The following is a 230,686-nucleotide window of genomic DNA, read 5'->3' on the forward strand; positions in this document are numbered from 1 at the left end:
GGTGAGTTCAATTATATTGCTACTACAACAGCACTTTCAATTGCAGAAAGCAATGCTTCAATGGGAAGAATAGCTGCGTGTCCTACAGCGGGTTCCTCGGGAATTATTCCAGGAGTATATTATTCCTTGTATAAATTATTTAACCCAAGTTTTGAAGATCTTTTAAATTCATTTATAGTTTCAGGTGGTGTAGGAAACGTTATTGCAAAAAAAGCAACACTTTCCGGTGCGGCGGGAGGTTGTCAAGCAGAAATTGCTGCTGCCGCAGCAATGGCAGCTGCAGGGCTTTCTTATTTTTTTATAAAATCCGCTGATGTTGCAGGTAATGCAGCAGCACTTGCGCTTAAATCACTTATGGGCCTTGTTTGTGATCCAGTAGGTGGATTTGTAGAAGTTCCATGTGTAAAAAGAAATGGAAATATAGTTAATTTGGCAATTTCTTCCGCAGAACTTGCTATGTCAGGAATAAAAAGCGTAATTCCATTGGATGAAGTTATTGATGCAATGTATAAAGTAGGAAAAAGTCTTCCTGAATCTTTACGTGAAACTGGTGAGGGTGGAATTGCTGCTACTCCGACTGCAAGAAAATTAATTGATAATATTAAAAATAATCTTTTTTAGCATTTTATACGATATTATCATAAAATATTCAAAAATATAGCGTTTTTACTCCTCCATACAACAGTTTACAACATTCTTTTATAATGTTATAATTTTTATTGAAAAAATATTTACTAAAAGTTTACAAAATTCTTAGTAAAAGGGGGGAGTAAGATGGTTGATGGAAATATAGAAAAGTTAAAAAGATGGTTAGATTCAAATCCGACCATTCAGGAGTTAAAATCTCAGGCAAGAATTTTGGGTTTAAAGGTAAAAAGGATGATGAAAAAAAGAGAAGTAATTAAACTTATAGAGGGTTACATTAATCAAATGCAAGAGCTTCAGGAAATTCAGAGACCTAGTTCGGCAAATTCTGCAAATAATGTAAAAGAAGATCAAGAAATTAAGCAAGAAGAGGATATTAAACTTCCAGAAAGTTACAATAAAAACAAGCTTGTTGTTTTACCGGTAAATCCAAATTGGTTACATGTTTATTGGGACCTTTCTGACAAAACTAGAGAATCTTTAATGAATCTTCCAAATGGTTTTAGAATCGTATTAAGAATATATGATGTAACTTTCATAGATTTCAATGGTAATAATGCACATCGAACTTTTGAAATTTCGATTGATTTAAGAACAATGAAAAATAACTATGTTAATGTTCCTATGCCGAATGCAGATTATCTTGCAGAGTTAGGATATGTATCCCCCGATGGAGAATTTCACCCAATTATACGTTCCAATCTTTGTAAAACTCCCCCAAATTCTCCAAGTCAAAGCACACGTGAAAGATGGCTGGATATAAGGAAAAAGAGAAAAATAGTTACCCCTTCAGATGGTGTTTTAGTAAAAGAAGTTGAAACCATTCCAGGATCTATTTTTAACAACAATCCTTTGTCCAAGGAAGAATCTATTTGGCAGCTCTTTAGCAGGCTCAGAAGCGGAAGGGGGATGTGATTATGCCAAAGGGAAATGTTGTATTTGTTTTGCATGCACATTTGCCATATATTCATCATCCAGAGTATAAATTCTTTCTTGAAGAAAATTGGCTGTTTGAAGCTATAACGGAGACGTATGTTCCGCTACTTAGAATGTTTAAGCGACTTGAAAAAGAAGGGATAAAATTTAATCTAACGATGTCAATTACTCCACCTTTGATGGAAATGCTAGCAAATAAATCTTTACAAGAAAAGTACATAAATAGGATGACAAAGTTAATTGAACTTGCTGGAAAAGAAATAGAAAGAACAAAAAGTGAAAATCCAAAAAAACATAAAATGGCAAAGTATTATTATGAGGATTTAAAAGAAATATTGTATATATTTAAAGATGTATACAATGGAAATATATTGAACGGATTTAAAGAGTATTTGGAAAAAGATAGATTGGATATAATAACTTGTAATGCAACACATGGTTTTCTTCCGTTAATGGAAATGTATCCTCAAGCAATTAGGGCTCAGATTGAACAGGGAATTAAAACATATGAAAAACATATGGGAAGAAAACCAAGAGGAATATGGCTTGCAGAATCTGCCTATTTTTCTGGACTTGATAAGTATCTTAGTGAATATGGAATCGAATATTTCTTTGTGGATTCTCACGGTTTTTGGTATGCTGATGAAAGACCTAAATATGGTGTTTACAGACCTATAATTACTCCAAATAATGTCTTTGTATTTGCTAGAGATCCAGAAAGTAGTGAGCAGGTTTGGAGCGCAGAAATAGGTTATCCTGGTGATGGACGATACAGAGAATTTTATAGAGATATAGGATTTGATCGAGAGTTTGAATACATAAAACCATATATTGATCCAAGTGGAGTTAGGATGAATACAGGAATTAAGTATCATAAAATAACCAGTAAACAAACTCCTCAAAATCAAAAGGATTTTTACGATATAGATGAAGCAATTCTGGCAGCAAAAGAGCATGCTATGGATTTTTTAAGAAAGAAAGAGCAACAATCTAAAAAATTGATTAGCTTGTTTAATGGAATTGAACCAGTCATAGTCGCTCCTTTTGATGCAGAACTTTTTGGCCATTGGTGGTATGAAGGCCCAATCTTCCTTGAAGAATTTATGCGACAGGCTTCAAAAAGTTCTTTGGTAAGAACATTAAAGGCTTCTGATGTTGTAGATATAGTAGAAAAAGTACAGATTGCAACTCCTGCCACCTCTACATGGGGTGCAAATGGATACAATGAAGTGTGGTTGAATGGAACCAACGATTGGATTTATCCCCATCTTCACGAAATGGTAGAAAAAATAACTGAACTTGCACAAAAGTATCCTAACAAGGATGAGGTTGAACCTGAAATAAGAAGGGCATTAAATCAAATGGCCAGAGAATTATTGCTTGCTCAATCAAGTGATTGGGCGTTTATAATGACAACAAGGACAAGTGTTGAATATGCTGTTAATAGGACTAAAACTCACATAAAGCGCTTTTTGGAGTTATATGACATGGTTAATAACGGGAAAGTAGATACAAAAAAACTTTCATATTATGAATGGACAGATGATATTTTCTCTGATATTGATTATACAATGTATTTGAAAACAGATAAGTAAAATTAATTAATCCATAGTTGTTAACAGAACAAAAACACATTTGAAACTTTTTTACGTTTGTAGAATATCCTTTTAGGTGGTAAAATAGTCATGGGAATACTTTCACATTATTGACATTTAGATACAAACTATACTTGTTTTAGTGTTTAAAAAATCTTTTTTGTAAGGAGGGAGATAACAGTGCCCGCAAAATATTTTGAGATTAGATGGCATGCAAGAGCAGGGCAAGGTGCAAAGAGTGCCTCCCAGATGCTTGCAGAGGCAGCTCTTGAAATGGGAAAATACGTTCAATCTTTCCCAGAATATGGTGCAGAAAGAACAGGAGCACCAATGAAGGCTTTTAATCGTGTTGCCGATGAACCAATTTTAGTCCATAGTTCAGTTGATAATCCAGATGTTGTAGTTATAATTGATGATACCATGTTAGGACAACCAATGCTTACCGAAGGAACAGATGAAAACACTGTATTTATAGTAAATACCGTTAAAGATGCTGAATATGTGAGACAGAAACTTGGAGCAAAAGGGAAAGTTTGTACAATTGCTGCAACAGATATTGCACTTGAGGAAATTAAAAGAGGTATTCCAAATACTGTTATGTTAGGTGCTATTGCAAAAGTTACAGGAATAATAACACTTGAAAGTGTAGAACAAAGAATTAAAAAGGCATTTGCTAAAAAATTCCCTGAAGAAGTTGTAGAAGCAAATGTTAGAGCCCTTCGCCGTGGATTTGAGGAGGTGAAATGCAATGGCTGAACTCAAAGGATGGAAAGATATTCCAATTGGCGGAGTTATAGATAAACCCGCTACTGCAAAAGAATATCAAACAGGAACATGGAGAGTTATTAGACCCGTTCACCAACCAGAAAATTGTATTCATTGTATGATGTGTTGGCTTTACTGTCCTGATCAAGCAATTGTAATTGAAGTTGTAGATGGAAAGCCAAAAATGAAAGGATACAATTATTATTACTGTAAAGGTTGCGGACTTTGTGCAAATGTATGTCCAAAAACAAATGATAACCTTCCTGAAGAAAAAAGAGCAATTGTTATGAAACCTGAAACGGAATTCCAAGACTAAGGAGGTGCCTGAAATGCCAGAAGTAAAAAATAGACAAGCAGTTACTGGCGCGCAAGCGATTGCAAATGCTATGCGTCAAATAAATCCTGATGTTGTTGCAGCTTACCCAATTACCCCTCAAACACCTGTCGTCGAATATTTTGCGCAATTTGTTGCAGATGGTGTTGTAGAAACTGAAATGATCCCAGTTGAAAGTGAACATAGTGCAATGAGTGCTGTTGTCGGTGCAGCAGCAGCAGGTGCTCGTGCAATGACAGCAACAGCAGCAAATGGTCTTGCATTGATGCACGAAATTGTATACATAGCAGCATCTTCAAGGCTTCCAATTGTTATGGCTGTTGCAAATAGGGCTCTTTCAGGACCAATTAACATTCACTGTGACCACAGTGATGCTATGGCAGAAAGAGATTCTGGATGGATTCAACTTTGGGCAGAAAATGCTCAAGAAGCTTATGATTTTACATTAATGGCAATAAGAATTGCAGAACATGAAGATGTTAGATTGCCTGTTATGGTAAATTTTGACGGTTTTATTATTTCACATGGTGTTGAAGTAGTAGACTTTTTAGATGATGAAGTAGCAAGGAAATTTGTTGGTGAGCCAAAAGTTATGTATCCACTTCTTGATACAGAGCATCCAGTAACACACGGTCCACTAGATCTATATGATTATTATTTTGAACACAAAAGGCAACAAATTGAAGCAATGAAACATGTTAAAAAAGTATTTAAAGAAGTTGCAGAAGAATTTGCAAAGATTTCAGGAAGAAAATATGATCTTCTTGATAAATATAAAGTTGATGATGCAGAGTACATAATGATTGCACTTGGTTCAACAGCAGGAACGATTAAATATACTGTTGATCTTTTAAGAGAAGAAGGACACAAAGTAGGAGTAATAAAGCCACAAATCTTTAGACCATTCCCAAAGAATGAATTGCAGGAATTACTAAATGGTCGAAAAGGTGTTATTGTATTAGATAGAGCAGCATCATTTGGTGCAGAAGCACCTCTATATGAGGCTGTAAAGAGTGCACTTTATGAAGTTGCTGTAAAACCACAAATCGGAAGTTATGTCTATGGACTTGGTGGAAGAGATATTAAGATTGAGCACATTAGAAAAGCATTTGAAGATGCATTTAGTGGTAACTTAATAGCTGATGAAGAAAGATACCTAGGACTCAGGGAATAAGGAGGTGTAATTGATGGCTTTAAATATAATGCAACTTGCAACAATGTTTGCAGATAAACACCCTGGTATAACATCTGGTCACAGACTTTGCCCAGGTTGTGCTGCTCCAAATGTAGCAAAATTTGCCCTTATGACAGCTGAAGCACTTGGTTATACACCAGTTGTTGGATTTTCAACAGGATGTATGGAAGTTTCAACTACAATCTATCCATACACAGCATGGAATGTTCCATATATTCATAATGCATTTGAAAATGTTGCAGCAACAGTTAGTGGTGTAGAAACTGCATATAGGGCCCTTTTGAAAAAAGGAAGACTTGTTGATCCAAACAAAAAATATGCATTCTTTGCATTTGGTGGAGATGGAGGAACATACGATATCGGTCTTCAAGCACTTTCTGGTGCAGTTGAGAGAGGACACAAATTTATTTATATAGTATACGATAATGAAGGTTATATGAATACTGGAAACCAGAGATCAGGTGCTACACCTCCAGGCTCTCAAACAACAACACAGCCAGTAGGTAAAAAATTATCTGGTAAGATTCAGCTTAAAAAGAACATTGTAGAAATTATGGCTGCTCACGAAAATGTATACGTTGCAACAGTATCTACTTCTGAACCAATGGATTTCTTCAAAAAAATTGAAAAAGCACTAAACTTTGATGGCCCATCATTTATAGCTGCAATGTCTCCATGTGTAAGATTCTGGAGAGTTAATGATGATAAAGCAGTTGAGATTTCAAAACTTGCAGTAGAAACTGGTTATTGGCCATTGTATGAAGTAGAAAGAGGAGTATATAGAGTAACAAAGAAAGTAAAAGAATTAAAACCAGTTAGAGAATTCATTGAAAAACAAGGAAGATTTAGACCTCTCTTGAAGAGACCAGATGCTGATGAAATAATCAATGAATTGCAAGAATATGTAACAAGTAGATGGGAAAGACTTCTTGCACTTGAAGAAGCAACAAAAGATAAACCAATTAGATAATTTATTTAGGAAGATAATAAAAGCAAGGCGTCATGCCTTGCTTTTTTTGATATAATTGAGTAGAGCAATTATAGAAAGAGGTGGAAAGATGGGAGATTTGTTTACTATTATTTTTCAAATTTTTTGGATGGTATTGATTATTTCAAGTTTTGCACCATTATTTAAAAGTTTGTCTTTGCATTCTTCAAGAGATGGGCTAATAAGAGCTATTGAGAAAAAAAGAGGAAGTAGAGTTATAACATTGATACATAGGGAAGAATCCCTCAATTTCTTTGGCCTTCCTATTCGAAGGTATATAGATATAGAAGATTCTGAAGAATTGATAAGGGCTATTAAGATGACTCCAAATGATATGCCAATAGATTTAATTATTCACACTCCAGGTGGGTTAGTATTAGCTGCTGAGCAAATTGCAAATGCTTTGAAAAAGCATAAAGGAAAAGTAACTGTATTTGTTCCACATTATGCAATGTCTGGTGGAACTTTAATAGCTTTGGCTGCTGATGAAATTGTAATGGATGAAAATGCGGTTCTTGGACCAATTGATCCTCAACTAGGACAGTATCCAGCTGCTTCTATTTTGTCTGTTGTTAAAAAGAAAGATATAAACAAAATAGATGACCAGACGTTGATTTTAGCAGATGTAGCAGAAAAAGCAATGAAACAAATGAAAGAATATGTAACTAATCTTTTAAAAGAAAAATATGAAGAAAACGCTGAAGATTTGGCTGACAAACTTGTAAGCGGATATTGGACACATGATTATCCAATTACAGTGGAAAAAGCAAGAGAACTTGGACTAAAAGTTTCTACAGATATGCCAAATGAGATTTATTTGCTAATGAGTCTTTATAAACAATCAGGAAAGAGAAGACCTTCTGTAAATTATGTACCTGTTGATTATAGGGTATTTAAAGACAATCAAAAGTGATATAATTTCTGATAAAAAAGTGGCTTTCATTTTTTTAAGGAGCCACTTTTTTTTATGATAAAATAAACATAGAATCAAAAAATAATGAGGTGATTTTTCTGTTATATCAAGTAGCTTTGTCCAATTCCTCTTTAAAGAAAATTTTTTACTGTCAGTCAAACATACCGTTGGAAAAAGGAGAACGAATTATAGTAAAGTTTAAAGGAAAAAAAACAATAGGATATGTTTTGGGAGAAGTTAATAACAGTTTCAATAAAGATAAAGATACATTAGTTTTTCAATCAAAACTAGATGGGAAGAGTTTTTTAAAAAGCTGGTTAGTTGATGCTTTGAAAGATGCTGCGTTTTATTATAACACGCCTGTTGGCAAGCTTTTTGATTTATGTTTTCCAAAAGGCATAGAAAACTATTTTGTTCAAAGGGTAAAATTTAATAACCCTCTTTATGGTTTTGAAGAGTTTACCTTGGATGAATTTATAAATAAATTTGGTGAAAAGAAATTACAGCAATTTTTAAAAGATGGAACAATATCTGTGTTTAAGGATTTTAAATTGAAAGTTCCCACCCCAAGAAAGGAAATTTATTTGGAGTTAAAAGCAGATTTAAAAGAGATAAGCACTAAAAGATTGACAGAGAAGCAGAAAAAAGTAATTGACTATCTTTTCTTAAATAAAATCGTTTCTTATAAAGAATTAAAAGAGCTTTTAGATATTAATAAAGATGTAATTTTGCAACTTAAAAGAAAGGAATTAATTGAAATATATGAGAATATTCCGGAAAAGATTAAAAAAGTTGTTCTTAATGAAGAACAAGAGAAAGTTGTTGAAGAGATTGTTAAGAGTAAGTCCAAAGTATTGTTGCATGGTGTTACAGGTAGTGGTAAAACAGAAGTATATCTTTCAGTTATAGAAAGGTTAAATACAAAAGTTTTATATCTTGTTCCAGAAGTATCACTAATAGAGCAAACACTTTCTAGAATTTATTCTAGATTTCCAGATTTGAAGGTAGAAGTTTATCATAGCTATTTAACAAAAAGTCAAAAGGTGGATGTTTGGCTAAAGGCTATAAAAGGAAAAATTGATATTTTAGTTGGAACAAGAAGCGCATTTTTTATACCTCATAATTATGGCTTAATAATCGTCGATGAAGCACATGATGAAAGTTATTATCAAGATGGTGAAGTAGTGTACGATATAAATTATCTTGCCGATAAGTTCCATGGTCCAGTTATTTTTGGAAGCGCAACACCAAGGCTTGATCATTATTTGAAGGCAAAAAAAAATAAAATGAAAATTTGTAAGTTGACAAAGAGGTATGGTTCACATCTTCCTGATGTTGAAATTATAAATATGAAGAAAGAGGAAAAAGTGACATATCATCTTTCTAAAAAACTTGTAGATGAAATAAAAAACGAATTGGATAATTCAAAGAGTGTAATGTTATTTGTAAGGAGAAAGGGCTACTCACTTATTATGTGTACTAATTGTGGACATGTAGTAAAGTGTCCAAATTGTGATGTTGCCTTAACTTATCATAAATCTAATGAGAAGTTGAAATGTCATATATGCGGTTATGATACAGAAGTTATAACAACTTGCCCAGTATGTGGTTCAATAATGCTTTTAGAAAAGGGTGCCGGAACTGAAAGAATAGAAAAGGAAATTCAAAATCTTTTTCCTGCAAGGAATATTTCGCGTGTTGATACTGAAGTTATTCAGGATTATAGATTATTTCAAAGAATTTTGAAGGGTCTATACAATGGAGAACTTAATATTTTGGTAGGAACAAAGATGATAACAAAAGGGTTGGATGTTTCCACTGTCAATTTAATTGGAGTAATTGATATTGATGCAATTCAAAGCTTGCCTGATTATAATTCCGCTCTTAATTTGTTTAGGCTTATTGTACAAGTTGTTGGCCGTTCAGGAAGAAAAGAAAAAGGAAAAGCATTAATTCAAACATATGATCCTGAAAGTTTGGTATTAGAATATGCTGTCAAACAAGACGTAGAAGGTTATTATGACTATGAATTAAACCAAAGGAGGGCTCTAAATTACCCTCCATTTGTTGATATTATTCAAGTTGTTGTTTATTCTAATGAAAAGCAAAGTGGATTTAAAAATGCAGAGAAAATGGTTAAAGAGCTAAGAAAATACAATATACAAATTCTTGGACCAACTGAATTTTTTATTCCAAAAATAAGAAACTTGTATTTGCATCATTTTATAATAAAAACAAATGAAGTGTTAGAGGTAAATCAAACTTTAAACGATTTATTGGTTAAATTTCCAGCGAAAGTTAGTATAAGGGTCAATCCGCCATCATTGTATTTTATTTGATCATATTTTCAATGGCAAGCTTTTCCTCTTTTTTCAGTACTTTTTCAACATCTAAAATTAAAATCATCCTATCTTCAAGTTTAGCAATTCCAAGCAAGAATTCAGCAGATACTCCGCTGTATTCTGGAGTTTGATCTATTTGATCTCCACTTAATGTAATAACTTCTTTTACATCGTCAACTAGAAAGCCCATCTTTTTGCCATTTTCTTCAAATCTAATAACTATTATCTTTGATTTTTCCTTATCTTCGAAATCTTCTAACATGAATTTTTTACGAAGGTTTATAATGGGGATAACTTCTCCCATGAGGTTGATTATTCCTTCAACATAATCTTTGGAATTTGGTAGTTTAGTGGTTTTTTCATATTCTTTTACCCTATCTACTTTCATAATATCAATAGCAAATTCTTCATCTCCTAAAACAAAAGTTAAAACTTTTAATTCCATACTGTCACCTCCTCTGTATTTGATTATATCATATTAATTTAACTTTTATATGCCTTAATTGCTGATCTAAATCAATTATTTCAATATCTACAATATCATTAATATTTAGCTCTCTAGTTATAAGTTTTTTATATAAGAATGCAGATTCTTTGAGTCCTATATCAATAAATGCTCCAAAGTCTGTTATATTTGTAACTTTTCCCTGCAACCTTAATCCTATTCTTAAGTCTTCAAAGGTCAAGATATCATCAAATAATTTTGGCTTAGGAATAGATTCTCTTGGGTCTAATCCAGGATTTTTTAACTCGTTTATTATGTCCTTTAAAGTTAATATTCCTACATTTAATTCTTTAGAAAGTTTTTCAATGTCAATATTGTCTAAATTAAGACTAATTATTTTATTTGCTATTTCATATTGTTCAGGGTGAATTCTGCTCTTTTCAAGTGGATTTTTTCCATCAATTATTCTTAAAAAACCAGCACATTGTTCAAATGTTTTTTCTCCGAGACCTTCTATGTTTAGTAATTGCTTTCTTTCTATAAATTTACCATGTTTTTCCCTGTATTTTACTATTTTTTTGGCAAGTGAAGGTGTAATTCCTGATACGTATTCAAGAAGTTTGGCAGAAGCCGTGTTTAGATTAACACCTACCATATTAACGACATCTTTTGTAACGTTGTTTAGTTCTTCTTCCAACTTTTTTTGATTTACATCGTGTTGGTATTGTCCTACACCAAGTGATTTTGGATCAATTTTTACAAATTCTGAAAGAGGATCTTGCACTCGCCTACCAATACTTATTGCGCTTCTTATTGTAGGATCAAGATCTGGAAATTCTTCCATAGCTAATTTTGAGACAGAGTATACTGAAGCTCCAGCTTCATTTGCAAAGATATACTTTACATCCAGATTAAATTTTTTTATTGTATTTACTATAAATTTCTGGGTTTCTCTGGATGCCGTGCCATTACCTATAACTATTAAGTTTAGCTCAAATTTCTTGATTAATTCTATGACAATTTTTTCCGAATTTTCAATATCATTGTGTGGAGGAGTTGGGAAAATAATTGCTTTTTCAAGGAATTTCCCATTTTCATCAAGAACTGCAATTTTACATCCAGTTTTATTTCCAGGATCTATAGCAAGGATTCTTTTATCTTTTAATGGTGGTGTGAGTAATAGTTGTTTTAGGTTTTTTGAGAAAATTACAATGGCTCTATTTTCTGCCTTTTGGGTAAGTTGGTTTCTAATTCTTTTTTTTATAGAATCAAATAATTTTCTCCAACCCAACTCAAGCCCTTTTAGTATGACTTCATTTTTAAGATCAAGCTTTGTAAGCTTGAATATTTCATTTTTGAATTTATCATCAAGTACAATTTGAACTTTTAAAATGTTTTCCTTTTCTCCTCTATTTATAGATAGCACACTGTATTCTTTTAGGTTTTTAATTTTTTGAGAAAAATTTTCATAGGCGTCATATTTTGTTTTGTAATCAACTTTTTTAGTACATTTTAAATATCCATATTCAAATATAAGAAATTCTAATCTTTTTCTTATATTCTCATCATGAGAAAAATTTTGAGCAATAATATTTATCAAACCTTCTATTACTTTATCTCTTGTGTCGAAGGTTTTGCTAAAATATTTTGGAATTTCTTTTTCAAAGTTTTCGGGATTATTTATTAATTTATTGTAAAGCTCTAAAAGACCATTTTCAATTGCAATATCAGCTTTAGATTTCTTTTTCTTTTTATAAGGTAAATATATCTGTTCAAGTTCATCTAAATCGTATGAATTTTCGATTTTCTTTTTCAGCTCCATTGTGAGTTTATTTTCTTTTTCAAGTGCTTTTAATATTTTCTTTTTTTCCTTTTCTACTTTTTCATAGTAATGAAATAGGTTTTGGATTCCTCTTAATTGTTCTTCGTTTAATCCACCGGTTTGGTCTTTTCTATACCTTGCTACAAAATGAATAGTATTTTCTTTTAAAAGTAATATTGCATTTTTAACTTGCCAGTTTTCTAGATTCATTTTTTTAGAAATTAGTTTTTCCAAAATTTCACGCTCCTTTATAGAAAAATTATATCAGAAAAAGCAAGAATGTTTAATTTTCCTTTTACATTCAAATGTGGTATAATATAATGCTGCAGGGAATTTTAGAAAAGGAGGGGAAAGTTTATGAAAAAACTATTGGTAATTTTATTGTCACTTGTTGTTATTTTTTCGTTTGCAAAGACTAAAGTTGTATTCTGGCATGCTATGGGTGGAAATCATGGGAAAACTTTAGAGCAGATTGTAAATTCATTTAATGAATCACATCCTGATATTGAAGTAGAAGCTATTTACGTTGGAAATTACGGTGCTTTATCTCAAAAACTTCTTGCTGGTGCACAAGCTGGGGAACTTCCAACAATTGCACAGGCTTATTCAAACTGGACAGCAAAATTAATTCAAAGTGGCGTTGTCCAAAAATTAAATGACTTTTTAAACGATCCAAAGATAGGTCTTGCAAAAGAGGAATGGGAAGATGTATACGAACCTTTGAGAAAAAATTGTATGTGGGGTAATGACATTTATGCTGTTCCTTTCAACAAGAGTCTTTACATTTTATACTACAATGCAGATCTTCTAACACTTTACGGTGTTGATGTTCCAAAATCAATTAACGAACTTTACTATGCTGCAAAAGTTTTAACAGAAGATGTTGATGGTGATGGTAAACCAGATCAATATGGATTTGGATTTAGAACAACTGCAGACTTGTTCCAAATTCTTCTTTCACTTAGAGGCGGTTCTGTTTTAAGAATGGAAAATGGAAAATGGGTATCAAATATAGATAGTCAAGAAACAAGAGATGTTTTAAGCTTTGTTAGAAAATTAGTTGATGAAGGTATTGCATATTATCAAGGTGGATACATGAACGATCCATTTGGCCAACAAAAGGTTGTTATGTACATAGATACAATTGCAGGAAGAAAATACGTTGAGAGCTCTGTAAAAGGTAAATTCAATTGGGGTTGGGCACCTGTACCTGTTTGGAAAACAAGAAATGTTCCATTTGCAGGAACCGACGTTATTATGTTTGCAAATGCAACTGATGAAGAGAAAAAAGCAGCTTGGGAATTTATGAAATACCTCATTTCACCAGATGTTACAGCATTCTGGTCAGTAAATACTGGTTATATTCCAGTGAGAAAGAGCGCTCTTGAAACAAATATTTGGAAGGAAAATGTAAAATCAGATCCTCTTGCAGAAATCCCACTTACTCAGATTAACAATGCAATATTTGATCCACAAATTGGAGTATGGTATGAAATTAGAACAGTTGTTGGAAACATGTTCTCAGATTTTGTGAATGGAAAAGTTGATATGGAAACAGCAATTAAAACGGCAGATGATCAAATTAAGAAATATTTGGCAGAAGAATACGGTGAATAATTTTATCCTAGACAAAATATAAAGCGTGGCGTAACGCCACGCTTTGTTTATTTTTTAATGAATCTACTTCCTGGTTTTTCAAGTGGAATATTTTTTTTACAGAGAGGGCATTCATCTGGGGAGTAAATTGGAAGTTCTAATTTTATTAAATATTCATATGGAACATCGAATGGATTTGAATTAGACCTGTTTATGATTGAGCCAATACAGCAAAGGTCTCCTCCATTCTCATTTACAATTTCTATTACTTCTTTTACTGATTTACCTGTAGTTATTACATCTTCAACTATTGCAACGCGCTCGCCTTTATTTATTTTAAATCCACGTCTGAGAGTCATAAGGCCGTTTTCTCTTTCTGCAAAAATATTTCTAATATTAAGGTATTTTGCAACCGAGTATGCTAGGTGTATTCCTCCCATTGCAGGACCAATTATTAAATCTGGTTTGTATTTTTCTATCTTTTCGGCAAGCATTTTTGCTACCATGTCACCGTATTCGGGAAATTCAAAGAGCCTTGCGCATTGGACATATTTTTCAGAGTGATTTCCTGATGAAAGTAAAAAATGTCCCGTCAAAAGTGCCCCCGTTTTTTCAAGGATTTCTTTTATTTCCATTTTAATTCCTCCTTGATTTTTTCTATTTTTTCTTTAGGATTTTTACTGAGGTAGATTTCTCTACCTAAAACTGCAAAGTCTGCAATATCCTTTATTTGATCCAATGTAATGATATCTTTTTGATCATCAGCTTTGACTTGCATTCTTATGCCTGGAACTAAAAATTTGCCACTGAGTTTTTTTCTTAAATTTATTGCCCAACGGCCAGGAAGAACAAACGAGCTTTTTATGTTTTCAAGCTCTTCTATTGTTTTTAGATAGTCTGATAATTCTCCAACTTGAGAAGTTAGTTTGACTACTGAAAAAATGATTTTTTCTGTTGAATCAAGAGCTGCCTTAACACTTTCAATTCCCGCGGCACTATGAACTGTAAAACCTATTATAGCTGGATGATCCCAGCTTTTAATTGATCTAGAAACTGTTGAAGGAATATCGCAAAATTTCAAGTCTAATATTACTTTGATGTTTCTCTTTTCAAATTCATCTAGAATTTTTTTGCCGAAAATAGCCAAGTTATGTCCTACCTTTACAGTATCAAAACTTCCGTATTTATCAATGAATTCTAAGGGGCTTTCCATATCCAAACTCAATACAGGTATCATTTTTCCACTCCTTTCAAATATTTTCCAAGTTCTTCAATAACTTGTGGATCTTTAAATAACGCGCTTCCTATTGAAATAGCATTTGCTCCTACTAAAAGGAAATCATCCACATCTTTCTTTGTATATATACCTCCTGAAGCTATTATGTATATATCTTTTAGAACTTTTCTAACTTCATATATTGCGCGTAATGCTATAGGTTTTAAAATTGGTCCTGAAAGTCCTCCCGTAACTATTTTTCCATCTTTTATTAGAAGACCTCTAACACAGTTTATTAGTGTAAGTCCGTTCCATCCAAATTCTTTTACTTTTTTTGATAAGACTTCAACAAAATTTCCTTCAATACTTAATTTTGCAATTAAAAATGAATTTGGAAGTATTTTTCGAACATTTTCAAGAATTTCTTGCCATTCATTTACGTCTGAAAGAATTGAAAGCCCGCCTTTTTTTACGTTTGGACAAGAAAAGTTAAATTCAATTGCCTCAAATTTTTTAGCGTATGGAGCTATTTTTTCTGCTATTTTTATGTATTCATCTTTACTATCTCCTCCAAGACTAAGTATTGTTTTTGTTTCTTTAAGTACGAATTTTTCAATGTTTGATATAACGTATTCTATTCCAGGATTTTCAAGACCGATACTATTAATTATATAGTTTTCCGAATTTTCCATTCTTTTTGATTTGTTTCCTGGTTTTGGATTTAAAGTTATGGTTTTTAACGTATATGCACCTACATATTTTGGGTTTATAAGGCTTAGATATTCTCCACTTCCTCCCGGTCCAGAAGCTATAACTAGAGGCGGGTTTAGATTCATAGTATATCCCTCCTAAATATTGGTCCGTCTGTACAGACGTGCTTTACACCATCTTTTGTAAAAACGGCACAGCTTTTACAAGCGCCAATACCACAACCCATATATTCTTCAAGTGATACAAAAACATTTTTGGATTCAATGTTTGAAAGAACAAATTCTTCCATTTGTTTTGAACCACTTACTAGGTACCAATCGTATGGCTTTAAAGTTTTTATTTTTTTGGAAAAATCTTCATTCCCAACTACGCTTTCAAAAGGAAGTTCGAAATTTATCTTGCTTTTGCTTCCAATAAGTACATTACAAGAATATTTTTCATGTAAAAGATTTGCTAATGTAATGCATGTCGGAGATGCTATAACTATGCCATTGCCTGCAGGTGGGATGAATTTATTACCTAATGGAAAGTGGGCTTTAAATTTTTTTTCTTCGAAGACGATATATTTTGTTCCTTTTCCTTTTATCTGAACTGATACAGCTATATTGCTTTTCCATGTTCCAAGTATAAAAGGTTTTCTTGTTAGTGAGGGAGTTTGAATCATTATAAATTGACCTTCATCAAATTTAAATTTTTCATTAAATGTAACTATAAATGTATCTTCATTTATTTGAATTACATCTTTCTTAGTCAAATAAGTATTCTCCATTCCAAAACCCCCATTTTCCATTTATTTTTACTCCAATAACTTTACCTTTTAATTTCATACCATCAAAAGCGCAATTTTTTCCTTTACTGTAAAATTTTTTGCTGTCAACTATAAATTCTTGGTTTAAATCTACAACTACAAAATTTTCTGAATCGAATTTTGGCTTTATTTTTAATCGTCTTCTTGGACTGTCACAAAGTTTGTTAATTACGATCATAAGGTCTTCAATGGCAGTATAAAAGGCAGAAAATGCAATTTCAATATTTGAAGTACCATATGGATCTTTTTCAAAGTCATTTTTTTTGTCAGGGTGTGGTGCATGATCAGTGGCAAGGATATCTATATAATTGTTTTTTACAGCCTCAATTAAAAATTCTCTTGTTTGTTGGTCAGCAAGGGGTGGGTTGATTTTAAAGTTTGAATTTTTGATATGCTCATTTGTTAATAAAAGGTGGTGTGGAGTTACTTCACAGGTTATATTTGCATATTTTTTTAGAAATTTTATCATTTCCAGTGTGTAAATCGATGAAATATGCTGGATATGAAAGTCTCTAAAACCAAATTCAATCCCTGTTAATATAGTTCTAGCTACTGCTACAGCTTCATTTGTTACTGGCCGTTTGGGCAGATTTTCTATTTTTTTGTAAAAAATTCCCGGGTGTTCAAACATTTGACTGTGGTCAAGAAGAAGGTGTGGTTTTTTCTTTGAAAAATTTTCTACTAACTCATTGTAATTGTATTCTATGCCATCTGTTGAATAACATAAAATGTCTATGTTGTTTGGTTCTTGTGAGCCAAAAAATGATGTTGTCCTGTAAAATTTAACATATGGATTTTCAGAAAGTTTTTTGTGTCTTTCATGAACATTACTATTTTCTAGTCTTGGTTTTGTGTTTGGTTGTATTAGAACTTCTGAAAAACCACCAGCTATACAAGCTTTTTTTAAAGATTCATAATCTTCTTGACCTTCTAATAGCCTTACATGGGTGTGAAAATCAAAAAATGTTGGAATGACAACTAAATTTTCAGAGTATATGTTTTTTGGTAGAGAAATTTCTTCATAGAAAAGCTTTTTTTGGTAAGGATCATACACTTTTACCGAAATAAATTTCACCTCCCCCACAGCTAAAGAAAAAGGGGCCCAATAGTGAGCCCCTTTTTCAAGGATTTATGTGAAAAATATTAATTTTTAATTTTTGCTCGAAAGTTTTCATTTTTATAACCCCCCACTAAACTTACCTTATAATTTTATATCATATTTGTGGAGATTTATCAAGTTGTTGAGTTTTTAAATAAATGATGTAGAATTAAATAGAGGTGAATTTATGAGGGTATTTTTAAGCGTGGAAGAGTTAAAAAGAGTGTTAAAGTTAATTGATAAAACAGTTGGAACTGTTGAAAAAACAAATAGAATAGTTGGATTTAAATATGAAAACGGATTTTTAAATCTTTATGGTAGTGATGGATGTCTGAGTTTAAAGGCAAAAGTTTCAGAAATGAATCCGACAACTCTTTCTTTTTCTGTTCCATTAGATATATTAAAATTTTTTGTATTTGAACTCTCGGGAAACATCTCAATTTATTCTGATGGGAATTATGTTGTATTAAAAGCAAAAGATGAGAATTTGAAATTAAAGACAGAACGTTTTTCTTTCAAGAATTTTGAAGAAAGATATGAGGAATTAATTAACGTTCCTATAAATGTATTTGTAAATGATCTAGATTTTGTATCAAGTCACTTGGAAGAAGGAAGTTACGTAGATTTTTACTTTGGAAATAAAGTAAGAATGGTAGCAGAAAATGGCAGTATCATTAATTATGTTGTAAGGGATAAGAAAAGTAAAGAATATTCATGGAGAATTCCTTATTATTCAGCACGGCATTTGATAAAGGCTTTATCTGAAATAAAAAGTGGAGAATTAATTGTTGGTGAAGGACTTAATAAATTGGTTTTGTCATCTGATTATTTGTTTAATGTCTGTGGTGAAGAGCTCGATCACTTGGAGCTTGTACCATTAGAAAATGAAATTGAAAAGTCTGAAGAATTTTTAAGGGTTAGTTTAAAAAGTATAAGACGATTTTTAAGAAGAGCTATGATTTCTGGAAGATATTCAAGGCTAAAAATATTTGGTAATGAAAAAGGGCTTTATTTTTATGCTTTTTCTGAAAATATGGAGTATAGAGGGCATATAGATATTAGTAGTAAATACATTTTCCAAACAACAACAAACGCCTATTTTTTAAGAAGCGCTTTGAATAGAATAGGTAGTGAAACATTATTGTTTTTCAAAGGCGAAAAGTATTTAATAATATCAACTATGCAAAAAAGAAGATTTATTCTTCTTCCACTTTTATAATATAATCTTCTAGAACTTGAAAAATTTCTTCTTTTTTGAAAGTTCCTACTATCTTTCCTTTATAGAATAGCAAAAATCCATTTTGAACTCCCGCAATTCCAATTTCAGCATCTTTTCCTTCTCCAATACCATTTACAACACACCCTAAAACTGCTATTTTTATGTTTTTTTCAACCTTTGAAAATCTTTGTTCAATAATACTAGACCATTTTTCAACATCTATTGTTGTCCTCGCACAAGTAGGACATGCTATTATTTGTATTCCTTTCCTAAGATTTAAAGATATTAAAAGTTTTTTTGCAGCCAGAACTTCTTTTACGGGATCCCCTGCAATGGAAATCCTTATTGTATCACCTATGCCTTTATATAAAAGATATCCCAAAGCAGCAGAAGATTTTATAATTGCCCATTCGTATGTTCCAGCTTCTGTAACTCCAATATGAAGTGGATAGTCAGTCATTTTTGAAATTTTTTCGTATGCTTTTATCGTTTCAATGACATCTGAGCTTTTTACTGAAATTACAATGTTTTCAAAATCAAACTTTTCAAGTAACCTAACTTCCTTCAATGCAGCCTCGCATAGTGCGTCAATTTTAGGAAGTGTCTCAAGTTCTTTAGGAATGGATCCTGAATTTGCACCTACTCTTATGGGGACATTATATTCTTTTGCAACTTTAATAATTTCTTTTACTTTTTCATCATTTCCAATATTTCCAGGGTTTATTCTAACTTTACTTGCTCCATTTTTAATACTTTCTATTGCAAGCTTATAGTCAAAATGTATATCAGCTATAATTGGGATTGGAGATTCTTTGGTTATTGTTTTTAAAGCTTTAGCAGCTTCAAAAGTGGGGACTGAAACTCTAACTAATTCGCATCCTGCATTGTATAAATTTTGAATTTGTTGCAAAGTGTTTTTTATATCTTCGGTTTTTGTATTAGTCATAGATTGTATAACAATCGGATTTTTTCCACCAATTTTAACATTTTTAATATTTATTTCTTTAGTCATTTTAATGCCTCCTTGTGATAAAATAATAGTTAAGAGGGTGATAATATGAGGTTAAAAGATGAATTAATATTATTACTTAGAAAAGGTTACTATGTTTTATTAGTAGTATTTATCTTGATGTTTACTGTCATATCAATTTTACTATTTAATTTTGAAAAAAACAATCTAGTTAACTTTGCAAGTTTTGTAAAATCAGCGGTAGAAGAAAAAAGTTTTGAAAGCAGTGAGTCGGTCATAGATTATATAAACAAGTTGATAGCAAATGAAAAGGAATGTTTGTTTTTTTCTCCTGTCAAGGAAAATAGATTGTTCTTTGTTAGTGTTCCAATAAAGGTTTTAGGTTATAATTTCGTAATTTGCAAAGATTTAAGATCAAGTTTTTTTAAACTTTTAATCGTTTTTGGAATATTTTTATTTATATTTTTGATTATATACTATAGACTAAAAAATTCTTATGTAAAATTTGCAAAAGAACTTGAAGATGGACTTAAGATTCTTAAAGCTTCTATGGACCATTTTCAAAATTATCTTGAAATTAGTACTGTTAATAGAGAATTGAGAATTGTCGAATTAGATGAACTCAAAGAAAGGTTTAATTATCTTCAAAAGGTTGTATTGGACAATGAAAAAGAACTGCAGGAAATGTTTTATTCAGAAGAAAGATTAAGGAAAGAAGTTGAACAATTAAATAATTTACTTGTATCGGTTTATGACATACTTTCTGATATTGTTCCAGAAGAAGATTTAGAGGAAATTGCTCATAAAATACTAAAAAAGTTGATTTCTATAATACCAGATGTAAATGCTGGAAGTATTATTTTAAAAGACGGTGGAAAGTACAGATTTTATGCTCAAATAGGTTATTCTGATGCTTTAAAAGATATAGTTTTTACAGATGAAGATGATGTGGTTGCAGTAAAGTATGAAGGATTTGTTGATGGAAAAATCTTTAAAGAATTAAATGAAAAAAGTGTATTTAAAGATAAATTTGAAAAATTAGGTAGTAATAAAATAAAATCTTCGTATATAATTCCAATTTATGTTAATAACGAAAAGTTTGGTGGTATTTGTTTGGATTCGTTTGTGAATGAAAAACTAGTTATACCAGAATATGCAACTCAAATATTTGGAAAACTATTTGGGAACTTTTTGTATCTAAAATTATATGGAAAGAGAATGGAGAAATTATTTGAAGAAATTTTAACATTGCTTGTAGAAGTTGAAGAAAAATTATCAAATAAAAAGCATTCAAAAATGGTAGCAAATGTTTCTAAAATAGTAGCTGAAAAGATGGGACTAGATGTAGAAAGAGTGTATAGGGCTGCATATTTGCACGATATTGGAAAAATAATGGTAGACAAGACGGTTCTAAAAAAGCCTGGAAGGTTAACGAGAAAAGAAAGGGAAACAATTGAAAGGCATGTAGAGCATGGTTATAAATTATTGAGTAAATTTGAAGGTTTTAAAGATATTGCAGAGATAGTTTTATACCATCATGAAAGGTGCGATGGGAAAGGTTATCCTAAAGGACTAAAATGTGAACAAATACCTATTGAAAGTAAGATAATAAGTGCGGTAGATGTTTGCTGCACACTATTGATAAAAGGTTATGGAAATGAAGAGATAATAAATTTACTTAGAAAAGATGTAGAGAATGGAAAATTGGATGGTAATATTGTTGAAATTTTGATAGAATTGTTAAGGAACAATATAATTTAGGGGTGAAGTTATGAATAAAAAGGTATTGGTAATTGATGATAGTAAGTTGTGGAGAGAATTTTTAAAAAGAACAATTGAAGATTTTGGACACACAGTGGAAGTTGCAAGTGATGGTTTAGAAGGCATAAACAAATTTTTTGAGTTTATGCCTGAGATAGTTATAACTGACTATATAATGCCTAATATGAATGGAGTGCATTTGACTAGATTTATAAGATCATATCCTCAATTTAAAAATGTTGGGATAGCTATTTTAACTGCTGAAAATGAATCTATAAATCCATTTTGGGCAAAAGAAAGTGGCGCAAATTTATTTTTGCAAAAGAATTTAGACAGAGAGAAAATTATTGAAAGACTAAAAAAGTTTTGTGAAAGAGATTATACGATTGAATGGTCTATGGAATTTTATAAAGTTAGAAAAGAGCCATATGGAGAATTAGTAGATGTTCTTGAAGAAAGACTCAGGAATGAAATTATAACCTCGAAAATATTTAGTATGCTTCAGTACATTGAAGATGAAGAGTATCTTTTAAATAATTTCTTTAATATGAGTATAAGTTTTTTTGAACCAAGATCAATTCACGTTCTTTTAATAACTTTATCAGAAGGACGTATATACAGCTATTCAAGAGATAATGAAAAATTTTCTCTTGAAAATGTTAAAGAAAAACTTTTTGAGAATTTAAAAAGGCCAGTGACTCCATCAAATTGGAAATATGTTGGTAATTTTTCAAAAAATGGAAGAAATTTAAATAACATAAAAAGTTTTGTTTTGGAACATAGTGGTGTTGAACAAGGGGTAATATTATTTGAAGATGTTGAAAGAGAAAATGATTTCAAAAAAAATTTAAATGTTGCATTAGAACCTTTAGGATTGATTTCGAAAATTTTAAACGATTTTTCGGATTTTAAAATTAAAGTTGAAATTGATAGTTTAACACAAGTCTATAATAAACAATTTATTACTTCAAAGTTGAATGAACTTTTGAAATTGCATAGGAGGCAAAAATTACCACTTTCAATTGCAATGATTGATATAGATGATTTTAAGAAAGTTAATGATACTTATGGTCATATAAAGGGCGACAAAGTATTGAAACAATTTTCTAAATTAATTAAAGAAGGACTCCGTGAAAGCGATTATTTGGGAAGATATGGCGGAGAAGAATTTTTAGTTATATTTCCTGCAACAAACTGCTTTGATGCAAAAAAGGTTATGGAAAGAATTTTGGATAAAGTTAACAAGTATAACTGGAAAGAAGAGCTTGGAATAGAAAAAGTTACATTTAGTGCAGGTGTTTGTTGTGACATTTCAAAAACAGTACTTGATCTAATAAATATGGCTGATGAAAAACTTTATAGGGCAAAGAGAAATGGTAAAAATCAAGTAGTCGGAGGTGAGTAGTATTTTTATAACCATTATTTCATTCATTTTGGTTTTCATGTTTGTAGTTATAGTTCATGAGTTTGGACATTTTTTGTTTGCAAAGATTTTTAAGGTGTCGGTTCTTGAATTTTCAATTGGTTTTGGACCTGCTATTTTTAAGAAAAAGTTCGGAGAAACTGTCTGGAAGATAAATATAATTCCCTTTGGTGGATACGTTAGATTAAAGGGTGAGGATTTTGATGAAAGTGAAGAAGATGGACTTTATGCAAAACCATCATGGCAAAGGTTATTAATAGCATTTGCTGGACCTTTATTCTCTGTTTTAGCTGCATATATACTTTTCATACCTATAGTATTAAATTGGGGTGTTCCTGCTGTAACAATTGGGAAGGTAATAGAAAATTCACCTGCTCAAGAGTATGGCCTTCAACCCGGGGATGTTATTTACAAAATCAATGGTAAAAGAATATTCGATTCTTACGAAGTCACAAATACAGTATCAAAGGGAAAAGTTGTAAAGATGGAAATTTTAAGAAATGGAGAAATTATTAAAAAAGAAATTCCTCCTAGAATTTCTCCACCTGAATACATTTTTTTGTTAGATGATGTAAAAGGAGATATAAATGGGGAAATAGTAAAAATAAATGGTTATAAAGTTGGAGTTGATTTGAAACTTGAAAGTGGTACTTTTGTAGAGCTTGAAGATGAGTTCGGCAATACAATTTCTGGTGTATTAGTTCAATATTCTTATGTTCCTGAAAGACCAACAATTGGTTTTTATTATGCTGGTTTTAAGCCGGTAGTTGAAAAAGATATGCATCCGTTTAAAAAAGGAGATATTATTTTAAAAGTTAATAATAGAGAAATTGATGATTATATTTCTCTTGTTAATGTTATAACCGCCATGAAACTTTCAGAAAATCAAGTGTATATAGACATCTGGGGGCAGCAGATAAGAGAAAAAATTGTACCTTTAGGTAATGATTTGAATGTGCTTGTATCAAGAAATGGGGAAGAAATTTCTTTGAATTTAAACAAAAAAGAGTTTTTGAATATAATTTCATCACCTGGATTTTTCAAGCAAGAAAGTTATGTTATTAAACCAAAGAACTTTTTTGATGCAATCTCACTTGCAGTTGCAAGATGTAATTCAGCTGCAATATCTATATGGAAGGCATTTGGAAAATTGTTTACAACTGGGCAAGGTGTAGAACAAGTAGCAGGGCCTGTAGGTATTGCGGTTATAGTTGGTGAAGCTGCCAAAGCTGGATGGGAAACTATTTTAACGGTTGTAGCTTTGTTTACCCTTAACCTGGGAATATTTAATTTATTACCTCTTCCTGCACTTGATGGTGGAAGGATAGTGTTTTCTCTGATTGAAATTATTTCTAGGAAAAAAGTGAATAGAAAGGTTGAAGCAATAGTTCATACTATAGGATTCTTTATATTGATGGCTTTAGCATTTTATTTTATGTTTGCTGATTTTAGCAGGTTCTTTTAAAAAAATGAGCGGCTAAGCCGCTCATTTTTATTTCTTTAGATTAAAGTAGTCAGTATTTTCGTCATGTTCGATCTTTAGATATCTATTTTTTGCAGCTTCAAAAATTCTTTCAATAATTGCATGTAAGTCACTATCTTTGAATTTTTCCAACTTTTCTTCCAATTTTTTAGAGAATTCGTAATGCTCACCTTCAAATTTTATATCTTCTTGTGAAAATTCATTAAATTCAGGATCGATAGAAGAAAGTAATTCCAATAATGTGTTAATAAATACTTCTCTAACATCTGATTTTCTTTTGGCATTGGCTAATTTTTCACGATATGAAGGTTCAATTTCATGTTCATACTTTACAAATGAGATGATCTTTTTGCCTTTTTCCATATAATCCCCCCTTTAAATTTTGTTGAGTACAATTGCAAAATAGCTCAAAGCAACAAATGCTGCAGTTTCAAAACGTAAAATTTTATTTCCCAAACGTATTGCATTAAAATTTGAAAACAGAAAGTCTAGTTCTTCTTTTGAAAAACCGCCTTCTGGGCCAACTATTATTGAAACATCGCCATCAATATTGGCTGGTAATTTTTGACCGTTAAAATCTAGAAAATAGGTGTTTTTGGTTGCGTAGTTTTTAATGCCTTTAAAAGTAATAAAATCTACATTTGGAAAATGAAACCTCACACATTGTTTTGCACTGTCTCTAATGACCATATTTATTTTTTCTACTTTATCTTTGTAATCTCTATTAGAAAAAGCAGTTTTTGTTATATAAATATTATCCACACCAAGTTCTACAGATTTTTCAATGAGCCATCTAAGGCGTTCCCATCTTGAAGCCGGTGCAAAAAGGGCTAGAAAAGTTTTTTCGTTGTTTTCTATATATTTAGACTCGAGGATCTCTCCAAAAGATTTCTTTTTTCCAATTTGTGCTATTTTTACTTTGTAGTAGTATCCTTTTCCGTCTGTACATTCAATAATATCATTTTCTTTTTTCCTAACTGTTTTAAAATGAACAGTTTCATGCTCATCGAAAATTAGATTATTATCTTCTTTTATTCCAAAAAAAAGATTTGGCACTTTTATCACCTCAATCAGATTATACTACATTATTTGTTAACTATTACTATTTGTAGTATAATCTTAATAAAACAAGATTAAGTAAGGAGGGATTTGTGTGAAAGAATATATTCCAGGTCAGATAGAAAAAAAGTGGCAAAAAGTATGGGAAGAGGAAAAAGTATTTGAAACACCACAATATTCTGAGAAACCAAAATTTTATGATCTAGTAATGTTTCCATACCCTTCAGGGACATTACATGTTGGCCACGTGAAGAATTACGTTATTGGAGATATAGTTGCAAGGTATAAAAGAATGAAAGGTTATAATGTTTTACATCCATTTGGTTACGATGCATTTGGTCTTCCTGCTGAAAATGCTGCTATTAAAAATAAAATTCATCCCGAGGTTTGGACTTTTAAAAATATAGAAACAATTAGAAACCAAATTAAAAAGATAGGAATAAGTTATGATTGGAAAAGGGAAATTGCAACATGTACAGAAGATTATTACAAATGGACTCAATGGTTGTTTGTCAAAATGTATGAAAAAGGACTTGCATATAAGAAGAAAGCAGCTGTTAATTGGTGTCCAAGCTGTCAAACAGTACTTGCAAACGAGCAAGTTGTTGACGGCAAATGTGAAAGGTGTGGTACAGAAGTTACTTTAAAACATCTTGAGCAATGGTATTTTAAGATAACTGATTATGCTGAAAGGCTTTTAAATGATTTAGAAAAGCTAGAAGGTTGGCCTGAGAATGTAAAAACAATGCAAAAAAATTGGATAGGAAAAAGCACAGGTGCAGAAATTGATTTTAAAGTTGATGGTCTTGATATGAACATTAGAGTATTCACTACAAGGCCTGATACAATCTGGGGAGTAACCTTTATGGCTATTGCTCCAGAGTCACCTCTTGTTGAAACGCTTGTAACTGAAGATAGAAAGGAAGAATTAGAAGAATTTTTGAAAAAGGTTTCTTTGGAAGATAGGTTTAAAAGAACAAGCTTGGAAGCCGAAAAGGAAGGATTTTTCTTGGGGAGATATGCTATTAATCCTGTTACTGGAGAAAAAATTCCTATTTACGTTGCAAATTATATATTGTATGAATATGGAACAGGTGCAATTATGGCAGTTCCTGCACACGATCAAAGAGACTTTGATTTTGCAAAAAAATACAATATACCAATAAGACTTGTTATTGACAATCCTGAAAGTCCAATAGATGTAGAAAAAATGGAAAAAGCATACGAAGATGAAGGTATAATGGTAAATTCTGGACCATTTAATGGCATTTCAAGCAAAGAAGCAATTGAAAAAATAATAGATTATCTCGAGGAAAAAAATATTGGAAAAAGAAGTGTTCAATATAAATTGAGAGATTGGCTTATCTCAAGACAAAGATATTGGGGAGCACCTATTCCAGTTGTTTATTGTGAAAAATGTGGTACGGTAGCTGTTCCGGAAGAACAACTTCCAGTGAAACTTCCAAAAGATGTTGAATTCTTACCAACTGGACAATCACCACTTTCATTGGATGAACAATTTTTGAATACATCATGTCCAAAATGTGGTGGCCCTGCAAGACGAGAAGCTGATACAATGGATACGTTTGTGGATAGTTCATGGTATTATCTAAGATATGTAAATCCAAATCTTGAAGATAAACCATTTGAAAGTAAAGATGTTAACTATTGGCTGCCAGTTGATCAATACATAGGTGGTGTGGAACATGCGGTTTTACACCTTTTATATTCAAGATTTATAACTAAAGTTTTGCATGATATGGGATATATTGATTTTGATGAGCCATTTACAAATTTGTTTACACAAGGAATGATTTACAAAGATGGATGGAAGATGAGTAAATCTAAAGGAAATGTAGTATCTCCAGATGATATGATTGAAAAATATGGTGCAGATACACTCAGAACATACATATTATTTATGGCTCCACCAGAAAAAGATGCAGAATGGAGCGATGCAGGAATAGAAGGTGTTCATAGATTTTTAAAGAGACTTTGGAATAATATTTATTCTGTGCTTGAAAAAATTAAAAATGTTAGTGCAGAAAAAATAGAATTAAAAAATAAGTTAGAAAAAGATTTAAGAAGGAAATTACATCAGTCGATTAAAAAAATAACGGAAGATATAGAAGGTGGATTTAAATTCAATACTGCAATTGCAGGATTAATGGAATTAAACAACAGTTTTTCAGATTATTTGAATAAGACTGAAGAAAAAGATTTAAATTTACCTCTTTTGAGGGAATTGGTTGAAAAACTTGCACTTATACTTTCGCCGTTTGCACCACACATGGCTGAGGAGATTTGGCATGACTTAGGCAATGATACATTAATTGTAAATGAAGAATGGCCAAAGTATGATGAAAAGGCTTTGGAAGTTGATGAAGTAACTGTAATAATACAAATAAATGGTAAAGTTAGAGGAAAAATAAACGTTGATGTCAATGCAGATGAAGAGACAGTAAAAAAGATTGCTTTTGAAGAGCCTAAGGTATCTTCATATATAGAAGGAAAAGAAATAGTAAAGGTTATTTATGTAAAGAATAAGCTGCTTAATATCGTTGTAAAATGAGGAGGAGATTGTATGAAACGTTTTTTGCTTTTACTTTTGGTTGTTTTTTCAGTGGTGATTTTTTCCGAGGAACTTCCAGCAACATCAACTGTTGCAGTAGTAAACGGTGAGGCTATTACGCTTGAACAGCTAAATAGAGCTGCAGACGTGCAAAAACTTATGATCGGTATAAGTCAGGTGGACCAAACGTTTTTTAGTGTTTTATCGAACACCGAAGAGGGTGTAAAAGTAATATTAAGATACAAAAGAGTAGTTTTAGATGATTTAGTAAATAAGTTGTTAATAGTACAGTTTGCTCAAAAGTATGGAGCAAGACCGACTGAGGAAGAAGTAAGAAATGTAGTTGATAAACAAATATCGGACTATTTAAACCAACAGGGAATTGATGAAAAAACATTTGATATGTATTTGCAGTATGCAAATATGGGAACTTTAGAAGATTTTAAAGAAAAGATGTATTTTGAAACTCTTGTTAATCTATCACTTGAAAGACTTTTCAATGTTGTTACAAAAGATGCAACAGTTTCTGATGAAGAATTGATGGATTATTATCAAAAACATATTGATGAGTATTCTACACCAACACAATATACTCTAAGCTTAATAGCTTTTGATAACGAAAAAGTTGCAAATGCTGTAAAAACTAAGATAGTTTCTGGTGAAACGTTTGATAGTATTGCAAGTGAATATGGCATTTCTCAATTTAAATATGAAAATATAGCTGAGGATACTACTTTCCCAGGTAAGTTATGGAACTATATAAAGAATGCACCTCAAGGCGCATTGTTGGGGCCAATAGATGTAGATGAAAAATATTACATCTTTAAAGTAGAAAATGTTGTTCCAATGCAATCTAAGAAATTTGATGAGGTAAGGGAAGAAATTTCAAATATGATTTTATCTGAAAAGAAGAAAAATATGTGGGCAAACTTTATTGACAGTGAATTTAGTAAATTTAAAAACGAAAGTACAGTCGAGGTTTATTATAAAGTGGATGTAGAACAGAATAATTAATATCTAAAAAATAACCCCCAAGATGATTAAAATTCTTGGGGGTTATTTTTTACCAAATGTTACTTAATTAATGTCCACCTGATACTGGTAGTTTATAGGTAGGAAATGTAAGTGGGTATCCCGCAAGTCTTGCAATAATTCTTGGTATTTCAGTGTTATCTATTAAACCTTTAAAGTTATCAGCGCCTTGTCCAAATGCGTATAGTGCAACAGGTGCGCCTGTGTGATCATATGTAGTCCAACCAAGGTGTGCCTTTTTACTTACTAATCTTCCTATTGCATTTGAAAATGCATAATATGAGTTTCCCTGTTCTTTTACTAGAGAGTCAAAAAGCTCTAAGTCTTCATCGGTTAATTCTAATTGATAGTATTTTTTAATGAGCTCTTTTAATTTAATCTTGTCTTTATTTGACTCTTTTGATATAAAATCTGTGTTTTTACTAAATTTTCTTATCATTTCAACATCAAAATAATATCCACCACTTGAAAGGCCTAGGCCTCCAGTTTCGTGATCTGCGGTAACAATAATCAAGGTATCTGGGTTTTGTTTTAAAAATTCCATAGCAACTTTGAATGCTTCTTCAAATTCAATTATTTCTTTCCAAACGCCGTATGGATCATTTCCATGTGCTTCCCAGTCTATTTGTGAGCCTTCTATCATTAAAAAGAAAGGTGAATTATCTTTTGACAGTATTTCAAGGGCTTTTTTTGTCATCTCAGAAAGTGTTGGTTCATTTACCCTATCAGTATACGCTGGTAAATGGCTTGAATTGAAAAGTCCTATTACTTTTTTTCCGTTGTAATTAAGTAGTTCTTCTTTTGTTGTAATATAATCAAATCCTTTTTCTTTTGCCAATTTAATTAGATCTTTTCCATCCTTTCTTTTTCCGCCAGTTGCTACAAAATGTCTCCAGCCGCCACCAAACGCAACTGTTATAGGGCTGTTAACTAATTGTTCTGCAAGAGTGTTTTCGTCACTTCTTGAATTTACATGACCGTACACTGCACCTGGAGTTGCGTGAGTGATTCTTGATGTTGCTATTATTCCAATTTTTACACCGTATTTTGCTGCAATCTCTGCAATTGTAGGAACAGTTGTACCATCTGGCAATATGCCGATCATTCCATTGTTAGTTTTAAAACCAGTAAAAAGCGCAGTTCCAGCAGCTGCTGAATCCGTAACATTACTATTTGCAGAATGTGTAGTTACTAGTGCAATATTTTGGGTTTTCATAAACTCTAGAAGTCTTCCTTCAAGATAGCTTGCAAGCATTACATGATTAATTCCCATACCATCCCCTATCATGTAGATAACGTTTTTTACAGAAAATGAAAATACAGAGACTAGTAAAAGCAATATAAGTAAAAGTTTTTTCATAAGACTACCTCCCTTTCTTTTTTGGAGTCAAACAAATGACTCCTATTTTGAGCCTTGATATTTTAACATAATTTGCAAACTTTCATCAAAAGTTTAAAACATACATTTTATTTTACTATTTAGAAATATTTAGTTATTTTAAGATATGATATAATTAAATAATAGATAAAGTGAAAAGGAGGTTTTGATATGAAATTGAAAACTATGACTATGGAATGGACTGGAGATGAATTGATTTTAATTGATCAGAGGAAAATACCACTTGTTGAAGAGTATGTCAGTTGCAAGTCATATAAGGAAGTTGCTGTAGCGATAAAAGATATGGTTGTAAGAGGTGCTCCTGCTATAGGTGCTTCTGCAGCTTTTGGATATGTTCTTGGAGCAAGAGAAATGTTTGTTGAAGATTTTAATGCATTTGTTAAAAAAATGGAAGAAGTAAAAGAAGTTTTAGCAAATACAAGACCTACAGCGGTTAATTTGTTTTGGGCTTTAAATAGAATGGAAGATTCATTAAAGAAATATGGAAAAATAGAAGGTATTTTAGAATATCTTGAAGAAGAAGCTATGAATATTGCAAAAGAAGATATTGAGGTAAATAAGGCAATTGGTAGATATGGTGCAGAACTTTTAAAAGATGGAGATACTGTATTAACTCATTGTAATGCAGGTGCACTTGCAACGGTTGATTATGGTACAGCTCTTGGAGTTATAAGAGCGGCTGTTGAGCAAGGAAAGAAGATAAAAGTTTTTGCTGATGAAACAAGGCCATATTTGCAAGGGGCTAGACTTACTGCTTGGGAATTGATGAAGGACGGAATAGATGTAACATTAATAAGTGATAATATGTCTGGCTGGTCAATGAAACTTGGTAAAATAAACGCAGTAATTGTTGGTGCTGATAGGGTAGCTGCAAATGGTGATGTTGCAAACAAGATAGGAACTTATATGGTCGCTGTTTTAGCAAAAAGGCACGGAATTCCTTTTTATGTAGCTGCACCAACGAGTACAATTGATTTAAATACAAAAACTGGTAAAGATATTCCTATTGAAGAAAGAAAGCATACAGAGGTTACACATTGCGGTGGAAAACAGATTGCACCAGATGGGGTAAAAGTATTTAATCCTGCATTTGATGTTACAGATGCAGAGCTTGTAACTGCAATAATAACTGAAAAAGGCGTAGTTTATCCTCCTTACGAAGAAAATTTAAAAAAGTTGTTTGAGGAGTGATTAAAATGATTGATGTTAAATTATTAAGAAAAAATCCTGAAATATTTTATGATGCTTTAAAGAAAAGAAATATGGATACAGAAATTATTGCCAAAATTTTAGATGTAGATAAAGAATGGAGACAACTCGTTGCAAAGGTAAATGAATTAAAAGCAAAAAGAAATGAGTTTTCTAAGTTGGTTGCAAAGGCAAAGGCTGAAAAGGATAATGAAAAAGCAAGCAAATTAATAGAGGAAAGTAAGAAAATAGGAGAAGAGATAAAGAAAATAGAAGAGCAAGAAAAACAATTAGAAGAAGAAATGCAAAATTTAGCATTAAATATTCCAAATATTCCAGCAGAAGATGTTCCATTTGGAAAAGATGAATCGGAAAATATCGAAATTAGAAGATGGGGAGAGCCTAGAAAGTTTGATTTTGAGCCAAAAGCTCACTGGGACCTTGGTCCTGAACTTTTAATGATGGATTTTGAAAGAGGTGCAAAATTAAGTGGTTCAAGGTTCACAGTTTTGTATAGCTATTTAGCAAGACTAGAGAGAGCCTTGATTCAGTTTATGCTTGATGTTCATACAAAAGAACATGGATATACCGAAGTTTGGGTGCCACAACTTGTTAAGAGAGATGCAATGCTTTGGACTGGTAAACTTCCAAAATTTGAAGAAGATGCATATTGTATTGAAAAAGATGATATGTTTTTAATTCCAACAGCTGAAGTTCCACTTGTGGCACTTCATGCACAAGAAATACTTTCTGAAAAAGATCTTCCAATAAAATATACAGCGTATTCTGCATGTTACAGAAGGGAAGCAGGAAGCTATGGAAAAGATGTTCGTGGAATGATTAGACAGCATCAATTTGATAAGGTTGAGCTAGTATGGATAACAACTCCTGAAAGATCCTTTGAAGATCTTGAAAGGTTAACACAGGATGCAGAAAGAATATTACAGCTTTTGGAACTTCCTTACAGAGTTGTTTCTTTATGTAGCGGTGATTTGGGATTTGTTTCTGCAAAAACTTACGATATAGAAGTATGGCTTCCATCTTACAATTCCTACAAAGAAATTTCTTCATGTAGTAACACTACAGATTTTCAAACAAGAAGATCTAATATAAGGTATAGAGGAAGTGATAATAAATTGCATTATGCACATGCACTTAATGGATCGGGACTTGCTGTTGGGAGAACTTTAGTGGCCATTGTTGAAAACTATCAGAACGAAGATGGAAGTATAACTGTTCCAAAAGTTTTAGTTCCCTACATGGGAGTTGAGAAAATAGAAGTTAAATAAGTTTTTCCAAAATTAAAGAGGTGATTAAGTGGATTATATTTCTTATATAAGAAGAATGGATTACGATGAGTTAGAAAATTTTGCAGAGCACATAAGAGAATATATTATAGATGTCATATCAAAAAATGGTGGCCATCTTGCGTCAAACTTAGGTGTGGTTGAGTTAACTCTTGCACTTTATAGGGTTTACAATCCCTATGAAGATTTCATTATTTGGGATACGGGGCATCAGACTTACACCCACAAGTTGTTAACGGGAAGATGGGATTTGTTTTCAACTATTCGAAGATTTAATGGTTTGAGTGGATATACAAACATTTTTGAGTCTTATGTTGATAGATTTGGTGCAGGGCATGTTGGAACGGCTATTTCTGCTGCACTAGGAATTGAGCAGGCATTGCGATTAAATAATAGCAGTGCAAATGTAGTAGTTGTTATTGGTGATGGTGCCCTAACCTCTGGTCAATCGCTTGAGGCATTAAATCAAATTAAGACTTTAAATTCAAAGATAAAAATAATTGTCAATAATAATTCTATGTCAATATCAAAAAATGTAGGTGCGTTATCTCACCTTTTTGACAAGCTTAGATCAAGCAAAGTATATTTAGAGACAAAAAAAACTCTAAAAAAATCTATGAGTTTTGAATTAAAGAATGAATTGAAACGAATAAGAGATGCTATAAAGGTTTCAATAAGTGGAGAAGATTTCTTTGAGGGGCTTGGTTTGAAACATTTTGGGCCTGTAGATGGTCATAATTTGAAAGAACTTGAAGATGAATTAAAAAGAATTAAAGATTATGATTATCCAACAATATTAACTGTTAATACTGTTAAAGGTAAAGGATTTGAAAATTCAGAAGTTGATCCTGAAAGTTTTCATAGTGCGGGTAAATTTGATGTTTCATCGGGAGTTTTCATAAAAAGTAAAGGAATAATTTCGTATAGTGAGGCATTTGGCAAAATGTTAACTAAAATTGCAGAAAAAGATGAAAAGGTTGTAGCAATTACCGCTGCCATGAAGAGTGGAACAGGTTTGAATGAATTTGCAAAAAGATTTCCAGAAAGATTTTTTGATCTTGGAATAACTGAGCAAATGTGCGTCACATTTGCTGGAGGAATGTCCACTTTGGGTTTTAAACCTGTGTTTGCTGTGTATTCTACCTTTTTGCAAAGAGGATTTGATCAAATAATTCATGATATAGCTCTACAGAATCTTCCAGTAATTTTTGCAATTGACAGAGCTGGTGTGGTGGGTGAGGATGGGCCAACCCATCATGGAGTTTTTGATATTGCATACTTGAAAATGATTCCCAATATGAAAATTTATGCGCCGATGGATATTCAAGATTTGCTTAATATAATGCATACTGTTTTTAAGTTTAATATAGATGGACCTGTTGCAATAAGATACCCACGTGATTATGAATTTGGAAAATTTGAAGAATTATATGATAAAATTAGATTGGTTGATTTAGATAAATGGCAAATTTTAAACGAAGGAAAAGATATTGCTATTATTGCAACTGGATATCCTACAAAATCAGCACTTTCCGTTGCAAAAAGAAATGGCTGGACCTTAGTATATGCAAGATCTGTAAAACCAATTGATACAGAAACTTTAAGTTGGGTTTTTGAAAATCACGAAGAAGTTTTTTCGATCGAAGAAGGAGTTATAAATGGTGGTTTTGGAGAGTCTTTGAGTAGGTATGGAAAGATTAGAATATTAGGAATTGAAGATAGATTCGTACCACATGGAAGTAGAAAAGAACTTTTAAAGATATTAATGCTTGATGAAGAGGGGATTGAAAATCAGATAAAAGGTGTTATTGAAAGGAGGAAGAATTATGAAGATTCAAACAGAACTTGGTGAACTTGATATTACATTAAATGCAATCAGAAAATTAGTATATTTTGCAATTTTAGAGACCTACGGTCCAGTAAGTATTTCATCAGATAGCTGGTTTTCAAAGCTACTAAGTAGTGAGGAAAGTAGAGTTAAGATTCAAGAAGATGAATTTGGACATGTTAAAGTTGATGCCTATGTGGAGTTGGAATATGGCACAAAAATTTCAGAGGTTGGAAGGAATATTATAGAAAATGTGAAACATAAACTTCAAAATTTAGCTGGCTGTGAAAGTGTTGAAGTAAATGTCCATGTTATAGACGTGAAATAGTAAGGAGGGTTATACATTGGATAAAATAACAGCCAAAGAGCTGAAATATTTATTTATGAAAGGTGCAGAAAATCTTTTAAAACATAAAGATGAGATAAATGCACTAAATGTTTTCCCGGTTCCAGATGGTGACACCGGGTCAAACATGTCATCAACTCTTTTGGAAGGTTGTAAATATCTTGAGAGTGTGGAAGATGAAAGAGCGGATAAGATAATAGAAGCTATAAGAAATGGAACACTGATGGGTGCACGGGGAAATTCTGGAGTAATATTGTCACAAATTTTTAGAGGATTTACAGATTATTTGAAAGGAAAGTCTGAAATAACGATAGAAGATTTTGCATACGCATTTAAAAGTGCAAAAGAAGTTGCATATGGTGCAGTTATGAAGCCAGTAGAGGGTACTATATTGACTGCTATAAGGTATTTGGCTGAGAATGTAGATTATTTAATTGACAGCAGTGATTTCAAAGAATTTTTCGAAAAAGTGCTTGAAGTTTTAGATAAGGCAGTTAAAGATACACCTAGTATGTTAAAAAAATTAAAGGAAGCTGGCGTTGTAGATGCTGGTGCGAAGGGATTATATTATATTGCTGAAGGATTTTATAAATATATACAAGGCGAAAAAGAAATAGATTTGAATATAAAAACTACAACAATGCCAGTAGAAGAAATCAATATAATTCCTGAAGATTTGAAGTTTCAATACTGTACTGAGTTGATAATAAAATCTTATGAGACTTTGGAGTCTGATAAGGAAGAGGAATTAAGGAACTTTTTGTATGAAATTGGAGATTCAGTAGTATTTTTCGTCCAAGATAGTGTTATTAAGTTACATGTGCATACCAATAACCCTGGAAATGTAATAGAAAAGTTCTTAACAGTAGGGGAATTGATGAAAGTTAAAATAGATAATATGAAAATGCAACATGAACATTTTGTTTCAAAAGAAGTAGAGCAAGAGAAAAAGAAAATAGGAATAGTAGCTGTGTCTCCTGGGGAAGGGATTTCAAGAATTTTAAAAGATTTAGGAGTTGATCAGATAGTTTTTGGTGGTCAAACAATGAATCCAAGTACAGCCGACTTGAAAGCGGCAGTTGAAAGTGTTAATGCCGAAAATGTGTTTGTTTTTCCAAACAATTCAAATATTATACTTGCTGCAAAGCAAGTTGCAGAAACTGTTAAAGATAAAGCTGTATACGTTGTTGAGAGTAAAAATGTTCAAGAATGTATTGCAGCATTGATTAGGAATATTCCTGATGAAGAGCCAGAAAAATTGTTTGAAGTTTTCAAAGAAGCAATTTTAGAAGTTGTAACTATATCTATTACTAGAGCGGTTAGAAATGCAAAATTAAAAGGTGAGAAGATAAAGAAAGACGAGTATCTTGTCTTTTTAAATAATGATTTTTCAGTACATGATATGGATTTTAGAATTGCACTTGAAAAGACGTTTGAAAAAATTGAAGATATTGAAGATAGGGAAATTGTAACTGCAATAATTGGAAAAGATGCAACGGCAGTAGAAATTGATATTTTTGAAAGTTTTATTTCAAAGATATATCCAGATTTAGAACTTGAAACATATGAAGGTGGTCAGGTACACTATCCATTTTTAATTTTGATTGAATAAGGTGATAATATGAAAGAATTATTTACTATAGCAAAAGTGGATGAGAAATATATTTATCTTGAGCGTGATACAAGTGGTTGTAGTTCATGTGCTATATCGGGTAGTTGTAATGTAAAGTCTGTGGAGCAATTAAAAGTGGAAAAAGATAATAAATTTGAATATTTTCCTGGAGATTTTGTTATTTTAGATTTAAAATATCGTCCGGCCTTGCTTGCCTTTCTTTTGTACGGACTTCCAGTGATACTTTTAGTTTTGGGAGTAAGTCTTGGGACGTATTTAAAACTTTCTGATTATTTTAGCTTTTTGATAGGTCTTTTATTTATGAGTGGAGCATTTGCAATATTTAGAATTTGGGATAAAAGATATAAACCAAAGATAGTTGATGTTAGACATGTAAACAAGGGGGGAGTGGGTTGATATATTCAATTAAAAAAGGTGAACCTAAAAAGGGATGGGTTGTTGTAGTTCATGGACTTGGAGAGCATATTGGAAGGTACGAAAAATTAATTGATGGCTTAGCTGAGAGGGGGTATGCTGTTCTTGGGTTTGATCTTCCTGGTCATGGGAGAAGTCCAGGAAAGCGTGGTCATACATCTATTGAAGAAGTTATATCTGTAATAAATGATCTGACTAGAGAAAATAATATAGAAAAGTTTCATATCTTTGGCCACAGTTTAGGCGGTCTAATTTCAATCAGGTACACCCAAGAAAACTTACAAAGAGTCAGATCTTTAGTAGTTTCTTCTCCTGCATTATTTCTTTCACCAAAGTTTTCACAACTATTGCTTTTAAATTTATTTAGCATAATTTATCCAGCGCTTACGTTAAGAAATGGAATAGATCCAAAAGATTTATCCAGAAACGAGGAAGCTGTTGAGAAATACATAACTGATGATCTTGTACATGATAAGATAAGTATAAAACTTGCAAAAAGTTTATTGAAAAATGTGAAATTAGCCCATGAAAAAGTTGGAATTATTTCTGTACCGACTATGATGCTTGTTGGTACTGCGGACAAGGTTACACCACCACAGGGTAGCTATTTATTTTTCAATAATTTACAGCTTATGAAGGAAAATAAAAAATTAGTTAGATTTGAAGGAGCTTATCACGAAATATTTGAAGATAATGAATGGTCTGAAGAATTTTACTTTACGATCTTTGAATGGTATGAAATGAGGTGAAAAGTTGAAATATAATACTAGGTTAGGTGAAATTGAGATAAATGAAAATGAAATAATAACTTTTGAAAAAGGGATTCCTGGTTTTGAACACTTGAGAAAATTTTCTGTAATCTCATTAAAAGATACTTTGCCAATACTTTGGCTTGTATCTCTCGAGGATGAAAATGTTTCACTTCCAATAATTGATCCATGGATTGTTGATAAAAATTATGAGATTGAAATTTCTAATGAAGATATAAAGGAGCTTGAGATAGAGGATAAAGAAAAGGTTGCTGTATGGGCTGTTTTAACTATACCGTCGGGTCATCCAGAAGAAACTACAGTAAATTTAAGAGCACCAATAGTTATTAATATGGAAAAAGGAAAAGGAAAACAGATCATTTTAGACACGGAAAAGTATAAAATAAAACACAAACTTTCGGAGTTTTCTTTTCAAGAATGAGGTGATTTAAGTGCTTGTTTTATCAAGAAAAATAGGTCAGAGCATAATAATTGGTAATGATATAGAAATTAAAATCTTAAGGATAGATGGAGGAGAAATAAAGATAGGAATAGAAGCTCCAAAAGATGTTAAGGTTTTAAGAAAGGAATTATATGAGGAACTTTTGAAAGAAAATAAAGAAGCAGTAAAATTTGATATAAAGAATTTACCGGGGTTTTTTAAGAAAAAATAGTACATGGAGGTGTTTGACTTGAAAATAGATGAAAAGTTGATTGAAGAAATTGCAAAATTAGCAAGACTGGAAATTGAAAATAAGCAAGAATTCATTAATGAAATGCAAAAAATAGTTGATTATTTTGAATTGTTAAATAACGTTGATACAGAATGTATTGAGCCAATGTATACTCCTTTAGAGTCTAGTGCATCTCTTAGGGAAAATGGTGCTGTTGATTTTGAAAATGTAGAAGGTATAAGGGAGAATTTTCCTGAAAGAGAAGGTAATTATCTAAAAGTTCCAGGAATACACAAGTAGGTGAAGCATATGAAGGTAATAGCTACAAACAAAAAGGCATATTCAGACTACAATATTTTGGAAACATATGAAGCTGGAATTGAACTTAGAGGAACAGAGGTTAAAGCTTTAAGGGAGTCAGGAGCAAATTTTAAAGACAGCTTTTGTCGAATTAAAAATGGAGAGGTTTTTCTTTTAAATTTGAATATCCCACAATATAGAAATGGCAATTTAAATAACCATGATCCAGAAAGACCTAGAAGATTACTCCTTCACAAAAAGGAGATTCATAGGCTTATTGGTAAAGTTAAGGAGCAAGGGCTTACCATAATACCTACAAAGATTTATTTTAATTCAAGAGGATTAGTAAAAGTTGAGATCGCTGTTGCTAAAGGAAAGAAAAAGTATGATAAAAGGGAAGATATTAAAAAGAGAGAAATTAATAGAAAAATAAATGAATATTTAAAAAGAAATAGGTAAAGGAGTGTGAAAAATATGGATATAAAAAAAATTGTGGAGGAAAAAATTAGAGAGTTTAAAGAAAGCTACAAGTTTGAATTAAAAAACATAGAAGTTAAAGATGTTAATAAATACATTGAACATACAAACTTAAAGGCCACGGCAACTGAGGAAGATATTTTGAAGTTATGTGAGCAAGCAAAGGAATATAACTTTAGAGGTGTATGTGTAAATCCTTCGTTTGTACCTCTTGTTAAAAAACAATTAGATGGAACGGATGTTAAAGTAGTTACAGTTATAGGTTTTCCATTGGGTGCAACATCTACAAGAGCAAAGGTTGAAGAAACAAAAGTTGCAGTTGCAGATGGTGCTGACGAAGTTGATATGGTAATTCACATTGGTTATCTAAAGCAGAAAAATTATGAGTATATTTATAACGACATTAAAGCAGTTGTTGAAGCTGCTAATGTTCCTGTTAAGGTTATTATAGAGACATGTTATTTGACTGATGAAGAAAAGGTTGCAGCATGTGTGATTTCTAAAGAGGCTAGCGCAGAATTTGTTAAGACATCTACAGGTTTTGGAACAGCTGGAGCAAAGGTTGAAGATGTAAATTTAATGAGATGGGTTGTTGGAGATAGTATGGGGGTTAAGGCATCGGGCGGAGTAAAAACATATGAGGATGCAGTAAATATGATAAGGGCAGGTGCAAATAGTATTGGAACAAGTTCGGGAATTAGTATAGTTAAAGGTAGGTGATATATTGAAAGTATTAGGCTTAATTCTTGCAGGGGGAAAAAGTGAGAACCTGGGAAAGCTAGTTTACAAACGTGCAAGTGCAGCCCTACCTATAGCTGGAAAATATAGAGCAATAGATTTTACTTTGAGTAACATGGTTAATTCTGGAATTATAAAAGTAGGGGTTCTAACGCAATATAACCCTAGAAGTTTAATGGATCACCTTGGTTCTGGTAAAGAATGGGATTTAGATAGAAAAAAAGGTGGTTTATTTATTTTGCAACCTTATATAGGTTTTTCTGGTGAATATTGGTATAAAGGTACTGCAGATGCAATATTTCAAAATATGACTATACTAAGACGTGGGGAAGAAGATTATGTATTGATAGGCTCAGGAGATCATATTTACAAAATGAATTATAGCGATCTTTATATGTATCATTTTTCAAAAGGTGCAGATATAACTCTTGTAACAAAAGAGCTCGATGATACGTACGATATAAGTCAATATGGAAGTGTCGTTGTAGATGAAAATATGAAAATTACTCAATTTTATGAAAAAGTAGAAAATCCTCCAACTAGAAGGGCATTTTTGGGGATATACTTTATTAACAAACACCTTTTAATGGAGTTGCTATATTCTACGGTGCCTAATGGAGGAAACGATCTTTTACTAGACGTTATATTACCTCGACTTGATGAACTTAATGTATATGCATATGATTTTAAGGGATATTGGAGAAATATTAAAAAAGGTATTGATGAATATTTCAAAATAAATATGGATATTATTAATGATAGGAATGTAAGGGAAGAATTGTTTTATCAAAATGGTAAAGTGTACACTAAATTAAAAGATTTTCCACCTGCAAAATTTACATCTAATTCCGAAGTTATAAACTCTATAGTTGCAGATGGAAGTATTATTTCAGGTAGTGTGAAAAATTCTGTTCTTTTTAGAGGAACTATTGTAAAGGCTGGTGCAAAAATAGAAAATTCGATAATTATGCAAGGTACAGTAATTGAAGAGGGTGCTGTTGTAAAGAATGCTATACTGGATAAAGATTGTCATGTTAGAGAAGGTCAAGTTATAATTGGTGAAGATGAATTAGTGGTACTTGAAAAGAGGACTATAATATAGGGGTTGATAGCGTGAAGAATGTTGTTGCGCTTATTTTAGCTGGTGGTCAAGGTACAAGACTTGGAGTATTAACTGAAAAGATAGCAAAACCTGCTGTTCAATTTGGAGGGAAATATAGACTTATTGATTTTACATTAAGTAATTGTGTTAATTCAGGAATTTATAAAATTGGAGTTTTGACACAATATAAGCCACATCTTTTGAATCAGCATATAGGAATAGGTAAACCTTGGGATTTAGATAGAAAAGATGGTGGAGTAACTATTTTGCAACCCTATTATACTGAAAAAAAAGGTGTTTGGTATAATGGTACAGCAGATGCTGTTTATAGAAATATAGAATTTGTAGATGATTATAATCCAGAATATGTTGTTATTTTATCAGGGGATCATATCTATTCAATGGATTATAATGAACTGCTTGATTATCATAAAGCTAAAAGTGCACTTGCAACTGTTGCTTGTATGGAAGTTCCACTATCAGAAGCTAGTAGGTTTGGTATAATGGTTACTGATCTTGAAAATAGAATAATAGAATTTCAAGAAAAGCCTAAACAGCCTAAATCTACACTTGCTTCATTAGGTATTTATGTTTTCCAGTGGAGTTTTATAAGAGAAGTATTAATTGAAGATGCGAAAAATGATCAGAGTTCTCACGATTTTGGTAAAGATATCATTCCAAAGATTATTCAAACAGAAAGAGTTTTTGCATTTCCATTTGATGGTTATTGGAAAGATGTAGGAACAATTTATTCATACTGGGAATCTAACTTAGAACTTACAAGGCCAATACCACCTTTCAATATTCATGATGAAAATTGGCGTATTTATACTCACTCTAAAGAAATGCCTCCTGCTTACATAGCAGATAGTACAAAAGTTAAAAATTCACTTATTAGTGAGGGATGTGAAATTTACGGTGCTGTTTCAAATTCCGTTCTTGCACAAGGTGTGGAAATTGGGAAAGGTTCAGTTGTTAAAAATTCAGTTATAATGAGTAATGTAAGAATTGGTGAAAATTGTTATATTGAAAATGCTATAATTGCTGAAAATGTAGTTATTGGAGATTTTGTAAAGATTGGAGTTGGAGAATTTGCAGAAAGTAAATTAAATAAAAAGGTTTACAATTCAGAAATAACCGTCATTGGTATGGATAGTATTATTGAAAGTAAAGTTGAAATTGGTAAAAACTGTGTAGTTGGAATTGATAAGATTGTGAATAAGAATTTAAATTCAGGTGAATATATATAGGGGGTTTAATGAATGGACCTATATTTTGTTAAGGTAAAAGGAAGAAGTAAAGCTACTGCGGAAGAATTTGTTGGCTTTCTTTTTGGGAAAGCTAATAATGCGCCGGATTTTGATTTTTTGATGGTACCACTTAGATTTTCTGAGCAACTAGAAGAGATAGACTTAAATGATAATATTTTAGATTTTAAGGAGAAATATAACAAGTTAAAAAATGAACTGATGAAAGAATCAGTCGTTGAGGATTTGACAATTTCTTTTAATTCATTTTTGAATACAATTTTTAATAAAAGAGGGAAAATTGCTGTAGGTGTTGAAATTACGGCTGCAGTAAAGGAAAATGACATGGAACTTTTAAAAGTTATATTATCCGGTTTAATTGAAGAATGGTCTCCAAAACCTGACTTGGAGGTAGTAGCAGATGGTTTAACGCTTGAGGAATATTCGGCTTATAACGTTCTAGATATGAAAGAAGACTTTGAAGATGTAATTGTAAGTGACTTGTATAAAAGATCCGACCTTGAAAAGCTGCCAGAATTTTTCCCTGTTATTGATCCAATAGGTGGAGAATCAATTACTAAATTTGACGTGGGAGATGTTATATATGTAGTTCCTGTGGATATAAATAAATTGGAGGAAAAATTAAGGCAAAAATATCCAAAAAATTTTGGCGAAGACAATAAAGTCTTACCATTTCCTGCAAGAATTTTGGCTAAGGAAATGGTTCCTACAAAAAAAGGATATTTGTATTTATGTAAAATAGACCTTGGCGATGAAATTTATGGAAAATTTGTAGTAAGTCCTTCATTTAAATTGTTATATGATGAAAATGTTTTGATAGAGAAGCAAAAAAATACAGAAAAGGTTTCAGAACATAAAGTAAAAATAGTAAAACCTGCTAATTTAAATGTTCCTGGCGGTTCTGAGCTTTTCTGGGCATTTATAACTACTATGATATTCTCTGGGCTTTTGATTATAATACTTTACTTTCTAAAGATACTATAGGAGAGTGTATTAATGAAATTTACGACAATTAACGAAGATAATTACATAGATTGCGCTAAATTCATATATGAAGAAAAAAAAGAATACTTTGATTATTTATTTAAAAAAGATGCCTTTGAAATAATTAAAAAGGCAATACTTTTTAATATTCCTCCTTTCTTAATGGAAAATTCACTTGTAATTGAAAGTGATGAAGGAAAAATTTTAGGTGTTCTCCTTTATGCTTCTAAAAGTGCTTTTAGGCACAGATATGAAAAGTGGATTAAAATTTTAGGATTGAAAGTTTTGGGTACAGGTGTTAAATTAGCATCTATAATAGGTCAAATTTTGTTGAATTTTTCAGTAGATGATGTATATATTATTTCTCTTTCTGCACAAGATTTTTACTTGGAATATGAGCTTTTATATAGATTTGTAATATCACATGATTATAACAGAATTTTGACGGATGTTACAGAAGGATTAATTGAAAAGTATAAAAGAATGGGATTTGTTGTGGAGAAGGGGTTGGATAATAAGATATTTAGAATGTATAAAAAATCAAAATTGAATATTGCAAGTGGAATAGGATGGGATACCCATCCTATAAAAAAAGATCGAAAATTAATTTTAGGTGGTGTAGAGATAGAATCAGATATAGGGCTTGATGGTCATTCGGATGCAGATGTTTTGATTCATAGTATTGTAGATTCATTTGTAGGTGTTTCACTGAAAAAAGATATAGGTGAACTTTTTCCAGAAAAAGATGTTCCAAAAGGTATAAGTAGTGTTTTTATTCTTGAAAATGTTCTAAAGAGTATGAAAGAAAATGGTTTTTTTCCAGAAAGCGTTGACTGCGTGTTAATTACCGATTTTAGACTTGGAAAGTATAGGGCTGAAATTTCAAAAAATCTAGAAAAGATTATTAATTGCCCTGTAAGTATAAAGTTTAAGACTGGAAATAATGTATATCCGGAAACTAATCTCAAAGCAATGACTGCAATGTGTGTGAGCAATATTATATCTATTTAGGAGCGTGAAATGTATGAGAAGATTAAGCGTATTTTTGATTTTATCTATATTTATACTTTCTTTTTCAAGTGTGTATAACATAAAAATTGGTGAAACGTCGTTTGGAACTTCTGTACTGATTAAAGTTGATCCACAAACCTATAGAAGTATATCTACGATAGATTATGGAGTTGTATACACAGTTGACGCTACAACTGTATATGACGGCTTATGGTTTAAAAGTTATGTGGCTGCTTTTACTGTTGATGGAAGTTTTACTGGAGTTTTAAAAGCCGAAAATAATGGAAATGAAATTAATTTTGTTTATGAGACTAGATATGGTTCAAAGACAAGTTATAAACTTTCAGGTGGAAAGTTTGTTATACTTGATAACAATTTTATTTTGGCACATATTGAAAGGCTATTAGAGTATCCTATACCTTATTTTCAACTTGTTGTACCACAGTTAATTTTTAATCCTTCAAAGACAGAATTTGCAACTGGACAAGCAAGTTTAAAGAAAAATGGAGAAATTTTTGAAATAAAATTTCAAGACGAGAGTATAAAAATAAAATATGAAAATGGGAAAATAATAAGTCTTGAGTATCCCGGATTTGTAAAGGTGGAGTTGAAAGAGTGAAAATTGCTGATTATTTAAGGCAATATAAATTAAACTTAAAAAAGTCACTGGGGCAGAATTTTCTTACAAATATGGAAATTGCAAAGAAAATAGTAGAAAGTGCAGATATTCAAACTGGTGAGACTGTTCTTGAAATAGGTCCCGGCGCTGGAACGATTACGGAACTTTTGATTAAAAAAGGAGCAAATGTTGTAGCGGTTGAAATTGACAAAAGATTAACTCCCATTTTGGACAGGTTTAATGAGTTTGAAAATTTTAAAATTTATTATCAAGATTTTTTAAAATTTGATATGAAGCTTCTGGGAGAAAATTTCAAGGTTGTTTCAAATATACCATATTCAATAACGGGAATGATAATAAAAAAAATACTTTTTTCCAAGTTTTCAACAGCTGTTTTAATGGTTCAAAAAGAAGTTGGAGATAGATTATTAGCAAAGCCCGGTGAGGATAGAAGTTTTTTAACTGTTGTGGTTCAAACATTTACAGATATTGAGAAAGTATTACATGTTTCAAAAGGGAATTTTGTTCCACCACCTCAAGTTGATAGTGTAGTATTAAAATTTACCCGTAAGGAAAATATTTATGAAAAATATAATATAGAAGAGTTTTGGACTTTTGTATCAAAATGTTTTGAAAAAAAGCGAAAAACTCTTTTGAATAATTTGAAAGGTTTTGTCAAAAATTTGGACTGTTTTTCGGAATTTGATCTAAAATTGCGTCCACAACAGCTTTCAAACGATGATTTCTTAAAACTTTTTGAAAAATATAAAGGATGCAAATAGCATCCTTTTTTATTGAAGGAGGTAAGCTATGAGAATACTATTTTTAGGAACCCCTTCTTTTGCAAGTGAACATCTTGAGTTTTTAATAAAAAATAATTTTGATGTTGTAGCAGTTATTTCGCAACCTGATAAACCAAAGGGGAGGGGTAAAAAGGTTCAACCTACTCCAGTAAAAGAGGTTGCACAAAAATATAATATTCCTGTCTTTCAACCAACAAAACTTACAAGTGAGGGACTTTCGATTATTGAAAGATATAAGCCAGATCTAGGAATTGTAGTTGCTTATGGAAAACTTTTAAAACCTCCATTTTTAAATGCAATTCCTTTTTATAATATACATGCTTCGCTTCTTCCAAAATACCGAGGTGCCGCACCAATTCAAAGGGCGTTAGAAAATGGTGAAAGTGTAACAGGAATTACTATTTTTAAAATTGGTGAAGGGATGGATGATGGACCTATTGCTTTGAAGAAAGAAATAAGTGTTGGTGAATTTGAAACATTTGGTAGCTTGTATGAAAAACTTTTAAGTCTTGGAAAAGAGGCATTGTTGGAGTTTTTAAATAATTATCCTCCTAATCTTTATCCACAAGAAGGTGAGCCAACTTATGCGCCAAAAATTTCAAAAGAAGATTTGGAATTAGATTTTTCTGCTGATTATATGACTGTAAAAAATAAAATCAGAGCATATGATCCTATTCCTGGTGTTAGGTCGGTTTTGAAGGGAAAGATAGTAAAACTTTTCCAAGTCTTTTATGTTGAAGCAGATGAAAATATAAAAGAATATGGAAAGGTGCTAAAGATAAATAATGAAGGTGGATTTATTAGTGCAAAGGGTGGAATTGTAGGGATTAAATATATTCAGTTTCCAGGTAAAAAGCCTATAACTTTTCTTGATGCGAAAAATGGAGGGCTTGTAAAAGAGGGTGACAAGTTTGAGAGTTAATATTGTTGGGGCTGGACTTGCTGGTGTTGAAGTTGCATATAAATTATTGAGGGAAGGATTTAAAGTTAGAATTTTTGAGCAAAAACCTGTGAAGTTCTCACCAGTACATAAAATGGAGACTTTTGGGGAACTTGTATGTAGCAATTCTTTAAAGTCCGAAAGTTTAAAAAATGCTGAGGGGATATTGAAAGAAGAGATGAAACTTCTTGATTCACTAGTTTTGAATTGTGCATACAAAACAAGAGTTCCTGCTGGAAAAGCATTAGCTGTTGATAGAGAAAAATTTTCACAATGTATTACAAAAGTCTTAGAAAGTTTTGAAAATATTGAGATAGTAAGAAAAGAAGTTGAAAAAATAGATCTAGATACGAATGAAATTTGGGTAGTTGCAACTGGGCCTACTACAGATGGAAAATTTGCGCAATGGCTTTCTAAGTTAACAGGTGGATTTTTAAACTTTTTTGATGCAGTTGCACCAATAATTTCAAGAGATAGTATTGACTTTAATAAATGTTTTGTAGGCGATAGATATGGTGTTGGAACAGGAGATTATATTAATTGCCCTATGACAAAAGAAGAATATGAAAGATTTTATCGTGAATTAGTTAATGCTGAAATGATTGAAATGAAAGACTTTGATAGAAAGCTTCTTTTTGAAAGATGCCAACCAATTGAAGAGATAGCAAAAAGTGGCGAAAAATCTTTGTTATTTGGACCACTACGCCCGGTTGGATTAGTAAATCCACACACGGGAGAAATTCCTTATGCAGTTATACAATTAAGGAAAGAAGATGAAGAAGGGAATATGTATAATATTGTTGGATTTCAAACGCGTTTGAAATGGTCTGAACAAAAAAGAATAATTAGGCTCATTCCTGGGCTTGAAAATGCAGAGATTTTAAGATACGGTGTTATGCATAGAAATACGTATATTGATACTCCAAGAGTTTTAGACGAATTTTTAAGACATAAGAAATATAAAAATATATTCTTTGCAGGTCAAATCACAGGTGTTGAAGGATATTTAGAATCTGCAGCTTGTGGTATATATGTTGGTTTAAATATATCTAGAATTTTAAGTGGGAAGGAACCTGTAAAATTACCTCCTAAGACCATGATGGGTGCATTAATTAATTATATTACAAAAGCTGATGAATTAAAACCTATGTATGCAAATTTTGGTTTAATAAACGTTAAGATGAAGAAAAATGAAAAGAGAGAGAAACTTCATGAAATATGTATAAATGAAATGAAAAATTTTTTGAATATGCTAAAATAAGATAGAGGTGATTGATTTTGAAATATACACTACTTGGTTTTGGAATTAGTAATAAGGAAATTTTGAAATATCTTTTAAAAAAAGGAGAAAGAGTTTTTGTAAGTGAAGGGAAAAAATTAAGTGAAGTTGATAAAGAGTTTTTGAATTCTTTTGGTGTGGATTTTGAAGAAAATGGTCATACTGAAAAAGTATTAGATTCGGATGTTATCCTTGTTAGTCCTGGAATACATTTTGAGAATGATATAATCAAAAAGGCAAAGGAAAATAATATAAAGATAGATACGGAAATTTCTTTTTGTTTAAAAGAATTTGAAAAGATAAATTGGTTTCCTTATGTTATTGCAGTAACTGGTTCAGTGGGAAAGAGTACTACTGTATCTATGATTCAGCATGTATTAAACAAGTATAAAAGAACATTGCTTGCTGGAAATATAGGAATTCCTATAGCAAAGTTGTTGAATGATGATTTAAGAGCTGATTATTTGGTCTTAGAAGTGAGTAGTTTTCAACTATTTTGGTCCGATAAATTCAAACCTAATATATCTTCGATTTTAAACATTTATCCTAATCATTTGAATTGGCACCCGGAAATGAGTCACTATATAAATTCGAAATTTAAAATAACACTTTCCCAAGATGAGAATGATTTTTTTGTTTATAACCCTAATGATGAATATATAGTTAAGAATCTTGGTAAAGTTAAAGCAAAGAAAGTTCCATTTAAATATGATTTTGAAATACATCAACTTCCAGAGCATTTAAGGTATAAACAAACTATTGAAAATGTAGCGGCTGCAAAGACTATTGTTGAAGTTGCAGGATTTGAATTTAATATAGATTTTTTGGAAGATTTTGAAAAGTTACCACACAGAATGGAATATGTTACTGAAATAAATGGAGTTAAATTTTTTAATGACTCAAAGGCAACTAATGCTGCTGCAGTAATAAGGGCAGTTGAAAATTTTGATGGAAAGCTGCATCTTATAATGGCTGGAATTGGGAAGAACGAAGATTATACTTTATTACGAAAAGTTCTGAAAAATTCTGTAAAAACTGTGGCTTTGGTTGGTCCAATCGCAAAAGATGTTAAGCCATATTTGGATGGGATTAATTTTATGGAATGTTCAAGTATAAATGAAGCTGTAAATCAATTATTTAGAATAGCAAATCCTGGCGATGTAATTATGTTAAGTCCAGGAGGTGCAAGTTTTGATGCATTTAAAAATTTTGAGGAGCGAGGAGAATATTTTAAGCAACTGGTGTTTCAATTAAAGGAGGGAAAATCTTGAGGAATGTAAGAAATATAAGTATTATTGCACATATAGATCATGGAAAAACAACATTAACGGATAGAATTTTAGAAATAACGGGTGCAATTGAGAAAAGAAAAATGAGAGAGCAGTTTTTAGATAGTATGGATATTGAAAGAGAAAGGGGAATCACTATAAAGTCTCACCCCTTAAGAGTTTTTTACAAATCCAAGAAAGATGGAAAAGAGTATGAAATAAATATAGTTGATACCCCTGGCCACGTAGATTTTTCGTATGAAGTTGATAGGAGTCTTGCAGCAGTTGAAGGTGCAATATTACTAGTTGATGCATCACAAGGTGTTCAAGCCCAAACTGTTGCTAATACCTACAAAGCATTGGAGCATAACTTGGAGATAATTCCAGCCATTAACAAAATAGATCTTCCAAATGCCAATGTTGCTGAAACAGAACTTGAAATTGAGGATTTAATAGGTATACCAAGTTCTGAAATTTTGAAAATTAGTGCAAAAGAAGGAATAGGTGTTGAAGAGCTACTAGAAGAGATTATTGAAAAGGTTCCCGCACCAAGTGGTGATGAGGACGGAAAATTGAAAGCATTAATATTTGATGCCAAATACGATAAATACAGAGGGGTAATAGTTTATATTAGAGTATTTGATGGTAAAGTTTCAATTGGGGATAAAATAATGACGTTTTCAAACGGTCAAAGTTATGAAGTTATCGAGACTGGTGTATTTACTCCTGATATGACCCCTGTAGATGAACTAAAAGCTGGGGATATAGGGTATATAATTGCAGGTATAAAAGAAGTTTCGCTTGCAAGAATTGGTGATACAATTACCAATGCAATCGATCCAGTTGAAGAACCACTTGAAGGTTATAAAGAGGTTAAACCTATGGTTTTTGCTGGGATGTTTCCTGGAGTCCCAGAATATTACGAAGAACTTAGAAAGGCCCTAGAAAAATTAAAATTAAATGATTCGGCTCTTGTCTTTTACCCGGATCATTCACCAGCTCTTGGATTTGGTTTTAGGTGTGGTTTTTTAGGTTTGTTGCATATGGATGTTGTTAAAGAAAGACTTGAAAGAGAGTTTGAAATGACCGTTATATTAACAGCTCCAAATGTTGAGTATAAGGTTTTATTGAAGAATGGTGAAGAATTGATAGTAAATGATCCTGCAAAATTCCCAGATGAATCAACTATACAAGAAGTATATGAACCTTACGTAAAACTTTCGATTATAACGCCACCTGAATATCTTGGAAGATTGATGAATCTTGTTCAAAATGAAAAGCGCGGAACAATGATAAGTACTGAAAATGCTGGTTTTGAAAGAGTTGTTTTGAATTTTGAAGTGCCTCTTGCTGAAATAATATTTGATTTCTTTGATAAAATGAAAGCGTTGAGTAGAGGATATGCATCTATGGATTATGAGTTTATAGGTTATAGGAAAAGTGATCTGGTTAAGGTTAGTATATTGGTAAATAAAGAACCAGTTGAGGCTCTTTCTATAATCGCTCACAAAGATAAAGCGTATTCAATGGCAAGAAAGTTAGTTGATAAATTAGCAGAACTAATTCCACAGCATCAATTTGAAATTCCAATTCAGGCAAAAGCTGGAGGTAGAATTATAGCACGTTCTACAATTAAAGCTTTAAGAAAGGATGTTCTTGCAAAATGTTATGGAGGAGATGTTACAAGAAAAATGAAATTACTACAGAAACAAAAAGAGGGAAAGAAAAAATTGCGTGAGATTGGAAATGTTTCGATACCTCAGGAAGCATTTTTAGCATTATTAAAGGTTGGAGAAGATGAAAATAAGTAGCGTTTTAATTATTTTCCTTTCTTTAGTAGCATTTTCAGCTAATATTTATTTTACAGAATTTGTTGATTTAACGGATATTGTAATTGATTTTATAAATAATTCTAACAATTTTCTTTATGTTTCTTCCTACAGTTTGGATAATTATTATGTAGTTGAAGCAATAAATAGATTAAGTGAAAAAGGATTGGATGTTAGGGTTATATTAGAAGTTTCAAACAAGGATTTAAAATGTAAGGTTTTAAAAGATTATGAAAAATCTCTTCATCACGCAAAATTCATGGTGAATGACAATGGCGTAATTTTTGGCTCAGCAAATTTTACAGATAGCGGGCTTTTTGAAGGATACAACGATATAGTTGTATTTGAGAAAGATAAGGTAGAAGATTTTAAGAATTTATTTTTAAATTTATGGAATGAAGGCAAAGTATCTGGATGTAAAAATTTTTTTGTTGTGGGTTATGATGATGTAGAATCAAAACTTTTAGAGTTCATTCAAAGTGCTAAGAAAAGAATCTATGTATGTGTGTACGCGCTTACCAATCAGAAAGTCTTTGCTCTTTTAAAATACAAAGAATCACGTGGAGTTGAAATAAAAATAATTACTGACAAATGGTTTAATAACTCAATTTTAAAGAAATATCCTATTAGAAATATTGTTATTGTAAGAGATAAAATGTTGCATCATAAATTTGTGATAGTGGATAATTCAGTTTTTTTAGGTTCGGTTAATATCACCGTAAATGGTCTAACAAAAAATTTTGAAATGGCATATATTTCAAATCAGTTTTTAAACAGCTATTTGAAGGTTTTTGATTATCTTTGGAGGAGATACAGTGAAAACAAAGATATTGAAGATTGATCCATTAGATTTTAATGAAAAAGATTTAATAGAAGTATGTAATGTGATAAAAAGTGGTGGACTTGTTGCGTTTCCTACAGAAACGGTTTATGGTCTAGGTGCAAGTGCGTTTGAAGAAAAAGCAGTTGACAACATTTTTAAAGTTAAAGGTAGGGCAAAGGATAATCCATTAATAGTTCACGTAGATAGATTTGAAAAACTTTTAGAGATTGCAGAAGTAGCTGAAAAATATTTTGAAGCGATAAATAAGTTAACACCTGGGCCTGTTACATTTGTATTGAAACAAAAAATAAACTTGCCAAAAAATGTTACGGCTGGGCTTAAAACAGTTGGAGTTCGAATTCCTGCACATCCTGTTGCAAGAAAATTATGTAAATGTGCTGGCCCCATAGCTGCACCTAGTGCAAATTTATCAGGAAAACCAAGTCCTACGGATTCTCAAGCAGTTATTGAAGATCTTTTCGGGAAAATTGATTTTGTTATTGATGCTGGAAATTCAGAATTTGGGCTTGAGTCTACAATTATTGATCTAACATCTGAAATTCCTATCGTATTAAGACCTGGACCTATAACAATAGAGCAACTTGAATCGATTTTTGGAAAAGTTGAAATCCCACAGTTTGTAATTGATGCAAGTTCTGTTGAAAATCCAAAAGCTCCTGGTATGAAATATAGGCATTATGCGCCAGAAAAACCAGTGTATAGGTTCAATAAAGTTCAAAGAGAGAAAGTTATAAAGAAAGCATTAAGTGAAAATGGTGTTTTTATATGTCCTGAAGAACATAAAAAATTTTATCCTGATGATCGTATAATGATCCTTGGAAAATTATCAGAACCTTATTCAATTGCTCAAAATTTGTTTAAAGTGCTGAGAGAATTTGATAGGTCTAATTTCAATGTTGCTTTTATAGAGGCTTTTGAAGAAAAAGGAATATTATTATCAGTCATGAATAGGTTAAAAAAGGCAAGTGTGGAGGTGGAATTGTGAAATGGCGTTCGACTACTGTGGTGTGTGTTAGAAGGAATGATTCGGTTGTTATGATTTCAGATGGACAAGTTACATATGGTAATACTATTTTAAAGGGAAATGCTAAAAAAGTTAGAAAGATGGGAGATGGTAATGTTCTTGCAGGTTTTGCCGGTTCTGTTGCGGATGCAATGGCGCTTTTTGATAGATTTGAAGCAAAATACAGGGAATGGGGAGGAAATTTATTAAAAGCAGCTGTAGAGCTCGCAAAAGATTGGAGAACTGATAGAGTCTTAAGAAGGTTGGAGGCAATGCTTCTTGTAGCAGATAAAAAATACACTTTTATAGTTTCAGGAACAGGTGAAGTTATTCAACCAGAAGATGATATTGCTTCAATTGGTTCAGGTTCTCCATATGCAATTGCAGCAGGAAAGGCGCTTTTAAGGCATACAGATTTAAGTGCAAAAGAGATAGCACTTGAAGCAATTAAAATAGCAAGTGAAATATGTATATATACGAATGATAACTTTACAATTGAGGAGTTATAAGATGTCTGCTAGTTATTTGGAGATTACTTTACGAATATTTGGTATTAAATCTTTAAAAGAGAAAAGATCAATTGTTAAAAGACTAATAAATGATTTAAGAAGTAATTTTAATATTTCTGTTGTAGAAATTGCCGACCAGGATTCAAAAGATTTTATTACGTTGGGTATTTCTTTGGTAAGTATAAATAAATCTCATGCATATAAAAGTATTGAAAGTATTGTTGAGTATATTGAAAGGTATTATACAGTTGAAAATGTCTACAAGGAGGTGTATGATTGATAGTAGATATAGATGAAATAAAGAATGTAGTAAATTTGCTTGTTAGCAAAGATAGGCTTTTACATGTTGAAGGAACTGCAAAGTTTGCAAAAACTCTTGCAAGAGTTCATGGGTTAGATGAAAATATTGCAGAATTTATTGGATATGCACATGACATTTTTAGAGATATCAATCAAAGAAAACTTTTAAAACTTGCAAGAGGGTATAATTTATCTTTAACTGATGAAGAAAAATTACATCCAATATTGCTTCATGGCAAACTTGCTGCTGAGTTTTTAAGATTTAGATTTAATGTTGATGATGAAGAGCTTTTAGATGCCGTTAGATATCATACATCTGGTTATAAGAATTTTGGAATATATGGAAAGCTTTTATTTTTAGCTGATTCATTGGAAGAGACAAGAAACTATCCAAATGTTAATAAATTAAGAGAAATAGCATTTAAAGATATTGAAATGGGATATTTTGAGGTTCTTAGGAACAAGTTAATTTATGCTATTGAGAGGAATTTATTTATTTTAAAAGAAAGCATAGAATCCTGGAATGAATTGATAAGGAAGAGAAAGGGAGGTTCAATATGAGAAGAAGGAGAAGAAATACCGGATGGATTTGGATAGTGCTTACTTTAGTTATAATAGCAGGGATTATAGGAGCATTTTTTTGGAAAATTTATTCCGTTAAAAATAATGAGGAATTTAATCTTTCTTATGTAAGTCAATATTTGTTCATTGACAAATCCAATGAGGAAGGTTTTTATGTTGTTGTTAATGGTTCAAAAAGAACAGTCAATATTTTAAAGATAAAAAATCACACATTTGATCCAGAAAAAAAACAGGAAATTAATTTTTCAAGTCCAATACTTGCTTTAAAAATACTTGGTGAAATGTTCAATGTAGATTCCAATTATAAATATTATGTAGTAGTTGACACTGGAAAGATTGCAAGTGCTGCAAAAAAGCTCAATGTAAATGCAAGTAGTTTTGATGAATTATTTAATGTATTGAGTGAGAGAGGATTAAAAATATTTGATTTCTTTAAATTGAATTCGATTTTAAAAGAATTAAGGCCTGAAACTACTTTAAATGCTCCTTCAATCGCTAAGTTAATTTATTCCCTTGGCAATTTCAGTGTAAGATTTAAAGATATTCCAACACTAACCAAGCGTCCTTTGAGTATAACAGTTGGAGATAGTACATTTGAAAGGATTTACATTGATACAGAAAAAATTCAGCAGTTAAAGAATGAAATAGGGGGATGATTTTATGAAAAAGTTATACTTTTTCTTGTTAGTTATACTTGCATCTTTAGCTTTTTCTTTTGATTTTGAACCATATGCTGGATGGAATGTTACAATAGATTCTTCAAATACTAGCAGTTTTTATAGTGTCTTTTTAGATTTTCCACTAACTGTAAATAATGATACAGAATTTGGGATATCTCTTGGTTATATAGGAACAAATAATTTTGTATTACAAAGTTTTGGAAAATATAATATTAAGACATCGTTTGGTATTTTTACAACTTATGGAAAAGGTGGGGCAGTGTTTTCTAGTGATTTTAAACTTAATTCTATTGGCTATTCAGTTTTGGCTGGAGTAAGGTATTATTTTAAAAACTTTTTTGTGGGCTTTTCATATGCTGTATATTATATTGAAAATGAAAAAATTGGGACAATCCCTTTAGAGATTGGTTATAAAATAGAATTTTAGGGAGGAATATATATTGATTAAAGAAGGAGATAAGGTTTTACTGTATGGAGATGATGGAAGTAAGATTATTATCACAGTTGAGGCTGGTAAAAAGAAAGGGACACATCTTGGACATGTTGATATGGATGAGCTTATAGGAAAGGAATATGGAGATACAATTGTCTTTGGAAAAAATAATAGGGTCTTTTATATTTTAAAGCCAACTTATATTGATCTTATTTTTAATATGAAAAGAAGAACTCAAATTATATACCCTAAAGATGCATCATATATTTTGTTTAAACTTGATATTAAACCTGGCGATAGAGTTATTGATACAGGTGTTGGTAGTGGAGCGATGTGTGGGGCTTTTGCAAGAATTGTTGGAAAAGATGGGAAAGTATATGGATATGAAAGAAGAGAAGATTTTTACAACTTAGCTAAGAAGAATTTAGAATATTGGGGATTAATAGACAATGTTGAGCTAAAATTAAGGGATATTTCAGGAGGTTTTGATGAAGTAAATGTTGACGCTTTAATGTTGGATGTTCCTGATCCGCACAATTATATTGAGCAATGTTGGCAAGCATTAAAAGGTGGAGGAAAGATGGGAATAATCTGCCCTACTACAAATCAAGTTCAAGAGGTTTTGGAAAAACTATATGAATATCCTTTTATAGATGTAGAAGTTTGGGAAAATCTTATGAGAAGATATAAGCCAAATCCTGAAAGGTTGAGACCTTTCGATAGAATGGTGGCTCATACAACGTATTTGGTGTTTGCCACTAAGGTTCTTAAAAAGTAGGAGGTGTATTAAATGAAAAAGAAGAATTTTATAATTATAACTGCTGTTATTATATCTATTTTGGTTGGTACTATTGTTTTATCGGGTGCTACAACGGATAAAAATTTTCAGGATAATCTGACACCACTTGCAGAAACCCTTTATTATATATTAAATTACTATTATGAAATTGATAAAGCAGATATTAATAAAGTAATTGATTATGGTATAGATGGTCTTGTTAAAGGATTAGGTGATGATTTTAGCTATTATTACAACAAAGATGTATATGAAGAAAAAGAGATTGAAAATAAAGGTGAATATGGTGGGCTTGGAATTGAAGTTACATACGATGCAGATAGCAAGGCAATAAAGATAATAAGTCCTATGTATGGTACACCTGCCTGGAGAGCTGGTTTAAAAGCTGGAGATTTAATAATTAGTGTTGATGGAAGTTCGGTTCAAGAAATGAGTTATATTGAAGCTGTTAATAGGATGAGAGGAGAACCTGGAACAAAGGTTAAGCTTACAATTTTGCGAGGAGAAGAAGTTTTGGAATTTGAAATCACAAGAGAAATAATAAAGATTACTCCTGTAAAATACGGTTTTGTGGAAACTCAAATAGGAAGGATAGGTTATGTAAGACTAACACAGTTTAATCAACCATCTTCTAAGAAACTTGAAGAAGCATTAAACAAAATTTATGAAAAAGGTGTTGTAGCGTTAATATTTGATTTAAGGGATAATCCTGGAGGTTATTTAGATAGTGCTATTGATGTTGCAAGTATGTTTTTAGATGCTGGGAAATTGGTGGTTACAGTAGAACCAAGAGTTGGAAGTATAGAGCGCTACGTAAGTAAAGGAAATGACTTTCCAAAGGTTCCAGTAGCTGTTCTTGTTAATGGTGGTTCAGCTTCAGCTTCGGAAATTGTTACGGGAGCATTAAAAGAAAATAATAGAGCGGTAGTTATAGGTCAAAAGACATTTGGAAAGGGTTCAGTTCAACAGGGTTTTCCACTAAGTAATGGTGGAGTATTGTTTATTACAATTGCACATTATAAAACTCCAAGTGGGAATGATATTCACAGGGTTGGTATTGAGCCAAACATTTATGTAACACAAGAAGCAACAGATAATGTTGCACATGAAGAAGAAGTGGTGGACTATACAAAAGAAATTACTGATGTAAATTTAGATGATCCTTATATAAAAAGAGCAATTCAGTACTTTATTGAAAAAAGATGAAAATAGCATTTGTTGCGTTTTTAATTACTTTAATAAATTTGGCTTTGATTTTAACTATTGCATTTGTATATCAGAAAAATATGGAGATTGTAGAGATACAATCTCCACCTTATTTTTATTTTACTAATCCTTATAGCAAATTTTTTTCTAATTTAAAAAAACAGCTTATTTTGCAGAAGATTTTGTCTGAAACAAAAATATATGGTAAAAGTCCTTTCTTAGTTGAAAGTATACAAAAACTTGATGAAGTTAAGTATTTTTTAAAGGTTTTTAATGTAGACTATTTTGAGAAAACAATATCTAAGAAATATTGGTGGGGAACTTCTGAAATTGAAGTCTTGAGGTTTAAAGATATCATTTTTTATTACATACCGATTGTGGAAGTTGCAAAAAGCGATGAAAAATTTGGAAAAATATTGTTTTACTCTTTAAAAGGCAAGAAGATGTTTTTAGATCCAGAAGATTTAAATCCTATTTCCATTGAGTTATTAAAAAAGTATGGAGTGAAAATTCATGAAGAATGAAAAGTATAAGTTAATAGTCTTTTTGGAGTTTTTGATTGTGTATGTTTTTTCGTCGTTTATATTGCGTGTAAATTATTTTACTTTATCACCCTTTGTAGTAAAATTTTTTATTTTTTACTTTTTAGTTTTAAGTTTGTTTTCATCTATAAAAGGTAAGCAATTTTTATTTTCTGAAATTTCAAGATTGTGGATTTATTCATTTACTCCACTATTATGCTATTTGTTTTTTACAATAGGAATTTATTTTCATATTTTGATTGATTCAAGGTTTTCGTATTTTATTCCCTTTTTGTTTTCAAACTATTATAATCTTGAATATGATTCAAGAAAATATATAACCTTATTAAGACTTTTTTCATTTTCGCTCTTTATTTTGGGGGTGAAATAATTGATTGAAAGATTTGCAAAGTTTTTATTAAAGAAGTCCTCTCTTTTTATTCTTATACTATCACTAATTGGTCTATTATTTGGGATATATAGCTTATTGAATTTAAAAGTTAATGCGGAACTTACTGAGCTTGCTCCAGAAAAAATACCGGAGTTTAAAGATATGGTTAAATTTACAAATGAAAAAGTTGTTTCAAATACCTTGCTTTTAGTTATTGAATTGGAAAATAAAAAGATCAATGTAAATGAGTTTGTTGAAAAATTAAAGGATGCATTTGAAGAAACACCGTATATATCAAAGGCAGAAGCATTTGACGATCCTGAAACGATGCTAAAATATGGAATTTTCACTATTGATGAAAATAGTTTGACTAATGTTTTAAATTACTATAATGCAGTCATAAATGTTGAACCAAGGTCTGCTATAGATTTTAGATTTTGGAGAAACTTGGGAATAGCTATTTCTACGGTGTCGGAATATGCTAATAGTTTTTTGTCAAGAAGTGGTATAAAAAAATACTATTTAATATCGAATGATGGAAATGTAATATTAATGAATTTTTCCATGAGCAAGCCCGTAACGGATATTGATTTTCTAAACAAAGCAATTCCAGATTTAAAAAATATAGCTAGTAAATTGTCAAAAGAGTTTGAAGCAAATATTCTATTTAGTGGTTCTGCAATGAATAATTTTATAGGGAATAAGCAAGTAACAAAAGACTTTCAAATTACAACAATTGTTTCGCTTGTTGGTATATCGCTTCTATTATTAATTTCATACGGTAGTTCTAAGACTATGTTATTCATGTTTTATTCGATGATACTTGCCATGGGTACAAGTCTTGGAATTATAGTATTACTTTTTAAGCAAATTAATATTATTACTTCTTTTGTAAACGCAATGCTTCTTGGACTTGGAATTGATTATGGTATTCATATAACTGCAAAAATACATGAGAATTTGAGAATATATGGAAAGACAAATGAAAGCATTGTTGAAGCTTTCAAGGAAAATTTTACTCCTTCATTTGTCTCTGCAATAACTACTTCTATTGCTTTATTAGCACTTGCTCTCAGTCCTTCAAAGCCTTTACAGGAAATGGGAATATCTTCTGGAATAGGTGTAATGATATTTTTTATTTATATGAACTTTCTAGTTCCTGCTTTTTATTCAAGGTTTAAACAAAGTATAAATATTCCTAAAAAAGAATACTTTTCAAGTTTTTTAGAGTTACTTAGAAGAATAAAACCTATAAAAGTACTTGTGTGGTTTGCAGTTATTATTTTTTCAGCATTTTCATACCTTGCTGTAAAAAATTTTTCCTATACTCCACCAGGACTTGTACCAGAAAATTCTGAAGCTGTTAAAGCTCTTGAAATTGCAGAAGAAAAGTTTGGAGAATTTGGTGTTGGACAAATTGTAATTGCTGCAAAGAGTATAGATGAGTTGAAAGAAATTAAAAATGAGATAGAAAATTCTAAGTATTTTTCAAATACTTTTTCATTACTTTCGTTTGTTGAAGAGCCTGAAAAACTGGAAGAAATAAGGCCGAGTTTTTATGAGACTGTTTACAAGGTTATAAATGAGCCTATATTAGATGTAGTATTTAAAAAGTATGGTTTGTATAATAGTCTCTTAGAAACTTTGAGTTTGCTAAGAACAGCTAAAACATACGATGATGTTATTTCAAGTATAGAAAAAGATATTCCGGCATTATTTTTCTACGATACAAATAATACTAGATATTATTTGCTTTATGCTAAAGAAAAAGTTTCATTGTGGAGAGATAACAACTTAAAAAAGATTTTTGATGAAGAACTTAAAGGAAAAAAGGTATTTGGCTATCCAGCATTATTTTACAAAGTAATGGTTTATTTGGTTAATTCAACAAGTAAAGCTGTATATTTTGTGTTTTTAGCGATAATAATTACGCTTTTGATTGATTTAAGAAGCTTTTTAAAGTCTTTGAAAGTGACTTTCTATGTTGTTCTTTCAATATTAGCTACTATTGGTATAGGTTATGTGGCTTTAAAAATAGATTTGACGTTTTTGAATCTTTTAATAATTCCAATTTTTCTTGGAATTGGTGTAGATAGTATGGTTCATTTATCACACAGCATACTTCATGGAAGAGATAGTATTATGAAGACAGAAAAGGCTGTAACTATTTCTGTTTTGACTACAATAATTGCATTTGGAAGTTTTATTTTAGCGCAAGGAGAACTTTTAAAGGAATTTGGAGAGCTTGTTTCAATAGGCTTGCTTGTTTCGTGGTTTGTTAGTATTTTTATTTATTTGAGTAGTATTGATAAGAAAGGATAGGTTAATTGTTTTCTTTTATTTTTACAAATTTAATGAGGACCAATGTTCCAATGAGTATTACAAGGTAATATGAGAGAAATCTAAAATATAAAACACCATTGACAATTAATGATGGCTTTTTTGAGAATGAGGAAAGAACATGAGAGTAAATTATTTCAAAGCTTCCACTTGCACCAGGGGTTGGAACTAAAAATGCTACAGCGTTTATTATATTTACAATTGAAAAAAAGTGTAGAAATGGAATGTTGAGCTCTGTGAATATGTTTATAGAATAGTAAAAAACATAACTTTGAAAAATTAGTAATGCAAACATCATGACAAAATCTATTGCAATAAGTAATTTATGATTTTTAAGAATGTATCTTATAGTTTCATCTAATTCTATAAACCAATTTTCTAATTTTTCAAATTTTATAAATTTGTTTAAAAACTTAGATTTTTTGAAAACTTCCAGAATTTTTATAAATATTTTCGGAAATAATATGCTAAATAAAATAACAGTTGAAGAAAGCAATGTTAGAATTAAACCTAAAGTTATAATACTTCTTGAAATTCCAATAACGTTATTTTTCAAAATGAATATATAGGTAAGATCAACGAGAAACATTAGTAAGATCATCTCGAAAAGCCTTAAAAATACTACTTGTGTAGCATATGTTGATTTAATTCCCTTTTTATTTAGATAATAAATTTGAAATGGCTGACCGCCAACAGAAAAAGGAGTAACAGCAGAAAAATATCCTGTTACAAAACAAGAGTTTATAGACGAAATTAGTGAAATTTTTTGATTTAGACTTTTAAAAACAATATAATGTTTTATTCCATCAAAAACAAAACTTAAGATCATAAGTATAGCTGAGAAAAGTATTTTTTCAAATGATAGCTTTGAAAAAATACTCAATAAGATGTTTTTGTTAAGCGAAAAACTATAGAAAAATATTACTATTCCAGAGATTATTATTGAAAGGATAATTCCAAATGTAATCATTTTTTTATCTTTATTTGTCATTTTTTACTCCTTTCTTTTTGTAATATTCCTTACTATAGTAGTTATCATATTTTATTTTATTTAGATTAAAAGCAACATCTGCCCAAAATTTAAATGCTTTTTTCATTGATTTAAAGAATCCTTCTTCCTTTAACCGCCTATTTGAAGTTTTAACTATTAGTGATGGAACAAATTTTACTTTTCCAACCTTAGAAAGCTTTTTTGCAAGCCTAAAATCTTGGGAAGCAAGATTACTTTTAGTATCATAGCCTCCAACTTTTTCATATGCTTCTTTCTTTATTGCAAAATTTGCCGCACCAACTATGTAGGTTTTTGTAAATAATCTTGATAGAAAATCTAATAATATGTAGGTTAATATAGTAAAGAAATTTTTGAACTTGTTTTCTTCAATTAACGAAAATGGACCATAGACAGCGCAAACTTTACTGTCTCTCATAAAGGATTTTACTATTTTTTCTAAATAGTTTTCAGGATATATACTATCTGCATCGCAGGTTACAAGTATATCACCTGTTGCATTTTTAAATCCTTTAGACATTGCATGAATTGATCCCTTTTTTGATTCAAACAAAACATTATTAGTGTACTTGGATGCTATTTCAACTGATCTATCAGTACTTCCATTGTCGACAACTATTAATTCGAAATTTTTGTAGGATTGATTTATAATACTTTTTAAGGTATTTTCCAAAATTTTTTCTTCGTTTAAAACTGGTACGATTATCGAAATTTTCATTATACCACCTTTATCCTTTAACTCTTTTTACTTTGTACCATTCAACAGCTTTACTAAAAGGTCCGATAATGTAGCTTAATAAAAGAACTAAATACTCAAATACTATTAATAGTGGGACAAATAAAAAAGAATAAGGAAAAGAAAATATCCCAAATTGTCGGCTATCAAGTGAGCTAACCCACATGAGTATGTAAACAGCAATAATAAAGCCAGCAGTGATTTTTAACATACCTATTTTAAATAAAATGTCTAATACTATAGAGATGATTGGTAAGAAAACAATTAAACCTACAAGAAGATAGTAGAATAGAAATGCAATATTTCCTTCTTTTAATCTTTTGAACATTTCTCTGAATCCACCAACATACCATCTTTTATGTTGGTTCCATAGATCTTTAAAGTTAGTTGCATATTGAATTTTTATAAAAGGATATGTTGAATAATATTCTTTTACTTTCATTTTAGAAAGTTTTGTTGCCATACTAAAATCATCTACAAGAGTGTCAGGATCTATTGGAAGTATTTTTTCTAAGAGAGTTCTTCTAAAAAACACTCCATTTCCCATGAATATCATCTTAACAAATATGTTTGAATAAAATATTGCTTTTACAAAGTTAAAGTATAATTCTTGAATTATATACACTGGTTTAAATTTGAAATTGTAAGGTTCAAAATTTGTGAAAATCATATTTACGTTGTTATTTGAAAAACAAAATATATGCGATGAAATATAGTTTTCCGGAATTCTTGCATCGGCATCTATTAAAAGAATTATTTCACCTTTTGCAAATTCCATAGCTTCATTTATTGATTGAGGTTTTCCTTTTTTTCCTTTTTTTTGAATAACTTTAAGGTTTGGATAAATTTTTTCAAGACTTTTTGCAATTTTAAATGTATTGTCTTTTGAGTTATCATCTACAACTATTATTTCGATGTTCTTGTAGCTACTTTTTTCAACTGTTTTTATTGTATTTTCAATTACATCTTCTTCGTTATATGTAGGGATTATTACTGTAACAAGTGGATTATACTCAGGATCTCTATTTTCGTGCAAATAGTTTGTTCTTTTTTCGTTTTTGTATTTTCCAAAAAGAACAATTATAAGACTTATTAGTATGTTTAATATGTAAAAAGAAACAGTAAAAAGCATCTAATTCCTCCTTTTGTTAAAAATTGACTTGTAAAGAAATAAAATAGTTTTTATCTATAAATAAACTTTTAAATGATAAAAATTTATAACTAAATTCAATGCTAAAAATGTTATAAACTTGATCAAAAGTATTTATTACAGAAGATTCTGGTGTGGGGTTAACATTTCCACTCCAGCTATCCCAAAACCATTTCCACCTAATTTTTCCACTACTATCATCTATTACCATACCCTTTACTAGAAAATTGTATTCTGTTGAAATTTTAAAATCGTTCTTTGAAAAAGAAAAGCCCAGACTAATCATAGTAGCATCAGGTCCATATCTAAAGCCAAGAGGATAGTCCATCAAACTTCTTGATGGGGAAGAATTATTATCTATGTAAAAGTGTCTAACATTAACCCTTAAATATGGCAAATAATTTGTTATGTACATCCATTCAGTTGTAAAGTCATACTCAATCCATACATTAAATGACTTATAGTCTAGAGACATTCCAAAATTGTATCCGTATGCATCTGATTTATAATTTTTTCCAACTTCGGTTGGGCCATTAATATCATCAAGACAAAATTCACCGTAAATTGAAATATTACTAACTTTTACATTAAAATCAATTGAAGATAATACGTTTGAATAGCCTTCACCGTAAGTATTATGGAAAAACATTAAAGGATTTATGTCAATTATGTCAGGAATTTTTCCACCAACTACATTTATTTCACCGATTCCAATTCTAAAATTGTCTATGAAAAAGTCGAATCTGTGAGCGGCGATAGTTTTTACAGGTTCAAAGAAATTTGTTGATGGAGTATGTTTTTCAAAATATTTTCTTTGAACTTCTTGTTCATATGATGATAGTAGTGGATAGGAAGATATCAAGTGGTATGTATATTTGAAAAAATTATTTTTAGTTGAAAAAGTGATATTGTCTTGGAAAGTTGTATCTGATATTGAAATAGGATATTTTGAATCTCCCCAATGCAATGGGAACCTTCCAATTCCAATGAAAATATTATCAGATATATAACCTAGTAGAAAATTTTCAGGGCCATTCATATCAAAAGTAGGCTTTCCATCTACCAAGAAAAAATTGGTAGAAGGATCTTTTACTTTTGAGATGATTTCTTTTTGAAAAGGAATATTTGTGTACAATACAAGATTTTGAAAATTGTAGAAAAGACTTATTTCTAAAAATGGTTTTATATTATCAAACAAATAAAAAACGTTTTCTGCTGGATTTGTTGGATAACCATTTCCATCTCCATGGAAAACAACAAAGCCATTACTCCAATTAGAAAATGAGCACATAATATTAATTGAAAATTTATTTTCAAAATTATTTTCAAAATTATTTGAAGAGTAAAAAATAAATTCTGAAAAGTAAATACTTGAAAAGAGCAATAAAAAGATAATAAATTTTTGTTTTAGCATTTATTTCCTCCATAGACTATACAACAATGTTTTTCTGCAAAAAGAAGTCTAACAATCTCAGGGTCAAAATATTCAACAATGAAGTCATGTAAAGGATAATTATTTATAACTTCTAATATTTTTCCTCTTTCTTCCTTAAAAATGTTGCTTTTTATATTTTGATAGAATTGTCTCATACCAATGTATGAAATTGTTTTTGCAATAATTTTGACTGATACATTTTCAACTTGGTTTTCAAACTTTTCAAAATATTTTTTAGCGTTTTCTAATTCATGGTTATTTAAATAATAAAAACCATAAAAAAGATTATATTCTGGAGTTTTTTCAAAGATCTTGAGTTTTGATTCGTCAAATTTTCTATTATTAACTATGCTCCACGCAGCTTGTGCAAAATTAGCTTTTATACAATACTCTTTTGGATTTGGAATTGTTCCCTCTTTTTTACTGTAGTTAACATTTAGACAATAGCTTTTCGTATTTTCTGTTTCCAAACTTTTCTGCTTTATTATGTATAACAAAAGTTCAGTAAATTTTTTGTGTAATACTGCATTTTTAACGATTCCAACATCTTCTAAAGTATTTGTATAAACCTGATAAATAATTTTGAAAAAGTCATCTATTTTTGAAATTAAAGATAATATTTTAGAAAAGTTTGAAAAATTACCTTCTATTAGATAATATTCTAGTAGAAGGAGATATGGGTATATTGAATCTGGAAAATTTTTAACAAATTGTATAATTTCTTTTATTACATCTTCGCGGTTATACATTCTAGAGAGAAGATAGTTATACTTAAAAATAACATCAGTTTGATTTTCTAGTAAGGTTTTATTTTTTTCAAAATTACCTTCTAGAATATTTAATATTGCTAAGAATAATGTTCTTTTTTCAGGAGAATTTTCATTTATAAGAAATTTTCTTAATGTTTTTATAACGTCCATTACTGAAGAATCATAATCTTGTGAATTAATATCAAATATTGACAAAGTTTTATCAGCGGCAAGATTTGCTTCTTTTATGATTTTTTCTTTTATGATCTTCATTTGTTCTAGATCCTGAACTTTTCTTGATTTTTGTTCTGACTTGTTTTTTATTTTTCCTTTTTTTATTAAATCTTTTTCCAATTCTTCTTTTAGCTTTAATATATTCTTTAATTTGTCATCGTTATTGTTCATGCACTTACACCTCACAATAGTTTATTGTGTTTAAAGCTATAAAATCCATTGCCAATTATAACATGATCAAGCAGTTTAATTCCAATTATTTCTCCAGCCTTTTTAATTTTTAAAGTAACTTCTCTGTCTTCTTTACTTGGTCTAACATCACCAGAAGGGTGGTTATGTACTACCACAACATAGCTAGCAGAGTTTTTAATTGCTTCACGATATATTTCTCTTGGGTGTGCAAGACTTGTATCTGTGAGGCCAATTGTTATATCTTTGGTGGAGATTTCGTATAGTTTTGAATTTAAAGATATAACTCTAACAACTTCTTGTTCAAAGTGCTTCATGTCAAGGCAATGCTCGTATATAAGCTCTGGAGAATTTAGAAATTTTCCTTTTCTATCTTCCAAAAGATATCTTTTTGAAAGTTCCATTGCAGCTAGTATAGTAACTGCTTTAACTGTTCCAAGACCTTTTACTTTGCACAGCTCATCAATTGAAGCGGTACTAATTTTTTTCAAGCTCTTGTCAAAAGTTTCAAAAAGGTTTTTTGAAAGTTTTAAAACATCTAAGTCTTTTGTCCCTGTTCTTAAAAGTATAGCCAGTAGTTCTTCTGTGCTTAGATTTTCGACACCTTCATTTATTAATTTCTCCCTTGGAAGCATCTATCATCCCCCTATCCCATAAAATATCCCAAACTTTTGAAATGGGAAGCCCAACTACATTAAAATAATCACCTTCAATTTTTTCTACCAAAACACTTCCAAGTTCTTGAATTCCATACCCACCAGCTTTATCAAAAGGTTTTGCAGTATTAATATAAAATTCAATTAATTCTTTTGAAAGATTTTTGAATTTTACATTTGTTTTTTCAGAGAAAGTAATAACTTCATCTTTAAATTTAATTGTAACTCCAGTAATTACAGTATGCCATTTTCCTGATAGACTTTTAAGCATTCTAAAGGCATCTTTATAATCTCTTGGTTTTCCAAATATTTCTTTGTCGAGTGTTACTACAGTATCTGCAGCAAGAACTACGCCATCTTTTTTTATGCTCATTGCTTTTAAGTATGATAATTTTTCGGCTAAAAGTTTAGGATCTTTTTCGCTAATATTTTCGTCTATATTTGAAGATATAACTTCAAAATCTATTTTTAGTAATTTTAATAACTCAATCCTTCTTGGAGATTTTGAGGCCAAAATTATTTTCATCAATTATTTCCTCCATTTTTTTTGCAAGATATGCATTAATAATTGCAGAAATTAGTCCTAATCCTATCATCAAAGGTAAAAAGGAAAAAATTGCTCTACTTTTTATTAAAAAACTTCCAACTAGAACTTGAACAAAGTTATTACTAATCATACCAATGATACTCAAAGTTGTGTAGCTAAAGAACTTTGTTTTAGAAAATATCCATTCAAAAGTTGCAGCAGATATTATTCCAAAAAAGCCCATGAAAAAAGGTGGTGTAAATAAAATTCCTGAAAAGAGCGAGCCGATAATTGTTTTAAGTGTTCCTACAAGAAGTCCACCTCTAAGTCCAATATTTACAACGGTGTAGAGAATAACAAAATTTGAAAATCCCCATTTTCCTCCAGGAACTGGATATGGTATAAAGCGCTCAACAACAAACATTACCGAAGAAATGGAAATAAGTAGTGAATAGATTACCACGTTTGTAGTTCTTGAGTTTGTGACTCGATTACTATCTTGTTGGGAACGCAAATTATTTTTCCTCCTCTTTTTATTTTCCCAGTTTTTTCACAAATTTTTAGGGGACATGTTGAATCTGTAACCCAAACATTTTCACCATCATAGTGAACTATAGTTAATATTTTTCCTTCTTTATCTTTTACCGGATAGTCTCCAGGCTTTTTTAATTCAGTATATATTTTTCCGTCTAATTTTACCAAAAATATTTCATCTTCTCTATTGTTTGCTTTTAAAGCAAAAAAAACGGTTATTAATATGACAGCAAGGATAAGAAAAACATCAATTTTCTTAAATGTTTTCATATATTGTCACCTTGCCGTTAATTATTATTGCACTTAAGAAATTTTGATCGAACATGTATGGAATGTCCAAAAGTTCATTTGTATTCCAAATCGCAATGTCACATTTGTAGCCGGGCTCAATTTTTCCGTTTTCTATACCCAAAACGTACGAAGAATTTAGAGTATATGCAGTTAATATCTCTTCCGGTTCCATTTTTAAAAATCTAAGTGCAAGATGAAAGATAAATGCAGGATTAAATATAGGACACGAACCTGGATTAAAATCAGAACCAATACTAACTGCAGCGCCATTATCTATTAGTTTTCTTGCTGGTGCAAAATCTTCTCCCAGATAAAAACTTGTTCCAGGCATTAATGTAGCGACAGTGTTTGAATTTGCAATTTGAGAAATATCGTCATCGTTTATTTTTAGTAAGTGATCAGCAGATATTGCACCAAGCTTAATAGCAAGTTTTGCAGCACCTACGTTTTCAATTTCATCTGCGTGAAATCTAATTTTAAAACCTTTATTTTTGGCAAATTCAAAAAATTCTTCAATATCTTGTGGTAAAAAGACTCCTTTATCGCAGAAAACATCTATTGTATCGGTAAATTCTTTGATATCATCAAGCCATTTTTTTACTTCATCTATGTAATCTTTTTTATTTGCATCAATAGGAATTGCGTGCAAGCCCAAAAAAGTAGGAATTACTTTGACATCCTGTATTTCGTTTAAAATTTTCATAGCTTTTAGTTGCTTTAATTCGGAAAACTTTTCAAGCCCATATCCACTTTTTCCTTCAACTGCTGCAATACCATGTCTTTTGAATAAGCTTAAATATTTTAGATTTTGCTTTACAATTTCATCTATTGTTGCATTTCTTAGCATTCTAACACTACTATGTATTCCTCCTCCGTTTGCAAAGATTTCAGAATAGGATTTTCCTCTTGCTCTTAAATAAAATTCTTTTGCTCTACTTCCAAAAAATGGAATATGCGTATGAGCATCTACAAAAGCAGGCGTAACAAGTTTTGCTTTTATGGTAAAATCATCAGTTATTTTGTGCTTTTTTATATCTACTATTTTTCCCTTGTTTAATATGAGGTCTACATCAAATGCTTCAAAAATTTTTTTCATTTCATTTCCTTTTTTTGGTGCTTGCCCAGAAGGGCTAATAAGATGTTCCGCATGGATTCTTAACATTTATTTCACCCCACAAAAAATGCTATAATAGCTATTAATATACAGTAATATGAAAATATTTTTAATTTTTTAGATATAGTTAGCTTTTTTAAAATTAGAAGACTTAACAACCCTGAAAGAAATGCTACAAGACCAGAAATTAGGATGTAACTATTTAATTCGATTTTGCTAGTTTCAAGTATTCCGGCCCCAAGTATTACAGGAATTCCCATTAAAAAAGAATATTTTAGTGCTTTTTCTCTCTCTAAACCAACGGTTAATGCTCCAAAAAGTGTTATTCCGCTTCTTGAAATTCCTGGGAAAATTGCTATCATTTGAAATAAACCTATTACCAATGCATCAATGTATGATATATTAAAAAAGTCTTTTTTACCTTTTAGTTTGTCTGAAACAAACAATGATGCTGCAGTTACCAGAAAAAAGAAAGAAATAATTTTTAGATTTGAAAAAGAATTTTCTATTGTTGAATTAAAAAGAACTCCAAAAATTGCAGCTGGAATAGTTGAAATAATAATTTTTAAAACTAATGAATAATACTCTTTTTTTAGTGTAAAAAGCCCTTTTAAAATTTCAACAATTTCTTTCCAGACAAATATTATAATTGCAGCCAGGGTTGCAAGGTGCAAAAATGCAAAATTTGAAATTTTAGGTTCAATATTAAATAAATAAGAAAATAAAGTTAAATGCCCAGAACTTGAAATAGGTAAAAATTCTGTTAATCCTTGAATTAGTCCTAACACTATATGATTCATTTTTTTCCTCCTTAAGGTGTAATTTTTCCCACATATGGTCCGTAGGTTACAACTAAACTTCTTAATTTTTCTAAATCAAGAGAATTAAAATATTCTTTTGCTGTATCTATGTCTGGGAACGCTCCAAGACATAGGGTATAGAAAGTTTTGTTATTTCTTTTAAATCTCATTGAATATGATACGTAAGCATTTGCTTTTAAAGTCATCATATCCTGAAAAATTTGTTCCGGGTTTTCTCCTGTTTTAAGAAAAATAGTATACACACTTTTTCCAGGGATAAGTCCAGGAATTTTTACATCTTTTATTGGTAAAACCACAAAATAGGCGTTTTCTGAAAGGATATTTATAAGAAAACTTTTGTATTTATTTACTATTTTAAGAGCGTTTTCTTTGTCAACTACAAAAGTTGATACTTCAGTTCCTTTTTCCAATATTTCAATACTATGGGCAATTAATTTGTTATAGTCAAATTCTTCAAAATTTATCATAGTTTCAGTTGAAGGCAAAGAAAATTCTGGAAGCTTTTCACTTCCAGAATTTTCTTTATTTAATTCTAAAGGTTTTGGAATGTAAATTACGTCTACTTTAACAGCTGCTTTTTTTACATACAAAAATATTGTTGAAGCTAAAAAAAGCAAAGTGAGCAATGATAAAACTAATATGATACTGCTTATTATTTTAAATTCAAGCGGTGTGAAATTTTTTCTAGGCAGTTTATAAGCCCTCCTCAGCGTATTTTAATAGCAAATCGATTGTTGCCTCAACGTCTTTTTTATGAACCATTTCATTTTGTGTGTGTATATATCTAGTTGCGATTGATACTGTTGCACTTGGTATCCCGGCTTTTGTGTGTTGATATCCTCTTGCATCTGTACCACCAAATATTAATACTTCCATTTGATATGGTATTTTATTTTTTTCTGCTAAATCTTTAAGAGTATCTATTATTTTCTTGTCACTTATTGATGCGTTATCTTTAACTTTTATACATGCACCATTTCCAAGTTTCATTGAGACTCTTTTGTATCCTTTTGGGGTATCTCCAGCTGCAGTTACATCAATTGCAATAGTAACGTCTGGATCAATATTATAACCTGCAACGGTTGCTCCAACTAATCCCACTTCTTCCTGGACAGCAAATACACCATATACTGAATTTTTTGGATTTTTAAGTTTTTTAAATAATTCTATGATTACAGCGCAACCTATTCTATCGTCCATTGATTTTGAGATGTAGTAATCACCTTGTTCAACAAAGTATCCATCAAAAGTTCCAAATGTTCCGATTGGGCAAATTTTTTCTGCTTCCTCTTTACTTTTTGCACCAATATCTACGTATAATTTATCAAAAGACAAATTTTTAATGTTTGATATCATATCACTGCCTGTTTCACCTTCAATTCCTACAATTCCAATGATATCCCCAAATCTAAGTTTAGATTGTAATATTGTATATGGTGAAACTCCACCAACCATGTCAATTCTTAAAAAACCGTTATCATCGATGTTTGTAACAACTACGCCTATTTCGTCCATATGTGCGTCAAAAAGAACCTTTTTATCAGAGGTTCCTTTTTTCCAGACAATAAGATTTCCAAGTTTATCAACTTCGTATCCGTCTATGAAACCTTCGAGTTCAGAGAGAATAACTTCTCTTATTTGATGTTCTCTTCCACTTGGACTGTGAGTTTCTGTTAATTTTTTAATTAATTCTTTCATCGAAAAACCTCCTTTTATTTTTTTCAATTTTATTATACACTACTAATATGAAAAATGGCAAATGAAAGAAGGTGAAGAATGTTGACACTATTGGAGAAATTCATACAAAAAATTGAGGAATATAATTTGATAGAAGAAAATGACAGAATACTAGTTGCGGTTTCTGGGGGAGTTGATTCATCAGTTCTTTTAAACTTATTAGCTAAGATAAGAGAATATTTTAAATTTAGTATTTTTTGTGCAACAGTTGATCATGGTATTAGAAAAGAGTCGAAAGAAGAAGTAAAATTTGTTTATAATATGGCGCGATCACTTAATGTTGAATGTTTTATAAAAGAGTTTGATGTTCCATTATATGCAAAAGAGAATAAATTATCTATAGAAGAGGCAGCAAGAAAGTTGAGGTATAAATTTTTGAATGAGCTTGCAGAGAAAATTAATGCAAATAAAATTGCAACAGCTCATAATTTGAATGATCTAGCTGAAACTGTACTTTTTAGACTTGCACGTGGTACTGGCCCATTTGGTATATACGGGATGAAACCTAGAAATGGGAATATAATACGTCCTCTTTTATTTTTTGAAAGAAAAGAAATCGAGCAATTTGCAACTGAAAACAAAATACCGTTTGTGGTTGATAAAACAAATTTTGATACAAAATATACAAGGAATTTTATCAGGCATAAGATTATACCTATTTTTAAAGAAATTAATCCCTTATTTGAACAAGCTGTGTTAAGATTTGTAGAAAATGTATGGGAACTGGATAGTTTTGTAGAAGAGAAGTTAAATGTCAAAACATTTGAATTTGAAGGAAGAATATTTTTTAAAGTACCAAAAGATGAATATATTCTTGTAGAATTTATAAGAAGAAAGACAATGGAGCACTTTGGAAGAGCCCCTGATAAGGAAAAGCTGGATAGATTAAAAAAGAATCTTTATAAGACATCTTTTAAAATAAGTTTTTGGGGGGATTATGGAGTTGAAATTTCATATGGATATGGAGTTTTGGGAAAATTTATAGAACATATGAACTATGAGTGTAGTATGGACTGTCAAAATAATGTTAATTTTGGACCATTTGTGGTTAAATTTGGAAATAATGGTATAATATTTAAGAAAATGAATCTAACCATTAGAAATTATAGATTTGGAGATAAAACAAAGGGAGGTAAGAAATTAAAAGAAATATTTGTAGAAAAAAAAGTTCCTTCATTTATTAGAAGAATTATTCCTATTTTTGTGGATGAAGATGGTTATGTATTTTATATTCCAAATGTGTTTCTTGATAGGGATTATTTATCAAAAGAAGAGAATGGAATATCAATTAAGGTCGAAATGAAAGGAGGTTTTTGGTTTTGAATAGAGGAATTGGTTCGATAATAATTGGGTTGTTGATTATTTTAAGCCTATTTTGGATTTTTGAAAGTGTATTTTTTGGTGGAGCCTCATCAGATGTAACGATGCATTATAGCGATTTTCTTAAGAGATTAAATTCAGATTCGGTGGATATTGCAGAGGTAGTTATTAAAGATGATGGAAACGTATTGTTAAAAACGATTTCAGGAAGGCGATACAATGTCTATGCTCCTTGGGTGAAATATGATATTGATTTGATTAACTCTATGGTTGAAAAAGGGATAAGAGTTACTGCTGAAAAAGGTGTAGACAGCTCGTTCTGGGTAAATCTTGTGGGTAATTTACTATTTTTTGTTTTAATGCTTGTAATGTTTGGATTTTTGATAAGAGGACTTGGTGGTAGAAATAATCAGGCATTTACCTTTACAAAAAGCAGAGCAGAAAAAGTAATGCCAGGTAAAAAGAAAATAACTTTTAAGGATGTAGCAGGTGTTGATGAAGCTGTAGAAGAGCTTCAAGAGATAGTGGAATTTCTAAAAAATCCTACTAAATTTAACAAAATTGGTGCAAGAATGCCAAAAGGTGTGCTTTTGGTTGGGCCTCCGGGAACTGGTAAAACCTTACTTGCAAGAGCAGTTGCAGGTGAAGCCAACGTCCCATTTTTCCATATAAGTGGTTCTGATTTTGTTGAGTTATTTGTCGGTGTCGGTGCTGCAAGGGTTAGAGATTTGTTCAATAAAGCAAAGGAAAGTGCACCATGTATAGTATTTATAGATGAAATTGATGCGGTTGGAAGACATAGAGGAGCAGGTCTTGGCGGAGGTCATGACGAAAGGGAGCAAACGCTAAACCAGCTACTTGTTGAGATGGATGGATTTGATGTAAGAGAAGGTATTGTTGTAATGGCTGCAACAAACAGGCCTGATATACTTGATCCTGCACTATTAAGACCAGGTAGGTTTGATAAGAAGGTAGTAGTTGATCCACCAGATGTAAAAGGAAGGGAAGAAATTTTAAAAATTCATTTAAGAGGAAAACCAATAAGTGAAGATGTTGATGTAAAGGTTTTGGCAAAAAGAACAACAGGGTTTGTTGGTGCTGATTTAGAAAACCTTGTAAATGAGGCAGCACTTCTTGCTGCAAGGGATGGAAGAGATAAAATGAATATGTCTGATTTTGAGGAGGCTATAGATAGAGTAATAGCTGGACCAGCAAGAAAATCAAGACTTATTTCAGAAAAGCAAAAGAAAATAGTAGCATATCATGAACTTGGGCATGCTATAGTTGGAACGGAACTTCCAAATTCAGATCCAGTGCACAAGATATCAATAATTCCACGTGGACATAGAGCATTAGGTTTTACTTTACACTTACCAGCAGAAGACAAGTATTTGATCAGTAAAAATGAGCTTTTGGACAATATAACAGCTCTCTTAGGTGGAAGGGCAGCAGAAGAAATTGTCTTTGGTGATGTAACAAGTGGTGCGGCAAACGATATTGAACGTGCAACTGAGATGGCAAGAAAAATGGTTTGTGAACTTGGAATGAGTGAAAATTTTGGTCCACTTGCTTGGGGAAAAACGGAACAAGAAGTCTTTCTTGGTAAAGAAATAGCAAGAATGAGAAATTATAGTGAAGAAATTGCAAAAATGATTGATAGTGAAATACAAAATATTGTTGGAAGATGCTACAATAAGGCAAAAGAGATATTGATGAAACATAGAAAAAAGATGGATGAATTAGCTGAAATCTTATTAGAAAGAGAAGAAATAAGTGGTGAAGAATTAAGAGAGCTTCTTGTTAAGGGGGATGGAAGATTTGTGGAGGAAGATAGAGGGGATAAGCAAGACGATTGATTTTACTCCTGATGAAAGTTATCTTTGGGATGAAGATGATGAGATGAGAAATTATCATTTTGTTTCTTCTTCTAGTCTTGCTCGTGTGGCTTTTAAGCTTGGTGCAGATATGGTTAAAGATTTTTTGCCGGAGGATTTGATATCTGTTGTGTCAGAGTTTACTGTGAAACATTATATGCCGGTAGTTATTGGAGCTAAGCTTGTTGTTGGAGTAAGAGTAAAGTCGGTAGATGGGAATATGATAAGTTTTTCTGGTTTGATTACTAAAGACAATAAAAAAGTTGCGGAAGTAGAGTTTACTCGAGTTATAGTTTCAAGAAATTATCTTAGGAGGAAAGCAGTTGAGGAGACCACGTAAGAGTGATGATTTTAAAGAGTATTCATATGTAAAAAAATTTAGCGATTCTGAGATAAGATTAAACAGTATTAATGGCAACCGTGGGGTTGCCTTAATTTTTCCGAATAATTATACTGTTGCTGCAAGTTCACTATCTTGGAGTTGGGTTCAGCAGCTATTTTGGGAATACAATATCCCGGTGGAAAGATATTTTTATGAAAAATGGTTCAAAAAATTTTATTCAATAGAATCTTTTACTCCACTAGATGAAAATAAGGTTTTTTTATTTTCTTTTCATTTTGAACCTGATATTGAAAATATAGTGGATATATTAAAAAAACAGGGAATACCAATTTTAAAAAATCAAAGAAATGAAAATCATCCTACTATAATCATAGGTGGAGCAATAACGTTTTTTAATCTTGAACTTGTAAAGCCTATTGCGGATGTTATAGTAATTGGAGATTTAGAGGATAAAGTTGAGCAAATCTCAGAGGGTATTAATATTTTGCTAAAGGACAAGGAAAGTGGATTAAAATTTTTAGACAAAATTGATAATGTAATAGTTAATGAGCAAAAAAATTACACATTAAGTAATTTTGATATATCAAAAAAGCTTCCTGCTTCACACATTATTACTAGATTTTCAGAATTTGGAGAAAAAAGACTTATAGAAATTGGACGTGGATGCATAAGAAGATGTAAATTCTGTGTTATGGGAAATACAAAAAAGCCTGTAAAGTTTGTAAAACCAGAACTTATAAAAGACTTATTAAAAGATGAAAAATATCCAATTGGTATAATTAGTGCAACTATAACAGATTATCCATGGCTTGATGAATTACTTGATATTTTGGAATACTATGAAATAAAATTTTCGGTTTCTTCGATGAGAGCAGATGGGATTACAAAAAGACTTTTAAGGCTTTTAAAAGAAAGTGGTCAAAATACATACACGATTGCACCAGAAGGTATTTCTCAAAAAATTAGAGACGTTATGTTAAAAGATCTTAATGAAGAAGAATTGTTAACTGCTCTTGAGATGGGAAGAATGGAGAATTTTTCAAGTGTTAAGCTTTATTATATAGTTGGTTTTGATGAAGAAGATAATGAAGATTTTAATGAACTTAAATCTTTTATTGACAAGGTAAAAAAGCTTGGATATAAGTCTATTACTTTAAGTATTAATCCTTTGATTCCAAAGAAAAACACACCATTTTATGGAAGAAAATTTATAAATGAGAGAAGGTATAATGAGATAAGAAAATGGATGTATGAAAATTTAAAGGGAGTAAAACTTCACTTTGAAAGTTATAAACTTTCTAAAAAACAGAATTTATACAATAATATTAGTTTAGAAGAATTAATAAATCTTTTTAGTAAGTAATTAAAGAGAATCTCAAAAAAGATATTGACTAATTAAAAATTTATGATAGAATAGAAAACGGTGACGCCGGGGTGGCGGAATTGGGAGACGCAGCGGACTTAAAATCCGCTGGGGGTTACACCTCCGTGTCGGTTCGAGTCCGATCCCCGGCACCACTTGAAAAAAATGGAAGTTTTGTTATAATAGATATAGACGGTGCGGGGTGGAGCAGTCTGGCAGCTCGTTGGGCTCATAACCCAAAGGCCGCAGGTTCAAATCCTGCCCCCGCTACCAGACAAGGAGAGCAGGCAGTAGTCTGCTCTCTTTTTTTATTTTTTATTTTTTAAGTTTTTTTTAAGGTTTGTTTGTTATAATTTATACAACAAATTTAAAGGAGGGAAAACGATGAAAAAATTGGTATCGTTTTTAGTTCTGTTTTTTGTTTCTTTTTCATTTGCACTTTCTGATGATATAATTTTGGGATTAAAACAGAAAGATTCATATGTTTCAAACGCTTTGACTTTTGAGAAAAAGAAGATTGAGTATGAAAATTTAAAAATTACTGCAGATAGTACCATTTCAAAATTAAGTGCTGAGGTTCAATATTATTCTGCACTTTCACAATTTCAAAATGGGGAAAGCAATTTTTTTAAGTCTGTTGTTTCGATATTATTTTCTTTAAACATTAATAAGCTAAATTTACAGATAAAAAAGCTTTCGTATGAAAATGCAAAGATCAGTTATGAAAATTCAAAAGAGTTGTATGAAAAAAACTTAATTTCTAAAGCAGAATGGTTAAAGGCAGAATATGATTTGGAGAATGCCGAGTATAATTTAAAGCTTGCAGAAAAAAATCTTGAAGATAGTTTAAGTGATTTTAGAAAATATTTTGACTTTGATGAAAATTTTACTCTTGATGTCAATTTTATTGATTTAAAAATTACTACGAATGTAGAGGAATTACCTGATTATAAGGTTCAGTTATTAAATTATCAAATTTTATATGATGAATATATGGTTGAAAAAGATTATCTCTCAGAATCTGAAAAAAGGCAAAAAGAAATTGACCTGCAAATTTCAAAAATTAACCTTGAAGATTTAAAAGAAAGTATTGAAAAAAGTATTTCATCTTTTAATGATGAACTCGAACTTATTAAAAAGGAACTTGAAGTTTTAGAGGCAAATAGAAAATATCAAGAAGAAAATTTGAATTATACTAAAGTAAGATATGAAAAGGGATTAGTTGAAAATTCTCAATACAATCAAGCACAAATTTCTTATCTTAACGCTTTGCTTCAAATTGAAAATAAAAAGATGAATTATATTACTAAATTAATAGATATTTCAAAATATTCTGAAAGGAGTATCGAAGATATTTTAAAAGAAGCATTGGTTATAAATTGGGGTGATTAAAATTGAAGAAAATAATATTAATATTTATTTTTGTCTTTTCAAGCCTTATTTTTTCAAATATGCAAGAGGAGATAAGAAATTACGTTGAAAATTCTCCAGAATATCTTCAAGCATTAAAAAATTACATCAATTTATCTTATGAGAAAGGATATAGCTTAAGTTTTGGTACAAATTTAAATAAGGTTTCATTTGAATACGACTTTGATAGTTATCAGTTAAGTGTGCCAGTGACTTTCAGTTTTTCCGATGATTTTAGTGTGAGTGCAAATTTTTCGGCTAATAACGATGTTCTAACATTTCCAGTTGGAATAGATTTTAATGTTTTTAATTTTGATATTAATCTAAATGGCAACTTTAGATTTGTTAATGATGAATTCAAAGATTCATATGGTATTTCAATTAGCAAAAATTTGTTTGATAATAGTGATGAAGAGGATTTAGAAGAGAAAATTTCTCTTTTAAATGCAAAATGGAATTTACTCAATGTAAAAAATCAAAAGGTTATAGAATACCTAAATAATGCGTATTATAGCCTTTACTATTCCAAAATGTATGAAATCTACTCTAAATTGTATCAATTAAAGAAAGAAGAGTTTAAAAAAGTTGAAGAAAAATACTCAAAGGGTATTATCTCTCAGATAGAGTATCTTAATGAGAAAAAATCTTTGCTTATGTTGCAAAAAAATTTAAAAAGCTATGAAAGTAAAAAAAGTGAATATGAAAAATATTCTGGCTTTCCATTTAATATGTTTGAAGTTAACTTACCACAGAAAGATTTTGGAAAAAGGTTAGATTTAAAAGCCTTAGAGATTCAAAAACAGTTAAATGAGTTGAAAAAAGAAAGATTATATCAACTTTATGTACCAAATATAAACTTGGGTTTTTCCATTGACTATGACTACAAAGAAGGTAGCAGTGATAAAGAATTTAAGCCTAAAGTCTATTTGAGCTTTACATTAGATTTATTCGGAAATAAAAAGCTTGAAAAAGAAAATATTTTAATTGACTATGAAATAGCATCAAAAAATCTCCAAGAAAAGATCGATATGTTAGAAAACCAATATGAACAATTTTTTTACGAACTTGAAAACTCTAATAATGATTATGAAATAGCATTAATTGAGAAAAAGATAAAAGAAATTAACTTGGAAAAAGTTAAAGAAAAGTTTGAAAAGGGGTTAGTAACTGAAAATGAATATAAGATATCAGAATATGAATATTTGATAGAAGAATATAATCTTGAAAATGTAGAATTTTCTATCTTTATTAAAAAGCTAAATATCTATAGCTTTTTAGGATACGATCTTTTGTCTCTTATTGAGGAGGTGCTAGAGTGAAAAAGAAAGCTTTTATTCTTTCTTTAATGATTTTGATTTTATTAATCTCTTCATGTGGTTTAAACTCTAATAAGGATAATGTAGCGCTTGTAAAAAGCATAGAATATACAGTTAAAAAATCAGACTTGGTAGAATCGGTAAGTGCAACTGGAAAAATCATACCAAAAAATTATATGACGATTTATCCGGAGGTTTCAGGAAAAGTTGTAGAAGTTTACGTAAATGAGGGTGATTTTGTTAAAAAAGGAGATCCTATTTTAAAGATTGATGATGAAGATTATAAGATTTCTTATTTAAATGCAAAACTCTCATATGAAATGGTAAAAGGAAATGGAACACTCGAGGAAGAATTAAAGAGACTTCAATATGAAAAAGCATACGATGATTTTGTAAATACAGTTATAAAGGCGCCAATATCTGGATATATTGTAAATTTTTCGAAAAAAGTTGGAGACTTGGTAAATCAAAATCAAGCTTTATGCGTAATTTTAGATAGGTCTAATTTTGAATTTGAAGGAACTATTGATATTATTGATTATTCAAAGGTACAGGTAGGTCAAAAAATAAGTATTGAAGTTGAAGGAAATTCTGAAATATTGCAGGGGGAGATTACCTATAAGCAAATTGCTAATATCTCATCTGCAAATGTGACAACAGCAACAATAAGAGCTGATATTAATAAGGTAAAATTTCCTGAAAATATTTTTATAGGAGCATCATGTGAAGGTGAAATTTTAACGATTAACAAGAAAGATGTCTTAAAAGTTCCAACAAACGCAGTGATAGTAAAAAATGGAAAAAGGTATGTTCAAGTAAAAACTGGAGAAGATGAAAATAATAATCCCATTAGTGAGCTTAGAGAAATTAAAATTGGTGCAATTACTGAAGATTTTGTAGAAGTTGTATCAGGATTAAATGAAGGGGATGTTGTACTAATTCAAAATAAATCTTTAAGTAAGAATTTAAGTAAAGCTGGGAATGCTGCACCACCTCCACTTGTAAGACCTGGTAAATAAAGAAAGAGGTGAGTATATGGAAATAGTCTTTGAAATGAATCAGGTTAAAAAAATCTATAAAATGGGTGATGTGGATGTCAAAGCTTTGGATGGAATATCGTTTAAAATAAAAAAAGGAGAATTCGTTATCATTATGGGGCCTTCAGGATCCGGGAAATCAACTACTTTACACATTATGGGATGTCTTGATAAACCAACTAGTGGAAATGTTTATATAGATGGTGTTGATGTAAGTAAGCTAAACGATAAATTACTTGCAAAAATTAGAGGTGAAAAGATAGGCTTTGTCTTTCAACAATTTAATTTGCTTCCAAGACTTACAGCACTTGAAAATGTAGAACTTCCGATGATGTATAAAGGAGTTCCTTTGAAAAAGAGGCGTAAAAGGGCGAAAGAATTGCTGGAGTTAGTTGGACTTGGTGATAGAATTAATCACAAACCAACACAACTATCAGGAGGACAAATGCAAAGAGTTGCTATTGCAAGGGCACTTGCAAATGAGCCAAGTTATATTTTGGCAGATGAACCAACTGGGAATTTGGATTCAAAGAGTGGAGAAGATATTTTAGAGATATTTAAGCGTTTAAATAAAGATGGTATGACCGTTGTAATTGTAACTCATGACCCTGAGTTAGAACTCTTGGGAAATCATGTAATTTTTCTAAGAGATGGAAAGATCCAAGGGAGAGATATCTATGATTTACGAGATGTTTAAAGAGGCTATAAGAAGTTTGATGTACAATAAAATGAGATCTTTTCTTTCTATGCTTGGAATAGTAATTGGAGTAATGGCAGTAATAATAGTACTTTCACTTGGAAATGGTGCAACTTACTCAGTAAAAAGTGAAATTGAATCAATAGGCTCAAACGTCTTTTTTGTAATGGCAAAGAGGACAAAATACGGAAAACTTACTTTGGATGATATTGAAGAAATGAAAAGGCAAGCGATGTATCTTACCGACATTACTCCAAGCTTTTCATCGAATGGTAATTTCAAATATGCTGAAAATACTATTTCAACACAATTTTATGCTACAAATCCAGATTTTATAAATATATTTGGCCTCAAGGTAGAAAGTGGAAGACTAATTAATGCGCTTGACTTTGAAGGTGGTTTAAAGGTTGCTGTAATAGGAAGTTATGTGGCTGAAGAATTATTTGGAGAAGAAGATCCTTTAGGAAAAGAAATAAAGCTATATATTAATAATAGGTTTTTGCCGTTAAAAGTTGTTGGAGTTCTTGAAGAAACAGGATCAAAATTATTTTTAAATGTAGACAATGTAGTATTCATACCATTTACAACGGTTGAGCAAAGGTTATTGAAACTAGATACTGTAAATCAATTTTTTGCTAAGGCAAAAAATAGCGAAGTGGTAGAGCAAGCAAAAGATGAACTAGAAATATTTTTATTTTCAAGGTTAAAAGATGAGGATTCTTATAAAATTTTAAGTCAGGATGAAATACTTGATACTATAAATCAAGTTACAGGAATGCTTAATTTAGTTCTTGGAGCTATAGCAGGGATTTCACTTCTTGTCGGTGGTATAGGAATAATGAATATTATGTTGGTGTCAGTTACTGAAAGAACACGTGAGATAGGAATAAAAAAGGCAATAGGTGCAACAAATTCAAATATTATGCTTCAATTTTTAATTGAATCATCCATTTTAACAGTTAGTGCTGGAATAATTGGAGTAATTATGGGAATGGTCTTTTCAAACTTTATAGGTAAATTTATAAATGTTACTCCACACTTTAGAGTTGATCAAATTATTCTATCATTTGTTATTTCAGGCCTTATTGGATTATTTTTTGGGATTTATCCTGCAATTAAAGCTTCAAAGCTTAATCCTGTTGATGCATTAAGGTATGAATAAAGCCCTATGGAATTTCCATAGGGCTTAAAATTCAAGTGCAATAACTATTGAAAATTTATAGCCTTTAAATTTATGCATTTTATATAGCATTATACCATATATATCTGCAAGTATATCGTAAAAATCGCATACGCCATTTTTAGATAATAGATCGTACACTTCTTTTGCAATCCCTATTGAAAAAGTAATAACTTCACTTTTATCTGAAAAGGATGAGAAAATAGATTCTAAGACGCTCGATACATTCATATGAAGTAATTTGTCATCTGAAAAGCAAGAAATAGCAATTAAAATTGTAAATATTAAAACTAACCTTTTCATTTTGCTTGCATTCTTCTATAAAGTTCTTTTGCAACAAAAGCTCCAACATGTTCTGCAAATGTATTTGGGCCAAAGCCCGCATCATATCCAAGTTCTTTTGCAAGTTCGTGGGTAATTCTTGGACCACCTACTACTAATATAACGTTATCGCGTATTCCTTCTGCTTCAAGTAGCTCTACTAATTCCGTTAAATGTTTTATGTGGATATTTTTTTGTGTAACCGTTTGTGAAACAAGTAAAGCATCGGCTTTTACTTCAATAGCTTTTTTAACAAATTCTTCAACAGGAACCTGACTTCCCATATTGTAAACTTCGAACATTTCGTATCTTTCTAGTCCGTAGTGTCCTGCAAATCCTTTCATGTTTAAAATTGCATCGAGACCAACCGTGTGTGCATCAGTGCCAATTGTCGCACCTACAACCACTATTTTCCTTCCAATTTTTTCTTTTATAAATTGATCGATTTCATACATTGTCATTTCATCAACCTGAACTTTTGGAACATGTATGCTTTCATAATCGACTGTGTGGATACAGTCTCCGTAACCTATAAAGAATGTAAAACCTTTTGTAAGCTCTTTTGAAAACACAACTTGTGGATTTTCTAGTCCCATTTTTTTCATTATTATTTTTGCAGCCTCTACTGCCTCATCCCCATATGGGACAGGCAAAGTAAAGCTAACTTGTACTTTCCCATCGTTCATTGTATCTCCATATGGTTTGACTGCTTTTAGATTAAGAGTTTTATCTATATTTTTCTTTTCAAGATTGTATCCGCTCATTTTTAGCACCTTCCTTCTAACATTTTTTCGATAAATGGGTTAATGTAATTTTTCCCTTTTAAGAAGACGCCGTCGAGTCCTTTTCCACCATCAATTGGTCTTTTTACGTTTGCAAATACACCTTTGCTTAGAGCTTTAAACAAACCATCTTCAGCAATTTTTTCCAATAGTTCTATTGCTTCGTCAAGTACTTGTTTTGCTCTTTTTTGAATTATTCCGTCTTCTTTAAAGTAAATTTCATCACCAATATTTCTCATATTGTTGAATATGTATTTTGCAGTTTCAATGGCAAGGTACCTATCTGACATAAATGGAGTGTGAATAGCTTCTGTTAGCATACCAAGAAGTTGAATTCCTTGCTTGGTCCATATAGATACAACGTTGAACATAGCATCTTGAACGATTCCTTTGAAAATATTTCCAGTCATGTATTTTGTTGGAGGCATGTACTTTAGTGGAGCTTTTGGGAATATTTCTCTAGCCATTTGAGCTTGTGCAAGTTCATATAAAAATCCGTTTTCTATATCCGGATTCATTTCAAATGCGTGACCCAGCCCCATTTGCTCTTCAGGAATTCCTGCCATTAATGCAAGTTGTTCATTTATAAATTGTGAGGCAAGTACAGTGTGTGCCTCTTCATAAGCGTCAGCAGTTGTAAGATAATTGTCTTCTCCTGTGTTTATTATTATTCCTGCAAAGCCGTTGATAACTCTTGAAAAGTGTTGATCTATTATTGTTCTTTGCATATTAATATCTCTAAAGAGTATTCCATACAGTGCATCATTTAGCATCATATCCAATCTTTCAAGTGCACCCATTGCAGCTATTTCTGGCATACAGAGTCCAGAAGCATAATTAACCTGGCGTATATACCTTTTAACTTCGTATGAAACCTCATCAAGAGCTTTTCTCATTATTCTAAAGTTTTCTTGGGTTGCATAAGTTCCACCGAATCCTTCAGTTGTTGGACCATATGGAACATAATCAAGCAAGCTTTGTGCTGTAGAACGTATTACAGCTATAATATCTGCTCCTTGTCTTGCAGCTGCTTGAGCTTGAACAACATCTTCATATATATTTCCTGTTGCAACTATAACGTAAAGATATGGTTGTTTTCCTTCTCCAATTTCCCTTATCATCCTTTCACGCGTTTCTTTGTTATCTTTTATTTTGTTTATAGTCTGGTTTACATAAGGCTCTAGTGTATCAAGAACCTTATCTAAAGAATTCATTTTTAATTTTCCTATATTCAATTTTTTCCCAGCAATTTCTTCAGCAATTTGTTGAGGTGAAAGTCCTGTTTCGATAATTGCGTTGCCAATACAATATGCTGCTCCCATTTCAATTAATCCATTTTCTTTAAGATGATCAACAACAACATTTGGAAGAGGCACACCTTCAGCATTTACTCCATCAATTCCCAAGAATCTGCATATTGTTCTTTCGATTGATGTTGTAGAACGCGGCTCAACAAATTCTTTTACTCCGTCAGCTATCTTTTTAGAAAGTTTTCTTGCATATTCAACTTTTTTAAAATCAAGACCTAATTTGCTTTTCATCAGTTAATACCTCCTCGACTTTAGAAACTATATCATTATCTATTTTTAAAATTTTAAGTATCTTTAATGCTTCTTTTGGTGGGTTATAAAGCTGAACTTCTTCAACTGAATAATCGAAATAGTCTTGAATATCTTTGCTTGGATCTATTTTTTCAACATCTTTTAGTCCTTTGACCCTTAAATGCCTCATTTCTTTGTCGATAACATTATCAAAGTGCGTTGAAATTACACAGATAACATTTCCTCTGTTGAAAAGGTTTGATATGGTTTTTACAATAGCACTACCTTCAGTTGGATTTGTTGTCCTTGCAGGTTCGTCTAAAAGGATAAGTATTTTTTTACCACTTTTTATTTCATTATATATGTTATTTATTATTTCCATTTCGGCTGCAAAAGAAGAAAGTCCAAGCTTTATATTTTGAAAATCTCCAGAAACAAAGAAAATTTCATCAAAAATTGGAAGTTTAGAAAATTCGGCTGGAACATAGAACCCCATCTGAAACATCATTTGTGATAGTGCAATCGTTCTTAAAAGTACAGTTTTACCCCCCATATTTGCTCCTGTTATTATCTGAGTTCCTGGATTCAAAGTAATATCAATTTTTTGAAATTTTTTTCCTCGATCATTTAATAAATTTTCAACCTCAGGGTTGAATAATTTTTCATATATTATTTCAAAAGAACTGTTAATCTGTGGCATTTTTAAATTTAACTTTTTTGATAACTCGTACTTAGAAATAGACAGATCAAGAAATGAAATTATTCGAAAATTCTTAAGGAGCTTATTTGAAAATTTATGTAGTTTTTTAGATAGTTTTTCACAAATTTCTCTTTCAATTTCTTTTTCTCTTGAAAGGATTTCAAGTAATTTGCTTTCATCATTTTCACTTTCTTTTATTTTTCTTATCTCTTTTAGATTTTTATCGTATTCTTCGTATATATAAAATGTAGGAAGTCTTTCACCGCGTGGATCAAGTATTTCTATAACTTCTTCAATATTTTCCAAATTGAAAATATTGTAAATTTCTAAAGTATTAAGTAATTTTAACAAGTCCTGTGAAAATATTGAAAAAACTTTTATTTGGAAAAGCTCAATTTCATCTAGAGTGCATTCAAAACTTAACTTTTTAATTGTTTCTTCTATATCTTGAATGTGTGAAAGAATTTGTTTGATTTTTTCAATGTTTTTTTCTTCAATATTATTAAAAACTTCAATTGCTTGAAGATTTTTTTTAATTTCTTCTTTGTTATTCATTATTTTTATATTTTCAAATGCTTTTTTACCAAGTGGTGATGAAAAATCTAATTGTTTTCTTATGTATTCAAAACCTGTATTCATATGCTATCAACCTTTCTGATATTTACCACAGGAATATCAATTTCTTTTGAAATTTTTTCGATTAAAACTTCTTCATTTATTTGATATCCATATGGTGAAGTTGGATTGACAGTAATAAGGCATAGATTTGGTTTGTTTAATACAAATATGTTCCCTCCAAGTTTTTTAAAGAGCTTGAGTGTAGAAGATTTTGCAAAAATTTTTGAAAAATCTTTGACAATTATGTCTAATATTATATTTTTGTCTATAAGTTTTTTAACAAAGCTATCTGTTAATGCACCTATGATTATTATTTCTTTTACCTCTTTTAATTTATCAAAATCTTCAAAATTTAAGGTACTTTCACCCAGTAATTTAAGATCTTTTAAGTAAATTCCCTTTTCAAGGTTTATATTGTTTAGGTTATAAAGTTTGTATTTTGGAAGATTAATTTTGTAGATTAGATCTATGGTTTTTGATGCGATCTTTTCTACATCAAGGCTAACTGCTGCACCTGTTGCAAGAACTACAGCATCACTGATTGAAGAACTGCTTATTCTAGAAAGTGCACCATCTATTAGTATCTTTTTTGCACCAAAATTAAATAATTTGTTGTTAATTTCATTTAACCAATCAATTGTAGTAGGCCCGGCAAGAATTATTTTTCCCCTTTCTCTTGCACGGGCTATTATTATTCTTCCAGTAGATGTTCTCCTGTCTGAGACATAAAGAATTTCTGCTGAAAAATTTTTCATTTTAAAATATTTTTCTGTTGTGGCAAAGATTATATTTTTTTCTACAAAAATATTAGGCTTTTTAGTAAATGTTACCTGATCCTTTTCTTCACCATCAATCCCAATTGAGGTAATTCCCAAGGTGTATCTTTTATTAAGGTTTTTAAGTAAAAAATTAAATGTTTCAGTTTTTCCTGTGTTTTTTTCAAGCCCAACAATTGCTATAACTTTGTGTTTTTCAAATGTTTTAATCATAGAAATTTCAATGACACCATAGCCTCCCCTTCTACTGCAAGTTCTCCAGATTCTTTGTATATATTTGTTGAAAGCTTTGCTCTCTTTTTATTATCATCTTTTTCTACAATTTTAATTACTATCTTTATTTTTTCACCAATATAGACTGGTTTTAAAAATTTAGCATTTTGAGACATGTAAATTGTTCCAGGACCTGGAAATTCCATTCCAAGAACTGCAGATATATATCCAAGAAGTAAAATTCCATGAGCAATTCTACCACCAAAAACTGAATTTTTTGCGTATTCTTCATCAAGATGTACAGGATTTTTATCTCCCGTTATTTGAGCAAAACTTACAACATGTTGATCTTCAACAACCTGAGATTTTTCGTATGTATCACCGACTTTTAAATCGGAATATTTCACTTTTTTTCACCTCTTTTTTCTTTCCATTTTCTAATTCTTTCATGTCTTTCAAGGTGAGCTGGCTCCATTGAGATTTTTTTGCTATCGTATAATGAAGCAATACCGCTCAATTTGTATTTTTCTCTGTATTCACTGTCATCGACGTCACTTTCAGTGTCTTCAGGTTCATGATATGCTACGATAACCCCTTCATAGTTTCTAAGGATTGCAGTTTTATCAGAGTAAGAAATAAGGTATTCTGGCATAAGACGAATTTTTCCTCCACCTGCGGGAGCATCAACAACGTATGTAGGAACACAAAAACCAGAGGTGTGTCCTATTAAACTTTCAATTATTCTAAGACCCGTTCCAATGGATGTTCTAAAATGTGAAATTCCCTGTGAAAGATCACACTGGTATAGATAATACGGTCTTACTCTTATTTTTACAAGTTGGTGTACAAGTTCCATCATGATATATGGACTATCGTTTACACCGCGTAGTAAAACAGATTGATTTCCAAGTGGAATACCAGCATCTGCTAGCATTTCACATGCTCTGGAGCTTTCAGGTGTAATTTCTTTTGGATGGTTAAAATGGGTATTGAGCCATATTGGGTGATATTTTTTTAGCATATCAGTTAATTCTTTTGTTACTATTTGTGGAATCACAACAGGAGCTCTTGAGCCAATTCTAATAATTTCAACATGCTTTATTTTCCTTAGTTCCTTTAAAATATATTCGAGCATATCAATTCCAGCAAGTAATGCATCCCCACCAGAGAGTAGAACATCCCTAACCTGAGGTGTTTCTCTTATGTATTCAATTGCTGCATCTATTTCTTGTTTTGTTCTTGCTCTGTCGTGTTGACCAGCAAATCTTCTTCTTGTGCAGTGTCTACAGTACATTGCACACATATCAGTTACAAGAAGCAAAACTCTATCAGGGTATCTGTGGGTAAGTCCTGGAACAGGCGAATCTTCATCTTCATGCAAAGGATCTACCATATCCCACGGTTTTACTTCGAGCTCTTTTATTGTTGGAACAGCTTGTCTTCTAATAGGACATTTTGGATTGTCTGGATCCATTAATGATGCATAATATGGAGTTATTGCCATCCTAAGTGTTTTCAAACTATTTCTTATTCCATTTTCTTCTTCAGGCGTTAAGTTAATTACTTGTTTTAATGTGTCAACATCGGTAATTCTGTTTCTTATTTGCCATTTCCAATTGTTCCATTCTTCTTCGCTAACGTTTTTCCAAAGTGGAATTTCCTTATAATTTCTCATGCATCTTCCCCCTTAACAATATTTTTCTTCAAAGAGTTTTCTTATTTCTTTTGACTCTCTCAAGATGTTCAAGCTCAACTCTGCGTGTCCTTTTGTGTATCCATTTCCTATAATCATAGTTACATCTTTTCCAACGCCTTCTGCACCAAGTGCAGCTCTTGTAAATGATGTGGCCATACTAAAGAAATAGATAATTCCTTCATCTTTTGTTATAAGTATCGATGACATTTCAGTTGTTGGAACATTTACATTGTTTATGGTTACATCTGCAAGTTGTCCACCTGTAACTTTTAAAAATTCGTTGTAAACTTCTACAGGTTTTGTTGCATCTGCAACAATTACATCATGAGCTAGGTTTAGTTTTCTAACTTTTTCAGCGTTTTCTTGGGAATATTCAATTGCTATTACCCTGCCACTACTACCAACATTTTTCATTGCTTGATAGCAGCACAATAATCCTGATTTACCGCCAGCACCGATTATAGCTACAGTCATACCTTTTTTAACCAGTTTATTTACTTGAGCGGGTGCTCCAGCAACATCTAATACCGCAAGTGCAAGCTTTTCTGGAATATCATCTGGAAGTTTTGCGTATATGCCTGTTTCAAATAAAATTGCTTTTCCTTTTATGTCAACCTGATCAGCATCGATCTTAATATTTAGTATTTCGTCGATTTTAAGAGGAGTTAGAGAGAGAGAAACTAGTGTAGCTATTTTATCACCAACTTTGAGATCTGTTTTTAAATCACTTCCTATTTCTTCTACTACTCCGATTAGCATTCCCCCACTGCCTGTTACAGGATTTTGCAGCTTTCCTCTCTCGTTTACTATGGAAAGGATTGTTTTTTTCATACAATCAATGTCTTTGTTACAGGATTCCTTTATTTGTGTAAAACTTGCAGAGTCGACATTCAATGTTTTTACATCAATTAATATTTCGTTTGTATATATTTCCATTGTATTATCAATTTTTTTTGCTGCCTGTGGTAAAGTACCTTTTGGTTCTATCACTCTGTGAGTTCCATATGGGCATCCTCTTTTATTTATCATAGTTTCACTCCTTTCTTATTCCTAGTATTTTTCTTGCTTCATCTGGTGTTGCTATTTCCCTTCCCAATTCTTTTGCGATTCTTACAATTCTTTCTACTAATTGGGCATTTGACTTTGCAAGTTCGCCTTTTTTGTAATAGATATTATCTTCAAAGCCAACTCTAACATGACCGCCCATTAAAATAGCATGTACTGCAAGTGGTAATTCATATCTACCTATTCCAGCAACGCTCCATGTAGAACCAGGTGGTATTTTGGATACGAGATAGACAAGATCTTCAATAGTTCCTGGTATTGCTCCTGGAACTCCCATTACAAAATCAAAGTGCAAAGGAGGGTTTAAAAGCCCTTTATCAACAAGTTTTATTGCAGTTTCAATCATTCCCCTTTCAAACACTTCAATTTCAGGCTTTATATTTCTTTTTTTCATTTCAATAGCAAATTTTTCGATATATTCCATTGGATTTAAAAAGACATCGTTTCCAAAGTTGCATGTCCCGGCACTCAATGTTGCCATTTCTGGGTTAGTAAGTAATGGTTGCATTCTTTCTTCAAAAGTATGCCAAGTTGCACCACCTGTAGAAGGTTGGAAGATGATATCACATTTTTTTTCAATTTTTTCTTTTATTTCTTTGTATACTTCATACGATTGGGTTGGAGTTCCATCATCTAATCTTGCGTGAACATGGGCAATTGATGCACCGGCAAGGTAGCATTCATATACCGCATCGGCTATTTCATCTGGAGTGATCGGTAAATTGGGTTGCTTTTCTCTAGTAACTTCTGCACCGGTAACGGCGACTGTAATTATGAGTTTTTCCATATTCTCACCTTTTCCTTTGCTTTTCTAATGGTACAACGCATGTACCACTTGCTTTACATACGATTATAGGTTCCTCTAAAACGTCTGCTGCACTGTCATTGATATCTGGCCTTGCAGTTATGACCTTTTTTGCAACAAAGACCATTTTTCTTGAGGTTCTTCCTACCTCAACTATTTCTCCTGTAACCTCAATAAAGTCACCGGCATACACAGGTGCTAAAAATTCAATATTATCGTACGCTCTAAAAAGGCCTTCATCTCCGTCATGCCTAATGAGTAATTCAGTTGCTACATCACCAAAAAGTTGCAATATTTTTGCACCATCGACAAGATTTCCACCGTAGTGGGCATCTGCCGTACTCATTCTTACTCTGATAGTTGCAGTCATGTATATCCCCCTTCTTTTTAGCGTTTAGTTCTAACTTGTATATTAACAATAATTTATAATTTTGGCAAAAGTTGTTAATATTTATTAAAAATGATTAATATTAAATAACTTATTCAACTGTTTTTTTGCGCATTTTTTCGAATGTGCTTTTTTTAACTAATACTATTTTATTCTGACTTTTATCAATTTGTATTTTTTGTGGAGTATATGATAAAATAAATTTTGTAAATGGTGAAAGGAGTGTATAAGGTGAATAAAAAAGTTTTAGCAATATTCTTTTTTTTGATAGCTGCAAGTTTATTTGCAAATTATTATATTTTAAATTACTATATTCAACCTGGAGACACCCTTTATTTAATTTCCAAGGAATTTAATGTTTCACCTTCAGTTATACTTGATTGGAATGATATTGATCCTTATCATCTTAAGGTGGGACAATCAATAAAGATTCCACAGCCAAACGGAATAATTTATGAAGTAAAACAAGGAGATACACTGTACGATATTTCACTCCGATTTTTTACAACAGTTGATGCAATCAAAAAGGCTAACAATCTACTTAGTAGTTTTATTTATGTCGGGCAGAAATTATTTATACCAATAGATTATGTTGGTGTAGCGTTTAACGTATATGATAAAAGTTTTATTTGGCCGGTATATGGAAAAATTTCTTCAACATATGGCTGGCGTATTCACCCTATATATCAAAAAAGAACTTTTCATACAGGTCTTGATATAGCAGCTCCAGAAGGAAGTCCAATTTTTTCTGCCACAAACGGTGTAGTAACTCATGCAGGTGAGTATGGAGGATATGGATTGGCAGTAATTGTAAAATATGGAAACTATGAGATAGTTTATGGTCATATGTCTAAGATTAGTGTTTATAAAGGCCAAACCGTAAAAAAAGGGGAACTTCTTGGAAGAGTGGGGTCAACAGGAATTAGTACAGGCCCTCACTTGCATTTTGAAGTAAGAATAAATGGAAAACATACGAATCCTGTTGCATTTTTGCCATCTTATGGTAGAATGTATGTTCTCAAAGATCAAGGGTTATATTTGGGTGGTGAGTAGTTTTGAATAAAGTATTTAACGAATTTGTTTACAAAATTTCTCAAGATCAAGTTGAAAAAATTGAAGAGTACTTTTTTGAAAATAATATAAAAAATTATTATTTTTATGAAACAAAAGAAGGTACTTTTTTGGTTTTGGTTTTTGAAGAAAAACAAGAAAATGTTTTTCTGCCATTTAACTTAGAATTTGTTGAAAATAGGACAACAACTTCTGAAGATTGGGTGAAAAATTTAATTACAAAGCCTTTTGAATTCATTGAAGGAGTTTATGTTGATCCAGATCATAACAATGTGGATGGTGAGATAGTTATTAGAATTACCCCAGGGCTTGCATTTGGAACGGGGCTTCACGATACGACAAAGCTTAGTGCAAAGTTTTTAAAGAAATATTTAAGGTCTGGTATGGATGTTTTGGATTTGGGATGTGGTAGTGCTATATTAAGTATTTTAGCTAAAAAACTTGGAGCTGGTAGAGTTCTTGGAGTGGATAATGATCCTTTAGCTGTTGAAGCGGCAAAAGAAAATGTTGAAAGAAATAATGTTGATGTTGAAATAAGACAATCGGATTTATTTTCAAACGTTGATGGAAAATTTGACTTGATCGTTTCAAATATAATTGCAGAAATATTAATAGAAGCGTTAAAAGATTTACCAAAATTTCTTAAAGAAGATGGTATAGTAATTTTATCTGGAATTATTGATTCCAAATTGCCACTTTTTAAAAGTTACAACATAGTTGAACATTGGAGGAGCAATGAATGGAATGCTTTAGTGATAAAGATATAAGAAAAATAGTTGAAAAACAGTTGTCAATTAATGCAACAAATTTTTGTAAAGTTGCAAAATTTTGTTCGTATGGTTTTCCTCAAGTTATTAAAAGTCTTCCAATAAAAGATGAAAAACCATTTCCCACATTGAATTACCTAGTTTGCCCGTATCTTATAAAAGAAGTATCTCGCCTTGAAGAAAAGGGCTAACATAAAAAAATTTCAAGATGAGGTAGAAGCTGAAAAAGAACTTAGAGAAAAATTAGTAAATGCTCACATGAAGGTCATAGAAGAACGGGATAAATTTTTTGAAAGAGACGATTTGAAAAAGTATGAGCAGTGGAGAAAAGTTTTAAAAAGTGTTGGAAGTGGTGGTATAAAAGATTTTACTAAAATAAAATGTTTACATCTTCATCTTGCAGACTTTCTTGCAGGAATTGAAAATCCAATAGGTGAAAAGGTGGCAAGTTTATTAAAATCGCTTGAATGTGATGATTCATATTGTAAGAGGTTTTTAGAATGAATGTAGAAATAATTGTTCCTGGAAAGCTTTCAAGTCATTTGCAAAACGTTTTTGATTTTTATTTAAAAAAATTAAAGCGTTTTGCAAATTTAACTGTTACGTTTACAAAGCTTGGTGGAGATGTTAATAGAGAATCAAAGCATGTGATTTTAAGGCGAGAAAAAGATGAAATTTTAAATAAGGTTAAAAACAGAAAGTTTATTTTAATAGATCTCCATGGGAAACAGATGGATAGTATTTCGTTTTCAAAATTAGTTGAAAATGGGATGTTATCGGGAGAGTTATTGTTTGTTATAGGAGGACCGCTTGGTATAGATGATGAATTAAGAAAAAAAGCAAGCTTAAAAATTTCTTTGTCTAAAATGACTTTTACTCATGAATTTACACTTGTTATACTTTTAGAGCAACTTTTTAGAGCGTTTAAAATTATAAATAATGAAAAATATCATTATTGAGGTGAGAATGTGATTTATGTGGCAACAACAAATGAACACAAAGTTCACGAAATTATGGATATTTTGAGTGATTTTAATTTGGAACTATTAAAATCACCAAAAAAAGTTGATGTTGAAGAAGATGGAAAATCTTTTTTTGAAAATTCTGTGAAAAAAGCTTACTATTATGGAATGGAGTTAAATAACCCTGTAATTTGTGATGATTCAGGACTTGTTATAAATGCTCTAGGTGGAATGCCTGGGGTTGAAAGTGCTAGATTTATGGAAGGCTACAGCTATGAAGAAAAGATGAAAGAACTTTTAAGACGATTGCAAAATTTTGATGATAAAAGTGCAAGTTTTGTTTGTGTTGCAACATATTTTAACCCAAATAATGGAGTTTTAATTTCTGCGGAAGGAATAGTAAACGGAACGATTTCCGATAATATAAGAGGTAAATTTGGATTTGGATATGATCCATTCTTTATACCTGAAGGTTATGATAAGACTTTTGGGGAACTTGGCGAAAGTGTAAAAAGACAAATAAGCCATAGGAGTAGAGCTTTTAGAAAGTTATTTGAATTATTGAAAAAGGTGGGAGAGATTTGAGAATCCTTCTTTCAAATAGTTTTTTAGTGGAGGAATTTGAACCAGACATATGGGTGACTAATGATTTTGAAAATTTGCAAATTCCATATACTCTCTTTTATAATGGACAGGCTGTATTTATTTACGATCATTTTAAGTTCGTAGATACTATTTTGAATAATTCAGAAAAGATAATAGACTTTGGGTTTTTCAAAGCTGGCATATTGGTTGGAAGTTCTATATCGGTTGCTGAAAATTACTTAAAAGATGTTGAACTTTTTATAGCTTTTGATAAAACAAACTATACCAGTAAATTTTTGCTTAGAAAAGCTCAGACTATTGTGGCAAGTGATATTTCAGGGAAGACAATTTTATCTTTGTTTATTTACAAAGATAAAACAAACTATATAAAAACGTTGCCAAATATTGGAATAGTTGATGACAGTATGTCGCATGTTTTGTGGGAAAAAGAATTTAAAGAAAGTAAAAGAGTGGAAATATAAGGAGTTGAAGTAAATGAAGAGCTTGTACGTTGCATTTGGTGGAGCTTTAGGTGCTGTTTCAAGGTATGTGATTTCAAAGTTTATTAATTCATCTTTTTCATTTAGTTTTGTCCCTTGGGGGACAATTTTTGTAAATGTAGTTGGTTCTTTTTTACTTTCTTTTCTGATGTTTTTAAGTATTTCAAAAACAGATATATCACAAACATTTATACTATTTTTTGGAACAGGTTTTCTTGGAGCATTTACAACATTTTCAACTTTTGCATATGAATTTTTATCAATTTTTTTGACTCAACCATTGAGGGCAACTGTGTATTTTATTGCAAATATCTTTTTAGGATTTTTTGCAGCTATATTGGGTATGTTTTTGGGTAGGGGGAGAATATTATGAAGTTACTTAGAGTTTACCTTGGAGAAAAAGATTTTGAAAAAGGGATTCCAACTGCTGAGTATATAATGAAACTTGCCTATAAAGAAGGGATGAAAGGCGTTACTATATTGAAGGGTATAATGGGATTTGGTAAAAAGAGGCATATTCACAGAAGTGATTTTTTTAGTATTTCAGAAGATTTACCTGTGGTTATTGATATAGTTGATGAAGCTGAAAAGATAAATATGTTTGTTGAAAAGTTAAAAGAATTAAATTTTGATTGTCTTATAGTTGAAATTCCTGTGGTAGCTCATTATATGGAGTCAAAAAAATGAAATTAATGATAACTTGCACTGCAGGTCTTGAAGGTGCAACGGCACTAGAATTAAAAAATTTGGGTTATAAAATTGTGGATTCACAATCAGGAAGAATATACATTGAAGGGGATTTAAAAGACATTCCAAGACTTAATATGTTTCTTAGAACTGCTGAGAGGGTATATATTGTTTTAGCACAAGATAGAGTTGAAACCTTTGATGAACTCTATTATGTAATTTATTCGGTAAATTGGGAAGAATTTGTTGATGGAAAAGTTTTAATCTCTGATGTCTCTGTAAGAAATTCTAAACTATCTGCAAAAGGTGCTATTATTTCAGTAAGCTATGCAGCAATTAGTAAAAAAATTTCAAGAAAAACTAATAATATTTATCCAATCAGGCTAATTATTAAAAACGATATTCTACAAGTTTTGCTTGATACTACAGGAAAAGATGCATTAAGTAAAAGAGGATATAGGCTAAAGACTTCAAAGGCTCCATTAAGAGAAACTATAGCTGCTGCTTTAGTTCTTCTTTCAAGATGGGATAAAAAATCTACTTTGATTGATCCATTTTGTGGGAGTGGAACAATTTTAATTGAAGCAGCACTTTATAAGGAAAATATTCCTCCATCTTTTTTGAGACATTTTGTATCTGAAAAATGGAGTATTTTAAAAGATTATTGGCCTGAGAGAAAAAAGTATAAAGTTAATGTGGATAATTTAATTGGATTTGATATTGATAAAGAAGTACTAAAAGTTGCAAGGGAAAATGAAAAAAGGGCAAATATAAACGGGATAATATTTGAGAATATAGATTTTAATAATTTAAAAAAATTTGAAAATTGTTGGGTTGTAACTAACCCTCCATATGGTGAAAGATTAAAGAATGATATTAATTTTTCAAAACTTTGGAATATTTTTGTTGATTCAAAAATTTATATACTATCCCCAGACTCAAACTTTGAAAAATGCGTTCAAAAAAAGGCAAGGAAAAAAATCAGATTTCAAAATAGTGGTATTTGGGTATGGCTGTATATGTTTTATTGAAGAGGAGGAAAATATGATAAATCAATTTTTGCATAATAATCTTTTAAAGGTTCAAAAGCCTGCAAGATACATTGGTGATGAATACAATATTGTAAAAAAGGATCCAAATGGAAAGCTGAGAATTGCACTTTCGTTTCCCGATGTGTATGAAGTTGGAATGTCTCATTATGGACTAGAGGTTTTATACCATTATTTAAACCAACTTCCAAATTTTTATGCTGAAAGAGTGTTTTTACCTTGGGTTGATATGATTAACTTGATGCAGGAAAAAGATATACCACTTTTTACATTGGAGACTAAAACTCCGGTAAAAGAAATGGATGTACTTGGTGTTTCTTTAGAGTATGAACTTGCATTTACTAATGTTTTAAAACTTTTAGAATTAGCCAAGATTTCAATTGAAGCTGAACATAGAAAAAAAGATGATCCAATAGTTGTTGCAGGTGGGCCTGTTTCTTACAATATTGAGCCTATTTCTAAAGCGTTTGATATTGTATTTATTGGTGATGGAGAGAAAAATTTAAAAGAGTTATTCGAACTTTTATATTATACAAGAGGAGAAGATAGAATAAAAAGATTAGAAGAGGTAGCAAAGATACAAGGAGTTTATGTTCCAATTTTTTACAAGCAAATTGGAAGAAAAATTGTCCCAATTGGAAACGTTCCAAAAAAAATAAAAAAGAGTGTTATCGAAGATTTGGATAAAGCAATAGTTCCTATAAAGCAAATACTGCCAAATGTTCAGAGTATTCATGATAGAGCAGTTATTGAAATTAGTAGAGGTTGTACAAGAGGTTGTAGATTTTGCCATGCTGGGTATGTTTATAGACCAGTTAGGCAAAGAAGTGTTGAAAATATTGTTGAAAACGCGAAAAAAATGTTGAAAGAAACTGGATATGAAGAATTATCTTTTTTGTCTCTCTCTGCAATGGATTATACGGCAATAAATCAAATTGTTGATAAAATTATTTCATATTCAATTGAAAATAAAATTTCTATATCTATTCCATCAACACGTGTTGATGCATTAAATATTGAGATTATGTCGAAGATTGCTTCTGTTAGAAAACGTGGAATAACTCTTGCACCAGAAGCAGGTTCTCAAATAATGAGAGATAAGATTAATAAAAATATAAATTTTGAAGAAATTTATAACAGTGCTAAAAAAGCAAAAGAGGCAGGTTGGAATAGAATAAAATTGTATTTTATGGTAGGTTTTGATGGAGAAAAAGATAGTGATATTGAAGATATAGGAAGGTTGTTGATAGAAATTAAGAAATTAAAATATAGGGATATTACTGCTTCAGTAAATCTTTTAGTTCCAAAACCACATACACCAATGCAATTTGCAAAATTGCAACTTCCAGAATACACTGAACATGTCTTTTCTATTTTGAGAAAATATAGAAAATATGCTAAGATTGATATTAATGACGGTAAAAAAAGTTTTATTGAAGGATTATTATCACGTGGTGATAGAAAATTGTTTGAAGTTATAAAGATAAAGTATAAAAAATCTTATTATGATGAGTGGACTGAGTTTTTTAGTTTTGAAGATTGGATGGAAGCATTCAAAGAAGCAAGAGTTGACTATAATGAATACATGGGGCCGTTTACTTTGAAGGATGAATTTGCCTGGGAGCACATAGATTGTGGAGTAACAAAGCAGTTTTTGTGGAAAGAATATAATAAATATTTAAATGGAGATATAACTAAAGATTGTAGATTTGGTGATTGTAGTATTTGTGGTGTGTGTCAAATTTTGAAGGTGGAAAATAACCTGAAGGTTTGATTTGATAGAAGGTATATGATATAATAAGGCTTAGAAAAAATAATATTTGGAGGTGCAATTGATGGGTACAGTTATGCTTGTTGTTCACGCAATTATTGGTGTAATTCTTATTTACCTTTCTTTAAAGCAAATGGGAAAATTTGCCGAACTTGGTGGAGCATTTGGATCAGGTTCAATGAACACTATTTTTGGTAGAGATAAAGGGCTTGACGCCGAGGGGAAATTAACAGTTTTATTTGGAATATTATTTTTTGTTTCAAGCATATTAACAGCATTTTTTATTTCTAGATAAAAAGTTTTAGAAGGGGGAAGTATCTTTGGATTTTTCAAAGCAGCTTGAGATATTAAAGAAGAATGTAGTAGATTTTGTAAGTGAAGAGGAATTAGTTGAAAGGCTTAAAGAAAATAGACCTTTGAGAGTAAAACTCGGAGTAGATCCTTCCAGACCTGACCTTCATTTAGGACATGCTGTTGTGTTAAAAAAATTAAAACAATTTCAAGAATTAGGTCACCACATAATATTGATTATTGGTGACTTTACTGCTCGTATTGGGGATCCAACAGGAAGGAATTCTACAAGACCGATGCTTTCTGAAGAAGAAGTAAGAAAAAATGCTGAAACTTATGCAAATCAAGCTTTTAAAATTTTAGATAAAGAAAAAACTGAGATTAGATTTAATAATGAATGGCTTGGGAAGATGAAGTTTGAAGATGTTGTAAAACTTGCTGGAAAATACACAGTTGCAAGGATGCTTGAAAGAGATGATTTTGCAAAAAGACTTTCTCAGGGATATCCTATAAGCATTGCAGAATTTTTGTATCCTCTTGCTCAGGCATATGATTCGGTCGCCATTCAGGCAGATGTTGAACTTGGTGGTACGGATCAGTTGTTTAATCTTCTTGTTGGAAGAAAGATCCAAGAAGAATATGGTCAAAAGCCGCAGATTGTTATGACGATGCCAATTATTGAAGGAACAGATGGAAAGTTAAAAATGAGTAAAAGTTATGATAACTACATAGCATTTACTGATGAACCAAATGATATGTATGGAAAGGTTATGTCAATACCTGATGAACTAATTGCTAAATATATGAGATTGATTACGGATATAGAGGAAAGTGAAATAGAAGAATATGAAAGGCTAATGAAAGAAGGAAAGATAAATCCTAGAGATGTTAAGATGAGGCTTGCAAGAGAAATTGTTGCGTTCTTCTACGACAAAGAAAAAGCCAGAATGGCGGAAGAAAATTTTGTAAAAGTATTCAGGCAAAAGGAAATACCAGATGAAATGCCAGAAATTCAAGTTGAACCTGGAGAGTACAATATAGTTGATTTGGTAATAAAAGTCAATAGTAATTATAGTAAAAGTGAGGTAAAAAGGTTAATAAGTCAAGGTGGAGTTTATTTTGATGGGAAAAGAGTTAACGATTTTAAACAAATTGTAAAAGTTGAAAAAGAGCATATTTTAAGGCTTGGTAAGAGAAAGTTCTTTAAGTTGATAACAAAAAATTAATTATTTTGAAAAAAACACTTGAAATTTATTAACTTAACATGATATAATATACTTGCATGTTGAATAAAATGTAACACAAAATAGGAAGGGAGGTTATTTTTATGAAGAAATTGTTAGTTATATTGTCAGTAGTTTTAGTATCAGTTTTTGCATTAGCAGAATTAAAAGATGTGCCAACTAATCATTGGGCTTATGATTCAGTTGTTATGCTTGAGAAAGCGGGGGTTATCACGGGTTATCCAGATGGGACATTTAAGGGTACAAATAACGTTACAAGATATGAACTTGCAGTATTTTTGGCAAGAACTATGAAATTATTAGAGGAGGATATTCAAAAATTATCCGTGACAGTCGATGTTCATGAAAATGACATTTCAGCACTTTATGATATTGTTGGACAATTAAAGAAGAGCGTAGCTCTTATGGCAAAATCAGAAGATGTGGAAGCACTTTCAAAAAGAGTTGATGTTTTAGATAAAGATATTATAAGAATTTACGAAAGTTTGACGAAGAAAGCTTCCAAAGAAGATGTTGAGCAAATGTTAAATGGATCTTTAGAATCAGTAAATGGCCAAATTGAATTTTTATACAAAAAGATTACTTTGTCAGAGGAAAATGGAAAGAAATACACTGATGAAAAGGTAAACGAATTAGCAGGAAAAGTTTTGAATATTGAAACAAACGTTAACGATGCAATTCCAATGCTTAGAAATTTGGTTTACCAAAATTCAGAAAATATAAAGAATTTGGAATCAAAATTGATTAGATATATAAATGTAAAAATAAAATCTGTTGATTCAAAATTAAAAGCATTAGATGAAGTAAAACAAATGGCAGAGTTTAATACAGATACATTAAATGGTTTTGCAGCAAAATTAGGTGAAGTAGAATATGCTTTAAGAAAACAAATTGAAGAAACAAATAAAGTTGTTGAAGAAAATTCTAAAGAAATAGAAGGTTTAAAAACAAATGTTGAAGAAGTTAAAGCAAGCGTTAACGAAAAAGCATCGAAAACAGAAGTTGAAGATTTAAGCAAGAAAGTAGATTCTGTAAATACAATGTCAATTTTAGGTCTTGTTGCAGGATTAGTTGGTTTAGGACTAGCAATTTATGCAGCATTTGTAAAACCATAAGGTAAAAATGAGTACTTATACTATTATATTAAAGGAGGTAGGAGTTTTATGAAAAAGTTTTTAGTTGTGTTATTGTCATTGTTTGTATTGACTGCATTATTTGCAGGTACAGCAACACCAACAGTATCATGGTCTGGTAGTGCATCCTTTACATTGGGTATTGACGAAAAAGGGGTAGACATTGATGGTGGATTAGTAAAACCTTCAGTTACAATTTCACCAAGTGCAGATACTCAATTTGGCGTATCCTTTGCAATTGATGTTGTTGGAAAATCATTATCATTTAAAAGCTTGAGCTTTGAAAACAACATTTTCGCACTTGATTATACAAAAGGTGCAGCAGGATTCCAATATTTTGTAACACCTGACAAAGATGGTAACTATTTGTTAAATGCTGAAGATAACATTTCTTTAACATTAAAAGCAGTTGATGGATTGACAGTAGTATTCCAAGATGTAGTAACTGAAGTTGATTATAACACAGGAACACCAACAACACACAAATGGTTTGATGATTTTGTTGGAGTTACATACAGTGTGGCAAATGTAAATCTTGCAGCAGCATTTTATGATGCAGATGAAGCAACACAAACAAATCTTTACCAATATGGTTTAAATGCAAATACAAGCTTGGATCTTGGATTTGCAACATTGGATCTTGATGGAGTAGCAGGTATTGTTGATTCAAATAATACTTTTGCATATGGTATTGACGAAAGCTTAGAAGCAGAATTTTCAATTGTAACCTTAACACAAACCTTTACATGGAAACAAAACGTTAGCCAATTTGCATTTGCAAGAGACAATGATGCTTCATCAGTGTCTGTAAAAGCAGCTGTTGAATATTCAATGCCATCAACAGTAACAATTTCTGGTGATGTATCATTTAAGATTGCAAGTCTTGCAACACCATCAGAATTTACAGTTCCAGTAAACTTCAAAGTTGCATACACAAATATGTTTGATGCAAGCTTAGCACTCGGTTGGGCAGATGTAGTTAATGCAGCAACATCAATTAAGATGACACTTGCAGCAGGTTATGATGATGATATGGTTGCAGTTAATGCATCAGCAGAATGGGCAGATATTGTTGGTGCGGCAACAGCTGTAGATCTTAATGCAGATCTTTCAGTAACACCAATCGATGCATTGACATTAGGTGCAGCAGTTAGATACGTAAGTGACGAATTTGGTTATAATGTAAATGCAAAATACATGCTTGATGACAATACAACATTCTCGGTATTCTATGGAACATTATATGACGATGCTGATGAAGATGGAAAAACAGACATTCACAAAGACGATGCACAATGGTATGCAAAACTTTACTGGAGCACAAGCTTCTAATATTGCAGTGATTTAGATTAATAGTCCCTCCGCAAGTTGCGGAGGGATTTTTTTGTAATAATTTATAATAATTTTTGAAACATTTATGGTGTATAATATAATTGTGAAATAAAAAACTTGGAGGTGAAAAGATGTACATTGAAATTATCGATGTTTTTGCAAGAGAAGTACTTGATTCCCGCGGAAATCCTACTGTTGAAGTTGAAGTTATGTTAGAAGATGGCTCAATAGGTAGAGCTATCGTACCTTCTGGTGCATCTACTGGAAAGTTTGAAGCTTTAGAATTAAGAGATGGTGATAAAAAAAGATATCTAGGAAAAGGTGTATTAAAAGCAGTTGAAAATGTAAATGAGCTAATTGCACCAAAACTTTTAGGCCTTAATGCTTACGATCAAGTTTATATTGATAACGTTCTTCTTGAACTTGATGGTACAGAAAATAAAAGTAAATTAGGTGCAAATGCAATTTTAGGAGTTTCTATGGCAGTTGCTAGAGCAGCAGCAAATTCGTTACAACTTCCATTGTACAAATATCTTGGCGGTGTGAATGCAAAGGTTTTACCAGTACCTTTAATGAACGTTATTAACGGTGGTGCACATGCAGATAACAACCTTGATATTCAAGAATTTATGATTGTCCCTGCAGGAGCACCAAGTTTTAGAGAAGCTTTAAGATATGGAGCAGAAACCTTCCATGCACTTAAAAAAATTTTAAAAGAAGCAGGACATGTAACTGCAGTAGGTGATGAAGGAGGATTTGCGCCAAACTTGAAAAATAATGAAGAGGCAATTCAAGTTTTAATACAAGCAATTCAAGCAGCAGGTTACGAGCCAGGAAAAGATATCTTTATAGCATTGGATGTTGCAGCAAGTGAATTTTATAATGAAGAAACTGGAAAATACTTTATTGATGGTAGTGAAAAAACAGTTGATGAATTAATTGAGTATTACAAATCATTAATTGAAAAATATCCTATTATTTCAATTGAAGATCCATTTGATCAAGAGGATTGGGAAGCATATCAGAAATTTAATAAAGAAGTTGGAAACAAAGTGCAAATAGTTGGTGATGATTTATACGTTACCAATGTAAAAAGATTACAAAAAGGTATTGAATTAAAAGCATCTAATTCAATATTAATAAAGCTCAATCAAATTGGTTCAGTAACTGAAACACTTAATGCAATAGAACTTGCAAAAACAAACAACATGACAAATGTAATTTCTCATAGATCTGGTGAAACCGAGGATACATTTATTGCTGATCTTGCAGTTGCAACAAATGCTGGCTTGATAAAGACAGGATCACTTTCTAGAAGTGAAAGAATTGCAAAATACAATCAACTTCTCAGAATCGAAGAAGAGCTTGGAGATGTTGCTCAATATAGAGGATTGGATGCATTTTATTCAATAAAAAGATAATGAAACCATAAACTAAAGCCCCCAAAATGGGGGCTTTTCTTTTACAACTTTTTAACAGCATCAAATTTTTCTTGATCGGCAACGTGTAGATAAATACTTGTGGTGCTTAGATTTGTATGACCCAATAATTCTTGAACAACTTTTATATTTACCCCTTTTCGTATCAGATGAGTTGCATATGAATGTCTTAGAGTATGTGGATGTACGTCTTTTTTTATATTTGCTCTTTTTATTCCTTCCTTTAACCATCTAAAAACAGTTGAAGGATGTACATGTTTTTTTCCATTTTCAAATACAAATATTTTGGGATTTTCAAGATCTATATATTTTTTTAGTATTGGTATTACTTTGTCAGGCAGTGGAACTAGTCTGTCCTTTCTACCTTTTCCCATTTCTACCCTTAAAAAAGGTGGAATAAAAGAAATGTCAGTGGTTCTAAGATTACACAGCTCGCTAATTCTAAGTCCAGCATAGTAAAGTAATGATATGGCAGTTTTTTGTTTAAGCTCATTTTCTTCATTGAAAGCCTCAATTAAACTTGAAACTTCATCTTCAGTGAGAAAATCAGGGATTTTTCTCCTAATTCTAGGATGTTTAATTCTTTCCATGGGGTTTTCAGAAATCATTCCAGAAAGTTCAAGGTAATTAAAAAAAGAATTCAAACTAGAAATATACCTTGATATAGTAGTTTCACGAGGACTTTCACCTGTAATATCACCTTTTGAGAGAGCTTTTAAAAATTCTTCTACGTCTTTTCTTTCGATATTATTAACTTGTTTTCCAACATATGTTAAAAAATTTCTGACATCTTTTTTGTAGGCTTTTAATGTATTTTCAGAATGTCTTCTTACGTGAGCAAGATAATCTGAAAACATTTCAATTACTTTATCCATCATTACCCTCCAAAACCATCTTTATATATTTTCCGGTTAAAGAATTTTTAGAATTTGCAATATCTTCAGGTGTCCCTTCTGCAACTATATAACCACCGTTTATTCCACCTTCAGGCCCAAGGTCAATTACATAATCAGCAGATTTTATTACATCAAGGTTGTGTTCAATTACTATTACTGTATTTCCTTTGTCAACAAGTTTATTTAAAACATTAATTAATTTTTTTACATCTTCAAAGTGAAGGCCAACTGTTGGTTCGTCTAAGATATAAACAGTTTTGCCTGTAGCACGTTTTTTTAATTCAGAAGCAAGTTTAATTCTTTGGGCTTCTCCACCTGAAAGTGTGGTTGCAGGTTGACCAAGTTTTATATATGAAAGTCCAACATCGTTTAAAACTTTTAAGGTTGAATAAATATTAGGAATATTTTTAAAAAATTCTAATGCTTCTTCAACAGTCATATCAAGAATATCGGCTATATTTTTATCCTTGTAAGTTATCTGTAGAGTTTCACTGTTGTACCTTTTTCCATTACAAACATCACACTGTACATAGACATCTGGCAAAAATAACATTTCAACTTTTAGTATTCCCTGCCCCTGACAGTGTTCACACCTTCCACCTTTAACATTGAAACTAAATCTGCCTGGAGTATAACCTCTTGCCTTTGCAAGTGGAGTCATTGCAAATAACTTTCTTATTTCATCAAAAACTTTAGTATATGTTGCTGGATTACTTCTTGGAGTTCTTCCAATTGGAGATTGATCTATTGCAATTACTTTATCAATATTTTCAAGACCTTCTAATCTATCAAATTCACCAGTACGATGCTTTGTTTTATGAAGCGCGTTCATTAGTGCAGGGTATAGTGTGTCAATTATAAGTGAACTTTTTCCAGAACCTGAAACACCAGTTACACAAATAAATGTTCCAAGTGGAAATGAAACAGTTATATTTTTTAAATTATTATGCCGCGCGCCATGTAAGGTTAAAAATTTTCCATTTCCTTTTCTTCTTTCTTTTGGTACTTCAATTTTTTTAATTCTTTTCAAGTATTGTATAGTCAATGAATTAGTATCTGAGTCTATGTTTTCAATTGGACCCTGGTAAACAACTCTTCCCCCATTTATTCCTGCGGCAGGCCCAATATCTATAAGGTAATCAGCACTTCTTATTACATCTTCATCATGTTCTACAACAATGACAGTATTTCCAAGGTCGCGCAATCTTTTTAAAGTTGATATAAGTTTTTCATTGTCGCTCTGGTGAAGCCCAATGGTTGGTTCATCAAGTACGTATGTAACACCTGTAAGCCCTGAACCAATTTGTGTAGCAAGCCTTATTCTTTGAGCTTCTCCACCTGATAATGTTTTAACGTTTCTAGAAAGACTTATATAAGATAGACCAACTTCGTTTAAAAATTGGAGTCTTTTTTCAAGTTCTTCTATTAAATCTTTTACTATTTCAAGCTTTTTTTCCGATAATTTTTTCCTTAGTTTTTTTATAAATTCATATTCATCTGAAATGGGCAATTCAGTAAAATCAATGATATTAACTCCATCAATTAAGATTGATAATGCTTCTTTTCTAAGTCTTTTCCCTCCGCATTCATGACAAGTGTTTTCAACAAAAAATTTGTCTAAATACCATTGTCTTGTATCTTCTGAAGTACTATATTCGTATCTTTGTCTAACTATTGGAATTAATCCATCAAAAAAAGTTGTACCATACAATATTGCCTCTTGTGTCTCTTCTGGAAGGTCTTTAAAAGGTGTTTTTAGATCGCCCCCATATATTTTTAATATTTTTTTGATTCTTTGTGGGATCCAGCCATCTTCTTTGTGACCGATATTTATTGCTTCAAGAACAGGCTTTTCAAAATCAATTACCTTTTTTTCATCAACTTCCAAAGTAAAACCAAGACCATGACATCTATCACAGGCTCCGTATGGACTGTTAAATGAAAACAATTTTGGATTTATTTCAGGCATTGAAACACCACAAGTAGGACACATCATCTTTTCAGAGTATATTTTTACCTCGTTTGTATCAACATTTTTAATGTATACAAAACCATTTGATTCTCTCAATGCAATTTCAACTGAATCAAAAAGCCTATGTTTAATATTTTCATCATTTTTAATTCTTAATCTATCAACTATTAAAAATATATTATGACGTACATTTTTGTTAAGCTCTGGAGTTTCTTCCAATCTGTAAACTTCACCGTCTAATTCTATGCGTGCATAACCTTTTTCTAGTAAATTTTCGAAGATGTCTTTAAAGGTTCCCTTCTTTTCAATTGCAATTGGTGATTCAACGTATATTCTACTATCGTCAAAATTTTCCATTATATCTTTAACAATTTCATCAACACTTAATTTTTCAAGTTTTCTTCCACATTTGTAACAGTATGCTTCACCAATTTTTGCATAAAGCACTCTCAAAAGGTCGTATATTTCTGTTACAGTTCCGACTGTAGATCTTGGATTGTGTGAGACACTTTTTTGATCAATAGCAATAGAAGGAGATAGTCCTTCAATACTTTCTACTTCGGGCTTTTTTAAATTTCCGATAAATTGTCTTGCATATGAAGAAAGACTTTCAAGGTATCTTCTTTGCCCCTCAACGTAGATTGTATCAAGTGCCAAAGAGCTTTTTCCTGAACCTGATAGACCAGTAATAACTGTAAGTTTATTTTTTGGAATTTTTACAGTTATATTTTTTAAATTATGAACTTTTGCACCACGAACTATAATATAATCCATTTTTCATACTCCTTGTATATTTTTGTTTACGTAATCTATTATTATTTTAGCACATTCATTTGCTTTGTGAAGTGAAGTATCAATAACAAGGTCTGGATTAACAGGTTCTTCAAATATTTTGTCAACATAAAGTTGAAAGTAATCTGATGATTTTATCCTCTTTTTTCTTATTTTTTCATCACAAGTAATAAATATCTCAAAAAATGGCACAGGTGATATTTTTTTTATCATCTCTCTAATACTTTTTTTTGGAGAAACAGCTGGAACAATAACTATATAACCCAACTTAGAAAATAAAAATGCAGTATTTGCAAGAATTTTTATTCTCTCTTGAACTTGTATATTAACATTTTTAAAAATATCTCTCCCCTCAAGTACAATTGAGGGAAGAGACTTTTCAATAAAATATTTATTGAGCTCTTTTGCTATAGTTGATTTTCCAGTCTTTCTTTTCCCAACAAGCCATATTATATAATTATTCATTTACTATCTCCTCAAGTTTTTTCAAACCATCTTGCAGTGAAATTTTATTAAATAGCATCAATTTAAGAATATCTGAGACATTTTTGTGAAATTTTACATATCTTTTGTCAAACGGAATTGACTGGGCTACTTTTTGAGTGCTTTCAAAGACGTTCTTGAATTTTCCTTCAGGAATATAATCATCAAAAAATTTGGTGTATTTATCTGCAAAGTACTTTTTAAAATCTGGGTTATTTAAAAGTAGGTAAAGCCAGTAAGTAAAATGTTCATCGCCATCTTTTGTAGATACAAATGCTTTATAGTCTTTAAAAGGTACAAGTGGTTTTGGAAGGGGCAAAATGTAAAAATCTTCCATTTTTTCGGAGATTATTGGAAGCAAAAAAGATCCTTGAAACATTAAAGCAACCTTTTTATTTACAAAGGATGCTATTTGTGCTTGTTTATTTAAAAAATCAAAATAGTTATTTTCATACCATTTTTTGACTACATTGAATGCATTAATTGTATTTTCATCGGTTAGTATGAAGGTGTCTGAAATTAGTGGTATTTTTCCATATCCCATTAAAAATGTAGAAAACCAATATGCACTTATTGGATTTATTGCAATTTTTTTGTTTGTATCCTGCACAATTTTTTCTATGGTTTTTAAATTCCAACTTTTTGGATCTATATTAATATCTTTTTGTACGTATACTATTTGGGTGTCATAATAATAATTGTAAAGTTTTCCTTTGACTATATTTAATTCTTTGTATGTTGGATAGTCAAACGCACTTGTCATTATTACATCTGGTAGTTTGACATTTGACTTGCTCATTGTAATAAGTTTGCTTGAAATTTTTGGAACCTCAAGAACTTTTATATTTAAATCATGCATTTTTGAGTATTTTTCTATATATTCTTTTATATCATTTATTCCTTCCCAAGAAAGCCAGATTTCTCTTTGTAGATTTTCCAAAAATTCTGCCTTAACTTCCATATTTGTGAACTTTTTTCCTTTAAAATAAAAGTTACCATTTTTTATTTCTATTAAATCGTATAAAGAGATCTTTTCTTTTCCTTCATTTGAAATTAATGACATAGCTTCAATTTTTTCAAAAGGTGGAATGAGTTCTATAACTCTATATTTTCCGTCGGTAAAGTTTTTAGGGCTTACAGTGTAGGAAAATAATAATACTGAAGAAATTATGAATATAACTACAAAAGCCTTTTTCATATGATCTACCTCCCCTTTTATTAAAGATATTTTATATACGAAATTTTAGAAATCTTTAGAAGAAGAAAAGTTAAAATTAATAAAATTAAAAATGTTGCAAATGATGCACCACCGAACAAATTCCATAGTGGATAATGCGTGCTTGCTGCTCCAACGTAGGAGTACAACTTTATACTTAGTGTGTATTTACTTTCATCGAATAGAAAAACTAAAGGTGGTAAAAATGCATTAAAAGAGTTTAATGTTGAAAGCAAAAATAAGGACGAAACAAGGGAAAAACTATTTGGAAGTAGTATTTTGAAAAAGAAAGTATTTTTGGGTATATTATCTAACTTTGCAAGTAAAAATAGATCTTCTGGAAAATTTTTAAAATAATGGTATGACAGTAATGATAAAAATGGTAAGTTTTTTGCTACTAACATTAAGATAACGGAAGTAAACGTATTTAATAATCTCAATTTGGAATAGATATAGAAGATAAAGATTATAATATGTAAACCCGAAAAGATTTTTAGAAAGTTAAAAAAGTTTAGTATATTTTCACCGTTTTTAATATTCAGCAAAAAGTATGCAAAATACATTGAAAGTATAATACTTAATAATGAGGTTATAATTGAAATTAGCAAGGTATTTGAAAAGGATTTAACTATGCCATCATCAAGAATATACTTGAAATTTTTTAGTGTGAAGCTTCCTTTTAAATAGATGCTTTGAGAATCTGAAAAAGCAAGGGTTAAAAGTATGTAGAAAAAGTAAATTATTGAAAAGATCCAAAGATATGAAAGAGTCTTTGAAAAATATGAAATGTTCATTTTAATCTTTAAATTTAATTTACTAGAAAGAAAGTAAACAGAGGTTATTATTAATATTGTTAATAGAGAAATAGAAGAAACTTGTGAAATATCACTTTCAAAATTAAAAAGTTTGTAGATTAAAACCTCAAGGTTAGTAGTTGCACCAATTATTCCTTTGTCAGTTATTCCAAAGCTTAGAGGTGCGCCGCCTTCTGTTAAGAGCCATGGAACCTGAAAATCTTTAAAGGCTTTTAAAAAATTAAATATAAATGCTGAATAGATAGCCCCTTTTATATTTGGAACGACTATTTTTTTGTAATAAATATCTGTTTTATTTGATTCTAGAAGAAAACTTTCAAGGTATTTTTTATTTTGAGTTTCTGAAAAAGTGTAAAGAAAAAAGCTAGTAAAAGGAATAAGAAACCAACTAGAAATAAGAGTTGCTGAAATAAAAGAAGTTATTGGATTTATATAAATATCCGTATATTTTTCAAAAAAAGTTCTCCAAACAGGAACACCAATATACGGTGGGATTGTCCATCCAATCACGAGAAATATAAAGGCAAATTTGTTGAATTTTATTAATTTAGAAATATATAGAGAAACATATGTTGAAATAAAAGCGCTAAAAAGAGCGTAAAGTATGGTAATTAAAAGGCTTATATAAAAATATTTTGCCCCTAGTGTTTGAAAGAGAGCAGAAAATGAAAATGAGTTGTTGATGTATATGGAGGAAAAAATACCATAGAAGATAGGGAAAATGTTGAAAATTAGTATAAATAAAATAACAATTATTATCATATCAATAGGAATTATATCATTTTGGAAGGGTAAAAACAAAATATGAAGCTAAATTTCGGAGAGATTGTCAAGGCTGTCTAAAATTTCTTTTATGTGTTTTGCAAGTTCATAGTTTTCATTTTTAACAGCTTTTTCTAATTTCTGTTTTAAAAAGTAAATTTTTCTACTTTTTAAGTCTTTTGTAATTCTTTGCTTAGTAAGTTCATCTTGTTTAAACATAACTGATTGAACTGCAAGAGGCATCAAGGAAATTATTTCCAAGTTATTTTTTTTGAAATGATAAGTTGAAGAATCTGATTGTGTTTCTTCAATGTAATCAACATGCGCCGCCAAAAGTTCAATACCAGCTTTGGTATAATTGGTTGTATCGTATAAAAGAGTTTCTTTAAGGCATTTTTTGCATATAGATATGCTTTTTGGAACAAAGTTTACAAAGGTTTGTATAACAAGCTCCGCCTCTTTTCCACACCTTTCACATTTGCTCACAATTTCACCTCTTGAGAGTTATACAAACTCATAGCTTTATCAATGCCATCTTTAAAAATTGTATATAAAGCATCTATAGATAGATCGAGAACTTTGTCCAAGACTTTTAGTTCATCTTCTTCAAATTCTCCAAGCACAAAATCGACAAGATTTACATTTTCAGGAATAGGCCCAATTCCAATTCTTATTCTTTTAAAATCTTCTCCTAGATAACTTATTAAAGATTTAATTCCATTATGACCACCAGATGATCCGCTTTTTCTAATTCTTATTTTTCCCAAAGGCAAATTAACATCATCGTATACAACTATTATATCACTAAAATCTTCTTTATTTAAATAACGAAAAATTTCACCACTTAGGTTCATATAAGTAAGTGGTTGTACAAATAAAATATCTTTGCCAAAAAGAGTTTTTTGACAATACTTGTAGTTATTTTGTTTTTTTAAATTATTACAAATTCTGTCAATAAACATAAAGCCCACGTTATGCCTTGTGAAGGCATAACGTGGACCAGGATTTCCAAGGCCTACAACTAGGTAAATATTATTCTTCCTCCTTCTTACCCTTCTCTATAACTTCTGGTTCTGCACTTTCTTCTTCTCCTGTTTCCTCTTCAACTTCAAGACCACTTGGAGTAGAGACTATTGCAATAATTTCTTCTTCATCAAGTTCTGCTTCCATACCTTCTGGAAGTTTAAGATCTTTAACGTATAGTGCTTGGCCAAGATCCAAATTGCTTACGTCAATTTCTAACTTTTCAATTACTGCATTTGGAAGTGTTTCAACAGGAAGTTCGTGGTGATGAATTTCAAGGACTCCACCTTTTTCTTCACCTTTTGCTTTTCCAACAAACTCGAGTGGTAAGTTAATTTTCATTTTGTGTCCCTTTTCAGGTGCGTAGAAGTCAACATGTTTAACTTCATCTGTCAATTTGTCATATTGGACATTTTTAATAAATACATCGTGTGAAAATACTTCTTTACCATTTTCGTCTTTAACTGTAAGGCTTATGATACTTGCTTCTGTAACCTCGTGAAAGAGTTTAATAAGATTTGATCTTTTAATAGAAATAGAGAGTGGTTCTACATCTGGTCCGTATACGACACCAGGAACAAAACCTTGTCTTCTGAGCCTTCTTACTGCCCTTTTCTTTCCGACAACACTTCTCACAAGGGCCTCAAGTGTGTGCTTTTCCATACTTTAAAACCTCCTTTTTTTATTTTTATGGGTTATTATTGTCTAAACAATATACTGATTGATAGGTTTTTTCTTACCCTAACAATAGCTTCACCTAAAAGTGGCGCAAGAGAAACTACACTGAATTTATCGGGCAAATTGCTATGGCTAATCGAGTCGGAAATATATATCTTTTCAATTTCAGAATTTTGAATTCTTTCAATTGCACCATCTGATAACACAGGGTGTGTTATACATGCAATTACCCTTTTTGCCCCTTTTTCTTTGATAGCTTTTGCAGCGTTTACCAAAGATCTGGCTGTATCAGCAATATCATCTACTATTATAGCTGTTTTTCCTTCAACTTCACCTATTATATTTAATATTTCAGCAACATTGTCTTTAGGTCTTCTTTTATCAAGAATCGCAAGAGGTCCACCAAGTCTTTCAGCAAACTGTCTTGCACGTTTTACACCGCCAACGTCTGGAGAAACAATTACATAATCGTCATCTACTATTTTATCCTCTTTTAATTTTTTTGCAAATATTGGAAAACTCCATAGGTTATCAAGTGGAATATCAAAAAAACCTTGAATTTGTTCGGAATGAAGATCTACGGTCATAACCCTTGTTGCTCCAGCAACTGTCAGTAAGTTTGCAACAAGTTTTGCTGTTATTGGATCTCTACCCTTTGCTTTTCTATCTTGCCTTGCATAACCATAGTAAGGTATAACAACTGCAATACTGTTTGCGGAAGCTCTTTTAAGAGCATCTATCATTATGAGTAATTCCATTAAGTTTTCATTTACAGGAGGACAAGTTGGCTGAATTATAAATGTATCATGCCCTCTTACAGTTTCTCCTATTTTTACATTTATTTCACCGTCAGCAAATCTTCCAACTTCACAATCAGCAAGTCTTGTTCCTATATATTCTGAAACCTTTATTGCAAGCTCTCTATTTGCATTTCCAGAAAAGATTTTCATTTCATTCTTTGCTATCTGCATTTTGGTTTCCCCCTTTTTTTCTTAATACCCAATCTTTAATTACAACTTGCCTTGCACGGCCAAGTCCCAAACTATTTTCAGGTACATCTTCAGTTATTGTTGAACCTGCGCCGGTAATTGCATTTTTTCCAATTTTTACAGGTGCAACTAGTGAATTGTTACTTCCAATAAAGGCACCATCTTCGATTATAGTCGGATGTTTCTTTTCCCCATCATAATTACAGGTAATTGTTCCCGCACCAATATTTACATTTTCACCTATTGTAGCATCACCAAGATAAGTTAAATGTTGAGCTTTAGTGTTTTTACCTATAACGCTTTTTTTAGTTTCAACAAAATTTCCAATTTTTACGTTTGATTTTAAATGTGTTCCTTCTCTGAGTCTAGAAAATGGGCCAACAGATACATTATCTTCAATAATTGCCTTTTCAACTTCTGATCTAATTACATGTACATTATTTCCAATTTTTGAATCTTTTATTCGAGTCATTGGACCTATAACACAATCTTCCCCTATCTCAGTTTCACCTTCTATGAAAGTAAATGGATATATTATAGTATCTTTTCCAATTTTTACGGTAATATCTATATAAACACTCTCAGGGTCTATAATCCTGACCCCTTCTCTCATTAATTTTTCATTTATTCTTTTTCTCATATTTTTTTCAAGCTTTGAAAGCTGGATTCTATCATTTACTCCGGTAACTTCGTCTATATCATCAGTAGTAACTGTTGAAATATTTTCAGTAAACTTAAGAATATCTGTTAAGTAGTATTCATTTTGTGCATTGTCATTTTTAATTTTTTTTATGTTTTCTTTTAAAAATTTACCTTTAAAAATGTATATTCCTGTGTTAATTTCTTTTATTTTTTTAATTTTTTCATCAGCATCTTTGTCTTCAACAATTTCAATTTTTTTACCTCTAACAATCCTACCATATCCAGCAGGATTTTCCAATATAGCAGTTAATATGGTAACATCACTGTTACTTTCCATGTGTTCTTTTTCAAGTCTTTTTAAAGTTTCATATGAAATAAATGGAACATCCCCGTATAAAATTAAAAGATTGTCGTTTTCCGGTATAAAATCAAATCCACACATTACTGCATGAGCGGTTCCAAGTTGTTCATTTTGAAGAAAGATTTTTACATCTTGTGGAATTACCTTTTCTACCATTTCATGCTTGTGACCTAAGACTACTCCAACTTCTCCAAAGCTTTTAGCGGTATCAATTACCCAGTTTATCATTGGCTTTCCAAGAATTTTGTGAATAACTTTCGGATATTTTGAATTCATCCTTTTTCCAAGCCCTGCAGCTAAAATTAGGGTTTTCAATCTTGTTCACCCCTTTTTTTGAATTCTTTTAAAAATATTGGAATAATCAAAAATCCAAAAAAATACCCTATTGTTCCGTATTTTATACTTCCAATTAAGGAAATACTTATTCCAAGTAGTAGATACAATGGAAGACTCCAAATTGGAGATTTAAATATATCATATAAAATTGATACAAAACAAGAAATTAAAAGGAAAATGAGTCCTTTTGGATCATAACCACGAATTGTTGAAAAGAATGAAAGAGCGATCATTAGAACATATGTAAGACTCAATAAACTTTGAAGTTTTATATTATTTCTAATAAGATAGTAAATTCCAATAGCAATTATACTAAAAAATAGATATGATTTTGTAAAATAAAAAAGAATTATAGAAGTTGCTATAGAAAACAAAAGGAAGCTCATTAAAACACCTCCGAATAAGAAAGGGCCCAAAAAGGGCCCTATTTAATATGTTAAGCTTTATTTTCTGTTTTTAATTGTTGCTTGTGCAGCAGCTATTCTTGCTACTGGAACTCTGTATGGAGAACAGCTTACATAGTCAAGTCCTGCAGCATCGAAGAATAGAATGGATCTTGGATCTCCACCGTGCTCACCACAAACACCAACTTTAAGATCTTTTCTTGTGGCTTTACCTTTTTCTGTTCCCATCTTGACTAATTGTCCTACACCTTCCCAATCAAGGCTCTTAAATGGATCGTGCTCAAGTATACCTTTTTCAAGGTATTCTGGTAAGAACTTTCCAACATCGTCACGGCTGAATCCGAATGTCATTTGTGTAAGGTCGTTTGTTCCAAAGCTGAAAAATTCTGCTTCTTGAGCGATTTGATCCGCTGTTACAGCTGCTCTTGGAATTTCAATCATTGTACCAACTTTGTATGTTAAGTCGATTCCTGATTCTTTAATCAATGCATCTGCTGTTTCTTTGACTACTTTTTTAACGTATTTAAGTTCATTAATATGACCTACAAGTGGGATCATGATTTCTGGAATGACATCAATGTTTTCTTCTTTCTTAAGTTCAATAGCAGCACCAATTATAGCTTTTGTTTGCATTACTGCAATTTCTGGGTATGTGATTGTAAGCCTACAACCCCTGTGACCAAGCATTGGGTTTAATTCATGAAGTTGTTCAACTATTGATTTTAATTCTTCAACAGTAATACCTACTTGCTCTGCTACTTCTTTCATTTGATCTTCTTCATGTGGCAAGAATTCATGTAGTGGAGGATCTATCAATCTAATAGTAACTGGTAAGCCTTTCATTGTTCTAAATAATCCTTTGAAGTCTTCTTTTTGAAGTGGAAGAAGTTCTGCAAGAGCTGCTTCTCTTTGTTCTTTAGTTTTTGCAACGATCATTCTTCTTACTTTTGGAATTCTGTCTTTTTCAAAGAACATGTGTTCTGTTCTACAGAGACCTATACCTTCTGCACCGAATTCTCTTGCAACTTTAGCATCCCTTGGAACATCAGCGTTTGTTCTAACACCGAGTCTTCTGATTTCATCAGCCCATGTGAGAAGTTCAGCAACTTCACCTTCAAGGCCTTGTGGTTTAACTGTAGTTATTTTTCCAAGGTATACGTTTCCGGTAGTACCATCTATTGAAATCCATTCTCCTTCTTTTACAACAACATCTCCGACTTTGAATTCTAATTTTTCTTCATCAACAACAATTTCTTCTGCACCAACAACTGCTGGTTTTCCCATACCTCTTGCGACAACTGCAGCGTGTGATGTCATTCCACCACGTGCGGTTAATATACCTTCTGCTGCGTTCATACCACCGACATCTTCTGGACTTGTTTCAGGTCTTACCAAAATGACAGCTTCTCCATTTTTGTGCATTTCTTCTGCTTTTTTAGCATCAAAATACACTTTACCAGTAGCTGCACCTGGTGATGCTGGTAGACCTTTTGCAATAACTTTTGCATTTTTAACTTCTTCATCATCGAATTTTGGGTGTAACACTCTTTCAACGTCTTCTGGTTTTACCCTCATAACAGCAGTTTCTTTATCAATAAGTCCTTCATGGACAAGATCAACTGCTATTTTAATTGCAGCTTGGCTTGTTCTTTTACCATTTCTTGTTTGTAAGATGTAGAGTTTTCCTTTTTCGATTGTAAATTCTATATCTTGCATATCTCTATAGTGTTTTTCAAGTCTTTCCATGATGGAGAGGAGTTCATTATATACTGCTTCATTTATCTTCTTGAGTTCTTCAAGTGGAACTGGTGTTCTTATACCTGCAACAACGTCTTCTCCTTGTGCATTTTGTAAGAATTCACCGTATGGTATCTTTTCACCAGTATTTGGATTTCTTGTGAAACAAACTCCTGTACCACAGTCATCGCCCATGTTACCGAATACCATTGTAACTATATTAACAGCTGTTCCAAGAAGTTCTCCTTCTTTTATGTTATTAATTTGTCTGTATTTGATTGCCCTTTCGTTCATCCATGAGCCAAATACTGCATCGATAGCTGCCCAAAGTTGTTTGTATGTGTCTTGTGGGAATTCTTTTCCATGTTTTTTGTATATTTCTTTGTAGTCTTCAACGAGAGCTTTAAGGTCATCAGCATCAAGTTCAACGTCAAGTTTTACTCCCTTTTCTTCTTTTCTTTTTTCGAGTGCTTTTTCAAATTCTGCATGAGGAATTCCAAGTGCTGTATCACCAAACATTTGTAAAAATCTTCTGTATGCATCATATGCAAATCTTTCATTATTTGTTAATTTTGCAAGACCAACAACTGTTTCATCGTTCAAACCGAGGTTTAAAATGGTATCCATCATTCCAGGCATGGATACTGCAGCACCTGATCTAACGGAAACGAGTAATGGTCTTTCTGGATCACCAAGTCTTTTTCCAGTTACTTCTTCTAATCTTTTTAAAGCTTCATCAACTTGTTGTTTTAAATCTTCTGGATATGTTTTTCCGTGATCGTAGTAATATTTACAAACTTCTGTTGAGATAGTAAATCCTGGTGGGACAGGAATTCCAATGTTAGTCATTTCGGCGAGATTTGCGCCTTTTCCGCCAAGTATGTCCTTCATATCTGCGCGGCCTTCAGCTTGCTTGTTAGCAAAAAAATATACCCATTTCTTTGACATTCTTACACCTCCTTGATTATTTTGAGACTAATTTTATTTTATCATATCATTGTGGTTAAAACGGTTACTATTTTATAATTAAATTTTTCTTTTTTGTAACAAATAAAGATTTTTGTGAGCAAAGATATTTATGATATAATTTATAGTACTAACAAAGTTAGATAATGTTAATCTTGGAGGGCATACAATGACCAAAAAGGAAATGATGGATATTATTGTTGAGCGTATAAAAAATTGTAAAGCTTGTCCCTTGCATGAGAATAGGACAAATGTAGTTCCTGGAGAAGGAAACCTAGATTCTCCAATTATGTTTGTGGGAGAAGGTCCCGGTGAAGATGAAGATCTTTCTGGAAGACCATTTGTGGGAAGAGCGGGGCAACTTCTAACTAAAATTTTGGAATCTGTTAACATAAAGCGTGAAGATGTTTATATTACTAACATTGTTAAATGTAGACCTCCAAACAATAGAACTCCAACGAAGGAAGAAGCAAGTATTTGTTCTCATTATCTTTTTGCGCAGATTGAAGTTATAAATCCTAGAATGATAGTAACTCTTGGAAAACCTGCGCTTGAGTTGTTTTTGGGAAAAAATGTTGCGATAACTAAAGTTAGAGGTAATGAGTTTGAATGGAAGGGTGGAATAATAATTTTTCCCATGTTCCATCCAAGTTACCTTTTGAGAAATCCATCAAAAGCAAAAGGATCTCCAAAAGACCTTACTTGGCAGGATATTAAAAGAGTTAGAAAGTATTATGATCAATTTTTAAAGGAGAGAGAAAATGGCTGATAAAAAGTTAACACCAGCACTAGAAAATTATTTAGTAACTATTTATAAACTTTCAAAGAATGATGGTGTTACAAGAGTTTCTGAAATTGCAAAGGTTAAGAATGTTAGTTATCCGAGTGTAACTACAGCTGTGAAAAAGTTAGCTGAACTAGGTTATGTAGAACATCAAAGGTACGGATTTGTTAAATTGACTAGAAAAGGTAAAAGAGTTGCTGTAACCATTCACAATGGAGAGCTTAGGGTAAAATACTTTTTTATGTACGTAATAGGCTTTCCAGAAAAATGGGCACAGCAAGCTGCCGAACTATTAATTTACGGTCTTGATAGCGAAACAAGAAGGCAGCTAAGACGATTTTATGCTATAATGATAGATTTTGACGAGACTAAAACTGAAAAGTTAATTAAATTTTTAAAAGAGCAAAGAGAAAAATTGGGAATAAAAGATGTTCCAAAAGAAGCGCTCAAACTTAAAATAAGGTTGAAGGAGGATGATTAATGAAAGCACTAGTAACTGGCGGAGCAGGATTTATTGGTTCACATGTTGTAGATAAGTTGATAGAAAATGGTTATGAAGTCGTTGTTGTTGATAATTTATCAAGAGGAAAAAAAGAAAATGTAAATAAAGATGCAACCTTAGTTGTTGCAGATATTAGAGATGAAAAGACTATTGAGGAATTATTTAAAGAACATAATTTTTCCTATGTTTTTCACCTTGCAGCACAGGCGAGTGTCTCTGTATCTGTTAAAGATCCAGTTGAAGATGCAAATGTGAATATAATTGGAAGTCTTGTGTTATTAAAAAATTCCATAAAATATGGAGTAAAAAAGTTTATTTTTTCTTCTACAGGCGGTGCAATTTACGGAGATGATGTTGATATTTTTCCAACACCAGAATCTGTATTTCCAAAACCAATTTCTCCATATGGAATAGCAAAATTTTCTTTTGAAAATTATTTAAGATTTGCAAAGAAAGAATTTGGATTAAACTATACGGTTTTAAGGTACGCTAATGTTTATGGCCCAAGGCAAGATCCTTTTGGAGAAGCTGGAGTTGTAGCTATTTTTACTATGAGAATGCTAAATGGTGAAGATGTGATAATAAATGGTGATGGTGAATATATTCGTGATTATGTCTATGTGGAAGATGTTGCTGATGCAAATTTAAGAGCACTTAAAGCTGGAGATGGAATGGAGATAAACATAGGGACTTCACAAGGAACAAGTGTTAATCAGTTGTTTAACTATTTGAAGAAAATAACAGGTTACACCAAAGATCCAGTTTATGGCCCACCAAGAAAGGGAGATATAAGAAAGAGTCTTTTGTGCTATACAAGGGCACTTGAAGAGTTAAGATGGAAACCAAAGGTGGATATAGAGAAGGGATTGAGGTTGACAGTTGAGTGGTTTAAGCGAAATTTTAAGGCCTAAAAATTTTGAAGATGTTGTTGGACAAGAGCATATATTAGGTGAAAAGGGAATCTTAAAACTTGCAATAGAAAAAGATTCCCTCTTTTCTGCTATTTTTTACGGTCCACCAGGTTGTGGAAAAACTTCCACGCTAGAAGTTATAAAAAAGAACACAAGCTATGAAGTTTATCATTTTAACGCGGCTATAACCTCAACTGCAGAAGTAAAAAAGATTTTAGAATATGCAGCTAAAGTCAAGGATGTAAAAAAGATCCTGATATTTATAGATGAATTTCACAGGTTCAATAAAAAGCAGCAGGATATATTTTTACCAGGGGTTGAAGCTTTTGATTATGTTTTAATAGGTGCAACAACAGAAAATCCATACAAGATGGTAAATCCTGCACTACTTTCCCGTGTAAGGCTTGTTGCTTTTAAAAAACTGCAAAAAGAGCATATAATTAAGTTGCTCGAGAAAGCTGTCAATGTGAAGAAAGTGGATATTAATGAGAATGCAAAAGATTTTCTCGCAAGGGTTTCAAATGGAGATGGAAGGTTTGCGATTAATTTATATGAAATATTGAGTGACATAGCGATTTCAATTGATAAAAAAATAATTGATGAAGAGATTTTACAAATATATTCTTCGGATGAAAATAGAGTTTATACAGCAAAGGAACATTATAATTTAGCATCAGCGTTTATAAAGAGTATTCGTGGAAGTGATCCTGATGCTGCACTTTACTATATGGCTAGGATGATAGAGGGTGGGGAAGATCCAAGATTTATTGCAAGAAGACTTGTGATTCTTGCAAGTGAAGATATTGGGCTTGCTGATCCGATGGCACTTTTAGTTGCAACTTCAACGGCTCAAGCGGTGGAACTTGTTGGTCTTCCCGAGTGTATTCTTAATTTATCTCAATGTGTTATATATTTATCTCTTGCTCCAAAGAGCAATTCATCAACCCTTGCTATCCAAAAAGCCTTAGAAGTTGCAAAAGATACAATGAATCTTGATGTGCCTCGCGATTTATTAAATATTCCAGATAGTGGTTATAAAAATCCACATAAATTTGGTGGATTTTTGAAAAAGTCTTACCTTCCAAAAGAGATTTTAGATAAGGTTTTTTACACTCCAAAATCAATAGGAAAAGAAAAGAAAAATATAGAAATTTTAGAAACTTTGTGGAGGGGGGTAAAGCAATATGATGATAAATCTTAATGGCAAGAAAATAGTTTTAATAAATGATGACATAACAATTCAGGATACAGATGCCGTAGTTAATGCCGCAAACAGTCATTTAAAACATGGTGGAGGGGTTGCGGGTGCAATATTGAAAAAAGGTGGACGCATTATCCAAATTGAAAGTGATGAATATGTTGAAAAATATGGACCGGTGAAAACTGGTAATGTTGCAGTTACCTCTGGTGGTAATTTGAAGGCAAAGTATATTATTCATGCAGTTGGTCCAATCTGGCGTGGAGGGAATAATAATGAAGAAAAGCTTTTAAAGGATGCTGTTTTAAATTCTTTGAAAAAGGCAGATGAATTAAAGATAAAATCCATTTCCTTTCCTGCAATAAGCAGTGGTATTTTTGGTTTTCCAGTGAGAAGATGTGCACAAATTTTTGCTGAAGCAATTGATGAATATTTAAAAGATAATACAACAATTGAAGAAATTAGAATAGTAAATATAGATAAAGATACCCACCAGATTTTTGAAGAAGAATTTAAAAAATACTTTAAATTGCAAGGATGATTTACATGAAAATATTAATGCTAACTAAGTCTTTATTTTTAGAATATTTTAGAAATAAAATATCCTTCTTTTTCAATATTTTATTTCCATTAGTATTATTTATTTTGTTTTCGCTAGTTTTTTTTAGCGAAGATACTGCTAATTTTGCTTATTTTTCTGATATTGATCTAGATATTTATGGAAAGTCATACAATGATGAGGAAAAATTATTGAGCGATAGAAGAAAATACGATGCTGTTGCAGTGATTAAAGATAATGAAATAATAGTTTACAAAAACAGTAATAGTGCAATGGTTTATGTGTGGATTGATACGTTAGTAAATAAGGTTAAATCTTTTGGATTAAAAAACGTAGTAAATATAAAAGAGACAAAGTTAGATTATAAAATTTTTTCACAGAGGGAAAATATTTATATAGGCACATTTGCACTTTCGATTATGTCCATAGGAATGTTTTCTGTTGTTAATTTATTTGATAGGTATAAAAGAGTAGGTACGCTAAAAAGGCTAAAACTGCTTCCTATGTCTCCACTTTCATTTGTCTTTTCCTTTTCAATTTCTCAATTTTTTATAAGTTTTATTTCTTTAGTTATAATAAGGTTAATTGGAGTATTTTTGTTTTCAATATCTTTAAAGGTTAATGTTTTATATTTTTCTATCGCTCTTATTTCTTCTGTGATTGGAATGCTTGGAATAGGTACTTTAATTAGTGTTCTTTTCAAAAAAAAGTGCGGCCAATGTATCTCAGTTTTTGTATATTGTATTTATATTTTTTTCTGGGATTTATTTTCCATTAGAATTTCTTCCAAAGTTTTTAAAAAATTTAAGCTTTTTTATTCCAGTAAAATATATTGTTGATATTTTCAAATTTTCAATGGGAATGCAAGTAATTAATATCTCTAAGTTTTTCATTTATTCGTTTATATTAATTGTTTTTGGATTGTTTTTACTTTCAGTTGGTGGCAAAATACTTTTTGAAACCGAAAAAGTAGGTGGTTAGATGGTAGTAAAGGTGGAAAATTTAAAAAAATTATATGGGAAATTTGAAGCGTTAAAAGGTATTAGTTTTGAGGTTGAGGAAGGAGAAATTTTTTCTCTTCTTGGACCAAATGGTGCTGGAAAAACAACCACTGTAGAGATTTTAATTGGTCTTAGAGAAAAAACAGAAGGGAAAATTTATTATTTTAATAAGGAAATAGAAAAAATAGATAAGAAAATAAAATCAGTTATAGGAGTTTCTCTTCAAAAAACTGAACTTTTTAGAGAGCTTACAGTTATTGAAACTCTAAAACTTTTTAGAAGTTTTTACAAGGATGGATATGATCCTTATGAGGTGTTAGAAAAGATAGAATTGGTTGAAAAAGGAAAGGAAAGAGTGAAAAATCTTTCTGGAGGCCAATTTCAAAGACTTGTTGTTGGACTATCTTTTATAAATGACCCAAAAATTATTTTTTTGGATGAACCTACAACAGGACTTGATCCACAATCAAGAAGAAAAATCTGGGATATTATACTTGAATTTAAAGATAAAGGAAAAACAATATTTTTGACAACACATTATATGGAAGAAGCTCAATTTTTATCGGATAGGGTTTGTATAATTGACAATGGGGAGATTATCGCCCTTGATACTCCGCAGAAATTAATAGAAAATTCTAATTTAGAGACAATAATTGAAATAGATGGCGTGTATGAAAAATTTGGAAAGATTATTGGAAATAGAACACTTGTTGAAACAAATGATCCAAATAGTTTAATACAAAAGCTTATAGAAAACAAAATAGAAAATTTTACAGTCAGACACCCGACACTTGAAGATGTGTTTTTAAAATTAACTGGTAAAGAATTGAGGGATTGATATGTTTCAGGCACTATTTAAGATAGAATTTTTAAGGTCAAAAGAGGCTACCTTTTGGATTATAGTCTTTCCAATACTTTTAACTATCCTGCTTACATCAATTTTTGGTGATATTGAAAAAAATGCAAAATTTAGGATAGGATATATCGGTGAAAATAAATTTATAGAAAATCTAAAGGACCACTTTGAAGTTTTAAAAGTTAAAAAAGTTGAAGAGATTGTTGAGAAAAATCTTGATGCAGTAATAGTCTTTGAAGATAATTTTGATCTAAGACTTCAAAGAGCTTTGATCTTGTCGAAAACAAAGTTGTTTAAACCTGTAAATGTTGAAATTTTTTATACAGATAAAGAATATTCAAAGGTTGTTAAAGATATTTTGGTGAATATATTTTCTTCTTTGAATGCGTTAAATTCAGAAAAAGAAGTAAAATTAAAGGTAAATGAAAGGAAAAAAAGTATATCTTATTCTCAATTTTTATATGCTTCAATTTTGGTAATGAATATTATGTCGGTAACCTTCTTTGGCTTTACTTCGCAGATTTCTTTTTACAAAAGGCGAGGGCTTTTGAGAAGATTAAAATGTACACCATATAGTCTTGGAAAATTTTATTTTGTATACGCTCTTGTTTCGCTGGTGCAAATTGTTTTTGCAAATATAATATTCACTTTATTTGATTTTTTAGTGTATGGAGTAAAACCTGATGTGTTAAATGTCTCAATTTATATGTTATTTGGAAGTGTGGTATTTTTGTCATTAGGTTATATGATAGCAAGTTTAATAGAGAATCCGGATACGATTGTAGTACTTGGAAATATTTTATTTCAAGTATTTATGTTTGCAGGTGGATTTTATTTTGATGTAAGAAATGCAGGAATAATAGGAACTTTATCAAAAATTATTCCTTCTACTTACCTTGTTGATGGAATAAGAAAATCTTTTGGCTATTCTGTCTATGAAAATCATTTTTTAATACCATTAATCTGGGTTATCTTTTCGATATCTATTGTATCTTTATCTAGCATTATTAAAAGAAAAAAGGCCTCATCAAATATATGATGAGGCCTTTACTACCTATATTACCCATTTTCCATTTTCCATAAGTGTTATTTTTTCACCTGCTTTTATTCCATATACATTCATATTTTCATTTCCAACCATAAAGTCTACGTGTGTAAGACTTGTGTTTAGACCGTTTTGTCTTAGTTGTTCTTCATTCATTTTGGTGCCATCTTTTATACAATTTGGATATGCTCTTCCAAATGCAAAGTGAGATGCTGCATTTTCATCAAATAGTGTGTTGTAGAATATAGTCTTCATCTTGTAAATTGGTGAATTTACAGGAACCAAAGCTACTTCTCCTAAGCTTTTTGCACCATCATCTGTATTAAGTATTGTTTCTAAAATTTTTTCTCCTACTTCTGCTTTGTAATTTACAATTTTACCGTCTTTAAATTCGAGTGTGAATTTATCTATTACATTTCCACCATATACAAGAGGTAGACTGTTTGTAACCACACCATTGATTTTATCTTTGTGCGGTGCTGTAAAGATTTCTTCAGTTGGAATATTTGGAACAAATGTTATACCACTCATATTTTCTTGAGTTGCAGAAAGCCATATATGATTTTTTGGAAGACCTACGGTGAGATCTGTACCAGGACCTTCATATTTTAGATAGTCAAATTGCTTCTCGTTTAAAAATCTGGTTATTCTCTTAAGATTATCTATATGTTCTTGCCAATTTTTTACAGGATCTCCTTCGATTCTACTTGCCTTTAAAATATATTCTAGTAATTTTTCAGTGTTTTCTTCTCCTAAAACCTTTTTGGCCCATTTTCTTGTAGGATACGCTACAACGCACCAGCTTATTTCGTTTGACATCATTCTTCTCATTATGTCTTTGTTCGCCGTATTTACTGTTTTTGTAAAAATTCCAATTCTTTCAGGTGGAACATCTTTTAGTGCATCTGGATCGCCACCAGTAATGCTTAATACTGCGCCCTTTTTATCTAAGAGGTATTCAGAAGCTTTTATTTCCCATTCTGGAAATTCTTTTAATGCATCAATTGGTGCATTTTTAAGTCTGGTTTTTGTAATTATTTCATCTGACCATTTTACGTAAACATCAAACGCTCCTATTTCAAAAGCTGTTTCAACAACTTGTTCTACAAACTCTCTTGCATCAATTGGTGCTTTTATGAATAGTATTTGACCTTTTTGTAGGTTTAGTCCAATTTTTAAGGCAACTTCTGCGTACTTTTTTAACATGTTATTCCTCCTCGAGAATTTCTCTGATTTGTTTTTCTAAATCTTCTGTGATCTTTTCTTTGATTTCTATTGCCTTTAGGTTTTCATGGAGTTGTTCTTTGCTTGAAACACCTAATATGACACTACTTACATTGTCGTTTAATAGACACCATGCAATTGCAAGTTGAGACATTTTTGCATCTAATTCATCCGCAATTTTTTGTAACTTTTGAAGTTTTTTGAATACTTTCTCACCTAAAAGCCCATTTTCTTCAAGGTGCTTTCTAAGATGTGGGAATCTTGCAAGTCTTGAATTTTCTGGAATTCCATTGTTATATTTTCCTGTTAATATTCCGGATGCAAGAGGACTCCAAATTGTAAGTCCCATACCATACTTTTCATATATTGGTTTGTATTCTTCCTCAACTCTTTTTCTTACAAGCATGTTGTATTGTGGCTGTTCTACTATAGGTGGTATACAATTTAGCTCTTTACATGCTTTATGAGCAGCTTCTAGTTGCTCCGCACTCCATTCGGATGTTCCCCAATATAGTGCAAGTCCATTTCTTACAATGTAGTCCATTGCAAGAACTGTTTCTTCAATTGGTGTTTCTGGATCTGGTCTGTGACAGTAAACGATATCAACATAGTCAAGTTGTAATCTCTTTAGTGAAGCCCATGTTCCTTCCAAAAGGTGCTTTCTTGAAAGTCCTTTATCATTTGGACCATTTCCACCCCAGAATATTTTTGTTGAAACTACGATGTCGCTTCTCCTAAATTCTTTAAGAACTTCTCCAAGCATTGATTCTGCCATTCCATTTGCATATGCTTCTGCAGTATCAAAGAAGTTGATACCGTTTTTAAAAGATTCTCTAACAATTTCTTTAGCACCGGCTATATCAAGTTGATTTCCAAAAGTGAGCCAAGAACCAAGAGATAGTTCACTGATTTTTAATCCCCATTTTCCTACTTTTCTGTAATTCATTTGAATCACCTCCTAAAAAGTATTATATCACAATTATTAGTTTGACGAACTATTTTCGTTTATAAATTCTAAAATTTTATTTACTATTATTGAAAGTTGTTTGTATCTATCAATTGTAGCCTCATTATCTCCTTTTTGGAGTGGGTAAAATCCAAACTGAGAATGATTTCCTCCGTCAATTTCGTAAAATACCGTATTTTTTGGAAAAAGTTTAATTTTTGATTTGAATTTTTCCCTTGTAACAAGCCCATCGTTACTTGCTGTAATAGCAAGTATTTTTAGATCAAGATTTGAAATATCTTTTGCAGGATATGATGCAAGTAAAATTACTCCCTCAACATTATTTTTCTTTGCAAACTCTATTGTTGCAATTCCTCCAAGAGAATGGCCGGCAACATACCATTCTATATTTCCATACTTATCAATTATGTTTTTTGCACCATTAGTTCTAAAAAATGCAAGATTTAAAGGCATTTTAAGTAAAACAAAATTTATGTTATTTTTTGCAAGATAAAAGCCCAGTGGTGCGTACGCTCTGTAATCAACATGCCCGCCGGGATAAAATATAATTCCAATATTAGAATTTGTTTTCGGTTTAAAAAATATATCTTTACCTATGTATTCAATCTCAACGTTTTCGCTCGATTTTAAATAATTTTCGACTTCACTTAATGGTTTTAGTGGATTAATAGACCATATTAAAAATATAAAAATAAATGCTAAAATAATAGATGTTGATATTAAAAGTGCTTTTTTCATAAATTACACCTCCAAAATAAATTTTTTCTTATTTTTATTTTATCATTTTTTTTAAATATGATATAATTAGTAATGCGAATCATTATTTAGGGGGTATAGTTTTGGAGAATAAACATAGGGTAGATATATTTAATCGGGGAATATTTTCGTCACTGTTTTTACTGAGTTGGCCGCTTATAATTTCAAACCTAATGCAGACATTTTATAACGCAGTGGATGGTTATTTTCTAGGAAAGCTTGGGAAAATAGAATTTTCTGCACCAACGATTGTCTGGCCAATTATTTTTGTATTTATTTCGCTTTCTATAGGTTTTTCACAAGCAGGTGTTACACTGGTTGCACAATTTACTGGAGCAAAAGACAAAAAACTTGCCCAAAAATCTGCAGGTCAAAGTCTACTAACCTCTACTTTAATTGGTGTAATTTTTTCAATCTTTTCAATAATTATATCAAGGCCAATAATAATGGCTGTTGCTGGAAAAGAAAGTGCAGAAGTTGTAGATTATGCGGTAAAGTACTTTAATATAATAATGTTAGGTCTTCCTTTTGGCTTTATTTTTAATACAGTAAGTTCCATTATTAGGGGTTGGGGAGATTCAAAATTTACGATGAATCTTATGTTAATTTCAACAATAATTAATATTATTCTTGATCCGCTTCTTATTTTTGGAATAGGTATTTTTCCAAAAATGGGTGTAGTTGGAGCTGCACTTGCAACTACAATTGCAAGGATTATAGCTGCCCTTATGGCTATTGAGAGTTTATTTAAAGGTAAAAGGGGATTTAAGATACATTTAAGAGATTTAACACCAGATTGGCAGTTGATCAAAAAAGTTTTTAGAATAGCACTTCCAAGTTCTTTGAGTATGAGTATTACTTCACTTGGCTTTGTTTTTATTATGAGATTTGTTTCAAGTTTTGGACCGACTGTTGTAAGTGCATACGGTGTTGGAAATAGAATAATAAACTTTATTACGATGATTTCTTTTGGAATTGCAAATTCCGTTACTGCAATGGTTGGACAATTTTTGGGTGCTGGTGATGTAAAAAGCGCTGAAAAAACTTTGAAAGTAGCATTTTGGACGAATTTTACTATTGTATTTTTCCTTAGTACTCTTACCTTCTTTTTTGGAGGACAGCTTACAAAGTTTTTTATAAACGAAAAAGATGTAATAGAAGTTGGTTATATATTTTTTAGGTATGTTTCTTTTTCTTTACCATTTTTTACTTCTATGTCGGTGTTTGTACATGCGCTTGTAGGAGCTGGCAGAACGGATCTTTCTATGATAGTTGATATAACAAGGCTATGGGGAATTAGAGTACCTCTTGTTGCATTTTTTTCTACAAAGTTCGGTTTTACAGGATTGTTTTTTGCTATGATAATAAGTAATGTAAGTGCTCTACTTCTTGCATATCTTTTTATAAAATTTTCTAATTGGAAAAAGCCAATAACAAGAGATTTAAAAAGGGGGAATTTAGATGATATTTACGGACAAGAAGATTGAAAGAAAACCTAGAAAATACTTTAAAGATTTATCATCAACGGATGGTGAAAAGATACTAGAGAGTATAAAACAGTTGTTATCGGAGAATATTAATAGTGAAAGCGATCTAATATCACTTGTAGAAAAATTTACTGAATTAAGTGATATTGTCTCCGAGGAAATGGGAAGAAGATATATTAATATGACAAGGTTTGCAGACAAACCTGAATATTCAGAGATGTTTAACGATTATTTCCAGAACGTTGTTTCAAAACTAAAACCATATTCAATTGAAGTTGAAAAAAAGATATATAACTCAGAATTTTCTAAAAAGTTGCCAAATGAATACCATCATATGTTGAAAATTATATCTAACAATATTGAACTATTTAGAGAGGAAAATATTCCACTCCAAGTTGAAGAAAGAAAACTTTCAAATAAATATGGATCAATTTACGGCTCTATTGTGGTAGATTTTAGAGGTGAAGAAAAGACTTTGCAACAATTATTACCATATTTGAAATCTCCAGACAGAACGATAAGAGAAGAAGCTTGGAGAAAAAGATTTGAAGGTCTTTTATCAAGAAAAGAAGAATTGGATAAACTTTTTGACGAACTTAAAGAGATTAGAATAAAACAAGCAAAAAATGCTGGATTTGAAAATTACAGAGATTACATGCATAATTTGAAGGGAAGATTTGAATATTCGGTTGAAGATGTTTTGCAATTCCATGAGTCAGTTGAAAAGAAAGTCATGCCGTTTTTTGAAAAAAGGATGAAAAGAAGAGCTGAAAAGCTTGGTATTGAAAGTGTAAGGCCATGGGATACAAGCGTCGATATTGATGGAAAGGTATTAAAACCATATAACACAATCGATGAGTTTGTAAATAAAGCAATTAGAGTGTTGGGAAAAGTAAAGAGAGTTTTTGGAGAAAGGCTTGAAATGATGAAAAATTCAGACTTGTTAGACCTTGAAAATAGAAAAGGAAAGGCTCCGGGTGGATACAATTATCCATTGCCAGAGACAGGGGCACCATTTATATTCATGAATGCAACAGGACAAAGCAGTGATGTTAGAACGCTTCTTCATGAATCAGGACATGCAATGCATACATTTGAAACTGTTAATATTCCTATAGAGTACTATAGACCACATAGAATGGAAATTGCAGAACTTGCTTCGATGAGTATGGAACTTCTTACAATGCATCATTGGAATGAATATTATAAGGATGAAGATGATTTTAGAAAAGCAATGATAGAAGAACTTGAAAGTGCACTACTATTTTTGCCATGGTGTATGACGGTTGATGCTTTCCAACAATGGATTTATACACATCCAGAGCACACAGCAAAAGAAAGAGAAGAATACTTTGGCAAATTGATGGATAGATTCAACAGAGGAATAGACTGGAGTGGACTTGTTTTTGAAAAGAATAATAGATGGATGTTCCAGCTTCACATTTTTGAAGTTCCATTCTATTACATAGAATATGGTATTGCCCAACTTGGTGCGTTATCTATTTATAAAAACTACATTGAGAATCCTGAAAAGGCGATTGAAGATTATCATAACTTCCTAAAGGTTGGCTATAAGATGCCGATTGATAAAGTGTATGAGGTGGCTGGAATAAAGCTTGATTTTTCTGAAAAGCACATTGGGGAAATTGTAGAATTTGTTGAAGAAAGGTTAAATGAGTTGGAAGGAGAGTAAATATGTTTTTTGAGGATTTCGATGAGGAATTTGAAAGTTTAGATGAGATGGTAGAAAAATTGAGGAATGAAAATAGCTGTCCAGAATGTGTTCAATGTGGTTATTGTTGTAAGGTAACTCCTTGTTATTATGGAAAATGGAATGAAGAAAAAAATCAATGTGAATATTTGACTGAGAGTAACAAATGTGGCATTTATGACAAAATAGTAGAAATGGAAAAGGATCAGGAAGTAAAAATGTTTGGAAGCGGTTGCTGTTTAAATTACATGAATCCAGAAAGGTTGAAAAAGTTGTCTAGTAAATGAGTTTTAAATATTATACAAAATTTTGATTTTTAAAAAGAGCTGGAGTTTATTTCCAGCTCTTTTGTATTTAATTTTATAACCATTTTTTTCTTTTAAATATTATTATTAGGAAAATTACAATTATTGACATAACAGCTAAAACTACTTAGTAACTCCATTTCCAATATAATTCTGGCATGTATTTAAAGTTTATTCCATAAATTCCGGAGATAAAAGTTATTGGCATAAATATTGTGGATATTACAGTTAATATTTTTATAACATGGTTAATTTTGTTATTTACAGTTGTAAGAAAAATATCTAAAGTGCTTGAAACTTGATCTCTAATGGATTCTAATTCTTCAATAATTTGAATAACATGATCGTATGTATCTCTAAAGTATAGTATAGAATCACTTAAATAATCGCTCATGTCTCTAATCAAACTATTTAAAATTTCTCTGAGGGGTCGACAATTTTTCGAAAATTAATCATATTTCTTTTTAATGTTTGAATTGATTTTATTGTTTTTTTGGATGTTTCAGATATAATATCATCTTCAAGAACTTTTATTTCTTCTTCAAGCTTGTCTAAAATTGCAAAGTAATTATCAACAATTGTATCGACAATTCTATAGAGTAAATAATCTATTTTCTTTTTTCGAATAATTCCCTTGTTTTTCCTTATATGTTCAATAAGATTATCAAAGATGTTTGAATTTTTTCTGAAAAAGTTATTATATAATTTCCTTTGATAACAATACTTATTTGATTTACATCAATTAAATTACCATTTTCTTCAAATTTTAAATCTTTTAATACTATGAATATATAATCTTCAAACTCTTCCAATTCAGATCTTTGATAAATATTAAGGATATCTTCTAAAGTTAAAGAGTGTAAGTTGAAATATTTTCCTATTTTTTCAATAATTTCTTCTTTATGAATTCCAACAACATTAATCCAAGTAATAAGTTCTTGATTATACTCATTATCATCATAGCAATTTTCGATATTTAGAATTTTGTCTTATTCAAAAAATTTCTCATTGTATTTTATGTAACTTATTTCAAAGACGTTACTTTTAGAACCTGTGTATAAAAGGGTTCCTGGGGGCATTCCAACTTTTTGCAAGTATTTTTCTCTTTTACCCATACTTTTATCTTCATATTCATGTTCAATGTTTTAAATTTCATGATTTTAGATATTCTCATTTTAACACAGTATATTTTATATAATAAAACTCTTCTTGGCTATCAGTGCCAAGAAGAGTTTTTTCAATATATTTCTTTGTGAACCAATATAGTGTAAAAGAGCTAAATTACAGAAAGAGTATCAAAGAAAATTGTTGGATATTTATATTTTCATGTTTTTTATTTTACAATGTCTAAAATAGAGAAGACTTTGTATCCATCTTTTTTAATTACACATAGAAAACCTTTGTTGAACAAAATTCCTAAGAAATCACTTACTTTTTCATTATCTATTACTTTAACTACTTGTTCTTTAAGATCAACGTATCCAATTGACATATCTTGATCGTTATTTGTGAAGGATATAAATATAGATTTTGTGTATGGCTCAATGGCAAGATTTTTAATTCTTCCATGATCAAATTCTTTTAATATAATTTCCCCCATTTTTGTTAAAGGATTATAAGTTATAATACTGTTTTTGTCTGTAATAAAGTAAAGATCATAACCAAATGTTGCCAAGTTCACTATGTTGGTAGGTTTTATAGTAAATTCGGAAGTTTTTATGCTATCAAAAGAGTCTAAAACAGTTCCGGAAGAAGAAACAGTGTAGAATTTTTTATCTACTATAAAATATTTATCTTCGTCAATTTTCTTAATTAATGGAAATTTTCCAAGATCAATACTTATTTTATTAGTTGAGATTACATCGCCAGATTCTGAGATTTTAATTATTTTATTGTCTGAATACAAAGTGAAAGTATTATAATCAAAGTCAATAATTTTAAAGTTTTCAAAATTAAAATCTATATTTTTTAAATAATCTTCTATGTAGATGTCTTCTGGATTAAAAGCTGAAAGTATGTTAATTTTTACTGATAATAGAGTTTTTTTAGATTCAGAGTATAAAAAGAATTGGTTTGAAGAGTTTAAAAAACTAGTAAAGATCAAATTAGGAAAATAATTTTCTCTTGGTGTTTCTAAACTAACTTTTTCGATCTTAAAACTTTTACAAAAAATCATTGAAATAGACAAAATAGTAAGTAAGAGTATTGTAAAAAATTTTTTCATAATCCCCCTCCTTCTTTGTTGAAGTTCAAAAAAATTCTATCAAAAAAATATATAATATAATTTACATTTATTATAATTTTATTTTGCCTTAATCTTAAATTAACCAATATAGAGTAATTAATAAATAATACATGTGCTTTAAAAAGTTTATTGATTAATTATAGACAAAAAAGCAACAAATAATTTTTTTTTTATTATTCAAATAACAATGTTTATTTCGTGAAAAAATTAACGAAAAGTTCAAACGGTTTTAATTTAAAAGCCTTTTCTAAATGTTATAATAATTGTGAAAATATTCACAGGAGGTGAGATTATGTGGGAAAGCAAAATGGATATTTATAATGTTTTTGAATTAAGGTGTAAAACAACGTGTTATTTTGGTGTAGGTGCTATAAAAAAGATTTCTGATATTCTTGACAACTTAAAAGCACAAGGTATTGATAATGTGATTTTTGTCACAGATAAAATAGCATACAAAGTAACCGGCGCATGGGATGTGATTGAGCCAGAATTAAAGGCAAAGGGATTTAAATATGTAATTTACGAAGATGTTTCTCCAAATCCAACGACTGCACAGATTAATGAAGCAACAAAATTGGGATTACAAAATGGGGCTCAAGCAGTTATTGGAATTGGTGGAGGAAGTCCAATTGATACAGCAAAAAGTGTTGCTATTTTGCTTGAATATCCTGAAAAAACTGCTGAAGAGCTTTATGAAGGTTTATTTACTCCAGAAAAAGCAAAACCAATAATTGCAATAAATACAACACATGGAACAGGAACTGAAGTAGATAGATTTGCTGTTGCTTCAATTCTTGAAAAAGAGTACAAACCAGCAATTGCATACGATTGTATTTATCCACTTTATGCAATTGATGATCCACAATTAATGGTTACACTACCAAAGGGTCAAACTGTATTTACCTCAATAGATGCAGTAAACCATGTTACTGAGGCAGCAACAACTTTGGCAGCAAGCCCATACTCAATTTTACTTGCGAAAGAAACAATAAGATTAATTGCTAGATATCTTCCTCAAGCAGTGGCACATCCAGATGATCTAACAGCAAGATATTATCTTTTATACGCATCAGCAATAGCAGGCATATCATTTGATAATGGAATGTTGCACTTTACACATGCACTTGAGCATCCATTGAGCGCTGTAAAACCTGATTTAGCACATGGACTTGGTCTTGCAATGCTTCTTCCAGCAGTTGTTAAACATATATACATTGCAAAACCAGAAGTTTTAGCTGATATATATGAACCAATTGTTCCTGGATTAAAGGGTGTTCCAGGAGAAGCGGAAAAAATTGCTGCTGGCATTGAAAAATGGTTGTTTAATTTGGGCGTAACTGAAAAATTAGAGGATATGGGCTTTACAGAAAATGATGTAGAAAAATTAACAAAACTTGCCCTTGAAACTCCTTCCCTTGGCTTGTTACTAAGCATGGCACCTATAAAAGCAGATGAAAAGACAATTGCTTCCATATACAGAGATTCTTTAAAGCCTATTTCAAGATAATCTTTTAAGCTATTACATTTTAGTGCCGGTATTATCCGGCACTTTTTTATTGACAAAATAAATAGTTTGATATAAAATAGTTTTATGTAAAACTATTGGAGGTGGAAAGTGGTGGATAATTTTGAATTTTCTTCTACTTTTTTACTTTTTTCTGAGATAGAAAGATTAAAGTTTCAAATTTTAAAAAGTGAAATGGATAAATACAAGATTCATCCAGGTCAAATCCCGATATTTTTTATAGTTAGGAAAAATCCTGGAATTTCACAAAAAGATTTGGCAAAAAAAGTTATGCTTTCAACTTCTACAGTTGCAATTATGCTTAGAAGAATGGAAAAGGCCGGTTTTGTAAAAAGAATTCAGGATGAAAGTGACAGAAGATTTTACCACATTTATTTAACTGATAAAGCATTGAAAATAGTTGATAAAATTTTTAAGAGATTGAAGGAATTTGAAAGGCAAAGCTTTGAAAATTTTACAAATGAGGAGATGGAAGTTTTGGAAAAGTTACTTAAAAAGATACTCTTGAATTTGGAGGCGATGAAGGATGAAAGGTGTTGTTAAGTATCTTAAAAAGTATACGTTTTTGATAATTTTAGCAATTACTTTTGTCGTTATTCAGGCCATTTTAAATCTTTACTTGCCTGATTTAATGGGTGATATTGTTAACAAAGGTGTAAGTCGTGGTAATGTGGATTATATTTTAAGTGTTGGTTGGAAAATGCTTTTTGTAACTCTTTTAAATGTTGCCGCAGCAATTGTTTCAACTTATTTTGCTGCAAAGGTTGCTATGGGATTTGGAAAAGATTTAAGAAGTCATGTCTACAAAAAAGTTATGAATTTTTCACTGAACGAAGTTGATAAGTATGGAGTGGCAACACTTATTAACAGAAATACAAATGATATTACACAGATTCAAAATGTTATATTTATGATGCTTCGTATGGTTGCATTGGCTCCTGTTATGGCTATTGGTGGAACAATAATGGCTATTTCAAAGAGTCCTAAATTGACTATGGTTTTGTTGGTATCTTTGCCGATTATGTTTGTTGTTATGTATTTTATAGTAAAGTACAGTATGCCTCTTTTTAAGTCTATGCAAAAAAAATTGGATAATTTAAACAGAGTTTTGAGAGAAAATTTAACTGGTGTTAGGGTTATAAGAGCATTTGCAAAAACAGAATATGAAAAAAAGAGATTTGAGGTTGCAAATGAAGATTTAACGAGTACAGCGTTGAAGGTAAATAGAATTTTTGCATTGGTTTTCCCACTAATTCTTTTAATAATGAATTTTACTATTATCTTTTTGATTTGGATTGGTGCAATTCAGATAGATAAAGGAACTCTTGAAGTTGGAACTATGATGGCTGTAATGCAATATATAATGCAGATTATGTTCTCATTTATAATGATTTCAGTTGTGTTTATATTCTTGCCAAGGGCCTCAGCCTCTGCTGAAAGGGTAGCCCAAGTTTTAAATGAAAAAGAAAGAATAAAAGATGTTAAATCTCCTAAGAAACTGGAAGGTATGGGAAAAGTAGAATTTAAAAATGTCACTTTTTATTATGAAGGTGGTAAAGAACCTGCTATAGAAAATGCTAATTTTGAGATTAATCCTGGAGAGGTTGTAGGAATTATTGGTAGTTCAGGTTCAGGAAAAAGTACTTTAGTAAAGCTTTTGATGAGGTTTTATGATGTAACAAGTGGTGAAATTTTAATTGATGGTGTTAATATAAAAGAGCTTTCTCAAAAAGATTTACGTGATATGATTTCATTTACTCCTTCAAGACCTGTTATATTTTCAGGTACTATAGAGGAAAATGTAAGGATTGGAAAAGAAGATGCAACTGAAGAAGAAATAGTTGAGGCTTTAAAGACCGCACAGGCTTGGGAATTTGTATCAAAGCTTCCTGAAGGTATTAAAACTCAAGTTTCTCAGGGTGGAACAAATCTTTCTGGAGGTCAAAAGCAAAGGCTGGCAATCGCTCGTGGAATTGTAGGGAAGAGAAAAATTTATATATTTGATGATAGTTTTTCGGCGCTTGACTTTAAAACCGATGCAAAGCTTAGAAAAGAACTTAGAGAAAAGTTAAAAGATGCAACTAAAATAATTGTATCTTTGAGAGTAGCAACTGTTATGAATGCAGATAAAATAATAGTGCTTGATAAAGGAAGGGTTGTTGGAATAGGAACGCACAAAAAGTTAATGAAATCATGTGAAGTGTATAGAGAAATAGTTTCTTCTCAGCTTTCAGAGGAGGAGATAGCATGAGCGAAAAAATTCAGAGACCTGCAAGAGGACATAAAGGAGGGCCAGGTGGACCAATTAGAGCAGCTGTTGAAAAACCAAAAGATTTTAAAAAGGCGTTGAAAAGATTAATGATCTATTTAAAACCTTACATGGTGCCAATAATTATCGTTTTAGCAATGGCGATTGCTGGTACTATATTTAGTATTATCGCGCCCAAAGTTCTTGGAAAAGCTACTACAAAGTTATTCCAAGGATACATGGCAAAAAGGATATTTCCTAAAGCAAAGATTGATCTTAATGGAATCCTGAAAATATTAATTAACGTTGGAATATTATATGGGCTTTTTGCATTATTCATGTATATCCAGCAGTATGTGATGGCCGGAGTATCGCAAAAAGTAGTTAAAAAGCTTAGAACAGATGTTATGGAAAAACTTTCAAAGCTTCCATTAAAATTTTATGATTCAAGAACACATGGGGAGATTTTAAGTAGAGTAACAAACGATGTTGATTTAATTAGTAACACTTTAAATCAGAGTTTAACTCAACTTATAACTTCAATTGTTACTATCGTTGGTGTAATTGTTATGATGCTTACTATAAGTCCTTTACTTACACTTGTTACAGTGGTTACTTTACCCATTAGCGTTGGATTTATAGTCTTTATTGTAAAGAAATCTCAGAAATACTTTAAAAACCAACAAGTCTATCTTGGAAATGTAAATGGTCATGTTGAAGAAATGTTTAGCGGACTTGTTGTTGTTAAAGCATACAACAAAGAAGAGGAGAGTATTAAAAAATTTGAAGAGTACAACCAAAAATTGTATGATGTTGCATGGAAGGCACAATTTGTTTCTGGTATTACTATGCCAGTTATGAGATTTGTTGGAAATTTAGGATATGTAATTGTTTCGGTTGTCGGAGGAATAATGGTAACTAAAAAGGCAATACAACTTGGTGATGTTCAAGCATTTATCCAGTATGCACAACAATTTAATCAACCAATTTCTCAGGTTGCAAATATAATGAATATGATTCAATCTACACTTGCAGCAGCAGAAAGGGTTTTTGAAATACTGGATGAAGAAGAGGAACTACCTGATCCAGAGGATGCAATTGAACTTGAAAAAGTTGATGGAAACGTAAAATTTGAGCATGTATATTTTAGCTATAGAGAAGATAAAAAACTTATTGAAGATCTAAATATTGACGTTAAGAGTGGACAAACTGTTGCAATAGTTGGACCTACGGGTGCAGGAAAAACAACTCTTGTAAACTTGTTGATGAGATTTTATGAAATTCAAGGTGGAAGGATCACAGTTGATGGTATTGATATTAGAAAGATAAAAAGAGATAACCTTAGAAGAACATTTGGTATGGTGCTTCAGGATACGTGGTTGTTTAATGGAACAATAAGGGAGAATATTGCGTATGGAAAGGAAGGGGCTACTGAAGAAGAAATAATAAATGCGGCAAAACTTGCACATGCTCACCACTTTATTATGGCGCTACCTGGTGGATATGATGCAGTTATAAATGAAGATGCAAATAATATTTCTCAAGGTGAAAAACAATTGATAACTATTGCAAGAGCTTTTATCGCAGACCCAGAAATATTGATTTTAGATGAGGCAACAAGTAATGTTGATACTTTAACTGAAAAATTAATTCAAAAAGCTATGAAAAGATTAATGCACAGTAGGACAAATTTTGTAATTGCGCACAGACTTTCAACAATTAGAGATGCAGATATTATATTGGTAATGAATGAAGGTCAGATAATAGAAAAAGGGACACATGATGAATTGATGAAGAAAAATGGATTCTATGCAGAACTTTACAAGAGCCAATTTTTAGGAGCATACGTTTAATATTTAATTTTCTTACATTTTTAAGTGCCCTGAAAGAAACTTTCAGGGCATTTTTTATTTGCTAATTTGAAGTTGGTATGTTATAATTATTCTAGACCGTACGGTAGTGGGGAGGGTATAGTATGAAACATAAAGATGCGTTAAGAACGTTAAAAAATGCAAGAGGGCAAATTGATGCGATAATAAAGATGATTGAAGAAAACAGATATTGCATTGATATTTCAAAGCAAATTCTTGCTGCAATTTCGCTATTAAAGAAAGCAAATGTTCAAGTGTTGAATTCACATCTTGAAACTTGTGTTAAAAGTGCAGCTTTTTCAGATGATCCACAGGAAGTTGAGCAAAAAATAAAGGAATTAGAGGATGTTATATCTTATCTAAATAAAATTGTGTAAGGTGGTGATAAAATGCCTGAAAAAAAGATAACTTTTTCAGTTACTGGTATGACTTGTGCAAATTGTGCTCGAACAGTTGAGAAGGTACTTTCAAAAGATGAAAATATAAAATTTGCATCAGTTAACTTGGCAACAAATACAGCATTTGTTGTCGGAGATGAAAGTATTGATCTTGAAAAAGTGAAGAAGTTGGTTGAGAGTGTAGGATATGGAGTGTCAACTGAAAAGCCACAACAAATTGAAGAAAAAAGATTTAGACAAATAAAAAGAAGTTTGATAATGGCTTTAGCTGTTACTATTCCTATATCAATTTTGATGATAATTAATATGTTCTTTGTAAAGGTTCCGTATTTTGTGTTACTTGAAGTAATTGGTGGTGCATTTGTAACATTTGTTGCAGGGAAAAACACTATAAAAGGTGCGTGGATTGCACTTACCCACAAGCATACTAATATGGATACACTAATATTTTTTGGAGCATTAACCTCGTGGCTTACTTCAGTTTTAGCGCTTTTTGGTTTTGAACTTGCTTCTTTTGGTGCTATTGGTACAATGATAATTTCTTTCCATCTTTTAGGAAGGTTTATAGAGTCTTATCTTAGAGATAGAGCAACAAAAGAAATAAAGAAATTACTTAGTCTTCAAGCTAGAGAAGCAAGGGTTGTTATAAATGGTGAAGAATTATTTTTACCAATTGAGGCAGTAAAAGAAAATATGCTAGTTATTGTAAAACCTGGTGAGAGAATACCAGTCGATGGCATAGTTATTGAAGGTGCATCAGGTGTTGATGAGTCAGTAGTTACTGGAGAATCAATGCCAGTTGAGAAAAAAGAAAACGATGAAGTAGTCGGAGGGGCTCTCAATTTGACTGGGATTTTAAAGATTAAAGTTACTAAGACGGGTGAAGATACTTTTCTCTCTAAAATGATCCAGTTAATTCAGGAAGCTCAAGGTGCTAAAGTTCCTATTCAAGCACTGGCAGATAGAATAACAAATTGGTTTGTTCCTACAATTATTACTCTTGCCGTTATAAGTGGTATTTTCTGGTATTTTGGGTTTGATAAATTTTATCCACTACTTGAAAGCGCTAGAAAAATATTTCCTTGGATATTAAGTACAAATGATCCTCTTTCATTTGCTATATTTGCATTTGTTGCAACGGTTGTAATTGCCTGCCCTTGTGCCCTTGGTCTTGCAACACCTATGGCTTTAATAACAGGAACTTCACTTGCAGCAAAAAAAGGTCTTTTGATAAGAAATGCCGAGGCAATACAGACTATGAAAGATGTAAAAGTTGTATTAATGGATAAAACTGGAACTATTACTCAAGGTAATCCCGCTGTTGTTGATACAAATTTAGATGAAGAAGTTAAAAAAATAGTTGCATCAATTGAAAAAAATTCAAATCATCCACTTGCAAAAGCGATATCAAAGATTTCAGAAAAATATTTAGAAATCAAAGATATAAAAGAAATAAGTGGAAAAGGAGTTATTGCAAAGTATGATGGAAAAGAATATTTTGTTGGAAAGCCTGAAGATTATTCAAGGTATGAAACTCTTTTAAAAGAAGGTTATACTGTTGTTGAAGTAAGACAGGATTCAGAGATTGTTGGTTATATTGCAATAGAGGATCCAATAAGGCAGGATTCAAAAATTGCAATTGAAAATTTAAAGAGCCTGAATGTAATTCCAGTTATGGTGACAGGTGATAATGAAAAGACTGCAAAAATAGTAGCAGAAAAGGTAGGTATTGAAAAAGTTCATTCTCAAGTAAAACCAGATGAAAAACTTGAGATAGTAAGAAAATACCAAGTAGAAGGTAATAAAGTTTTAATGGTTGGAGATGGAATGAACGATGCAGCGGCTTTAAAAGGTGCAGATGTAGGAATTGCTATAGGTAGTGGGACGGATCTTGCAATAGATAATGCAGATATTATTATAACTAAAGAGGGTATTTCAAAGATAGTTGATGCAATTTATATTTCAAACTTGACTTTTAAAGTTATAAAGCAAAATCTTTTCTGGGCATTTTTCTACAATATTATAGCTATTCCAATGGCAATGCTTGGACTTCTTCATCCAGCAATTGCAGAAGCTGCTATGGCCTTTAGCTCTATTACAGTAATATTGAATTCTTCAAAAATTAATGAAAGAAGATATGCAAAAGTATTTTCTAGTAAGAAGTCTTGTTGCATCTAGGAGGTGATTAGAATGTGTTACTTATGGAACCCATTTTGGAGATTTTATCCGGGAGGAGGTTTTATTATGATGTTCTTTGGACTGATTCTTTTAGCTGTAATACTATATTTTTTATTTAAAACTTTTAAACCATCTTTTAAAGGTGAGTTTGAGGATTCAGCTTTAAAAATATTAAATGAAAAACTTGCAAAAGGTGAAATAACAGAAGAAGAGTACAAAAGAAAGAAAGAATTAATAATGAAAGGAAGATTTTAAAAAGGAGGGATTTTTATGGGTAAATTTATTTTGAAAGTACCAGATATGTCTTGTAAACATTGTGTTATGAGAATAACAAAAGCATTAGAAGAGCTAGGTGAAAAAAACTTTGAAGTTAAATTAGAAAGTAAAACTGTTGAAATTGAAACCGAAAACCTAGAAAATGTAAAAGCAAAATTATCTGAAATTGATTATCCAGTTGAAAGCGTTGAAAGTTTATAGCTATGTAAATATAAATTATTAAAAAACAAAAAGAATGCTCCATTCTTGTCATAGTGCAAGAATGGAGCATTTATTTTTAATAGAAATTTTTAATGAAACTTTTCAGTGAGAATCAATACAGGAATTTCAATAACTAGATTTCAAAAAAAGTGAGAATAGTTTGAAAAATTTGGACTATGCAGTTTTCATTCCTCATAGGTAGATTCTAAACGACAAACAACTAAACGTCCAAGACACAGCACTAATTAACCGTTTTCATTCCTCATAGGTAGATTCTAAACAGATCTAAAATTGTGTTTTTGCTTTGGCTTTCTAATGTTTTCATTCCTCATAGGTAGATTCTAAACAAAAAATAACCGTCTATAACAGCGGTACTATAAAAGTATTAGAGTTTTCATTCCTCATAGGTAGATTCTAAACATATTAAAGCAATAGTGGAAGTAACATATTCAGATGTTTTCATTCCTCATAGGTAGATTCTAAACAAATTAGAAAAAAATACGGTAACATAATTGAAGCAATGTTTTCATTCCTCATAGGTAGATTCTAAACGGCGAGATGTTTGTGTTTATTTTGTTGTTACCAAAAACAAAGAGTTTTCATTCCTCATAGGTAGATTCTAAACTTGTTGGAACCATATGATAGCAAAATAAGCGACTATTGGACGTTTGTTTTCATTCCTCATAGGTAGATTCTAAACACGTTATATGTAGGAGAAGCAAAGATAAAATGGATAAGTTTTCATTCCTCATAGGTAGATTCTAAACAGTATAGAAGTACAAAAAGGACTCGCGGTTGATGAAACAACTGTTTTCATTCCTCATAGGTAGATTCTAAACACTTAACGAATGCGAGGTGATACAATGGCTTTGGGCACATTAGTGTTTTCATTCCTCATAGGTAGATTCTAAACAGAGTAGAGGCATCAGACTTTTTAACCGGGCGCGCGGATTATGGTTTTCATTCCTCATAGGTAGATTCTAAACCTTATACTGCTTTACTTATTAGAAATGGCGCGGTAGCACTTGTTTTCATTCCTCATAGGTAGATTCTAAACTTATACAGTAAAAAAGATGAATGAAAAGCAATTATATAGTTTTCATTCCTCATAGGTAGATTCTAAACGGCATTCAGGCCGCCAAGGCTCAGGCAGCGGACTAGATTAGGTTTTCATTCCTCATAGGTAGATTCTAAACTCTTATATGGCGAACAGATAGCATCTGCGCAAGTAACAGCGTTTTCATTCCTCATAGGTAGATTCTAAACGTTGTTGAAAAACAAGAAATTCTTTCAATTGATCAAAAGGCAGGTTTTCATTCCTCATAGGTAGATTCTAAACAAGAATTCTTAACAAATGCAGAAGCAATATTAAACGAAATTAAGTTTTCATTCCTCATAGGTAGATTCTAAACAAAACATAACAGTCAATGGCACGCTAACTGCAACAAAAGTATAGTTTTCATTCCTCATAGGTAGATTCTAAACTATCTTAGGGGGTGCTAGTATGACGTTGTGGCCTAATGATAGTTTTCATTCCTCATAGGTAGATTCTAAACTTATACTAGCATCACATTCAAACGGGGTTAGCCCCGGAGTTTTCATTCCTCATAGGTAGATTCTAAACAACTTCTTATCACGATTACATTACGAAAGCTGGCAAAATCAGTGTTTTCATTCCTCATAGGTAGATTCTAAACGGAATTATAAGTGCATTTCGAAGTAACAAACTCTTCGATATGTTTTCATTCCTCATAGGTAGATTCTAAACGGCATGGATTATGACTTTTCTGAAGCTTCGCAACGACCACTGTTTTCATTCATAGGTAGATTCTAAACCAAGAGTAACCGCGAGAGTGACACCGGCTGGAGCAGTAGTTTTTCATTCCTCATAGGTAGATTCTAAACTTACAGAACTTATTAACCCCACAAAAGATTTGGGTTTTCATTCCTCATAGGTAGATTCTAAACTGCAATATCAAAATGATAACAAAGGGGTTTACGATTTTATTCACAGTTTTCATTCCTCATAGGTAGATTCTAAACTATACCTTTTGTATACACACAGTTTAAAGATGTAAGTGCACCGTTTTCATTCCTCATAGGTAGATTCTAAACGGGAACAACCATGGAACAATTTCTATGGTTTATTATCGGTTTTCATTCCTCATAGGTAGATTCTAAACTTTACCAGGGATGATGATTGTGATGATCAGAAAGAAAAGTTTTCATTCCTCATAGGTAGATTCTAAACCTATAACTATCCTCATAAATAAATATAACAAAAAAAAGTAACAAAACCTTTGAGTGGAAGTAAACGGTAAGTTAAATCTAGAATTTATGAGCTCTTATTTAACTTTATTTTCGGAAACATCTCCTAAAAATTTGTCTAATTTCAGTCTATTAACATAAATGTTACATATGCTATATTATAGATTTAGTAAAAATGGACTTTTTTGAATTTGGTTAAAAATGTGTTAAAAAATTTTCTTTCTTAGAATAACATCAAAAATTTTTTATAGTTAATTTTAAATTTCCTTTTAGTTAATTTTTTTGTTTTTCGGAGACCCTGGCCAAAGTAAAAAATAGGTTAAATTAGAATATAAAAAAAGGGCTACACTTGTTAAAATTGTTTTTGTACTAAACATCGCCAACAAGGAGGTGTAGCCCAATAATATTCACTTCAATATTGTTTAACAACAAAAATTACTCAATAAATTTTCTAACCTTGTCTTTGATAAATCTAAATGAGTGTATCTAAGAAAATATCTTTTTAGACAATACACTATAGATTGAAAAAATTATTAAAAAAAGTATAAAGCTCAAGAGACTTTTTAGTACACTACTAGTCATTGAAGATAAAAAAATTAGAGGAAAGAAAAAGAGACTTCATCTATTATATGAAGCAAAGGTGTTATTAGATTTTGAGATAGGAAATAATAGATAGAACATGCAGAAATTATGTTAGAAGATATAGAAGGTTAGATATTGTTAGCAGATAGGGGGTACTGGCAATGGGAGTTTATTGAAAAAATGAAAGAAAAGATGAAGCTATATATAAGACCTAGGGGAAGAAAAGGGAAAGAATTTATGGAAAGAGAAATAAATAGGTTGATATATAGTAAAAGATGGGAAATAGAGTGCTACATAGAAAGGCAAAAATAGAGGATAAAGATGAGGGGAATGAATGAAAGAAAGATAAAGGCGCAGATTACATATATGTTACTAGGATAGAAGTTAACAATATTAATAGACACACTCTTTGCTCATCCTAAGATGATTAGATTGATTGAAAATAATTTTTACATTGACCAGGGTGATTGCCTTTAGTAAATGTGCGTTGATTGAGTAAGTTATGGGTTTATTTGTGATGTTTATATTAAAAAATGGCTTTGGTGTTTACCAAAGCCATTTTACTTTATTTATCGATTAGTATTATTTTTTTATTTCTTTTTTTCTAAAAGCAAAAAACATAGAAGGTATAAGGTAAGTCCAGTATGCAATAAATTCAATTAGTGATGGGTTTCCATTGTATCCAAAGAGTGTTTTTAAAAATCCTCCAAATGTACCTTTTTCATTAATAAATGAATTGATATCATAGATATGCTCTATGATTATTGGGAACCAGCCTGCTTCTTGAAGTTCGTGTATACCATAAGCAATTAATCCTGCTGCAAATAAAATTAAAAGTACATTTGTAACTGTAAAGAAAATGGAAATATTTACTTTTAGTATTCCGATATAGAGGAGATACCCAAGTACTAAAGCTACTACTATACCTAATATTGCATAAATGATGGATGCATCACCAGGTATTGCAGATAGAAAGATAACAGTTTCAAAACCTTCTCTAAGGATGTTTACAGTAACAAGTAGTATTAAAGTTATTCCAAAATTTTTATTTAATGAACTATTAAGCTTGTTTTGGATTTCTTTGTTAAAATTTTTATTTTTATGAAGCCACAATATTAACGTAGTTATAAGAAAAGCACCAATTAAAGAAAAAATACCTTCGAATGCTTCGGCAAAGTGTTCTTCAAGTGTAGCTAATATCATACCAAATATGATACTTGAAACAATTCCTAGTGTAATCCCTAAATAGACATGTTTTTTGTAGTTTGGAAGTTTGTTTTTGTTTAAAAATGCAAAAATAATACTGACGATAAGTACTGCTTCGAGAGCTTCTCTAAAAGTGATTATAAAACTTGCCATAAATGCACCTCCGTTTTTTTTATTGAGAATGATTATCATTTTCAATAATAGTATATTATTTTTTATTAGATTTGTCAATGCTGATTAGTTTTATCTAAGTTAATAAAACATATAACTATTATAATATTTGTGGTAAAATATTATCTGTAAGAAAGGAGGAAAAAGATGGAACCAGTTGTTGTAGTAAGGTATTCAGAAATTGGACTGAAGGGTAAAAATAGAGGCTATTTTGAGAAAAAATTAATAGATAATATTAGAAAGATTGCAAGACCACCTGAAATAAATAAAAGGTATGGAAGGATAATTATAAGACTTAAAGACATGGATTTTGATGAAATTAAAGAAAGGTTGAAGTATGTATTTGGGATCCAAAATTTTAGCTTTGCCTACGCAGTTTCTCATGATTTAAGTGAAATTAAAGAGGCTGTTTTAAAGCTTTTGAAATTAAAATTAAAGAATGAAAAAACTTTTAAAGTTCAAACAAAGAGATCATTTAAACAATTTCATATGAATTCTCAAGAACTTAGTGCGCACATTGGGGCCTTTGTTTTGGAAAATTTTAAAGAATTATCAGTGGATGTTCACAATCCAGATATAATTGTAGGTATTGAAGTTAAAGAAAAGGAAGTATTTGTTTTTGTTGGAAAAGAACAGATGTATGGTGGCTTTCCAGTTGGAAGTTCTGGAAAAGGCATTTTACTTTTAAGTGGAGGAATTGATAGCCCAGTAGCCGGTTGGTACATGATGAAAAGAGGAATTTTAATTGAAACTTTAAGCTTTTTGAGTCCGCCATTTACTAGCGAAAAGTCAAAGAATAAGATTCTAGAATTGTCGAATATTTTGTCCAAATACGTTCCAGACACTTTAAAAACTTGGATTGTCCCATTTACCCCTATTCAGCAATATATAAAAACAAATGCACCAGATAGATATTCGCTTATAATACAAAGACGTAGTATGATGAGGATAGCAAATAAACTAGCAAAAAAGATTAAAGCAAAAGCAATTATAACAGGTGAAAATGTAGGTCAGGTTGCAAGCCAAACTCTAGAAAACTTACATACTATTGAGTCGGCTTCTAATTTAACGGTTCTGAGACCTTTAATTGGTTTTGAAAAAATTGATATCGTAGAAAAAGCAAAAGAAATAGGAAGCTATGAAATTTCCATACAACCGTATCTTGATAGCTGTGTTGTTTTTGCTCCTAAAAATCCAGCAACAAAATCTTCTATAAAAGAAATAGAAGAGATAGAAAGTAAATTAACTGAGCTTTCAAATTTAGAAGAAAAAGCATTTGAAAATATTGAAAAGCATGTTATAGGGAGGAAGCTATGAGAAAAATAGGAAGTTTCTTTTATACTTTATATTTCCTTATAGGTGCAGTAGTATATATTGTTTTTTACGGTGCGATTGTATTGTTTATTGGTTTCTTAATAGGCTTATTTAATAAAAACTTATCAAGGAGTTTTGTAGTTGGTCAGATTGAAACTTTTGGAAGAATGGCTTTTAAACTGTTAGGAATTAAGGTACACGTGTATGGTGAAAAACCTGAGATAGGAGAAATTTATTTGGTTGTAGCCAATCATCAAAGTGCACTTGATATACCACTCATTATAGGTTATGTGGCACCTGTTGCATTTATTGCAAAAAAAGAACTTGGAAAGGTGCCTGGCATAAATTGGTTTTTAAAATATTTAGGTAGCGTGTTAATTGAGCGCGGAAATATTAGAAAAACAGCGATGGCATTAAAAGAAGTTGTAAAAAAATTAAATGAAGGAGTTCACTTTATTTTATTTCCTGAAGGTACAAGAAGCCCTGATGGAAGTATTTTGCCTTTTAAAAATAGAAGTTTAGAGATTTCATATAAGTATAAAGTAAAAATTTTACCAGTTTCAATATGGGGTGCGCATGAGGTTTTGCCAAAGAAAAGCTTAATTATTAGAAGAAAACCGATTTATATAAAAATCCATGAGCTAGTTGATCCAAATCAATTTGATAACGAAGAGGAATTAAGGGAGCATGTAAGGAATGTTATTATAGAAGGTGTGAAATTTTTGGAGGGGAGGAATTTAAATGAAAAAAGCAACAGTTAAAGCGGTTGTTCTTGATAAATTAAACAACGCACCTGTTGTTATTTTGGGGATAGAGGGGACAAATAAGATATTACCTATTTGGATAGGAGCTTGTGAGGCAAGTATATTAGCATTAATGCTTGAAAACGCAGAATTTGAAAGACCACTTACACATGATTTGATGATTAATATTATTGAAGGCCTTGAAGCAAAAGTAGAGAGAGTTTATATAAATAAAATTGAGAATAATACATTTTTTGCAAGAGTTATATTGAAAGATTTAACAATTCCTGAAGAAGAAGAGGAAGGTCATTATATAGAATTTGATGCAAGACCATCTGATGCAATAATTTTAGCTCTAAAGACATCAAGTCCTATATATGTTTCCAACGAGCTTGTAAACACACATACAGTAAATTTTGAAGGTGAAAAATTTGATGATGAAGATGAAGAATTTAAAAAATTTGTTGAAAATTTAGACATTGAAGAATTTAAAAGAAGATTTAAAAAGGGTTCACAGGGGGATAATTAATGGGATTTTTAAAGAAAATACTTGAAAAAATTTCTCCATTTTTTACGATGTTAAAAGAAAAATTAAAATTAAATAAAGTAATTGATTTTTTAAAATCGTTTTATAAAAGAAAAGTTCTGTTTATATTAACTATTTCAATAGTTGTAATTGCTGTTGCTTTGTCTATATTGCTTTCTAGAATACTAAGCAAGAATGCAATAGAAATTAATCCAAATCAAGAAATAACCATTATAGAAAATTTACATGTTAATATTCCAAAAGGAGCTTTTCCATATGAAAAAAAAATTCAACCTTATTCCTCTGACTAAGGATTCAAATCCTGAAATTTTCTCATCTGCTCCATTTATAGATGTAGTTTACGATGTTAAAGCCTCTGATGGAAAAACTGATTTTTCGTATGTTCCTATGACTTTTAGATATTATTTTCCAGCAAAATATTTTTTGGGAATTGATTATAACAATGTTGCGCTTGCCTATATTCCGGACGATGGAAGTGCATTTAGAGTTTTCCCAGGATGCTACATTGGCTATGATGAAAAAGGATATTTTGTAGAAGCTAAGTCTTTTCACAGCTCTAAGATTGGGGTTGTAGCTTTAACTCCAAAAAAACAAGAACTAGGCATTAAAGTTTTAGTAGAAAAGTTGAGCCCAGAGCCTGCAATATTAATAGTTCCTGGAACAGACAGAAACTTTAAAGGATATTTTAAATCTGATGAAACTTCAGATTTAAATTTTTGGTCTGTCGCATTTTCAAATAGAACTATAATGCTTTACAATTATCCATTGTATGAAGTGCGCTCAAAGTTATACCAAGATATGGTAACAGATTACTTTAAAAGATCCGAACTAAAAAGTTACATAGAATTTGAAGCAGAAAGACTAGCTAGTGAATTGAAGAGGTTTAAAAATTTTAAATTTGATATTGTTGCACAAGACATTGGTGGGCTGATAGTTACTTACACACTTCTTTTACATCCAGAAATAAATAATATAAGAAGAATTGCTTTTGTATCTGTCCCTTTTAAGGGAACCAATATTTCAAACCCTGTGTATTTTGCATCACTTTTATATGGTAAAAACCCAAGTGCACTTTCAAAAGTCTATAACTTGGATGAAAATATAGTATCTTCAGTTCAAACTCATATTTTTACGTATTTGGAAACTGTAAATACGTATTGGAATGAGATATTACCAAACTCTCAGCTACTAAAAAAATTTGAAAATTTCAAATTTCCAGATTCTGTAAAAGTAGTTTCGTTTATGGGTACAAGACCTCCACTTGGGATTGATATTACAGGAAGTGGCCTTGCAAAATTTTATCCTGAGTTGATAAAGGGGCAAGGTGATGGAATCGTCTCAACTGATTCTGCAACACTTGAGGGTGTTCAACTTGTTCAAATAGACGGTGATGCTTATACATTTTATTCAAAAAGTGAGTTTATAGAAAAGTTGAAAGAATTCTTTACTTTTGATGAAATTAAAATTCCTGAATACAAGGATGATACGTATAGAGAATATGTTTCTCAAACTGAAAAGGAGAAAGAAGTATATCTTTCCAAATTAATTCCTTATAGATTTTCTGGTGCAACTATTTCAGATTCAATTGTCGTAGAATCTGAAGAAAAGTTAGATTATCCTGGAAACCAAATAGCAATTTACAAGTCTGTGGTTTATACAGGTGGACCTGATGGACTATTTGCAAACGGAACTAAATTAATGGATGGACCAATTTTAAACTTAAAAGAAACTTTTGATGGAGTTTCTTTTAGAACGGCAAACGAGATATATTTCTATAGTCCGGCAATTAAAAAGAAATATAATATTGTATACGTTTCTGATTTTCTTGCAACAGCTGAAGGTGTATATACTGCTGTTCAAGCAGGAGAGATGATAAGCTTCTGGGATCCACGGGGTAATAAAATTGTGGACTTGAAAGGACAATATGGAAGGATTAAAGTTGATAACAACTATTTGATTTTTTATACAAACAAGCAGATTTATGTTCCAAAATTAGAACTTCTTTTAAATGTTCCTCAGCTTGAAAACAAAAGTATAGATATTTCTGATGCTATTATTTACAAAAATGAAGTATTGTCAGTTACACGTAGTTATGGATTTTTATTCTTTGACATAGGTACTACAGAAGGAAACTACGTAGGAGAAGGTTGGATAGGAAATATCAAAATCCATCATGTTGCAAATTACTTTTTGACTATCGGTAAGAACTTTATTACCATAGTTGATATTCCTGAAAGAAGAGTGTTAAAGATAATTGAGAAACTTGATTTTGATGTAATAAATTCTGCTACAGATGGTAAATACTTATATTTAGTATCAAAAGATGGCATTTATAAATATAAAGTTAGGGAATATTAGAGGAGGTATAGAATGATACATCTGTTTTTGGGGCATTATGTTGCAGATCACGGTTTTACTCACAATAGCAAATTGAGGCATTTAAAAGGTTGGAAGTTAATTGAACACCTTATATGGTCTGTTTTTGCGATACTTGCATTTACCTTTGATACATTGCTCAAAAATGCACCAGTTATTTTATTTACTTTTATTGCAATTCACCTTGTTCTTGACTATTTAAGGGTAAAGGTTAAAAAGGAGAGTTTTTATCATTTAATAGAAATTTTAGGCATAATTTTGGCTCTTATTTTTAATTATAGTGTTTATAAATATTTTTATACTTCTTATCTTTCAAAGGAATTTGTTTTGTATCTTCTGGGAATGGCTCTTGTAACTACAGCTTTGTCTTACTTTTTTAGAAATTTTTACCCAAAGGATGAAATGTTTGAAGATTTAGAGGGAATTTCTGAAAGACTTGCATTTTTTGTTTTCTTTTTAGCTAACAAGCCTTTCTTTGCATTTCTATCGTTGTTGTTAGGGTTTATGTATAGACTGTGGAAAGTAAAAAAATTTGATCATGTCTGGTGGATAAGTCCTGCATTTGCTGTTGTATTTTCTATGATTTGGAAGGTGATAATTTTTTAGGGGGAGATGTAATTGGAAAATAAAAAGAAATTACTAATTTATCTTATTTTTGTTTTTTTCACAATATTTTCGTTAATATTAATAGTTAAAATTTCAAAAAAAGATGTTCCTTTAATTGTTTTAAAATCTCCGGGTGCTAGCGAAATTTTAAAGCAAAGAAAAGTAAAATTTTCTTGGGATGTTGATTATAAAAGGCAGATTACTTTGTTTTCCCATGTCTTTCTTGGAAATAGCAAAGAATCTATGCAAGAGATTTATTCAGGTATAGATAATAACTTGGAAAAAGTACTAGAACCCGGAACTTATTATTGGAAAGTACAATCTAAGTTTGGAAATAAATTAATTGAAAGTAGTATTGCTACATTTACAATAGTTAATAATTTTCCGATTTTGGAAGATGTAAAAGCAAGTGTTGACAAAAATGTGGTAAGTTTTGAGTGGAATGCCGAAGACCCAGATAATGATCTACTAAGTTATTCTTTATTTTTGTACGATTCTTCAAACAATGTAAACAAAATAGATTTAAAAAATAATTTTTACAGGTTAAATCTTCCAGCTGGTAAATACAGCTGGAAGATTGTTTGTTTTGATGAATTTGGTGGAGTGGCAGAATCAAAATTAAATTATTTAGAAATTAATAGTGAAGAAGAAAAGGTAGATTTTATACCAACTTTTGATATAGCAAAGAAGAAAGATGGATTTTTGATTTCATTTAAAAGATTAGAGGGCTATAAATACTTTTTACAAATAATATCAGATAAAGAAAGAGAAATAAAATTGGATAAAGATTTTTATCTTTTTACTGATTTTAAAGAAGGGGTTAGGTATAAGGTAAGATTGAGGGTTGAAAATGATTCTGGCAAAAGGTTTTATAGCCCCTACAAGGAAATTTTTGTTGAAAGTAAAGATAATGTACCGCCAAGTTTTGAAGTTCTTTTTCCAAAGGATGGATTTAGTGGAATTTCAGACAAGCTAGTGTTTAGGTGGAATATTAAAGATGATAAAACTGAACCTTCTGTAACTTTGTACCTTGGAACAGAGAAAGATAAATTAAAAAAGATTGTATCTAATTACAAAGCAAAAAGCTATGAGTATAAGGGTCTTTTACCAGACACTACTTATTTTTGGAAGTTGGTTGTTTCAGATGGTGTAAATAGCGTCGAAAGTACTATTTTTGAGTTTAAAACAGGTCCTTTAGTTGAAATAATTGATGTAATTGGCACAGAAAATGATGATTTTGTAAATGATGTTTTGCAAATAGATGATGATATATATATTTTAATGACCAGTGGAGAAAACGTCATATTACGCGATGTTAGTGGAAAATATAACTTAGATCTAAACATTAAAGGTGAAGGTGTCGATGTTGAAGAAAAAGATGGTGTTTTCTATATATTGGCAAATACCAAAGATGGAGATTACATCCTTTCTGCATTGAAAAATGGTATTTTTCTCTTCAAAAAGAGATATGGGGGAAAATATAAAGATATTGCTAAAAAGCTAATGTTAAGTGATGATGGTATTTACATTTTGGGTGATACATGGTCGGATGATTTTGTAAATTTGTATGGTTGGAATGATGTTTTTATACAAAAACTTGATTATGATGGAAAAGTAATTTGGACTAGAAATTACGGTGGAAGTGAGTTTGATGAAGCAGTAAGCTTTTCAAAGACAAGTAAGGGTTATGTAATTGTTGGAAATACTATGTCAAAAGATGTAGATATACCTAAAAATAATGGTATGAAAGATATATTTGTTATGTACTTAGATAAAAATTTCAAACCGAAAGTTACAAGGGTGTTTGGTAGTGAAAATAACGATACAGTAAGTGCGTTAAATGTTACGGATGGCTTTGTCTATATTGTTTCAAAGGTATACTTTAATAAAGATGGAGAAACAGAAGATGCAAATGTCTATTATTTACAACTCAATGAAGATGGAGTACGTTTAGAAGAAAAATTGCTTGGTGGTAGTGGTAATGATATTTGCAACGATATAAAGATTTATAAAGATAATGTCTATTTATTTGGAAGTACTAATTCAAGAGATGGTGATTTTTACACATATTATACGGCAAAAGGCTTTGGAGATTTATTTATTTCAAATTTAGGAAAATGGACAATTGTAAATGGTGGATATGAAGAAGATGAAATAAAGTATGGATTAATTACAAAAAATGGTATAATATTTATCGGAAATACTAGTTCGCATAGCGGACTATTTGACAAGCATATAGGGAATGTGGATGTATTTATAGGAAAAATTGAGAGGTGAAAACACTTGATCAAAGACTTTGTAAAGAAAAGATTTTGGTTTTACCTTGCTGGAGTATTTACACTCATTGTTGTTGATACACTTCAACTTATTGTTCCAAAGTTTATTTCCCGTGCAGTTGACAGTCTAAATGTTGAAACTCCCGATGTTAATGTTGCAAAAATTATGGCGCTTGGAATTGTCGGGATTGCAATTGGTATGTTTATTACTAGATTTTTCTGGAGATTTTTTATAATTGGAAGTGCCAGAAAGTTTACATATGAGGCAAGAAAAATTTTGTACGACAAAATTCTTTCACTTGATATGTCGTTTTTTGATAAACATAGAAGTGGAGACTTAATGGCACATTTTACAAATGATATGAACAATATTGAAAGAATGATGGGGCCTGGAATAGTGATGATGGTCGATGCATCATTTATGTCTGTAATTACGATCTTTTTTATGGCAACTAGCGTTGGATGGAAATTAACGCTTATAGCTTTAATACCACTTCCGCTTATAGTACTTATTTCCCTTGTTTTTGGAAAATTTATTTACAAGCGTTCAAAAAAAGTTCAGGATACATTTTCTGATTTAAGTGGTTTTACTGAAGAATCAATAGATGGTGTAAGAATTTTAAAAACGTTTTCTATTTTGCCAAAGTTTGAAGAAATATTTCAAGTTAAGGCAAAGGATAACTTTAAAGCAACACTTTCTCTAATAAAAGTTTGGGGAATTATGTGGCCGCTAATACATTTTATTAGTTCTATGGCTTACTTTATAACTATCGCATATGGTGGTCCAATGGTTATAAACCAAAAAATTACATTAGGAGAATTTTTTGCATTCAATAACTATATTGGTATGATAGTCTGGCCTTTGACAGCAATTGGTTGGGTTATCAATATAATTCAAAATGGTAGGGCATCGTATAACAGAGTATTGAATATTTTAAATACACAATCAAAGGTTGTCGAACCTGAAAATCAAGATATAAAAATAGAAAGTATTGACAACATTGAAATTAAAGATCTAAATTTTGCATATCCAGAATCCGATAGATTAGTTTTGAAAAACGTAAACATGAAAATTTCAAAAGGTCAATTGGTTGGAATCGTTGGAACAGTAGGAAGTGGAAAGTCTACAATAGTAAAGATAATAAGTAAACTCTATCCTGTTCAAAGAGGTCACGTATTTGTAAATGGTTATGATATCAACGATATTCCATCAAAAATTGTTAGAACGAAAATATCCTATGTTCCACAAGAAACGTTTTTGTTTTCAACAAGTTTAAAGAATAATATTGCATTTGGAATGGAAGATTTTGATGAATGGCAGGTAAAAGAATATGCAATGCTTTCTGCAGTTCATAGTGATATAGAGAGATTTCCAAAAAGTTATGACACGGTTGTTGGTGAAAGAGGTGTTACACTTTCGGGAGGACAAAAACAAAGAGTTACGATTGCAAGAGCTTTAATTAGAAATAGTGATGTATATATATTTGATGATTGTTTGTCAGCAGTAGATCCTGAAACTGAAGAAAAAATTATTAAAACTTTGAGAGAAAGTATGAAAAATAAAACCATGGTTATTATTACCCATAGGTTGAAAGTTTTGACTAATGCAGATATGATTTATGTTTTTGATAACGGAGAAATAATTGAAAGTGGAAAACATGATGAACTAATAAACTTAAATGGGCTTTATGCAAAAATGTATAGAAAACAATTAATTGAGGAGGAACTTAGTTAATTTTAAACCCTAAAAGGAGGTGTTTGTATGAGAAATTTGAAGTTTTTAGTTATTTTGATGGTAGTTTTAGCATTAAGTGTATTTGCAGTTAAAATAAGCATTTTCCATGTAAACGATACACATGGTCATGCATGGACTTTCAGTGAATATCATAACCCAGATATTGGTGGATTTGCAGTTATAGCATCCATAATTGATGAAGAGCGTGCTAAGAATCCAAACGTGTTATTCTTGCATGCAGGTGATATTAACACAGGTGTTCCGGAATCAGATTTGTTAAATGCATTGCCGGACATTTTCGCACTCAACAGGATGAAGTTAGATGCTATGGCAGTTGGAAATCACGAATTTGATAAACCTCGCGATGTTTTAAAGTATCAAATGAGCATTGCAAAGTTCCCATTTTTATCAGCAAATATATATAAAGATGGAAAACCATTCTTTACACCATATATAATCAAAAATGTTGGTGGAATTAAAGTAGCAATTTTTGGTTTAACAACTGAAGAGACAAGCATTCTTGAACCGCTATACAGCCAAGATTTAGAATTTAGAAATGCCATAGAGGTTGCAAAAGAACTTGTTCCTATGTTAAGAGAAAAAGCAGATGTAGTTGTCGCATTAACACACCTTGGAATGGGACAAGAATATGAAGGAAACTATACAACATCTGAAGAACTTGCACAAAATGTTGATGGCATTGATGTAATTATTGATGGACATAGCCATACAAAGCTTGAAGAAGCTAAAGTTATTAATAATACAATTGTTGTTCAAGCATGGGAATGGGGAAAAATTGTTGGAAAACTTGATTTAGATGTTGAAAATGGAAAAATAAAAGAATGGAATTGGACTCCAATTCCAGTAAATCTAAAAGTGTATAAAGGTAAAGATGAAAATGGAAATTCTATCTATGAATACGTTGGAAAACCATATGAGCCAGCAATGTATGTAAAAGTTCCACTTGATTACTTTGCAAAACTTGGTTCAAAGAAACTTGATACAGTAATTGGTGAAACAAAAGTATTGCTTGACGGTGAAAGAGCACATGTAAGATCAGGAGATACAAATCTAGGCCACCTTATAACTGATGCAATGCTCTGGAAAACAGGAGCAGATATTGCCTTCCAAAATGGTGGCGGAATTAGAGCATCTATTGAACCTGGAAAAATTACAATTAGAAATATTTTAACAGTTCTTCCATTCGGAAACACAGTATACGTTATGAAGATGAAAGGATCAGACGTTATGAAGGTATTAGAATACGCAGCAAATATACCAGAAGGAAAAGGTGCATTTTTGCATGTTGCAGGTCTTACATTTGAAAGCAAAAATGGAAAGGTAACAAAAGTAATGGTTAATGGAAAACCATTAGAAATGGACAAGGTATATAAAGTTGTAACAAATAATTATATGGCTGGTGGTGGAGACGGCTACTCAATGCTTAAAGAAGCAAAAGCAACAGGATATGACACAGGCTTTGTACTAGCTGACGTTGTAGTAGAATACATTCAAAAAGGATTAGGTGGCAAAATTGATAGCTATGATGACACACCAAGATATATTAGAATAAATGAATAAGATAATAAAAAAGATAAAAGCCCGGTCAAAAAGACCGGGCTTTTTTCATATTATAAATTCAGTTATTCTCTTGGAAAGACAATAAATTTAAGAGCAGTTCTTGATTCATTTTCAATATTAACATCGGTAAATGCAGGAACGCAGACAAGATCAATTCCACTTGGTGCCAAATAACCTCTTGCAATTGCAATAGCCTTAACTGCTTGATTTACAGCACCTGCACCAATTGCTTGAACTTCAGCCTTCCCTTTTTCCCTAATTACACCTGCGAGAGCACCTGCAACTTTGTTTGGGTTTGAACCTGATGCAACTTTAAGGACTTCCATACTAATACCTCCTTTACAATGTTGTTAAGTAAAATTTTGCTAAGTCTGTGTAGTGGGACTGTCCCTTATGGCGCGCCTGGCAGGATTTGAACCCGCAACCATCGGATCCGAAGTCCGACGCTCTATCCAGTTGAGCTACAGGCGCGTTATACAATAAAAAATGGGGTGGCTAGCGGGATTTGAACCCGCGACCACCTGATCCACAGTCAGGCGCTCTACCAGCTGAGCTATAGCCACCATCAATAGTTATATATTAAATTTTGGCGCGCCCGGCGGGAGTCGAACCCACAACCCCCGGATTAGAAGTCCGGTGCTCTATCCTATTGAGCTACGGGCGCGCAAATTCATTTTGGAGCGGGCGACGGGACTCGAACCCGCAACCCTCGGCTTGGAAGGCCGATGCTCTACCAATTGAGCTACACCCGCATATGGTCGGGGCGACTGGACTCGAACCAGCGGCCTCCTGTTCCCAAGACAGGCGCGCTAGCCAACTGCGCTACGCCCCGAATTTCAGAGACCGATATTGATTATAGCATAACTAATAACCTATGTCAATATACTATAAATGTAAATTTTTTTAGATTTTTGTTTTAATATTATAGCACACCACTTATTGCTTTGACAGGGCATCTGCTTTCGCATAATCCGCATCCAAAGCATTTATTAGGATCAACGTGAACCTTAGTATCAATTGTAATTGCAAAGTAAGGGCATACCTTTTCACAAATTTTACACAATGTACATTTCTCATGGTCAACAATTGGATTGTTGGCAATATATTTTACGTTCGGAATATCTAATTTTGTTTTTCTGATTTCCTCTACGCTATTAAATCCATATTTTTCAAGCTTTCTAGGTAAATCTTTTATAATTCTCTCATATATATCTTTTCCATAAATCAACGCTGAAGATAAAAGTTGCACAGCGTCTGCGCCAGCAAGTAAAAATTCAATAACATCATCAGCTGATTTTATTCCACCAACACCTATGATAGTAATATCTGGGAAAGCGTCTCTAAGCATTTTAACTATTGCAAGTGCTAACGGTTTTATAGCCGGACCTGAAAGCCAAACCTGACCTTTTTCATTACCAATTAAAACTTTTCTGTTTTTAATGTCAATTTTCATTGTTGGACCAAGTGAATTGATAGCAACAATACCGTTTGCCCCATTTCCTATTGCAACTTTTGTAAATTCTACTGGATCTGGAATATGTGGGCTTATTTTCATAAAGATTGGTTTTTTTGTGTTTTTTCTAATAGTTTTAACTATTTCAGCTATTGTATTGTAATCTTTTCCTACATAATGTGTTGAAATTTCAAATGCATCTGCAAATGGATCTAATTGTGGTATTAATTTTTCCATATCTTCTTTTGAGTAGCCTGCACTAACAATTAGGGGTTTTTTTAGATTTTTTTTAAGTTTTGGAAGTATTTCATCAATCCACTTTTCAGGAGGTAATTCCGACCAAAGTTCAGCATTCATTGCAAAGTTGTTTTCACCATATATGCATGGCCTTGGTACTTGAGCAGCTTTTGTTGATATAGTTTTTGTAACAATTGCTCCAACTCCCATAGAATCAATAAACATTAACTTTTCATAGTCACCAACTAATGGGCCAGAAGCTGGCATAACTGGGTTATCAATTTTTATCCCAGATATATTAGTTGATAAATCCATCCAATTTCCCCCCCTTGGTTTATTTGTTTAACTTTTTCCAAAGATATTCAGCAACTTTTCTTGCTTGTTTGTATATTTCATTTACTTGCAAATTTGTCTCATAATTTTGCATTAAAATTTTTCCGTTGACTATAACATGAGAAGGTCTAAAATTATCAAATAATCCATATATCACATGTCCAAAAGCATTTTCACTATTTAAAGGAGTTGGAGGAGTATATGGAACAATAATTAGATCTGCTGCATATCCAGGTTTAATTTTTCCTAATTTTACGTTTAAATGTTTGCTTGCAATTTCATAAGTATTTGATATTATGCTTTTTAAGTCGTCAAATGAAAAAGAAAGTGGTGAATTTCCTTTTAACTTCATTGAAAAATAGAGGTTTAAGAGTTCTCTTGCAAAATTAAACCCTAGACCATCATTTCCTGCTATAACCTTAACATTGTGTTTTTTCATTAACTTGTAATTTGGCAGTCCAACAGCGTTGTTCATGTTTGATGTAACATTTAAGGCAACAAAACAGTTATTCTTTGAGATCAATTCAAGCTCTTCTTCTGAAGTATGAACACAATGGGCAAGTATTGAATTTTCCCTTAACAATCCAAATTTTTCTAATCGAGGAATTACACGAAGCCCATATTTTGAAAGGGAATCTTCTACATCGTCTATGCTTTCAGCAGTGTGAATGTGGATTGGGCCTTTGTAAAGTTTAGAAACTTTTTCGAGAGTATTATCAGATAAACTTAGTGAAGCATGAAGTCCAAATAATCCAACATGCATTTCAGAACGCGTCTTTAAAAACTCTAAATTTTCTTCAATGCATTCATCTACATTAAACCTATCACTAGTTTCAAAGCAAAAGATTCCTCTTAATCCAACTTCATCACAAAGAGCCTTTTTTAATGTATTTAAACTACCTTTTATTTGGAGTCCGCTTGCATGATGATCAATTACTGTTGTTACACCGTTTTTGATGAATTCAATTCCTGCAACAAGAGCACTGTAATAGTTTTCCTCTTTTGCAAGTTGTGAATCAAGTTTCCACCAAAGTTGAGTAAGTATATCTTTGAAATTTAATGGATTAAATGGCAAATTTAATCCCCTTGCAAAGGTTGAATAAATGTGGGTATGACCTATTACAAAACCGGGTAAAACAAAGTTTCCTTTTGCATCAATTGTTTGTGGTGCACCTTTAAAATTTTCCATAGAACCAATATCTATTATTTTTTTATCAAAAATTATATAGTAATTTTCATGAAAATTTTCATAGTCAAAAATTTTAGCATTTATTATTGCTTTCATAAATCTACCTCCTGATAAAGTTGCCTTTAACTTTATTGACCAATTTATCTTGATCAATTGTTACAACACCGTTTTTAATTACTTTTTCAACCTTTCCTCTAATTTGAGTTCCTAAGTAAAGATCGTAATCTGCTTTTGTATGCGACATGCTTATTTTTCCATTATACTTTGGATTAAATATCACTATATCAGCATCTGCACCGGGAAGTAAAGTTCCTTTTTTGGGATAAAGTCCGAAAAATTTTGCAGGATTTATGGTAAATTTGTCTATTATTTTCTCACCGAATAAAGAGTACATTAGAACAAAAGAATGTTCTATTCCGCCGATTCCCATTGGAAGGTTTCCGGTTTTTCTTTTACGCTTTTCTTTGCTGTTAAATGAACAGTGATCAGTACCAATTGAGAAAATATTATCTATGTTATTTTTTAACTTCTCTTTCTCTTTTTTGTTTCTCAAAGGTGGAGTCATAGTGTAAAGATAACCTTTTTTAGATTCATATACGCCATCATCAAAGTAAAAGTAATGGGGACAGCTTTCAAAGAAAATATTTTTGTTTAAAATGTCATTAAACCTATTTTTAACTTCTTCTATTGAACTTCCGCAAGTTGTATGGACAATGTATGCAGTTGCTTTAATTTGATTTAAGAATTCAGCAATTTTAATTATCTCAGAGATTTCAGAGATTTCAGGTCTTGCTTTAGAATGAAAATTTATAGGTACATTTTCAATAATCATATCTTCGTTTTCTGCATGAATTAAAATTGGGATGTTATAGTTTTTTGAAATTTTGAACAATTCAAACATCCTTCTGTCATTAGTTCTTCTATTACTTGAAGAATAAGCAGTAAAGATTTTTATAGATGTTGTTCCTAGTTCTTTTATTTTACTTATTAATGTATTTATGTTCCCTTCAAAATTTCCTAAAGTTGCATGAAATGAATAATCAACAAGGGACTTTTTTGCAACGGATAAACGAGTTTTAAAAGCATTTTCTAATTCTTCGATGTTTGATATTGGATCTAAAAAATCAATAATAGTTGTAACACCACCAAATAATGCAGATATACTTCCGCTTTCAAAGTCATCAACGGAAGTATATTTTCCAAGGTTTAGTTCAAAGTGAACATGTGGGTCAATAAAGCCGGGAAGAACAACCTTCCCGGCTGCATTAATTTCTTCTTTGCTTTTTTGAAAGGTTGTTGATATATCAACTATTTTCCCTGATTTTATAAATAAATTTGCGTTAATATATTGCCCATCAAGGTATAGTTTTCCGTTTATTATACCCAAATCAAACATTGCTAAAATCTTCCTCCCATGAGTAAAGTCATTACCGCTTTTGCTGTATGGAGCCTATTTTCTGCTTCATCGTAAACAACGGAATGTGGGCCGTCTATAACACTATCAACAACTTCCTTTCCTCTGTCTGCTGGAAGAGCATGCATGTAGATTGAATGTTTTTTGGTAAGTTTCATTAATTCTTCAGTACATATCCAATTTTTATGTTTTGCTTGCTCTGCTCTTATTTCATCAGGATTATCTGATACAAAGAATCCTCCCCAGTTTTTAGGAATAACAATATCAGCATCAACAAAGGCATCTTCCATTTTATGAGATATTTCTAATTTTCCACCATACATTTCCGCATTTTTCTTTGCCTGTTCAACAATGTCAGGCATGAGATCGAATCCTTCGGGATAAGCCAAAGTTACATCCATACCAAACCTAGTAAATAACAATATTTGAGATTGAGGGACGGATAAAGGTTTTAAATGGCTTTCAGCATATGCCCAACTAATACCTACTTTTAATCCTCTTAAATTTTTGCCAAACCTTTCTTGAATTGTCATAAGGTCAGCCATTACCTGGAAAGGATGGTAAACATCATCCTGTAAATTCATGACTGGAGCTTTTGAATGTTTTGCTATTTCATTTAAATATTTGTTTCCTTCACCAAATTTACAGTATCTAATTCCTATTCCATCACCGAATCTTGAAAGAATTATTCCAGTATCTTTTGCAACTTCACCATGGGCAATTTGCATTTTATCTGGTGTTAAGAAAATTCCAGTACCACCTAATTGAGCAATACCAGCTTGCATACTATTTCTTGTTCTTGTGCTTTCATCAAAGAATATTAAAAACAATGTTTTGTACAAAAGGTATGGAGTTGGTTCTCCATGGCTGAACTTAATTTTTAGATCTCTTGCAAGATCTAGCATGAGTTCAATTTCTTCATTTGTAAAATCTTGTGTGGTTATAAAATGCCTTCCTCTAAAAAATGTGGACATCTTAACCCCTCCTTGTTTTTAAAAGTTCAACAATTGTCTTTGGAAAAGTTGCATAGAATGCAGCAGCTTTTACAAGATGTTCTATTTCTACTTTTTCATTTGGTGCATGTGCAAACCTTTCTTCTCCAGGACCAAAACCAACAGTTGGTATTTCATATACTCCGGCTGTTACAGTACCATTTGTTGAAAATGTCCATTTATCTATGAAAGGTTCTTTTCCAAAAACATCGATGTAATTCTTTTTTGCTGCTTGCACTATGAAACTATCTTCTGGGAAAGTCCAAACAGGGAAGTATTTTTCGGTTGGAAAAATTTCACCTGTATAGGATGGCTTTTTGTATTCAAGTTCAATAATTTCAGCATCTTTTATACCGGCTCTTTTAAATACATCTTTTATTTCTGCAAAGACTGTTTCTTTTGTTTCACCTTCAGTTATTCTTCTATCAATTTGTATTTCGCACTCGTCTGGAACAGCGTTATGAGAAGGGGATTTAAAGAAAATTTGAGAAACAACAATTGTGCCTTTTCCAAGGAAAGAATCGCTTTTTAAACGGTCATTTAATTTTTCAATTTCATTTATTATTTTTGCCATTTTATAAATAGCATTGACACCTCTTTCAGGTGCGCTTGCATGGGCCGACAGTCCTGTAGTTCTAATTCTAAATTCGATTCTTCCTCTATGACCTCTGTATATATTTAACGATGTAGGTTCAGTAATTACAACAAAATCAGGTTTTAGATGTTCTTTTTCTACAATATATCTCCAGCAAAGTCCATCGCAATCTTCTTCCATTACTGTACCGGTTATGTAAAGTGTAAAATCATCAAAAAGTCCCAGTTCTTTTAAAATTTTTGCACCATACACCATAGAGCACATTCCGGCTTTTTGATCGGAAGCCCCTCGGCCATACACCCATTTTTCATCAAAATCTCCGCTGAAAGGGTCTTTTTCCCAGAGTTTTTCATTTCCTACGTCTACGGTATCAATGTGTGCATCCATTGCAATTTTGTATTTTCCATTTCCAATCTTTCCAATAATGTTTCCTAATCCATCAATTTTAATTTCATCAAAACCTACTTTTTCCATTTCCTCTTTTATTACATGAACAACTTCTTTTTCTTGTCCAGAATAGCTTTTTGCTTTTATGAGTTTGCTCATGAACTTAACGATTTCATTTTTGTATTTATAAGCAAGCTCTAATGCTTTATTCATCAAAACACCTCCCATATCTTTTGTTTGTATTATAGTTTGAATTAAAGCTATAAAAAATATATGAAAAACAGAAAAAATGGAAAGAAAATTGTATTTTTAAAGGATATTTGTGAAAAACAAATATACTAGAAAGATAAAAAGTTTTGTTGACAAAAAAAAATAATGTGCTAAATTATTAGTTGTGATGGGGCCGTAGCTCAGTTGGGAGAGCGCTACCTTCGCACGGTAGAGGCCGTGGGTTCAAATCCCATCGGCTCCACCAAAAAAATAAACCTCCACGCTAATTGCGTGGAGGTTTTGTTTTATACTTTTTGAGATTACAACTTTTTAACTTCTTCAAGGATCTTATCAACTATTATTTGTCCAACTCTCAATTGTGCTTCAACTGTTGAAGCTCCAATGTGGGGTGTTGCAACAACATTTGGAAGTTCAAGAAGTTTTTTTCTTAGTTCATCTGTTGGAGGTTCAACTTCAAATACATCAAGACCAGCTGCATAGACTTTTCCAGAGATAAGAGCGTTGTAAAGTGCTTCTTCATCAACTACTCCGCCGCGTGCGGCATTGATTAATATGACTCCATCTTTCATCTTTTCAAATGCATCTTTTGATACTAGATGCTTTGTTTCATTTGTTAGAGGAACGTGAATTGTAATAAAATCTGATTCTTTGAATATTGTGTCAAGATCAACTATTTCAACATTCATATCTGTTTCTTTAACAAAAGGATCATATGCAAGTACTCTCATGTCAAAAGCAAGTAATCTTTTTGCAACTTCTCTTCCAATGTTTCCAAAGCCAATAATTCCAACTGTTCTTTTATAGAGTTCGTGACCTTTTAGTTGTTTTTTTGTCCACTCACCATTTTTTAGATCAATCGTTCCTTTTGCAATATGCCTTGCACAGGAAATCATTAACCCAATTGCAAGTTCTGCAACAGAAATTCCATTTGCTCCGGGAGTGTTTATAACCTTAATACCTTTTTCTTTTGCCTTTTCAACATCAACGTTGTCAAGTCCAGTTCCTGCCCTTGCAATTATTTTTAAATTTTTTCCAGCTTCAATGATGTCAGCAGTTACTTTTGTTGCACTTCTTACAACTAATACGTCTATATTTGGAATTTCCTTTATTAGCTCTTCTTTTTCAAGGTGCTCTGAAGTTACGTTGTATCCAGAGTTCTTGAGCCTTTCCATGGCACTCTTGTCAAGAGGATCATTTACATGTATTCTCATTATTTGTTTACCTCCTTGAAGAGAACCTCTTGAGCTGCCTTGACTCCTGTACCAAATTCTACTTTGTATCCAAGTTCATTCAAAACAAACTCAAGTGCAGAGATACCAACAATTGTGTCAAAAATGCTCAAATATCCGAGCGTTGAAATTCTAAAGATTTTACCTTTTACGTGTTCTTGCCCACCTGCAATTGTTACACCATATTTATCTCTCATTATTTTTGTTAATTTATTTCCATCTACACCTTCAGGAACTTTGACTGCAGTAGCAACGTTTCCTGGGCGTTTGGAGAAGAGTTCTAACCCCATAGCTTTTACTGCAGCTCTTGTTGCGTCTGCAAGTATTCTGTGTCTTTCCCAAACATTTTCGATTCCTTCTTCTTTAACCATTTGAATTGCTTTTCTTAACATGTATATTAAGTTAACACCTGGAGTCCATGGATTGTCTGGATATTTTTTTGCGTATGCTTTGAGGTTAAAGTAGTAATTAGAATTTTTGCAATTTTCTACTAATTTCCATGCCTTATCATTTAATGCAATAAATGCAAGGCCTGGAGGGAGCATAACGCCTTTTTGAGAACCACTTACAACAACGTCTACTCCCCATTCGTCCATCTTTAATGGTTCTGCAAGAAGTGCACTAACAGCATCAGTTACGAGAACTACATCTGTATCTCTTGTAACTTTTGCGATACCTTCAAGATCAATAACTGTACCAGTTGATGTTTCACTATATGTTGTAAATACAGCTTTTGCATCTGGATGTTTTTCAATAGCTTCTTTAATTTGTTCTGGTGTAACAGCTTCTCCCCATTCTAATTTAATGGATACAACGTTTACATTAAATCTTTCTGCAATTTCTCTCCATCTTTCTCCAAATTTACCTGCTTCGACAATAATTGCTTTATCTCCAGGGTTTAAAAGGTTTGTTACAGCAGCTTCTAAAGCACCGGTTCCAGAAGAAAGGAGTGTGTAAACTCTATGTTCTGTTTGAAAGAGATATTTTAACTCATTCAAAGTTTCTTCTAATATTTTTACAAATTGTGGAGTTCTGTGGTGAATGGTTTCACGAGCGCCTTCTAGTAAAATCTCAGATGGGACTGGAGTTGGCCCAGGAGCCAAAAGATAATTCTTTTTGATCATTTGATAACACCTCCTAGTTTTTTTGTAGTTGCCACTTACAATTTTAAATTAAATAAATGAATTGTAAATGGAGTTTATTGTTAGTATTTTTCAATAAACTAGAGAAAATTGCTAATTTTGAAGGAAAACTTGCTTATTTAGAGTTTTACTATTTTGTATTTCTATTGTACACTTATTATAGAATTATTTCAATTGTTAAAAAATGCAAAATTTTGCATGCAAAAAATTGCAAACAATGAGAGATAAGATACATATATTTGGAGGTGAAATTATGGATTATAGTTCAAAGTATTCGAAATTAGGCAACAGCCTTCGATCCTCCTTGATAAGAGAACTCTTAAAGTACGCAAGTGTTGAAGGAGCTATTTCCTTTGGAGGTGGAGTTCCAGACCCAGAAACCTTTCCAAGACATGAACTTTCCAAAATTGCATCCGAAGTTATAGAAAATGAATATGGCTACGTGCTTCAATATAGTACAACCGAAGGTGATCCAGAACTTGCAAAGCAAATGTTGAGATTGTTGGAAAAATTATTTGGAATTAGTGGACTTGATGAATCAAATATTATGTTTACAACTGGTTCACAGCAGGCACTTGAGCTTGCTGGAAAGGTATTTTTAGATGAAGAAAGCATAGCTATTGTTGAAAATCCATTTTATCTTGGAGCTGCAAGTGCATTTAGAATGAGATTTGCAAATTTTGTTTCGGTACCTATTGAAGATGATGGAATGAATGTAGATGTTTTAGAAAAGAAATTAAAAGAACTCGATGAGAAAGGGCAAATAAAGAAAGTAAAGTTTATTTATGTAATTCCAAACTTCCACAACCCCGCTGGTGCAACACTTTCATTGGAAAAGAGAAAGAGAATAATAGAACTTGCTGAAAAATATGACTTGTTAATATTAGAAGACGATCCATATGGATTGCTCAGATTTGAGGGAGAGCATCTTCCATCATTATTTAAACTTGCAGGAAAAGAAAGAGTTATTCTTCTTAATACTTTTAGTAAGATACTTGCTCCTGGGCTTAGAATAGGTGCAGTTATTGGTGAAAAAGAGCTAGTTAGAAAATTTGTTCTTGCAAAACAAGGTACAGATTTGTGTAGCCCAGCTTTAACACAAAGAATTGCAGCAAGATACCTTGAAAGATACGATTTGATTGAACAAATTACACCAACACTAAAGCTTTATAAATCAAAGAGAGATACAATGATGAAGGCATTTGAAGAAAACTTTTCAGAGATTAATGGTATTAAATGGATTTATCCATCAGGTGGTTTGTTTACTTGGGTTACCTTGCCTGAAGGTTTTGATACTCTTGAAATGTTTGAAATTGCAAAGAAAAGATTAGTATTTTATATCCCTGGTCAAGCATTTACTCCAGATGACAGCGTTTCAAGTTCAATGAGGCTTTCATTCTGTTTACCACCGCATGAAAAGATAATAGAGGGTGTTAAAAGATTAAAAGATGTAATTGTTGAGTATGGAAAGAGTAAGGGGTTGATATAGTGTTGATTTTAGTTATTAACCCTGGCTCTACAAGTACGAAGGTAGCAATTTTTGAAGATGATGTAAAAAAAGTTCAGGAGACTTTGAGACATGATGTAGAAGAACTTGAGAGGTTCAATGATCTGATGGAACAAGAAGATTTTAGAAAAGAAGCAATTTTAAAATTTGTGGAATCTAATGGCTACAAATTAGAAGATTTTGATGCAATAGCATGTAGAGGCGGAATTTTACCACCACTTGAAAGTGGAACATACATAGTAAATGAAGAAATGGTTGATTATTTAAAAAATAAAACCAGGGTAAAACATGCATCTAATCTTGCAGCTGTAATTGGATACTCGTTATCTGGTGGAAAGATTCCTGTTTATATAACTGACCCAGTTTCAGTTGATGAAATGATTGATGAAGCTAGACTGTCTGGGATTCCTGAGATAGAAAGACTTAGTCTTGCACATGCGTTGAATATAAAGGCAGTAGCAAGAGAAGTTGCGAATCAACTAGGAAAAAGATATGAAGAATTAAATATGGTTGTAGCTCATCTTGGTGGAGGAATATCCGTAACAGCTCATGAAAAGGGTAGAATGATAGATGTAAATAATGCAAATGATGAAGGTCCATTTAGTCCAGAAAGAACAGGAGAACTTCCAGTTGGTGATGTGGCAAAATTATGCTTTTCAGGAAAATATACAAAAGAAGAGTTAAAAAAGATGTTTATAGGAAAGGGTGGAGTTGTAGCTTATCTGGGAACAAATGATGTAAAAAAGGTCATGGAAGAAGGGACTGAAGAAGAAAAATTCATTATAGATGCAATGGTATACCAAATTGCAAAAGAAATCGGTGGAATGTGTGCAGTTTTAAAAGGAAAAGTTGATGCAATTGTCATAACAGGTGGAATTGCAAATAATGTAGAAGTTGTGGAAAAGATAAAATCTTATGTATTTAAATTTGCTCCTGTCTTTTCTGTACCCGGAGAATTTGAAATGGAAGCTTTAGCAAAGGGAGCTTTAAGAGTTTTAAAAGGTGAGGAAGAGGCAAAGATATGGGGTGAGAAAAAATGAAAAAATTAAATGAAATTTTAGAAAAAGCTAAAAAGTATGGACCAAAAACCGTTGCGGTTGCAGCAAGTGAAGACGAAGTTGTTCTTAAAGCAATTGATAAAGCAAAAAAAGAAGGAATAATAAATGCAATACTCGTTGGTGATGTAGAAAAGACTAAAAAGTTAGCAAATGAAAACAATATAGACTTAAGCGAATATAACCTGGTGGATGCAAAGGATTACAATGATGCTGCAGAAAAAGCTGTAAAATTAGTTGTAGAAAAACAGGCAGATTTTGTAATGAAGGGAAAGATCAAAACTGGAGATTTGATGAGAGTTGTTTTAAAAGAGGAATATGGTCTTAGAACCGGGAAAACATTGTCCTTAGTTAGTATTTTTGAAACTCCTTTGTATCATAAACTTTTGGTCGTTTCTGATGCAGGAATGACAATTGCTCCAACTTTAGAACAGAAAGTTGACCTTATAAATAATGCAGTTTTTGTGGCAAAGAAAGCAGTTGGTGTTGAAACTCCTAAGGTTGCTATCTTAGGTGCTGTTGAAATAGTCAATCCAAAAATGCCAGCAACAATTGAAGCAGCTATTCTTTCGCAAATGAATAAGAGAGGACAAATCAAAGGTTGTATTGTAGATGGACCTTTTGCTTTGGATAATGCAGTTTCAAAGGAAGCAGCAGAGCATAAAGGAATTGTAAGTGATGTTGCTGGTGATGCAGATGTTTTAATCATGCCAGATATAGAAGCAGGAAATATTTTCTATAAATCAATGGTATTTTTGGGTGGAGCAAAGGTTGCATCTGCAATAGTTGGAGCAAAAGTTCCAGTTGCATTAACTTCAAGAGCAGATTCCGATGAAACAAAGTTACTTTCCCTTGCTCTTACAACCCTTTTGGCAGGTGATCTTAATGTATAGAATATTAGTTATAAATCCAGGTTCAACCAGTACAAAATTAGCAATTTTTGAAGATGAAAAACAAGTTGCTTCCAAAACCTTAAGACATACCCCTGAGGAACTTTCACAATTTAAAAGATTAATAGATCAATATGAATTTAGGGTGAATGTGATTGAAGATTTTTTAAAAACACTTGGATTTGAATACAAAGACTTTAATGCAGTTGTTGGTCGTGGAGGTCTTGTAAGACCTATTCCAAGTGGAACTTATTTAGTTGATGAGTTGATGGTTGAGGAATTAAAACAAGCAAAATATGGGGAACATGCATCAAATCTTGGAGCAGTAATAGCTTTTGAAATTTCAAATAAATATAATATTCCTGCATATATTGTTGATCCAGTTGTTGTGGACGAAATGGATAAGATTGCGAAAATTTCCGGGCATCCAATGTTTGAAAGAAAATCAATTTTCCATGCTTTAAATCAAAAAGCTGTTGCAAGAAGAGCAGCCGAAGAGCTTGGGAAAAAATATGAAGAAACAAACCTTATTGTTGTTCATATGGGTGGAGGTATTTCAATAGGTGCTCACAGAAATGGAAAAGTTATTGATGTAAACAATGCACTCGATGGTGATGGACCATTTACTCCTGAAAGAAGTGGTACACTTCCACTAACTCAATTGATTGATTTGTGTTATTCAGGAAAGTACGATTATGATTTTATAAAAAAGAGAATAAAAGGAAAAGGTGGACTTGTGGCATACCTTGGTACCAATGATGCAATGAAGGTACAGGAAATGATATCAAATGGCGATAAAAAGGCAGAACTTGTTTACAAAGCAATGGCATATCAAATTGCAAAATGGATTGGAAAAATGGCAGCAGTCTTAAAAGGAGAAGTTGATGCAATAGTTTTGACTGGTGGACTTGCATACGATGAAAATTACATGGTCAAATGGTTAAAAGAATATACTAGCTTTATTGCTAAAGTAATTGTTTACCCAGGTGGAGATGAAGAAAAAGCGCTTGCAATGGGTGCACTTAGGGTTTTAAGGGGAGAAGAAAAAGCAAGGAGCTATAAGGAAGAGGTGCAAATGCGTGGCTAAAAATTTTGTTTTTGTAGGTTTATTTGGTAGTGGTAAGACGGAAGTTGCAATAAATTATGCGTTAATGTTAAAGAATGAGCATGAAAATGTTGCAATCGCAGATGTGGATATTATTTCTCCATATTTTAGAACAAGAGATGCAATTGATGAGCTTGAAGCAGAAGGAATTAAGGTAGTAACACCTCCAGGTGCTTTAAAGCATGCAGATTTACCAATAGTTACTGGTGCAGTAGCGGGTTATTTGAACAATCCTCAGTATAAGACGGTGTTGGATGTTGGTGGAGAGGAAAATGGTATAGTTGTTGTGGGTTATTTAAAACCACATTTGAAAGACACAGAAATTTATATGGTTGTTAATACAAGAAGGCCATTTACATCAACAGTTGATGGAATTGTAAAGACTTACAAACAATTAACCGAGGTAGCCAAGATAAAAATTGATTATCTGATTAATAATTCCAATTTATCTTCAGAGACAACAAAAGAAGTAATTTTAGAAGGTGAAAAAATATTAAAAGAAGCTTCTCAAGTATTAGAAGTACCGGTGAAGTACACAGTCATACCAGACTTTTTAGAAGATTTTGAAACAGAGTTTCCAAAATTTAGGTTAAAAAGGTTCATGAAAATGGATTTTTAAGGAGGTTGTGAAAATGCCTAAGGTAAAAGGATATATTGAAATCGATCAGGAAAGATGTAAAGGTTGCGGATTATGTATTAATGCTTGTCCAATGAAAGTTATAGAATTTTCTGATTCTTTCAATTCAAAAGGTTATCATCCTGCCGAACCAAAACATTTAGAAAAATGTATCGCTTGTGGATTTTGTTATAGAATGTGCCCTGATGTTTGTATAACAGTATATAGGGAAGAGTGAGGAGGGAAAAAGTATGGCAAAAGTAATGGTTAAAGGAACGGAAGCAATTGGCGAAGCCGCTATAAGAGCAGGTTGTAGACATTTCTTTGGATATCCTATAACTCCTCAGAGTGAGCTTCCAGAATATATGTCAAAGAGATTGCCAGAAGTTGGAGGAGTTTTTTTACAAACTGAAAGTGAAGTTGCAACTGTTAATATGTTATACGGTGCAGCATGTACTGGTAAAAGGGTTATGACATCTACTTCATCCCCAGGTTTCAGTTTGATGATGGAAGGCGTTTCCTATATGGCATGTGCAAAACTTCCAGCAGTATTTGTAAATGTTGTACGTGGTGGACCTGGACTTGGTGATATTCAACCAGCACAAGGGGATTATTGGCAAGCAACAAAAGGTGGTGGACATGGAGATTATAGATTAATTGTACTTGCACCATCAACTGTTCAGGAAGCAGTTGACCTTACAGTTCTAGCATTCGACTTGTCTGACAAATATAGAACACCTGCTCTTATTCTTGCAGATGGTATGTTGGGACAGATGATGGAACCAGTTGAATTCCCAGAATTTAGAGATCTTTCTACTTTACCTGATCATAGTGATTGGGCATTAACAGGTGCAAAGGGAAGAGAGCCTCATATAGTTACTTCATTTGATATAGATCCTTACAATCTTGAGAAAATGAACTTGGAATTAGTTGAAATATACAAAGAAATTGAAAAGAATGAAGTGAGATGGGAAGAGTATAGAACTGAAGATGCAGACATTGTAATAACAGCATTTGGAACCGTAGCAAGAATTGCAAAGAGTGTTGTTGACATGGCAAGGGAAGATGGACTAAAAGTAGGTTTATTTAGACCAATTACAGTATGGCCATATCCATATGAGCCACTTGAAAAACTAGCAGATAAGGTAGAAATGTTCTTTGACGTAGAAATGAATATGGGACAAATGCTTGAGGATGTAAAACTAGCTGTAAAAGGTAAAAAGCCAATTAAGTTCTATTCAAGAATGGGTGGAGTAGTTCCAACACCTAATGAGATTTACGATGCATTGAAAAAGGAAATTGGGAGGTGAGTTTAATGAGAAAAGTTTTATATAAAATGCCTGAATCATTAACTGGAAAGGAATTTACATATTGTCCTGGATGTCATCATGGAATTATTCATAGATTAATAGCAGAAGTTATCGATGAACTTGGAATTAGGGAAAAAACATTGGTTGTATCTCCAATAGGTTGTTCTGTTTTTGCGTACCAATTTTTTAACATGGATGGAACAATAGCACCACACGGTAGAGCTCCGGCAGTTGCTACAGGTATGAAAAGAGCAAGACCAGATTTATATGTATTTACATATCAAGGTGACGGAGACTTGGCAGCAATTGGTACAGCAGAGATTATGCATGCTGCAAATAGAGGAGAAAAGATTACTACAATTTTTGTTAATAACGCAATTTATGGAATGACTGGTGGTCAAATGGCTCCAACAACGCTTTTAGGTATGAAGTCAACAACAACACCATATGGAAGAAAAGCAGAAAATGATGGTTATCCAATGCATATGTGCGAATTCTTAAAAGAAGCAAGGGGAGTAGCATATCTTGCAAGAACAAAGGTAAATACACCTCAAGACGTAGAAAAAACTAAAAAGGCAATCAAAAAAGCATTTTTAGCACAGGTAAAGGGAATAGGATTTGGAATGGTTGAAGTATTATCAACATGCCCAACAAACTGGGGAATTGATCCTGTATCTGCAAATAAATGGCTTGAAGAAAACATGATTCCTGAATATCCATTGGGTGTATTTGTGGATAAGGTTGGTGATGAGAAATGAGGTTTGTATTTGCAGGATTTGGTGGTCAAGGTGTAATGCTTATGGGTCAAATCCTTGCTTATGCAGGAATGATTGAGGGAAAGAGTGTAACTTGGATGCCATCATACGGTCCAGAAATGCGCGGTGGAACTGCAAATTGTACCGTTGTAGTTGAAGACAAAGAAGTTGCATCACCAGTGGTAGATAAAGCAGAAGTTGTAGTAGCTATGAATATTCCTTCAATGCTTAAATTTCAAAGCTTTGTAACTGATGGAGGATACTTGTTCTTAAACGAGTCGGTTATAGACAGAGAACCTGAAAGAAAAGATGGAATAAATATTTACAAAATAAATTGTAATGAAATAGCAGATGAACTTGGAAATTTAAAAGTAGCAAACATGGTAATGCTTGGAGCAGTAATTGGGGCTACAAATATAGTTTCAAAAGAAAGTGTAATAAAAGCACTTGAGCAAAAATTAACTGGGAAAAAAGCAGACCTTATAGATATTAATATTAAAGCTATTGAAAGAGGAATGCAGGAAGCTAGCAAGCAGTAGGCGGATGAGATAAAGCCCTCATTATGGGACCCTTCGGGTCCCGTCTTTTTAATTAAGATAAAACAAGTTGAAAATGGGAAAAAAGTTTTGAAAAAATTAAAAATTCGTGTATAATTGTTAATAGGAGTGATTAATTTGCTAAAAAGTATGACTGGCTATGCCAAAGTGGAAAAGTTTTCAGAAAAATTTAGAGTAAGTTGTGAAGTAAAAAGTCTCAATTCAAAGGGATTAGATATTAATGTATCCCTTCCTTACTATTTATCTTCAAAAGAAATTGAAATTACTAAGATAATTTCAAGTTTTTTGACCCGTGGAAAGGTTAATTTAAGAATAAATGTTAAGTTTTTAACACCGGTAAATCTTTCGATTGATTATGTTATGGCAAAATCGTACTATGATACATTAGAAGGTGTAAGAGAAAGTCTTGGAATACAAAATTCGATAGTTTTGGGTGATTTATTGAATTTTAGAGAAATTTTTCGTGGAGATATAGAAGATGAAGTGGTTGAAGAATTGTGGAATTTTACAAAAGAAGTTTTATCATCGTCTTTAGAGATGTTAGTTGAGGAAAGAAAAAAGGAAGGTCAAAAGATATGTAAAGATATAGAAAATATGGTGAATAAAATAGAAGAGATTACATTAAATATAGAAAAAGTAGCGAGTGATATGAAAGAGGAAATTGCAAAGAAATTGAGAGAAAGTGTTGAAGAAATTTTACCTGAGAATGTTGAGATGGATACGAACCAATTTGAAACAGCGGTAGCTTTGATAGCAGATAAAGCAGATATAAGGGAAGAAATAGAAAGATTAAAAAGTCATATAGATAGGATGAAAGAACTTTTATTAAAAGATGAACCCGTTGGAATGTTATTTAATTTTCTAACACAAGAAGTTCACAGAGAATTTAATACGATACTTTCAAAAAGCAGAATGCTTGAAATTAGCAATTTAGCCCTTGAGGGCAAATATATTAATTCACAATTGAAAGAGCAAATTCAAAACGTTGAATAATTTGGGAGGTGTATTTTATGTTTGGTTTAATTAATATTGGTTTTGGAAATGTAATTGCAGGTGACAGGATTGTAGCAATTGTTAATCCTGAAAGTGCACCACTTAAAAGACTAAAAGAAGATGCAAAGGAAGAAGGAAAGCTTATAGATGCAACATACGGGAGAAAAACAAGAGCTATCCTAATTTCCGATAGTAACCATATAATTTTAAGTGCAATTCAGCCAGAAACTATTGCCCAAAGGTTTATGCAATCATTCTTTGAAATAGAAGAACAACTTGACAAAATTAGAAGAAAGGGATAATATGAAGGGGACTTTATTTGTAGTTAGTGGACCATCAGGAGTTGGAAAAACAAGTATTATTAGTGCCCTTATGAATAAACTAGAGAATATAGTTTTTTCTGTTTCATGTACTACACGCCCACCACGTCCAGGAGAAGTTGATGGTGTAGATTATTTTTTTGTGAGTAGAGATAAGTTTATTGAAATGAGAGAAAAAGGCGAATTTTTAGAATGGGCGGAAGTGCATGGAAATTTGTATGGAACGCCAAAAAGATTTGTACTTGAAAATATTGAAAAAGGTAATAGAATAATATTGGATATAGATGTACAAGGAGCATTGCAGGTAAAGAGAAATTTTGATGATGCAGTATTTATCTTTGTTGCACCACCAAGTTATGAAGTTTTGAAGGAGAGGCTTTTAAAAAGAGGAACTGAAAATAGCCAGTCGATGTTAAAAAGGCTTGAAAATGCAAAGTGGGAAATGTCAAAGATTGTTGAATTTGATTATTTAATAGTAAATAGTGATCTTGAAAAGTCTATACTTGCAATGAAATCTATAGTTATTGCAGAATCGTACAGAACAAGGAGAATTTTAGACGAAGAATTGATAAAACGGCTTTTTAAAGGGGTGAGTGAAAGTGAGACCGGTAATTAACTACGATGAACTACTAAAGAAGATTCCCTACAAATTTGCTATTCCAATTGCAGCGGCAAAACGTGCAGAAAATTTAAAGGAATTTGCAAAACCTTATGTTGAAACTTGGGATAACAACTATGTAAGTATTGCGCTAAAGGAATTGAGTGAAGGTTATATAAGGATTAAGAACGAAGAAATTTTGAAAGTTTTAATTCCAAATGTAAAGTAAAAAAAAACATGACCCTGAATTTTTCAGGGTCATGTTTTTTAGTTGCTATTAGGCTTTATTTTACTACTGGAGCACTTTCGAGAAATTTTTTAACTAGTAAAACACTGTTTTTATAATCATCAAGGCTTATTACTATTATAGGGCTGTGAATGTATCTTGAAGGAATTGAAATTACTGCAGCAGGAACACCGTATGTACTTCTTGCATATCTTGCAGCATTTGTTCCACCGGCGGTTCTTCTTTTATACTGGAACGGAATGTTATTTTTCTTTGCAGTATCAACAAGTGCATCGAATAAGTCTTTATCGATGACATAGCCTGAATGTAAGAATGTCAAAGCTGGACCATCACCAATATGAGTTGCCCATTGAGATTTATCTAATTCAGGATTATCACCAGCTGTTGTTGTTTCAAGTGCAATTGCAAAATCTGGTTTTATTTGTTCGCTAACAACTGCTGCACCACGAAGACCTGTTTCTTCTTGAACGCTAAATACAAAATAGAGGTCATAGTCACTTTTTACATTACTTTCAATTAAATCTATTAAAATGCTACAGCCGCCTCTATCGTCAAATGCTTTACCAGTTGCAAAGTTGCCAATTTCTTTATATTTTGTTGTAAATGCAACGTAATCACCTATTTTAACCTTTTTTTCTGCTTCAGCCTTTGAAGAAAATCCTGCATCTATTTTTAATTGTGAAAATTCAGGAGCTTTATACGGATCATCTTGCAAGTGAATTGCTTTAAAGCCAATAACCCCTATTATTTCGTCGTTAATAATGACTTTTTTGCCGATTACTACCCTTGGATCTACACCTCCAACTGGCATGAAAGAAAGTGATCCGTCTTCTTCAATATTTGTAATCATGAAGCCAACTTCGTCCATGTGTGCATCCAAAACAACTTTTGCCTTACCATTTCCTTTCTTGAAGGCAATTAAATTTCCCATTCTATCTACCCAAAATTTATCAACTTTATCTTTTATCTTTTCTATGATAAAGTCTCTTACTTTTTTTTCATTTCCTGAGACTCCATTTATTTCAGAAAGTTCTTTTAAATACATTTATTGCACCTCCAATTCTGAAATGGTGAATGCCATAAGCTTTGCTGTATTTTCAACGTCATTTACATGGACCTTTTCATATGGTGTGTGCATGTACTTTAATGGAATTGATATCAATTGAGTTTTTATCCCTGTCTTTACAAGTTGGACTGCGTCTGTATCAGTACCACTTCTTCTTGGAATAGGCTCGTATTGTATCTTTATGTTATATTGACTTGATACATTTTGTACCTTTTCGTTAAATTCTTTATCTACGACAGGTCCAACAGCTACAACTGGCCCCTTATTGATTTCTATTTTTCTAAATCCAGGGATTGTTTCATCTCCATGTGTAACGTCTATAACAAATGCATAGTCAAGGTCTGCAAAATATGCTGCTGTAGGAGCGCCTGGACCAACTATTTCTTCTTGAGTGGAAAAAATAAAGTAAACATCAAATTGATGTTTTATTTTTTTAAGCATTTCAGCAGTTTTAATTAGTGAAACACAACTTGCTCTATTGTCAAGTGCAGGTGCGTATACTAAGTTGTTTTTTTCAAATCCTTCAATTTCATCTAACATTACAATATCTCCAACTTGAATTTCTTTCCAATTTTCGTTCATACTTATATCAAGGAACAAATAATTAAAAGTTGGTATTTTTTTTTCTATCTTCTGCTTTTTGAAGGTGTGGTGCTAAAAATCCAAAAACTCCGTAGAATTCTCTATTTTTTGAATATATTTTTGCCCTTTGACCAATTACGGTTTTAGGATCCCATCCACCTATACCAGCAACATATGCAAAACCATCATCGGTTATTTTTGAAATTACAAAACCAAGTTGGTCAACGTGTGCAAGTAGTCCAATTTTACCTTTACCTTCCCCTTTTTTTACACAAACTAAACTTCCAACTTTTGTATAATGGTATTCATCTACTAAGTCTTTCATAATATTTTCAATTTCTTTTGTTACTTTGTGTTCATATCCCGATGGTCCATGAATTGATGATAGCTTTAGTAACAAATCTTTAGTGTTCACTGTATCCCTCCTTCTTATTTTCTAACAAGATTTTATCACAATTTTAAAGAATATGGTATATACTAATATAGGTAAAAACTTAAGAAAAGGGGGAGAGATATGCGGTATCCGAAGATAATCGAATTTGAACTAACGACTGCTTGTAATTATTCATGTAAACACTGCTATTGTAATGCAGGGAAAAAGTCTACTAATGAGCTTTCTTTTGATGAGGTGAAAAAGGTATTACATGATTTAAAAGATGCAAATGTTGAAATTGTTGATCTAATTGGTGGGGAGCCTTTAATAAGGCAAGATATTGTTGATATCATTTCTTATGCTGCAAGTATTGGACTCGATGTTATGTTAAATACTAATGCATCACTTGCAAGCAAAGAAATTGTCAAAAGGATTAAGGAAGTTTATCCACAGTTAAAGGTAGGAATTTCATTTGATGGACATACACCAGAAATTCACGATTTTGTTAGAGGACCTGGTGCATTTGAAAAAACATATAGAGGATTTCTTAATTTTCTTGAAGAAGGGTTTGATGTTACGGTATTGCATGTTGTAAATAAGGTAAATTATGAGCATTTTGAAGAGATGGTTAAATTTGCAATAGAACATAATGTTTCACTTTATGTAGATAGATTTGTCCCTGTAGGCAGAGGAGAACTTTATAAAGATCTTCTTTTGCCAACTAAAAAAGAAGTTGAGCATGTTAGAAAAGTAATTAAAAAGTATGAAAATAAATTAACGTTTTATGTTGAAGAGAATATTTCTGGAGGGTTGTGCACTGCAGGTAGAGAGCATGCATCTGTTTTAGTAGATGGAACGGTTGTTCCTTGTGGTCATTTTAGATATGATAAAGAATACTATATGGGAAATTTGAAGGAAAAGCCATTTAAGCAAATTTGGGAAAGTTATAACCCGGATATATTAATTTCAAATTGTAAGGGTTGTCCTCATTTTAGCAATTGCTTTGGTGGATGTAGAGCATTTGCAAAGAAATTAGGTTTGGATTATGACCCAATATTTTGCGAGGTGCATGTAGATGATAAAGAAGGATAAACAATTTAGAAAATTTCAAATGTATGGCTTTCTGAAAAATTTGCGTTTTTTTGAGCCGTTTTTGATTTTATTCTTCCTTTCTTCTGGTCTTAGCTATCTTCAAATTGGAATTCTTTACTCAATTAAAAGCATTGCTACTAACATTTTAGAAATACCAACTGGTGTAATTGCAGATTTGTATGGGCGAAAAAAATCTATGCTTTTTTCTATGATATCCTATATTATCTCCTTTTTGATTTTTTATTTTTCAAGATCGTTTTATTTGTACATACTTGCAATGATATTTTTTTCTTTTGGAGAAGCTTTTAGAACCGGTACACACAAGGCAATGATTTTTCAGTATTTAAAAATTAATGGTATGGAAAATTTAAAGGTTCAATATTATGGAGCGACAAGAGCGGCCTCGCAGCTTGGCTCAGCACTTAATTCATTGATTGCTGCATCTATAGTTTTTGTAAGCGGAAACTATAGAACTGTATTTTTTATTGCAATTCTTCCATATATATTAAATTTAATTAATCTTGCAACTTATCCTAATGAACTTGATAAAGCTGAAGTAAAAAAGACAAAAAAACAAACTTTAAAAGACTTTATAGATGCTGTTGCAAGCTGGAGGGTTTTAAAAATACTTTTAAATACATCAAGCTATTCTGCTATTTTTAAAAGTTTAAAAGATTATTTGCAACCTATTTTGGAATCATTTGCATTGTCAATTCCAATATTTGTGTGGTTAGATGATAAAAAGAGATCTTCCATTGTGATTGGTATTGTGTACTTTTTTCTTTACCTTTTAACTTCATATGCATCTAAAAATTCATGGAAGATTGGAAAGAAAAGTTCCTCATTTGCTTTAAATTTGACATTATTTGTAGGTGCATTATCGGTAATTTTTGCAGGAGTAAGCTATATTTTTAATTTCTATATAGTTTCTATTTTGATCTTCATTGTTTTGTACATACTTGAGAATTTAAGACGTCCAATTGCAGTTTCATATGTAGGAGACAATGTTGAATCTGATGCTCTTGCCTCAGTTTTGTCAGTTGAATCACAAGCTACAACATTACTGACGGCAGTTTTCTCGATAGTTTTGGGTTTTTTTGCAGATAAATTAGGAGTTGGACAAGCAGTATCAATTTTAGGAATAATTCTACTTTTGATGAGTTTGTTTTTTAAGATAAAAGATTGAATTTGTGTTTTTTTCTATTTGGTGTATAATGGAATTGTATTAAATTTTGTGAGGTGATATCCATGGGTATTAAAAGTGGAGACAAAGTTAAAGTCCATTATGTGGGAAAATTTGAGGATGGAGAAGTTTTTGACAGTTCAGTTGGAAAAGAGCCATTAGAATTTGTAGTTGGTATGAACCAAGTTATTCCAGGCTTTGAAGAGGGTTTGATGGGTATGGAAGTTGGAGAAAAAAGGACAATCAATGTTCCGTTTGAAAAGGCATATGGGCCTTATAGAGAAGATCTTGTTTTTCCAGTTGAAAAGTCAAAGCTTCCAGAAGATGTTGCGGTGGATCATTTGTTGGAAGTTCATCAACCAGATGGTAGTAGCTTTATTGTTAGAGTAAGTGATATAAAAAATGACATGGCTTATTTAGATGCAAATCATCCACTTGCAGGGAAAAACTTGATATTTGAAGTAGAGATAGTTTCTATTGGTTAATGATTTCTTTTTATTAAAATAACAAAGTATTTTATCGATGTACCCCATCCAGAGTGAAGAGGATGGGGTATTTTTAAATTCAATTAGATGATTATTTTTTAAGAAATATGAATTTACCTTGAATGGCTTGAAAATTATGTAATAACAATTCATTTGATAATATTAATGTTTTTAATTTGTGTTTTAAAGTTAGCCATTAAAACCAAATTATATTTTTTATTTGTTTTTTAAAAAAATTACTACCAAAGTTTTTGTTCTGCTAATTAAATTGAATCTTGCCAAAGTAAAAATAAGTTAAATTAGGATATAAAAAGAAAATAAAGGATACTAGTAGTGGGATTTATTGAAAATCAAAGAAAAGATAAATGTGTATTTAAAATCTAGAAGGTAAGAATTGTATGAGAAGAAAAATAAATAGATTAATATATAGAAAAATGTTGATAAAAGAACGGTATATAGAAAAGTTAAAACAGAAGATTAATAAGAAGGTAATAAAATAACAGATGACATATATATTACTAGGATAGCAGTTAGCAGAATAGAAGCACTTACAACTTATCATAAAATGATAGGATTAATCGATAGATAATTTTTTATATTGACTCGGGTGTATTCACTTTTGTAGTTGTTTGAAAATAAGATAAAAAAATTAACTAAAAAGAAATTTAAATTTAACTATAAAAAAGTGTTGAAGTAATTCTATGAAAGAAAATCTTTTTAACATACTTTTAACCAGATTCAAAAAAAGCTTATTTTTACTTTTTCTATAATATAATAGATGTAACATTTATGTTAACGGACTAAAATTAGACAAATTTCAAGGGGATGTTTTCGAAGATAAAATTAAATAAAAGCTCATAAATTCTAGATTTAACTTACCGTTTACTTCCGCTCAAAGGTTTTGTTACTTTTTCTTGTTATATTTATTTATGAGAATAGTTATAGGGTTTAGAATCTACCTATGAGGAATGAAAACACGTTCGGTATTGGTTCAACATTTATTTCGTCAATTGTTGCGTTTAGAATCTACCTATGAGGAATGAAAACAGGACCTTTCCAGAATTTTTTATTTGCTTCGTGTAAAAGAAAAAAGTTTAGAATCTACCTATGAGGAATGAAAACGGTCAATCACAAGTTCTTCTTTTTGAAGTTCTGCTGTAACGCGCTGTTTAGAATCTACCTATGAGGAATGAAAACGGTTTTATTTTCTTGTATTGCACGTTTCCTTCCAGCGTTTAGAATCTACCTATGAGGAATGAAAACACACCTGAAAGCGCGGCACTGAAAAAAAACCGTGCTTTCTTTTGTTGTTTAGAATCTACCTATGAGGAATGAAAACTGTTCCAGAGATCTACTTTTTCTTTGTAAAGTTGTTTTGTAGCCAGTTTAGAATCTACCTATGAGGAATGAAAACTTTAATCTGATAATTTTTTATTTTGTTATGTATCTTTAGTTTAGAATCTACCTATGAGGAATGAAAACTTTATATACATAAGGACACATAAGATAGGTATTAATACGAGTTTAGAATCTACCTATGAGGAATGAAAACGTTGCGATAAATAACCTTCCCATCAGGGGTTGTGGAAAGGTTTAGAATCTACCTATGAGGAATGAAAACATATTTTTTAGCAAGTTCTTTTGCTTTGTTGTTTGATATTTTAGGTTTAGAATCTACCTATGAGGAATGAAAACTAATAATCGTACCATCGCGTTTGCTAGTACTGTTGTTGCGTTTAGAATCTACCTATGAGGAATGAAAACATATAAATTCTTTTTCTATTCCTTCCAATCTAAATTTCGTTTAGAATCTACCTATGAGGAATGAAAACGAGTATATTCGCTGCTTTTCCAAGCTCACGCAATTTTTCTTGTTTAGAATCTACCTATGAGGAATGAAAACTTGTATTGGGCAACAATTACAACATCATCCGGTTGTAAATCCAAGTTTAGAATCTACCTATGAGGAATGAAAACATTTCAAATATGTCGTCGGTGTCTAAATCAATAATTTTTTCCGTTTAGAATCTACCTATGAGGAATGAAAACTATGATCCGTGTACAACAATGCATATTGAAAATAATGTTTAGAATCTACCTATGAGGAATGAAAACTGTATTATTTATTTAAAAAATATAGTTTTATATTTAGAACTTATTTGAAAAAATATAAGAAGATTATTAATAAATCATGATTTAACAAATTGATATGGATAAATTATATTTTTTAAATTGGAGCAATTAATTGCTCCAATTTTTTATGTCAGATTTTAAAGGTTTAAATCGTATTATAAGTGTAAAGCAAATTTTAAAGGAGGGATTTTTGTGAGAAAATTTTTTATAGTTCTTTTAATAAGTATTTTTATTATAATCTCTTTTGGTGAGCAAAACTTTTTAACAACACCATCACAAGTGGAATCTTTAGCTAGAGTTCATGCAAATGAAGATGTTAATAAATTTTGGCCATTTTTAGGTGGTTTTGTATTTGGTATTATTGCTCCAATATACAATTACGTAGTTGAGCCTGAAGTTCCTGCCGAAAGATTAGTGAAACTAAGAAGTATTATTAAAAGCGAAGATGATTATTTGATAGATATTTATGTAAGGACGTATAAAGATGAGATAAAAAAGATAAAAGTTGGTATGTCTTTTGCCGGTTGGGGTTCTTTTATCGCACTTTTAGCAATTTCTATATCGACTTAAAGCCTGGGTCTTCCAGGCCTTTTTAAAGTTTTAAGAGGTGATTTTTTTGTATTTGATAATGATTTACGATGTAAATAAAAAGAGAGTTGGAAAAGTTTTAAAAGTAGCAAGAAAGTATTTAAAATGGGTTCAAAATTCAGTGTTAGAAGGTAAAATAACTAAGAGTAATTTTGAAACGTTAAGGAATCAAATTTTAAGTATAATAGATGAAGATGAAGACACTATTTATTGGTATATATTAGAACCGGAGTTTGTACCATATAGAAAAATTTATGGGAACAAAAAAATTAATGTAACAAATATAATTTAATGGAGGTTTAAAAAATGGAAACCTTATATATTTTTACTGATGGGGAACTAAAAAGAAAAAACCACGCGTTATACTTTGTTCCAAAAAGCAAAGATTCAAATCCATTTTTTGTTCCATTAAAAAATATTTCTTCAATTATGATTTTTTCAGAGGTAAGTTTTAATAAAAAATTTTTGGGTTTGTTAGCGAAAGAAGGTATACCTACCTTTTTTTATGGTTATTATGGGGATTTTATTGGTTCTTTTTATCCACCAGAGAACAATAAAACTGGAGAGATGATAGTTTTGCAGTTTCAATATTATTATGATTTAAGTAAAAGGCTTGAAATTGCAAAAGAAATATTAGAATCTGCAGTTTTGAATATGCTTTGGGTGCTGAATGGATATAAAGAAGTTACTAATGAAGAGTTAAATTATATAGTAAAGATTAAGGATAGTTTGAAAAAGCAAAATAATATACCAGCCTTAATGGCCATAGAAGGAAATATTAGAAAGGCTTATTATAAAGCTTTAGGGAAAATTGTAAAGCGTAAAGGATTTGATTTTGACGAAAGACTAAAAAGACCTCCAAAAGATGAAATAAATGCACTTATAAGCTTTGGAAATATAATACTTTATAATACAGTTTTAGCCGAGATATATAAAACTTCTTTAGAGCCAAGAATAAGTTTTTTGCATGAAACAAATAAGCGTAAATTTTCTTTACAACTTGATATTGCAGAGATTTTTAAACCAATAATTGTGGATAAAGCAATTTTGAAATTAGTGAATAAAAAAGAAATTAAAAAAGAAGACTTTAATTTTAACAACAATGGGGTATTTTTATATGAAGATGCAAAGAAAAAATTTATAAATGAAATTGAGGAGAGATTAAATAAGAAAGTTACAATTTATGAAAATCAAAATGTAACTTTTAAAACAGTAATAAGGCATGAATGTTATAAATTGATCAGACATTTAAAAGGAGTTGAAAAATTTAAGGGATTTGTGATGGGGTGATTTATTTGAAGTATCTTTTGCTTGTTTATGATGTAAATGAAAAAAGAGTGAACAAAATACATAGAATTTTAAAAAAATACCTTGTTTGGCAGCAAAATTCAACTTTTGAAGGGTATTTATCTCAATCAAATATTAAAAAATTGTTCTATGAAGTTAAAAATAAAATTAATGAAGAAGAGGATAGTGTTGTAGTCTATTTTTTTAATTCAAATAAGGTTTTTAGAAAAGTTATTGATGGAAAGGATAAGTGTATATTTAATAATAAGTTTATCTAAAAACAAAAATATGTTATAATAAATGTAAATGGAGGTGGAAGGAGGAAAAATAATTGAAACAATTGATTGATGCAATTTTTCAGAAAGAACTGGGGGATTTTAAATCTTTGATAGGTTATGTATATAGATTAAAAGAAATTTCAAAAATTTTGGGTTTTGATACATTGTATAAATCAAGAAGTACAGAAAGAGAAAGAAGGCCAGCTATTGTTGAGGACAATGGAAAAAATAGTTTAAAAATTTTGTTTTTATCAACTAAAAGTTATTCAAGAATAAAAGTAGATATAAATAAGTTTTGTGTAATCAGTGAAGATTTTGAATGTGCTGAATTGGTATTAAAATCATCATATGCATTCAATTACCATAAAAAATTAGTGTTTAAGCTTCCAAGAAAAGTTATTGAGGAAAGTTTTGTAAAATGTGGTTTATGTAGAAAAAATATAAAAAATTTTATTGAGGTGATATAAAGGTGAAAGAGATTATATTAAAGTACTTGAATAATAAGTTTGAAGAAGAAGAGGAAAATAAATTGTATCTTTTAATAAAAAAAAATTGTAACTATAATAATTGGCACTCATTCTAATTATAAAGATACATTGATTGATATATATGGAACTTATGATTCGGCTGTTAATGAAATTATAAACGAAATATTTATAAAAATAAAAAATAAAAAAGAGATTTTGATGTCAATAATAAACAATATTGAAAACATTGAAAGTTATATTTCAAGGATGATTTTAAATCATATTATCGACATTGTAAAGAGCTATAAATCTAAACTTTCTTTGAATAAAGAAGATGATGACGGGAACGAAAAGATAGATGTGATAAATATTGCTGAATTTGATGATTTAAAATCTGAAATTATTGCAGAGTATTTTGTTGAAGAGTTAAAATCTTTAGATAATATGCAACTTTGTTATTATTTTTACAAGGTTCTCTACAATGAAGAAATATTCTATAGTGAAAAATCAAAGGATGCAAAGTATAAAATGGTTCAAAGATTAAAAGAAAAACTGAGGAATTTAGTAGAAGATTTTGGAATAGATCAAAAAGAATTTGCAATAGCAGTGAAAATCTATATGTCAGAAATTTGTGATAAGATTCGTCATAATAATAGAGAAGAAAAAAATAAAAAGTAGGAGGTTACTATGAGCTTTTTAAAGAAAGAATTTGAATTGTATAAAAATTTATTTGGAAAATATAAATTAAATATTGAATCCCTAAAGATAGTGCCTGAAGGAAAAGCCTTGGAGGCAGGAGATGTTTTTGTAATCTATGGTGATATTTTAGTGTATGGAGTTGTTATTGAAAAAAATGGGGATTTAGCTGAATGCGTTTTGCTTTCTCAAGATGTTTTTTTAAGTAGCTCAAAAGCTTTAAAAATAAAAATAAATCATTTAGTTGATTATGTTTACGTGACACACGTAAATTTTTATATTGAAGATAATTTTGCAAAAAATTATTGTCAAGTCATTATAAATGTAAAAGAAGATATCAACAAAATTGCTGAAAATGTTGAAGAATTAGAAGAACAAATCTATACAGGTCCAAGAAAAGAATATTTTGATCTATTGATCGACCAAATATCTTTATTGTACGATATTTTCTTTGAGAAGATTTTTGATGAGACCAAAGAAGAAGACAAAATAATAGAAATAAATATTCCATACGCTAGTGAATTTGCGTTAGTTGCAGGGACAAATAGTTTAAGAGGGGAAAATTTTGTTGGTATTGTTGAAAACAATACCCTAAAAGTTTATTTGCAAGATAACGCTATTGGTAAAAAAGGAAAGTTGATTTTTAAAAACCAGGTTATCTATGAAGGAGAACTGCCAAATGCCTTTGTGTCAAATAATATAAAAGTATCAGTTGAAGATTTAAAAAAATTTTTAGTTATTGAGGTGATTGATTGATGTTTTCAAGGCTGTTGAGTTCAAATTCTTCTGATTTTTTAAAAATCTTGGAGCGTGACGACATTACAGTAAAGGAAGCAATTGAGTCTTTTATAAATGCGGAAGACTTTGATAATGAATTTCTTGTTTTTTATGAGATAGTAAAAAAAATTAAAGAAAAAAAGATTGTTGATTTAAATCAAGAATTATTAAAAAAATTCTTTAATGGAGAAGAAGAAATAATATTTGATATTTACAAAAACGATTTTGTTGAAGTTTTTTTCCCTACAGTAAACAAACTTGGAAACGGAAAAATTGCCAGAGCAATTATTTTTGAATCAAAAAAAAGTTTTACAAATAATCCAGACTTGAAAAGTTCACTTGAGAAAATTGAAAGTCTTGTTGGTAAAAAACTTATTGTAATATTTGACAGTGAATTTAAGGGTAATTCTTTTGAGCTTGCTGTAGCTATTGGTTCATTATGTAAAAAAATTCCTAAAAATATAGCATTTACTGGAGAAATTGATGAAAAAGGGAATATCAAGAGAAATATTGAATATTTAGATTTAAAAATGAAAATTTGTAGTGAAAATAATTTAAAACTAATAAGTGCTTTTGATGTGGATAATGTATTTGAACTTAAGGAATTTTTTGAAGCAAAGAAAATACATATACCAATACTAATTTCGTTAATGGCAAAAGATAAAGAATATATTAGAACTTCATATGAAGAATTAAAAGAGGCAGTTAACGAAAAATTTGAAATAAAATACAGTGATATTTTTGAAAAAATTTACGATGTAAATAAAGTTTTTGTCAAAGATAGCTTGAATGATGATTGGGGACAAGTTTTAAAAGAAGTAAATAGCTTGCTTTACAAAATTATATCAAATAGAGGTATCCCCCATATTGCAATAATGGGGCCTGCATCATTTTCTATGGCTTTAGGTATAGCTTTAGGTGTTCAAAATCCGTTAGTTGTTTATCACAAAGCAGGAATTGAATATAAGCCTGTTATTGATCTGACTGACAATGTTAGAAAGGTAAAGAACATAGTAAATGATTATAAATTTGTAAAGTATTCAGTGGAAAATGAAAATGGTAAAAATTGTGCATTTATATTGTATTTTGCTTCTCACAATCCATATGATGCAGTTAAAAACTTTTTAAGCAAAAATAATATTGATTCAAAATTGGTATTAATTGAACCAAATTTTGGAAAAGGGAATTTACCCGCAGAAGATTGGAGTGAAATTGTTTCAGAAATAATGTCTATTACTCAGAACATACAATTTAAACATTCTTGTGAAAACGTCTTTTTCTTTATGAGTTGTCCGGTTCCATTAGCTTTTGGAGTAGGGCTTTCATTTGGAGATTTTGCAAAGGGTTCAATATTCCACTTTGATAAAAATACGGGTGATTATATTGAGGTATTTAAAATAGAAAAAATTAGGGGGTAATTTTATGAAGTTATTTTTTTCCACCTTTGGAAAGATTAGTAATTATAAAGAAGTTGAATATTCTATTGATTACAACGAAAACACATTTGTAAGTCCGTTTTTACCAGATTTAATGTACAAAGCTTTTGGGGTTGATACTACAGAGCTTTTTTTACTAGATACTTTGGTAGAAAAAAATGATTTATAAAAAGAAGATTTTAAATACGAAGACATTATTACTAGTCTGGAAAATAAGTATTCTGATTATTTTAAAAGTAAAGATTATAAAGGAAATTTAAATTTACATATTATTCCTGGTGTTGGAAGTTATAAAGAATTTAGATTTGTTGGAAACATGAATGATACATATTATATGACGTTAATTCAGCTTTTGAATATTTTTTCAAGACCAGAAGTAATTAATTCTGAAGAAATTGAAGTGATATTTGATATTAGTTTTGGTATTAATTATCAATCTAATGTTTTATATAGAACGTTAATGGATATTTTACCAATATTGGCGTATTTCAAAAAGGTACGTTTTAAACTTACAAATGCAGAGCCTGTAATTAACACTTCAGCAGAGGGAAAAAATAAAATTAATGTTTATGTTGTTGAAGAAAAAGTATTTGAACAGTCTATATCTTATAAAAAAGATTTTGCTAAAAAAACTATTAATGTTTTTAGAGGTTTGTCTGTTAATGAAAGAAAAGAAGTTGGGAAAAATTATATTGGAGAATTTGAAAAAAGATTAAGAAATGAAAAAAATATGGGTTTGAATGATATTTTTTTAAATTTAGAATTATATTTAAAGTCTATTTATTACGGTCTTCCTCTTTTATATTTATATACAATGAATAGAGTTGATTTTAAATATGTAGTTGATAAATCATTAGAAGTGTATAATTCATCAATTGAAATTAGAGATAGTGATGAAAAATTAAAAATGGTACTTAGGAAGTTAGAATTTTCAGAAGGTATAAAATATTTGGTGCTTGGCAGTATATTTAAGATTTACTTTGAAAATATTTATGGAACAAAATACTGTACTGAAATACCATATGATGAACTAAAGAAATTGTCAAATTTTATATGGAAAATTGATGAGTTTAAAAATCAAATTTCATTGGTTCTTGAAAAAGAGATTAAAGAGATTGAAAGTTTGTTTGATTATATAGAAGAAGGAGAAGAAATACTTTTTGATTTAGAGATTCTCAAATCAAGGAAAAATGAAAGTATAGAAGGCGAAGAAAAGGTTGAAAATACAAAAAAAGAACTAGAACCTGAAAATGATGAATTAAAAAAACAAAATAGTAAAGAAAATTTCTCAAGAGAAGAAAGAAACTTTGTTGCTCATGGTAGTTTATCTAAAAACACTTTTTATTTGAAAAAGTATAATTCAATGGTTTGCATAAGGTTAAATGAAGAAAAAATATGTGAATTAGGAAAAGCAATATAGGGGGAGTTTAATGAGAATTTATTTAGATTTAGATTTTGAAAAGTTAGAGCTTCCAATTCATTATAATCATATATTACAGTCTATCATTATAAACATGATAGATTCTAGCGGATATAGAAAATTTATACACGATGAAGGGTATGTTTTGGGAAAAAGAAAATTCAAATTATATACTTTTTCAAGATTGCTTGGGAAATTTCAAATATTTGGTAATAAAATAGCTTTTTTCAATGGTGCAAGGCTTATTATATCTTCGTTAGATGATGCTATGGTCGAATATATTATAAATTATATTTTGAAGAAAGGATATATAAATGTATTAGGTGAAAAAATATATGTTAAAGCTGCTGTTTTAAAGTCCTTTCCTTCTGCAAATTATCTTAGAGTTTCAACAAAATCTCCCGTGGTAGTTTATTCAACTTTGTTTAATTATGAAAATAAAAAAGAAACAATTTTTTATGAACCGGATTCAAGTAAATTTTTATCTCTTGTATATGAAAACATTTTAAAAAAATACACTGCTTTTTATGGAAGCATATCTAAAAATAATATTGAAATAAAACATGTAGGTAAAAATCCAAAAAGAGTAAAGGTAGTTTATAAGAATACGGTAATTTTTGGTTGGCTTACTGCATTTGATATATATGGAGATTTTGAGTTACTAAAGGTTGCTTATGACGCTGGAATAGGAATGAAAAATTCAATGGGATTTGGATGTGTGGAGTTAATTTAGGATTTTAAAGGGAGAGTGATTTTATGAAAGGTTTGGAAACTTTAAAATTTAATATTGAATTTATTTCTCCATTGATAAATCGCAGAGGAAAATATAAAGATTCGATTCTTCTGCCACAAACTGTACGTGGAGTAATGAGATATTACTTTAGGGCAACAGCTGCAAGAGTTTTTGGAAATAATTATAAAAAGATCAAAGAATTGGAAGATATTATATTTGGTTCTATTAATAACAAGTCTTTTTTTGATGTAACAGTTACTTTGCAAAAAGAAAGGAAAATAAAATTATCTGAGTTAAAGGCTTTGAGATATCCATTATATGGTGTTATTTTTACTAAAAAAAATGAAATAAAATTCAATGAAAAAATAAGTTTATTAGATTCTAGGAGTGAGTTTTTGGTAAATTTTATATTTTTTAAATCATTTTTCAAAAGAAAAATAAAAGATTGTAATAAAGTAGATGAATATTTTCATAAATTTAAGGAGTTTATCAAGGATTTATTTGTCTTAATTTCATTGGTTGGAGGATTTGGAGCAAAGGTAAAGAAAGGATTTGGACAATTTGTTATAAGAAACATAGAAAGAGATATTAAATTAGAGGACATAGGTACAATATTAAAGAATTTAGAGGAAAAGATAAAATATTTGGATAAAATTTTTATAAAAGAAAACGAGAAAAATAAGGAAAGTATTACGAATAATAGTAGTAGCATAAGTAATGAGGCTTTTGATTTTCCAGCGTTTGTTGATGGATTTTTTTATGTATATAAATTAAAAAAAGAATTTTATTCATACGAAAATGCTCTTAGGAATATATATTTTTCTAAAAAAAATAATTTTTCATATTTAAATTTGAAAAAAAAGTTAAGAGGTTCTGCGTTTAAAGATGCTATACAAAATTTTAATGACAAAAAGAAAGTTGATTTTAATGATGCATTACTTGGATTGCCTGTTTTGTTCTTTTATGGTAAAGCAAACTATAAATTAAATGCTTTAGATGATAAAGGAAATGAATATAGAAAATCATCTTTACTAACAATAAAATTGTGGAGAGAGAGGAATGGGAAATATAAAGTTTATTTAATTGTTTTATTAAGTAAAATACATTTAAAAAATTCAAAAATTGTATTAAAGAAAATAGTACAAACAAATGGCAGTGAAGGTAAATCTAAGAAGAAAGAATTTAAATCCTCAATAAATATAGATTTTGATTACAATAAGTTAAAAAATACAATAGAAAAATATAAAGAATTAAATAAAATAATCTAGTTTTTGAGGTGATATAAATGAATGAAATTAATTGGAAAAAGAAGGTTGAAGCTTTTTTACACGATCCAGTGAATAAAATGGCAAATATTAGAGGACATAAAAACTTAGCTAAAACTTTATTAAATAAAGTCGGCTTGGAACAAAATAATAATCCGAGATATGATTATATTGCTTCTGCTGCAACTAGGATATTGTTTCCTCAAGAAGTAACAAAGATTAAAAGAAATTCTGAGCAAATAAGGATTGAATTTGATGAATCAAAGTTTTTTCATCCGTTTTCTGGAAATGATTTGAGCGAATACCATAAAGTAAAGGAAAAAATTAAAAATATCGATGAAGAAAATTTTATATCTAAATTGGCCAAAATAGAAGATTATAAAAAACTTGCGTATAGGCTTTGGTGGGAAATTCCTAAAATTTCGGATTATTCGTATCTAATATTGGAAGATACAAGGCTTACAAATCAAAGTATTATAGATCACTTAGATATTTCTTCAGCTTTTGCAACAGCAGATGAAGAAAGCAATGGATATTTAATTTTGTCTGTAAGTATAGGTCCAGTACAAGAATTTATTGCAGCTGGAAGAAAGATTAGAGATTTACGGTCAGGAAGTTATCTTCTTTCTTATCTTACATTTAAGGGGATTCAAGTAATAGGTGAAAAGTTTGGATTTGATTGTATTATATTTCCAGATTTGAGAAATAATTATTTAGTAAAAAAATATCTTGAAAATATTGATGACTTTTTTAAAAATAATTCGGAAAAATTTTTAATGCAGCCAGAAGTTGCTTCTTTACCAAACGTTTTTACAGCTATTATTCCATATAAAGAAGAATACATAGATAAAAATAGTGAGGAAAATATAGAAATTTTAATTAAAAGTGCTATAAAAAAGGAAATAGATAATATTTCTAAGTTTATCTTTGATTTGATAAAAAACAAAAAGTTAAAAGAATACACATTTTCAAAAGAGATTGAAAATAATCCAGAATTATACTGGAATAGACAAGTGAATATTTTTCCTGACATTATAGTTGAAAGTGTTATGTTTTATATATTTGGTGATGAGAAGCTTAATAAAGAAAATTGGATATTTAAAGAATGGGAAAAATTTATCGGTTCAAATGAGTTAGAAGATTACTATGAACAGTTGTCAAAATTAGAAAATACATATAGTTTATCTGAAGCAAATATGTACAATTATCATACAAAAATACTTCAAGCAAAAAGTTTTTTGAGAAAAAACACACGAAATTTTAAGGCCTTAATTGAAGATTTTGAAACTCCAGGAGATGATTTATCAGGAGGATTAAAATCTTTAGTTATTTATGAAAAGGGAGATAGAAAAGAAAATCTGTCGGCTTTAAGTGTAATAAAAAGGGAGTTTTATAGATATCTTAAAAATGTAGGTTTAGATGAAGCAGGTGAAGGAATAAGAAATACAAGACCAATAAGCTATGAAGATTCTGAAGATGAGGAAGAAAACAACAAAGAAAGTATAGTGAAAGAATATAAGTTAGGTGTTTTATTAATGGATGGAGATCAAATGGGCAAATGGATAACTGGCGATAAAATAGAGGATAATTTAAAAAGTGTTCATCCAAAAGCAAAAGAATTTCTTGAAAAACAATCAAGTGACTATTTAGATTTTTTAAAGAAACATAAGTTAATAAATCCAACTTATCAAAAATCTATAAGTAGGACTTTAAACAAATTTTCTTACTTTGTACCTCATATTGTTAGAGAATTTGAAGGTGAACTAATTTATGCGGGTGGAGATGATGTGCTTGCGATATTTCCCGCTAATAGAGTTCTAGAAGCTGCAAATAAGATAAGAAAAGTTTATTCTGGAATAGGAAATGTAAGAGTGGAGGTTAATAAAAATGATGGAAAGAGAGATATATATGAATTTAGGAATGGTTTTTGTTATAAAGATGATTTACCTTTATTTAATATGATGGGAGAAAAAGCTACAATGTCAGCAGGTATTGTTGTTTGTAATCCGAAGTTAAATTTGTCGCTTGTTCTTGACGAGGTAAGAAAAGCAGAAAAAGAAGCAAAAAATGAAGGAAGAAACAGATTTTCTCTAAGAACAATTAGAAGAAGTGGAAAAATAACTAATTTAGTGTTTGAGTGGGAGTATTTAAGTAAATCAAAAGAAGTTTTTGATATTTTAGATGAGGTAGAATTTGTATACTCATTATTTGAAAAAAACGAAACAAAAAAAGAAAAGTCATATAATTCATTCTTTCGAAGGTTAAAAGTTGAATATGAAAAGTTGGAAATTAGTAAAAAAGAATTTATAGAACAGGTAATTCCTTATGTGTTAAAACGAATAAAAAAGATCAAAGGAATAGAAAAAGTTATAGAAGTACTAGAAAAATATGTTCAAATCTTGGAAGAAAATAGTAAAAATTTTGAAAACAACAACCTTGAAAAATTTATTGATCTATTATTAGAGTACGAATACATAAAAAGGAAGGTTGATAAATATGAGTAAAGTAAAGGTTCTTAAATTTATACCTATAGATTGGGTTTCTTTCAGAAAGTCAAAAAATTTTTCAACTTTTGAAAATACAATTTTTCCAAATATTAAAACTTTTTACGGTGCAATATTTTCAGCTTACTTTAGAAAAAGGGGAACTAAAAATGCTATAAAAGAAATAGAAAAAATGATTGAAGAAAAATTAATAAATTTAATCGGGCCATTTATTGTTTCGGAAAGAAATGAAATATATTTTAGAAAGCCGGCTAATTTAAAACTCAGAAAAATTTGTAAAAATGAAAATTCATGCGAATATGAGTATGAGTATTATAAAGGATTTCCATGTCAAGACTCTTTTGCTGTTGATGACAAGAATTTGAGATATATAAAATATAGTAATATAGATAATCTTTCAGAAGAAGGAATAACTTTTATTTCGATAAGTGATCTTGAAACTTTTAAAAAGTCTTCAGACAAAAAATTATATTTAAACTTACACAAATACAACAAAAATTTACCTTTTAGTATAGAAAGAAAAGTTGGTATAGCACTAGATAATAAAAAAAGAATGGTAGATAAGGAGCATGGGGCATTTTATTTATTATCAACCTACCGTTTTAGAGATGGGGCAGGATTTGGGGTTTTTATTGATGAAAAGACTGAGCAGTTTTTAAATGAAAATAAAATTAACACAGTAAATATTGGAAGTAAAGGTAAATTGGCAAGATTAGAAATTTTCGAAATTGAAACTGATTTGTTTTCTAAAGAAAGCAGTAGTAAGATTAAAGGATTGATGCTTTTAACTCCTGCCGTTTTTAAAAATGGATTTCTTCCAACGAGCGAATATATCAGGCAAAAAATTGTTGCTGTTTGCAATTACAAGCCTGAGGTTTATTCTGGATGGGATTTAAAGAAAAACAAGCCAGGTAAAATGTTTAGAATTGTTCCACCAGGCTCAGTTTTTTTTACTGAAGAAAAGTATTTAGAAAATTTAGAATTAACTGAGGAATTTAATGAATATAATTATGGAAAGTTTATAGTATTAGAAAATTGTGAATAGGGGAGGTAATATTATGAATCATGAAGTAGGAAGAATAGGATTTTTTTATGCTGTTACACAGATACATGCTGGGAAAGGTTTTGATGTTGGAATAGTTGATCAACCAATTCAAAGAGAGATTCATACAAGATTTCCTGTAATAAATGGTGTTAAGGGGGCAATTAGAAATGAGATAAGCAGGTTAATAAATATAAATTATAATGACATTACACAAATTTTTGGAACGGAATTTCAAGACAACGAAGCATCCGAAGCTGGTAAGGTAAGTTTTTCAGAGGGGAAATTAGCTTTTTATCCCGTTAGAAGTATCGATAGAGGAATTGTATGGATAACTTGTCCGTTAATTTTATCTAGATTAAAAATAGCATTTGACGTTGTTGGACTAGAAGAATTTAAAAAACTAATTGAGAAAATAAATATAAGTTATAAAGAGGATTATAAAGCATTGTCAACAATCAATGATTCTAAAATTTGCTTGGAAGAATTTGAGCAAGACATTGAGTATTCTGAAGATTTAATGAGTTTTGTAAATCATTTAAGAAATATTTTTCCTGATGAAAGACTTTTTGAGAGATTTTCTAGTAATTTAGTTATTTTAAGTGATGAAGATTTTTCATATTTTGTTACTAATAGTACAGAAGTTATTGCAAGAATAAGAATTAACCCTCAAAAACGAACAGTTGATAAAGGAGCATTATGGTATGAGGAATATATTCCACAAGATTCTGTGTTGTTTTTTATTTCAAAATTACTAGTTAATGACGCAGATTATTTATTAAAAAAAATTGATGAATTAAATTCAAAATTTTTAAATATAGGTGGTAATGCTTCAATAGGGAAGGGGATCGTTTATATTTCATTTTTACCTTTTAAGGGGGAAGATAAAAATGAGAAATAAAATTGAAATAAAGAACTTTTCTCAAAATAAAATAAAAGAAAATTTAAAGGAAATGGAAAGTAATAATGAATTAAAAAAAAGTTATAAAAGTTTAGTGAAAAGTTTAGGTGCGTTAGTTTTGCAGAATGGGTTATACGCTTCAATAGTTTTTATTATTTCTAAAACAAAAGATAAAAATAATTACTATTATGTACTAAAAGATATTCAAAAATTTTTAAAAGAATATTTTAAGGATAGTTATGTAGTAAACAATAAAGATATTAAAGATATTAAACAAGAAGTATTAGAATTTTTAGAAAGTGAATCTTTCAAAAAAGCTTATAAACAATTTTCGGAACAATTTATAGAATTTATAAAATGGCATAGGAGATATGTTGATATCTACATTGATATTGATTAATTTGTGGGAGTGATAATATGAAGGTGGGTTATAAAGAAGATTTGGGTAATAAAAATATTAAATCATTTAGTTTGTTTTATGATAAGTATGTTTATTATAATTTACATAAAAATTTATCTAAAAAGAAAAATGAGGATAAATTAAAAGATTTAAATAATATACTTAAAGTATTTTTCAATAATAATAGATATATTTATGAAAATTCAAAAATTTTAAATGATGTATTTTCGAAAGCTTTAAAGCAGCTTCAAACTTCAGGGTATCAAATATATGAAAAAAGTTTTGAGTTGAGTTCTCCCTTGTTAATTGGTTCAGGTATTCCTTCAGCTTACGAAGTTGGAATTTATTTAAATAGAAATTATGGCTTGCCTGTTATTCCAGGACAATCTATTAAAGGGTCATTTAAAGCATTTTTAGATGAAATTGATGAAAACGATCTTATTTTTTTTGGAAATAATGAGAATTCTTCTGAAATTTTCTTTTTCGATGCTGTCCCAGAAAAATACAAATTAGGAATTGATATTTTAAATCCACATTTTAAGGAGTACTATTTGAGCGAAAATGTGCCAAACGATGTTTATCAACCTGTTCCAATTAATTTTATTAGTGTATTTGAAGGAACATATGTATTTAGATATGTTATAGTATCAGAAAAAAATGATGATAATAAAAATAAAAAAATATCAGAATATTTTGAAGAATTTCTAACTATATATGGAATAGGTGCAAAAACTTCTATGGGTTATGGTAGATTTAAAAAGTGATTTATTGTTTTCAATATTGAAATCTTCGTTTTTCAATATGGTATAAAGTAAAACATAGAATGTTGTAGGAAAGTAAAAAAAGGTTGTCAGATATAAGTAGTATAAGTAGAAAGTGAAAAGGCAAATTTCTAGGGCTGTTTTTAAAAGAAAAAATAAAACGAGGGAGCAGTAATAAACTAGGAGAATATTTAAAAAATAATATTTTGTAAAAGCAGCATTAGATTTTCTGCAGGAATCGATAAATTAAAAACTAAATTTAATTTATAAGTTATAAATAATAAGTAACAAAATAAAAGGAGGTTATCCCTCCTTTTTTTGTTTGTTTAGATAATATTAAGCTATAAAATTTCATAAAGTGAAGAAAATAAATGTTTTATCTATAATAACCTCAACGATAGAGTCTAAACGCTTATGTTGATGAAGATTATTATGGTAAACATCATTATGCAATTTCATTCCTCATAGGTAGATTCTAAACAACAATTATCCCCGTTGCAAATTGGAGACAGTTTCGTACGTTTTCATTCCTCATAGGTAGATTCTAAACACGATTTCTTTGGTTCAACAAAAAGCGACTATGTTTTAGAATCGTTTTCATTCCTCATAGGTAGATTCTAAACCATATAAAGGACGTTTGCCACAAGGAGCAGTAACTAGTCCGTTTTCATTCCTCATAGGTAGATTCTAAACGTTTCCTAGTTGACTCATAGAGCCAGTGCCGGAAACATGTTTTCATTCCTCATAGGTAGATTCTAAACTAAGTGAAGGTGTAATTATGGATACATATGAATTTGTGTTTTCATTCCTCATAGGTAGATTCTAAACCTATACTATATAAATAAATATAACAAGAAAAAGTAACAAAACCTTTGAGCGGAAGTAAACAGTAAGTTAAATGTAGTATTTATAAGCTTTCATTTAATTTTATCTTCGGAAACATCTCCTAAAAATTTGTCTAATTTTAATTTGTTAACATAAAAGTTACAAATATAAAAACAGGAAACTAGTAAAAAAGAGTTTTTTTCAAAATTGGTTACAAAAGTGTTAACATGACGTTTTATCTTAAAATATTTTTGTGATTTTTAATTGTTAATAATAAATTGTTATTTTATTAATATAATTTTTCTAATGTTATTTAGTAGTCCAGCCAAGATAGTTTGAAATTGGGTAAAAAATTGCTTTTATGATCAAGAATTGGCAGCGGATAAAAAATAAAATATAGTTTATGAAAGTCAAAAGAAAATAAAGGGAAAACATTATAAAAGCAAGATTTATATATTATTTTTGGCGTATCGGTTAAAAAAATGGAAGTAGATGCACTCTTGACATGTAAAAAAATAATTAGTTGTTTTTTAAAAGTTTTGATATTTATGTATGCTTTATACAAATCAATTGACATCTGCTGTAAATTTGTGTAAACTTGTATTGAGGTGATAATATGAAAGAAAGATTAAAAAAAATATTAAGTATTTTAGAAAATTCAAATAAGCCAGTTAAAGGAAGAGATTTGGCAGAAGTTTTAAAAGTAAGTAGACAAGTTATCGTTCAAGATATATCTGTGTTAAAGACAAAAGGATATAAGATTTATTCAACCAGAGAAGGATACATTTTAGAAAAAAAGAGAGATGTTGTAAGAAAGATGATTGCCGTAAAACATAGTGAAGATGAAATATATGATGAGCTGTTAAAAATTGTTAAAGCTGGTGGGAAGGTAATAGATGTTATTGTCGAGCATCCTCTATATGGTGAAATAAAAGGAAGGCTTGATATAGAAACTATGGATGATATTTCAAAATTTATGGCACTGATGGAGAGTTCTAATGCAACTCCTCTATTAAAATTGTCTGGAGGAGTTCATATACATACTATTGAAGCACCCAACAAAAAAATAATGAATGATGTTTTGGATGCAATAAGTAAATATTTATTGGGGGTGGAAAAATGAAGATAGATCAAGTGGTTGATTTAATTGTCTCAAAGAAAGAACAAAAAAATTTGTTGATTTTAACTTCGATTCTTTGGATAATCGGATCAGCAGGTGTAATGGTAATGCCATTTGTTGTTCCTGACCTTGTTTCTGAGTGGAATTTAACAACAGTACAAGCAAGTAGTTTAATTAGCTCAGTTTTTATTGGTATGCTATTAGGTGCATTATTTTCTGGAATTATACTAGACTATTTTGGAAGAAAGATTGGTGTAATATTTTATTTGCTTGTTACTGTTATATTTACTGTTTTATTTGGTTTTTCAAAATCTTTTGGTAGTGCATATGTATTTAGACTTCTTTCTGGTTTTGGATATGGAGGTTTGCTGCCTTCAGTTAATACTTATTTATCAGAGTATACCTCTATCAGGCTTAGGGGAAGATATTTAGTGATATTAGAGGCAAGTTGGGCTGTTGGTAGTATTTTAATAGCTCTTTTTGCTGTCACTTTGGGCGAAAAATTAGGCTGGAGATGGGATTTTTATATTTTTTCAATTGGAATTATTTCTTTAATTCCGTTTTTTAGAAAAAAAGATACTCCAAAATATATATTTGAAAAAAGAGGGGTTGAAGGTTTAAAAAAGATTTTTAACAAAGTACCTGAAAATATTGAAGAGATAGAAAAAGTAAAGGTAACTTTCAGTGGACTTTTTAGAAAAGAACATATAAAACAAACTATTTTAGTTATTGTATCTTGGTTTGTGGTTAGTTTTGTATATTATGCATTATTTTCATGGGCACCAAAGATATTTATTGCAAGTTTAGGGATAACTATTACAAAGGCAAAATGGTATACATTCTTTGTATATCTCGCACAGCTTCCGGGTTATCTTTCAGTTGCTTATTTGATTGAAAAGTGGGGACGTAAAAAAACTCTTGCAACATATTTCATAGGTATGGGTTTATCTTCTTTCCTATTGCTGCTTGCAACTGGCAATTTGAGCTTTCTGTTTATAGTATTGATCCTTTCATTTTTCACTTTGGGAGTTTGGGGACTTGTGTACGCATATACTCCTGAGCTATTTCCAACTTCATTTAGGGGAACTGCAAATGGTGTTGCAGGTGCAACTGCAAGAATAGCAGGAATTATTGCCCCGTACTTTACTGGTTATTTCGTTGACAAATCTATAGTAGCAGCTCTTTCATTTGTGTCTTTGTTTGCTATATTTGCAGCGGTTATGACTCTTGTATTGGGAGTAGAGACAAAAGATAAAGCGGTAAATTAAATAAAAGTAATATTTTTTAAAATAAAGGCTCCATATTGGAGCCTTTATTTATTTGACTGTAAAATCGTTTTATGATATACTATTATCAGACAAAGATAAAGAGTGATAAGATGGCTGATAAATGGGGTGAGAAAATGAAAGAATTGTCTACAAGACAAGAGCAGATATTATATTGTCTTGTAAGAGAATATGTGAAATCTGGGACCCCAGTAAGTTCTCAAAAGATTTTAGAATCTACAAATCTTGAGTGGAGTGGTGCAACTGTAAGAAATGATATGAGAAAGTTAGATTATCTTGGATACGTATTTCAGCCACATACTTCTGCGGGAAGAGTCCCGACAGATAAAGGTTTAAGATTTTACGTAAATGAAATATTAAAACTTAGAAAAGAAACAAAGAAATCAGGAAGTTCTATAGACGTTAGTATAGATTTTCCAATAGGTGACTTGGATAAGATTATTCAAGGTGCTGCAAAGCTACTTGCAACCACAGTTAAAGCTTTTGTTATAATTGAAAAACCTAATCCTATGTATTTAAGAATTAGAAGAGTTGTTTTAACACCAGTTACTAAAAACTTTTCCATTGTTAATATAATTACCGAACTTGGACTTACATCAGTTCTTCCAATTCAGCATTCAGAAATTTACAATATTCAAGAAATAGAAGAATTTTTAAACAAAAGTCTTGATGGAATTTTGCTTAGTGAATTTAGGGCTAAACTGAGAGAAGTTGTTGAAAGATTTTCATGGGTTGGAGGAAGGCTGAAAGAATTTATTGAACTTTCAGAAAAGATAGCTTCTGAAAAGTATGAAGAATATATTACAGAAGGTGTTTTTAATCTTGTTAATGCAAAAAGATTCGATGAAGAAAAGTTAAAAGAGATTGTTAGATTTTCAACAAATGAAGAATATTATTCTAAGATTTTTGAACTTGGAGAAGGCATATTCATTGGAAAAGAGCATAATATTAAAAACTTTGAGCAGTATTCAATTTTGATAATGCCGTACTTTGTTTTCAACAGAGAAGTCGGGAAAATAGCTGTTATTTTTGATAAATTTAGTGATTACAACAGAGTATTCGATAGTGTGGAATATGTAGTGAATAGATTAACTGAATACTTTACTGTTGTTGCAAGAAATGTTGAATAATGGAGGTGGAAGATATGGAAAAAAAGGAAATGAAAAAAGAAAAAATGATTGAAAATGAAAAAGTTGAAAATGTTAAAGAGGATGCTAATAAAGAAAAGAAAGAAAAAGGAAAGGAAAAAGATTTAGAAAAAATAATTGATGAACAATCAAAAAAGATTGAGGAACTTGAAAATCAGTTAAAAGAATTTGAAAATTACGCTAGAATTTTAAAATCTCAATTTGAGAATTATAAAAAAGATGTTGCAAGGGAAAAGGAACAAATTTCTATTTCAACAATTGGTAGAATTGTAGAAAAATTAGTTCCTATAATTGATGATTTTAAAAGAGCATTTAAAAATGTTGATGATGAGACTAAAAAAACACAATTTTTCAAGGGAATGGAAATTATATACAAAAACTTATTTAAAATACTAGAAGGACTTGGTTTGCAGGAAATTAAAGTTGGAGATAAATTCGACCCGTTTGAGCATGAGGCTGTAGAAAGAGTTGAGGATGAAGAAAAAGAAGAATATTCAATTGTTGAAATTGTGGAAGATGGTTACAAATTTAATGGACGAGTTCTAAAACCTGTGAAGGTAAAGGTCTCGATTAAGCCTAGGAGGTGAAATATATGGCCAAAAAAGACTATTATGAGATTCTTGGTGTTTCAAGAAATGCGTCTCAAGAAGAAATAAGGCAGGCATATAAACAATTAATAAAAAAATGGCATCCGGATAGAAATCATCAAAATAGAAAAGAAGCGGAAGAAAAATTTAAAGAAATACAAGAAGCATACGAAGTTCTTTCTGATCCTGAAAAAAGAGCAATGTACGATAGGTTCGGATATGTAGGTGATGTCCCACCAAACGCTGGTAGTGGAGGCGGTTTTGGTGGCTTTGGTGGTTTTGGTGGTTTTGAAGATATATTCAAAGACTTTGGTGATTTTATTAATAACGATATATTTAACATATTCTTTGGTGATCAAAGAACATCTTCAAGACAAAAACAAAGAAGAGCAAAACGCGGAGAAGACATAAATATAACTGTTGATGTGCCTTTTGAGCAGGTATTTACAGGAACAACTATCCCAATTGAATACGATAGGTATGAGGTATGTAGTCATTGTAATGGTGAAGGGGTAGAGCCAGGAAGTGGATGGGTAAGCTGTCCGAAATGTCATGGAACAGGGGTAGTTAGAGAAGAAAGAAGAACGTTTCTTGGAGTTATTGTAAATCAATACACATGTAATCAATGTGGTGGCACAGGAAAGATACCTGGAGAGACATGTCATGTATGTGGTGGCAGTGGAAGAATAAGAAAAAGACATAGAGTGGAAGTAAAAATTCCAGCTGGAGTTGACAACGGAACCGTTATTAGAGTTCAAGGTAAAGGTAATGCAGGGTATAACGGTGGTGGATATGGCGATTTATATGTAAATGTAAGAATTACAGGACATATTGATTTTGAAAGACGTGGAAATGATTTAATAAAGGAGATAAAAATAGATTATGTTGAAGCAATACTTGGAACCAAAGTAAAAATTAAGATGCCTGACGGTAGAGTTAAAGAAGTTAAGATACCATCAGGTGTTCAAGATGGAGAAAACATTTATGTATACGGAGAAGGCGTACCAGATATGAGAACGGGAAGAAGGGGAGATTTAATTTTAAAGATCAAAGTAGATATTCCAAAAAGAGTATCTCGCTCTGAGAAAAAGTTATTAAAGGAAATTGCGAAATTGAGGGGAAAGGATGTTGACGAAGAAGAGTGAAAAGATTGTTAATTTTTTAAGAGAGACAGTTGCACAATATAATTTTAGAGGATTAGTTCTTGGAGTTAGTGGAGGACTTGATTCAGCAGTAGTTTTAGCACTTCTTGTAAAAGCATTTGATAGGGATAAGATAAAGTGCTTTATTTTGCCTGAAAGAGATAGTCCTAAAGATTCAGTTAAAGATGCTGTTTTTGTTTGTAAATACTTTGGAGTTGAATATGAAATAAAGAATATTACAAAGATTCTTCGAGCACTTGGCATTTATAAATATTACCCACCAGCATTTTTTGTGCCCTGGAAGGTAAAGGAAAATTTTGCAAAGAGAAGATGGCAAAAGTATAAAGAAAAAGGTAATCCTTTTGAATTTGATATAGAAGGAATCTATGATGAAGAGTTTTTAAAAGGTATAAGCTACTATAGGGCAAAACATAGGGTGAGAATGGTTTATCTATACAAAGAGGCGGAAAGAAGGAATTACGCTGTTGTTGGAACTACTAATAAAACAGAATTTTTAACAGGGTTGTATGTAAAGTGGGGAGATGATTCAACAGATATTGAACCAATTTTGCATCTTTATAAAACTCAGGTATACGAACTTGCAAAAGAATTAAATGTCCCTGAAAAAATAATTATGAAACCAGCTTCACCAGATTTAATTCCAGGAATTGGTGATGAAGAAATATTTGGGCTTGATTATTCTACTCTTGATAGGATATTAGATAAGCTAGTAAATAACAAAAGTTTGGATGGTGAAGACCCTGAAAAGGTTAAACTAGTAAAAAGGCTTTATCAAATTGGAAAAAAGAGAAATTCATTAAGGAATGTAAGCATGGTAGATGATTTATATGGAACTTAAAACGTTAGCAAAAAAGCTAATTTTTGATACTTTAGAAGATATCCAACCTGAAAAGCTAGTAAAAGAAAAGTTAAAAGAAATAAGGGTTGATAAGAAAGTATATGTTCTTTCAATTGGAAAAGCAGCATGGAAGATGGCAAAGGCTGCAAATGATGTATTGGATATAGAGTATGGAATAGTTATAACAAAATATGGATATAATTTTGGAAATATTGAAAATTTTGATATATTTGAAGCAGGGCACCCTCTACCGGATGAAAACTCACTTTCTGCTACAAAATTTGCCGTTGAAAAATTTTCAAAATTATCAAGAGATGATATCCTATTGTTTTTAATATCTGGAGGAGGTTCATCTACTTTTGAACTATTGCAAGATGGACTTTCATTGGATGATTTAAAAGATGTAACGACGCAGCTCTTAAAAAGTGGTGCAGATATTAAGGAGATTAATACTATTCGCTCAAGACTTTCAAAAGTAAAAGGTGGAAGGTTTTTAAATTTTGTTAAATCAAAGGTAATTACATTGGTTTTATCAGATGTACTTGAAAATGATTTAAGGTACATTGCATCAGGTCCAACATATGAAGCATGTAGTACCTTTGAAGATGCTTACAAAATAATTAAAAAGTACAATTTAGATTTTAATGAAAATATAATTAATGTTTTAAAAAAAGATGTAAAAATCAACAAGCAGATTGATGTAGAGCATTACATAATAGGGAGTATTGATATAGCATGTGATATTCTAGAAAAACATGCAAGAAAGTATAATTTAAACACACTTGTTTTAACTACAAGACTTGATTGTGAGGCAAAAGAAGCTGGAAAGTTTATTGCAAGTATAGCAAAAAGTAGTAAATTAAAAACACCATATTGTATTATTTTTGGTGGAGAAACTGTTGTAAAGGTAAAAGGAAGCGGAAAAGGTGGAAGAAATCAAGAACTCTGTTATTCAGCAGCACTTGAAATAGAAAATATGAAAGATGTGGTTATTGCAAGTGTTGGAACAGATGGAACAGATGGTCCAACGGATGCTGCAGGGGCAATTGTTGATGGAAAAACTATCTCAAAGGTGAGAAAATTTTCGAATGATCCAAATGAATTTCTTTTAAATAACGATACCTATAATGCCTTAAAACTTTCTAGAGATCTCTTAATAACGGGTCCAACGGGAACTAATTTAAATGACATAGGATTTATACTCAAGGGGTGATAATGTGATGAAGGCTCTTGTTTTAACAAAGATAACTGATTATTTTAGAAAAAAGATGGAAGAGTTTAATGAGATTGAATGGTATACTCCAAAAGATATAGATTACGTCTTAGAAGATGTGGAAATAATAGTTACTGGATATTTGACTGAAGAACAAGTAGATAAAGCAAAAAAATTAAAAGCTATTTTTATTCCTTGGACTGGTGCAGATAAACTTCCATGGAAAAAGATAAAAGAAAGGAATATAATTGTTTCAAATTCGCACGGTAACGGAAAGATGGTAGCTGAACGTGCGCTATCTTTATCCCTTGCTCTTCTTGGAAGAATAGTAGAATTTCACAACGACCTTGAAAAGGGAATATGGCATGGCTTTGCCGTAGGATTTAAGGAAGAAGATTATTGGTACTCACTTCAAAGAAAAAATGTAGCGATACTTGGGACTGGGGTTATTGGAAGACATCTTGCAAAGCTTTTAAAAGGTTTTGATTGTCATATAACAGGTTTTAAAAGAAGCAAAGAACAAATAGCAGGATTTGATAGGATTGTAACTTCAATAGAAGAAGCAATATCAGATGCACAGGTAATATATCTTGCACTACCTTTAACTGAAAAGACTTACAAAATTATCGATGAAAAGATGTTTGAAAAAATGAGAGGAAAGTTTTTAATAAATGTTGGAAGAGGAGAATTGATAGATGAATACTCACTTTTTAAGGCGCTTAATGAGAACATATTAAGAGGTTTTGCATCGGATGTCTGGTATAAGTATCCTTCAAAAGATGAACAAGTTATCTTACCTTTTAATTTTCCAATCCATAAGTTCAAAAATGTAGTTCTTTCTCCACACGTTGGAGGGTTTACAATAGAGGGTCAGCAAGGAAGAATAGATGAACTATTTGAAAATATAGAATCATTCCTGAAAAAAGGTTTTCCAAAAACAGCTGTAGATCCCGAATTGATGTATTAATTGTTAAAACAAATTTATATTTAGGGGGGATAAAAATGAACATTACAGTTATTGGAGCAGGAAACGGAGGACTTGCTCTTGCTGGTTTTTTAGCTATGAGGGGATTTGCTGTTACTTTATATAACAGAAGCTTAAAAAGAATTTCATCCTTTATCAAATCTAGAGTTATAAAATTGGAAGGAGAAATTACTGGTAGTGTAAAAATAAAGAATGTTACAAATAACTTGGAAGAAGCCTTAAAAGATGCAGAATTAGTAATGATCGTTGTTCCAGCTTTTGCACATGCAGATATTGCGGAAAAAGTTTCAAAATACGTAAAAGATGGTCAAATTTTTATTTTAAATCCAGGTAGAACGTTTGGTGCACTTGAGTTTTATAACATATTTAGAAAGAATCGGGTAGATAAGGATGTTATAATAGCAGAGACTCAGACCTTTCTTTTTGCCTCTAGAACTTCCAATCCTGGAGTTTCTCACATATTTAGGGTTAAAAATGCTGTTCCAATTTCTGCAATTCCATCGACAAAAAATGAAAAATTGAAAAAGGTTATTGAAGATATAGTCCCCGAGTTTCATGTAGTGGATTCTATAATTTATACTAGTTTTAATAACATTGGTGCGGTTTTTCATCCAGCAACTCTTATTCTTAACTCCGGACGTGTTGAAAGCACGTTTGGAAAGTTTGAATTTTATCTTGAAGGTATTACTCCTTCAGTTGCAAGAGTTCTAGAAAAGATAGATGCAGAAAGATGTTCTGTTGCAAGAACACTTGGAATTGAGCCAATGACGGCAAAAGATTGGTTAAATTATGCATACGATGTTTTAGGTAACAACTTGTATGAAGCTATACATAACAATGCTGGCTACCAAGGAATTATCGCACCGCCGAGTCTTCAAAATAGATATATATTTGAAGATGTGCCTATGAGCCTTGTTCCAATATCTGAAATGGCAAAAAAATTAGGTATAAATACTCCCGCGATAGATTCTATTATTTACCTGTCTTCAATAATGATGGGGCGTGATTTTTATAGAGAAGGTAGGACCTTGGAACGTTTAGGAATTAGTAAATTAAGCCTTGATGAGATAAAGAATCTGATATACAAGGGGGTGTGAAATGGTGAAGAAGATTTTAGGTGGTTCGATAGGTAGCTGTGTACATGTTGCTGGTGTCTTGAATTTTTTAAAGCTTGCAGAAAAAGAGGGCTATAAATCAATTTACCTTGGTGGGGCAGTTCCTTTAGAAAAATTTGTTGGTGCAATTGTAGAGAGTGATCCAGATATAGTTGCTATTTCATACAGACTTGATCCCAAAGCACTTGAAAAGCTTTTAAATGAGTTTTATAAAATGATAAAAGAAAAGAATTTACTTGATAAGGTTTACATATTTGGTGGAACAGTTGAAACGGCAGCTGTTGCAAGAAAATTTGAGTTTATTTCTAAAATTTTTGATGGTTCACAAGACATTGACGAAGTTATTTTATGGCTCAGGAACGCAAAAAAGGATAAGGAAAAAAAAGAAATACCTCCACAGTTTTTACCTGAGAGAATAATTTACAAAAGGCCTTATCCTCTTATTAGGCATCATATAGGGCTTGCAAGTCTAGAGGAAACGGAAAAGCATATAAGAATTCTTGCTGAATCTGGCCTACTTGATATTATTTCACTTGCACCTGACCAAAATTGTCAGCAGTATTTTTTTGAACCTGAAAAGATGGATAGAAAACAAGACGGTGCAGGTGGGGCACCAATTAGGACGAAAGAAGATTTTATTAGACTCTATAATGCTTCAAGAACAGGCAATTACCCACTAATGAGATGTTATTCTGGAACAAGAAATTTGGTTGAATTTTCCAAATTACTTAAAGATACGATTAATAACGCATGGGCAGCTATACCTTTAACATGGTATTCCGATCTTGATAGAAGATCTGATAGACCATTGCTTGAAGCAATAAAGGAAAATCAAGAAGCAATAAAATGGAATGCTGAAAATAATGTTCCAGTAGAAATAAATGAAGCTCACCAATGGTCATTGAGGTATGCACATGATGCAATGGAAGTTGCAACGTTTTATCTTGCAGCATACAATGCTAAAAAGTTAGGAGTAAGACATTATGTTGCGCAATACATGTTGAGCACACCACCAGGTCTTTCACCAAAATTTGATCTTGCAAAGCATATTGCAAAAAAGCAATTGATTGAAACTTTGGAGGATGAAGCCTTTACTTCGTATACTATGATAAGAACTGGACTTTTATCATTCCCTGCTGATGAACATTCTGCAATGGGGCAGCTTGTAAGTACCATGTTTTATGGAATGTATTTAAAGCCTGACATAATTCATGTGGTTTCTTATTCAGAAGCAATAAGGCGTGCTACTAGTAAAGAAATCATAGAAAGTGTAAAAATGGTAAAGCAGGCAATGAGGAATGCGATGAATGGCCTTCCCGATTTTCTGGAAGACAAATCGATTAGAAATAGAGTGGAAGTGTTAAAGAATGAAGCCATGATGATAATTGATGCAATTAAGCAAATTGGAAAAGAATTCGATGATCCTTTGATAGAACCTGAAGTAATATATAATGCAGTAAAGCTAGGGATTTTAGATGCTCCAGGATTAAAAGGTATGTCTGTTGCAAAAGGAAGGTTTGAAACGCAAATTATAGATGGTGCATGTTATGCTGTGGATGAAAATGGTAAAATACTTACTGAAGAGAAGAGGTTGGAAATTATAAGAAAGGAGGCGGGAATGTGAAGATAGCAATTGTTTGTGATAAGAATATCAATGATGAAGAAAAAAGAATGGTTGAGGCGGTAAAAAATGCAGTGTCTAAAAAATATAATTGTGAAGTAGTACAATTTGATGAGAATTTTATCAATAAAATAAAAGATTTTGATTTTGTGTTTAATCTATCAAATAAGGGTGGAAAGGAAACAATACAAGTTCATGTTCCTGCTCTCCTAGATTTGTTAAATATTCCATATACTTCTTCAAATGCATATTCACATTCATTGTGTCTTGATAAAATAACTACTAAGATAATTATGCAGCATTATAACATTCCAACACCAAGATTTTATGTATATGATCTAGGACAAATTCCAGAGAAAATAGATAATGGCACCTTTATAGTAAAGCCACCACGTGAAGGAAGTGCACGTGGTATTTCAAAAGATAGCGTAGTTGATAATTTAAAAGCTCTACAAAAAATGGTAAAGTATATACATGAAGAGTTTAAACAACCAGCACTTGTAGAAGAATTTATTGATGGTACAGAGTTAAGTGTTGGTATAATAGGAAATGGGGATAGTTTAGAAGTTTTGCCAATTTTGGAGATAGATTTTTCAACCCTTCCAGAAGGTCTTGAAAGATTTTATTCTTACAATGTAAAGCATAATTATGGTGAGATGACTAATTATATATGCCCTGCAAGAATTTCAAATAATGTAAAAGAAAAACTTGAATTTTATGCTAAAAAACTTTTTAGAGTATTAAATCTTAGAGATTATGCAAGAATGGATGTTAGAATTAGGGATGATGAGATATACTTCTTGGAAGTTAATTCAGCTCCTCAGCTTGTTCCAGTATATTCAGACATAACAAAAATGGCGAAAGCTGCAGGATATGAATATGATGATTTAATTTTGAAAATTTTAGAAATATCAATGGAAAGGTGGGGACTTAAATGAAGAGTTACACTGAATATCTCTGGTTTAATACTAAAAAAAGGAAAGAACTCATAAGGATTACAGATACTATTGAGGAAATTGTAGAAAAAAGCGGTATAAAAGAGGGACTTTGTCTTGTATCGGCAATGCATATAACTGCTGGTATAATTGTAAATGATGATGAATCGGGTTTACACAAAGATATATGGGAGTGGCTTGAAAAACTCGCACCAGTTGGAGATTATAACCATCATTGGACTGGCGAAGATAATGGAGATGCACATTTAAAAAGGATTTTGACACACCATCAAGTGGTGCTACCTGTTACAAACGGGAAACTTGATCTTGGGCCTTGGGAGCAGATCTTTTACGCCGAATATGATGGACAGAGAAGAAAAAGAGTAGTTGTGAAGGTTATTGGTGAATAATTATGGAACTAATGAAGTTTTATAGAACTGTGTTAGAATCTATTATTGAAGGTGTAATAATAGTTGATAGTGACGCACGGATCTTGTATATAAACAAGATGGCCGTGCGTCTTTTAAATTTGAAAGATGGATTTTTAGGAAAACATGTGGTTGAAGTTATTCCAAATACAAGACTCCATATAGTTGTAAGAACAGGTATTCCAGAGGTTGATGAGGTGCAAAATGTTGGAGATAACATAATAATTACTTCTAGGATGCCTTTAAAAGATGAAAATGATAATGTTGTTGGTGCTGTTGCAGTATTTAGAGATATAACTAGCATGCGAAAACTTGCAGAGGAAATTACCAATCTTCATCAAATTGAAGCAAGGCTGAAGGCAATAATTGATTCTACATATGATGCTATATCAGTTGCTGATGAAAATGGAAATGTAGTCTTAGTAAATAAAGCTTATACCAAAATTACGGGATTAAAACCTGAAGATGTTATAGGAAAACCTGCAACAGTAGATATTGCTGAAGGTGAAAGTATTCATATGATGATTTCTAAAACTAAAAAGCCAATTTATAATGCAAGGTTAAAGGTTTACCCTTCCAAAAGAGAAGTTATAGTAAATGCTTTACCACTTTTTGTTAAAGGTGAATTTCGTGGGAGTGTTGCTGTTGTTCATGATGTTTCTGAGATTTTAAATTTGACTAAAGAGCTTGAAGCTGTAAAAAGGTATATAAGACATATAAAGGCAAAATATACTTTTGATGATATTATTGGTCAAAGTGAAAAAATGTTAATAGCAAAAGAGCAAGCTAAAAAGGTTGCTAAGACCCCTGCAACGGTATTACTTAGGGGTGAAAGTGGTACGGGAAAAGAGTTATTTGCACATGCGATTCACAATGCAAGTAATAGATCTGATAAGCCATTTGTTACGGTTAATTGTGCGGCGATTCCTGAAAATATGCTTGAGGTTGAATTATTTGGATATGTAGAAGATGCCTTTATGGGCACAAAAGGAGAAAAGGTCGGACTTATTGAAGAAGCAGATGGTGGTACATTATTTTTAGATGAAATTGGTAAGATGCCGCTTTCGTTACAGGCAAAAATTGTTAGGTTTATTGAAAACGGTGAATTTATTCCAGTTGGTTCAAATAGAATAAAAAAGGTAAATGTAAGAATAATTGCATCTACAAATATGGATTTAGAACAAATGCTTAAAAGAAGGGAATTTTTATCGGAGCTTTACTATAGACTAAATGTCTTTCCAATATTTATTCCACCGCTTCGGGAGAGAAAAGAAGATATAGATGAACTTGCAAATCACTTTGTTAAGAAGATAAGCAATCAGTATAGAAGAAATATTACAAAAATTACTGATAATGCTATTTCATATTTAAAGTCATATGATTGGCCTGGAAATGTTAGAGAGCTAGAAAATGTTATTGGCAGGGCAATAATTAATATGTCAATTACAGAGAATATTTTAGATAAAAGGCATTTTCCAACACTCTTTTTGGAAAATACTAATCAAACTAAGTATGAGGGATCTTTAAAATCACTTGTGGAGGATTTTGAAAGAAAGGTTATAGAAGCTGCATTAAGAGAAAATAAAGGTGATAGAAATTTGACAGCAAAAAAGTTAGGTATAAGCTTGAGGACTTTGTACTATAAAATGGAAAAATATGGTTTGATTTAGAAAAAGGAGGGGCCATGCTATGAAAATGGATATACTACTTGAGGGTGGAATAATTAGTGTTCCAAGCAGAGCAAAAGCGACATTTTCTACCATTGTATTGCTTGAAGATGGTGATAGAAAAATTCTTATAGAACCTGGAGATTATGTAACTCATTCAATCTTGGAGGAGGAATTGAAAAAAAGAAATTTAAAGACTGAAGATATTACAGATATTGTACTTACTCACTTTCACCTTGACCATGCTTATAACTCCATCTTTTTTAAAAACGCTACGGTTCATTTGCATGAAAACTTTTTAAAGAAGAATTACGAGAAATTTGGTATGATAGTTGGAAAGCAATACAAGATGATTATAGACTCTTGGAATGCGTTCCAAACATTTAAGGATGGTGATATATTATTTGATAAAATTAATGTGTATCATACACCCTGGCATTCAAAGGAGCATTGTTCTTTTGTTGTAGATACAGAAAATATGGGAAAGGTGTTTTTTGCAGGAGATATTGTTATGACTAGAGTAGAGTTTTATGATATAATGAGAATGCTAAGAGATGACGATTGTGCAAGATTTGTTAGAGAAATGGTTAATAAATGTGATTATTTGGTTTTAACTCACGATAGTGGGGTGTTTTTGGAAAATTGGAGGTGAAAACCGTGAAGGTTGCACTTGTTTCTTATGAAGTATATCCATTTGCTAAAGTAGGGGGACTTGCTGACGTTGTAGGGGCTTTACCAAAATATCTTAAAAAATTTTCAGTTGAACCAATTGTTATAATGCCAAAGCATAAGATCGTAGAAAAAAATGCAGAAAAGTTTTCATATAGTCTAAGAAAGATAAAAGAAAATATTAGTGTTCCAAATTTAAAAACGGATGAAAAATTTGATATTTATCAAACATTTATACCTGGAACACAAATTCCTGTCTACCTTATTGCAAATGATTACTATTTTTCTGCAGAACAAGTATATGAAGGGCCTGATTTGGCCGAACAGGCAATATACTTTTCTGCAGCTGTTTTTGAAGCATTAAAAGTGCTCGGGGAAAAAGTTGATGTTTTACATATCAATGATTGGCAAACGGGATTGGTACCAGTATATTTAAAGACATTGTATAAAGATGATGAGTTTTTCTCAAAGACTGTTGTACTATTGACAATACATAACCTTGGCTATCAGGGAATTTTTGATAGTTCATATATGAATTTTTCAGGTTTACCTGATTATCTATATAACATTGATGGTATTGAGTTTTATGGGAAAATTAACTTCTTAAAGGGTGGAATTTTATTCTCTGATGTTATTAACACAGTAAGTCCTACTTACGCTCAAGAAATTCAAACTAAAGAGTATGGCGAAAAGCTGGATGGTGTATTAAGACTTAGAAGTTCTGATTTGTATGGAATATTAAATGGTATCGATTATGATGAATATAATCCTGAAACGGATAAAAGAATTTATGTAAATTACAGCTTACAAGAGATTGAGAAAAAATATGAAAATAAGAAAATGCTTCAAAAAGAATTGAATCTTCCACAAACTAATGATGTTCCAGTTATTGGTATGATTACGAGACTTGTTGATCAAAAAGGGTTAGATATATTATCAGAGGTTTTAAGATACATTTTAAATATGGATGTTCAATTTGTACTTCTTGGAACGGGTGATAAAAAGTATGAAGAAATGTTTAAAGAGATTGAAAAGGAATTTCCTGATAAAATGTCTGCAAACATTACTTTTGATATAGTACTTGCTCAAAAAATTTATGCTTCAAGCGATATGTTTTTGATGCCTTCAAGGTATGAACCATGCGGTCTTGGCCAAATGTATAGTTTAAGGTATGGTACTATTCCAGTTGTTAGGTATACTGGAGGGCTTGCAGATACGGTTATGGAATATGATGAAGAAGCTATGAAAGGAAATGGTTTCGGGTTTAAGGAATATGATTCGGCATACTTACTAAAGGCCGTTGCAAGGGCAGTTGACTTTTTCAAAAACAAAAAAGGTCACTGGAAAAAATTGATTGAAAATGCTATGAAAACAGATTTATCGTGGGAAAGATCGGCAAATGAATACGTTAAGATATACAATAAAGCTTTGAATAAAAGGCGTTAAGGGAGGATTTAGATATGCCAGAATATAGAAAGGATCCAGTTGTAAGAAGATGGGTTATTATTGCAACTGAACGTGCAAAAAGACCTCATGATTTTACAGTTCCAAAGGAAGAAGCAAAAGGTGGCTTTTGCCCCTTTGATTATGGAAATGAGCACACCACACCACCAGAAATTTTTGCTTTTAGACCAGAAAATACAGAACCTAATTCTCCAGGTTGGTGGGTAAGAGTTGTTCCAAATAAGTTTCCAGCGGTTAATCCAGATATAGAAATCGAAAAATATGGACATGGTATGTATGATGCAATGGCTGGTTTTGGATATCATGAAGTAGTAGTTGAAACACCAGAGCACAGCAGCACTTTTGCATTGTATGATGACAAACAGGCAGAAGAAGTTGTTTGGGCATATGTAAAAAGGTTTAGACAACTTAGAGAAGATAAAAGATTAAAGTATATATTGATATTTAAAAATCATGGTGCACTTGGTGGGGCATCTCTTCCTCATCCACATAGTCAAATTATTGCAATTCCAAGTGTTCCAAAAAGGGTATTGGAGGAGTTAAACGGAGCAAAAGACTATTATGATTATAAGGAAAGATGTGTATTTTGTGATATGATCTCTCAAGAAAAAATAGAAAACCGTAGGATTGTTGAAGAAAATGAGGATTTTATTGCTTTTGCACCATATGCTTCAAGATTTCCATTTGAAGTATGGATTGCTCCGAAGGTTCACTCTCATGATTTTGGAAAGATTGAGGACAGCCAAGTAAAAACATTTGCGATTATTTTAAGGAATACTTTGAAGAGAATATATAAAGTTCTTGATAACCCACCATATAACTTTGTAATTCATACCTCGCCAACTTACGAGGAAGGAAAGATTTATTATCATTGGCATGTTGAAATAATGCCAAGGCTTACGAGAGTGGCAGGTTTTGAGTGGGGCTCTGGCTTTTATATTAATCCTGTTCCACCTGAAGATGCTTCAAAATACTTGAAAAATGTTGAATTATAAAAAAAACAACCGAAGGCAAATGCCTTCGGTTGTTTTATATTTTTATCCTCTTTAGTATGTTATACTCTTCCAATGCTTTGTCATACATTCCAGCCTCTTCGTATAACTGTGCAAGCTTTAAATGTTTTTCTTCATTTAATGGATCCTTATCAACAATTTTTTTATATACTTTTGCTGCCATTTTTTTCAGTCCTAGTATGTAAAAAAGATAAAATCTTACTAGTTTAAATGAAACTACAATTATTGCAAGCATTACTAAGAGCAATATCATTATGTAATTGGTATTATTGCTAGAATTTTGAGATGTACTTGTTTTTTTAGAAGAGTCTTTAATATTGTTTTTTTGTGTATTGTTTAAAATGTTTTCAAGTTTTGATGATAAATTATATTTTTTTATTGAAAGATTTTCTATCGTTAATTTTGCTTTATTTATATCTATATTTTCAGATGTTTCATTTAAGATATTACTTAATTCTACATACTTTTTAAGATCATTTAAATATTTTGAAGTAAATTTTCCACCAATTTTTTCTGCAAATTCTACTATTCTATTAAGAATTGGATATTGGACTTCTTCAAAGTTTTCAATGTTATCCACGATATATTTTAGTATGTTGTACCCAAGATCCTTTGAAAAGTCTTTTTGAGATAGAATATTTATAACTTCGTATGTTAACATAGTAGGATATTTAAGGAAAAAATTTGTAAGGTTTTGGGCGCTTATTTTTTCATCAATTTCTGGATTTGCTATTTTTAGCAAAATAATATTATCAAGAAAAGTGTCATACTCAGGTTTCTCAAGTGTATTTTTAGATATTTCATTTATTTGGGGAAAAAGTTGAAAAATTATTTCAACTTCTGTTGCACTTGGTGTTGTGTTCTTTAAAAAATTCTTAAGTTCTTTTATATCCTGCTTTATTAAAAATGAAAGTCTAGGATCATTCATTAGGGAAATTTTAACTTTTAATTCTTTTCCCATAGTTTCAAGAGAAGTATCAGTTGGATTATCAAGCACATATTCAAGGTAAAGTTTCCAAGCTTCTTTTGGATTTTCTTTGGAAAGATTTATTATTTCATCTTTTGTTACTGAAAATCCGATGATACTTATGAATATTAAAATTAAGACTACAGCTTTACTTTTCATTTTTCCCCCCGATACCGTAAGGTTCATTTTCAACATTCTGATAAGGTTCAACATGAATGACAACATCATAAACTTTATCATTTAAAAGTTTTTTTATTTTATCTTTTATACACAAAGTAAGTTCATGAGATTTTTGAACATTTATTTTAGGATCAACCTCTATATCCATATCAATGTCGAAGCATTCTCCAATTTTCCTAATTCTTATCTTATGTGGATTTTTAACACCTTCACATTCATTACACAAATTGATTATTTCATCGTAAATCCACTCTTCGTCTTTTTTTATTCCATCAAGGAGTGCAACAGCGTTTTCATTAAATATTTCAAATGCTACTTTAATAATTATAACAGACATTATCATTCCAACCAAAGGATCCATGAAAGAAAGACCAATTTTGTTTAAAAGTATTCCAAAAAATACGATCGATGAAAGGAGTATATCATTTCTCATATTTAAAGCTTCTGCTATTAATGAAGGTCTTTTGTATTTTTTGCCAATTCTATATTCTATTATAAACAAAAATGTCTTAAAGATAACTGATATAAGTGTTACAGTTATTGGAATTATTCCTTGTATTAAAGTATAATTATGTGTAACTAATCTTTTGATACTCTCAATTAAAAGTGAAATACCCGCATAAAAAACAATAAATGAAATTATTTTCGCACCTATGTTTTCTATCTTTCTATGCCCGTATGGATGTAGTTTATCTGGTGGTTTTGAAGAAAGTCTTGTTGCAAAGTAAACAATTGATGCCGTTAAGATATCTGTAGCACTGTCAATCCCATCTGCTAAAACAGCCATACTGTTAAATAAGAAACCTATGATTATTTTTAAAGCAGCAAGAAAAGTATTTACTACAACAGCAATGCTTGTTACAATTTTAATGTTTTTTTCCATCAAATCCTCCCTGCTTTAGAAAATATTTGCCTGTAAAACTTGAGACATTATTTTTAGTGCAGCGTTATGCAGCTGCTTATCGTATGAGCCGGTTCCATCTTTGTATAAGTTTACTTTAATATCCCTGTTTCTTAATTCTTCAACTGTGAATAGAACACAAATATTACTAACAAGACCAACAACGTCAACTTCATCTATCGAAAGATTTTCTAATATATTTTCAAGATCTGTCTTATAAAAAGCAGAATACCTTGTTTTTTTGATATAGTAAACGTTGTTGTAGTCATTTAATAATTCTTGTATTTCGCTTACAATCATAGCACCAGATGTATTTTTTATACAGTGTTTTGGCCAAATTTCAAATTCTTTGTCATCTTCATCGTGCCAATCTTGTGTTAATATTATTGGTAAATTTTTGTTTTTTGCCTCTTTTATTAAATCAATAATTTTTGGTATAACTTTTTCTGCTCCTTCAAAGTAAAGTGCGCCACCTTTTTTTGCAAAGTCGTTTTGCATATCAATTATCATTAAGGCTTTCATACTCTCACCTCACAAATTCCTTTTGAAGCCTTCCCCTAGAACATACCTTGACTCGTTTACTATCATAAAAGCGTTAGGATCCACCTTTTTAACAAAATTTATTAATTCCCCAAGCTCTCTTCTTCTAATGGAGACAAAGATAATGTCTCTATCTTTTTTGGTATAACCGCCTTTTCCTTTAAGATATGTGAATCCTCTACCCATGTTTGTTAAGATAAATTCTTCGATTGGTTTATTATTTTCTGAGATTATTGTAACCGTTATTGCAAGTTCTAAACCTTTGAGAACAAAGTCAATTGTAATGCCATTTATAATTATAGCAAGAATTGAGTACATACCAATTTTTGGATTGAAAGCAACGCCAGCAAAGAAACCAATGGTGAAGTCTATTATTAGTAATGTTGTACCCATTGGAGTTGAAAAGAATTTGTTAAATATCTTTGCGAGTATATCAGTACCACCTGTAGAAGCATTTTGTGAGAAGGTTATTGCCATACCAATTGCCGTTAAAATATCTCCAAAAAATACCGCAAGGATCAAGTCTCCTCCATTGTATGTAGGAATATGAATAATTCTATCAAAAAGGTCAATAAAAAAGTTTAATAAGAATGTACAGTATATTGTTTTATAACTAAAATCAAAACCGATGATTAGAAAGGCAATTAAAAATAGAATTCCATTTAAAATATACATCCACACTCCAACGGATAATGGAATAATCGAGTGTAAAATTATAGCAAGACCCGAAGCACCACCAGCTGCTATATTGTTTGGAATTAAAAATATAACTAATCCAAGGGCAGTTAGTATAACTCCTATTGTAGAAAAAATATATTCTTTAATAGTTTCTCTTAATGGAATGTTTTTTGCCATTTTTCTACCCCCTTTATATAATTTTTATTATATCTCCATATAATGGACCTGCGGTAGTTTTTTTTATTTTCACTAGAATTTTTTTGCCAATTAGGCTTTCATCGCCTTCAAAGGCGATAATCTTGTTTCTAATATCTCTTCCATAGAATAATCCGGATTTTGCACGTTCTTCAACTATTACTTCTACTGTTTTATCTAGGTAAGATTCGTTAAGCATTTTGTTTATTTCTTTTTGAAGATTTAAAAGATACGCCATTCTTCTTGTTTTTATTGCACGTGGCACGTTATCTTCAAAATATTTCCATGCAATAGTGCCTTCACGTGGGGAATATATCGCAAGGTTTAATCTTTCAAATTTTATCTCTTCTACTAACTTTACCGTCTGTTGGAAGTCATCTTCAGTTTCATCAGGAAAGCCAACTATAATATCACTTGAAATGGAGGCATCAGGAACTATTTCTCTAATGCTTTTAATTAATTCATAGTACTCTTCTATTGTATAACGTCTATTCATTTTTTTCAAAATTTTATTACTTCCGTGTTGAACAGGAAGGTGTATGCTTTTGGCGATTTTTTCACTACTTGCAATCTCTCTTGCAATATCCAAAGAAAAATCAGTTGGATATGATGTCAAAAACCATATTCTTTCTATATTTTCAATATTTTTGGTTTCATTTAAAAGTTTTGCAAGTGATGTACCATCATTTAAGTCTTTTCCATATGCATCTACATTTTGTCCAAGATATGTAATTTCTCTTACTCCATTTAGAGAGAGGTTTTTAACTTCTTGGAGAATATCTTCCATTTTTCTTGATTTTTCACGGCCTCTTGTATATGGAACTATACAGTAAGTGCAAAATCTATTACAACCATATATAATAGTTATCCAAGCATGATGTTTTGAATTTCTTTTTAAAATATTTCTATAATCTATTTCATCTAATTTATCATCGAATATTGCTGCTTTTTTTCCTTTTATTGAAAGTTCAACTGCTTCAGGTATTCTTGATATTGCGCGTGTTCCAATAACAAAATTTACTCCTCTTTTAAAAAGGTCTTCTTTTAGTTTTTCAGCACCACATCCCATAACTCCTATTTTTTTATTCTTTTTTCTTAATTCACCTATAGTACTGAGAAATTTATCTTCTGCTTTTTTTCTAACAACACATGTATTTAATATTACAATATCTGCTTCATTTTCATTTTCAGCAGATTCATAACCTTCCTGTTCAAGATAATATCTTGCAACTTCACTATCATTTTCATTCATTTGACAGCCATATGTTTTAATAAAGAATTTCATTTTTTCCCTCCTAACAATAATTATCGAGATAATTTTAACATTTTAAAAATAACTTTCTACAAATTAAATATAACAGAAGTGTTAAATGTGTTAGAATTATTATGGGGGGATTTGAAAAAATGAGAATTAGAGAAATTGATGTTTCAAGAGGTATTTTAATATTGATGATTATTTTTGTTCATTCATATATTCCCTATTCTCTGGCAGTTTATTTTTCTTACATTTTAGCCAGTTTTATGTTTATTTCTGGATACTTATTCAAGGATGGAAAATTTAGTAAAAAGTTTGAAAAAATATTATTAAACCTTTTAATACCATTTGTTTTTTTAAGTTTAGTTGGATACATCATTTATTACATTTTGAATATATTTATAGAATATAGCAATAGTGTTTTTTCAAATTTTTTAAATTTTGTTATTTTTGGATATTCAACATTTGATGTTCCGGTAAATGTCCTTCCTTTATGGTATTTGTATATGTTTGCAGTTGCTGAATTAATTTTTATATTATTTATTAAGTTAAGAATAATCCATTTTATACCTATATTATCAATTTTGTCAACCCTTTTAATTAATGTACAGACGAAGTTCTTTAAGATTGGTGTTGCACTTCATGGATTAATTTGGTTTTATTTAGGATATATTTTGAAAAACAGAGGTTTTAAATTTAAATTTAAAAATCCATTTTTGCTTTTTATAATTTTTTCTGGTTTATTAGCTGTAGTTGCAACATTTAACGGATTTGATGATTGGAGAATAAATAGCTATGGAAATTATCCTCTACTTTCCTATGTTGGAGAATTTTCGTCTGTTATAATAATTATTTCTCTTGCACAAATGATAAAAAACGATAAAATCAAAAGATTTTTTGAGTTATTTGGTAAAAATACAATATTTCTACTTGGTTATCATATTGTGTTGCCAGGTACTTTAGCAATATTTATAAAAGACCCTGTGCAATTTTTGGAAAAGTATTGGTTCATATATTATATTTTGGCTGTTTTTATACTATACTTATTTTTAAAAATTGTTCCTGAGAATTTAATCTATTTACTTGAGGGAAGGTTTTATTTATTGAAGAATTCATCAAGTATTGCTGAGAATAAATATTTTAAAAAACAGAATGGTTAAAAAAAGAGATGTGATTTAAAAATTTTATGTATTAGAAATCAAAAAGTGGCTTTGGTTTATACCAAAGCCACTTTTTTAAAAGAATAGTATAAATTATTTTTTTACTATACTTATATCATCAAAGTAGATTGTTGTTGGTTTGTCAAGACCTAATTGGAAGCTAAAGTTTACTATTTCGTCTGCATCTTCAGGATGAGTGTATTCAAATGTAAATGTTTGCCATTCAGTTGTAAGATCATATGTTAATATGTACGGTTCTGGTAAATATGAAGACCATGGTTCGTGATTTTGTGCTATATTTAACCAAATTTTTCTTGCAATATCTGCTTTTGCTTTAAATGAAACTTCATATGTTGCTCCTCTTTCAAGTTTTATCCATTGGTTAAATTGAATGTGCCATGTTTCTCCTCCGGGGTATTTAACTTTTAAATATGCATATCCATCTTTTACGCCATAACTTGAAACTCTTGCATTACTTATGTTGTAATCACTTGCTTGCCATATCCACCATCTATATGGATTTTCTGGATCATTTGTTATTGGTTCATCAAATGTTCCGTTATTAATTACTAAATCTACTTCAGGAGTTACAGAAGTTGTTTCATTTTCATCTAAAACTGTTGTTGTGCTTTCTTCAACTGCATTTTCTTGTTGAGATGTTACAGGAGCAGGAATATTATTAAATATAAATCCTCCAATTAGTAAGACAGAAAGAAGACCAATTGATATGTAAAAAAGAATTTGGTTAGTAGACATTTTTTCACTCCTCCTAATTATTTTTCTATAAATTTTACATTATCTATATAGATTGTTGCATCTGTAGCGGAAAGTCCAAATTCAAAACCAACTTTTACATAAACTTCTTCAGGATTCCAAGGATCCCAACCAGATAAATCTACATCAAAACTAAAAGAAGTACTATCAGGTGTTAGTGCAATAATTTGGTCCAAATTAGCTGTTGGCCACCAGTCATCACCTGGATTATCTGGATCATTTGGTGCATGAAGAGTTACAACTACATGCATTTCTGTATTAGTATCGGCTGAAGCATCAAAACTTAATGTATAAATAGTGTTTGTTGCTCCATTTACAAATTGTGCTAATTGGAGCATCCACCAATGTGGTTGGTTGTCCCCAGAATCAATTCCCCTTGAGTTAACAGTTGTTTGGAATACTTCATTAGAATTAATTGTAGCATCCATAGATGCTCTTGCCCAGTCTGAAACTACAGTAAACCATTTTGATAATGTGGTTGTTGATGCTGTTAAGTTATCAAACAAAAGTGGTTCTGAAAAATCGCCGTTTACAATTAAGTTTACTGGTTCATTTTCACTATCTTTATTGGTTGGAAGACTTACACAGCCAGAAAAAACAAAGAATAATCCTACAGTTAAAAATAATGCCAAAAAAACTTTTTTCTCATAATTTCACCTCCTAGAATTTTTAAAAGTTAAATGAAAGTTCTAGAGCCCCTGAAATTGCATACGGATTTTTGTTTTCCCATGAAATTGAAGGGACAACTAATATATCGTTATATTTGTAATTAGAATAGAAATTTAAATTAATATTTGAACTTTGCGAATTATAATCAATATTACTTCCGAATTGGTAATTATTATTTAAGGTGTATAAACCAGATAAGTCTATTTCAAAGTATTGAAAATTAGAAACATCTGGGGTAAATGATAATGTTAAATCGGCTTTTTCAATTTTTGTATTAAAACCAAATGTTAATTTTTTCAAATTACTATTTAAAATATCATATTTAAAATATCCAAGAATCTTTGAATTACTATACGGTATTTCAATCCCGGTTTCTAAATTTGAATAATTGTTATAAAAAACAGAATTTACTATAATAAAATTTTCAAGATTTAAATTCAATGATAAAACGTTAACTTTGGGATTATCTGAATTTGAATAACTGGGATCAATTGCAACGTATAAATTGCCTATTTCAAATGGTATTTCAGCTGAAATATTTCCGCCAAGCCATAAATCATTACCAAGAGTGGAAACTCTAAAATTTTGAATTTTTGTCCCTAAAAAAATGTTTGCAAAACCAAAATTAAAAATACCGTAAGCCTGATCAATTGTGAACATGTAAGGGTAAGTTGAATTTTGTGATAAGAAACCTATAAAATAAGACTTACCCTTTACACCTACGTACATAAAGTTATTAGTTGTAAACGTTGAAAGTTTTGGAGAAGAATCTACTGAAAATTTTACACTTATGTTCCCATCAAAAATAACTTCTTCAGCAAAGAAAAATGAAAATAATAAAAACGATAACATCAAGGTTAACAGTTTTCTCATTTTAAAACCTCCTTAAATAAATAAAATTTCAAAATCTCTTTACTCAAGATAACAATAACAAATGTAACTGTTACATACAAAATTTCAAAAATTAAGGTAAAGAATAGATATTATCAGAAGCTAATAATGAATTAGTGCTTTTTATGAAATTTAAAGAGTATTTTATTAAATATATTGTTAATAAAAAAAGCTCCAGCTTTAAAGCTGGAGCTTGATATTGTTAAAATATCTTTTTATTATCGATTTTTTTCAGGTATTATTAAATTAGCTAATATTCCTACCAAAGCAGCTAAGGCAAGACCTTTTAACTCAACTGTTCCTATTTTTATACTTGCCCCACCGATACCTATTGTCAGTATTAATGAAGCAACTATTAGATTTTTTGGTTTTGAAAAATCTACTTTTTCATTCACGATAGTTCTTATACCAACAGAGGCAATCATACCAAACAGTATTAAACTTACTCCTCCAATAACTGGTTGTGGAATAGTTTGTAATATACTTCCAAATTTTGATAAAAATGACATAAATATTGCAAAAACTGCAGCGAGCCTTAGTATAGATGGATCGTATACCTTAGTTAGTGCAAGAACTCCTGTATTTTCACTGTATGTTGTATTTGCAGGTCCACCTAAGAAACCCGCGACCATTGTTGCGACTCCATCACCTATTAAGGTTCTATGAAGTCCCGGTTTTTCTAAAAAGTTTTTTCCAACAACCGCTCCATTTGTTGTTATATCTCCTATGTGTTCCATGAAAGTTGCAAGTGCTACTGGAGCAATTAATAGAATTGATGATAAATCAAATTTTGGAAACATAAACTTTGGGATAGAAATCCAACTGCTATTTATGATAGGAGAAAACTCAACATTTCCTGTAATTATAGCAACTAAATATCCAACACTAACACCAATTAGTACCGGAATTAGGTTAAAGAATCCTTTGAAAACTGTTGAAGCAAGAATTACGGAAACAATTACTGTTATTGAAATTCCCCAATTTTGAGAAGCCCAATTTATTGCAACTGGACTTAAGCTTAAACCAATAACCATAATCATTGGACCAGTAACAACAGGTGGGAATAGTTTTTTAATTTTTTTAATACCTATTATTTTGACCAGTGTTGCAAGTAATAGATATACAAATCCAGCAGCAACAATACCACCACTTGCATATCTTAAATCTCCAGTTTGTGATTTGACAATTAAAATAGGACCAATAAAAGCAAAACTTGAACCTAGAAATACTGGTACTTCTTTTTTAGTTAAAAAGTGGAAAATCAAAGTTCCAATTCCTGCGGTAAATAGAGCAACAAGGGGATCAAAACCTGTGAGGAGGGGAACTAAAACAGTAGCACCAAACATAGCAATGAAATGTTGAAGAGCTAAAACGAACTTTTGCGGACCTTCTACCTTAGAATAAAACTCAACAGTTTCTTGTAAATCGATCATACCCATATTCCTCCTTTCTGGCCTCACTGGGCCAAATTAAAGGCGCCTTCTGTGGATTTATATCATAAAAAATCTATTTTGTCAATACATATTTTTAAGTTGAATGTAGAATTTTGTTACATTAAATTTGTAAATAATTTAATTTATAAGACAAGATAAGATAATGGAAGTGTGGTATAATAAAACACAAAGTAAAAGCTAATTAGGAGGTGTCTTAATGGTTAGATTAAGGTTTGCTCCAAGCCCTACTGGATATTTACATGTTGGTGGTGCAAGAACAGCTTTATTTAACTTTTTATACGCGAGAAAAATGAATGGTAAGTTTATTTTAAGAATTGAAGATACAGATTTGGAAAGATCTGAAAAAGAATTTGAAGAAGGTTTAATAGAATCAATGAAGTGGTTAGGTTTAAATTGGGACGAAGGGCCAGATGTTGGTGGTGGATATGGCCCATATAGACAGAGCGAAAGACTTGATATTTACAACAAATATGCCCAAAAACTTGTAGAAGAAGGAAAAGCATACAAAGTATATGCTTACCCTGAAGAAATAGAAAAATTAAGAGAAGAGCTTCTTTCACAAGGAAAAGCTCCTCATTATACACGTGAAATGCTTGAAAGTTTTACAACTCCTGAAAGGATAAAGGAATACGAAGAGAAGGGTTTAAAACCAGCTATATATTTTCAAATGCCAAGAAAAGAATATGTTTTAAATGACATTGTAAAGGGTCAAGTTGTATTTAAAGAAGGTACATTAGGAGACTTTGCGATTATTAGAAGCAATGGAGTTCCGATATACAACTTTGCATGTGTTATTGACGATTATCTAATGAAAATTACACATGTTATAAGAGGTGACGATCATCTTTCAAATACAGTTAAGCAACTTGCTATTTACGAAGCTTTAGGATGGAATCCACCAGAATTTGGACATGTTTCAATGATTCTTGGACCAGATGCTAAAAAATTAAGTAAAAGGCACGGTGCAACATCGGTTGAAGAGTTTAAGGAAAGAGGTTATTTACCACAAGCTGTAGTAAACTTTTTAGCACTTCTTGGATGGTCACACCCAGAAGGAAAGGAAATTATGTCTTTAGAAGAATTAATTAGTGCATTTTCTTTGGATAGATTGGGGAAAAATCCTGCAATTTTTGATCCACAAAAATTAAAATGGATGAATGCTGAGCATTTCAGACATTTAAGTGATGAAGAAATGCTTGAAGTTTCAAAGCCTTACTTGGAAAAGTTTGCAAGAGAAGAAGAAATAAATGAAAGAAAAGAGTGGATTATAAGACTTCTTAAAGCGATTAAGGATAGAGTTGAAGAATTAAGTCAGATACCAGAACTAGTAGAATTTTTCTTTGTAGAACCAGAAAATAAAGTAGAATTGTCAGATGAAGTAAAGCAAGTATATAGTGAATTAGTAAAGGAAATAGAAAACATTGAACAGTGGGATGAAAAGAATATTTATCAAGCGTTTAAAAATGCAATGAAGAAAGGAAAAGTTAAAGGAAAAGACTTTTATATGAATCTTAGGATTGTATTAACTGGAAGAGAAGAAGGTCCAGAATTAATTGATATAGTTTATCTTCTAGGAAAGGAAAATATTGTTAAAAGGATTCAAAAACAACTGGGGTGATTTAGTATGGCTATATATATAACAAACACTGAAACGGGAAAAAAAGAAGAGCTTAAAACAATTGAACCTGGCGTTGTAAAAATGTATGTTTGTGGACCAACTGTGTATAACTATATACATATTGGAAATGCAAGGCCTGCAGTGGTTTTTGATGCGTTCAGGCGTTTTTTAGAATATAGAGGTTATAAGGTTATAATGGTTCAAAATTTTACTGATATTGATGATAAAATTATCAACGAAGCAAATGAATGGGGCGTTGATTTTAAAGACGTTGCAGATACATTTATTGCAGAGTACTGGAAAGACGCACAAAGTTTGGGGATACGTGCAGCAAATTTTCATCCAAGAACAACCGATTATGTTAATGAGATTGTAGAGGCTGTTGAAAAGTTGATTTCAAAAGGGTATGCATATACTGCTGAAAATGGCGATGTGTATTTTAGTGTTAAAAAATTTGAGAGGTATGGAAAACTTTCTGGTAAAAAAATTGAAGATTTAATTTCGGGTGCAAGAGTTGAAGTAAATACATTGAAAAAAGATCCTCTTGACTTTGCACTTTGGAAGGCTGTAAAACCTGGAGAACCTAATTGGGATAGTCCATGGAGTTGTGGAAGACCAGGGTGGCATATAGAATGTTCAGTTATGTCTCAAAAGCTTTTGGGAGATACATTTGATATTCATGCTGGTGGAGAAGATTTGATCTTTCCACATCATGAAGATGAAAAGGCACAGAGTGAAGCGCTGACTGGAAAGCCTTTTGCAAGTTATTGGATGCATAATGGAATGATAATTACTCGTGGAGATAAAATGAGTAAGTCAATAGGAAATGTATTTTTGGTCAGAGAAGCTGTTAAAAGATATGGAAAAGATGCAGTAAAGCTATTTTTACTTTCAAAGCATTATAGAACTCCTATAGAATTTTCGGATGAAATTATGATGGAAAATAAAAAAGCAGCTTTAAAGGTATTAAAAACCCTAAATAGATTTGAAGAAAAGTATCCGTATCCAAAAGTTCCAAAGCGTGATGAATATATGAATGATATTGAGCAAAAATTTGTAGAAGCGCTTGAAGATGATTTTAATACCCCAAAAGCAATTGCACTTATATTTGACCTTTCAAAAGAATTAAATAAAGCAATGGATGAAGGGAAAGATGATGAAGCACTAAAGAGATATCATCTTATTACAAGAGTTTTTGGAAGCATTCTTGGGTTATTTGAAGGTGGAGTGAAAATTTCAGAAGGTGAAAATACAAATAAAGTAATTGAAGAGATATTAAAGGTAAGACAGGAATTTAGAAAAGCTAAGAATTTTGAAGCTGCTGATAAAATTCGCGATGCACTGTTAAATTCCAATGTTAAGATATTAGATACTCCTGATGGTACAAAGTGGGAGATTTTGGAGGTGGAGGAATGAGATTTTCGAGGCTTTATGCACCAACACTCAGGGAAGATCCATCAGATGCAGAAATTCCAAGTCAAGCACTACTTCAAAGAGCTGGTTTTATTAGAAAGATCGCAGCAGGAGTTTACACATATCTTCCACTTGCAAGGAGAACTCTTTTGAAAATTGAGAATATAGTTAGGGAAGAAATGGATAAAATTGGTGCTCAAGAAATACTTATGCCTATAATTCAGCCTGCAGAGCTTTGGCAAAGAAGTGGACGATGGGATGATTATGGCCCTGAAATGATGAAGTTAAAAGACAGGCACAATAGAGATTTTACGTTGGGTCCAACACATGAAGAGCTTGTTACTGAATTGATTAGAAATGAATTGAATTCATATAAACAGCTTCCAGTTTCTTTATATCAGATAACTACGAAATTTAGGGATGAAATTAGACCTAGATTTGGTGTCTTACGTGCAAGAGAATTTATTATGAAAGATGCATACAGTTTTCATGACTCATGGGAGTCGCTGGATGAGACTTATCAATTATTTAAAGATGCATATTCAAAAATAATGGAAAGAATTGGATTGAGATATTCTGTAATAGAAGCGGCAACTGGAGCAATTGGTGGTAATGAATCTCATGAATTTGTTGCTTTTGCAAATACTGGAGAGAGTAATGTTTTATATTGTGATTGTGGGTATGCAGGAAGTGATGAAAGGGTACCGTATAAAGGAGATTACGAAAAAGATGATGAAGCTGAAAAGACTTTAGAAAAGGTATATACGCCAAATGTGAGAACTGTTGAGCAAGTAGCAGAATTTTTAAACGTTCCAATTAGAAAGATAGTTAAATCTTTAGTCTTTAAGGGACGTGATGGATTTGTTATGGCTCTTGTTCCTGGAGATAGAGAACTTAATTTTGAAAAGTTAAAGGCATACTTAGGTGATCAATCATTGCAGATGGCAGAAGCCGAAGAAATTCTTGAAGAGTTTGGAGTTCCAATAGGATTTTTAGGGCCGGTTGGAGCAGATAAGGTTAGAATAGTTGCAGATTATGGAATTAAATATATGAAAAACTTTGTTGTGGGTGGAATGGAAAAAGATTATCACTATTTAAATGTAAATTTAGATAGGGACTTTAAGGTTAATGAATGGACTGATTTGGTAGTAGTTCAAATTGGTGATCCATGTCCTGTTTGTGGGAAACCTTTGAAAGGCGAAAAAGGTATTGAACTAGGTCATATATTCAAGCTTGGAACAAAGTATTCAGACTCAATGGATGTAAAATATATGGATAAAGATGGTAAAATGAAGTCATTTATTATGGGATGTTACGGATGGGGAATTTCAAGAACTTTAGGTGCAATAGTTGAACAGCTCCATGATGATGATGGAATAATTTGGCCTCGTTCAGTTGCACCATATGAAGTGGACATT

Annotated in this window: 226 protein-coding genes, 8 tRNA genes, 3 pseudogenes and 4 CRISPR repeat arrays (2 of these 241 only partly in view); of the genes and pseudogenes, 160 read left to right on the forward strand and 77 right to left on the reverse strand. The window is 31.1% G+C overall.

Going from position 1 to position 230,686, the window contains the following annotated elements:
• The 9 genes from sdaAA to priA form a co-directional block, all read left to right on the forward strand.
• A protein-coding gene (sdaAA, locus tag OB7_RS00305) for an L-serine ammonia-lyase, iron-sulfur-dependent, subunit alpha (protein ID WP_114702185.1) crosses the window boundary here: on the forward strand, positions 1 to 621 show its 3' portion. The gene continues 237 nt to the left of window position 1, outside the view; only the last 621 of its 858 coding nucleotides appear in the window; the start codon falls outside the window, past its left edge; its stop codon occupies positions 619 to 621.
• A gap of 153 nt (positions 622 to 774) precedes the next feature.
• On the forward strand, positions 775 to 1,560 hold the full coding sequence (locus OB7_RS00310; protein ID WP_114702186.1) for a DUF4912 domain-containing protein: 786 nt from the start codon (positions 775 to 777) through the stop codon (positions 1,558 to 1,560).
• Positions 1,561 to 1,562: 2 nt separating this feature from the next.
• Positions 1,563 to 3,176 carry a glycoside hydrolase family 57 protein gene (locus tag OB7_RS00315; RefSeq protein ID WP_114702187.1) on the forward strand — a complete coding sequence of 538 codons (1,614 nt, stop codon included), beginning with the start codon at positions 1,563 to 1,565 and terminating at the stop codon, positions 3,174 to 3,176.
• Between the two features lie 180 nt (positions 3,177 to 3,356).
• Positions 3,357 to 3,932: a 2-oxoacid:acceptor oxidoreductase subunit gamma family protein gene (locus OB7_RS00320; protein WP_114702188.1), complete on the forward strand. Its 576-nt coding sequence runs from the start codon at positions 3,357 to 3,359 to the stop codon at positions 3,930 to 3,932.
• Positions 3,925 to 4,257 carry a 4Fe-4S binding protein gene (locus OB7_RS00325; RefSeq protein WP_004100655.1) on the forward strand — a complete coding sequence of 111 codons (333 nt, stop codon included), beginning with the start codon at positions 3,925 to 3,927 and terminating at the stop codon, positions 4,255 to 4,257. Before OB7_RS00320 ends, OB7_RS00325 begins: the two co-directional genes overlap by 8 nt.
• A gap of 13 nt (positions 4,258 to 4,270) precedes the next feature.
• Complete coding sequence (gene porA, locus OB7_RS00330; protein ID WP_114702189.1) at positions 4,271 to 5,449, forward strand: pyruvate synthase subunit PorA; 1,179 nt, start codon at positions 4,271 to 4,273, stop codon at positions 5,447 to 5,449.
• 13 nt (positions 5,450 to 5,462) lie between these two features.
• A complete protein-coding gene (locus tag OB7_RS00335) occupies positions 5,463 to 6,440 on the forward strand; it encodes a thiamine pyrophosphate-dependent enzyme (RefSeq protein ID WP_114702190.1) in 978 nt (325 codons plus the stop codon).
• Positions 6,441 to 6,528: 88 nt separating this feature from the next.
• Positions 6,529 to 7,371 carry an SDH family Clp fold serine proteinase gene (locus OB7_RS00340; protein ID WP_004100658.1) on the forward strand — a complete coding sequence of 281 codons (843 nt, stop codon included), beginning with the start codon at positions 6,529 to 6,531 and terminating at the stop codon, positions 7,369 to 7,371.
• Between the two features lie 89 nt (positions 7,372 to 7,460).
• On the forward strand, positions 7,461 to 9,710 hold the full coding sequence (gene priA / locus OB7_RS00345; RefSeq protein WP_346252937.1) for a replication restart helicase PriA: 2,250 nt from the start codon (positions 7,461 to 7,463) through the stop codon (positions 9,708 to 9,710).
• On the opposite strand, the gene OB7_RS00350 is transcribed toward priA, so the two are convergent.
• Positions 9,703 to 10,158, reverse strand: coding sequence for a chemotaxis protein CheW (locus tag OB7_RS00350; protein ID WP_114702191.1), 456 nt, complete (start codon positions 10,156 to 10,158; stop codon positions 9,703 to 9,705). The genes priA and OB7_RS00350 overlap by 8 nt on opposite strands.
• Before the next feature lie 28 nt (positions 10,159 to 10,186).
• Positions 10,187 to 12,214: a helix-hairpin-helix domain-containing protein gene (locus tag OB7_RS00355; RefSeq protein WP_114702192.1), complete on the reverse strand. Its 2,028-nt coding sequence runs from the start codon at positions 12,212 to 12,214 to the stop codon at positions 10,187 to 10,189.
• Positions 12,215 to 12,337: 123 nt separating this feature from the next.
• Between OB7_RS00355 and OB7_RS00360 the strand changes: the two genes are divergently transcribed.
• Positions 12,338 to 13,597 (forward strand): ABC transporter substrate-binding protein, encoded by a 1,260-nt coding sequence (locus tag OB7_RS00360; protein WP_114702193.1) that lies wholly within the window; start codon positions 12,338 to 12,340, stop codon positions 13,595 to 13,597.
• 47 nt (positions 13,598 to 13,644) lie between these two features.
• On the opposite strand, the gene pyrE is transcribed toward OB7_RS00360, so the two are convergent.
• From pyrE to OB7_RS00385, 5 genes are read right to left on the reverse strand one after another with little or no spacing between them, the layout of a single operon-like run.
• On the reverse strand, positions 13,645 to 14,211 hold the full coding sequence (pyrE, locus tag OB7_RS00365; protein ID WP_114702194.1) for an orotate phosphoribosyltransferase: 567 nt from the start codon (positions 14,209 to 14,211) through the stop codon (positions 13,645 to 13,647).
• On the reverse strand, positions 14,202 to 14,813 hold the full coding sequence (gene pyrF, locus OB7_RS00370; RefSeq protein ID WP_114702195.1) for an orotidine-5'-phosphate decarboxylase: 612 nt from the start codon (positions 14,811 to 14,813) through the stop codon (positions 14,202 to 14,204). Before pyrF ends, pyrE begins: the two co-directional genes overlap by 10 nt.
• Entirely contained in the window at positions 14,810 to 15,628 is an 819-nt protein-coding gene (locus tag OB7_RS00375; RefSeq protein ID WP_114702196.1) for a HisA/HisF-related TIM barrel protein, read from the reverse strand. Before OB7_RS00375 ends, pyrF begins: the two co-directional genes overlap by 4 nt.
• Entirely contained in the window at positions 15,625 to 16,272 is a 648-nt protein-coding gene (locus OB7_RS00380) for an iron-sulfur cluster-binding protein (RefSeq protein ID WP_114702197.1), read from the reverse strand. Before OB7_RS00380 ends, OB7_RS00375 begins: the two co-directional genes overlap by 4 nt.
• Positions 16,250 to 17,386 (reverse strand): dihydroorotase, encoded by a 1,137-nt coding sequence (locus OB7_RS00385; RefSeq protein WP_114702198.1) that lies wholly within the window; start codon positions 17,384 to 17,386, stop codon positions 16,250 to 16,252. Before OB7_RS00385 ends, OB7_RS00380 begins: the two co-directional genes overlap by 23 nt.
• Before the next feature lie 211 nt (positions 17,387 to 17,597).
• Between OB7_RS00385 and OB7_RS00390 the strand changes: the two genes are divergently transcribed.
• Entirely contained in the window at positions 17,598 to 18,629 is a 1,032-nt protein-coding gene (locus tag OB7_RS00390; protein ID WP_114702199.1) for a hypothetical protein, read from the forward strand.
• Here the strand turns inward: OB7_RS00390 and ispG are convergent.
• Positions 18,607 to 19,641, reverse strand: coding sequence for a flavodoxin-dependent (E)-4-hydroxy-3-methylbut-2-enyl-diphosphate synthase (gene ispG, locus OB7_RS00395; protein ID WP_114702200.1), 1,035 nt, complete (start codon positions 19,639 to 19,641; stop codon positions 18,607 to 18,609). The genes OB7_RS00390 and ispG overlap by 23 nt on opposite strands.
• A 45-nt stretch (positions 19,642 to 19,686) precedes the next feature.
• Here ispG and OB7_RS00400 point away from each other — a divergent pair, with 45 nt between their 5' ends.
• From OB7_RS00400 to OB7_RS00410, 3 genes are read left to right on the forward strand one after another with little or no spacing between them, the layout of a single operon-like run.
• Positions 19,687 to 21,360 carry an HD domain-containing phosphohydrolase gene (locus OB7_RS00400; RefSeq protein ID WP_114702201.1) on the forward strand — a complete coding sequence of 558 codons (1,674 nt, stop codon included), beginning with the start codon at positions 19,687 to 19,689 and terminating at the stop codon, positions 21,358 to 21,360.
• 10 nt (positions 21,361 to 21,370) lie between these two features.
• A complete protein-coding gene (locus OB7_RS00405; RefSeq protein ID WP_114702202.1) occupies positions 21,371 to 22,765 on the forward strand; it encodes a GGDEF domain-containing response regulator in 1,395 nt (464 codons plus the stop codon).
• Complete coding sequence (locus OB7_RS00410; RefSeq protein WP_282956772.1) at positions 22,758 to 24,248, forward strand: site-2 protease family protein; 1,491 nt, start codon at positions 22,758 to 22,760, stop codon at positions 24,246 to 24,248. The genes OB7_RS00405 and OB7_RS00410 overlap by 8 nt, the downstream gene beginning before the upstream one ends.
• Positions 24,249 to 24,275: 27 nt before the next feature.
• On the opposite strand, the gene OB7_RS00415 is transcribed toward OB7_RS00410, so the two are convergent.
• Together OB7_RS00415 and OB7_RS00420 are read right to left on the reverse strand one after the other, a co-directional pair.
• Positions 24,276 to 24,629: a hypothetical protein gene (locus OB7_RS00415; RefSeq protein WP_114702203.1), complete on the reverse strand. Its 354-nt coding sequence runs from the start codon at positions 24,627 to 24,629 to the stop codon at positions 24,276 to 24,278.
• Between the two features lie 12 nt (positions 24,630 to 24,641).
• Complete coding sequence (locus OB7_RS00420) at positions 24,642 to 25,322, reverse strand: 16S rRNA (uracil(1498)-N(3))-methyltransferase (protein WP_114702204.1); 681 nt, start codon at positions 25,320 to 25,322, stop codon at positions 24,642 to 24,644.
• Between the two features lie 97 nt (positions 25,323 to 25,419).
• Here OB7_RS00420 and leuS point away from each other — a divergent pair, with 97 nt between their 5' ends.
• Positions 25,420 to 27,897 carry a leucine--tRNA ligase gene (leuS, locus tag OB7_RS00425; protein ID WP_114702205.1) on the forward strand — a complete coding sequence of 826 codons (2,478 nt, stop codon included), beginning with the start codon at positions 25,420 to 25,422 and terminating at the stop codon, positions 27,895 to 27,897.
• A 12-nt stretch (positions 27,898 to 27,909) separates the two neighbouring features.
• On the forward strand, positions 27,910 to 28,911 hold the full coding sequence (locus OB7_RS00430) for a peptidyl-prolyl cis-trans isomerase (RefSeq protein ID WP_114702206.1): 1,002 nt from the start codon (positions 27,910 to 27,912) through the stop codon (positions 28,909 to 28,911).
• A gap of 67 nt (positions 28,912 to 28,978) precedes the next feature.
• On the opposite strand, the gene OB7_RS00435 is transcribed toward OB7_RS00430, so the two are convergent.
• Complete coding sequence (locus OB7_RS00435; RefSeq protein ID WP_114702207.1) at positions 28,979 to 30,289, reverse strand: alkaline phosphatase; 1,311 nt, start codon at positions 30,287 to 30,289, stop codon at positions 28,979 to 28,981.
• A gap of 189 nt (positions 30,290 to 30,478) precedes the next feature.
• Here OB7_RS00435 and mtnA point away from each other — a divergent pair, with 189 nt between their 5' ends.
• Genes mtnA through OB7_RS00605 form a run of 34 tightly spaced genes read left to right on the forward strand, consistent with a single transcriptional unit; the run spans position 30,479 to position 60,672 of the window.
• Positions 30,479 to 31,519 (forward strand): S-methyl-5-thioribose-1-phosphate isomerase, encoded by a 1,041-nt coding sequence (gene mtnA / locus OB7_RS00440; protein WP_012579614.1) that lies wholly within the window; start codon positions 30,479 to 30,481, stop codon positions 31,517 to 31,519.
• A 5-nt stretch (positions 31,520 to 31,524) separates the two neighbouring features.
• Entirely contained in the window at positions 31,525 to 32,805 is a 1,281-nt protein-coding gene (gene serS, locus OB7_RS00445; protein ID WP_114702208.1) for a serine--tRNA ligase, read from the forward strand.
• Between the two features lie 28 nt (positions 32,806 to 32,833).
• Complete coding sequence (gene dxs / locus OB7_RS00450) at positions 32,834 to 34,675, forward strand: 1-deoxy-D-xylulose-5-phosphate synthase (protein WP_114702209.1); 1,842 nt, start codon at positions 32,834 to 32,836, stop codon at positions 34,673 to 34,675.
• Positions 34,650 to 34,979: an Asp23/Gls24 family envelope stress response protein gene (locus tag OB7_RS00455; protein WP_004104284.1), complete on the forward strand. Its 330-nt coding sequence runs from the start codon at positions 34,650 to 34,652 to the stop codon at positions 34,977 to 34,979. Before dxs ends, OB7_RS00455 begins: the two co-directional genes overlap by 26 nt.
• 16 nt (positions 34,980 to 34,995) lie before the next feature.
• Entirely contained in the window at positions 34,996 to 36,609 is a 1,614-nt protein-coding gene (locus OB7_RS00460; protein ID WP_114702210.1) for a DAK2 domain-containing protein, read from the forward strand.
• Between the two features lie 9 nt (positions 36,610 to 36,618).
• Positions 36,619 to 37,026, forward strand: a complete 408-nt coding sequence (locus OB7_RS00465) for a SoxR reducing system RseC family protein (RefSeq protein ID WP_012579610.1) — start codon at positions 36,619 to 36,621, stop codon at positions 37,024 to 37,026.
• Positions 37,023 to 37,793 carry an alpha/beta hydrolase gene (locus OB7_RS00470; protein ID WP_004104265.1) on the forward strand — a complete coding sequence of 257 codons (771 nt, stop codon included), beginning with the start codon at positions 37,023 to 37,025 and terminating at the stop codon, positions 37,791 to 37,793. Before OB7_RS00465 ends, OB7_RS00470 begins: the two co-directional genes overlap by 4 nt.
• Positions 37,794 to 37,797: 4 nt before the next feature.
• A complete protein-coding gene (gene fliW, locus OB7_RS00475) occupies positions 37,798 to 38,235 on the forward strand; it encodes a flagellar assembly protein FliW (protein ID WP_114702211.1) in 438 nt (145 codons plus the stop codon).
• A gap of 10 nt (positions 38,236 to 38,245) precedes the next feature.
• The gene (gene csrA, locus OB7_RS00480; RefSeq protein ID WP_114702212.1) at positions 38,246 to 38,467 is read left to right on the forward strand and encodes a carbon storage regulator CsrA; all 222 of its coding nucleotides are present in this window, start codon (positions 38,246 to 38,248) and stop codon (positions 38,465 to 38,467) included.
• A gap of 9 nt (positions 38,468 to 38,476) precedes the next feature.
• Positions 38,477 to 38,767: an Asp-tRNA(Asn)/Glu-tRNA(Gln) amidotransferase subunit GatC gene (gene gatC, locus OB7_RS00485; RefSeq protein ID WP_249030974.1), complete on the forward strand. Its 291-nt coding sequence runs from the start codon at positions 38,477 to 38,479 to the stop codon at positions 38,765 to 38,767.
• A gap of 9 nt (positions 38,768 to 38,776) precedes the next feature.
• Entirely contained in the window at positions 38,777 to 39,226 is a 450-nt protein-coding gene (gene smpB, locus OB7_RS00490) for an SsrA-binding protein SmpB (protein WP_004104260.1), read from the forward strand.
• A 15-nt stretch (positions 39,227 to 39,241) separates the two neighbouring features.
• On the forward strand, positions 39,242 to 39,964 hold the full coding sequence (gene deoC, locus OB7_RS00495) for a deoxyribose-phosphate aldolase (RefSeq protein WP_114702213.1): 723 nt from the start codon (positions 39,242 to 39,244) through the stop codon (positions 39,962 to 39,964).
• A 4-nt stretch (positions 39,965 to 39,968) separates the two neighbouring features.
• Complete coding sequence (gene glgD / locus OB7_RS00500; protein ID WP_114702214.1) at positions 39,969 to 41,084, forward strand: glucose-1-phosphate adenylyltransferase subunit GlgD; 1,116 nt, start codon at positions 39,969 to 39,971, stop codon at positions 41,082 to 41,084.
• An 11-nt stretch (positions 41,085 to 41,095) separates the two neighbouring features.
• Positions 41,096 to 42,334 (forward strand): glucose-1-phosphate adenylyltransferase, encoded by a 1,239-nt coding sequence (locus OB7_RS00505; protein ID WP_114702215.1) that lies wholly within the window; start codon positions 41,096 to 41,098, stop codon positions 42,332 to 42,334.
• Between the two features lie 12 nt (positions 42,335 to 42,346).
• On the forward strand, positions 42,347 to 43,336 hold the full coding sequence (locus OB7_RS00510; RefSeq protein WP_004104255.1) for a DUF4899 domain-containing protein: 990 nt from the start codon (positions 42,347 to 42,349) through the stop codon (positions 43,334 to 43,336).
• 12 nt (positions 43,337 to 43,348) lie between these two features.
• Positions 43,349 to 44,347 (forward strand): 2-C-methyl-D-erythritol 2,4-cyclodiphosphate synthase, encoded by a 999-nt coding sequence (locus OB7_RS00515; RefSeq protein WP_114702216.1) that lies wholly within the window; start codon positions 43,349 to 43,351, stop codon positions 44,345 to 44,347.
• Between the two features lie 13 nt (positions 44,348 to 44,360).
• Entirely contained in the window at positions 44,361 to 44,966 is a 606-nt protein-coding gene (locus OB7_RS00520; protein ID WP_004104253.1) for a hypothetical protein, read from the forward strand.
• Positions 44,963 to 45,748 carry a 16S rRNA (adenine(1518)-N(6)/adenine(1519)-N(6))-dimethyltransferase RsmA gene (rsmA, locus tag OB7_RS00525; RefSeq protein WP_114702217.1) on the forward strand — a complete coding sequence of 262 codons (786 nt, stop codon included), beginning with the start codon at positions 44,963 to 44,965 and terminating at the stop codon, positions 45,746 to 45,748. Before OB7_RS00520 ends, rsmA begins: the two co-directional genes overlap by 4 nt.
• Positions 45,749 to 45,776: 28 nt before the next feature.
• Positions 45,777 to 46,691 carry a methionyl-tRNA formyltransferase gene (gene fmt, locus OB7_RS00530; protein WP_114702218.1) on the forward strand — a complete coding sequence of 305 codons (915 nt, stop codon included), beginning with the start codon at positions 45,777 to 45,779 and terminating at the stop codon, positions 46,689 to 46,691.
• A complete protein-coding gene (trmFO, locus tag OB7_RS00535; protein ID WP_012579598.1) occupies positions 46,681 to 47,970 on the forward strand; it encodes a methylenetetrahydrofolate--tRNA-(uracil(54)-C(5))-methyltransferase (FADH(2)-oxidizing) TrmFO in 1,290 nt (429 codons plus the stop codon). Before fmt ends, trmFO begins: the two co-directional genes overlap by 11 nt.
• Positions 47,971 to 47,987: 17 nt before the next feature.
• On the forward strand, positions 47,988 to 49,259 hold the full coding sequence (gene murD, locus OB7_RS00540; RefSeq protein WP_004104249.1) for a UDP-N-acetylmuramoyl-L-alanine--D-glutamate ligase: 1,272 nt from the start codon (positions 47,988 to 47,990) through the stop codon (positions 49,257 to 49,259).
• Positions 49,256 to 51,067 (forward strand): translation elongation factor 4, encoded by a 1,812-nt coding sequence (lepA, locus tag OB7_RS00545; protein ID WP_114702219.1) that lies wholly within the window; start codon positions 49,256 to 49,258, stop codon positions 51,065 to 51,067. Before murD ends, lepA begins: the two co-directional genes overlap by 4 nt.
• Positions 51,054 to 51,926, forward strand: coding sequence for a phospholipase D-like domain-containing protein (locus tag OB7_RS00550; RefSeq protein WP_012579597.1), 873 nt, complete (start codon positions 51,054 to 51,056; stop codon positions 51,924 to 51,926). Before lepA ends, OB7_RS00550 begins: the two co-directional genes overlap by 14 nt.
• Positions 51,901 to 52,914 (forward strand): L-threonylcarbamoyladenylate synthase, encoded by a 1,014-nt coding sequence (locus tag OB7_RS00555; protein WP_114702220.1) that lies wholly within the window; start codon positions 51,901 to 51,903, stop codon positions 52,912 to 52,914. The genes OB7_RS00550 and OB7_RS00555 overlap by 26 nt, the downstream gene beginning before the upstream one ends.
• The gene (gene hslV, locus OB7_RS00560) at positions 52,911 to 53,441 is read left to right on the forward strand and encodes an ATP-dependent protease subunit HslV (RefSeq protein ID WP_004104244.1); all 531 of its coding nucleotides are present in this window, start codon (positions 52,911 to 52,913) and stop codon (positions 53,439 to 53,441) included. The genes OB7_RS00555 and hslV overlap by 4 nt, the downstream gene beginning before the upstream one ends.
• Before the next feature lies 1 nt (position 53,442).
• On the forward strand, positions 53,443 to 53,721 hold the full coding sequence (locus OB7_RS00565; RefSeq protein ID WP_004104243.1) for a DUF503 domain-containing protein: 279 nt from the start codon (positions 53,443 to 53,445) through the stop codon (positions 53,719 to 53,721).
• Positions 53,718 to 54,302 carry a bis(5'-nucleosyl)-tetraphosphatase (symmetrical) YqeK gene (gene yqeK, locus OB7_RS00570; RefSeq protein WP_004104242.1) on the forward strand — a complete coding sequence of 195 codons (585 nt, stop codon included), beginning with the start codon at positions 53,718 to 53,720 and terminating at the stop codon, positions 54,300 to 54,302. Before OB7_RS00565 ends, yqeK begins: the two co-directional genes overlap by 4 nt.
• Positions 54,299 to 54,979 carry a hypothetical protein gene (locus OB7_RS00575; RefSeq protein ID WP_004104240.1) on the forward strand — a complete coding sequence of 227 codons (681 nt, stop codon included), beginning with the start codon at positions 54,299 to 54,301 and terminating at the stop codon, positions 54,977 to 54,979. The genes yqeK and OB7_RS00575 overlap by 4 nt, the downstream gene beginning before the upstream one ends.
• A 4-nt stretch (positions 54,980 to 54,983) precedes the next feature.
• Complete coding sequence (locus OB7_RS00580) at positions 54,984 to 55,430, forward strand: hypothetical protein (RefSeq protein ID WP_004104238.1); 447 nt, start codon at positions 54,984 to 54,986, stop codon at positions 55,428 to 55,430.
• A gap of 13 nt (positions 55,431 to 55,443) precedes the next feature.
• Entirely contained in the window at positions 55,444 to 56,214 is a 771-nt protein-coding gene (locus OB7_RS00585; protein WP_114702221.1) for a tRNA (adenine-N1)-methyltransferase, read from the forward strand.
• Positions 56,215 to 56,226: 12 nt separating this feature from the next.
• A complete protein-coding gene (locus OB7_RS00590; protein WP_114702222.1) occupies positions 56,227 to 57,438 on the forward strand; it encodes a S41 family peptidase in 1,212 nt (403 codons plus the stop codon).
• Positions 57,435 to 57,962 (forward strand): hypothetical protein, encoded by a 528-nt coding sequence (locus tag OB7_RS00595; protein WP_004104229.1) that lies wholly within the window; start codon positions 57,435 to 57,437, stop codon positions 57,960 to 57,962. Before OB7_RS00590 ends, OB7_RS00595 begins: the two co-directional genes overlap by 4 nt.
• Positions 57,952 to 58,350 (forward strand): hypothetical protein, encoded by a 399-nt coding sequence (locus OB7_RS00600; RefSeq protein ID WP_004104223.1) that lies wholly within the window; start codon positions 57,952 to 57,954, stop codon positions 58,348 to 58,350. Before OB7_RS00595 ends, OB7_RS00600 begins: the two co-directional genes overlap by 11 nt.
• Positions 58,351 to 60,672, forward strand: coding sequence for an efflux RND transporter permease subunit (locus tag OB7_RS00605; RefSeq protein WP_114702223.1), 2,322 nt, complete (start codon positions 58,351 to 58,353; stop codon positions 60,670 to 60,672). It begins immediately after the preceding gene.
• A 1-nt stretch (position 60,673) separates the two neighbouring features.
• Here OB7_RS00605 and OB7_RS00610 read toward each other — a convergent pair whose 3' ends face one another.
• The 13 genes from OB7_RS00610 to OB7_RS00670 all read right to left on the reverse strand — a co-directional run bounded on the left by OB7_RS00610 (position 60,674) and on the right by OB7_RS00670 (position 71,832).
• Complete coding sequence (locus tag OB7_RS00610) at positions 60,674 to 61,681, reverse strand: lysylphosphatidylglycerol synthase transmembrane domain-containing protein (protein WP_114702224.1); 1,008 nt, start codon at positions 61,679 to 61,681, stop codon at positions 60,674 to 60,676.
• The gene (locus OB7_RS00615; RefSeq protein WP_114702225.1) at positions 61,671 to 62,417 is read right to left on the reverse strand and encodes a glycosyltransferase family 2 protein; all 747 of its coding nucleotides are present in this window, start codon (positions 62,415 to 62,417) and stop codon (positions 61,671 to 61,673) included. The genes OB7_RS00610 and OB7_RS00615 overlap by 11 nt, the downstream gene beginning before the upstream one ends.
• A 10-nt stretch (positions 62,418 to 62,427) precedes the next feature.
• A complete protein-coding gene (locus OB7_RS00620) occupies positions 62,428 to 63,567 on the reverse strand; it encodes a glycosyltransferase family 2 protein (protein ID WP_114702226.1) in 1,140 nt (379 codons plus the stop codon).
• A gap of 16 nt (positions 63,568 to 63,583) precedes the next feature.
• Positions 63,584 to 64,999 carry a hypothetical protein gene (locus OB7_RS00625; protein ID WP_114702227.1) on the reverse strand — a complete coding sequence of 472 codons (1,416 nt, stop codon included), beginning with the start codon at positions 64,997 to 64,999 and terminating at the stop codon, positions 63,584 to 63,586.
• Entirely contained in the window at positions 64,993 to 66,174 is a 1,182-nt protein-coding gene (locus OB7_RS00630; protein ID WP_114702228.1) for a hypothetical protein, read from the reverse strand. The genes OB7_RS00625 and OB7_RS00630 overlap by 7 nt, the downstream gene beginning before the upstream one ends.
• Before the next feature lie 11 nt (positions 66,175 to 66,185).
• Complete coding sequence (gene radC, locus OB7_RS00635; RefSeq protein ID WP_004104216.1) at positions 66,186 to 66,827, reverse strand: RadC family protein; 642 nt, start codon at positions 66,825 to 66,827, stop codon at positions 66,186 to 66,188.
• Positions 66,799 to 67,374, reverse strand: coding sequence for a Maf family protein (locus OB7_RS00640; RefSeq protein WP_004104215.1), 576 nt, complete (start codon positions 67,372 to 67,374; stop codon positions 66,799 to 66,801). Before OB7_RS00640 ends, radC begins: the two co-directional genes overlap by 29 nt.
• Complete coding sequence (locus tag OB7_RS00645) at positions 67,334 to 67,888, reverse strand: Gx transporter family protein (protein ID WP_232618068.1); 555 nt, start codon at positions 67,886 to 67,888, stop codon at positions 67,334 to 67,336. Before OB7_RS00645 ends, OB7_RS00640 begins: the two co-directional genes overlap by 41 nt.
• On the reverse strand, positions 67,831 to 68,178 hold the full coding sequence (locus tag OB7_RS00650; protein WP_004104209.1) for a NusG domain II-containing protein: 348 nt from the start codon (positions 68,176 to 68,178) through the stop codon (positions 67,831 to 67,833). The genes OB7_RS00645 and OB7_RS00650 overlap by 58 nt, the downstream gene beginning before the upstream one ends.
• Complete coding sequence (gene hutI, locus OB7_RS00655) at positions 68,165 to 69,361, reverse strand: imidazolonepropionase (RefSeq protein WP_004104207.1); 1,197 nt, start codon at positions 69,359 to 69,361, stop codon at positions 68,165 to 68,167. The genes OB7_RS00650 and hutI overlap by 14 nt, the downstream gene beginning before the upstream one ends.
• A gap of 5 nt (positions 69,362 to 69,366) precedes the next feature.
• Complete coding sequence (locus OB7_RS00660) at positions 69,367 to 70,113, reverse strand: undecaprenyl-diphosphate phosphatase (RefSeq protein WP_114702229.1); 747 nt, start codon at positions 70,111 to 70,113, stop codon at positions 69,367 to 69,369.
• A gap of 11 nt (positions 70,114 to 70,124) precedes the next feature.
• The gene (locus OB7_RS00665) at positions 70,125 to 70,760 is read right to left on the reverse strand and encodes a hypothetical protein (RefSeq protein ID WP_114702230.1); all 636 of its coding nucleotides are present in this window, start codon (positions 70,758 to 70,760) and stop codon (positions 70,125 to 70,127) included.
• A 67-nt stretch (positions 70,761 to 70,827) separates the two neighbouring features.
• A complete protein-coding gene (locus OB7_RS00670; protein WP_114702231.1) occupies positions 70,828 to 71,832 on the reverse strand; it encodes a M42 family metallopeptidase in 1,005 nt (334 codons plus the stop codon).
• 78 nt (positions 71,833 to 71,910) lie between these two features.
• Here OB7_RS00670 and tilS point away from each other — a divergent pair, with 78 nt between their 5' ends.
• From tilS to OB7_RS00725, 11 genes are all read left to right on the forward strand, one after another.
• Positions 71,911 to 73,194, forward strand: a complete 1,284-nt coding sequence (gene tilS, locus OB7_RS00675; protein WP_114702232.1) for a tRNA lysidine(34) synthetase TilS — start codon at positions 71,911 to 71,913, stop codon at positions 73,192 to 73,194.
• Positions 73,191 to 75,047 (forward strand): ATP-dependent zinc metalloprotease FtsH, encoded by a 1,857-nt coding sequence (gene ftsH / locus OB7_RS00680; protein WP_004104198.1) that lies wholly within the window; start codon positions 73,191 to 73,193, stop codon positions 75,045 to 75,047. The genes tilS and ftsH overlap by 4 nt, the downstream gene beginning before the upstream one ends.
• A complete protein-coding gene (locus tag OB7_RS00685) occupies positions 75,001 to 75,405 on the forward strand; it encodes a thioesterase family protein (RefSeq protein ID WP_249030975.1) in 405 nt (134 codons plus the stop codon). The genes ftsH and OB7_RS00685 overlap by 47 nt, the downstream gene beginning before the upstream one ends.
• Entirely contained in the window at positions 75,389 to 76,771 is a 1,383-nt protein-coding gene (locus OB7_RS00690) for a B12-binding domain-containing radical SAM protein (protein ID WP_114702233.1), read from the forward strand. Before OB7_RS00685 ends, OB7_RS00690 begins: the two co-directional genes overlap by 17 nt.
• Before the next feature lie 65 nt (positions 76,772 to 76,836).
• Positions 76,837 to 76,926 (forward strand) — tRNA-Leu (locus OB7_RS00695).
• A 41-nt stretch (positions 76,927 to 76,967) separates the two neighbouring features.
• Positions 76,968 to 77,044: transfer RNA gene (locus OB7_RS00700), tRNA-Met, on the forward strand.
• A 111-nt stretch (positions 77,045 to 77,155) separates the two neighbouring features.
• Complete coding sequence (locus OB7_RS00705) at positions 77,156 to 78,163, forward strand: TolC family protein (protein ID WP_114702234.1); 1,008 nt, start codon at positions 77,156 to 77,158, stop codon at positions 78,161 to 78,163.
• 2 nt (positions 78,164 to 78,165) lie between these two features.
• Positions 78,166 to 79,500: a TolC family protein gene (locus OB7_RS00710; protein WP_114702235.1), complete on the forward strand. Its 1,335-nt coding sequence runs from the start codon at positions 78,166 to 78,168 to the stop codon at positions 79,498 to 79,500.
• Positions 79,497 to 80,516, forward strand: a complete 1,020-nt coding sequence (locus OB7_RS00715; protein ID WP_012579577.1) for an efflux RND transporter periplasmic adaptor subunit — start codon at positions 79,497 to 79,499, stop codon at positions 80,514 to 80,516. Before OB7_RS00710 ends, OB7_RS00715 begins: the two co-directional genes overlap by 4 nt.
• Positions 80,517 to 80,532: 16 nt before the next feature.
• On the forward strand, positions 80,533 to 81,231 hold the full coding sequence (locus tag OB7_RS00720; RefSeq protein ID WP_114702236.1) for an ABC transporter ATP-binding protein: 699 nt from the start codon (positions 80,533 to 80,535) through the stop codon (positions 81,229 to 81,231).
• Positions 81,212 to 82,393, forward strand: a complete 1,182-nt coding sequence (locus OB7_RS00725; protein ID WP_114702237.1) for an ABC transporter permease — start codon at positions 81,212 to 81,214, stop codon at positions 82,391 to 82,393. The genes OB7_RS00720 and OB7_RS00725 overlap by 20 nt, the downstream gene beginning before the upstream one ends.
• Positions 82,394 to 82,417: 24 nt before the next feature.
• Here the strand turns inward: OB7_RS00725 and OB7_RS00730 are convergent, their stop codons facing one another.
• From OB7_RS00730 to kal, 10 genes are read right to left on the reverse strand one after another with little or no spacing between them, the layout of a single operon-like run.
• The gene (locus OB7_RS00730; RefSeq protein WP_114702238.1) at positions 82,418 to 82,714 is read right to left on the reverse strand and encodes a hypothetical protein; all 297 of its coding nucleotides are present in this window, start codon (positions 82,712 to 82,714) and stop codon (positions 82,418 to 82,420) included.
• Positions 82,711 to 83,496 (reverse strand): lysine 5,6-aminomutase subunit beta, encoded by a 786-nt coding sequence (gene kamE / locus OB7_RS00735; protein WP_012579574.1) that lies wholly within the window; start codon positions 83,494 to 83,496, stop codon positions 82,711 to 82,713. Before kamE ends, OB7_RS00730 begins: the two co-directional genes overlap by 4 nt.
• A gap of 2 nt (positions 83,497 to 83,498) precedes the next feature.
• Positions 83,499 to 85,055 (reverse strand): lysine 5,6-aminomutase subunit alpha, encoded by a 1,557-nt coding sequence (gene kamD, locus OB7_RS00740; protein WP_114702239.1) that lies wholly within the window; start codon positions 85,053 to 85,055, stop codon positions 83,499 to 83,501.
• The gene (gene kamC, locus OB7_RS00745) at positions 85,033 to 86,394 is read right to left on the reverse strand and encodes a lysine 5,6-aminomutase reactivase ATPase KamC (RefSeq protein WP_114702240.1); all 1,362 of its coding nucleotides are present in this window, start codon (positions 86,392 to 86,394) and stop codon (positions 85,033 to 85,035) included. The genes kamD and kamC overlap by 23 nt, the downstream gene beginning before the upstream one ends.
• Positions 86,391 to 87,362: a lysine 5,6-aminomutase reactivase subunit KamB gene (kamB, locus tag OB7_RS00750; RefSeq protein ID WP_004104182.1), complete on the reverse strand. Its 972-nt coding sequence runs from the start codon at positions 87,360 to 87,362 to the stop codon at positions 86,391 to 86,393. The genes kamC and kamB overlap by 4 nt, the downstream gene beginning before the upstream one ends.
• Entirely contained in the window at positions 87,359 to 87,769 is a 411-nt protein-coding gene (locus OB7_RS00755; protein ID WP_012579570.1) for a MaoC family dehydratase, read from the reverse strand. Before OB7_RS00755 ends, kamB begins: the two co-directional genes overlap by 4 nt.
• Positions 87,766 to 89,037 carry a lysine 2,3-aminomutase gene (gene kamA, locus OB7_RS00760; protein WP_114702241.1) on the reverse strand — a complete coding sequence of 424 codons (1,272 nt, stop codon included), beginning with the start codon at positions 89,035 to 89,037 and terminating at the stop codon, positions 87,766 to 87,768. The genes OB7_RS00755 and kamA overlap by 4 nt, the downstream gene beginning before the upstream one ends.
• Before the next feature lie 12 nt (positions 89,038 to 89,049).
• On the reverse strand, positions 89,050 to 90,087 hold the full coding sequence (gene kdd, locus OB7_RS00765) for an L-erythro-3,5-diaminohexanoate dehydrogenase (protein ID WP_012579569.1): 1,038 nt from the start codon (positions 90,085 to 90,087) through the stop codon (positions 89,050 to 89,052).
• Positions 90,088 to 90,091: 4 nt separating this feature from the next.
• Complete coding sequence (gene kce / locus OB7_RS00770; RefSeq protein WP_004104173.1) at positions 90,092 to 90,910, reverse strand: 3-keto-5-aminohexanoate cleavage enzyme; 819 nt, start codon at positions 90,908 to 90,910, stop codon at positions 90,092 to 90,094.
• 4 nt (positions 90,911 to 90,914) lie between these two features.
• Entirely contained in the window at positions 90,915 to 91,298 is a 384-nt protein-coding gene (kal, locus tag OB7_RS00775) for a 3-aminobutyryl-CoA ammonia lyase (RefSeq protein WP_012579568.1), read from the reverse strand.
• Positions 91,299 to 91,547: 249 nt separating this feature from the next.
• On the opposite strand from kal, the gene OB7_RS00780 reads away from it, so the two are divergent.
• The 16 genes from OB7_RS00780 (at position 91,548) to eno (ending at position 104,129) form a co-directional block, all read left to right on the forward strand.
• Positions 91,548 to 92,369 carry a peptidoglycan DD-metalloendopeptidase family protein gene (locus OB7_RS00780; RefSeq protein WP_114702242.1) on the forward strand — a complete coding sequence of 274 codons (822 nt, stop codon included), beginning with the start codon at positions 91,548 to 91,550 and terminating at the stop codon, positions 92,367 to 92,369.
• A gap of 2 nt (positions 92,370 to 92,371) precedes the next feature.
• A complete protein-coding gene (locus OB7_RS00785) occupies positions 92,372 to 93,154 on the forward strand; it encodes a 50S ribosomal protein L11 methyltransferase (RefSeq protein WP_114702243.1) in 783 nt (260 codons plus the stop codon).
• On the forward strand, positions 93,127 to 93,345 hold the full coding sequence (locus OB7_RS10125) for a DUF501 domain-containing protein (RefSeq protein ID WP_282956773.1): 219 nt from the start codon (positions 93,127 to 93,129) through the stop codon (positions 93,343 to 93,345). Before OB7_RS00785 ends, OB7_RS10125 begins: the two co-directional genes overlap by 28 nt.
• A complete protein-coding gene (locus OB7_RS10130) occupies positions 93,329 to 93,658 on the forward strand; it encodes a DUF501 domain-containing protein (RefSeq protein WP_282956774.1) in 330 nt (109 codons plus the stop codon). Before OB7_RS10125 ends, OB7_RS10130 begins: the two co-directional genes overlap by 17 nt.
• The gene (locus OB7_RS00795) at positions 93,655 to 94,113 is read left to right on the forward strand and encodes a 23S rRNA (pseudouridine(1915)-N(3))-methyltransferase RlmH (RefSeq protein ID WP_114702244.1); all 459 of its coding nucleotides are present in this window, start codon (positions 93,655 to 93,657) and stop codon (positions 94,111 to 94,113) included. Before OB7_RS10130 ends, OB7_RS00795 begins: the two co-directional genes overlap by 4 nt.
• Positions 94,114 to 94,122: 9 nt before the next feature.
• The gene (gene rdgB, locus OB7_RS00800) at positions 94,123 to 94,701 is read left to right on the forward strand and encodes an RdgB/HAM1 family non-canonical purine NTP pyrophosphatase (RefSeq protein WP_114702245.1); all 579 of its coding nucleotides are present in this window, start codon (positions 94,123 to 94,125) and stop codon (positions 94,699 to 94,701) included.
• Positions 94,698 to 95,183, forward strand: a complete 486-nt coding sequence (locus tag OB7_RS00805; protein ID WP_004104158.1) for a hypothetical protein — start codon at positions 94,698 to 94,700, stop codon at positions 95,181 to 95,183. Before rdgB ends, OB7_RS00805 begins: the two co-directional genes overlap by 4 nt.
• Before the next feature lie 13 nt (positions 95,184 to 95,196).
• The gene (locus OB7_RS00810) at positions 95,197 to 95,574 is read left to right on the forward strand and encodes a fluoride efflux transporter FluC (RefSeq protein WP_114702246.1); all 378 of its coding nucleotides are present in this window, start codon (positions 95,197 to 95,199) and stop codon (positions 95,572 to 95,574) included.
• Positions 95,571 to 95,888: a DUF190 domain-containing protein gene (locus OB7_RS00815; protein WP_012579560.1), complete on the forward strand. Its 318-nt coding sequence runs from the start codon at positions 95,571 to 95,573 to the stop codon at positions 95,886 to 95,888. Before OB7_RS00810 ends, OB7_RS00815 begins: the two co-directional genes overlap by 4 nt.
• A complete protein-coding gene (locus OB7_RS00820) occupies positions 95,885 to 96,919 on the forward strand; it encodes a THUMP domain-containing class I SAM-dependent RNA methyltransferase (RefSeq protein ID WP_114702247.1) in 1,035 nt (344 codons plus the stop codon). Before OB7_RS00815 ends, OB7_RS00820 begins: the two co-directional genes overlap by 4 nt.
• A 13-nt stretch (positions 96,920 to 96,932) precedes the next feature.
• Positions 96,933 to 98,711 (forward strand): TIGR03960 family B12-binding radical SAM protein, encoded by a 1,779-nt coding sequence (locus OB7_RS00825; protein WP_114702248.1) that lies wholly within the window; start codon positions 96,933 to 96,935, stop codon positions 98,709 to 98,711.
• A 61-nt stretch (positions 98,712 to 98,772) separates the two neighbouring features.
• The gene (secG, locus tag OB7_RS00830) at positions 98,773 to 99,003 is read left to right on the forward strand and encodes a preprotein translocase subunit SecG (protein WP_114702249.1); all 231 of its coding nucleotides are present in this window, start codon (positions 98,773 to 98,775) and stop codon (positions 99,001 to 99,003) included.
• A gap of 25 nt (positions 99,004 to 99,028) precedes the next feature.
• On the forward strand, positions 99,029 to 100,225 hold the full coding sequence (tyrS, locus tag OB7_RS00835) for a tyrosine--tRNA ligase (protein WP_114702250.1): 1,197 nt from the start codon (positions 99,029 to 99,031) through the stop codon (positions 100,223 to 100,225).
• Between the two features lie 101 nt (positions 100,226 to 100,326).
• Positions 100,327 to 101,358: an S-layer homology domain-containing protein gene (locus OB7_RS00840; protein ID WP_114702251.1), complete on the forward strand. Its 1,032-nt coding sequence runs from the start codon at positions 100,327 to 100,329 to the stop codon at positions 101,356 to 101,358.
• 48 nt (positions 101,359 to 101,406) lie between these two features.
• Entirely contained in the window at positions 101,407 to 102,708 is a 1,302-nt protein-coding gene (locus tag OB7_RS00845; protein ID WP_114702252.1) for a hypothetical protein, read from the forward strand.
• A 131-nt stretch (positions 102,709 to 102,839) separates the two neighbouring features.
• Positions 102,840 to 104,129, forward strand: coding sequence for a phosphopyruvate hydratase (gene eno, locus OB7_RS00850; RefSeq protein ID WP_114702253.1), 1,290 nt, complete (start codon positions 102,840 to 102,842; stop codon positions 104,127 to 104,129).
• Positions 104,130 to 104,170: 41 nt separating this feature from the next.
• Here the strand turns inward: eno and xerA are convergent, their stop codons facing one another.
• From xerA to ppdK, 12 genes are read right to left on the reverse strand one after another with little or no spacing between them, the layout of a single operon-like run.
• On the reverse strand, positions 104,171 to 105,022 hold the full coding sequence (gene xerA, locus OB7_RS00855) for a site-specific tyrosine recombinase/integron integrase (protein WP_114702254.1): 852 nt from the start codon (positions 105,020 to 105,022) through the stop codon (positions 104,171 to 104,173).
• Complete coding sequence (gene uvrA / locus OB7_RS00860; RefSeq protein WP_114702255.1) at positions 105,015 to 107,789, reverse strand: excinuclease ABC subunit UvrA; 2,775 nt, start codon at positions 107,787 to 107,789, stop codon at positions 105,015 to 105,017. The genes xerA and uvrA overlap by 8 nt, the downstream gene beginning before the upstream one ends.
• Before the next feature lie 3 nt (positions 107,790 to 107,792).
• Positions 107,793 to 108,272: an adenylyl-sulfate kinase gene (locus OB7_RS00865; RefSeq protein ID WP_114702256.1), complete on the reverse strand. Its 480-nt coding sequence runs from the start codon at positions 108,270 to 108,272 to the stop codon at positions 107,793 to 107,795.
• Positions 108,265 to 109,488: a type 2 periplasmic-binding domain-containing protein gene (locus OB7_RS00870; RefSeq protein WP_114702257.1), complete on the reverse strand. Its 1,224-nt coding sequence runs from the start codon at positions 109,486 to 109,488 to the stop codon at positions 108,265 to 108,267. Before OB7_RS00870 ends, OB7_RS00865 begins: the two co-directional genes overlap by 8 nt.
• A 20-nt stretch (positions 109,489 to 109,508) precedes the next feature.
• A complete protein-coding gene (locus OB7_RS00875; protein WP_282956775.1) occupies positions 109,509 to 111,083 on the reverse strand; it encodes an ABC transporter permease subunit in 1,575 nt (524 codons plus the stop codon).
• A 48-nt stretch (positions 111,084 to 111,131) separates the two neighbouring features.
• The gene (locus OB7_RS00880) at positions 111,132 to 111,569 is read right to left on the reverse strand and encodes a UvrB/UvrC motif-containing protein (protein ID WP_114702259.1); all 438 of its coding nucleotides are present in this window, start codon (positions 111,567 to 111,569) and stop codon (positions 111,132 to 111,134) included.
• Complete coding sequence (gene pth, locus OB7_RS00885) at positions 111,566 to 112,114, reverse strand: aminoacyl-tRNA hydrolase (protein ID WP_114702260.1); 549 nt, start codon at positions 112,112 to 112,114, stop codon at positions 111,566 to 111,568. The genes OB7_RS00880 and pth overlap by 4 nt, the downstream gene beginning before the upstream one ends.
• Position 112,115: 1 nt before the next feature.
• Positions 112,116 to 112,769: a 50S ribosomal protein L25 gene (locus tag OB7_RS00890; RefSeq protein ID WP_114702261.1), complete on the reverse strand. Its 654-nt coding sequence runs from the start codon at positions 112,767 to 112,769 to the stop codon at positions 112,116 to 112,118.
• 35 nt (positions 112,770 to 112,804) lie between these two features.
• Positions 112,805 to 113,755, reverse strand: coding sequence for a ribose-phosphate pyrophosphokinase (locus OB7_RS00895; protein WP_012579546.1), 951 nt, complete (start codon positions 113,753 to 113,755; stop codon positions 112,805 to 112,807).
• Positions 113,736 to 115,091, reverse strand: a complete 1,356-nt coding sequence (glmU, locus tag OB7_RS00900; RefSeq protein WP_114702262.1) for a bifunctional UDP-N-acetylglucosamine diphosphorylase/glucosamine-1-phosphate N-acetyltransferase GlmU — start codon at positions 115,089 to 115,091, stop codon at positions 113,736 to 113,738. Before glmU ends, OB7_RS00895 begins: the two co-directional genes overlap by 20 nt.
• Positions 115,088 to 115,498, reverse strand: coding sequence for a hypothetical protein (locus OB7_RS00905; protein WP_114702263.1), 411 nt, complete (start codon positions 115,496 to 115,498; stop codon positions 115,088 to 115,090). Before OB7_RS00905 ends, glmU begins: the two co-directional genes overlap by 4 nt.
• Positions 115,499 to 115,555: 57 nt before the next feature.
• On the reverse strand, positions 115,556 to 118,201 hold the full coding sequence (ppdK, locus tag OB7_RS00910) for a pyruvate, phosphate dikinase (RefSeq protein WP_114702264.1): 2,646 nt from the start codon (positions 118,199 to 118,201) through the stop codon (positions 115,556 to 115,558).
• Between the two features lie 187 nt (positions 118,202 to 118,388).
• Here ppdK and OB7_RS00915 point away from each other — a divergent pair, with 187 nt between their 5' ends.
• The 8 genes and pseudogenes from OB7_RS00915 (at position 118,389) to OB7_RS00950 (ending at position 125,069) form a co-directional block, all read left to right on the forward strand.
• Positions 118,389 to 118,988, forward strand: coding sequence for a uracil-DNA glycosylase (locus OB7_RS00915; RefSeq protein ID WP_114702265.1), 600 nt, complete (start codon positions 118,389 to 118,391; stop codon positions 118,986 to 118,988).
• Positions 118,981 to 119,484, forward strand: coding sequence for a metal-dependent transcriptional regulator (locus OB7_RS00920; RefSeq protein ID WP_114702266.1), 504 nt, complete (start codon positions 118,981 to 118,983; stop codon positions 119,482 to 119,484). The genes OB7_RS00915 and OB7_RS00920 overlap by 8 nt, the downstream gene beginning before the upstream one ends.
• On the forward strand, positions 119,484 to 120,416 hold the full coding sequence (locus tag OB7_RS00925) for an SDR family NAD(P)-dependent oxidoreductase (protein WP_114702267.1): 933 nt from the start codon (positions 119,484 to 119,486) through the stop codon (positions 120,414 to 120,416). The genes OB7_RS00920 and OB7_RS00925 overlap by 1 nt, the downstream gene beginning before the upstream one ends.
• Positions 120,385 to 121,617, forward strand: a complete 1,233-nt coding sequence (locus OB7_RS00930) for a replication-associated recombination protein A (RefSeq protein WP_114702268.1) — start codon at positions 120,385 to 120,387, stop codon at positions 121,615 to 121,617. The genes OB7_RS00925 and OB7_RS00930 overlap by 32 nt, the downstream gene beginning before the upstream one ends.
• On the forward strand, positions 121,601 to 122,155 hold the full coding sequence (locus OB7_RS00935; RefSeq protein WP_114702269.1) for a macro domain-containing protein: 555 nt from the start codon (positions 121,601 to 121,603) through the stop codon (positions 122,153 to 122,155). Before OB7_RS00930 ends, OB7_RS00935 begins: the two co-directional genes overlap by 17 nt.
• A gap of 449 nt (positions 122,156 to 122,604) precedes the next feature.
• A pseudogene (locus OB7_RS09910) lies at positions 122,605 to 123,154 on the forward strand (ABC transporter permease).
• Positions 123,155 to 124,012 carry an ABC transporter ATP-binding protein gene (locus OB7_RS00945; RefSeq protein ID WP_114702270.1) on the forward strand — a complete coding sequence of 286 codons (858 nt, stop codon included), beginning with the start codon at positions 123,155 to 123,157 and terminating at the stop codon, positions 124,010 to 124,012.
• Position 124,013: 1 nt separating this feature from the next.
• Positions 124,014 to 125,069, forward strand: coding sequence for an ABC transporter permease (locus tag OB7_RS00950; protein WP_114702271.1), 1,056 nt, complete (start codon positions 124,014 to 124,016; stop codon positions 125,067 to 125,069).
• Between the two features lie 15 nt (positions 125,070 to 125,084).
• Here the strand turns inward: OB7_RS00950 and OB7_RS00955 are convergent, their stop codons facing one another.
• The 3 genes from OB7_RS00955 to OB7_RS00965 are packed head-to-tail and all read right to left on the reverse strand — an operon-like array spanning position 125,085 to position 128,004.
• On the reverse strand, positions 125,085 to 126,281 hold the full coding sequence (locus tag OB7_RS00955; RefSeq protein ID WP_114702272.1) for an aminopeptidase: 1,197 nt from the start codon (positions 126,279 to 126,281) through the stop codon (positions 125,085 to 125,087).
• Position 126,282: 1 nt separating this feature from the next.
• Complete coding sequence (locus OB7_RS00960) at positions 126,283 to 127,245, reverse strand: potassium channel beta subunit family protein (RefSeq protein WP_004104097.1); 963 nt, start codon at positions 127,243 to 127,245, stop codon at positions 126,283 to 126,285.
• A 36-nt stretch (positions 127,246 to 127,281) separates the two neighbouring features.
• Positions 127,282 to 128,004 carry an alpha/beta hydrolase gene (locus OB7_RS00965; RefSeq protein ID WP_114702273.1) on the reverse strand — a complete coding sequence of 241 codons (723 nt, stop codon included), beginning with the start codon at positions 128,002 to 128,004 and terminating at the stop codon, positions 127,282 to 127,284.
• 101 nt (positions 128,005 to 128,105) lie between these two features.
• Between OB7_RS00965 and OB7_RS00970 the strand changes: the two genes are divergently transcribed.
• From OB7_RS00970 to OB7_RS00980, 3 genes are read left to right on the forward strand one after another with little or no spacing between them, the layout of a single operon-like run.
• The gene (locus OB7_RS00970; protein WP_114702274.1) at positions 128,106 to 129,509 is read left to right on the forward strand and encodes an MATE family efflux transporter; all 1,404 of its coding nucleotides are present in this window, start codon (positions 128,106 to 128,108) and stop codon (positions 129,507 to 129,509) included.
• Positions 129,484 to 131,202 carry a M3 family oligoendopeptidase gene (locus OB7_RS00975; RefSeq protein ID WP_114702275.1) on the forward strand — a complete coding sequence of 573 codons (1,719 nt, stop codon included), beginning with the start codon at positions 129,484 to 129,486 and terminating at the stop codon, positions 131,200 to 131,202. The genes OB7_RS00970 and OB7_RS00975 overlap by 26 nt, the downstream gene beginning before the upstream one ends.
• 2 nt (positions 131,203 to 131,204) lie before the next feature.
• The gene (locus tag OB7_RS00980) at positions 131,205 to 131,507 is read left to right on the forward strand and encodes a hypothetical protein (protein WP_114702276.1); all 303 of its coding nucleotides are present in this window, start codon (positions 131,205 to 131,207) and stop codon (positions 131,505 to 131,507) included.
• 145 nt (positions 131,508 to 131,652) lie between these two features.
• Here the strand turns inward: OB7_RS00980 and corA are convergent.
• The 3 genes and pseudogenes from corA to OB7_RS01000 all read right to left on the reverse strand — a co-directional run bounded on the left by corA (position 131,653) and on the right by OB7_RS01000 (position 133,749).
• A pseudogene (gene corA / locus OB7_RS10195) lies at positions 131,653 to 132,508 on the reverse strand (magnesium/cobalt transporter CorA).
• Positions 132,509 to 132,514: 6 nt separating this feature from the next.
• Complete coding sequence (locus OB7_RS10135; protein ID WP_258167431.1) at positions 132,515 to 132,640, reverse strand: hypothetical protein; 126 nt, start codon at positions 132,638 to 132,640, stop codon at positions 132,515 to 132,517.
• Positions 132,641 to 132,858: 218 nt separating this feature from the next.
• On the reverse strand, positions 132,859 to 133,749 hold the full coding sequence (locus OB7_RS01000; RefSeq protein WP_114702277.1) for a hypothetical protein: 891 nt from the start codon (positions 133,747 to 133,749) through the stop codon (positions 132,859 to 132,861).
• 313 nt (positions 133,750 to 134,062) lie between these two features.
• Between OB7_RS01000 and OB7_RS01005 the strand changes: the two genes are divergently transcribed.
• The 9 genes from OB7_RS01005 to OB7_RS01045 all read left to right on the forward strand — a co-directional run bounded on the left by OB7_RS01005 (position 134,063) and on the right by OB7_RS01045 (position 145,629).
• Positions 134,063 to 135,277: an iron-containing alcohol dehydrogenase gene (locus tag OB7_RS01005; RefSeq protein ID WP_114702278.1), complete on the forward strand. Its 1,215-nt coding sequence runs from the start codon at positions 134,063 to 134,065 to the stop codon at positions 135,275 to 135,277.
• A 111-nt stretch (positions 135,278 to 135,388) separates the two neighbouring features.
• Positions 135,389 to 135,838, forward strand: a complete 450-nt coding sequence (locus OB7_RS01010; RefSeq protein WP_004104073.1) for a MarR family winged helix-turn-helix transcriptional regulator — start codon at positions 135,389 to 135,391, stop codon at positions 135,836 to 135,838.
• On the forward strand, positions 135,822 to 137,546 hold the full coding sequence (locus OB7_RS01015; RefSeq protein WP_012579530.1) for an ABC transporter ATP-binding protein: 1,725 nt from the start codon (positions 135,822 to 135,824) through the stop codon (positions 137,544 to 137,546). The genes OB7_RS01010 and OB7_RS01015 overlap by 17 nt, the downstream gene beginning before the upstream one ends.
• Positions 137,543 to 139,396 (forward strand): ABC transporter ATP-binding protein, encoded by a 1,854-nt coding sequence (locus OB7_RS01020; RefSeq protein ID WP_114702279.1) that lies wholly within the window; start codon positions 137,543 to 137,545, stop codon positions 139,394 to 139,396. The genes OB7_RS01015 and OB7_RS01020 overlap by 4 nt, the downstream gene beginning before the upstream one ends.
• A 122-nt stretch (positions 139,397 to 139,518) precedes the next feature.
• Positions 139,519 to 139,791 (forward strand): metal-sensing transcriptional repressor, encoded by a 273-nt coding sequence (locus OB7_RS01025; RefSeq protein WP_004104067.1) that lies wholly within the window; start codon positions 139,519 to 139,521, stop codon positions 139,789 to 139,791.
• Between the two features lie 12 nt (positions 139,792 to 139,803).
• The gene (locus OB7_RS01030; RefSeq protein WP_012579528.1) at positions 139,804 to 141,990 is read left to right on the forward strand and encodes a heavy metal translocating P-type ATPase; all 2,187 of its coding nucleotides are present in this window, start codon (positions 139,804 to 139,806) and stop codon (positions 141,988 to 141,990) included.
• Positions 141,991 to 142,056: 66 nt separating this feature from the next.
• A complete protein-coding gene (locus OB7_RS01035; protein ID WP_232618064.1) occupies positions 142,057 to 142,245 on the forward strand; it encodes an SHOCT domain-containing protein in 189 nt (62 codons plus the stop codon).
• Positions 142,246 to 142,260: 15 nt separating this feature from the next.
• Positions 142,261 to 142,467, forward strand: a complete 207-nt coding sequence (locus OB7_RS01040; RefSeq protein WP_004104061.1) for a heavy-metal-associated domain-containing protein — start codon at positions 142,261 to 142,263, stop codon at positions 142,465 to 142,467.
• 181 nt (positions 142,468 to 142,648) lie between these two features.
• A CRISPR array of direct repeats spans positions 142,649 to 144,236; the repeat unit is 30 nt; unit sequence GTTTTCATTCCTCATAGGTAGATTCTAAAC.
• A 106-nt stretch (positions 144,237 to 144,342) separates the two neighbouring features.
• Positions 144,343 to 144,718: a CRISPR direct-repeat array (repeat unit 30 nt; unit sequence GTTTTCATTCCTCATAGGTAGATTCTAAAC).
• 734 nt (positions 144,719 to 145,452) lie between these two features.
• Positions 145,453 to 145,629, forward strand: a complete 177-nt coding sequence (locus OB7_RS01045; RefSeq protein ID WP_249030977.1) for a hypothetical protein — start codon at positions 145,453 to 145,455, stop codon at positions 145,627 to 145,629.
• Positions 145,630 to 145,899: 270 nt separating this feature from the next.
• Here OB7_RS01045 and OB7_RS01050 read toward each other — a convergent pair whose 3' ends face one another.
• On the reverse strand, positions 145,900 to 146,676 hold the full coding sequence (locus OB7_RS01050; RefSeq protein ID WP_012579526.1) for an FTR1 family iron permease: 777 nt from the start codon (positions 146,674 to 146,676) through the stop codon (positions 145,900 to 145,902).
• 165 nt (positions 146,677 to 146,841) lie between these two features.
• Here OB7_RS01050 and thiI point away from each other — a divergent pair, with 165 nt between their 5' ends.
• The 9 genes from thiI to OB7_RS01090 are packed head-to-tail and all read left to right on the forward strand — an operon-like array spanning position 146,842 to position 157,872.
• On the forward strand, positions 146,842 to 148,011 hold the full coding sequence (gene thiI, locus OB7_RS01055; RefSeq protein ID WP_114702280.1) for a tRNA uracil 4-sulfurtransferase ThiI: 1,170 nt from the start codon (positions 146,842 to 146,844) through the stop codon (positions 148,009 to 148,011).
• Complete coding sequence (locus OB7_RS01060) at positions 148,008 to 148,769, forward strand: lysophospholipid acyltransferase family protein (RefSeq protein ID WP_114702281.1); 762 nt, start codon at positions 148,008 to 148,010, stop codon at positions 148,767 to 148,769. The genes thiI and OB7_RS01060 overlap by 4 nt, the downstream gene beginning before the upstream one ends.
• Positions 148,750 to 149,280 carry a bifunctional nuclease family protein gene (locus OB7_RS01065; protein WP_114702282.1) on the forward strand — a complete coding sequence of 177 codons (531 nt, stop codon included), beginning with the start codon at positions 148,750 to 148,752 and terminating at the stop codon, positions 149,278 to 149,280. Before OB7_RS01060 ends, OB7_RS01065 begins: the two co-directional genes overlap by 20 nt.
• The gene (locus tag OB7_RS09915) at positions 149,280 to 149,588 is read left to right on the forward strand and encodes a hypothetical protein (protein WP_249030978.1); all 309 of its coding nucleotides are present in this window, start codon (positions 149,280 to 149,282) and stop codon (positions 149,586 to 149,588) included. The genes OB7_RS01065 and OB7_RS09915 overlap by 1 nt, the downstream gene beginning before the upstream one ends.
• On the forward strand, positions 149,554 to 151,656 hold the full coding sequence (locus OB7_RS01070) for a hypothetical protein (protein ID WP_249030979.1): 2,103 nt from the start codon (positions 149,554 to 149,556) through the stop codon (positions 151,654 to 151,656). Before OB7_RS09915 ends, OB7_RS01070 begins: the two co-directional genes overlap by 35 nt.
• Positions 151,657 to 151,668: 12 nt before the next feature.
• Positions 151,669 to 152,280, forward strand: a complete 612-nt coding sequence (locus tag OB7_RS01075; RefSeq protein ID WP_114702283.1) for a hypothetical protein — start codon at positions 151,669 to 151,671, stop codon at positions 152,278 to 152,280.
• Positions 152,281 to 152,292: 12 nt separating this feature from the next.
• Positions 152,293 to 154,557: a fibronectin type III domain-containing protein gene (locus OB7_RS01080; protein ID WP_114702284.1), complete on the forward strand. Its 2,265-nt coding sequence runs from the start codon at positions 152,293 to 152,295 to the stop codon at positions 154,555 to 154,557.
• Positions 154,558 to 154,563: 6 nt separating this feature from the next.
• Entirely contained in the window at positions 154,564 to 156,291 is a 1,728-nt protein-coding gene (locus OB7_RS01085) for an ABC transporter ATP-binding protein (protein ID WP_114702285.1), read from the forward strand.
• Positions 156,292 to 156,318: 27 nt separating this feature from the next.
• The gene (locus tag OB7_RS01090; protein WP_012579518.1) at positions 156,319 to 157,872 is read left to right on the forward strand and encodes a bifunctional UDP-sugar hydrolase/5'-nucleotidase; all 1,554 of its coding nucleotides are present in this window, start codon (positions 156,319 to 156,321) and stop codon (positions 157,870 to 157,872) included.
• A gap of 62 nt (positions 157,873 to 157,934) precedes the next feature.
• Here OB7_RS01090 and OB7_RS01095 read toward each other — a convergent pair whose 3' ends face one another.
• The 11 genes from OB7_RS01095 to OB7_RS01145 form a co-directional block, all read right to left on the reverse strand.
• Complete coding sequence (locus OB7_RS01095) at positions 157,935 to 158,198, reverse strand: stage V sporulation protein S (RefSeq protein ID WP_004104037.1); 264 nt, start codon at positions 158,196 to 158,198, stop codon at positions 157,935 to 157,937.
• Positions 158,199 to 158,266: 68 nt separating this feature from the next.
• Positions 158,267 to 158,343, reverse strand: a tRNA-Arg gene (locus tag OB7_RS01100).
• Between the two features lie 16 nt (positions 158,344 to 158,359).
• Positions 158,360 to 158,435 (reverse strand) — tRNA-His (locus OB7_RS01105).
• A 24-nt stretch (positions 158,436 to 158,459) separates the two neighbouring features.
• A tRNA-Arg gene (locus OB7_RS01110) sits at positions 158,460 to 158,536 on the reverse strand.
• Positions 158,537 to 158,548: 12 nt separating this feature from the next.
• Positions 158,549 to 158,624, reverse strand: a tRNA-Gly gene (locus OB7_RS01115).
• 3 nt (positions 158,625 to 158,627) lie between these two features.
• Positions 158,628 to 158,704: transfer RNA gene (locus OB7_RS01120), tRNA-Pro, on the reverse strand.
• A 90-nt stretch (positions 158,705 to 158,794) separates the two neighbouring features.
• A complete protein-coding gene (locus tag OB7_RS01125) occupies positions 158,795 to 159,877 on the reverse strand; it encodes a 4Fe-4S binding protein (RefSeq protein ID WP_114702286.1) in 1,083 nt (360 codons plus the stop codon).
• Between the two features lie 19 nt (positions 159,878 to 159,896).
• Positions 159,897 to 161,180: an amidohydrolase family protein gene (locus OB7_RS01130; protein WP_004104030.1), complete on the reverse strand. Its 1,284-nt coding sequence runs from the start codon at positions 161,178 to 161,180 to the stop codon at positions 159,897 to 159,899.
• 4 nt (positions 161,181 to 161,184) lie between these two features.
• Positions 161,185 to 162,480 (reverse strand): dihydroorotase, encoded by a 1,296-nt coding sequence (locus tag OB7_RS01135; RefSeq protein ID WP_114702287.1) that lies wholly within the window; start codon positions 162,478 to 162,480, stop codon positions 161,185 to 161,187.
• A 2-nt stretch (positions 162,481 to 162,482) separates the two neighbouring features.
• Entirely contained in the window at positions 162,483 to 163,472 is a 990-nt protein-coding gene (locus tag OB7_RS01140; RefSeq protein ID WP_012579515.1) for an ornithine carbamoyltransferase, read from the reverse strand.
• Position 163,473: 1 nt separating this feature from the next.
• Positions 163,474 to 164,685, reverse strand: coding sequence for a YgeY family selenium metabolism-linked hydrolase (locus OB7_RS01145; RefSeq protein ID WP_012579514.1), 1,212 nt, complete (start codon positions 164,683 to 164,685; stop codon positions 163,474 to 163,476).
• A gap of 186 nt (positions 164,686 to 164,871) precedes the next feature.
• Here OB7_RS01145 and OB7_RS01150 point away from each other — a divergent pair.
• Positions 164,872 to 164,947: transfer RNA gene (locus tag OB7_RS01150), tRNA-Ala, on the forward strand.
• Between the two features lie 55 nt (positions 164,948 to 165,002).
• Here the strand turns inward: OB7_RS01150 and OB7_RS01155 are convergent.
• A complete protein-coding gene (locus tag OB7_RS01155; protein ID WP_012579513.1) occupies positions 165,003 to 165,914 on the reverse strand; it encodes a hydroxyacid dehydrogenase in 912 nt (303 codons plus the stop codon).
• Entirely contained in the window at positions 165,914 to 167,056 is a 1,143-nt protein-coding gene (locus OB7_RS01160; RefSeq protein WP_004104013.1) for a pyridoxal-phosphate-dependent aminotransferase family protein, read from the reverse strand. The genes OB7_RS01155 and OB7_RS01160 overlap by 1 nt, the downstream gene beginning before the upstream one ends.
• Positions 167,057 to 167,327: 271 nt before the next feature.
• On the opposite strand from OB7_RS01160, the gene OB7_RS01165 reads away from it, so the two are divergent.
• From OB7_RS01165 to rpoZ, 13 genes are all read left to right on the forward strand, one after another.
• Positions 167,328 to 168,563, forward strand: a complete 1,236-nt coding sequence (locus OB7_RS01165; RefSeq protein ID WP_004104010.1) for an aminotransferase-like domain-containing protein — start codon at positions 167,328 to 167,330, stop codon at positions 168,561 to 168,563.
• Entirely contained in the window at positions 168,560 to 169,621 is a 1,062-nt protein-coding gene (gene buk, locus OB7_RS01170; RefSeq protein WP_198429602.1) for a butyrate kinase, read from the forward strand. The genes OB7_RS01165 and buk (OB7_RS01170) overlap by 4 nt, the downstream gene beginning before the upstream one ends.
• A complete protein-coding gene (locus tag OB7_RS01175) occupies positions 169,618 to 170,529 on the forward strand; it encodes a phosphate butyryltransferase (RefSeq protein ID WP_004104008.1) in 912 nt (303 codons plus the stop codon). The genes buk (OB7_RS01170) and OB7_RS01175 overlap by 4 nt, the downstream gene beginning before the upstream one ends.
• On the forward strand, positions 170,522 to 171,613 hold the full coding sequence (buk, locus tag OB7_RS01180) for a butyrate kinase (RefSeq protein WP_114702288.1): 1,092 nt from the start codon (positions 170,522 to 170,524) through the stop codon (positions 171,611 to 171,613). The genes OB7_RS01175 and buk (OB7_RS01180) overlap by 8 nt, the downstream gene beginning before the upstream one ends.
• Complete coding sequence (locus OB7_RS01185; protein ID WP_004103992.1) at positions 171,606 to 172,250, forward strand: hypothetical protein; 645 nt, start codon at positions 171,606 to 171,608, stop codon at positions 172,248 to 172,250. The genes buk (OB7_RS01180) and OB7_RS01185 overlap by 8 nt, the downstream gene beginning before the upstream one ends.
• Before the next feature lie 13 nt (positions 172,251 to 172,263).
• The gene (locus OB7_RS01190; protein ID WP_004103990.1) at positions 172,264 to 172,485 is read left to right on the forward strand and encodes a 4Fe-4S dicluster domain-containing protein; all 222 of its coding nucleotides are present in this window, start codon (positions 172,264 to 172,266) and stop codon (positions 172,483 to 172,485) included.
• A gap of 13 nt (positions 172,486 to 172,498) precedes the next feature.
• Entirely contained in the window at positions 172,499 to 173,557 is a 1,059-nt protein-coding gene (locus tag OB7_RS01195; RefSeq protein WP_114702289.1) for a 3-methyl-2-oxobutanoate dehydrogenase subunit VorB, read from the forward strand.
• 5 nt (positions 173,558 to 173,562) lie between these two features.
• The gene (locus OB7_RS01200) at positions 173,563 to 174,315 is read left to right on the forward strand and encodes a thiamine pyrophosphate-dependent enzyme (RefSeq protein ID WP_114702290.1); all 753 of its coding nucleotides are present in this window, start codon (positions 173,563 to 173,565) and stop codon (positions 174,313 to 174,315) included.
• Positions 174,312 to 174,851, forward strand: a complete 540-nt coding sequence (locus tag OB7_RS01205; protein ID WP_004103984.1) for a 2-oxoacid:ferredoxin oxidoreductase subunit gamma family protein — start codon at positions 174,312 to 174,314, stop codon at positions 174,849 to 174,851. The genes OB7_RS01200 and OB7_RS01205 overlap by 4 nt, the downstream gene beginning before the upstream one ends.
• A 135-nt stretch (positions 174,852 to 174,986) precedes the next feature.
• The gene (locus tag OB7_RS01210; RefSeq protein WP_114702291.1) at positions 174,987 to 175,862 is read left to right on the forward strand and encodes a YicC/YloC family endoribonuclease; all 876 of its coding nucleotides are present in this window, start codon (positions 174,987 to 174,989) and stop codon (positions 175,860 to 175,862) included.
• 17 nt (positions 175,863 to 175,879) lie between these two features.
• Positions 175,880 to 176,164 (forward strand): DUF370 domain-containing protein, encoded by a 285-nt coding sequence (locus OB7_RS01215; protein ID WP_004103981.1) that lies wholly within the window; start codon positions 175,880 to 175,882, stop codon positions 176,162 to 176,164.
• Position 176,165: 1 nt separating this feature from the next.
• Positions 176,166 to 176,798, forward strand: a complete 633-nt coding sequence (gene gmk, locus OB7_RS01220; protein ID WP_114702427.1) for a guanylate kinase — start codon at positions 176,166 to 176,168, stop codon at positions 176,796 to 176,798.
• Entirely contained in the window at positions 176,782 to 177,009 is a 228-nt protein-coding gene (gene rpoZ, locus OB7_RS01225; RefSeq protein ID WP_004103971.1) for a DNA-directed RNA polymerase subunit omega, read from the forward strand. The genes gmk and rpoZ overlap by 17 nt, the downstream gene beginning before the upstream one ends.
• Positions 177,010 to 177,064: 55 nt before the next feature.
• On the opposite strand, the gene OB7_RS01230 is transcribed toward rpoZ, so the two are convergent.
• Positions 177,065 to 178,072, reverse strand: coding sequence for a M42 family metallopeptidase (locus tag OB7_RS01230; protein WP_004103969.1), 1,008 nt, complete (start codon positions 178,070 to 178,072; stop codon positions 177,065 to 177,067).
• Positions 178,073 to 179,000, reverse strand: a pseudogene (locus tag OB7_RS09920) (M20/M25/M40 family metallo-hydrolase).
• A 189-nt stretch (positions 179,001 to 179,189) separates the two neighbouring features.
• On the opposite strand from OB7_RS09920, the gene OB7_RS01240 reads away from it, so the two are divergent.
• The 36 genes from OB7_RS01240 to galT all read left to right on the forward strand — a co-directional run bounded on the left by OB7_RS01240 (position 179,190) and on the right by galT (position 216,555).
• Entirely contained in the window at positions 179,190 to 180,140 is a 951-nt protein-coding gene (locus tag OB7_RS01240) for a radical SAM/SPASM domain-containing protein (RefSeq protein ID WP_114702292.1), read from the forward strand.
• Entirely contained in the window at positions 180,124 to 181,326 is a 1,203-nt protein-coding gene (locus tag OB7_RS01245; protein ID WP_114702293.1) for an MFS transporter, read from the forward strand. The genes OB7_RS01240 and OB7_RS01245 overlap by 17 nt, the downstream gene beginning before the upstream one ends.
• A gap of 62 nt (positions 181,327 to 181,388) precedes the next feature.
• Positions 181,389 to 181,808, forward strand: a complete 420-nt coding sequence (locus OB7_RS01250; RefSeq protein WP_012579500.1) for an FKBP-type peptidyl-prolyl cis-trans isomerase — start codon at positions 181,389 to 181,391, stop codon at positions 181,806 to 181,808.
• 946 nt (positions 181,809 to 182,754) lie between these two features.
• Positions 182,755 to 183,923: direct repeats of the CRISPR family, unit length 30 nt; unit sequence GTTTAGAATCTACCTATGAGGAATGAAAAC.
• A 210-nt stretch (positions 183,924 to 184,133) separates the two neighbouring features.
• A complete protein-coding gene (locus OB7_RS01260; protein WP_004103963.1) occupies positions 184,134 to 184,511 on the forward strand; it encodes a hypothetical protein in 378 nt (125 codons plus the stop codon).
• Between the two features lie 37 nt (positions 184,512 to 184,548).
• Positions 184,549 to 184,821, forward strand: coding sequence for a CRISPR-associated endonuclease Cas2 (gene cas2 / locus OB7_RS01265; protein WP_249030983.1), 273 nt, complete (start codon positions 184,549 to 184,551; stop codon positions 184,819 to 184,821).
• A gap of 14 nt (positions 184,822 to 184,835) precedes the next feature.
• Complete coding sequence (gene cas1b / locus OB7_RS01270) at positions 184,836 to 185,819, forward strand: type I-B CRISPR-associated endonuclease Cas1b (RefSeq protein ID WP_004103959.1); 984 nt, start codon at positions 184,836 to 184,838, stop codon at positions 185,817 to 185,819.
• On the forward strand, positions 185,816 to 186,094 hold the full coding sequence (gene cas2 / locus OB7_RS01275; RefSeq protein WP_114702294.1) for a CRISPR-associated endonuclease Cas2: 279 nt from the start codon (positions 185,816 to 185,818) through the stop codon (positions 186,092 to 186,094). Before cas1b ends, cas2 (OB7_RS01275) begins: the two co-directional genes overlap by 4 nt.
• Before the next feature lie 53 nt (positions 186,095 to 186,147).
• Positions 186,148 to 186,561 (forward strand): hypothetical protein, encoded by a 414-nt coding sequence (locus OB7_RS01280; protein WP_004103949.1) that lies wholly within the window; start codon positions 186,148 to 186,150, stop codon positions 186,559 to 186,561.
• A gap of 219 nt (positions 186,562 to 186,780) precedes the next feature.
• Positions 186,781 to 187,239, forward strand: a complete 459-nt coding sequence (locus OB7_RS01285; RefSeq protein ID WP_170128434.1) for a hypothetical protein — start codon at positions 186,781 to 186,783, stop codon at positions 187,237 to 187,239.
• Positions 187,240 to 187,248: 9 nt separating this feature from the next.
• Complete coding sequence (locus OB7_RS01290; RefSeq protein WP_012579497.1) at positions 187,249 to 188,013, forward strand: hypothetical protein; 765 nt, start codon at positions 187,249 to 187,251, stop codon at positions 188,011 to 188,013.
• Positions 188,013 to 189,452: an SAVED domain-containing protein gene (locus tag OB7_RS01295; RefSeq protein WP_114702428.1), complete on the forward strand. Its 1,440-nt coding sequence runs from the start codon at positions 188,013 to 188,015 to the stop codon at positions 189,450 to 189,452. Before OB7_RS01290 ends, OB7_RS01295 begins: the two co-directional genes overlap by 1 nt.
• 4 nt (positions 189,453 to 189,456) lie before the next feature.
• Positions 189,457 to 189,639, forward strand: a complete 183-nt coding sequence (locus OB7_RS09930; RefSeq protein WP_249030984.1) for a hypothetical protein — start codon at positions 189,457 to 189,459, stop codon at positions 189,637 to 189,639.
• A 24-nt stretch (positions 189,640 to 189,663) separates the two neighbouring features.
• Positions 189,664 to 190,890 (forward strand): CRISPR-associated CARF protein Csx1, encoded by a 1,227-nt coding sequence (locus OB7_RS01300; RefSeq protein WP_428843306.1) that lies wholly within the window; start codon positions 189,664 to 189,666, stop codon positions 190,888 to 190,890.
• Positions 190,891 to 190,900: 10 nt separating this feature from the next.
• Complete coding sequence (gene cas6, locus OB7_RS01305; RefSeq protein WP_114702296.1) at positions 190,901 to 191,623, forward strand: CRISPR-associated endoribonuclease Cas6; 723 nt, start codon at positions 190,901 to 190,903, stop codon at positions 191,621 to 191,623.
• A 23-nt stretch (positions 191,624 to 191,646) separates the two neighbouring features.
• Positions 191,647 to 192,891 (forward strand): type III-B CRISPR module RAMP protein Cmr1, encoded by a 1,245-nt coding sequence (gene cmr1, locus OB7_RS01310; protein WP_114702297.1) that lies wholly within the window; start codon positions 191,647 to 191,649, stop codon positions 192,889 to 192,891.
• 17 nt (positions 192,892 to 192,908) lie between these two features.
• Complete coding sequence (cas10, locus tag OB7_RS01315) at positions 192,909 to 195,392, forward strand: type III-B CRISPR-associated protein Cas10/Cmr2 (RefSeq protein WP_114702298.1); 2,484 nt, start codon at positions 192,909 to 192,911, stop codon at positions 195,390 to 195,392.
• A complete protein-coding gene (cmr3, locus tag OB7_RS01320; RefSeq protein ID WP_012579491.1) occupies positions 195,385 to 196,437 on the forward strand; it encodes a type III-B CRISPR module-associated protein Cmr3 in 1,053 nt (350 codons plus the stop codon). Before cas10 ends, cmr3 begins: the two co-directional genes overlap by 8 nt.
• A gap of 13 nt (positions 196,438 to 196,450) precedes the next feature.
• A complete protein-coding gene (gene cmr4 / locus OB7_RS01325) occupies positions 196,451 to 197,335 on the forward strand; it encodes a type III-B CRISPR module RAMP protein Cmr4 (protein WP_114702299.1) in 885 nt (294 codons plus the stop codon).
• Positions 197,325 to 197,735 (forward strand): type III-B CRISPR module-associated protein Cmr5, encoded by a 411-nt coding sequence (cmr5, locus tag OB7_RS01330; protein ID WP_114702300.1) that lies wholly within the window; start codon positions 197,325 to 197,327, stop codon positions 197,733 to 197,735. The genes cmr4 and cmr5 overlap by 11 nt, the downstream gene beginning before the upstream one ends.
• Before the next feature lie 17 nt (positions 197,736 to 197,752).
• Positions 197,753 to 198,499: a type III-B CRISPR module RAMP protein Cmr6 gene (gene cmr6, locus OB7_RS01335; protein WP_114702301.1), complete on the forward strand. Its 747-nt coding sequence runs from the start codon at positions 197,753 to 197,755 to the stop codon at positions 198,497 to 198,499.
• 448 nt (positions 198,500 to 198,947) lie between these two features.
• A CRISPR array of direct repeats spans positions 198,948 to 199,324; the repeat unit is 30 nt; unit sequence GTTTTCATTCCTCATAGGTAGATTCTAAAC.
• A 613-nt stretch (positions 199,325 to 199,937) separates the two neighbouring features.
• On the forward strand, positions 199,938 to 200,444 hold the full coding sequence (locus OB7_RS01340) for a transcription repressor NadR (protein WP_012579487.1): 507 nt from the start codon (positions 199,938 to 199,940) through the stop codon (positions 200,442 to 200,444).
• On the forward strand, positions 200,441 to 201,709 hold the full coding sequence (locus OB7_RS01345; protein ID WP_114702302.1) for an MFS transporter: 1,269 nt from the start codon (positions 200,441 to 200,443) through the stop codon (positions 201,707 to 201,709). Before OB7_RS01340 ends, OB7_RS01345 begins: the two co-directional genes overlap by 4 nt.
• A gap of 134 nt (positions 201,710 to 201,843) precedes the next feature.
• Positions 201,844 to 202,857, forward strand: a complete 1,014-nt coding sequence (gene hrcA / locus OB7_RS01350) for a heat-inducible transcriptional repressor HrcA (RefSeq protein ID WP_237697480.1) — start codon at positions 201,844 to 201,846, stop codon at positions 202,855 to 202,857.
• A gap of 14 nt (positions 202,858 to 202,871) precedes the next feature.
• On the forward strand, positions 202,872 to 203,462 hold the full coding sequence (locus tag OB7_RS01355; RefSeq protein WP_004103913.1) for a nucleotide exchange factor GrpE: 591 nt from the start codon (positions 202,872 to 202,874) through the stop codon (positions 203,460 to 203,462).
• A gap of 5 nt (positions 203,463 to 203,467) precedes the next feature.
• Positions 203,468 to 204,607: a molecular chaperone DnaJ gene (gene dnaJ / locus OB7_RS01360; RefSeq protein ID WP_012579485.1), complete on the forward strand. Its 1,140-nt coding sequence runs from the start codon at positions 203,468 to 203,470 to the stop codon at positions 204,605 to 204,607.
• Positions 204,588 to 205,463: an NAD(+) synthase gene (gene nadE, locus OB7_RS01365; RefSeq protein ID WP_114702303.1), complete on the forward strand. Its 876-nt coding sequence runs from the start codon at positions 204,588 to 204,590 to the stop codon at positions 205,461 to 205,463. Before dnaJ ends, nadE begins: the two co-directional genes overlap by 20 nt.
• A complete protein-coding gene (locus tag OB7_RS01370) occupies positions 205,453 to 206,676 on the forward strand; it encodes a glycerate kinase type-2 family protein (RefSeq protein ID WP_170128435.1) in 1,224 nt (407 codons plus the stop codon). Before nadE ends, OB7_RS01370 begins: the two co-directional genes overlap by 11 nt.
• Before the next feature lie 7 nt (positions 206,677 to 206,683).
• The gene (locus tag OB7_RS01375) at positions 206,684 to 207,643 is read left to right on the forward strand and encodes a 2-hydroxyacid dehydrogenase (protein ID WP_114702429.1); all 960 of its coding nucleotides are present in this window, start codon (positions 206,684 to 206,686) and stop codon (positions 207,641 to 207,643) included.
• Positions 207,644 to 207,678: 35 nt separating this feature from the next.
• Complete coding sequence (locus OB7_RS01380; RefSeq protein WP_114702305.1) at positions 207,679 to 208,758, forward strand: NAD/NADP octopine/nopaline dehydrogenase family protein; 1,080 nt, start codon at positions 207,679 to 207,681, stop codon at positions 208,756 to 208,758.
• Between the two features lies 1 nt (position 208,759).
• Complete coding sequence (locus OB7_RS01385; protein ID WP_114702306.1) at positions 208,760 to 210,400, forward strand: cobalamin B12-binding domain-containing protein; 1,641 nt, start codon at positions 208,760 to 208,762, stop codon at positions 210,398 to 210,400.
• Positions 210,397 to 211,335 (forward strand): D-alanine--D-alanine ligase family protein, encoded by a 939-nt coding sequence (locus OB7_RS01390; protein ID WP_114702307.1) that lies wholly within the window; start codon positions 210,397 to 210,399, stop codon positions 211,333 to 211,335. Before OB7_RS01385 ends, OB7_RS01390 begins: the two co-directional genes overlap by 4 nt.
• Positions 211,332 to 211,742 (forward strand): secondary thiamine-phosphate synthase enzyme YjbQ, encoded by a 411-nt coding sequence (locus tag OB7_RS01395; protein WP_114702308.1) that lies wholly within the window; start codon positions 211,332 to 211,334, stop codon positions 211,740 to 211,742. Before OB7_RS01390 ends, OB7_RS01395 begins: the two co-directional genes overlap by 4 nt.
• Positions 211,743 to 211,744: 2 nt before the next feature.
• The gene (locus OB7_RS01400) at positions 211,745 to 213,430 is read left to right on the forward strand and encodes a sigma-54 interaction domain-containing protein (protein ID WP_114702309.1); all 1,686 of its coding nucleotides are present in this window, start codon (positions 211,745 to 211,747) and stop codon (positions 213,428 to 213,430) included.
• Positions 213,431 to 213,449: 19 nt separating this feature from the next.
• A complete protein-coding gene (locus tag OB7_RS01405; RefSeq protein ID WP_004103896.1) occupies positions 213,450 to 214,079 on the forward strand; it encodes an MBL fold metallo-hydrolase in 630 nt (209 codons plus the stop codon).
• Positions 214,080 to 214,084: 5 nt separating this feature from the next.
• Positions 214,085 to 215,542, forward strand: a complete 1,458-nt coding sequence (locus tag OB7_RS01410) for a glycogen synthase (protein WP_114702310.1) — start codon at positions 214,085 to 214,087, stop codon at positions 215,540 to 215,542.
• A 14-nt stretch (positions 215,543 to 215,556) separates the two neighbouring features.
• Positions 215,557 to 216,555, forward strand: coding sequence for a galactose-1-phosphate uridylyltransferase (gene galT / locus OB7_RS01415; RefSeq protein ID WP_004103892.1), 999 nt, complete (start codon positions 215,557 to 215,559; stop codon positions 216,553 to 216,555).
• 34 nt (positions 216,556 to 216,589) lie between these two features.
• On the opposite strand, the gene OB7_RS01420 is transcribed toward galT, so the two are convergent.
• Genes OB7_RS01420 through miaB form a run of 5 tightly spaced genes read right to left on the reverse strand, consistent with a single transcriptional unit; the run spans position 216,590 to position 221,319 of the window.
• The gene (locus OB7_RS01420; RefSeq protein ID WP_114702311.1) at positions 216,590 to 217,699 is read right to left on the reverse strand and encodes a tetratricopeptide repeat protein; all 1,110 of its coding nucleotides are present in this window, start codon (positions 217,697 to 217,699) and stop codon (positions 216,590 to 216,592) included.
• A complete protein-coding gene (locus OB7_RS01425; protein WP_114702312.1) occupies positions 217,689 to 218,603 on the reverse strand; it encodes a cation diffusion facilitator family transporter in 915 nt (304 codons plus the stop codon). The genes OB7_RS01420 and OB7_RS01425 overlap by 11 nt, the downstream gene beginning before the upstream one ends.
• Before the next feature lie 15 nt (positions 218,604 to 218,618).
• Complete coding sequence (locus tag OB7_RS01430) at positions 218,619 to 219,143, reverse strand: cysteine hydrolase family protein (RefSeq protein ID WP_114702313.1); 525 nt, start codon at positions 219,141 to 219,143, stop codon at positions 218,619 to 218,621.
• A gap of 9 nt (positions 219,144 to 219,152) precedes the next feature.
• Positions 219,153 to 220,016, reverse strand: a complete 864-nt coding sequence (locus OB7_RS01435; RefSeq protein ID WP_114702314.1) for a YitT family protein — start codon at positions 220,014 to 220,016, stop codon at positions 219,153 to 219,155.
• A gap of 13 nt (positions 220,017 to 220,029) precedes the next feature.
• Entirely contained in the window at positions 220,030 to 221,319 is a 1,290-nt protein-coding gene (miaB, locus tag OB7_RS01440; RefSeq protein ID WP_114702315.1) for a tRNA (N6-isopentenyl adenosine(37)-C2)-methylthiotransferase MiaB, read from the reverse strand.
• A gap of 119 nt (positions 221,320 to 221,438) precedes the next feature.
• Here miaB and OB7_RS01445 point away from each other — a divergent pair, with 119 nt between their 5' ends.
• Positions 221,439 to 222,449: an acyltransferase family protein gene (locus OB7_RS01445; RefSeq protein ID WP_249030985.1), complete on the forward strand. Its 1,011-nt coding sequence runs from the start codon at positions 221,439 to 221,441 to the stop codon at positions 222,447 to 222,449.
• Positions 222,450 to 222,542: 93 nt separating this feature from the next.
• Here OB7_RS01445 and OB7_RS01450 read toward each other — a convergent pair whose 3' ends face one another.
• The 4 genes from OB7_RS01450 to OB7_RS01465 all read right to left on the reverse strand — a co-directional run bounded on the left by OB7_RS01450 (position 222,543) and on the right by OB7_RS01465 (position 226,216).
• Complete coding sequence (locus OB7_RS01450; protein WP_114702317.1) at positions 222,543 to 223,205, reverse strand: carbohydrate binding domain-containing protein; 663 nt, start codon at positions 223,203 to 223,205, stop codon at positions 222,543 to 222,545.
• 17 nt (positions 223,206 to 223,222) lie between these two features.
• Entirely contained in the window at positions 223,223 to 223,855 is a 633-nt protein-coding gene (locus OB7_RS01455; RefSeq protein WP_114702318.1) for a DUF4627 domain-containing protein, read from the reverse strand.
• Positions 223,856 to 223,892: 37 nt separating this feature from the next.
• Positions 223,893 to 224,765, reverse strand: coding sequence for a hypothetical protein (locus tag OB7_RS01460; RefSeq protein ID WP_114702319.1), 873 nt, complete (start codon positions 224,763 to 224,765; stop codon positions 223,893 to 223,895).
• 236 nt (positions 224,766 to 225,001) lie between these two features.
• The gene (locus OB7_RS01465) at positions 225,002 to 226,216 is read right to left on the reverse strand and encodes a uracil-xanthine permease family protein (RefSeq protein ID WP_114702320.1); all 1,215 of its coding nucleotides are present in this window, start codon (positions 226,214 to 226,216) and stop codon (positions 225,002 to 225,004) included.
• 217 nt (positions 226,217 to 226,433) lie between these two features.
• On the opposite strand from OB7_RS01465, the gene gltX reads away from it, so the two are divergent.
• The 3 genes in view from gltX to OB7_RS01480 are tightly spaced (at most 6 nt apart) and all read left to right on the forward strand, a layout consistent with a single transcriptional unit that may run on beyond the window.
• The gene (gltX, locus tag OB7_RS01470; RefSeq protein WP_114702321.1) at positions 226,434 to 227,855 is read left to right on the forward strand and encodes a glutamate--tRNA ligase; all 1,422 of its coding nucleotides are present in this window, start codon (positions 226,434 to 226,436) and stop codon (positions 227,853 to 227,855) included.
• Positions 227,856 to 227,861: 6 nt separating this feature from the next.
• Positions 227,862 to 229,271 carry a cysteine--tRNA ligase gene (gene cysS / locus OB7_RS01475; RefSeq protein ID WP_114702322.1) on the forward strand — a complete coding sequence of 470 codons (1,410 nt, stop codon included), beginning with the start codon at positions 227,862 to 227,864 and terminating at the stop codon, positions 229,269 to 229,271.
• Positions 229,268 to 230,686, forward strand: partial view of a proline--tRNA ligase gene (locus OB7_RS01480; RefSeq protein ID WP_012579466.1) — the 5' portion only. 267 nt of this gene lie beyond the right edge of the window; 1,419 of the gene's 1,686 nt are visible here — the first part of the coding sequence; the start codon lies at positions 229,268 to 229,270; the stop codon falls past the right edge of the window. The genes cysS and OB7_RS01480 overlap by 4 nt, the downstream gene beginning before the upstream one ends.

The organism is Thermosipho africanus Ob7, assembly GCF_003351105.1.
GTDB classification, from domain to species: Bacteria; Thermotogota; Thermotogae; order Thermotogales; family Fervidobacteriaceae; genus Thermosipho; species Thermosipho africanus.

Coding starts and splice junctions, on each gene's coding strand:
- OB7_RS01420 (WP_114702311.1), bottom strand. CDS start 217,699: ATGAAAAGTAAAGCTGTAGTCTTAATTTTAATATTCATAAGTATCATC.
- OB7_RS00575 (WP_004104240.1), top strand. CDS start 54,299: ATGAGAAGAAGGAGAAGAAATACCGGATGGATTTGGATAGTGCTTACT.
- OB7_RS01095 (WP_004104037.1), bottom strand. CDS start 158,198: ATGGAAGTCCTTAAAGTTGCATCAGGTTCAAACCCAAACAAAGTTGCA.
- OB7_RS00340 (WP_004100658.1), top strand. CDS start 6,529: ATGGGAGATTTGTTTACTATTATTTTTCAAATTTTTTGGATGGTATTG.
- OB7_RS00915 (WP_114702265.1), top strand. CDS start 118,389: ATGACCAAAAAGGAAATGATGGATATTATTGTTGAGCGTATAAAAAAT.
- gltX (WP_114702321.1), top strand. CDS start 226,434: ATGGTTAGATTAAGGTTTGCTCCAAGCCCTACTGGATATTTACATGTT.
- OB7_RS01240 (WP_114702292.1), top strand. CDS start 179,190: ATGCGGTATCCGAAGATAATCGAATTTGAACTAACGACTGCTTGTAAT.
- OB7_RS00840 (WP_114702251.1), top strand. CDS start 100,327: ATGAAGAAATTGTTAGTTATATTGTCAGTAGTTTTAGTATCAGTTTTT.
- eno (WP_114702253.1), top strand. CDS start 102,840: ATGTACATTGAAATTATCGATGTTTTTGCAAGAGAAGTACTTGATTCC.
- OB7_RS01245 (WP_114702293.1), top strand. CDS start 180,124: ATGATAAAGAAGGATAAACAATTTAGAAAATTTCAAATGTATGGCTTT.
- kamA (WP_114702241.1), bottom strand. CDS start 89,037: ATGAGAAATTATAAGGAAATTCCACTTTGGAAAAACGTTAGCGAAGAA.
- OB7_RS01130 (WP_004104030.1), bottom strand. CDS start 161,180: ATGAAAGCAATAATAAATGCTAAAATTTTTGACTATGAAAATTTTCAT.
- OB7_RS01400 (WP_114702309.1), top strand. CDS start 211,745: ATGGAACTAATGAAGTTTTATAGAACTGTGTTAGAATCTATTATTGAA.
- OB7_RS00515 (WP_114702216.1), top strand. CDS start 43,349: ATGAAATTTACGACAATTAACGAAGATAATTACATAGATTGCGCTAAA.
- OB7_RS01200 (WP_114702290.1), top strand. CDS start 173,563: ATGAGAAAAGTTTTATATAAAATGCCTGAATCATTAACTGGAAAGGAA.
- OB7_RS00360 (WP_114702193.1), top strand. CDS start 12,338: ATGAAAAAACTATTGGTAATTTTATTGTCACTTGTTGTTATTTTTTCG.
- cmr1 (WP_114702297.1), top strand. CDS start 191,647: ATGAAAGGTTTGGAAACTTTAAAATTTAATATTGAATTTATTTCTCCA.
- hrcA (WP_237697480.1), top strand. CDS start 201,844: ATGAAAGAATTGTCTACAAGACAAGAGCAGATATTATATTGTCTTGTA.
- OB7_RS00720 (WP_114702236.1), top strand. CDS start 80,533: ATGGAAATAGTCTTTGAAATGAATCAGGTTAAAAAAATCTATAAAATG.
- OB7_RS01405 (WP_004103896.1), top strand. CDS start 213,450: ATGAAAATGGATATACTACTTGAGGGTGGAATAATTAGTGTTCCAAGC.
- OB7_RS01125 (WP_114702286.1), bottom strand. CDS start 159,877: ATGGATTTATCAACTAATATATCTGGGATAAAAATTGATAACCCAGTT.
- OB7_RS00670 (WP_114702231.1), bottom strand. CDS start 71,832: ATGAAAGAATTAATTAAAAAATTAACAGAAACTCACAGTCCAAGTGGA.
- OB7_RS00375 (WP_114702196.1), bottom strand. CDS start 15,628: ATGAATCTAAACCCGCCTCTAGTTATAGCTTCTGGACCGGGAGGAAGT.
- OB7_RS00415 (WP_114702203.1), bottom strand. CDS start 24,629: ATGGAAAAAGGCAAAAAGATCATCTCATTTGTAAAGTATGAACATGAA.
- OB7_RS00620 (WP_114702226.1), bottom strand. CDS start 63,567: ATGCTTTTTACTGTTTCTTTTTACATATTAAACATACTAATAAGTCTT.
- OB7_RS01070 (WP_249030979.1), top strand. CDS start 149,554: ATGAAAAAAAAATTCAACCTTATTCCTCTGACTAAGGATTCAAATCCT.
- OB7_RS01230 (WP_004103969.1), bottom strand. CDS start 178,072: ATGTATTTAAAAGAACTTTCTGAAATAAATGGAGTCTCAGGAAATGAA.
- OB7_RS00590 (WP_114702222.1), top strand. CDS start 56,227: ATGAAAAAGAAGAATTTTATAATTATAACTGCTGTTATTATATCTATT.
- OB7_RS01090 (WP_012579518.1), top strand. CDS start 156,319: ATGAGAAATTTGAAGTTTTTAGTTATTTTGATGGTAGTTTTAGCATTA.
- kamC (WP_114702240.1), bottom strand. CDS start 86,394: ATGAATACAGGTTTTGAATACATAAGAAAACAATTAGATTTTTCATCA.
- OB7_RS01175 (WP_004104008.1), top strand. CDS start 169,618: ATGAAAAAATTAAATGAAATTTTAGAAAAAGCTAAAAAGTATGGACCA.
- kdd (WP_012579569.1), bottom strand. CDS start 90,087: ATGATAAATAAAAGAGGATGCCCATATGGAACTCACAGAGTGATAGAA.
- OB7_RS00945 (WP_114702270.1), top strand. CDS start 123,155: ATGGTAGTAAAGGTGGAAAATTTAAAAAAATTATATGGGAAATTTGAA.
- OB7_RS01075 (WP_114702283.1), top strand. CDS start 151,669: ATGATACATCTGTTTTTGGGGCATTATGTTGCAGATCACGGTTTTACT.
- cas10 (WP_114702298.1), top strand. CDS start 192,909: ATGAATGAAATTAATTGGAAAAAGAAGGTTGAAGCTTTTTTACACGAT.
- OB7_RS00600 (WP_004104223.1), top strand. CDS start 57,952: ATGAAGAATGAAAAGTATAAGTTAATAGTCTTTTTGGAGTTTTTGATT.
- OB7_RS00795 (WP_114702244.1), top strand. CDS start 93,655: ATGAATGTAGAAATAATTGTTCCTGGAAAGCTTTCAAGTCATTTGCAA.
- OB7_RS00595 (WP_004104229.1), top strand. CDS start 57,435: ATGAAAATAGCATTTGTTGCGTTTTTAATTACTTTAATAAATTTGGCT.
- OB7_RS00825 (WP_114702248.1), top strand. CDS start 96,933: ATGATAAATCAATTTTTGCATAATAATCTTTTAAAGGTTCAAAAGCCT.
- OB7_RS00315 (WP_114702187.1), top strand. CDS start 1,563: ATGCCAAAGGGAAATGTTGTATTTGTTTTGCATGCACATTTGCCATAT.
- OB7_RS01145 (WP_012579514.1), bottom strand. CDS start 164,685: ATGAATAAAGCATTAGAGCTTGCTTATAAATACAAAAATGAAATCGTT.
- OB7_RS01205 (WP_004103984.1), top strand. CDS start 174,312: ATGAGGTTTGTATTTGCAGGATTTGGTGGTCAAGGTGTAATGCTTATG.
- OB7_RS01000 (WP_114702277.1), bottom strand. CDS start 133,749: ATGAAAAAATTTTTTACAATACTCTTACTTACTATTTTGTCTATTTCA.
- OB7_RS01450 (WP_114702317.1), bottom strand. CDS start 223,205: ATGTCTACTAACCAAATTCTTTTTTACATATCAATTGGTCTTCTTTCT.
- OB7_RS01050 (WP_012579526.1), bottom strand. CDS start 146,676: ATGGCAAGTTTTATAATCACTTTTAGAGAAGCTCTCGAAGCAGTACTT.
- OB7_RS01460 (WP_114702319.1), bottom strand. CDS start 224,765: ATGAGAAAACTGTTAACCTTGATGTTATCGTTTTTATTATTTTCATTT.
- OB7_RS01385 (WP_114702306.1), top strand. CDS start 208,760: ATGGTGAAGAAGATTTTAGGTGGTTCGATAGGTAGCTGTGTACATGTT.
- OB7_RS01290 (WP_012579497.1), top strand. CDS start 187,249: ATGAGCTTTTTAAAGAAAGAATTTGAATTGTATAAAAATTTATTTGGA.
- OB7_RS01160 (WP_004104013.1), bottom strand. CDS start 167,056: ATGATCAAAAAGAATTATCTTTTGGCTCCTGGGCCAACTCCAGTCCCA.
- OB7_RS00865 (WP_114702256.1), bottom strand. CDS start 108,272: ATGAATAATTATATAATATGGCTTGTTGGGAAAAGAAAGACTGGAAAA.
- smpB (WP_004104260.1), top strand. CDS start 38,777: ATGAAGGTAATAGCTACAAACAAAAAGGCATATTCAGACTACAATATT.
- OB7_RS00975 (WP_114702275.1), top strand. CDS start 129,484: ATGATATTTACGGACAAGAAGATTGAAAGAAAACCTAGAAAATACTTT.
- OB7_RS00550 (WP_012579597.1), top strand. CDS start 51,054: ATGAAAATAAGTAGCGTTTTAATTATTTTCCTTTCTTTAGTAGCATTT.
- pyrF (WP_114702195.1), bottom strand. CDS start 14,813: ATGATACCTGTATTGAGTTTGGATATGGAAAGCCCCTTAGAATTCATT.
- OB7_RS09930 (WP_249030984.1), top strand. CDS start 189,457: ATGAAGTTATTTTTTTCCACCTTTGGAAAGATTAGTAATTATAAAGAA.
- dnaJ (WP_012579485.1), top strand. CDS start 203,468: ATGGCCAAAAAAGACTATTATGAGATTCTTGGTGTTTCAAGAAATGCG.
- cmr4 (WP_114702299.1), top strand. CDS start 196,451: ATGAATCATGAAGTAGGAAGAATAGGATTTTTTTATGCTGTTACACAG.
- OB7_RS00890 (WP_114702261.1), bottom strand. CDS start 112,769: ATGGAAAAGCACACACTTGAGGCCCTTGTGAGAAGTGTTGTCGGAAAG.
- OB7_RS01020 (WP_114702279.1), top strand. CDS start 137,543: ATGAGCGAAAAAATTCAGAGACCTGCAAGAGGACATAAAGGAGGGCCA.
- OB7_RS01165 (WP_004104010.1), top strand. CDS start 167,328: ATGGATTATAGTTCAAAGTATTCGAAATTAGGCAACAGCCTTCGATCC.
- cmr3 (WP_012579491.1), top strand. CDS start 195,385: ATGAGTAAAGTAAAGGTTCTTAAATTTATACCTATAGATTGGGTTTCT.
- OB7_RS00925 (WP_114702267.1), top strand. CDS start 119,484: ATGAAAGCACTAGTAACTGGCGGAGCAGGATTTATTGGTTCACATGTT.
- OB7_RS00815 (WP_012579560.1), top strand. CDS start 95,571: ATGAAGTTACTTAGAGTTTACCTTGGAGAAAAAGATTTTGAAAAAGGG.
- OB7_RS00980 (WP_114702276.1), top strand. CDS start 131,205: ATGTTTTTTGAGGATTTCGATGAGGAATTTGAAAGTTTAGATGAGATG.
- OB7_RS01250 (WP_012579500.1), top strand. CDS start 181,389: ATGGGTATTAAAAGTGGAGACAAAGTTAAAGTCCATTATGTGGGAAAA.
- kamB (WP_004104182.1), bottom strand. CDS start 87,362: ATGATTAAAACATTTGAAAAACACAAAGTTATAGCAATTGTTGGGCTT.
- OB7_RS00960 (WP_004104097.1), bottom strand. CDS start 127,245: ATGAATTACAGAAAAGTAGGAAAATGGGGATTAAAAATCAGTGAACTA.
- serS (WP_114702208.1), top strand. CDS start 31,525: ATGATTGATGTTAAATTATTAAGAAAAAATCCTGAAATATTTTATGAT.
- OB7_RS00875 (WP_282956775.1), bottom strand. CDS start 111,083: ATGATAATAATTGTTATTTTATTTATACTAATTTTCAACATTTTCCCT.
- gmk (WP_114702427.1), top strand. CDS start 176,166: ATGAAGGGGACTTTATTTGTAGTTAGTGGACCATCAGGAGTTGGAAAA.
- OB7_RS01465 (WP_114702320.1), bottom strand. CDS start 226,216: ATGATCGATTTACAAGAAACTGTTGAGTTTTATTCTAAGGTAGAAGGT.
- OB7_RS01155 (WP_012579513.1), bottom strand. CDS start 165,914: ATGAGAATACATGTAAATGATCCTCTTGACAAGAGTGCCATGGAAAGG.
- OB7_RS00510 (WP_004104255.1), top strand. CDS start 42,347: ATGGACCTATATTTTGTTAAGGTAAAAGGAAGAAGTAAAGCTACTGCG.
- pyrE (WP_114702194.1), bottom strand. CDS start 14,211: ATGGAAATAAAAGAAATCCTTGAAAAAACGGGGGCACTTTTGACGGGA.
- radC (WP_004104216.1), bottom strand. CDS start 66,827: ATGCTTCCAAGGGAGAAATTAATAAATGAAGGTGTCGAAAATCTAAGC.
- cas1b (WP_004103959.1), top strand. CDS start 184,836: ATGGAAACCTTATATATTTTTACTGATGGGGAACTAAAAAGAAAAAAC.
- mtnA (WP_012579614.1), top strand. CDS start 30,479: ATGAAATTGAAAACTATGACTATGGAATGGACTGGAGATGAATTGATT.
- buk (WP_114702288.1), top strand. CDS start 170,522: ATGTATAGAATATTAGTTATAAATCCAGGTTCAACCAGTACAAAATTA.
- OB7_RS01435 (WP_114702314.1), bottom strand. CDS start 220,016: ATGGCAAAAAACATTCCATTAAGAGAAACTATTAAAGAATATATTTTT.
- nadE (WP_114702303.1), top strand. CDS start 204,588: ATGTTGACGAAGAAGAGTGAAAAGATTGTTAATTTTTTAAGAGAGACA.
- OB7_RS00580 (WP_004104238.1), top strand. CDS start 54,984: ATGAAAAAGTTATACTTTTTCTTGTTAGTTATACTTGCATCTTTAGCT.
- cysS (WP_114702322.1), top strand. CDS start 227,862: ATGGCTATATATATAACAAACACTGAAACGGGAAAAAAAGAAGAGCTT.
- OB7_RS01065 (WP_114702282.1), top strand. CDS start 148,750: ATGAAAAAAGCAACAGTTAAAGCGGTTGTTCTTGATAAATTAAACAAC.
- OB7_RS01135 (WP_114702287.1), bottom strand. CDS start 162,480: ATGTTTGATTTGGGTATAATAAACGGAAAACTATACCTTGATGGGCAA.
- OB7_RS09915 (WP_249030978.1), top strand. CDS start 149,280: ATGGGATTTTTAAAGAAAATACTTGAAAAAATTTCTCCATTTTTTACG.
- OB7_RS00895 (WP_012579546.1), bottom strand. CDS start 113,755: ATGCAGATAGCAAAGAATGAAATGAAAATCTTTTCTGGAAATGCAAAT.
- OB7_RS00325 (WP_004100655.1), top strand. CDS start 3,925: ATGGCTGAACTCAAAGGATGGAAAGATATTCCAATTGGCGGAGTTATA.
- OB7_RS00435 (WP_114702207.1), bottom strand. CDS start 30,289: ATGAAAAAACTTTTACTTATATTGCTTTTACTAGTCTCTGTATTTTCA.
- kamD (WP_114702239.1), bottom strand. CDS start 85,055: ATGAAAAGCAAATTAGGTCTTGATTTTAAAAAAGTTGAATATGCAAGA.
- OB7_RS00310 (WP_114702186.1), top strand. CDS start 775: ATGGTTGATGGAAATATAGAAAAGTTAAAAAGATGGTTAGATTCAAAT.
- OB7_RS01190 (WP_004103990.1), top strand. CDS start 172,264: ATGCCTAAGGTAAAAGGATATATTGAAATCGATCAGGAAAGATGTAAA.
- OB7_RS00465 (WP_012579610.1), top strand. CDS start 36,619: ATGAAAGAATTATTTACTATAGCAAAAGTGGATGAGAAATATATTTAT.
- OB7_RS01035 (WP_232618064.1), top strand. CDS start 142,057: ATGATGTTCTTTGGACTGATTCTTTTAGCTGTAATACTATATTTTTTA.
- xerA (WP_114702254.1), bottom strand. CDS start 105,022: ATGGATAAAGTAATTGAAATGTTTTCAGATTATCTTGCTCACGTAAGA.
- OB7_RS00950 (WP_114702271.1), top strand. CDS start 124,014: ATGTTTCAGGCACTATTTAAGATAGAATTTTTAAGGTCAAAAGAGGCT.
- OB7_RS00380 (WP_114702197.1), bottom strand. CDS start 16,272: ATGGAGAATACTTATTTGACTAAGAAAGATGTAATTCAAATAAATGAA.
- OB7_RS00810 (WP_114702246.1), top strand. CDS start 95,197: ATGAAGAGCTTGTACGTTGCATTTGGTGGAGCTTTAGGTGCTGTTTCA.
- OB7_RS01215 (WP_004103981.1), top strand. CDS start 175,880: ATGTTTGGTTTAATTAATATTGGTTTTGGAAATGTAATTGCAGGTGAC.
- OB7_RS01395 (WP_114702308.1), top strand. CDS start 211,332: ATGAAGAGTTACACTGAATATCTCTGGTTTAATACTAAAAAAAGGAAA.
- OB7_RS00955 (WP_114702272.1), bottom strand. CDS start 126,281: ATGTTAAAAAAGTACGCAGAAGTTGCCTTAAAAATTGGACTAAACCTA.
- OB7_RS01380 (WP_114702305.1), top strand. CDS start 207,679: ATGAACATTACAGTTATTGGAGCAGGAAACGGAGGACTTGCTCTTGCT.
- fmt (WP_114702218.1), top strand. CDS start 45,777: ATGAGAATACTATTTTTAGGAACCCCTTCTTTTGCAAGTGAACATCTT.
- OB7_RS00350 (WP_114702191.1), bottom strand. CDS start 10,158: ATGGAATTAAAAGTTTTAACTTTTGTTTTAGGAGATGAAGAATTTGCT.
- cmr6 (WP_114702301.1), top strand. CDS start 197,753: ATGAAGGTGGGTTATAAAGAAGATTTGGGTAATAAAAATATTAAATCA.
- OB7_RS00390 (WP_114702199.1), top strand. CDS start 17,598: ATGAGGGTATTTTTAAGCGTGGAAGAGTTAAAAAGAGTGTTAAAGTTA.
- OB7_RS00725 (WP_114702237.1), top strand. CDS start 81,212: ATGATTTACGAGATGTTTAAAGAGGCTATAAGAAGTTTGATGTACAAT.
- thiI (WP_114702280.1), top strand. CDS start 146,842: ATGGAACCAGTTGTTGTAGTAAGGTATTCAGAAATTGGACTGAAGGGT.
- OB7_RS01375 (WP_114702429.1), top strand. CDS start 206,684: ATGAAGGCTCTTGTTTTAACAAAGATAACTGATTATTTTAGAAAAAAG.
- OB7_RS01340 (WP_012579487.1), top strand. CDS start 199,938: ATGAAAGAAAGATTAAAAAAAATATTAAGTATTTTAGAAAATTCAAAT.
- uvrA (WP_114702255.1), bottom strand. CDS start 107,789: ATGGATTATATTATAGTTCGTGGTGCAAAAGTTCATAATTTAAAAAAT.
- tilS (WP_114702232.1), top strand. CDS start 71,911: ATGTTGACACTATTGGAGAAATTCATACAAAAAATTGAGGAATATAAT.
- OB7_RS00520 (WP_004104253.1), top strand. CDS start 44,361: ATGAGAAGATTAAGCGTATTTTTGATTTTATCTATATTTATACTTTCT.
- OB7_RS00430 (WP_114702206.1), top strand. CDS start 27,910: ATGAAACGTTTTTTGCTTTTACTTTTGGTTGTTTTTTCAGTGGTGATT.
- OB7_RS01355 (WP_004103913.1), top strand. CDS start 202,872: ATGGAAAAAAAGGAAATGAAAAAAGAAAAAATGATTGAAAATGAAAAA.
- OB7_RS01370 (WP_170128435.1), top strand. CDS start 205,453: ATGGAACTTAAAACGTTAGCAAAAAAGCTAATTTTTGATACTTTAGAA.
- OB7_RS01025 (WP_004104067.1), top strand. CDS start 139,519: ATGAAACATAAAGATGCGTTAAGAACGTTAAAAAATGCAAGAGGGCAA.
- OB7_RS01285 (WP_170128434.1), top strand. CDS start 186,781: ATGTCAATAATAAACAATATTGAAAACATTGAAAGTTATATTTCAAGG.
- OB7_RS00405 (WP_114702202.1), top strand. CDS start 21,371: ATGAATAAAAAGGTATTGGTAATTGATGATAGTAAGTTGTGGAGAGAA.
- OB7_RS00845 (WP_114702252.1), top strand. CDS start 101,407: ATGAAAAAGTTTTTAGTTGTGTTATTGTCATTGTTTGTATTGACTGCA.
- OB7_RS00705 (WP_114702234.1), top strand. CDS start 77,156: ATGAAAAAATTGGTATCGTTTTTAGTTCTGTTTTTTGTTTCTTTTTCA.
- OB7_RS00625 (WP_114702227.1), bottom strand. CDS start 64,999: ATGCTAAAACAAAAATTTATTATCTTTTTATTGCTCTTTTCAAGTATT.
- OB7_RS00335 (WP_114702190.1), top strand. CDS start 5,463: ATGGCTTTAAATATAATGCAACTTGCAACAATGTTTGCAGATAAACAC.
- OB7_RS00920 (WP_114702266.1), top strand. CDS start 118,981: ATGGCTGATAAAAAGTTAACACCAGCACTAGAAAATTATTTAGTAACT.
- OB7_RS00820 (WP_114702247.1), top strand. CDS start 95,885: ATGAAATTAATGATAACTTGCACTGCAGGTCTTGAAGGTGCAACGGCA.
- OB7_RS01030 (WP_012579528.1), top strand. CDS start 139,804: ATGCCTGAAAAAAAGATAACTTTTTCAGTTACTGGTATGACTTGTGCA.
- cas6 (WP_114702296.1), top strand. CDS start 190,901: ATGAGAATTTATTTAGATTTAGATTTTGAAAAGTTAGAGCTTCCAATT.
- kamE (WP_012579574.1), bottom strand. CDS start 83,496: ATGAGCGGATACAATCTTGAAAAGAAAAATATAGATAAAACTCTTAAT.
- OB7_RS00905 (WP_114702263.1), bottom strand. CDS start 115,498: ATGAGCTTCCTTTTGTTTTCTATAGCAACTTCTATAATTCTTTTTTAT.
- OB7_RS00640 (WP_004104215.1), bottom strand. CDS start 67,374: ATGAAAATAATTTTGGCCTCAAAATCTCCAAGAAGGATTGAGTTATTA.
- OB7_RS00565 (WP_004104243.1), top strand. CDS start 53,443: ATGTCTGCTAGTTATTTGGAGATTACTTTACGAATATTTGGTATTAAA.
- OB7_RS00615 (WP_114702225.1), bottom strand. CDS start 62,417: ATGAAAATTTCGATAATCGTACCAGTTTTAAACGAAGAAAAAATTTTG.
- OB7_RS00650 (WP_004104209.1), bottom strand. CDS start 68,178: ATGAAAACATTTAAGAAAATTGATGTTTTTCTTATCCTTGCTGTCATA.
- OB7_RS01060 (WP_114702281.1), top strand. CDS start 148,008: ATGAGAAAAATAGGAAGTTTCTTTTATACTTTATATTTCCTTATAGGT.
- kal (WP_012579568.1), bottom strand. CDS start 91,298: ATGACTGCAACTATCAGAGTAAGAATGAGTACGGCAGATGCCCACTAC.
- secG (WP_114702249.1), top strand. CDS start 98,773: ATGGGTACAGTTATGCTTGTTGTTCACGCAATTATTGGTGTAATTCTT.
- kce (WP_004104173.1), bottom strand. CDS start 90,910: ATGGAAAAACTCATAATTACAGTCGCCGTTACCGGTGCAGAAGTTACT.
- cmr5 (WP_114702300.1), top strand. CDS start 197,325: ATGAGAAATAAAATTGAAATAAAGAACTTTTCTCAAAATAAAATAAAA.
- ppdK (WP_114702264.1), bottom strand. CDS start 118,201: ATGTCAAAGAAATGGGTATATTTTTTTGCTAACAAGCAAGCTGAAGGC.
- miaB (WP_114702315.1), bottom strand. CDS start 221,319: ATGAAATTCTTTATTAAAACATATGGCTGTCAAATGAATGAAAATGAT.
- OB7_RS10135 (WP_258167431.1), bottom strand. CDS start 132,640: ATGGGTAAAAGAGAAAAATACTTGCAAAAAGTTGGAATGCCCCCAGGA.
- OB7_RS00965 (WP_114702273.1), bottom strand. CDS start 128,004: ATGAAAAAAGCACTTTTAATATCAACATCTATTATTTTAGCATTTATT.
- OB7_RS00400 (WP_114702201.1), top strand. CDS start 19,687: ATGAGGTTAAAAGATGAATTAATATTATTACTTAGAAAAGGTTACTAT.
- OB7_RS10125 (WP_282956773.1), top strand. CDS start 93,127: ATGGAATGCTTTAGTGATAAAGATATAAGAAAAATAGTTGAAAAACAG.
- OB7_RS01295 (WP_114702428.1), top strand. CDS start 188,013: ATGTTTTCAAGGCTGTTGAGTTCAAATTCTTCTGATTTTTTAAAAATC.
- deoC (WP_114702213.1), top strand. CDS start 39,242: ATGGATATAAAAAAAATTGTGGAGGAAAAAATTAGAGAGTTTAAAGAA.
- OB7_RS01345 (WP_114702302.1), top strand. CDS start 200,441: ATGAAGATAGATCAAGTGGTTGATTTAATTGTCTCAAAGAAAGAACAA.
- OB7_RS01195 (WP_114702289.1), top strand. CDS start 172,499: ATGGCAAAAGTAATGGTTAAAGGAACGGAAGCAATTGGCGAAGCCGCT.
- porA (WP_114702189.1), top strand. CDS start 4,271: ATGCCAGAAGTAAAAAATAGACAAGCAGTTACTGGCGCGCAAGCGATT.
- OB7_RS00610 (WP_114702224.1), bottom strand. CDS start 61,681: ATGACAAATAAAGATAAAAAAATGATTACATTTGGAATTATCCTTTCA.
- OB7_RS00730 (WP_114702238.1), bottom strand. CDS start 82,714: ATGAAAAGGTTAGTTTTAATATTTACAATTTTAATTGCTATTTCTTGC.
- OB7_RS00685 (WP_249030975.1), top strand. CDS start 75,001: ATGGAAGATTTGTGGAGGAAGATAGAGGGGATAAGCAAGACGATTGAT.
- OB7_RS01140 (WP_012579515.1), bottom strand. CDS start 163,472: ATGTCCACATTTTTTAGAGGAAGGCATTTTATAACCACACAAGATTTT.
- OB7_RS00935 (WP_114702269.1), top strand. CDS start 121,601: ATGATGATAAATCTTAATGGCAAGAAAATAGTTTTAATAAATGATGAC.
- OB7_RS00630 (WP_114702228.1), bottom strand. CDS start 66,174: ATGAACAATAACGATGACAAATTAAAGAATATATTAAAGCTAAAAGAA.
- OB7_RS01445 (WP_249030985.1), top strand. CDS start 221,439: ATGAGAATTAGAGAAATTGATGTTTCAAGAGGTATTTTAATATTGATG.
- OB7_RS00455 (WP_004104284.1), top strand. CDS start 34,650: ATGAAGATTCAAACAGAACTTGGTGAACTTGATATTACATTAAATGCA.
- OB7_RS01430 (WP_114702313.1), bottom strand. CDS start 219,143: ATGAAAGCCTTAATGATAATTGATATGCAAAACGACTTTGCAAAAAAA.
- OB7_RS01015 (WP_012579530.1), top strand. CDS start 135,822: ATGAAAGGTGTTGTTAAGTATCTTAAAAAGTATACGTTTTTGATAATT.
- galT (WP_004103892.1), top strand. CDS start 215,557: ATGCCAGAATATAGAAAGGATCCAGTTGTAAGAAGATGGGTTATTATT.
- OB7_RS01425 (WP_114702312.1), bottom strand. CDS start 218,603: ATGGAAAAAAACATTAAAATTGTAACAAGCATTGCTGTTGTAGTAAAT.
- ispG (WP_114702200.1), bottom strand. CDS start 19,641: ATGACTAAAGAAATAAATATTAAAAATGTTAAAATTGGTGGAAAAAAT.
- hutI (WP_004104207.1), bottom strand. CDS start 69,361: ATGTTAAGAATCCATGCGGAACATCTTATTAGCCCTTCTGGGCAAGCA.
- OB7_RS00870 (WP_114702257.1), bottom strand. CDS start 109,488: ATGAAAAAGGCTTTTGTAGTTATATTCATAATTTCTTCAGTATTATTA.
- OB7_RS00660 (WP_114702229.1), bottom strand. CDS start 70,113: ATGAATCATATAGTGTTAGGACTAATTCAAGGATTAACAGAATTTTTA.
- OB7_RS01040 (WP_004104061.1), top strand. CDS start 142,261: ATGGGTAAATTTATTTTGAAAGTACCAGATATGTCTTGTAAACATTGT.
- OB7_RS01005 (WP_114702278.1), top strand. CDS start 134,063: ATGTGGGAAAGCAAAATGGATATTTATAATGTTTTTGAATTAAGGTGT.